At 62.6% G+C, this 230,686-nt stretch carries 205 protein-coding genes, 1 tRNA gene, 1 other RNA gene and 16 pseudogenes (2 of these 223 only partly in view); 135 read left to right on the forward strand and 88 right to left on the reverse strand.

Features of this window, described 5'->3' with window-relative positions; genetic code table 11:
• The 10 genes from fdhD to purU all read right to left on the reverse strand — a co-directional run.
• Positions 1–106: the beginning of a formate dehydrogenase accessory sulfurtransferase FdhD gene (fdhD, locus tag LDP01_RS20715; RefSeq protein WP_224095034.1), read on the reverse strand. The gene continues 776 nt to the left of window position 1, outside the view; only the first 106 of its 882 coding nucleotides appear in the window; its start codon is at positions 104–106; the stop codon falls past the left edge of the window.
• Positions 94–1,428 carry a molybdopterin molybdotransferase MoeA gene (locus tag LDP01_RS20720; RefSeq protein WP_527249110.1) on the reverse strand — a complete coding sequence of 445 codons (1,335 nt, stop codon included), beginning with the start codon at positions 1,426–1,428 and terminating at the stop codon, positions 94–96. Before LDP01_RS20720 ends, fdhD begins: the two co-directional genes overlap by 13 nt.
• A gap of 26 nt (positions 1,429–1,454) precedes the next feature.
• Complete coding sequence (gene fdhA / locus LDP01_RS20725) at positions 1,455–2,672, reverse strand: formaldehyde dehydrogenase, glutathione-independent (RefSeq protein ID WP_224095036.1); 1,218 nt, start codon at positions 2,670–2,672, stop codon at positions 1,455–1,457.
• Positions 2,673–2,813: 141 nt separating this feature from the next.
• Positions 2,814–3,236, reverse strand: a complete 423-nt coding sequence (locus tag LDP01_RS20730) for a GlcG/HbpS family heme-binding protein (RefSeq protein WP_223947734.1) — start codon at positions 3,234–3,236, stop codon at positions 2,814–2,816.
• A gap of 148 nt (positions 3,237–3,384) precedes the next feature.
• A complete protein-coding gene (locus LDP01_RS20735; RefSeq protein WP_224095038.1) occupies positions 3,385–5,703 on the reverse strand; it encodes an FdhF/YdeP family oxidoreductase in 2,319 nt (772 codons plus the stop codon).
• Positions 5,658–6,497, reverse strand: coding sequence for a methylenetetrahydrofolate reductase (locus tag LDP01_RS20740; RefSeq protein ID WP_224095040.1), 840 nt, complete (start codon positions 6,495–6,497; stop codon positions 5,658–5,660). The genes LDP01_RS20735 and LDP01_RS20740 overlap by 46 nt, the downstream gene beginning before the upstream one ends.
• Before the next feature lie 2 nt (positions 6,498–6,499).
• Positions 6,500–7,390: a bifunctional 5,10-methylenetetrahydrofolate dehydrogenase/5,10-methenyltetrahydrofolate cyclohydrolase gene (locus tag LDP01_RS20745; RefSeq protein WP_224095041.1), complete on the reverse strand. Its 891-nt coding sequence runs from the start codon at positions 7,388–7,390 to the stop codon at positions 6,500–6,502.
• Complete coding sequence (locus tag LDP01_RS20750) at positions 7,387–8,013, reverse strand: cyclodeaminase/cyclohydrolase family protein (protein ID WP_224095043.1); 627 nt, start codon at positions 8,011–8,013, stop codon at positions 7,387–7,389. Before LDP01_RS20750 ends, LDP01_RS20745 begins: the two co-directional genes overlap by 4 nt.
• Positions 8,014–8,137: 124 nt before the next feature.
• The gene (locus LDP01_RS20755; RefSeq protein WP_224095045.1) at positions 8,138–10,630 is read right to left on the reverse strand and encodes a GcvT family protein; all 2,493 of its coding nucleotides are present in this window, start codon (positions 10,628–10,630) and stop codon (positions 8,138–8,140) included.
• Between the two features lie 50 nt (positions 10,631–10,680).
• On the reverse strand, positions 10,681–11,595 hold the full coding sequence (purU, locus tag LDP01_RS20760; protein WP_224095047.1) for a formyltetrahydrofolate deformylase: 915 nt from the start codon (positions 11,593–11,595) through the stop codon (positions 10,681–10,683).
• A 120-nt stretch (positions 11,596–11,715) separates the two neighbouring features.
• On the opposite strand from purU, the gene LDP01_RS20765 reads away from it, so the two are divergent.
• The 5 genes and pseudogenes from LDP01_RS20765 to LDP01_RS20785 all read left to right on the forward strand — a co-directional run bounded on the left by LDP01_RS20765 (position 11,716) and on the right by LDP01_RS20785 (position 15,500).
• Positions 11,716–12,396 carry a GntR family transcriptional regulator gene (locus LDP01_RS20765; RefSeq protein WP_224095049.1) on the forward strand — a complete coding sequence of 227 codons (681 nt, stop codon included), beginning with the start codon at positions 11,716–11,718 and terminating at the stop codon, positions 12,394–12,396.
• Between the two features lie 231 nt (positions 12,397–12,627).
• On the forward strand, positions 12,628–13,476 hold the full coding sequence (gene pdxS, locus LDP01_RS20770; RefSeq protein WP_275965525.1) for a pyridoxal 5'-phosphate synthase lyase subunit PdxS: 849 nt from the start codon (positions 12,628–12,630) through the stop codon (positions 13,474–13,476).
• 6 nt (positions 13,477–13,482) lie between these two features.
• Entirely contained in the window at positions 13,483–13,707 is a 225-nt protein-coding gene (locus LDP01_RS20775; protein ID WP_216922220.1) for a hypothetical protein, read from the forward strand.
• 65 nt (positions 13,708–13,772) lie between these two features.
• Positions 13,773–14,877, forward strand: a pseudogene (locus LDP01_RS20780) (S-(hydroxymethyl)mycothiol dehydrogenase).
• The gene (locus LDP01_RS20785) at positions 14,877–15,500 is read left to right on the forward strand and encodes an MBL fold metallo-hydrolase (protein ID WP_224095050.1); all 624 of its coding nucleotides are present in this window, start codon (positions 14,877–14,879) and stop codon (positions 15,498–15,500) included. The pseudogene LDP01_RS20780 and the gene LDP01_RS20785 overlap by 1 nt, the downstream one beginning before the upstream one ends.
• A gap of 8 nt (positions 15,501–15,508) precedes the next feature.
• Here the strand turns inward: LDP01_RS20785 and LDP01_RS20790 are convergent, their stop codons facing one another.
• The gene (locus LDP01_RS20790) at positions 15,509–16,801 is read right to left on the reverse strand and encodes a helix-turn-helix transcriptional regulator (protein ID WP_224095051.1); all 1,293 of its coding nucleotides are present in this window, start codon (positions 16,799–16,801) and stop codon (positions 15,509–15,511) included.
• A gap of 148 nt (positions 16,802–16,949) precedes the next feature.
• Between LDP01_RS20790 and hxlB the strand changes: the two genes are divergently transcribed.
• Both hxlB and hxlA read left to right on the forward strand, forming a co-directional pair.
• Positions 16,950–17,540: a 6-phospho-3-hexuloisomerase gene (gene hxlB, locus LDP01_RS20795; protein ID WP_224095052.1), complete on the forward strand. Its 591-nt coding sequence runs from the start codon at positions 16,950–16,952 to the stop codon at positions 17,538–17,540.
• Positions 17,541–17,650: 110 nt separating this feature from the next.
• The gene (hxlA, locus tag LDP01_RS20800; protein WP_224095053.1) at positions 17,651–18,274 is read left to right on the forward strand and encodes a 3-hexulose-6-phosphate synthase; all 624 of its coding nucleotides are present in this window, start codon (positions 17,651–17,653) and stop codon (positions 18,272–18,274) included.
• Between the two features lie 131 nt (positions 18,275–18,405).
• Here the strand turns inward: hxlA and LDP01_RS20805 are convergent, their stop codons facing one another.
• Entirely contained in the window at positions 18,406–20,565 is a 2,160-nt protein-coding gene (locus tag LDP01_RS20805) for an amylo-alpha-1,6-glucosidase (protein ID WP_224095054.1), read from the reverse strand.
• Between the two features lie 300 nt (positions 20,566–20,865).
• Here LDP01_RS20805 and LDP01_RS20810 point away from each other — a divergent pair, with 300 nt between their 5' ends.
• From LDP01_RS20810 to LDP01_RS20845, 8 genes are all read left to right on the forward strand, one after another.
• Complete coding sequence (locus tag LDP01_RS20810; RefSeq protein WP_224095055.1) at positions 20,866–21,207, forward strand: hypothetical protein; 342 nt, start codon at positions 20,866–20,868, stop codon at positions 21,205–21,207.
• A gap of 93 nt (positions 21,208–21,300) precedes the next feature.
• Positions 21,301–22,698: a cryptochrome/photolyase family protein gene (locus LDP01_RS20815; protein ID WP_224095056.1), complete on the forward strand. Its 1,398-nt coding sequence runs from the start codon at positions 21,301–21,303 to the stop codon at positions 22,696–22,698.
• Positions 22,699–22,867: 169 nt separating this feature from the next.
• Entirely contained in the window at positions 22,868–24,367 is a 1,500-nt protein-coding gene (locus LDP01_RS20820) for a CoA-acylating methylmalonate-semialdehyde dehydrogenase (RefSeq protein ID WP_224095103.1), read from the forward strand.
• On the forward strand, positions 24,367–25,437 hold the full coding sequence (locus tag LDP01_RS20825) for an enoyl-CoA hydratase/isomerase family protein (RefSeq protein ID WP_224095058.1): 1,071 nt from the start codon (positions 24,367–24,369) through the stop codon (positions 25,435–25,437). Before LDP01_RS20820 ends, LDP01_RS20825 begins: the two co-directional genes overlap by 1 nt.
• Before the next feature lie 71 nt (positions 25,438–25,508).
• The gene (gene mmsB / locus LDP01_RS20830; protein ID WP_224095060.1) at positions 25,509–26,432 is read left to right on the forward strand and encodes a 3-hydroxyisobutyrate dehydrogenase; all 924 of its coding nucleotides are present in this window, start codon (positions 25,509–25,511) and stop codon (positions 26,430–26,432) included.
• Between the two features lie 39 nt (positions 26,433–26,471).
• Positions 26,472–27,251: an enoyl-CoA hydratase gene (locus LDP01_RS20835; protein ID WP_224095104.1), complete on the forward strand. Its 780-nt coding sequence runs from the start codon at positions 26,472–26,474 to the stop codon at positions 27,249–27,251.
• 129 nt (positions 27,252–27,380) lie between these two features.
• Positions 27,381–27,677, forward strand: coding sequence for a DUF4190 domain-containing protein (locus tag LDP01_RS20840; protein WP_224095062.1), 297 nt, complete (start codon positions 27,381–27,383; stop codon positions 27,675–27,677).
• A gap of 87 nt (positions 27,678–27,764) precedes the next feature.
• On the forward strand, positions 27,765–27,932 hold the full coding sequence (locus tag LDP01_RS20845) for a hypothetical protein (RefSeq protein WP_224095064.1): 168 nt from the start codon (positions 27,765–27,767) through the stop codon (positions 27,930–27,932).
• A gap of 63 nt (positions 27,933–27,995) precedes the next feature.
• On the opposite strand, the gene LDP01_RS20850 is transcribed toward LDP01_RS20845, so the two are convergent.
• Positions 27,996–28,673, reverse strand: a complete 678-nt coding sequence (locus LDP01_RS20850) for a TenA family protein (RefSeq protein ID WP_224095066.1) — start codon at positions 28,671–28,673, stop codon at positions 27,996–27,998.
• Positions 28,674–28,928: 255 nt separating this feature from the next.
• On the opposite strand from LDP01_RS20850, the gene LDP01_RS20855 reads away from it, so the two are divergent.
• Positions 28,929–30,200, forward strand: coding sequence for an FG-GAP repeat domain-containing protein (locus LDP01_RS20855; RefSeq protein WP_224095068.1), 1,272 nt, complete (start codon positions 28,929–28,931; stop codon positions 30,198–30,200).
• 448 nt (positions 30,201–30,648) lie between these two features.
• Here the strand turns inward: LDP01_RS20855 and LDP01_RS20860 are convergent, their stop codons facing one another.
• Entirely contained in the window at positions 30,649–31,539 is an 891-nt protein-coding gene (locus tag LDP01_RS20860) for a hypothetical protein (protein WP_224095070.1), read from the reverse strand.
• Positions 31,540–31,810: 271 nt separating this feature from the next.
• On the opposite strand from LDP01_RS20860, the gene LDP01_RS20865 reads away from it, so the two are divergent.
• On the forward strand, positions 31,811–32,986 hold the full coding sequence (locus LDP01_RS20865; protein WP_224095072.1) for a pyridoxal phosphate-dependent aminotransferase: 1,176 nt from the start codon (positions 31,811–31,813) through the stop codon (positions 32,984–32,986).
• 93 nt (positions 32,987–33,079) lie between these two features.
• On the opposite strand, the gene LDP01_RS20870 is transcribed toward LDP01_RS20865, so the two are convergent.
• Both LDP01_RS20870 and LDP01_RS20875 read right to left on the reverse strand, forming a co-directional pair.
• Positions 33,080–33,589, reverse strand: a complete 510-nt coding sequence (locus tag LDP01_RS20870) for a MarR family winged helix-turn-helix transcriptional regulator (RefSeq protein WP_224095074.1) — start codon at positions 33,587–33,589, stop codon at positions 33,080–33,082.
• A gap of 24 nt (positions 33,590–33,613) precedes the next feature.
• Entirely contained in the window at positions 33,614–35,332 is a 1,719-nt protein-coding gene (locus LDP01_RS20875) for an AMP-binding protein (RefSeq protein WP_224095076.1), read from the reverse strand.
• Positions 35,333–35,469: 137 nt separating this feature from the next.
• Here LDP01_RS20875 and LDP01_RS20880 point away from each other — a divergent pair, with 137 nt between their 5' ends.
• Entirely contained in the window at positions 35,470–36,690 is a 1,221-nt protein-coding gene (locus LDP01_RS20880) for an acyl-CoA dehydrogenase family protein (protein WP_224095078.1), read from the forward strand.
• Between the two features lie 66 nt (positions 36,691–36,756).
• Here the strand turns inward: LDP01_RS20880 and LDP01_RS20885 are convergent.
• The 13 genes and pseudogenes from LDP01_RS20885 to eat all read right to left on the reverse strand — a co-directional run bounded on the left by LDP01_RS20885 (position 36,757) and on the right by eat (position 51,627).
• Positions 36,757–38,380, reverse strand: a pseudogene (locus tag LDP01_RS20885) (amino acid permease).
• A gap of 379 nt (positions 38,381–38,759) precedes the next feature.
• Entirely contained in the window at positions 38,760–40,400 is a 1,641-nt protein-coding gene (locus LDP01_RS20890; RefSeq protein ID WP_224095079.1) for a GMC family oxidoreductase, read from the reverse strand.
• The gene (locus LDP01_RS20895; protein ID WP_224095080.1) at positions 40,401–41,912 is read right to left on the reverse strand and encodes an aldehyde dehydrogenase family protein; all 1,512 of its coding nucleotides are present in this window, start codon (positions 41,910–41,912) and stop codon (positions 40,401–40,403) included.
• A gap of 231 nt (positions 41,913–42,143) precedes the next feature.
• Positions 42,144–42,302 (reverse strand): hypothetical protein, encoded by a 159-nt coding sequence (locus LDP01_RS20900; protein WP_224095081.1) that lies wholly within the window; start codon positions 42,300–42,302, stop codon positions 42,144–42,146.
• 84 nt (positions 42,303–42,386) lie between these two features.
• Positions 42,387–43,223 carry a sulfurtransferase gene (locus tag LDP01_RS20905; protein ID WP_224095082.1) on the reverse strand — a complete coding sequence of 279 codons (837 nt, stop codon included), beginning with the start codon at positions 43,221–43,223 and terminating at the stop codon, positions 42,387–42,389.
• Between the two features lie 108 nt (positions 43,224–43,331).
• Complete coding sequence (locus LDP01_RS20910) at positions 43,332–43,934, reverse strand: TetR/AcrR family transcriptional regulator (RefSeq protein WP_224095083.1); 603 nt, start codon at positions 43,932–43,934, stop codon at positions 43,332–43,334.
• A gap of 44 nt (positions 43,935–43,978) precedes the next feature.
• Positions 43,979–44,737, reverse strand: a complete 759-nt coding sequence (locus LDP01_RS20915) for a MerR family transcriptional regulator (protein WP_224095084.1) — start codon at positions 44,735–44,737, stop codon at positions 43,979–43,981.
• Between the two features lie 90 nt (positions 44,738–44,827).
• Entirely contained in the window at positions 44,828–45,511 is a 684-nt protein-coding gene (locus LDP01_RS20920; protein WP_224095085.1) for a PadR family transcriptional regulator, read from the reverse strand.
• Between the two features lie 319 nt (positions 45,512–45,830).
• Positions 45,831–46,613, reverse strand: coding sequence for a 3-oxoacyl-ACP reductase (locus LDP01_RS20925; protein ID WP_224093969.1), 783 nt, complete (start codon positions 46,611–46,613; stop codon positions 45,831–45,833).
• Positions 46,614–46,645: 32 nt separating this feature from the next.
• The gene (locus LDP01_RS20930; protein ID WP_224093970.1) at positions 46,646–48,016 is read right to left on the reverse strand and encodes an aldehyde dehydrogenase family protein; all 1,371 of its coding nucleotides are present in this window, start codon (positions 48,014–48,016) and stop codon (positions 46,646–46,648) included.
• Positions 48,013–48,783, reverse strand: a complete 771-nt coding sequence (locus LDP01_RS20935; protein ID WP_224093971.1) for a gamma-glutamyl-gamma-aminobutyrate hydrolase family protein — start codon at positions 48,781–48,783, stop codon at positions 48,013–48,015. The genes LDP01_RS20930 and LDP01_RS20935 overlap by 4 nt, the downstream gene beginning before the upstream one ends.
• Positions 48,764–50,146: a glutamine synthetase family protein gene (locus tag LDP01_RS20940; protein ID WP_224093972.1), complete on the reverse strand. Its 1,383-nt coding sequence runs from the start codon at positions 50,144–50,146 to the stop codon at positions 48,764–48,766. The genes LDP01_RS20935 and LDP01_RS20940 overlap by 20 nt, the downstream gene beginning before the upstream one ends.
• A 50-nt stretch (positions 50,147–50,196) precedes the next feature.
• On the reverse strand, positions 50,197–51,627 hold the full coding sequence (gene eat / locus LDP01_RS20945) for an ethanolamine permease (RefSeq protein ID WP_224093973.1): 1,431 nt from the start codon (positions 51,625–51,627) through the stop codon (positions 50,197–50,199).
• A gap of 286 nt (positions 51,628–51,913) precedes the next feature.
• Between eat and LDP01_RS20950 the strand changes: the two genes are divergently transcribed.
• Together LDP01_RS20950 and nadE are read left to right on the forward strand one after the other, a co-directional pair.
• Positions 51,914–52,630, forward strand: coding sequence for a FadR/GntR family transcriptional regulator (locus tag LDP01_RS20950; protein WP_346658941.1), 717 nt, complete (start codon positions 51,914–51,916; stop codon positions 52,628–52,630).
• Positions 52,631–52,859: 229 nt separating this feature from the next.
• Positions 52,860–53,682: pseudogene (gene nadE / locus LDP01_RS20955) on the forward strand (NAD(+) synthase).
• Between the two features lie 444 nt (positions 53,683–54,126).
• Here the strand turns inward: nadE and LDP01_RS20960 are convergent.
• Positions 54,127–55,167, reverse strand: a complete 1,041-nt coding sequence (locus LDP01_RS20960; RefSeq protein WP_224093975.1) for a LacI family DNA-binding transcriptional regulator — start codon at positions 55,165–55,167, stop codon at positions 54,127–54,129.
• A gap of 192 nt (positions 55,168–55,359) precedes the next feature.
• Between LDP01_RS20960 and LDP01_RS20965 the strand changes: the two are divergent.
• The 18 genes and pseudogenes from LDP01_RS20965 (at position 55,360) to LDP01_RS21045 (ending at position 78,310) form a co-directional block, all read left to right on the forward strand.
• Positions 55,360–56,206: pseudogene (locus tag LDP01_RS20965) on the forward strand (sugar phosphate isomerase/epimerase family protein).
• 50 nt (positions 56,207–56,256) lie between these two features.
• Positions 56,257–57,264: a Gfo/Idh/MocA family protein gene (locus LDP01_RS20970; RefSeq protein WP_224093977.1), complete on the forward strand. Its 1,008-nt coding sequence runs from the start codon at positions 56,257–56,259 to the stop codon at positions 57,262–57,264.
• Positions 57,265–57,500: 236 nt separating this feature from the next.
• Positions 57,501–59,036, forward strand: coding sequence for an ABC transporter substrate-binding protein (locus LDP01_RS20975; RefSeq protein WP_224093979.1), 1,536 nt, complete (start codon positions 57,501–57,503; stop codon positions 59,034–59,036).
• Between the two features lie 6 nt (positions 59,037–59,042).
• On the forward strand, positions 59,043–59,984 hold the full coding sequence (locus LDP01_RS20980; protein ID WP_224093987.1) for an ABC transporter permease: 942 nt from the start codon (positions 59,043–59,045) through the stop codon (positions 59,982–59,984).
• Positions 59,981–61,870, forward strand: a complete 1,890-nt coding sequence (locus LDP01_RS20985; protein WP_224093988.1) for a dipeptide/oligopeptide/nickel ABC transporter permease/ATP-binding protein — start codon at positions 59,981–59,983, stop codon at positions 61,868–61,870. The genes LDP01_RS20980 and LDP01_RS20985 overlap by 4 nt, the downstream gene beginning before the upstream one ends.
• Positions 61,867–62,743: pseudogene (locus tag LDP01_RS20990) on the forward strand (ATP-binding cassette domain-containing protein). The gene LDP01_RS20985 and the pseudogene LDP01_RS20990 overlap by 4 nt, the downstream one beginning before the upstream one ends.
• An 86-nt stretch (positions 62,744–62,829) precedes the next feature.
• A complete protein-coding gene (locus LDP01_RS20995; RefSeq protein WP_224095106.1) occupies positions 62,830–63,666 on the forward strand; it encodes a sugar phosphate isomerase/epimerase family protein in 837 nt (278 codons plus the stop codon).
• Between the two features lie 24 nt (positions 63,667–63,690).
• Positions 63,691–64,858: pseudogene (locus LDP01_RS21000) on the forward strand (Gfo/Idh/MocA family protein).
• Between the two features lie 349 nt (positions 64,859–65,207).
• A pseudogene (locus LDP01_RS23525) lies at positions 65,208–65,663 on the forward strand (LacI family DNA-binding transcriptional regulator); the annotation flags it as partial.
• A 115-nt stretch (positions 65,664–65,778) separates the two neighbouring features.
• Positions 65,779–66,138, forward strand: a complete 360-nt coding sequence (locus LDP01_RS23530; protein ID WP_263433796.1) for a LacI family DNA-binding transcriptional regulator — start codon at positions 65,779–65,781, stop codon at positions 66,136–66,138.
• A gap of 92 nt (positions 66,139–66,230) precedes the next feature.
• Positions 66,231–67,638 (forward strand): annotated as a pseudogene (gene uxaC / locus LDP01_RS21010) (glucuronate isomerase).
• Positions 67,635–68,999: a mannitol dehydrogenase family protein gene (locus LDP01_RS21015; protein ID WP_224093990.1), complete on the forward strand. Its 1,365-nt coding sequence runs from the start codon at positions 67,635–67,637 to the stop codon at positions 68,997–68,999. The pseudogene uxaC and the gene LDP01_RS21015 overlap by 4 nt, the downstream one beginning before the upstream one ends.
• A 154-nt stretch (positions 69,000–69,153) precedes the next feature.
• Positions 69,154–70,383: a D-mannonate dehydratase ManD gene (manD, locus tag LDP01_RS21020; RefSeq protein ID WP_224093992.1), complete on the forward strand. Its 1,230-nt coding sequence runs from the start codon at positions 69,154–69,156 to the stop codon at positions 70,381–70,383.
• A pseudogene (locus tag LDP01_RS21025) lies at positions 70,373–72,659 on the forward strand (gluconokinase, GntK/IdnK-type). Before manD ends, LDP01_RS21025 begins: the two are co-directional and overlap by 11 nt.
• Positions 72,660–73,030: 371 nt before the next feature.
• Positions 73,031–74,155: a multiple monosaccharide ABC transporter substrate-binding protein gene (gene chvE, locus LDP01_RS21030; RefSeq protein ID WP_224093994.1), complete on the forward strand. Its 1,125-nt coding sequence runs from the start codon at positions 73,031–73,033 to the stop codon at positions 74,153–74,155.
• Positions 74,156–74,320: 165 nt separating this feature from the next.
• Complete coding sequence (gene mmsA / locus LDP01_RS21035) at positions 74,321–75,850, forward strand: multiple monosaccharide ABC transporter ATP-binding protein (protein WP_224093996.1); 1,530 nt, start codon at positions 74,321–74,323, stop codon at positions 75,848–75,850.
• A 5-nt stretch (positions 75,851–75,855) separates the two neighbouring features.
• A pseudogene (gene mmsB, locus LDP01_RS21040) lies at positions 75,856–77,140 on the forward strand (multiple monosaccharide ABC transporter permease).
• Positions 77,141–77,296: 156 nt separating this feature from the next.
• Complete coding sequence (locus tag LDP01_RS21045) at positions 77,297–78,310, forward strand: LacI family DNA-binding transcriptional regulator (protein WP_224094000.1); 1,014 nt, start codon at positions 77,297–77,299, stop codon at positions 78,308–78,310.
• Here the strand turns inward: LDP01_RS21045 and LDP01_RS21050 are convergent, their stop codons facing one another.
• The 4 genes from LDP01_RS21050 to LDP01_RS21065 all read right to left on the reverse strand — a co-directional run bounded on the left by LDP01_RS21050 (position 78,311) and on the right by LDP01_RS21065 (position 81,958).
• Complete coding sequence (locus LDP01_RS21050; protein WP_224094002.1) at positions 78,311–79,078, reverse strand: maleylpyruvate isomerase family mycothiol-dependent enzyme; 768 nt, start codon at positions 79,076–79,078, stop codon at positions 78,311–78,313.
• On the reverse strand, positions 79,078–79,902 hold the full coding sequence (locus tag LDP01_RS21055) for a fumarylacetoacetate hydrolase family protein (protein ID WP_224094004.1): 825 nt from the start codon (positions 79,900–79,902) through the stop codon (positions 79,078–79,080). The genes LDP01_RS21050 and LDP01_RS21055 overlap by 1 nt, the downstream gene beginning before the upstream one ends.
• Positions 79,899–81,005: a cupin domain-containing protein gene (locus LDP01_RS21060; RefSeq protein ID WP_346658952.1), complete on the reverse strand. Its 1,107-nt coding sequence runs from the start codon at positions 81,003–81,005 to the stop codon at positions 79,899–79,901. Before LDP01_RS21060 ends, LDP01_RS21055 begins: the two co-directional genes overlap by 4 nt.
• A gap of 131 nt (positions 81,006–81,136) precedes the next feature.
• The gene (locus tag LDP01_RS21065) at positions 81,137–81,958 is read right to left on the reverse strand and encodes an IclR family transcriptional regulator (protein WP_224094008.1); all 822 of its coding nucleotides are present in this window, start codon (positions 81,956–81,958) and stop codon (positions 81,137–81,139) included.
• Positions 81,959–82,006: 48 nt separating this feature from the next.
• Between LDP01_RS21065 and LDP01_RS21070 the strand changes: the two genes are divergently transcribed.
• The 4 genes from LDP01_RS21070 (at position 82,007) to LDP01_RS21085 (ending at position 86,423) form a co-directional block, all read left to right on the forward strand.
• The gene (locus LDP01_RS21070) at positions 82,007–83,290 is read left to right on the forward strand and encodes an MFS transporter (RefSeq protein WP_224094010.1); all 1,284 of its coding nucleotides are present in this window, start codon (positions 82,007–82,009) and stop codon (positions 83,288–83,290) included.
• On the forward strand, positions 83,283–84,539 hold the full coding sequence (locus tag LDP01_RS21075) for an FAD-dependent oxidoreductase (RefSeq protein WP_224094013.1): 1,257 nt from the start codon (positions 83,283–83,285) through the stop codon (positions 84,537–84,539). Before LDP01_RS21070 ends, LDP01_RS21075 begins: the two co-directional genes overlap by 8 nt.
• A gap of 56 nt (positions 84,540–84,595) precedes the next feature.
• Entirely contained in the window at positions 84,596–85,180 is a 585-nt protein-coding gene (gene pyrE, locus LDP01_RS21080) for an orotate phosphoribosyltransferase (RefSeq protein WP_216922127.1), read from the forward strand.
• Between the two features lie 178 nt (positions 85,181–85,358).
• Positions 85,359–86,423 carry an alpha/beta hydrolase gene (locus LDP01_RS21085; RefSeq protein ID WP_224094016.1) on the forward strand — a complete coding sequence of 355 codons (1,065 nt, stop codon included), beginning with the start codon at positions 85,359–85,361 and terminating at the stop codon, positions 86,421–86,423.
• Between the two features lie 88 nt (positions 86,424–86,511).
• Here LDP01_RS21085 and LDP01_RS21090 read toward each other — a convergent pair whose 3' ends face one another.
• Positions 86,512–87,249, reverse strand: a complete 738-nt coding sequence (locus LDP01_RS21090) for a tyrosine-protein phosphatase (protein WP_224094018.1) — start codon at positions 87,247–87,249, stop codon at positions 86,512–86,514.
• A gap of 18 nt (positions 87,250–87,267) precedes the next feature.
• Positions 87,268–88,098, reverse strand: coding sequence for an HAD-IIA family hydrolase (locus tag LDP01_RS21095; protein WP_223935648.1), 831 nt, complete (start codon positions 88,096–88,098; stop codon positions 87,268–87,270).
• A gap of 301 nt (positions 88,099–88,399) precedes the next feature.
• Between LDP01_RS21095 and LDP01_RS21100 the strand changes: the two genes are divergently transcribed.
• The 5 genes from LDP01_RS21100 (at position 88,400) to LDP01_RS21120 (ending at position 93,109) form a co-directional block, all read left to right on the forward strand.
• Positions 88,400–89,656, forward strand: coding sequence for a hypothetical protein (locus LDP01_RS21100; protein WP_224094020.1), 1,257 nt, complete (start codon positions 88,400–88,402; stop codon positions 89,654–89,656).
• Positions 89,657–89,737: 81 nt separating this feature from the next.
• Positions 89,738–90,424, forward strand: coding sequence for a TrmH family RNA methyltransferase (locus tag LDP01_RS21105; protein WP_224094022.1), 687 nt, complete (start codon positions 89,738–89,740; stop codon positions 90,422–90,424).
• A 132-nt stretch (positions 90,425–90,556) separates the two neighbouring features.
• Positions 90,557–91,489, forward strand: coding sequence for an endonuclease domain-containing protein (locus tag LDP01_RS21110; RefSeq protein WP_224094024.1), 933 nt, complete (start codon positions 90,557–90,559; stop codon positions 91,487–91,489).
• Positions 91,490–91,667: 178 nt separating this feature from the next.
• Positions 91,668–92,687, forward strand: a complete 1,020-nt coding sequence (gene fbaA / locus LDP01_RS21115; protein WP_224094026.1) for a class II fructose-bisphosphate aldolase — start codon at positions 91,668–91,670, stop codon at positions 92,685–92,687.
• Entirely contained in the window at positions 92,687–93,109 is a 423-nt protein-coding gene (locus LDP01_RS21120) for a DUF3151 domain-containing protein (RefSeq protein WP_224094027.1), read from the forward strand. Before fbaA ends, LDP01_RS21120 begins: the two co-directional genes overlap by 1 nt.
• A gap of 364 nt (positions 93,110–93,473) precedes the next feature.
• On the opposite strand, the gene LDP01_RS21125 is transcribed toward LDP01_RS21120, so the two are convergent.
• Positions 93,474–94,106, reverse strand: coding sequence for a uracil-DNA glycosylase family protein (locus tag LDP01_RS21125; RefSeq protein ID WP_224094028.1), 633 nt, complete (start codon positions 94,104–94,106; stop codon positions 93,474–93,476).
• 384 nt (positions 94,107–94,490) lie between these two features.
• On the opposite strand from LDP01_RS21125, the gene LDP01_RS21130 reads away from it, so the two are divergent.
• The 7 genes and pseudogenes from LDP01_RS21130 to LDP01_RS21160 all read left to right on the forward strand — a co-directional run.
• Positions 94,491–95,108, forward strand: a complete 618-nt coding sequence (locus tag LDP01_RS21130) for a SipW-dependent-type signal peptide-containing protein (protein ID WP_224094029.1) — start codon at positions 94,491–94,493, stop codon at positions 95,106–95,108.
• 3 nt (positions 95,109–95,111) lie between these two features.
• Entirely contained in the window at positions 95,112–95,771 is a 660-nt protein-coding gene (locus tag LDP01_RS21135) for a SipW-dependent-type signal peptide-containing protein (protein ID WP_224094030.1), read from the forward strand.
• Positions 95,768–96,307, forward strand: a complete 540-nt coding sequence (locus LDP01_RS21140; protein ID WP_224094031.1) for a signal peptidase I — start codon at positions 95,768–95,770, stop codon at positions 96,305–96,307. The genes LDP01_RS21135 and LDP01_RS21140 overlap by 4 nt, the downstream gene beginning before the upstream one ends.
• On the forward strand, positions 96,294–96,980 hold the full coding sequence (locus LDP01_RS21145; protein WP_224094032.1) for a hypothetical protein: 687 nt from the start codon (positions 96,294–96,296) through the stop codon (positions 96,978–96,980). Before LDP01_RS21140 ends, LDP01_RS21145 begins: the two co-directional genes overlap by 14 nt.
• Positions 96,977–97,510 carry a hypothetical protein gene (locus LDP01_RS21150; protein ID WP_224094033.1) on the forward strand — a complete coding sequence of 178 codons (534 nt, stop codon included), beginning with the start codon at positions 96,977–96,979 and terminating at the stop codon, positions 97,508–97,510. The genes LDP01_RS21145 and LDP01_RS21150 overlap by 4 nt, the downstream gene beginning before the upstream one ends.
• Positions 97,511–97,736: 226 nt before the next feature.
• Positions 97,737–99,026 (forward strand): adenylosuccinate synthase, encoded by a 1,290-nt coding sequence (locus LDP01_RS21155; RefSeq protein WP_224094034.1) that lies wholly within the window; start codon positions 97,737–97,739, stop codon positions 99,024–99,026.
• 280 nt (positions 99,027–99,306) lie between these two features.
• Positions 99,307–100,656: pseudogene (locus LDP01_RS21160) on the forward strand (MFS transporter); the annotation flags it as partial.
• Between the two features lie 42 nt (positions 100,657–100,698).
• Here LDP01_RS21160 and LDP01_RS24035 read toward each other — a convergent pair.
• The 3 genes from LDP01_RS24035 to LDP01_RS21175 all read right to left on the reverse strand — a co-directional run bounded on the left by LDP01_RS24035 (position 100,699) and on the right by LDP01_RS21175 (position 102,588).
• The gene (locus LDP01_RS24035) at positions 100,699–101,130 is read right to left on the reverse strand and encodes a DUF4440 domain-containing protein (RefSeq protein ID WP_224095108.1); all 432 of its coding nucleotides are present in this window, start codon (positions 101,128–101,130) and stop codon (positions 100,699–100,701) included.
• Between the two features lie 179 nt (positions 101,131–101,309).
• A complete protein-coding gene (locus LDP01_RS21170) occupies positions 101,310–102,128 on the reverse strand; it encodes a hypothetical protein (RefSeq protein WP_224094035.1) in 819 nt (272 codons plus the stop codon).
• Between the two features lie 31 nt (positions 102,129–102,159).
• Positions 102,160–102,588: an MFS transporter gene (locus LDP01_RS21175; RefSeq protein ID WP_224094037.1), complete on the reverse strand. Its 429-nt coding sequence runs from the start codon at positions 102,586–102,588 to the stop codon at positions 102,160–102,162.
• 98 nt (positions 102,589–102,686) lie between these two features.
• Between LDP01_RS21175 and LDP01_RS21180 the strand changes: the two genes are divergently transcribed.
• The 4 genes from LDP01_RS21180 (at position 102,687) to LDP01_RS21195 (ending at position 107,125) form a co-directional block, all read left to right on the forward strand.
• On the forward strand, positions 102,687–103,259 hold the full coding sequence (locus LDP01_RS21180; RefSeq protein ID WP_224094038.1) for a TetR/AcrR family transcriptional regulator: 573 nt from the start codon (positions 102,687–102,689) through the stop codon (positions 103,257–103,259).
• 51 nt (positions 103,260–103,310) lie between these two features.
• Positions 103,311–104,234 (forward strand): NADP-dependent oxidoreductase, encoded by a 924-nt coding sequence (locus tag LDP01_RS21185; protein WP_224094039.1) that lies wholly within the window; start codon positions 103,311–103,313, stop codon positions 104,232–104,234.
• Positions 104,235–104,325: 91 nt separating this feature from the next.
• Complete coding sequence (locus LDP01_RS21190; protein WP_224094040.1) at positions 104,326–105,621, forward strand: C-glycoside deglycosidase beta subunit domain-containing protein; 1,296 nt, start codon at positions 104,326–104,328, stop codon at positions 105,619–105,621.
• 25 nt (positions 105,622–105,646) lie between these two features.
• Complete coding sequence (locus LDP01_RS21195; protein ID WP_224094041.1) at positions 105,647–107,125, forward strand: C-glycoside deglycosidase beta subunit domain-containing protein; 1,479 nt, start codon at positions 105,647–105,649, stop codon at positions 107,123–107,125.
• Between the two features lie 42 nt (positions 107,126–107,167).
• Here LDP01_RS21195 and LDP01_RS21200 read toward each other — a convergent pair whose 3' ends face one another.
• A complete protein-coding gene (locus LDP01_RS21200; protein WP_224094042.1) occupies positions 107,168–108,109 on the reverse strand; it encodes a LysR family transcriptional regulator in 942 nt (313 codons plus the stop codon).
• A 257-nt stretch (positions 108,110–108,366) separates the two neighbouring features.
• Here LDP01_RS21200 and LDP01_RS21205 point away from each other — a divergent pair, with 257 nt between their 5' ends.
• Genes LDP01_RS21205 through LDP01_RS21265 form a run of 13 tightly spaced genes read left to right on the forward strand, consistent with a single transcriptional unit; the run spans position 108,367 to position 119,902 of the window.
• The gene (locus LDP01_RS21205) at positions 108,367–109,653 is read left to right on the forward strand and encodes an ABC transporter substrate-binding protein (RefSeq protein ID WP_224094043.1); all 1,287 of its coding nucleotides are present in this window, start codon (positions 108,367–108,369) and stop codon (positions 109,651–109,653) included.
• 58 nt (positions 109,654–109,711) lie between these two features.
• The gene (locus LDP01_RS21210; protein WP_224094044.1) at positions 109,712–110,671 is read left to right on the forward strand and encodes a carbohydrate ABC transporter permease; all 960 of its coding nucleotides are present in this window, start codon (positions 109,712–109,714) and stop codon (positions 110,669–110,671) included.
• Between the two features lie 2 nt (positions 110,672–110,673).
• On the forward strand, positions 110,674–111,510 hold the full coding sequence (locus LDP01_RS21215; RefSeq protein WP_224094046.1) for a carbohydrate ABC transporter permease: 837 nt from the start codon (positions 110,674–110,676) through the stop codon (positions 111,508–111,510).
• 58 nt (positions 111,511–111,568) lie between these two features.
• Positions 111,569–112,345, forward strand: a complete 777-nt coding sequence (locus LDP01_RS21220; protein WP_224094047.1) for a TIM barrel protein — start codon at positions 111,569–111,571, stop codon at positions 112,343–112,345.
• Complete coding sequence (gene carA / locus LDP01_RS21225; protein ID WP_224094048.1) at positions 112,342–113,907, forward strand: c-glycoside 3-oxidase CarA; 1,566 nt, start codon at positions 112,342–112,344, stop codon at positions 113,905–113,907. The genes LDP01_RS21220 and carA overlap by 4 nt, the downstream gene beginning before the upstream one ends.
• A gap of 52 nt (positions 113,908–113,959) precedes the next feature.
• The gene (locus LDP01_RS21230) at positions 113,960–114,355 is read left to right on the forward strand and encodes a C-glycoside deglycosidase beta subunit domain-containing protein (RefSeq protein ID WP_224094049.1); all 396 of its coding nucleotides are present in this window, start codon (positions 113,960–113,962) and stop codon (positions 114,353–114,355) included.
• A complete protein-coding gene (locus tag LDP01_RS21235; RefSeq protein WP_224094050.1) occupies positions 114,352–115,140 on the forward strand; it encodes a sugar phosphate isomerase/epimerase family protein in 789 nt (262 codons plus the stop codon). Before LDP01_RS21230 ends, LDP01_RS21235 begins: the two co-directional genes overlap by 4 nt.
• Positions 115,121–115,456 carry a hypothetical protein gene (locus LDP01_RS21240; protein WP_224094051.1) on the forward strand — a complete coding sequence of 112 codons (336 nt, stop codon included), beginning with the start codon at positions 115,121–115,123 and terminating at the stop codon, positions 115,454–115,456. The genes LDP01_RS21235 and LDP01_RS21240 overlap by 20 nt, the downstream gene beginning before the upstream one ends.
• 18 nt (positions 115,457–115,474) lie before the next feature.
• The gene (locus tag LDP01_RS21245; protein WP_224094052.1) at positions 115,475–116,500 is read left to right on the forward strand and encodes a sugar phosphate isomerase/epimerase family protein; all 1,026 of its coding nucleotides are present in this window, start codon (positions 115,475–115,477) and stop codon (positions 116,498–116,500) included.
• A 10-nt stretch (positions 116,501–116,510) separates the two neighbouring features.
• Positions 116,511–117,281 (forward strand): nuclear transport factor 2 family protein, encoded by a 771-nt coding sequence (locus LDP01_RS21250; protein WP_224094053.1) that lies wholly within the window; start codon positions 116,511–116,513, stop codon positions 117,279–117,281.
• Positions 117,282–117,289: 8 nt separating this feature from the next.
• The gene (locus tag LDP01_RS21255) at positions 117,290–117,688 is read left to right on the forward strand and encodes a C-glycoside deglycosidase beta subunit domain-containing protein (RefSeq protein WP_224094055.1); all 399 of its coding nucleotides are present in this window, start codon (positions 117,290–117,292) and stop codon (positions 117,686–117,688) included.
• Positions 117,685–118,869, forward strand: coding sequence for a Gfo/Idh/MocA family protein (locus tag LDP01_RS21260; RefSeq protein ID WP_224094058.1), 1,185 nt, complete (start codon positions 117,685–117,687; stop codon positions 118,867–118,869). The genes LDP01_RS21255 and LDP01_RS21260 overlap by 4 nt, the downstream gene beginning before the upstream one ends.
• A 28-nt stretch (positions 118,870–118,897) precedes the next feature.
• Positions 118,898–119,902 carry a sugar phosphate isomerase/epimerase family protein gene (locus LDP01_RS21265; RefSeq protein ID WP_224094061.1) on the forward strand — a complete coding sequence of 335 codons (1,005 nt, stop codon included), beginning with the start codon at positions 118,898–118,900 and terminating at the stop codon, positions 119,900–119,902.
• 86 nt (positions 119,903–119,988) lie between these two features.
• Here the strand turns inward: LDP01_RS21265 and LDP01_RS21270 are convergent, their stop codons facing one another.
• The gene (locus LDP01_RS21270; protein ID WP_224094062.1) at positions 119,989–121,569 is read right to left on the reverse strand and encodes a sensor histidine kinase; all 1,581 of its coding nucleotides are present in this window, start codon (positions 121,567–121,569) and stop codon (positions 119,989–119,991) included.
• 250 nt (positions 121,570–121,819) lie between these two features.
• Between LDP01_RS21270 and LDP01_RS21275 the strand changes: the two genes are divergently transcribed.
• Positions 121,820–122,239, forward strand: coding sequence for a helix-turn-helix domain-containing protein (locus tag LDP01_RS21275; protein ID WP_224094063.1), 420 nt, complete (start codon positions 121,820–121,822; stop codon positions 122,237–122,239).
• Between the two features lie 102 nt (positions 122,240–122,341).
• Positions 122,342–122,851: a PIN domain-containing protein gene (locus tag LDP01_RS21280; RefSeq protein ID WP_224094064.1), complete on the forward strand. Its 510-nt coding sequence runs from the start codon at positions 122,342–122,344 to the stop codon at positions 122,849–122,851.
• Between the two features lie 246 nt (positions 122,852–123,097).
• On the opposite strand, the gene LDP01_RS21285 is transcribed toward LDP01_RS21280, so the two are convergent.
• On the reverse strand, positions 123,098–124,168 hold the full coding sequence (locus LDP01_RS21285; protein ID WP_224094065.1) for a restriction endonuclease subunit R: 1,071 nt from the start codon (positions 124,166–124,168) through the stop codon (positions 123,098–123,100).
• Between the two features lie 66 nt (positions 124,169–124,234).
• On the opposite strand from LDP01_RS21285, the gene LDP01_RS21290 reads away from it, so the two are divergent.
• Positions 124,235–124,759, forward strand: coding sequence for a hypothetical protein (locus tag LDP01_RS21290; protein WP_224094066.1), 525 nt, complete (start codon positions 124,235–124,237; stop codon positions 124,757–124,759).
• On the opposite strand, the gene LDP01_RS21295 is transcribed toward LDP01_RS21290, so the two are convergent.
• On the reverse strand, positions 124,716–125,588 hold the full coding sequence (locus LDP01_RS21295) for a ThuA domain-containing protein (RefSeq protein WP_224094067.1): 873 nt from the start codon (positions 125,586–125,588) through the stop codon (positions 124,716–124,718). The genes LDP01_RS21290 and LDP01_RS21295 overlap by 44 nt on opposite strands.
• 89 nt (positions 125,589–125,677) lie before the next feature.
• Positions 125,678–126,943, reverse strand: coding sequence for an ROK family protein (locus tag LDP01_RS21300; RefSeq protein WP_224094069.1), 1,266 nt, complete (start codon positions 126,941–126,943; stop codon positions 125,678–125,680).
• A 105-nt stretch (positions 126,944–127,048) separates the two neighbouring features.
• Between LDP01_RS21300 and LDP01_RS21305 the strand changes: the two genes are divergently transcribed.
• From LDP01_RS21305 to LDP01_RS21365, 13 genes are all read left to right on the forward strand, one after another.
• Positions 127,049–128,113 (forward strand): Gfo/Idh/MocA family protein, encoded by a 1,065-nt coding sequence (locus LDP01_RS21305; RefSeq protein ID WP_224094071.1) that lies wholly within the window; start codon positions 127,049–127,051, stop codon positions 128,111–128,113.
• Complete coding sequence (locus tag LDP01_RS21310) at positions 128,110–128,640, forward strand: hypothetical protein (protein ID WP_224094072.1); 531 nt, start codon at positions 128,110–128,112, stop codon at positions 128,638–128,640. Before LDP01_RS21305 ends, LDP01_RS21310 begins: the two co-directional genes overlap by 4 nt.
• The gene (locus LDP01_RS21315; RefSeq protein ID WP_224094073.1) at positions 128,621–128,893 is read left to right on the forward strand and encodes a hypothetical protein; all 273 of its coding nucleotides are present in this window, start codon (positions 128,621–128,623) and stop codon (positions 128,891–128,893) included. Before LDP01_RS21310 ends, LDP01_RS21315 begins: the two co-directional genes overlap by 20 nt.
• A 98-nt stretch (positions 128,894–128,991) precedes the next feature.
• Positions 128,992–130,008, forward strand: a complete 1,017-nt coding sequence (locus tag LDP01_RS21320; RefSeq protein ID WP_224094074.1) for a VOC family protein — start codon at positions 128,992–128,994, stop codon at positions 130,006–130,008.
• A 133-nt stretch (positions 130,009–130,141) separates the two neighbouring features.
• The gene (locus LDP01_RS21325) at positions 130,142–131,131 is read left to right on the forward strand and encodes a fumarylacetoacetate hydrolase family protein (RefSeq protein WP_224094075.1); all 990 of its coding nucleotides are present in this window, start codon (positions 130,142–130,144) and stop codon (positions 131,129–131,131) included.
• Positions 131,132–131,144: 13 nt separating this feature from the next.
• The gene (locus LDP01_RS21330; protein WP_224094076.1) at positions 131,145–132,137 is read left to right on the forward strand and encodes a cyclase family protein; all 993 of its coding nucleotides are present in this window, start codon (positions 131,145–131,147) and stop codon (positions 132,135–132,137) included.
• Positions 132,138–132,166: 29 nt separating this feature from the next.
• The gene (locus LDP01_RS21335; RefSeq protein ID WP_224094077.1) at positions 132,167–133,303 is read left to right on the forward strand and encodes an FAD-dependent monooxygenase; all 1,137 of its coding nucleotides are present in this window, start codon (positions 132,167–132,169) and stop codon (positions 133,301–133,303) included.
• Entirely contained in the window at positions 133,300–134,304 is a 1,005-nt protein-coding gene (locus LDP01_RS21340; protein WP_224094078.1) for an amidohydrolase family protein, read from the forward strand. Before LDP01_RS21335 ends, LDP01_RS21340 begins: the two co-directional genes overlap by 4 nt.
• Positions 134,301–135,266, forward strand: coding sequence for a fumarylacetoacetate hydrolase family protein (locus LDP01_RS21345; protein WP_224094080.1), 966 nt, complete (start codon positions 134,301–134,303; stop codon positions 135,264–135,266). Before LDP01_RS21340 ends, LDP01_RS21345 begins: the two co-directional genes overlap by 4 nt.
• 150 nt (positions 135,267–135,416) lie before the next feature.
• The gene (locus LDP01_RS21350) at positions 135,417–136,913 is read left to right on the forward strand and encodes an MDR family MFS transporter (protein ID WP_396133553.1); all 1,497 of its coding nucleotides are present in this window, start codon (positions 135,417–135,419) and stop codon (positions 136,911–136,913) included.
• Positions 136,914–136,933: 20 nt separating this feature from the next.
• On the forward strand, positions 136,934–138,547 hold the full coding sequence (locus tag LDP01_RS21355) for a GMC oxidoreductase (RefSeq protein WP_224094082.1): 1,614 nt from the start codon (positions 136,934–136,936) through the stop codon (positions 138,545–138,547).
• 191 nt (positions 138,548–138,738) lie between these two features.
• Positions 138,739–139,113 carry a MarR family transcriptional regulator gene (locus LDP01_RS21360; protein WP_224095110.1) on the forward strand — a complete coding sequence of 125 codons (375 nt, stop codon included), beginning with the start codon at positions 138,739–138,741 and terminating at the stop codon, positions 139,111–139,113.
• Positions 139,110–140,378, forward strand: a complete 1,269-nt coding sequence (locus LDP01_RS21365) for an MFS transporter (protein ID WP_224094083.1) — start codon at positions 139,110–139,112, stop codon at positions 140,376–140,378. The genes LDP01_RS21360 and LDP01_RS21365 overlap by 4 nt, the downstream gene beginning before the upstream one ends.
• On the opposite strand, the gene LDP01_RS21370 is transcribed toward LDP01_RS21365, so the two are convergent.
• The 5 genes from LDP01_RS21370 to LDP01_RS21390 form a co-directional block, all read right to left on the reverse strand.
• Positions 140,375–141,724 (reverse strand): MFS transporter, encoded by a 1,350-nt coding sequence (locus LDP01_RS21370; RefSeq protein WP_224094084.1) that lies wholly within the window; start codon positions 141,722–141,724, stop codon positions 140,375–140,377. The genes LDP01_RS21365 and LDP01_RS21370 overlap by 4 nt on opposite strands.
• Positions 141,725–142,030: 306 nt before the next feature.
• The gene (locus tag LDP01_RS21375) at positions 142,031–142,990 is read right to left on the reverse strand and encodes a carbohydrate kinase family protein (protein ID WP_224094085.1); all 960 of its coding nucleotides are present in this window, start codon (positions 142,988–142,990) and stop codon (positions 142,031–142,033) included.
• A gap of 137 nt (positions 142,991–143,127) precedes the next feature.
• Positions 143,128–143,922, reverse strand: a complete 795-nt coding sequence (locus LDP01_RS21380; protein WP_224094086.1) for an ATP-binding cassette domain-containing protein — start codon at positions 143,920–143,922, stop codon at positions 143,128–143,130.
• A complete protein-coding gene (locus LDP01_RS21385; RefSeq protein WP_224095113.1) occupies positions 143,919–144,917 on the reverse strand; it encodes an ABC transporter permease in 999 nt (332 codons plus the stop codon). The genes LDP01_RS21380 and LDP01_RS21385 overlap by 4 nt, the downstream gene beginning before the upstream one ends.
• A gap of 67 nt (positions 144,918–144,984) precedes the next feature.
• Positions 144,985–146,097, reverse strand: a complete 1,113-nt coding sequence (locus tag LDP01_RS21390; RefSeq protein ID WP_224094087.1) for a substrate-binding domain-containing protein — start codon at positions 146,095–146,097, stop codon at positions 144,985–144,987.
• A 177-nt stretch (positions 146,098–146,274) separates the two neighbouring features.
• Between LDP01_RS21390 and LDP01_RS21395 the strand changes: the two genes are divergently transcribed.
• The 6 genes from LDP01_RS21395 (at position 146,275) to LDP01_RS21420 (ending at position 151,518) form a co-directional block, all read left to right on the forward strand.
• Positions 146,275–147,273 (forward strand): LacI family DNA-binding transcriptional regulator, encoded by a 999-nt coding sequence (locus LDP01_RS21395; protein ID WP_224094089.1) that lies wholly within the window; start codon positions 146,275–146,277, stop codon positions 147,271–147,273.
• 33 nt (positions 147,274–147,306) lie between these two features.
• Positions 147,307–147,600 (forward strand): putative quinol monooxygenase, encoded by a 294-nt coding sequence (locus LDP01_RS21400; RefSeq protein ID WP_224094090.1) that lies wholly within the window; start codon positions 147,307–147,309, stop codon positions 147,598–147,600.
• A gap of 30 nt (positions 147,601–147,630) precedes the next feature.
• Entirely contained in the window at positions 147,631–148,755 is a 1,125-nt protein-coding gene (locus tag LDP01_RS21405) for an App1 family protein phosphatidate phosphatase (protein WP_224094091.1), read from the forward strand.
• Positions 148,756–148,822: 67 nt separating this feature from the next.
• Positions 148,823–150,484, forward strand: coding sequence for a helix-turn-helix transcriptional regulator (locus LDP01_RS21410; protein WP_224094092.1), 1,662 nt, complete (start codon positions 148,823–148,825; stop codon positions 150,482–150,484).
• Between the two features lie 76 nt (positions 150,485–150,560).
• Positions 150,561–151,109 carry an SRPBCC family protein gene (locus LDP01_RS21415; RefSeq protein WP_224094093.1) on the forward strand — a complete coding sequence of 183 codons (549 nt, stop codon included), beginning with the start codon at positions 150,561–150,563 and terminating at the stop codon, positions 151,107–151,109.
• 31 nt (positions 151,110–151,140) lie between these two features.
• Positions 151,141–151,518, forward strand: coding sequence for a cupin domain-containing protein (locus LDP01_RS21420; RefSeq protein WP_216922055.1), 378 nt, complete (start codon positions 151,141–151,143; stop codon positions 151,516–151,518).
• Here the strand turns inward: LDP01_RS21420 and LDP01_RS24040 are convergent.
• The 3 genes from LDP01_RS24040 to LDP01_RS21430 all read right to left on the reverse strand — a co-directional run bounded on the left by LDP01_RS24040 (position 151,454) and on the right by LDP01_RS21430 (position 153,263).
• Positions 151,454–151,636 carry an SRPBCC family protein gene (locus LDP01_RS24040; protein WP_527249095.1) on the reverse strand — a complete coding sequence of 61 codons (183 nt, stop codon included), beginning with the start codon at positions 151,634–151,636 and terminating at the stop codon, positions 151,454–151,456. The genes LDP01_RS21420 and LDP01_RS24040 overlap by 65 nt on opposite strands.
• A gap of 2 nt (positions 151,637–151,638) precedes the next feature.
• Complete coding sequence (locus LDP01_RS21425) at positions 151,639–152,097, reverse strand: hypothetical protein (RefSeq protein WP_224094094.1); 459 nt, start codon at positions 152,095–152,097, stop codon at positions 151,639–151,641.
• A gap of 68 nt (positions 152,098–152,165) precedes the next feature.
• Positions 152,166–153,263, reverse strand: coding sequence for a LacI family DNA-binding transcriptional regulator (locus LDP01_RS21430; protein ID WP_224094095.1), 1,098 nt, complete (start codon positions 153,261–153,263; stop codon positions 152,166–152,168).
• A 181-nt stretch (positions 153,264–153,444) separates the two neighbouring features.
• On the opposite strand from LDP01_RS21430, the gene LDP01_RS21435 reads away from it, so the two are divergent.
• From LDP01_RS21435 to LDP01_RS21455, 5 genes and pseudogenes are all read left to right on the forward strand, one after another.
• Positions 153,445–154,311 (forward strand): ABC transporter substrate-binding protein, encoded by an 867-nt coding sequence (locus LDP01_RS21435; RefSeq protein WP_224094096.1) that lies wholly within the window; start codon positions 153,445–153,447, stop codon positions 154,309–154,311.
• A 91-nt stretch (positions 154,312–154,402) separates the two neighbouring features.
• A pseudogene (locus LDP01_RS21440) lies at positions 154,403–155,192 on the forward strand (amino acid ABC transporter permease).
• Positions 155,189–155,986 (forward strand): amino acid ABC transporter ATP-binding protein, encoded by a 798-nt coding sequence (locus LDP01_RS21445; protein ID WP_275965067.1) that lies wholly within the window; start codon positions 155,189–155,191, stop codon positions 155,984–155,986. The pseudogene LDP01_RS21440 and the gene LDP01_RS21445 overlap by 4 nt, the downstream one beginning before the upstream one ends.
• Before the next feature lie 17 nt (positions 155,987–156,003).
• Positions 156,004–157,047 carry a Gfo/Idh/MocA family protein gene (locus LDP01_RS21450; protein WP_527249096.1) on the forward strand — a complete coding sequence of 348 codons (1,044 nt, stop codon included), beginning with the start codon at positions 156,004–156,006 and terminating at the stop codon, positions 157,045–157,047.
• A gap of 48 nt (positions 157,048–157,095) precedes the next feature.
• Complete coding sequence (locus LDP01_RS21455) at positions 157,096–158,208, forward strand: NAD(P)/FAD-dependent oxidoreductase (RefSeq protein WP_224094099.1); 1,113 nt, start codon at positions 157,096–157,098, stop codon at positions 158,206–158,208.
• A 110-nt stretch (positions 158,209–158,318) separates the two neighbouring features.
• On the opposite strand, the gene LDP01_RS21460 is transcribed toward LDP01_RS21455, so the two are convergent.
• Positions 158,319–158,924, reverse strand: coding sequence for a TasA family protein (locus LDP01_RS21460; protein ID WP_224094101.1), 606 nt, complete (start codon positions 158,922–158,924; stop codon positions 158,319–158,321).
• A gap of 250 nt (positions 158,925–159,174) precedes the next feature.
• Between LDP01_RS21460 and LDP01_RS21465 the strand changes: the two genes are divergently transcribed.
• From LDP01_RS21465 to LDP01_RS21510, 10 genes and pseudogenes are all read left to right on the forward strand, one after another.
• Positions 159,175–159,615 carry an iron chaperone gene (locus LDP01_RS21465; RefSeq protein ID WP_224094103.1) on the forward strand — a complete coding sequence of 147 codons (441 nt, stop codon included), beginning with the start codon at positions 159,175–159,177 and terminating at the stop codon, positions 159,613–159,615.
• A 640-nt stretch (positions 159,616–160,255) separates the two neighbouring features.
• Positions 160,256–160,811: pseudogene (locus tag LDP01_RS21470) on the forward strand (RNA polymerase sigma factor).
• Entirely contained in the window at positions 160,808–161,671 is an 864-nt protein-coding gene (locus LDP01_RS21475) for a hypothetical protein (RefSeq protein ID WP_224094105.1), read from the forward strand. The pseudogene LDP01_RS21470 and the gene LDP01_RS21475 overlap by 4 nt, the downstream one beginning before the upstream one ends.
• 9 nt (positions 161,672–161,680) lie before the next feature.
• The gene (locus LDP01_RS21480) at positions 161,681–162,106 is read left to right on the forward strand and encodes a CoA-binding protein (protein WP_224094107.1); all 426 of its coding nucleotides are present in this window, start codon (positions 161,681–161,683) and stop codon (positions 162,104–162,106) included.
• 301 nt (positions 162,107–162,407) lie between these two features.
• Positions 162,408–163,112, forward strand: a complete 705-nt coding sequence (locus LDP01_RS21485; protein WP_224094108.1) for a polysaccharide deacetylase family protein — start codon at positions 162,408–162,410, stop codon at positions 163,110–163,112.
• 20 nt (positions 163,113–163,132) lie between these two features.
• A complete protein-coding gene (locus tag LDP01_RS21490) occupies positions 163,133–163,543 on the forward strand; it encodes an MmcQ/YjbR family DNA-binding protein (RefSeq protein ID WP_224094109.1) in 411 nt (136 codons plus the stop codon).
• A 117-nt stretch (positions 163,544–163,660) separates the two neighbouring features.
• Positions 163,661–164,287, forward strand: coding sequence for a tetratricopeptide repeat protein (locus LDP01_RS21495; protein WP_224094110.1), 627 nt, complete (start codon positions 163,661–163,663; stop codon positions 164,285–164,287).
• A gap of 177 nt (positions 164,288–164,464) precedes the next feature.
• Complete coding sequence (ngcE, locus tag LDP01_RS21500) at positions 164,465–165,874, forward strand: N-acetylglucosamine/diacetylchitobiose ABC transporter substrate-binding protein (protein WP_224094111.1); 1,410 nt, start codon at positions 164,465–164,467, stop codon at positions 165,872–165,874.
• The gene (locus LDP01_RS21505; RefSeq protein WP_224094112.1) at positions 165,871–166,896 is read left to right on the forward strand and encodes a carbohydrate ABC transporter permease; all 1,026 of its coding nucleotides are present in this window, start codon (positions 165,871–165,873) and stop codon (positions 166,894–166,896) included. The genes ngcE and LDP01_RS21505 overlap by 4 nt, the downstream gene beginning before the upstream one ends.
• Entirely contained in the window at positions 166,896–167,789 is an 894-nt protein-coding gene (locus LDP01_RS21510; protein WP_216922004.1) for a carbohydrate ABC transporter permease, read from the forward strand. Before LDP01_RS21505 ends, LDP01_RS21510 begins: the two co-directional genes overlap by 1 nt.
• A 93-nt stretch (positions 167,790–167,882) precedes the next feature.
• Here the strand turns inward: LDP01_RS21510 and LDP01_RS21515 are convergent, their stop codons facing one another.
• From LDP01_RS21515 to LDP01_RS21540, 6 genes are all read right to left on the reverse strand, one after another.
• On the reverse strand, positions 167,883–168,407 hold the full coding sequence (locus tag LDP01_RS21515; protein ID WP_224094113.1) for a flavin reductase family protein: 525 nt from the start codon (positions 168,405–168,407) through the stop codon (positions 167,883–167,885).
• 1 nt (position 168,408) lies between these two features.
• On the reverse strand, positions 168,409–168,780 hold the full coding sequence (locus LDP01_RS21520) for a cupin domain-containing protein (RefSeq protein ID WP_224094114.1): 372 nt from the start codon (positions 168,778–168,780) through the stop codon (positions 168,409–168,411).
• Positions 168,781–168,782: 2 nt separating this feature from the next.
• The gene (locus LDP01_RS21525) at positions 168,783–170,270 is read right to left on the reverse strand and encodes a 4-hydroxyphenylacetate 3-hydroxylase family protein (RefSeq protein WP_224094115.1); all 1,488 of its coding nucleotides are present in this window, start codon (positions 170,268–170,270) and stop codon (positions 168,783–168,785) included.
• Entirely contained in the window at positions 170,267–170,953 is a 687-nt protein-coding gene (locus LDP01_RS21530; RefSeq protein ID WP_224094116.1) for a DUF2848 family protein, read from the reverse strand. Before LDP01_RS21530 ends, LDP01_RS21525 begins: the two co-directional genes overlap by 4 nt.
• Before the next feature lie 51 nt (positions 170,954–171,004).
• Positions 171,005–171,799, reverse strand: coding sequence for a carbon-nitrogen family hydrolase (locus LDP01_RS21535; protein ID WP_224094118.1), 795 nt, complete (start codon positions 171,797–171,799; stop codon positions 171,005–171,007).
• A gap of 88 nt (positions 171,800–171,887) precedes the next feature.
• Complete coding sequence (locus tag LDP01_RS21540; protein ID WP_224094120.1) at positions 171,888–173,228, reverse strand: MFS transporter; 1,341 nt, start codon at positions 173,226–173,228, stop codon at positions 171,888–171,890.
• A gap of 221 nt (positions 173,229–173,449) precedes the next feature.
• Here LDP01_RS21540 and LDP01_RS21545 point away from each other — a divergent pair, with 221 nt between their 5' ends.
• Positions 173,450–174,091, forward strand: coding sequence for a GntR family transcriptional regulator (locus LDP01_RS21545; RefSeq protein ID WP_224094122.1), 642 nt, complete (start codon positions 173,450–173,452; stop codon positions 174,089–174,091).
• 19 nt (positions 174,092–174,110) lie between these two features.
• Here the strand turns inward: LDP01_RS21545 and LDP01_RS21550 are convergent, their stop codons facing one another.
• Positions 174,111–174,404, reverse strand: a complete 294-nt coding sequence (locus tag LDP01_RS21550) for a DUF503 domain-containing protein (protein ID WP_224094124.1) — start codon at positions 174,402–174,404, stop codon at positions 174,111–174,113.
• A gap of 129 nt (positions 174,405–174,533) precedes the next feature.
• Here LDP01_RS21550 and LDP01_RS21555 point away from each other — a divergent pair, with 129 nt between their 5' ends.
• The 4 genes and pseudogenes from LDP01_RS21555 to LDP01_RS21570 all read left to right on the forward strand — a co-directional run bounded on the left by LDP01_RS21555 (position 174,534) and on the right by LDP01_RS21570 (position 178,148).
• Positions 174,534–174,968: a hypothetical protein gene (locus LDP01_RS21555; RefSeq protein WP_224094125.1), complete on the forward strand. Its 435-nt coding sequence runs from the start codon at positions 174,534–174,536 to the stop codon at positions 174,966–174,968.
• Between the two features lie 34 nt (positions 174,969–175,002).
• Positions 175,003–176,182 (forward strand): annotated as a pseudogene (locus tag LDP01_RS21560) (GGDEF domain-containing protein).
• A complete protein-coding gene (locus tag LDP01_RS21565) occupies positions 176,179–176,682 on the forward strand; it encodes a hypothetical protein (RefSeq protein WP_224094126.1) in 504 nt (167 codons plus the stop codon). The pseudogene LDP01_RS21560 and the gene LDP01_RS21565 overlap by 4 nt, the downstream one beginning before the upstream one ends.
• Positions 176,679–178,148: a putative bifunctional diguanylate cyclase/phosphodiesterase gene (locus tag LDP01_RS21570; RefSeq protein WP_527249097.1), complete on the forward strand. Its 1,470-nt coding sequence runs from the start codon at positions 176,679–176,681 to the stop codon at positions 178,146–178,148. Before LDP01_RS21565 ends, LDP01_RS21570 begins: the two co-directional genes overlap by 4 nt.
• An 82-nt stretch (positions 178,149–178,230) precedes the next feature.
• Here the strand turns inward: LDP01_RS21570 and purL are convergent, their stop codons facing one another.
• Genes purL through purS form a run of 3 tightly spaced genes read right to left on the reverse strand, consistent with a single transcriptional unit; the run spans position 178,231 to position 181,563 of the window.
• Complete coding sequence (gene purL, locus LDP01_RS21575; RefSeq protein WP_224094127.1) at positions 178,231–180,540, reverse strand: phosphoribosylformylglycinamidine synthase subunit PurL; 2,310 nt, start codon at positions 180,538–180,540, stop codon at positions 178,231–178,233.
• Positions 180,537–181,310, reverse strand: a complete 774-nt coding sequence (purQ, locus tag LDP01_RS21580) for a phosphoribosylformylglycinamidine synthase subunit PurQ (protein ID WP_224094128.1) — start codon at positions 181,308–181,310, stop codon at positions 180,537–180,539. The genes purL and purQ overlap by 4 nt, the downstream gene beginning before the upstream one ends.
• A gap of 1 nt (position 181,311) precedes the next feature.
• Positions 181,312–181,563 carry a phosphoribosylformylglycinamidine synthase subunit PurS gene (purS, locus tag LDP01_RS21585; protein ID WP_011773385.1) on the reverse strand — a complete coding sequence of 84 codons (252 nt, stop codon included), beginning with the start codon at positions 181,561–181,563 and terminating at the stop codon, positions 181,312–181,314.
• Between the two features lie 256 nt (positions 181,564–181,819).
• On the opposite strand from purS, the gene LDP01_RS21590 reads away from it, so the two are divergent.
• Positions 181,820–182,005 (forward strand): hypothetical protein, encoded by a 186-nt coding sequence (locus LDP01_RS21590; RefSeq protein WP_224094129.1) that lies wholly within the window; start codon positions 181,820–181,822, stop codon positions 182,003–182,005.
• Between the two features lie 122 nt (positions 182,006–182,127).
• A complete protein-coding gene (locus tag LDP01_RS21595; RefSeq protein ID WP_223935708.1) occupies positions 182,128–182,418 on the forward strand; it encodes a DUF1540 domain-containing protein in 291 nt (96 codons plus the stop codon).
• Positions 182,419–182,547: 129 nt separating this feature from the next.
• Here LDP01_RS21595 and LDP01_RS21600 read toward each other — a convergent pair whose 3' ends face one another.
• The gene (locus tag LDP01_RS21600) at positions 182,548–183,486 is read right to left on the reverse strand and encodes a phosphoglycerate dehydrogenase (protein WP_224094130.1); all 939 of its coding nucleotides are present in this window, start codon (positions 183,484–183,486) and stop codon (positions 182,548–182,550) included.
• 261 nt (positions 183,487–183,747) lie between these two features.
• Here LDP01_RS21600 and LDP01_RS21605 point away from each other — a divergent pair, with 261 nt between their 5' ends.
• The gene (locus tag LDP01_RS21605; protein ID WP_224094131.1) at positions 183,748–186,672 is read left to right on the forward strand and encodes an exo-alpha-sialidase; all 2,925 of its coding nucleotides are present in this window, start codon (positions 183,748–183,750) and stop codon (positions 186,670–186,672) included.
• A gap of 259 nt (positions 186,673–186,931) precedes the next feature.
• On the forward strand, positions 186,932–190,099 hold the full coding sequence (locus LDP01_RS21610; RefSeq protein WP_527249098.1) for a S8 family serine peptidase: 3,168 nt from the start codon (positions 186,932–186,934) through the stop codon (positions 190,097–190,099).
• Between the two features lie 68 nt (positions 190,100–190,167).
• On the opposite strand, the gene LDP01_RS21615 is transcribed toward LDP01_RS21610, so the two are convergent.
• Genes LDP01_RS21615 through LDP01_RS21630 form a run of 4 tightly spaced genes read right to left on the reverse strand, consistent with a single transcriptional unit; the run spans position 190,168 to position 192,418 of the window.
• Entirely contained in the window at positions 190,168–190,557 is a 390-nt protein-coding gene (locus tag LDP01_RS21615; RefSeq protein WP_224094133.1) for a serine protease inhibitor, read from the reverse strand.
• Complete coding sequence (locus tag LDP01_RS21620) at positions 190,478–191,482, reverse strand: 3-methyladenine DNA glycosylase (protein WP_224095120.1); 1,005 nt, start codon at positions 191,480–191,482, stop codon at positions 190,478–190,480. The genes LDP01_RS21615 and LDP01_RS21620 overlap by 80 nt, the downstream gene beginning before the upstream one ends.
• Positions 191,483–191,516: 34 nt before the next feature.
• Complete coding sequence (locus LDP01_RS21625; protein WP_224094134.1) at positions 191,517–192,131, reverse strand: SSI family serine proteinase inhibitor; 615 nt, start codon at positions 192,129–192,131, stop codon at positions 191,517–191,519.
• A 20-nt stretch (positions 192,132–192,151) separates the two neighbouring features.
• Complete coding sequence (locus LDP01_RS21630) at positions 192,152–192,418, reverse strand: helix-turn-helix domain-containing protein (protein ID WP_223947860.1); 267 nt, start codon at positions 192,416–192,418, stop codon at positions 192,152–192,154.
• Positions 192,419–192,483: 65 nt separating this feature from the next.
• Between LDP01_RS21630 and map the strand changes: the two genes are divergently transcribed.
• Positions 192,484–193,254: a type I methionyl aminopeptidase gene (map, locus tag LDP01_RS21635; RefSeq protein WP_224094135.1), complete on the forward strand. Its 771-nt coding sequence runs from the start codon at positions 192,484–192,486 to the stop codon at positions 193,252–193,254.
• 28 nt (positions 193,255–193,282) lie between these two features.
• On the opposite strand, the gene LDP01_RS21640 is transcribed toward map, so the two are convergent.
• Entirely contained in the window at positions 193,283–193,771 is a 489-nt protein-coding gene (locus tag LDP01_RS21640) for a MarR family winged helix-turn-helix transcriptional regulator (RefSeq protein ID WP_224094136.1), read from the reverse strand.
• A gap of 86 nt (positions 193,772–193,857) precedes the next feature.
• On the opposite strand from LDP01_RS21640, the gene LDP01_RS21645 reads away from it, so the two are divergent.
• The 4 genes from LDP01_RS21645 to LDP01_RS21660 all read left to right on the forward strand — a co-directional run bounded on the left by LDP01_RS21645 (position 193,858) and on the right by LDP01_RS21660 (position 195,219).
• Positions 193,858–194,082: a hypothetical protein gene (locus tag LDP01_RS21645; RefSeq protein WP_224094137.1), complete on the forward strand. Its 225-nt coding sequence runs from the start codon at positions 193,858–193,860 to the stop codon at positions 194,080–194,082.
• A 120-nt stretch (positions 194,083–194,202) separates the two neighbouring features.
• Complete coding sequence (locus LDP01_RS21650) at positions 194,203–194,433, forward strand: hypothetical protein (RefSeq protein ID WP_224094138.1); 231 nt, start codon at positions 194,203–194,205, stop codon at positions 194,431–194,433.
• Between the two features lie 250 nt (positions 194,434–194,683).
• On the forward strand, positions 194,684–195,043 hold the full coding sequence (locus LDP01_RS21655; RefSeq protein WP_224094139.1) for a LapA family protein: 360 nt from the start codon (positions 194,684–194,686) through the stop codon (positions 195,041–195,043).
• Entirely contained in the window at positions 195,040–195,219 is a 180-nt protein-coding gene (locus LDP01_RS21660; RefSeq protein ID WP_224094140.1) for a hypothetical protein, read from the forward strand. Before LDP01_RS21655 ends, LDP01_RS21660 begins: the two co-directional genes overlap by 4 nt.
• 101 nt (positions 195,220–195,320) lie before the next feature.
• On the opposite strand, the gene LDP01_RS21665 is transcribed toward LDP01_RS21660, so the two are convergent.
• The 3 genes and pseudogenes from LDP01_RS21665 to LDP01_RS21680 form a co-directional block, all read right to left on the reverse strand.
• Positions 195,321–195,620: a DUF4193 domain-containing protein gene (locus LDP01_RS21665; RefSeq protein ID WP_224094141.1), complete on the reverse strand. Its 300-nt coding sequence runs from the start codon at positions 195,618–195,620 to the stop codon at positions 195,321–195,323.
• 156 nt (positions 195,621–195,776) lie between these two features.
• Positions 195,777–198,277, reverse strand: a pseudogene (locus LDP01_RS21675) (glycoside hydrolase family 3 protein).
• A gap of 1 nt (position 198,278) precedes the next feature.
• The gene (locus LDP01_RS21680) at positions 198,279–199,550 is read right to left on the reverse strand and encodes an MFS transporter (RefSeq protein ID WP_224094145.1); all 1,272 of its coding nucleotides are present in this window, start codon (positions 199,548–199,550) and stop codon (positions 198,279–198,281) included.
• A 135-nt stretch (positions 199,551–199,685) separates the two neighbouring features.
• On the opposite strand from LDP01_RS21680, the gene LDP01_RS21685 reads away from it, so the two are divergent.
• Positions 199,686–200,300, forward strand: coding sequence for a TetR/AcrR family transcriptional regulator (locus LDP01_RS21685; protein ID WP_224094147.1), 615 nt, complete (start codon positions 199,686–199,688; stop codon positions 200,298–200,300).
• Between the two features lie 237 nt (positions 200,301–200,537).
• Here the strand turns inward: LDP01_RS21685 and LDP01_RS21690 are convergent, their stop codons facing one another.
• On the reverse strand, positions 200,538–201,158 hold the full coding sequence (locus LDP01_RS21690) for a TetR/AcrR family transcriptional regulator (RefSeq protein ID WP_224094149.1): 621 nt from the start codon (positions 201,156–201,158) through the stop codon (positions 200,538–200,540).
• Positions 201,159–201,296: 138 nt separating this feature from the next.
• On the opposite strand from LDP01_RS21690, the gene LDP01_RS21695 reads away from it, so the two are divergent.
• From LDP01_RS21695 to LDP01_RS21715, 5 genes are all read left to right on the forward strand, one after another.
• Positions 201,297–202,112 carry an oxidoreductase gene (locus LDP01_RS21695; RefSeq protein WP_224094150.1) on the forward strand — a complete coding sequence of 272 codons (816 nt, stop codon included), beginning with the start codon at positions 201,297–201,299 and terminating at the stop codon, positions 202,110–202,112.
• A gap of 57 nt (positions 202,113–202,169) precedes the next feature.
• Positions 202,170–203,072 carry an alpha/beta fold hydrolase gene (locus tag LDP01_RS21700; RefSeq protein WP_224094151.1) on the forward strand — a complete coding sequence of 301 codons (903 nt, stop codon included), beginning with the start codon at positions 202,170–202,172 and terminating at the stop codon, positions 203,070–203,072.
• A gap of 7 nt (positions 203,073–203,079) precedes the next feature.
• Positions 203,080–204,120 (forward strand): NAD(P)/FAD-dependent oxidoreductase, encoded by a 1,041-nt coding sequence (locus tag LDP01_RS21705; RefSeq protein ID WP_224094152.1) that lies wholly within the window; start codon positions 203,080–203,082, stop codon positions 204,118–204,120.
• 213 nt (positions 204,121–204,333) lie between these two features.
• Complete coding sequence (locus tag LDP01_RS21710; protein ID WP_224095121.1) at positions 204,334–205,341, forward strand: NAD(P)H-binding protein; 1,008 nt, start codon at positions 204,334–204,336, stop codon at positions 205,339–205,341.
• A 12-nt stretch (positions 205,342–205,353) separates the two neighbouring features.
• Positions 205,354–206,583 carry an FAD-dependent monooxygenase gene (locus LDP01_RS21715; protein WP_224094153.1) on the forward strand — a complete coding sequence of 410 codons (1,230 nt, stop codon included), beginning with the start codon at positions 205,354–205,356 and terminating at the stop codon, positions 206,581–206,583.
• Between the two features lie 249 nt (positions 206,584–206,832).
• Here LDP01_RS21715 and LDP01_RS21720 read toward each other — a convergent pair whose 3' ends face one another.
• Positions 206,833–208,179, reverse strand: a complete 1,347-nt coding sequence (locus LDP01_RS21720; RefSeq protein ID WP_223935722.1) for an aspartate kinase — start codon at positions 208,177–208,179, stop codon at positions 206,833–206,835.
• Positions 208,180–208,378: 199 nt separating this feature from the next.
• On the opposite strand from LDP01_RS21720, the gene LDP01_RS21725 reads away from it, so the two are divergent.
• Entirely contained in the window at positions 208,379–209,503 is a 1,125-nt protein-coding gene (locus tag LDP01_RS21725; RefSeq protein WP_224094154.1) for a hypothetical protein, read from the forward strand.
• Here LDP01_RS21725 and recR read toward each other — a convergent pair.
• From recR to LDP01_RS21755, 6 genes are all read right to left on the reverse strand, one after another.
• Positions 209,457–210,056 carry a recombination mediator RecR gene (gene recR / locus LDP01_RS21730; protein ID WP_216921891.1) on the reverse strand — a complete coding sequence of 200 codons (600 nt, stop codon included), beginning with the start codon at positions 210,054–210,056 and terminating at the stop codon, positions 209,457–209,459. The genes LDP01_RS21725 and recR overlap by 47 nt on opposite strands.
• A 33-nt stretch (positions 210,057–210,089) precedes the next feature.
• Positions 210,090–213,176 (reverse strand): DNA polymerase III subunit gamma and tau, encoded by a 3,087-nt coding sequence (locus LDP01_RS21735; protein ID WP_224094155.1) that lies wholly within the window; start codon positions 213,174–213,176, stop codon positions 210,090–210,092.
• A 34-nt stretch (positions 213,177–213,210) separates the two neighbouring features.
• Positions 213,211–213,307, reverse strand: an RNA gene (gene ffs, locus LDP01_RS21740) — signal recognition particle sRNA small type.
• Between the two features lie 97 nt (positions 213,308–213,404).
• Positions 213,405–214,070 carry a M15 family metallopeptidase gene (locus LDP01_RS21745; protein WP_224094156.1) on the reverse strand — a complete coding sequence of 222 codons (666 nt, stop codon included), beginning with the start codon at positions 214,068–214,070 and terminating at the stop codon, positions 213,405–213,407.
• A gap of 140 nt (positions 214,071–214,210) precedes the next feature.
• Complete coding sequence (locus LDP01_RS21750) at positions 214,211–215,125, reverse strand: hypothetical protein (RefSeq protein WP_224094157.1); 915 nt, start codon at positions 215,123–215,125, stop codon at positions 214,211–214,213.
• Between the two features lie 9 nt (positions 215,126–215,134).
• Entirely contained in the window at positions 215,135–215,485 is a 351-nt protein-coding gene (locus LDP01_RS21755) for a YqfO family protein (protein ID WP_224094160.1), read from the reverse strand.
• Between the two features lie 306 nt (positions 215,486–215,791).
• Here LDP01_RS21755 and LDP01_RS21760 point away from each other — a divergent pair.
• Positions 215,792–215,876 (forward strand) — tRNA-Ser (locus LDP01_RS21760).
• Between the two features lie 72 nt (positions 215,877–215,948).
• On the opposite strand, the pseudogene LDP01_RS21765 reads toward LDP01_RS21760, so the two are convergent.
• Positions 215,949–216,849: pseudogene (locus tag LDP01_RS21765) on the reverse strand (LysR substrate-binding domain-containing protein).
• A gap of 123 nt (positions 216,850–216,972) precedes the next feature.
• Here LDP01_RS21765 and LDP01_RS21770 point away from each other — a divergent pair.
• The gene (locus LDP01_RS21770; RefSeq protein ID WP_224094162.1) at positions 216,973–220,434 is read left to right on the forward strand and encodes a bifunctional proline dehydrogenase/L-glutamate gamma-semialdehyde dehydrogenase; all 3,462 of its coding nucleotides are present in this window, start codon (positions 216,973–216,975) and stop codon (positions 220,432–220,434) included.
• A gap of 84 nt (positions 220,435–220,518) precedes the next feature.
• Here the strand turns inward: LDP01_RS21770 and LDP01_RS21775 are convergent, their stop codons facing one another.
• The 6 genes from LDP01_RS21775 to LDP01_RS21800 form a co-directional block, all read right to left on the reverse strand.
• On the reverse strand, positions 220,519–221,640 hold the full coding sequence (locus tag LDP01_RS21775; RefSeq protein WP_224094164.1) for an ABC transporter ATP-binding protein: 1,122 nt from the start codon (positions 221,638–221,640) through the stop codon (positions 220,519–220,521).
• 7 nt (positions 221,641–221,647) lie between these two features.
• The gene (locus LDP01_RS21780; protein ID WP_224094166.1) at positions 221,648–222,475 is read right to left on the reverse strand and encodes an ABC transporter permease; all 828 of its coding nucleotides are present in this window, start codon (positions 222,473–222,475) and stop codon (positions 221,648–221,650) included.
• Positions 222,462–223,349 (reverse strand): ABC transporter permease, encoded by an 888-nt coding sequence (locus tag LDP01_RS21785; RefSeq protein ID WP_224094168.1) that lies wholly within the window; start codon positions 223,347–223,349, stop codon positions 222,462–222,464. Before LDP01_RS21785 ends, LDP01_RS21780 begins: the two co-directional genes overlap by 14 nt.
• A gap of 1 nt (position 223,350) precedes the next feature.
• Complete coding sequence (locus LDP01_RS21790) at positions 223,351–224,445, reverse strand: extracellular solute-binding protein (RefSeq protein WP_224094170.1); 1,095 nt, start codon at positions 224,443–224,445, stop codon at positions 223,351–223,353.
• A gap of 316 nt (positions 224,446–224,761) precedes the next feature.
• Positions 224,762–225,682, reverse strand: a complete 921-nt coding sequence (locus tag LDP01_RS21795; protein ID WP_224094172.1) for an oxygenase MpaB family protein — start codon at positions 225,680–225,682, stop codon at positions 224,762–224,764.
• 92 nt (positions 225,683–225,774) lie between these two features.
• Positions 225,775–227,214: an MFS transporter gene (locus tag LDP01_RS21800; RefSeq protein ID WP_224094174.1), complete on the reverse strand. Its 1,440-nt coding sequence runs from the start codon at positions 227,212–227,214 to the stop codon at positions 225,775–225,777.
• Between the two features lie 96 nt (positions 227,215–227,310).
• On the opposite strand from LDP01_RS21800, the gene LDP01_RS21805 reads away from it, so the two are divergent.
• From LDP01_RS21805 to LDP01_RS21820, 4 genes are all read left to right on the forward strand, one after another.
• Entirely contained in the window at positions 227,311–227,688 is a 378-nt protein-coding gene (locus LDP01_RS21805) for a MarR family winged helix-turn-helix transcriptional regulator (RefSeq protein WP_224094175.1), read from the forward strand.
• Between the two features lie 197 nt (positions 227,689–227,885).
• A complete protein-coding gene (locus LDP01_RS21810) occupies positions 227,886–229,442 on the forward strand; it encodes a M23 family metallopeptidase (protein ID WP_224094176.1) in 1,557 nt (518 codons plus the stop codon).
• Between the two features lie 100 nt (positions 229,443–229,542).
• Complete coding sequence (locus LDP01_RS21815) at positions 229,543–230,025, forward strand: glutathione peroxidase (RefSeq protein WP_224094177.1); 483 nt, start codon at positions 229,543–229,545, stop codon at positions 230,023–230,025.
• Positions 230,026–230,165: 140 nt separating this feature from the next.
• Positions 230,166–230,686, forward strand: the 5' portion of a protein-coding gene (locus tag LDP01_RS21820) for a phosphodiesterase (RefSeq protein WP_224094178.1). It continues 433 nt past the right edge of the window; the window shows 521 of its 954 coding nt (coding positions 1–521); its start codon is at positions 230,166–230,168; the stop codon falls past the right edge of the window.

Genomic DNA, 230,686 nt, shown 5'->3' on the forward strand with positions numbered 1-230,686 from the left:
GCTCCTCGGCGGCGAGGACATCTTCCTTGAACCGCACCGGATATTCGGTACCTGTCCCGTCCAGATGGAAGCGGTGTATCTTCCGGCGCTGTGTCATCCGTGCCATGGTGCGTACCTTCCTGACAAGTTGGGGAAATCTGTGGTTGCTTGCGCCGGTGACCAGGCGCTTGTCCAGCCGCTTGTCCAGGCGCTTGCCCAGGGCAGCGGCATGACCGGGACGGGTTCGCCTGCTTCAACTCCGCCAGGGGGAACGGCCATGAAACCGTCGGCCCAAGCCAGCCCCCGCATCATGCCGGGACCAGTGTGCGAAGCAGGAAAAGCGAGCCCGTGGACGAACGTGCAGGGGATGAGTTGTGTCCGGCCGGGGCCCGGATCGACGTCCGCCCCGGACGTGAGGTGGCCAGCTGTCCGGAAAGGCCTGTTTTGGAGGGCAGCGAGCAGTGGTTCGCCGATGGTCATGAGGGCCATCATTGCGGCCAGGGGGTTGCCTGGGAGGCCGATGATGAAGCGGCCGTCCGGGAGTTCAGCCAATACTGCAGGATGACCGGGGCGCATAGCGACGCCGTCGAGCAGTAGGCGCCCACCGAGCGCGGCCACTGCGGCGCGGAAGTGGTCAGTTCCGGATTTGCCGGTGCCGCCGGTGGTGATCGTGACATCCGGGTGTTCACCTCCGGGCGGAGAGTCAAGTGCGGACAGCCACTCTTCGTATGAGTCGCCGATCCGTTGCTGGCCGCCTGGAATTCCGCCCAGCTGGGAAATCACTGCGCCGAGTTGCGGGCCGAAGGTGTCGCGAACCTGCCCCGCTGCCGGCACACCCGAGGTCACCACCTCGGAGCCGGTAAGCACGACGGCGACCCGCGGCTTGCGTTGCACCTGCAGTTCGTCGTGGCCTGCTACGGCGGCAAGGGCAATGTGGGCTGGATTAAGGAGTGTGCCGGAGGGTACGAGGACGTCGCCGGCCCGGGCTTCTTCACCGGCTGGCCGTATATGCCGGCCGGGGAGCGTCTCGCCGGGTTTCGCGTCGGGTTTCAGTGAGAGCTGCAGCCCGTATCCGGCGTCGAAGGCGTGTCCGCTCTCCTTCCGAAGTACCGCCACGGCACCTTCCGGAACCAGACCACCGGTGGCAATGACGCTGGCTTGTCCCGGTGACAGCGGCAGCCCCGGCGTCGTGATCTCCCACGGTCCTCCGCCATGAATGGCCCACCCATCCATGGCAGAGGACGCGTAGTGCGGAAGGTCCTGGCACGCCGTCACATCAGTGGTCAGCACGTTTCCGATCGCGTCCGCCAGTGGTACAGACGCTGACGCAAGCGGAACAGCGCAATCGAAGGCCATCTGCCGGGCTTCGGACCACGTTGGGGCAGGCATCCGCTCGCAGGGCACGTGGGATGTTGGCGAAGTGCCGCAGAGAATTTCCTGCGCGAGCATGATGCCCCCTTCCTGGTGTTTGCGTACTAAGCCTTCACGTAGCCGTTCGGGTTCAGTACGAACTTTGTTGCCGCACCGGCGTCGAACTCGGCGTAGCCGCGGGGAGCGTCCTCGAGGGGGATGGCTTGGGCATTGACTGCCTTGGCGATCTGGACCTTGTCGTGGAGGATGGCCATCATCAATTGGCGGTTGTACTTCATCACCGGGCACTGGCCCGTGGTGAAGGACAGGGACTTTGCCCAGCCGGTGCCCAGCGAGAGCGAGAGGGAGCCGTGCTTGGCTGCTTCATCGATTCCGCCCGGATCGCCCGTGACGTAAAGGCCCGGGATGCCAAGGGAGCCGCCGGCTGCGGTGATGTCCATAAGGGAGTTCAGCACGGTGGCGGGAGCCTCGTGCGAGGCGTCCCTTCCGTGGCCGCGAGCTTCGAAGCCAACCGCGTCCACGCCGCAATCCACTTCCGGCACTCCGAGGATCTGCGCGATCTGCTCCTTCGGGTCGCCGTTGGAGACGTTGACGGTTTCGCAGCCGAACGAGCGCGCCTGTGCCAGCCGGTCTTCGTTCATGTCGCCCACAATCACGACGGCGGCGCCAAGCAACTGCGCGCCGACGGCGGCAGCCAGACCCACAGGGCCGGCACCGGCGACGTACACCGTGGACCCTACGCCCACGCCGGCTGTAACGGCGCCGTGGAAGCCTGTGGGGAAGATGTCCGAGAGCATGGTCAGGTCCATGATCTTTTCCAGGGCCTGGTCGCGGTCCGGGAAGCGCAGCAGGTTCCAGTCGGCATAGGGAACCAGCACGTATTCGGCCTGTCCGCCTACCCAGCCGCCCATATCCACATACCCATATGCGCTGCCCGGGCGGTCAGGGTTGACGTTGAGGCAGATACCGGTCTTTTGCTCTTTGCAGTTCCGGCACCGGCCGCAGGAAATGTTGAACGGCACCGAGACGATGTCGCCCACCTTGATGAACTCGACGTCGGGACCCACCTCCACCACTTCGCCGGTGATTTCGTGGCCGAGGACCAGGTCCTGCGGGGCTGTGGTGCGGCCGCGGACCATGTGCTGGTCGGAACCGCAGATGTTGGTTGTCACCGTGCGGAGGATCGCGCCATGCGGTACCTTCCGGCCGACGTTGGCCGGGTTGACGCCCGGTCCGTCCTTGAGTTCGAACGTCGGGTAGTCAGTGTTGATGATTTCGACGACACCGGGTTCCTTGTAGGCGACTGCTCGGTTTCCAGACATGGACACTCCTTGGGCATGTGGTGATACGGAAAATGAATGCTGCCCAATTGCCCGAGAGCGGTGCTTCGATGAGGAAATACCTCCCCAGGTTTCAGGCCACCGAAGCACCATTCACGGACAATTGGACAGTTTTTTCTTTGCTTACGGCCGGGCCGCGCCCTGAAGCTCTACTGCTGCTCCTGCGGACGCCACGGTGTGGTCGTTCTCTACCGTGCTGCCACTGACGCCGATCGCCCCGATTACAGTGCCGTCCTCCCCTCGCAGGGGGATGCCACCCGGGAACGTAATGAGTCCGCCATTGGAGACCTCGATGTTGTACAACGGTCCCCCCGGCTGCGAAAGCTCGCCGATTGCGCCCGTGGGCATGTCGAAGTAGCGGGCGGTGCGTGCCTTCTTGATGGAGATGTCGATGCTGCCGAGCCAGGCCCCGTCCATGCGGGTGAAGGCCTTGAGGTTGCCGCCGGCGTCTACCACGGCGATGTTCATTGCTGTTTCGGTTCCGCGCGCGGCATCGCGCGCCGCGGCCAGTACAGCATCAGCTTGGACTTGGGTGATATCAGACATTGTTTCTCCATTGATAGATGTCTTCATGAGGGCAAATTGCTCTTGGTGGGCGCGGGCTCCGGCGCCTGGTCTCCTAATATCTTTTATGCATGAGCAAAGATATATCAGTCACATACTATGGCATGTATCACACTATGTCCAGACTCATTCAGGCCCGTTCGAGCCGAACGATGACGGACTTGGACGTCGGCGTCCCACTGGTATCGGCAACAGAGTCCAGCGGTACAAGGACGTTGGTTTCCGGGTAATAGGCAGCGGCACACCCCTTGGGGGTGGAGTACGAAACGATGCGGAAGTCTTCTGCGCGGCGTTCAGTTCCCTGGAATTCTGAAATCAGGTGGACCATCTCACCATCAGCAAATCCCAGCTCCGCGATATCGGACTCGTTGATGAGGACCACCCTCCGCCCACCATGGATGCCGCGGTAGCGGTCGTCCTTGCCGTAGATTGTGGTGTTGTACTGGTCGTGTGACCGCAGCGTTTGGAGCACCAGCCTGCCGGGCGGGACCTTGATGTATTCAAGCTCGTTGCCTGTGAAGTGTGCTTTGCCTGAAGCGGTATCGAACTTCCGGGCATCGCGCGGCGGGTGCGGCAGCACGAAGCCGCCCGGGTGCTGGATCCGCTCTTCGAAGTTCTCAAAGCCATCGAAGACGGCCTCGATGTGTTTGCGGATCAGCGAGTAGTCATCACGCATCGACAGCCATGCGGCCTTGGGGGCGTTGGGCAGGCGCACGGTGCCATCGGTGAAGAGCCGGTGGGCAAGATTGCACACAATGGCAACTTCCGAGTGGAGGTGCTCGCTCGCAGGCTTGAGGCGTCCCCGGGATGCATGGACCGCGCTCATGGAGTCTTCCACGGTAACCCTCTGGTCACCGGTCCGCTGCGTGTCCTTCTCCGTGCGTCCGAGTGTTGGGAGAATCAAAGCCCGCTTGCCCGTGGACAGATGCGAATGGTTCAGCTTTGTGGAGATCTGGACGCTCAAACGTGTGTTGGCGAGCGCTTGTTCCGTAACGTCCGAGTCAGGGGCGGCACGAACAAAGTTTCCACCCATCCCCATGAAGAAGCGGACCTTTCCGTCCCTCATGGCGCGGATGGCGGCAACAGTGTCAAAGCCGTGCTCCCGTGGTGACAGGAACTCGAACTCGTTGTCCAGCCGGTCATGGAACTTTTCCGGCATCTTCTCGAAGATGCCCATGGTGCGGTCGCCCTGGACGTTTGAGTGGCCACGCACCGGGCAAACTCCGGCGCCGGGCTTGCCGATGTTCCCCTGAAGCAGCAGGACGTTAACGACGTCGCGGAGGGTAGGTACTGAGTGTTTGTGCTGGGTCAATCCCATGGCCCAGCAGACGATGGTGGCGTTCGAGGCCAGGAGCCGTTCGCCTGTGGAGTGGATCTGCTCCAGGGTGAGGCCTGTTGCTTCCACGATGTCGTCCCACTCCACCTTTTCCAGGAAGCGCAGGTATTCGTCGATGCCCACGGTGTGGTCCTCGATGAACCTGTGGTCAAGGACGGTTTCCAGGCCCGGGGTTTTGCGGCCCGTGGCTTCGGCTTCCAGGAGGTATTTACCGAGGCCCTGGAAGAGGGCTTGATCGCCGCCGGCACGGATTTGGAGGAAGTCATCCGTCAGCTGGGTTCCCACCACCATGCCTGCTACGTGTTGGGGGTTTTCAAAGTGCAGGAGTCCGGCTTCGGGAAGTGGATTGACGGACACGATGACCGCGCCGTTCTTCTTGGCCTTCTCCAGGGCGCTGAGCATGCGCGGATGGTTGGTGCCTGGGTTCTGCCCGGCTACGAAGATGAGTGATGCCGTCTCCAGGTCGGTCAGGCTGACCGAACCCTTGCCGATTCCGATGGTTTCCACCAGCGCGGAGCCTGAGGACTCGTGGCACATGTTGGAGCAGTCCGGCAGGTTGTTGGTGCCAAGGCCGCGCACCAGGAGTTGGTAGACGAAGGCAGCCTCGTTGGAGGTTCGGCCGGATGTATAGAAGACTGCCTGATCGGGATGGTCCATGCCCCGGAGTTCCTCGGCCATGAGGTCATAGGCCTTGTCCCATTCGATGGGCGTGTAGTGGGTGGCGCCTTCATCGAGGAACATAGGGTGGGTCAGCCGGCCCTGCTGGCCCAGCCAGTAGTCATCGCGGGTCTTCAATTCAGCAACGGAGTGCTGGGCAAAGAACTCTGGCGTGACACGGCGCCGGGTGGCTTCCTCGGCGACGGCCTTGGCCCCGTTCTCGCAGAACTCTGCCGCGTTGCGCTTCTCGTGTTCCGGCCAAGCGCAGCCCATGCAGTCGAATCCATCGATCTGGTTGACTGCCAGCAGCGTTTGTACGCTTCGCACCGGGCCCATTTGTTCCAGGGAGATTTTCACTGCGTTGGCAACGGCTGGAATGCCGACAGCCTTTGTCTTGGGTTTGGTGACGGTCAGCTTTGACTCGTCGATGTTTTCACGGGGGGCTTTGGAAGCCATGCGATCTTCCCTTCAAATCTGGGTAGGCGGCTGAGGTCGTTGAAGCTGTAGACGTGGATGCCGGCAAACAGCGGATGGCCGTCGAGGGCCTGATGAACTTCCCGGATCAGCCCGGAGCTGTCATAGCGCATGACGTCACCACCGCGCAGGAGTGCCTTGGCCATTCCTGTGCCGCGGGCCAGCTTGAGTGAGCGTCCCACACCCAATCGCGCACCCATGGCCAGCAGCTTCTGCACGGACACCGGCCCGGGAACGCCCACCCAGACTGGAAGCCGTGATCCGGCCCGGTGCAACTCCTGCAGGTATGAGCTGATGGATTCCGCCGAAAAGCACATTTGCGTGACCATGGACGACGCCAGGGGTGACTTGCCGGCCAGGCTGCTCCGCAACTGTTCTGCGCTCAGTTGCGGGTGGCCTTCCGGGTAACCGGCGATGCCAAGGGAGAAATCTTCCGGGAAAGCCTTGATGTCCTCCATCAGCTGGCCGCTCCAGGAATACGGCCCGGCAGGTACGCTGCGGTCCCCGGCAATGAGGAAAAGCTCCCGGACGCCCTCGTCATGCAATTGACGTAGGAACAAGTGCAGCTCTGCCTGGCTGGCGATGCTCCGGGCTGCCAGATGCGGGACCACGTGGTAGCCCAGCCGGGCAAGCTCAATCGACGCAGCGACCGTCCTGGCCGGACCGTGATGCGGCAGGCAGGTCACGCTGACCATCCCCGGCGCCTCGTAGGCGGGAGGCAGTTGCCGGGCAAGGTCAGCGGAGGGACTAACCTCCAGGCGGATCGGCGTTTCCATGGCTAGCCAGCGGTTCCCGAAACCAAGGCCGTCTTCTCCAGCAGCCGTGCTTGTGCCCGGGCCGCCTCAGCAGTGTGGAGGAGCAGCAACGCGGTGGTCACTGAGCCCACCCCGCCGGGTACCGGCGTCAGGGCAGCCGCCACTCCGGTGACACTGGCCTCGTCCACGTCTCCCACCAGGGAACCGTCGGGGAGGACATTCGTTCCGACGTCGATCACTACAGACGCCGGCGAAACGTGGCTGCCCGTCAGCAGCCCGGTCCGCCCTGCGGCTACAACCACGACGTCGGCGGGCCGGGTATAGCGCTCAAGCGCCCCTGATTTGGAGTGGCAGATGGTGACGGTGGCGTCCTTTTCGAGCAGCAGCAGGGACAGCGGCTTTCCCACCACAGCGGAACGCCCGACGACGGCGACGCTCCGTCCGGCGAGCGGAACCTGGAAATGCTCAAGCAGTTCCACCACGGCCTGTGCGGTTGCGGGGGCGAAGGCGGGCTGACCCACGGCCAGGCGGCCCAGGCTGAGCGGGTTGGCGCCGTCAATGTCCTTTTCCGGAGCGATCAGCCCCACGAGCGCGTCTGTTCGAACACCCGCGGGCAACGGCGTTTGAAGAATAATGCCGTTGACCGATTGCTCAGCGCTGAGGTCTTTCAACACGCTCGCCAGCACCTGTTCCGTGGCATCATGCCCAAGGTCCAGGATCCGGCAACCTATTCCGGCGCGCTCCGCGGCGCGCTCAATGGAGCGGACGTACCAGTGCGTGGACTCGTCGTCCGTTGCCACCACCACGGCCAGTGAAGGGCGCTGGCCCTCATATTCAAGGAGGCGGGCCTCATCCTGCGCACGCTGCTGGATGAGGGCGGCCAGTCCCTTTCCGGAAAGCATTTCAGTACTCACGCGAGGATCCTTTCGCGTACGCGCTTGACGAGGGAATCAGCTGCGAGGACCACTTTTTCCTCAAGGCCGTCGGTCTGTTCTGCCAAGCGCGAGCGGGCTTCGCCATCCTTGATGGCCACTACGTTGATGTCGATGTTGACACGTGCGGTTGTGGCTGCGGCACGGGCAGCATCTGCTGCTGCCGCGACGTCGCTGATGACATTGGGGTTGGCCATGTCAAAGAGTTCCGTGGCGAGTTCCACCACCTCACCGGCCAGGTTGATCAGCTGGGCAGGTGTGTGTGCCGCCTGGACCAGGGCATCCTGGATGCCGGCAGCGCGCGCGGCCTTGAGTTCCCCGGTCCCGGACGGGAGTTTGTACGAATCAATTACTCGTTGGAAGGCGTGCTCATCGGCGTCTGCGAGGCGCAGCGCTTCAACAATTAAATGGTCCGCAGCGCTGGTGATGCGGGCAACGGGTTCTGCATGCTGCGCATACTTTTCACCCGTGGTGTACCTGGCCACCATGGCCACCAAGGCGGCGCCCTGGGCGGCGTGAAGGGCGGCGGCGGCACCTCCGCCGGGGGTGGGCTGCCGCGAAGCGAGCCTGGCAAGGTAGTCGTTGATGGTTTCTGAACTGATCATGTGTCTTCCTGGGCTGGTTGACGAAGTAAGGCCGGGCTGAAGTAGAACGGGTAAGACAGCGGCCCGGACCCCGTTGCGAGGGGATGAGTCCGGGCCGCTGGCTAACTGAAGCGTCCGCCAGGCCTTAGCCGCGGAGCCTGCTCATGGTGGGGTCGTACAGCGGGTCCTGGGTGACTGTCGCCTGGATACGGCGTCCGAAGTATTCGATCTCTACGGAATCACCAATCGAAACAGCGGCAGGAAGGTACGCGTACGCAATTGGCTTCTTCACCGAGTAGCCGTAGGCGGCGCTGGTGACGTAGCCGACCGCTTGGTCCTTGTAGAACACAGGCTCCTTGCCCAGCACAAGGCTACGGCCGTCGTCGACCGTCAAGCAGCGCAAGCGCCGTGCCGAGCTTTCCTCCGTGCGTCCCTCAAGGGCGGCCTTGCCGACGAAGTTCTCCTTGGCCATCTTTACGGCGAAGCCGAGGCCTGCTTCGAAGGGGTCGTGCTCCGTGGTCATGTCACTGCCCCACGAGCGGTAGCCCTTTTCGAGGCGCAGTGCGCTAAAGGCGGCGCGTCCTGCGGCAATGACGCCGAACGGCTGGCCGGCCTTCCAGAGCGCATCCCACAGGCGCTGGCCGTTGTCCGCGCTGGTGTAAAGCTCCCAGCCCAGTTCACCAACGTAGGAAAGCCGCATGGCGGTAACGGTGACGCCGCCGATGGTGACCTGCTTGGAACGGAAGTACTTCAGGCCGTCATTAGTGAAGTCGTCGCTGCTGGCGTTGCTCATGAGGTCGCGGGCCAGCGGACCCCACAGGCCGATGCAGCAAGTGCCACCGGTGGTGTCCCGAACCTGGACCCAATCGCCGGCGCTGCCGTTTTCAGTCTGGTGACGGGCAGCGCGCTCAAAGTAGGCGGTGTCAATGTTGCCATTGGCACCCAACTGGAACGTGTCCTCACTGAGGCGGGCCACGGTGATATCGCTTCGGATTCCACCGGCCTCATCCAGGAGCAGCGTGTAGGTCACAGCGCCCGGCTTCTTGGCCAGGTCTCCCGTGGTGAGTTCCTGCAGCAGTTTCAGGGCGCCCGGGCCGCTGACTTCAAGGCGCTTGAGCGGCGTCATGTCGTACATCGCCACGGCCGTGCGTGTCTTCCACGCCTCGGCGGCAGCAATCGGCGAGCTGAACATTCCGGACCAGGCGTCGCGGGCAGGCGGCTGCCACTCGTCAGGCATTTCCTTCAAAAGTTCAGCGTTGGCCTCGAACCAGTACGGGCGCTCCCATCCGCCACCCTCAAGGAAGTAGCCACCCAACTGCTTGTGGCGGGCGTGGAACGGGCTGACGCGAAGGTTGCGGGGGGAGAGCTTGGGCTGGAGCGGGTGCAGGACATCGTAGATTTCCACGAAGTTCTGCTGCGAAGTTTCGCTGACGTATTCAGGCGTCAGCTGGACCTCTTCGAAGCGGTGGATGTCGCAGTCTCCAAGGTCGATCTGCGACTTGCCGTCAACCAGTACCTCGGCAACGGCGCGGGCGATGCCGGCAGAGTGGGTCACCCACACGGCTTCGGCGACGAAGAAGCCATCGAGCTCCTTGGATTCGCCCACCAGGGAGCCGCCGTCCGGGGTGAAGGAGAAGATGCCGTTGAAGCCATCCTCGATCTCACTTTCGCGCAGTGCCGGCAGGATCTGCTTGGTTGCTTCCCACGCGGGGAGGAAGTCCTCAAGGGTGAAGTCAAGGCGCGAAGGCATGTTGTGTTCGCTGATGCTGCTGGGCTCGTAGCTGCCCAGCTCGTCAAGATCCACAGGCATGGGGCGGTGTGCGTAGGAGCCGATTCCGTAGCGCTCGCCGTGCTCGCGGTAATAGAGATCCTGGTCCTGGTGGCGGAGGATGGGCAGCTGGGCGCCGTTGGGTAGTTCGTTCTTGCCCTTCTGGGCGGGAACCGGCGTCGTTTTTACATATTGGTGGGCCAGCGGGAGGAGCGGTACGGACATACCGATCATCTCGCCGATTTTCGCACCCCAGAAGCCGGCGCAGGAAACCACAATGTCGGCGGGGATGACGCCATCGGCGGTCTGGACGCCGGTGACGCGTCGGCCGGACTGCTCAATTCCCGTGACTTCGGTGTTGCCGAGGTACTTGACTCCGGCAGCTTCGGTCCGCTTGATCAGCAGCTGGACCGCGCGGGCGGCCAAGGCCAGGCCGTCGGTGGGAACGTGAAGGCCACCAAGGATGTCTTCCTCGTTGATCAGGGGGTAGAGCTCCTTGCATTCCTCGCGGGAGAGGATCTTGCCGTCGATGCCCCACGACTGTGCGTAGCCGAGCTTGCGCTTCAGGTCAGCCAGGCGGGTCTCTGTAGTCGCGACTTCCAGGCCTCCCACCTGGTTGAAGCAGCTCTGGCCGTCTTCGGTGAGTGAGAGCAGCTTTTCCACCGTGTACTTGGCGAACAGTGCCATGGACTTGGAAGGGTTCGTCTGGAAGACCAGGCCCGGTGCGTGGGACGTGGACCCTCCGGGCATGTTCAGCGGCCCCTGGTCCAGGACGGTGATGTTGTTCCAACCGCGGGTGACCAGTTCGTCGGCGAGGTTGGTGCCGACAATCCCAGCGCCGATGATGACAATGCGAGGCGTCGATGTCATGAAAGTTTCTCCTGCTGAAGTTCGTGTGTGTGGACGGTGGGGAGGGTGTCTTACCGGAAGACGACTGTGCTGGTCTGGTCCAGCAGCACGCGGTGTTCGCAGTGCCAGCGGACAGCCCTGGACAGTGCCAGTGCTTCAGCATCCTGGCCCACCGTTGAGAGCGCGTTGGGGCCGTAGCTGTGGTCCACGCGGATGACTTCCTGCTCGATGATCGGGCCCTCGTCGAGGTCTGCCGTGACATAGTGCGCGGTTGCTCCAACAAGCTTCACGCCACGATCATAGGCCTGGTGGTAGGGGCGGGCGCCCTTGAATCCGGGCAGGAACGAGTGGTGGATATTGATGGCCCGGCCCTCGAGGGAGCGGCACAGGTTATCGGAGAGGACCTGCATGTAGCGGGCAAGCACCACCAGGTCGGCCTTGTACTCATCCACGAGTTCCAGGAGCTTCTGCTCCGCCTCGGCCTTGGTGTCAGGCGTGACCGGGATGTGGATGAAGGGCAGTCCGGCTGCCTCGGCCATGGCGCGGTGGGTCTCGTGGTTTGAAACAACAGCTACGAGGTCTCCGCCCAGGCTGCCGCCGCGCCAGCGGAAGATGAGATCGTTGAGGCAGTGTCCAAACTTGGACACCATGACCAGCACGCGCTTCTTGGTCTGGTCATGGAAGCTGAATTTCATGTCGAAGCGGTCAGCGATTGCACTGAACTCTTCCTCAAGCCGGTCCGCCGAGTATTCGGGGGAGCCGGAAAAGGCGGTGCGAAGGTGCAGCGTCTGGCGGATGCCGTCGTCGAACTGCTGGTGTTCGTCAATGTTGAAGCCGCGCTCAAACAGGAAGGTTGTGACCGCCTGCACGATTCCGGCGCGCTCGACGCACGACAATGTGAGTACGAACTTCTGAGCCTGCTCGTCATTGAGCGCTGCTGGCTGGGGCAGGATGCTGGTTGGTGAGTCTGTCGCCACGAGGGTCATGTCTCCTCCTTTAGATATATTCTTGAGTCCCGTACTGATATATTAGGATTGGGAATCAGCGTATACTGGTCTCAAGGACAGGTCAATAGGTTTTCGGGAACTGCGGAAAGGGCTGGCACTGTGGCATTTGGAACTCTGGCAATCTCGGACGATACCAGCAGGAAATCCTTGGCCGACGTCGCGTATGAGCGTTTGCGCGACCGGCTCCTGATGCTGGACATCAAGCCCGGGGATCTCCTCAATGATGACCAGTTGGCGAAGGACCTCGGGATTGGGCGCACTCCCGTGCGCGAAGCCTTGAAGCGGTTGGAACTGGATCGCCTGGTGGTCACTTATCCGCGCCGGGGCACCTTTGCCACCCGAGTGGACGTGACTGACCTGGCCTTTATTTCAGAGATCCGCACCCAACTGGAGCCACTGGCCGCGGCACGCGCGGCGCGCGTGGCTTCTGCGGCTACGAGGCAGCATCTGCGGGACGTCATGAAGGCCGTGGAGGACTTCGATGTTGCCGGTGCCTCCGTAGTGGAGACCCTGCGCCTGGATGCCAGCGTCCACCAAGGCATTTACGCGGCCGCGGCGAATCCACATCTCGAGGATGTCCTGATCCGCTATGACAACCTGGCCACCCGAATTTGGTGCATGGTCCTGGATCGGCTACCGGACCTTGAGCATCACGTCCGCGAACACCTGGACCTCCTGCGCGCGGTCATCGATGGTGATGAGGAGAAGGCCGCGGAGCTTGCAAAGGCGCACGTCACGGGCTTTGAGCACGCCGTCCGCACGGCACTTTTCGCAGCATAGGAATTTGCCTGGCGCGATCCGGGATTGACTCCCGGCTTCGGCGATTGCATACTGAACTCTAACTAATATATCACCCGGATATCAGGTGTTCTCCTGGCTCTTGGCCGGGCGTGCAGTTCCGGGAGCTTGTGATGAATCGCAGGCTTCAGTCCCTTGGAGTATCACGTGACCTTTACACCACGCCCGTTCGAACACATCACGCTCACTGGCTCGGGCCGCGTCAAGCGGGGCATGGCGGAGATGCTCAAGGGCGGCGTCATCATGGACGTCGTTAACGTCGAGCAGGCCCGTATCGCCGAGGACGCCGGTGCCGTCGCCGTCATGGCGCTCGAGCGCGTACCCGCCGACATCCGCGCCCAGGGCGGCGTGTCCCGCATGTCCGATCCCGACATGATCGATCAGATCATCGCCGCCGTGTCCATCCCGGTCATGGCCAAGGCCCGCATCGGCCACTTCGTCGAAGCCCAGGTCCTGCAGTCCCTCGGCGTGGACTACATCGACGAGTCCGAGGTCCTGACCCCGGCCGACTACATCAACCACATCGACAAGTGGAACTTCACCGTTCCCTTCGTCTGTGGCGCCACCAACCTCGGTGAGGCCCTGCGCCGCATCAACGAGGGCGCGGCGATGATCCGTTCCAAGGGCGAAGCCGGCACCGGCGATGTTTCCAACGCCACCGGGCACATGCGCAAGATCCGTTCCGAGATCGCCAAGCTTGCCGCCCTTCCCGAGGACGAGCTGTATGTTGCGGCCAAGGAGCTGCAGGCCCCGTACGAGCTGGTCAAGGAAGTGGCTGCCACGGGCAAGCTCCCCGTGGTGCTGTTCACTGCCGGTGGCATTGCAACCCCGGCTGATGCTGCAATGATGATGCAGCTCGGCGCCGACGGCGTGTTCGTTGGCTCCGGCATCTTCAAGTCCGGCAACCCCGCTGAGCGCGCTGCCGCCGTCGTGAAGGCCACCGCCTACTATGACGATCCCGATGTGATCGCCAAAGTCTCCCGCGGCCTGGGCGAAGCGATGGTCGGCATCAACGTCGACGAAATCCCGCAGCCCCACCGCCTGGCAGAACGCGGCTGGTGACGTGCGATGTTGGGGGCGAAACCGGACAGGACAATCACCGGGCGCGGCCTGCGCAAGGACTGGGCACAGTTAACAGGCCATACTGTGGAGGTCTGGCTCTCGGACGACCTTGTCATGACCGGCGTGGTTGAGCAGGCGTCCGACGACGACTCCGTCCTTTGGATCGCAGCTGCCGGGGCATCCACAAGGAGGCTGTTCGATAAGTCAACCGGTTATCAGGTGTGGGTGTGATGATTGTCGTCCGTGCCTGATCCAAACTACTGCCAGTTCTCCGCGACCCGAGAAAGGAACCGATCGTGGTTCACAAAGTAAAAGCTGTCATCGCCAAGGAAAAGAACGCTCCCGTCACGTTGGAGACCATCCTGGTGCCGGATCCAGGGGCCGGGTGAGGCGTTGGTGGATATCCTCACCTGCGGTGTGTGCCACACCGATCTGCACTACCAGCAGGGTGGCATCTCGGACGATTTCCCGTTCCTTCTGGGCCACGAGGCCACAGGCGTGGTCAGCGCGGTGGGCCCGGATGTCACGGATGTTGCCCCCGGAGACAGGGTCATCCTGAACTGGCGTGCGGTGTGCGGTCAATGTCGTGCCTGCGCCAAGGGCCAGCCGCAGTACTGCTTCAACACCCACAACGCTACGCAGAAGATGACGCTGGAGGACGGCACTGAGCTTTCGCCCGCACTGGGAATCGGCGCCTTCGCCGAGAAGACCCTCGTGGCTGCGGGTCAATGCACCAAGGTAGATGATTCGGTTGATCCCGCCGCAGTGGGTCTGCTGGGATGCGGCGTGATGGCCGGCATCGGTGCGGCCATCAATACCGGTGAGGTCAAGCGTGGTGAGTCCGTGGCCGTCATCGGGTGCGGCGGCGTAGGCATTGCCGCGATCGCCGGCGCCAAGTTGGCCGGTGCCACCACCATCATTGCCGTGGATATCGATGCCAACAAGGTGGACATGGCCAAGTCCTTGGGAGCCACCCACGGAGTGAACTCCAGCATCGAAGATCCGGTAGAAGCTATCCGGGCCCTGACGGGAGGCAACGGCGCAGACCTGGTGATTGACGCCGTCGGACGTCCCGAGACGTACAAGCAGGCTTTCTATGCCCGCGACCTCGCAGGCCGCGTTGTTTTGGTCGGCGTTCCTTCGCCCGCCGCCACGCTGGAGTTGCCGCTGCTGGATGTCTTCGGCCGCGGCGGTTCCTTGAAGTCCTCCTGGTACGGCGACTGCCTGCCTTCGCGCGACTTCCCGATGCTGGTGGAGCACTACAAGCAGGGCAACCTGAACCTGGACGCCTTCGTGACCGAACGCATCACGATCGACCAGGTGGAGGAAGCCTTCGCCCGGATGCAGGAGGGCAAAGTCCTTCGCTCCGTAGTGGAAATCGAACCGGCGGTGGCGCTCTGATGGCCGTCACCGTAGAGAACCGGGTCACCTCCGGAGCGTTTTCGCTCGACGGCGGCACCTGGGACGTGGACAACAACGTCTGGATTGTTGGGGATGAGCAGGAATGCGTCATCATCGATGCCCCGCACGATGCCCAGGCCATCATCGAGCAGGTGCAGGGCCGCAAAGTCCTGGCCATCCTGCTGACCCACGCCCACAACGACCATATTGGGGCCGTTCGGGAGGTCGCTGACGCCGTTCAAGCGCCCATCTACCTGCATCCCGAGGACCTGGTGTTGTGGGAGCAGGTCTATCCGGACACCACGCCGGACAAGTACCTCAGCGACGGCGACGTTTTCACGGTCGCTGGAGCTGAATTGCGGGCCATCCACACACCCGGCCACTCGCCCGGGTCCACGTGCTTCCTGCTGGAGGAACAGGACACGGTCTTCACCGGAGACACCCTGTTTAACGGTGGTCCGGGAGCAACCGGGCGGTCCTACAGCGATTACCCCACCATCCTGGCATCCATCCGGGAACGCCTCCTGACCCTGCCCGCCCACACGGTGGTGCGTACCGGGCACGGGGACAACACCACCATCGGAGCCGAGCGCGGGACGCTGGCCCTCCTAAAGCAGGACTAAGCGGCCGACTACCGGAGTCCCGCACTGTGCGCCAAAGCGATGGCCTCAGTGCGGGACCGGACATCGAGCTTCCGGAAGAGATTCCGGATATGAAATTTCACAGTATTTTCGCTGACATTGAGTTCAGCGGCGATGGCCCGGTTACGTTGGCCGGCCGCCAGCAATTGCAGGACTTCCAACTCCCTCGCCGCAAGGCCCCACGCCGCGACGTCCCCTGCCGGAGCTGATGGTGCATCCAACGGCAATACAACAGAGATGTCGGCTCCCCAGCCCTGCATGACGTCCAGGCTCATCCTGCCGTTAACGGCTTGCACGCGTTGGCGCAGGCGTTCGATGTTGGGGGCCTCGGGGGATAGCTCGCCCCTGCCATCGTCACGGACGTTGATGAGCAGGTTCTCGCCGTCGCAGTCCCACTGTGCCCGGACACGATGCACGTCAGGTTGCTCGGCGATGGCCAGGACCAGGCCTCGAACCACGGCGCGGGCGGCGTGGGCTACTTCCCCCGGCAACGCCCTGCCATTCGCAGGCGGTTCGATGAACTGGATATCGATGTTGCTGAAGTGCATCAGCGGCCGGAGGTCCTCGCGAAGCCTTTCGAACGCCGTGCTCACCGGCTCCTCCACAAGATCACTGGTGCGGTCGTTCAAGGTCCGCAGGCTGATCAGGGCCTTGACGGTCATGTCTGTGACGGCTGTACGGGCCGCGTGGTCGTCCATGGAGTTGGACCTCAACGCCGCGAGCACGGTTTCCAATGTGGTGGAGTGTTGATCCACCAACTCGGCAGTTACGCGGATCCGCTCCGCTGATGCGGCGCGGGATTCCAGAAGGTACGACGGCGGCGCGTCAGAGACCTTCTCCTGGATACGGGCCGCAGTGAGCCGCCAAAGGTAGGAGAGGACACGCCCGGCATCTTCTGTCTGGCCTTCGACAGGATCCGTGAGGACCAGGAGGGCGTTGCTGGGCGCATAGCCCAAGGCCAATACCTCCCGCTCTTTCCCGGCGACAACAGCCTTGCCCCGCCAGGGGCCACCGCCTGGAATCACGGCCCTTACACGGTCCAGTTCCGGGATGGAAACCCTGCTGACAATGCTTTCCTCGCCCGCCTTCTTTTGCGGCCGGCCCGTGCAGTCCTCGGTAAAGATCACCAGGGCGCTGCATTTGATGAAGGGTGCAAGGGCGCCACGCAGGCTCTCTGCAATACGCATCAGGGGTGCTTGCACGATATCTGCGATGGCGTCCAGAAGTTGCCACGGAAGGGATCCGCTATCCGGGCGGCGTTTGGTCTCTGCCAGCTGGGTCATGGATGCAGCCTAAACGAAGAGGAGCCACGTTAACTACCCAAAAGGGTGGTATGAACTGCTCGTTTTCGGCGTTCCCCCTACCCGAACTGCCCGGAAGACTTGTCTATAGGCCCGAAAGGCTTGAGCACCTATCCACGAAGGAGTGAATGTGAACGTCACCGCAGAAACAGCAACGGCCACGAGCGCGGACGTAGCCGGCAATGTATCCCTGATCCTGGGCGAAGTCGCTGACACTACCTCCGGCATTGACTACGCCCAGTTGGCCCATCTTGCGGACAGGATCAAGGGTGCCGGACGTGTGTTCCTTGCAGGAGCAGGGCGCAGCGGCCTGGTCCTCAGGATGGCGGCCATGAGGCTGATGCACCTCGGCCTGACCGTCCATGTCGCCGGTGACACCACCACGCCAGCCATCAGTTCCGGAGACCTCCTGGTGGTTGCATCCGGTTCAGGTACGACGTCCGGTGTGGTCAAGGCCGCCCAGACCGCACTTGAAGCAGGTGCACAGGTTGCAGCCATCACCACCAATGCAGACTCGCCCTTGGCCGGGCTGGCCGACGCTTTGGTGATTATCCCGGCGGCCCAAAAGACGGACCACGGTTCAAATATTTCGCGCCAGTACTCCGGCAGCCTTTTCGAGCAGGCGCTGTTCCTCGCCACGGAGTCGGTTTTCCAGACCCTCTGGGACGCCGCCGACGAACCCGCTGAACAGCTCTGGCTGCGTCACGCCAACCTCGAGTAAGCCCAACTAAGTAGCAGCAGAGGCCGTTATGGACGCTCAAAAGGGGCTCTGCTGCTACCTACTTGGGACCGCACCAACTCAACACAACCCACAAAGAAAGTAAGAACACTATGAAACTCCAAGTCGCACTTGACCTCCTCACCACCGAGGCAGCCCTGGACCTGGCCGGCAAAGTCGCCGAGCACGTTGACATCATCGAACTGGGCACGCCGCTGATCAAGGCAGAGGGCCTCTCCGCGGTGACCGCGATCAAGGAAGCACACCCCACCAAGATCGTCTTCGCCGACATGAAGACCATGGACGCTGGAGAACTCGAAGCCGACATCGCCTTCAAGGCCGGCGCCGACCTCGTCTCAGTGCTCGGAACGGCAGACGACTCCACCATTGCAGGTGCAGTCAAGGCAGCCCAGACGCACAACAAGGGCATCGTGGTTGACCTGATCGGCGTTGCCGACAAGGTCACCCGTGCGAAGGAAGCCCGCGCTCTCGGGGCCAAGTTCATCGAATTCCACGCCGGCCTGGACGAGCAAGCCCAGCCCGGCTTCGATCTTCGCGGACTCCTTAACGCCGGTGAAGAAGCCCGTGTACCGTTCTCGGTTGCAGGCGGCGTCAACCTCTCCACCATCCAGGCCGTGCAGTTGGCCGGTGCCGACGTAGCCGTGGCCGGTAGCGCCATCTACAGCGCCCTTGATCCGGAACTGGCCGCCAAGGAACTCAAAGCAGCCATCCAGTAAGGCCTGTTGCCCACTCACTGAACCCGCTTGAAGCCGCCCGGAAAGTACCCTTTCAAAGGGACTTTCCGGGCGGCTCGCTTTTTTGGGCCCCACATGGGCCCCACATTTCCGGCCCTCAGTTTTGTCGGACCTCAGGTTTCCGGGCCCCGTAGGTGTGCTTGTTCCAGTAGCTCCGTGAGCCAAGGCCGCTGCGCATGGCGGAACGTCAAGCCCTCCGGCAGGCCTTGGACCGTGGGCTTCGAGCCGACAATGTCGATGGTGATGCGGTCACTTCCCATGGGGGCGTTGCCGATGTGGAGGTCTCCGAAGGACGGCGGCAAAACAGGATCCAGCCAGACGCCGCCCAACGATATGTGGGCGTCGTAGCGCATGAGGCCCATCACCAGCTGAATGGGCGTTGTGGCAGCCCATGCCTGGGGTGAGCAGGCGGTTGGATACGGAACTGGTTCGCTGAATTGTTTCCGGTCGAATCCGCAGAAGAGTTCCGGGAGCCGGCCGCCTGAATACTCGGCGGCTTCCAGCAAGGCTGTGGCAATCCGTTGTGCTTCTTCCACAAATCCGTACCGCAGCAGTCCTTGGACAATCAACGCATTGTCGTGCGGCCAGACTGAGCCGTTGTGGTAACTGGCCGGGTTGTAGGCGCCCATGTTGCTTGCCAACGTCCGGATTCCCCAACCACTGAACATCTCCGGGGACATCAGGTGCTCCACAACAGAGGGGGCCTTGTCCTCATCCATCAAGCCAAACCACATGGTGTGGCCCATGTTGGAGGCGCATGCGTCCACAGGCCGCTTGTCGCGGTCCAATGCAACGGCATAATAGCCCTTGTCCGGAAGCCAAAACTCTTCGTTGAACTTCTGCTTGAGGCGATCAGCGCGTTCCTGAAGTTCTGCAGCCAAGGTGAGGTCGCCGGCGTCGTACGCCATCCAGGCCCGCGACGTATAGGCGCCGTGCACGTACGCCTGGACTTCGCACAGCGCCAAGGGCGGTTCAGCGAGGGTGCCATCGGCAAAGTTGATGCCGTCCCAGGAGTCCTTCCATCCTTGGTTGATGAGCCCGTGCTCGTTGGGCCGCGCGTACTCCACGAAGCCGTCGCCGTCCCGGTCGCCGTAATCACGGATCCACTCAAGGGCGCGGTCGGCGTTCGGCAGGAGGGCGGCGATGGTGTCCTTGGAGAATCCCCAGCGGCTGACCGATCCCAGGACAACCACGAAGAGTGGGGTTGCATCAACGCTGCCGTAGTACGCGGACTTTCCGCCGAGAGCGAGGCCGCTGGAGACGTCGAGCCTCACCTCGTGGAGGATCTTGCCCGGTTCTTCCTCGCTGACCGGATCCACCACCGTTCCCTGGCGGTCGGCCAACGTTCGCAGGGTGCCCAAGGCCAGTGACGGGTCCACCGGCAGGGCCATTTCCGAAGCCCACAGCGAGTCGCGGCCAAACAGCGTCATGAACCACGGCGCGCCGGCAGCAACCACCACCCTGTCTGGATGTTCCGGGTCCTGGATCCGGAGGGCGCCCAGGTCCTCATAGCTGCGGCGGAGGGTGCTTTCGATGGAGTGGTTGCTGATTTGCAAGGCAGGGATCCTGGCTACCCACTCCTGCCTGCGCCTGTCGCTGGGGGAGAGCTCACCCTGGGCTGGATGGGTGAACGGCACCGGCGTGCCGGCTCCATCAACAGTGGGCACCACGCTCACGCGGGTACTCCAGCTCCCAAAAGGGGGAATTTTCGCGGTGAAGCCCAAGGCCTTTGCTCCGGCGCCCGCACCTTCAGCCTGGATGACGACGCTTTTTCGGAAACCCTCCCATTTGCCGCGAATTTCCAGGGAATTGCCTTCAGGAAGACGGGTCTCGGTCCAGTGGCGGGTAATCCTGGCCTCCTTCACCTCAAAGAGGTCAGCGAAGTCAGATTCGACCGTCAGCAGGATCCGGCAATCCGCCGCTTTGGTGGAGTAGTTCCGGACTGTGATCTTTTCCAGGATTCCGGCCCCGACCTCGCGCAGCCGCTCCACCAGCAGCGGACTGTCCGCGTATCCGTCGGAACGGGGCACCCGGGAGGCAAAGAGCGCCCGGTAAGGTTCCTTGGTCTCCGCGGCCAGTGGCTCAAGTGGTTGTCCGTTGACCGTCAATTCCCACTTGGAGAGGATCCGGGTGTCCAGGTGGAACACACCCTGCGGTAGCTCAGGGCGGATGTCTCCGTTGGCGGCAGAAATGCAGAAGGACGAGCCTTCCACCAGCGTGACCGTGCCGGAACCAAGGGGCCCGGCGGCAGTATCGGCATTCCATCCAGCCACGTCTGTGCCTTCCAATCAGCGGAACAGTCAATCAGCCACAGTGCCCACGCAAACCGTTGCCTGGCTCGCCCGAGAGGCCGGTGTGCAGCCGCATGTGTGGACGTATCCGAAGCTACGCCGATGCGGCGGTGGGCACCAGAGGGTTGAAGGTTCGTTTGACGGTGTCGCTGCAGAGAATGCATCCAGAGTTAACCTACTTTCCGGTACAGGCGAACCTCAGGAGGACTATAGTGGGTGAACAGGACATTCGCTGATGCAGCCCGGCGGCCCGTTTTTACTTCCGCCACCGGAGGCCCCGCAATGACCGACACCCAAATCAGTAGTTTCCTCAGTGACTGTGTGGTGTTTGACGACGACACCGAGCAGGGTCTGGATTTCGACACCCTCTACGGCCTCTACATCAGTTGGTGCGTCCTCGGACGCAAAGTGCCCATTCCCGATTCCGCTTTCAGGACCGCCCTTGAACTTGAAGGATTGCGCGCAAGGAAGAATCATGGCCAGCGCATCTACTCCGGCCTGAACATGGTGGGTCCCGCAGCCAGGGACTACGTGATGAACAGTGTTCCCGTCTGGACTGAAACCGACACCAGTGCCCCCGAATTCAGCCAAATAAATGAGGACTCGGTTCCCTCATTGAGGTAACCCCCTGAGTTTCGGGCTTGTTGTTCAGCTGATGCCCTTAGGATGCCTTCCCAGGGGCATCAGTTGTATGCCGATTCGGAAGAGGGTAGTAATTTGAGGCCGTCCATCGCCTGGTTCCGCGACGACCTGAGGGTCAGGGACAACCCCGCCTTGCGTGCCGCCGTTGATGATGGCGCGGCGGTGGCACTCTACGTCCTGGACGAAGAATCGCCCGGCATCCGGCCGCACGGCGGTGCCGCACGCTGGTGGCTCCACCACTCGTTGGCCGCGCTGAGGGACGATCTCGCGTCGCTCGGAATACCGCTGCTGTTGCGTCGGGGACCGGCTGCCGCGGTTGTTCAGGAGATCACGACGGCGGTCGGCGCCGGCGCGCTGTTCTGGAACCGCCGGTACGGCCCCGCTGAGCGGATGGTCGACGCCGGGATCAAGACGTGGGCTCGTGAGGCCGGCATGCATGTGGAGAGTTTTCAGGCGTCCCTGCTTCATGAGCCGTGGGAAGTCACCACCAAGACCGGCGGGCAGTACAAGGTTTTCACTCCTTTTTGGCGGACCGTTTCAGCGCAGGACTTCCGGGACCCGTTGGCCGCGCCGGCCTCCGGCCACGGCTACGCGGGGGAACTGACAGGCGGTGATTCGTTGGAATCATGGCACCTGTTGCCCACCAACCCTGACTGGTCCACAGGGTTGGGGGAGGCATGGACGCCGGGATCTGCTGCCGGACACCAGCGGCTTAGGCAATTCGTGGCGGACGGACTCGCAAATTACAGCGAAGGCCGTAATCGACCGGACGTCGATGGCAGCAGTTGTCTTTCGCCATACCTGCGTTGGGGTGAGCTCAGCCCGTTCGAGGTGTGGCATGCCCTGGCTTCCAATAGCTCGGAAAGCAGAGGTATTTTCGCCTCCGAACTCGGCTGGCGTGAGTTCTGTTGGCACCAGTACTTCCATAACCCGGACCTGGCCACAGCGAACCTGCGCAAAGAGTTCGACCACTTCCCGTGGGCTTGGCCGGATGGCGATGGCTCCCGCCCCGCGAATGCTCAAGAAGGTCACGAGTCTGCAGCAGAGGAGCTTCGCGCCTGGCAGCAGGGCCGCACGGGTTTCCCCTTGGTGGACGCCGGGCAGCGGCAACTCTGGCAGACAGGGTGGATGCACAACCGGGTGAGGATGGTCGCGGCCAGCTTCCTGGTGAAGAACCTTGGCATTCATTGGCAACTCGGCGAGCAGTGGTTCTGGGACACCTTGGTGGACGCTGATCCGGCGTCCAACCCTGCGAATTGGCAGTGGGTGGCGGGCTCAGGGGCGGACGCTTCGCCGTTTTTCAGGATCTTCAATCCGCAGGCCCAACGCACCAAATTCGATCCCCAGGGCAAGTACATAGCCCGCTGGATCGAGGAGTTCGGCACACCGGATTACCCGGAGGAAATCGTGGATCTCAAGACCACCCGGCAGGATGCGCTGGATGCCTACAAGGGACTCAAAGAGGTGCACTAGCTACTGAGCGCTGTTGGACAGGGCTCGAAAAACCCCCCTCTGGAAATTAGTAGGAAGTCCGAGTATATTCGGTTCAGAGATGACCTGGCTCACAGTCGCTGAGGCGTTCCTGCCGATTACTGGAACCAGCCGCACGGCAGTCATTCACGATGCAAAGGAGCATTCCACCATGGTGCGCGAGCTTTCACACTACGTAGACGGCCAGAGGATCGACGGCACGTCCGGCCGGTTCAGCGATGTCTTCGATCCCTGCACGGGCGAAGTGCAGGCGCGGCTTCCGCTGGCCAGCGCGGACGAGGTCCGCAACGCGATCGCAAATGCCGAGAAGGGCCAGCTCGAATGGGCGGCGATGAACCCGCAACGGCGGGGACGCATCCTGCTGAAGTTTGTTGACTTGGTCAACGAGAACATGGACGAGCTCGCAAAGCTCCTGTCCTCCGAACACGGCAAAACGTTCGCCGACGCCAAGGGAGACATCCAGCGCGGCATCGAGGTAGTCGAATTCTCCGCAGGGGCGCCGCACCTGCTCAAGGGCGAGTTCTCGGACAACGCGGGGCAGGGCATTGACGTGCACTCTCTGCGCCAACCGCTTGGCGTGGTTGCCGGTATTACGCCGTTCAACTTCCCCGCCATGATCCCCCTCTGGAAGTCGGGCCCCGCGCTCGCAGCCGGCAACGCTTTCATCCTCAAGCCCTCCGAACGGGATCCCTCCGTTCCGTTGCGGCTTGCCGAGCTGTACAGCGAAGCCGGTGTTCCCAACGGCGTTTTCAACGTGATCAACGGCGATAAAGAAGCCGTCGACGCCTTGCTTGAGGATCCGCGCGTCAAGGCCATTGGCTTCGTTGGTTCCACGCCGATCGCCCAGTACATCTACGCCACCGCGGCTGCGCACGGCAAGCGCGCGCAGTGCTTCGGCGGGGCAAAGAACCACATGGTGATCATGCCCGACGCGGACCTGGACATGGCCGCTGACGCCCTGATTGGTGCCGGGTACGGTTCCGCCGGTGAACGTTGCATGGCGATTTCGGTTGCGGTTCCCGTTGGCCAGCAGACCGCGGATGCGTTGGTGGCCAAGCTGACCGAGCGCGTCAAACACCTCAAAGTCGGCCACAGCCTGGACAAGGATTCGGACTTCGGGCCTGTGGTTGCTGCCTCCGCGAAGGAAAGAATCGAAGGCTACATCCAGTCCGGCGTTGACGAAGGCGCAACCCTGGTCACCGATGGCCGTGGACTCACAGTGGAAGGCTACGACGGCGGCTTCTGGGTTGGTCCCACGCTCTTCGACAACGTCACCAAGGACATGAAGATCTACAAGGAAGAGATCTTCGGCCCCGTCCTCAGCGTGCTGCGCGCGGCTGACTACGACGAAGCGCTAAGGCTCTGCAGTGAGCACGAGTTTGGCAACGGCGTCGCAATTTTCACCCGCGACGGCGACTCCGCCCGCGACTTCGCAAGCCGCGTCGAAGTGGGCATGGTGGGCATCAACGTCCCCATTCCTGTACCGATCGCGTACTACACCTTCGGCGGCTGGAAGGCATCCGGTTTCGGCGACCTCAACCAGCACGGCGCCGACGCCTTCCGCTTCTACACCAAGACCAAGACGGTGACGTCGCGGTGGCCTTCCGGCATTCGACAGGGCGCCAGCTTCATCATGCCGGCAGGTAGCTGATGGGGGCTTTGGACACAGACGAAGTTCTCTTTGAGCGCCGCGGCCATCTTGGCATCGTGACGCTCAACCGGCCCCGGGCAGTCAACGCCCTCAGTGCAGGAATGGTGAAAGCCATGCTCCAGCAGTTGGCTGCCTGGGCTGACGACGACGCCGTAGCAACCGTCCTGGTGCGCGGCGCTGGCGACCGCGGGCTGTGCGCCGGCGGAGATATTGTTGCCATCTACAAGGACATGCTGCACGGCGGAACGGAAACGGCGGAGTTCTGGGCCGACGAGTACCGGCTGAACTCGCTCATTGCCCGTTACCCCAAGCCCTATGTCGCCTTCATGGACGGGTTGGTGCTGGGCGGTGGCGTGGGGGTTTCGGCGCACGGCTCGGTGCGCATTGTTACTGAGCGGACGCGCACCGGCATGCCCGAGACCACCATTGGATTCGTACCCGACGTCGGCGGCACCTTTTTGTTGTCGCGCTCGCCGGGGGAGACGGGAACCCACGCCGCGCTGACGGGCGCGCATCTCTCCGGGGCCGATGCCTTGTTCCTTGGCCTCGCGGATCACTTTGTGCCGTCCGAAAACCTCGCGGCGCTGGCAGAGGCGCTGGAAAGCTCGACGGCGGAGGCCGCCGTCGGGCGTTTTGCCCAGGCGGCGCCGGACTCGGCCATCGCTGGCCAGCGGGAGTTGATCGATGCCGCCTATGCCTATGATGATGCGGAGGAGATCGTACGGAGTTTGCGCTCGCTGGGGAAGTCTTCCCCCGAGGCAGCTTCTGCGGCCGACACCATTGAGACGAAGTCGCCCACATCTGTGAAGGTCACTTTGGCATCCTTGCGGCGTGTGCCGGGGATGTCGCTGGAGGAAGCGCTGGACCAGGAATACCGGGTGGGACTGCGCTGCCTGGCCGGGCCTGATTTCCGGGAGGGGATCCGTGCACAGGTAGTGGACAAGGACCGGAACCCGCAGTGGAAGCCTCCCACTTTGGCTGAGGTGCGCGAGTCCGACGTCGAGGGCTACTTTGCGCCGCTCGGCGACCGCGAGCTGGGGCTCGCCGCCTTGGGCGCTGACGCCACGTGACCGCCGGGTTGTGCAGCCCGCATGTCCAGCCGCTTGTCCAGCCAGTTTGTTAGCCAGTTGAAGGAGACGACATGACAGAGAACGCAGCATCGGCAACGGGACTCATCGCTTTCCTCGGACTCGGCCATATGGGCGGGCCTATGGCGGCCAACCTGATCAAAGCCGGACACGATGTGATCGGTTATGACCCTGTGCCGGCCGCCGTCGAGGCCGCCAAGGCCCACGGAATTCCCATGGCATCCACGGCGCAGGAAGCCGTGGACGGCGCGGCCGTGGTGTTGACCATGTTGCCTAGCGGCAAGCACGTGTTGGATGCGTACCGCGGGGTTGACGGGCCCGGGCTGCTGTCAGTAGCCGCACCGGATACCTTGTTCCTGGATTGTTCCACCATCAACGTTGACGAGGCGCGGGAGGCGGCCGTCATTGCTGTTGACGCTGGCCACCGTTCCGTGGATGCGCCGGTTTCCGGTGGCGTGGTGGGCGCCGAGGCCGGCACCCTGACTTTCATGGTGGGCGCTTTGCCTGAGGATTTTGAGACCGTCAAACCCATCCTGGAACTCATGGGCAAGAGGATCGTGCACTGCGGCGACCACGGTGCAGGGCAGGCGGCCAAGGTCTGCAACAACATGATCCTGGGCGTTTCCATGATTGCCGTCGCAGAGGCCTTCGTGCTCGGGGAGAAACTTGGACTCACCCACCAGGCACTGTTCGACGTCGCTTCCAACGCCTCCGGACAGTGCTGGGCCCTGACCACCAACTGTCCTGTTCCCGGTCCTGTCCCCACCAGCCCCGCCAACCGCGACTACCAGCCCGGTTTTGCGGGGGCACTGATGGCCAAGGATCTTCGGCTGGCCGTCAATGCGTTGGAAAGCACTGGAGTTGCAGCGGAAATGGGACCGTTGGCATCCCGGATCTACGATGCCTACGCCGCGGGCGAGGGTGCCGGACGCGACTTCTCAGGCATCATCACGGACATACGCGACAAGTCTGTGTGAGAGATTCTGTACATGACGACGTTGAGTGAGAGGGAGAGCATGACGGAGCAGTACGGGAACATCCTGGTGGAACGTCGGGGCCGCGTGGGTTTGGTGACGTTGAACCGGCCGGAAGCGTTGAATGCGCTGAATACAGCACTCATGAACGAACTTGTGGACGCAGTCACCGCAATGGACACCGATCCTGGCATCGGCGCCGTGGTCATCACGGGATCCGCCAAGGCGTTCGCGGCAGGCGCCGACATCAAGGAGATGTCCTCCAAGAGCTACATGGAAATGTATGCGGCGGACTGGTTCCGCCGCTGGGAGGACCTCACCCGGCTCCGGATCCCCGTCATTGCTGCCGTCTCCGGCTTTGCCCTGGGTGGTGGCTGCGAACTGGCGATGATGGCGGACTTCATCATTGCCGGGGACAACGCCAAGTTCGGCCAACCGGAAATCAACCTGGGTGTCATCCCCGGCATGGGCGGCTCCCAGCGGCTCACCCGTGCCGTGGGGAAGGCCAAAGCGATGGACATGGTCCTGACAGGCCGTTTCATGGACGCCGAGGAAGCTGAACGCTCAGGCCTTGTGTCCAGGATTGTCCCCGCAGCTGAAGTCATTGACGAAGCTGTGAAAGCCGCCGAGGTCATCGCTTCCAAGTCCAAGCCCACGGCCATGGTGGCCAAGGAAGCCGTCAATGCCGCCTTTGAAATGGGTCTGGCCCAGGGAGTGCTCTTCGAACGGCGGGTATTCCACTCGCTGTTCGCCACCGAGGACCAGAAGGAAGGCATGGCCGCATTCAGCGGGAAGCGGGAGCCCGAGTTCAAGCACCGCTAGGAGTTTCTTTACGTTGCGGGGCCTGCTCTGCGCTTCAAATCCGACGCGAAGCGCGCAGAGTGGGCCCCGCAACGCAGTTATGGCATGCGCGAGGATAGACTCGTTGGCACCGACAAATGGGGAGAGAACATGTCAACGGAGATCGTTCAAACCGGCCAAACGGAAGCATCCGTCCAACCGATCAACCGCCAAGCCATCGTGGCAGCAGCGATGGCAGTGCTGGCCCTCGTGGGTCTGTTCTTCGCCGGGATGGCCGTCATCGCAGTCTTCGTTGTGGGCGCAGGCCACGTCGCCCTCAACCAGATCCAGCAACGTGGAGAACGCGGACGGCCCTTCGCGATTGCAGCCTTGGTTGTCGGTTACGGTATTGCCGCCCTGGCCCTCGTGTCGGCTCTCATCTTTTCGTTTTCAGTGACCCGCCAGTAGGACGCAGGTCACCATACTTTCCTCGTCACGATCCCGCCCCGGAGCGGTCCTATATAAGGACAAACAGGGCGATGACTGAGGAACGAAATGACGTGGCAATTCTGCGATAACCACCACTGCCCGGACAGCTGGCACTGGACCGACCTGGACGACATCGCTGTGGCATGCTCCTACGCGCGCGAGCAAGTTGAGCCGGAGGGGGCTGTGGTCTCATATTTCGCCCTCAGCTCTGCGTTCGCATCCCACATTCACTAACTCTTTTCGCGTCACGCCACTGCAGTTGCCGCCTCTTTCATAGGGACAGCCACTTGTTGCTCTCTAAGCCGGGACGGATGACGGGGCGCCTGACGGGACAACGGCGGCATCAAAGAACGCGAGCTCCAAACGCACAGCCTCGCGGAACGTCTCCGTAACGCGGTCGCGAACTTCCGGATCTACAGGCTCGACGGCGTTGAACTCCTCCCGTAGCCACGTCACCCAGGCGTTGTACTCGGGATTATTGTGGAGGCGGATCCACTCCGAGTGCTTTGGCGCGGCTGGCCACAGTTCAGGATCTCGGGCCCGCGCGGCCCAGTCCCCGTAAAGCCACTCGGCAACAAGGAGGACAGCCAGGACGTCCGGATAGGAGCGGGTAGCCAGGGCGCTGCGCATGAGGGAATCAAAGTCCCGGGTCACGGCTCCCAAAACAGGCCCGATCCGGTCAGCGTCCGCAACGTCCAGTTCATCGAAGCAGTCTTGGAAGTACGTGTTCTCGTCCGATGCGAATGCTCCCAGGACCCGCGCGAACACCAACCGTGAGGACAAGGATGGAGCAGACGCCACAGCCTGCCCGAGGAGCGCTATGAAGGCATCGCAGAACTGGTAGTCCTGCACAAGGTAGCGCCGAAGGTCGTCGTCGGAAAGACTCCCGCCGAGCAACTGATCCACAAACGGATGGTTGATTGCGGCGTCCCAATTGTTGATGCAGTCCTTCTTGAGTTCTTCGGCAAAGCCCACGTGTTTCCTCCTGAAGTGTCAGGACTGCACGCTAGCAGCCGACGGTGGTGGTTACGGCTGAATGACGCGGCGCGACAGGCGTCGCCCACACGGCTCAAAGGCCAGAGGGGGTAGTGCTCCAATTCTTAGCGTCTGCCCATAATCCGATTCCTAAGCCATGGCTCGCTTCCAAAAGGGGTACCGGGCGCTCATGTAGCCTTGGCGGAAAGATGCCGTTCAGGCGGAAGGTCTGCGACAGGTCTTCAAGGGGGAAATATGATCGCAAACGGTTTCAAGCGTGTCGCACGGCGGAGTGCCATGGCTGCGCTTCTCGTGATCGGTTTGGCAAGCAGCGGCGGTGTCCCGGCGACGGCGGCAGGCGCCCAACCGCTCCACCATATTGATATGGACGGAGTTGTGTCCATGGTGGGAATGCCGTTCGTGGGATCAGAGCTGAGGATGGGTGCGCCGGGGGAATTCTCGGGCTGCGACAAGACCGGGGCAGCGCCGGATGGTTACACGATTGAATGGCTGAGCAACGGCACACCCCTTCCGGCGGAACGCCAAGTGGAACCCCTAAAAATTCTGCCGGAAGACCGCGGGAACCGCCTCTCCTTCAACGTCTACGCGACGACTCCGGAGAAGCAACAGTGCGGCGACTCCCTAAGGGGCGATGAGAACACGCTGCTGCACAGCAAGGAGACAGAGCCCATTGCGGCGTCCAACCGGGCCATGGGCTGGACCGGGCGGGGAAACTTCGAGCTGTTGGGCCGCACGGACACCGGGGAACTGGTCCTGTATCCCCGGACCTACACTTACACCCTCGGATCGTGCGACGCCGGAGTGTGCCCCAGCTACGAAACGTCGCACTGGGACCAGCCCAGGCTCGTGGGCACCGGATGGAACATCTTCAACATCGTTTTCTCACCTGGCGATTTCGATGGGGACGGCAACAACGACATCCTTGCTCGCGACGCGGAGGGAGACCTCTACCAATACCCGGGCGATGGACACGGAGGCTGGCTGGACAGATCTGTCGTCGGTACGGGCTGGAACATGTTCGACACGTTCGTGGGTCCGGGTGACTTTGACGGGGACGGCAACAACGATGTCCTCGCCCGCGATGCACGGGGCGATCTCCACTTGTACCCCGGCGACGGTGAAGGCGGCTGGAAGCAGGCGGTCGTTGTGGGCACCGGCTGGCAGGTCTTCGACAAGATCATTGCCTCCGGCGACCTAAGCGGCGACGGTGCCGTAGACATCCTCGGACGTGACCACGCCGGCTACATGCACCACTACAGATCAGACGGCCAAGGAGGCTGGCAAGGGGCTAATACCTGGGGTCCCGGCTGGGAGGTCATGTCGGAAATCATCGGCGCCGGCAGCTTCACCCACAACCTGGGCGAGGCAATACATTGGGGGCACACGGTGACACGGAACGACACCATCGCCATCAACCCGGACGGAGACCTGCTCAAGTACACCGGCTTCGTTCCCACCGCCGAAACCATCGGCACCGGCTGGGACATCTTCCGCTCCTTGATCTAATAGCCCACTCGAAAGGGATGCCCGAGAGAAATGGCTCGCCGTCCTAACCGTCATCCCGAGCCCGCACCCGTCCGGTAATTAGTCCGGTCAGCAAGCCCATCAGTATGGGGAAGGTGGTCCCGGGAGCCCATGAAGCCGTGTCGGAAACGGGCGCCTTCGGACAGCACGACGCCGGCCGGACAGTCAGACTGACCATCCGGCCGGCGTCGTTATTTCCTGGGCGGTGTGCCGCCCCTCAGCAGACTATCCGGCTCCTTTCCGCGTGCATCGGGTCCGGCCAGTTGCCGACCAAGTCGGGCCAAAAGCCGATACGTTGGCTGGCGGATGCCTTTGCGTGATTGCGGACAGGGACCTGGATTTTGCGAAGCATGGGTGCCTCCTGACTGATGTCTTATGCCTGCGTCGGTTGGCGCAGGTGGTGGTGCCTGCCAAAGCAGGAGCCACCGCATCAGTCAGGTCGGGACCCGGGATCGAACGAGGGTTGTGGTGATGCCGTTCGCTGCGGGTCCGTCACTGGACCGGCTCTCGGAGGCGGCAGCGGCGAGAGGACCTCCGGGATGTCGGACGCCCCGGGGGCGGACGTGCTTGAGCCGCCCGCTCCGGACACGCCTGCGGTGCTTGGCGCCGGTACCGGATAAAGCGGTGCGCCGGGAACCGGGCTGCCGGGTGCGAGCATCGCGGCGGGCGGAACCCCTGCTGGATCAAAGGTCGGTATGGGCTGCGGGAGGCTGGGGCCTCCGAGCAAGGGCGCCGCTGCTTGCGTGGTTTGGAGTACGACGGCGAGTGGCAGCGTCGGAGCGCCCGACGGTGAGGTTGTGGCTGCCGGGGAGGTCGAAACCTCAGGCGGGGCGACGCCGTCGAGCGGGTTGGGCGCGGGCGCCGGCGTTGGAGGAAGCGGAGGGTCGGCAAGCCCGGGCAAGTCCGGCACATCGGGCAAGCCAGGCACTTCCGGCAGCGCGGGCACCGCGGGCACGGGAAGTACGTCTGAAACTTCGGGCAGGAGCTCCAGGACTCCCTCCACCACAGGAAGTTTCTGTACCTCGGGAAGCTGGCCGACGACCGGAACCTGGGGGGCACCTAGTACTTGGGGGACGGTTACCGTCGGGAGCGCGGGAGCCGTGGGAGCCTCAGGCAGCGCGGGAGCCTCAGACAGCACGGGAGCTGCGGAAGCCTCGGCCAGCGGATCAAGATCGGGAGCCGCTGGGTCCACAGAATCGGCCAACGATGTGACCGAGGGCGCCTGCAGAGTCTGCGTTAGCGGCGTGGTGCTGCTCGGTAGCGGAGGTATGACGGGAAGGATATCCGCGGCGGCTGCTGAAGGGCCTGTCAACCACAGCATCCATGCAGACGAGGCAAGCATGGCAAGGAGGAAAGGGCGCAGAAGTATGCTGCGGCGTTGTCCCGGGTTCTTGGCCAAACGCTCCACCCCCCACTGCGGCAATGGAGCTTTAGGATACGCCCGGCGGCGCATCCGGGTACAGAAGGTGGCAGCTGGTAATCCATGTGGCCGTGGAAATTGCAGTTCAAAATCGCGTTATTGCCGTTCCGTTTCGGGAACTTCGAGCGGACGATGGTCTTGGATGACCCTTCTTCGGTGAAATGAGGCAACGATGAGAACCAGGCCTGCCCGGCTGAAGTACGTCGCCGGCTTCAACATAGACACGGTGGCCGCGGCGGCGGGTGAGGATCCAAACACTCTGCGCCTGGAGAATCTTGATACCGACCTTCTTCCGCCTCCGTTGGCGATCGAAGCTACCCGCGCGGCCGTTGGCCTGGACTCGGCCAACTCATACCTCCCTTTCACGGGCCAGTTGGCCGCCAAAGAGGCAGTGGCGGCCCATGTGGCGTCCCGCAGCGGCGTCAAGTACGATCCGGAAACCGAAATCATCCTGACTGCCAGCGACGGAGACTGCCTTCTGGACGCACTGCTGGCCCTGACCGACCCTGGCGATGAAATAGTGCTCACTGACCCCACGTACGCGGGCATGCTCAACAGGGTTTATCTGGCAGGAGGCGTGCCGCGGTTGGTGGCGATGACAGCCGGGGATGGAACCTGGCGGTTGGACATCGATGCGTTGGAAGCGGCAGTCACACCCGGAACGAGGGCCGTCTTCCTCCAGAATCCGTCGTTTCCCGCCGGCTACAGGCTCAATGACGAGGAATGGCAGGCCATTACCAGGCTATGCGTGGAGAAGGACCTGTGGCTGATCTATTGGTCGTTTATGGAGGGAGTCGTCTACGACGGTTTGCCGGTTGTGAGCCCGGTGTCCTATCCGGGGATGCGGGACCGCACCGTCATTGTTGGCACACCCTCGATCGAGCAGCGGATGATCGGCTGGAGGATCGGGTGGATCGTCGCCCCCGCCGCGGTGATACCGGACCTCGCGATGGTTCACATCTACAACGGCATCACCCCCGGAGGCATCGCCCAAGCCGGGCTGATAGCTGCCCTGGGCGGGGCCGATGACGGACTGGCTCAATGCATTGAAGAGTGGCAACGCCGGCGTGATGCCCTTACCGCATCCCTGGAAGGCTTTGCCATGATCCCGGCTGCCGGAGGTTGGTCGCAGATCCTGGACACCACGGAGCATGGGGTGAATCCATCGGACCTTTCCCGAGTGCTTTTAGGGCATGGTGTAGCCGCCACTGCCATGACTGGCTGGGGCGGCGACGTAGCTGGCCGTCATCTGCGTCTTGTTTTTAGCAACGAACCTGTTGAACGGATCGAACTTCTCGGTGACCGTTTCAGGGCGGCGGTGCGTGGGGCGGGCGGACGCATCCCGTAGAACGCCGGGCGTCAGTTGATGGACGTGGGACCGGAGGGGCTGAATCCGGACCCCCTGGGTTTCACTCAGCTGGCATGAAGAGCGCCGAAAGGATCACTCCTCTGTAAAGTCCCCGGCATCCCTGCGGAAGGTCCCCAGGACGCGGATAAGGTGATCGACGTCGTCGGCCCCGAAGCCTGACTTGCCGAAAACCTCGGAATTGAGTGCCGCCGTCGCCTTCTTGGCGAGGGTGCGGCCCTCGGCAGTGAGCTCGATCAGGGTGGTGCGGCCGTCGGTGGGGTGCGGGGAGCGGGCCACCAGGCCGGCCTTTTCGAGACGGTCGACGGCGTTGGTCACCGAGGTGGGGTGCACCTGCAGCAGCGCGCTCGCCTTGTTCATGGGGAGTGCGCCGCTGCGGGCGAAACTCAGCAGCGCGAGGAGTTCGTAGCGTGCGAAGGTCAGGCCGAACGGTTTGAGGACCGTCTCGATGCGTGCAAGCAGGATCTGCTGGGTGCGCATGATCGCGGTGATGGCTGCCATGGGCGCGGCGACATCGCCCCAACCGTGCCGTTCCCAGTTGCGTTGGGCGTCGGCGATGGGGTCGCGGGGGAGTGGGGTGCCCATGGGCCTCCTTCGTTGCTCGGGTGGCTAGTCTTTCAGATTCGGGAACTCTTCCTCGGTGTATTCCAGGCCGAGGCCTGCCGGCAACGGTCCGCTTCCGTGCCGCGCCACTTCCGTGCCGCGAAGTTCCACACGCCTGATCTTGCCTGAAATGGTCTTGGGCAGTTCGCCGAATTCGAGACGCCGTATCCGTTTGAAGGGCGCCAGGTGCTCGCGACAGTATCGCAGGATGTCCTCGGCAACGGCGGGTCCGGGTTCGTAGCCGGCGGCGAGCACCACAAACGCTTTCGGCACCGACAGCTTCACCGGGTCAGGCGAAGGTACGACGGCGGCCTCCGCCACGGCGGGGTGTTCGATCAGTACGCTTTCGAGTTCGAAGGGGGACAAGCGGTAGTCGGAGGATTTGAAGACGTCGTCGTCCCGGCCCACATAGGTGATGACCCCGTCGGCGTCCCGGCTGGCCATATCGCCGGTGTGGTAGTAGCCGTCGCGGAACGCTTCTGCTGTTTTCGCTTCGTCACCGAAGTAGCTTTTCATGAGCCCCACGGGCCGGGGGTCCAAGCGCAGGCAGAGTTCGCCGTCGTCGGCTTCCTTGCCGGTGAGCGGATCGACCAGGACGACGTCGTATCCGGGCAGCGGCCGGCCCATGGAACCGATCTTCACCGGCTGTGCCGGCGTGTTCGCGATCTGGACGGTGGATTCGGTCTGGCCGAAACCGTCGCGGATGGTGACGCCCCACGCTTCCTCCACCTGGCCGATGACTTCCGCATTCAGCGGTTCGCCGGCGGACACCACCTTCCGGGGCGGCGAGGCCAGCTGAGTGAGGTCCGCCTGGATGAGCATGCGCCAGACGGTGGGCGGCGCGCAGAAGCTCGTGACTCCTTCGCGGCCCATTTGGTCCATGAGGGCGGCCGCATTGAAGCGTTCGTAGTTGTAGATGAAGACACAGGCCTCGGCGATCCAGGGTGTGAAGACGTTGGACCAGGCGTGCTTGGCCCAGCCGGGGGAGGCGACATTGAGGTGCACGTCGCCGGGTTCAAGGCCGATCCAGTACATCGTGGAAAGGTGGCCCACGGGGTAGGAGGTGTGGGTGTGCTCCACGAGCTTGGCCCTCGAAGTGGTGCCGGACGTGAAGTAGAGGAGCAGTGTCTCGTCCGCTTTGGTGGGGGCGTCGGGCGTGAAGTCCGTGCCGGCGTCGTACGAATCCGCGTACTGCAGCGCCTGGTCGTTGGCGTGGTCCGCGCCGACCTCGATGAGCGTGTAATCGCCCGCCACGTCCGCGAACTTCCCAATGTTGGCGCTACCCACGGCCACCCAGTTGGCCCCGCCCCGTTCTACGCGGTCTTGGAGATCCCGGGCGCCCATGAGGGTGGTGGTGGGGATCATGACGATGCCCAGCTTGATGCCGGCAAGCATGAGCTCCCAAAGCTCCACCTGGTTGCCAAGCATGATGATCATGTGGTCCCCGCGTTTGACGCCCTCGCTGCGCAGCCACTTGGCGAGTTGGGAGGACCGTCGCGAAAGGTCCGCAAATGTGCGACGTGTGGAACTGCCGTCCTGCTCCACGATGACCAGTGCCGGTTTGTTTCCCCGTTCCGGATCCGCAGCGATCTGGTCGAACCAATCGAGGGCGAAGTTGAATTCGTCAAAACGTGGCCATTCGAATTCCCTGTGGGCCTGCCTGTAATCCTCGCGCAGTTCCAGCAGCCGGTCACGGGCCGCACGGAAGTCTTCTGTGACTGTCATAGTCCGCCTTTCGCTGGGGGATTAGTGCCTCGGCGCCGTCGCCGGAGCACCCCGCCTAGTGGTCCACATCACCTTGCAATATACTAGGACATCCAAGGGTTTGGAAGAGCCTGCGTTGGACATGACGAAGGGGTCAAATGCTCGACGAAAAAGCAGCTGCCGGCACCGTTACCAGCGGCGAACCGACACGGAAAGTCCTCCCTCCTTATCCGGAGGCGGACCTGATGCATGTAGTGGACCTGCTTCCTGCGGGGGAGCAGGAGCGGTACGCGGAGGTGCGGGAGTTCCTCCAAACGCGGATCCGCGCTGCCAGCATCGAATATTGGAACCGCGAAGAGTTCCCGTTCGGGCTCCTGGCCGAAATGGCAAAATACGGGCTCGGCGGGCTGCAGACCGACGGCTCCTCCAAGCTGTTCAAGGGCCTCATGTACACCGAGATTGCCCGGGCAGACGTGTCGCTGTCCGCGCTCGTGGGGATCCATAACGAACTCATTGTCGGCATGATCCATGAACTCGGCTCTCCCGAACAAAAGCGGAAGTGGCTGCCCGGGCTGGAGGCCTTCACACAGTTGGGCGCCTTCGCGCTCACGGAACCGGACCACGGTTCGGACATCGCCGGAGGACTCTCGACGACGGCGCGGCGCGACGGCGGTGAATGGGTCATCAACGGTGCCAAGCGCTGGATCGGAGCGGGGACAATCGCCGACTTCGCCTTGGTGTGGGCCCGTGACGTGTCTGATCACCAGATCAAGGGCTTCATTGTGGAGACGGACCGGGCAGGATACTCGGCCACCAAGATCACCAACAAGATCGGCCTCCGCATCATGCAGAATGCGGACATCACGCTGGACGACGTCCGGATTCCTGCGGATAACCTGCTGCCCGGCGCCACGGCATTCTCCCGGGCCAATGACCTGCTGCGGGACTCGCGGGCCTGGGTGGGGTGGCAGGCTGCGGGCATCCAATTGGCGGCCTTCGATATTGCCAGGTCCTACGCCTTGGAACGTAAACAGTTCGGCAAGGAATTGGCCCGGTTCCAGCTCATCCAGCAGCAACTCGCGGACATCCTGGGCAACGCCAATGCCTCCCTGTCCTTGATGGTGGAACTGGCCCGCATCCAGCAGGCGGGGAAGCTGGAAATGGTGCAGGCCGCGATGTGCAAGGCGACCACAACGCGTTTGGCGCGCTCGTCGGTGGCTATGGGGCGGTCCCTGATGGGCGGGAACGGCATCACCACGGATTACGAGATGGGCAAGCTCTTCGGCGACGCCGAAATCCTGTACACCTACGAGGGCAGCTACGAGATCAACTCCATGATCGTGGCCAGGGCCGTCACGGGAAAGTCGGCATTCGTCTAAGGCGACAAAGAGGGCATCTCTTCGCTCGTGGAACGCCGGCGAAGAGATGCCCTCATTGTCAGACTGCTATGAACTTTGGGTTAGGACCTGGACAGGTTCGGGGGAATTTGGCTCGGCGGAGTTTGGCTGCGCGGAGGCTGGTTCGGGAGAGGGGGCCGCAGCGGCGTGCTCGGCCAAAACCCCTGTCCGGTGCCTGATACGGAGGCGGTAAAGGAGCGTTCCGCCGATGATCACCGCAGCAACGAACATGACGCCGCCCCACTGCAGGTACCACTCGAAGGGCGGTACTGAGTTGTAGATCTCCGGCCGTGGCCAGATCAGGTTCACCGTCATCGCGCCGCCCCAGAGCACTGCCAGGATGTTCACGGGCAGGCCCCATTTGCCTAGGCTGAATCCCGGTTCTGATCCGTCGTCCTTCAGGGGCCACTTCTTAAGGAACCGGCGCCGCAGCATCGGAACGGTGACCAGCAGGTAGGAGAGGTAGATCAGGACGATGCTGATGCTGGAAAGAATGGTGAAGATGGCCGGCTGGGAGATGTTGACGATCAGCGGGATGACTGCCACTGCACCGATGACGATGGCGGCCACTGTGGGGGTTTTCCGGGTGGGGTGCACTTTGCTGAGCTGGCGGCTGAAGGGAAGGTTGTTGTCCCTGGCCATGGCGAACATCATGCGGATAGCTGCTGCATGCACGGCCAGCGTGCAGACCACTACGGCCACCACGATGCAAACCAGGAAGGCCTTGCCGAAGGGGCCTCCCAGCACCGAAAGAACGATGTACTGGAGTCCGCCGTCTGCAGTTCCCAGCTTGGGATCGGACAGATCCGGCGCAGCCAGGATCCCGCCAAGGAGGAGCAGGCCTCCCAAGAGGAAGGACGCAGTAACGGCACGCAGGATAGCCTTGGGAGCCGTGCGCTTGGGGTCCTTGGTTTCCTCGCCCAGGGAGCTGGCGGTGTCGAACCCGTACATGACGTAGCCGGAGGCCATGGCGGCAATCATGAACACCCCGAAGAAGCCCAGGGGATGCTCTTCACCGAATCCGGCCGTATCCAGGAGGACTTCCGGTCCGCGCACTGAATGCCAAATCAGCGCCGCTATCAGCAGGACGGCCGCAACCAGCTCCACGAATACGCCCACGCTGTTGATCATGGTCATGAGTTTCACGCCGAAAGCGTTGATGAGTGTGGAAATGCCGATCATGATGCTGGCAAGGATGACCCCGTTGACGGCGAAGTCGTAAGGGCCCGGTTCCATCGCCCACCAGCTGGAAGCCGCTCCAGATCTGCGGCAGGGTAATTTGAAGGGCCAAGGCAACTGATCCCAGCGCCATGATCGAGGAAAGCAGGAGCAACCAGCCCGCCAGCCAGGCCCACGTTCCGCTTGAGAGCCGTTTGGCCCAGTTGTAGACAGATCCAGCCACCGGGTAGCGGCCGGCCAGTTCCGCAAAGCACAGTGCCACCATCAGCTGGCCGACGAAGACGATGGGCCATGACCACGCATAGGCAGGCCCGGCCGTGGAGAAGCCGAAGTAAAAGAGTTGAAAAACGCCGGTGAGGATGGAGATGTAGCTGACGCCGGCGGCGAAGCTGGCGAACTTACCGATGCTGCGGTCAAGTGTTTGCGCGTAGCCAAACTCGTCCATGCCGCTTGCATCGCTCTTGCAGGGTCCTAATTTGCTGGGTTCTGACATTCGAACTCCTAACTCAGACTTGCACCGAATGGTGATGACCTGCGGCCGCCATTGGTCGCAGTCGAAATCAATAGGCCGGGCACCACTATGTGCCTCCGGCTGTTCCCCCATGGTTGTAACGGGGCTGGTTGGGCCTTCGAGGTGGTCGAAGTCCAGGCCTGCCCGCCAAGCCGCGACCGTATAGGTGTGGCGTGGGTCATAAGAAGAGGTTAGTTCAGATTGAACAGGCGTTCAAGACTTGTCTATGAACAAATGTTCAAGATAATGCGGGCGCTCATTCAAGGCCTAAGCGCTCGCGGGCACCGAAACGTGGGCATGGAAAACGCCGGTGGGGGCGCTGCATGCACCCTCCACCGGTGCTTTCACTGGAAATCGCGTCTCAGGCGGGGGTCAAGCTGAAGTCTGCCTCCGCCGTCGTTGATTCAACCGTCCGGCTGGCTTTGATGAGGTCCGCGCACCGCTCCCCGATCATCATGACGGTGATGTTGGGGTTGACGGTGACGTGTTCCGGCATGACGGAGGCGTCGGCAACCCGCAGGCCGGTAACGCCCTTGACCCGCAACTCGGGGTCCAGCGGTGACATGTCATCGTCCACGGGACCCATCCGGACAGTACCGACCGGGTGGTACACCGTGTTGTGCGTTTTGCGGATGTAATCCTGCAGTTCTTCGTCCGTCTGTGCCTCGATACCAGGGGAGAGCTCCCGGCCAGCCCATTCAGCCATGGCGGGCTGAGCGGCGATTTCCCGTGCCTTGCGGATGCCGGCAACCATGACCCGCATGTCGTGGCCCTCCGGATCCGTGAAGTAACGGGGGTCCACCATCGGCTTGTCGCGGAAGTCCCGGCTGCGCAGCCGGACGGTTCCGCGGGAACGGGCGTGGGTGACGTTCGGGGTGAGGCTGAAGCCATTTTCCGTGGTGGGGTAGCCGTGCCGAAGGGTGTTCATGTCGAACGGGACAGAGCCGTAATGCATCATCAGGTCCGGACGATCCAAGCCCTCTTCAGTGGGGGTGAAGATGCCAATCTCCCACCACTGGGTGGAGGTCTGCACCATGGGCTGCTTGGCCTCGAACTGCACCACGCCTTCCGGGTGGTCCTGGAGGTGCTCGCCGACGCCGGGGGAATCGACCACCACGTCGATGCCGTGTGCGGCCAGATGCGCGGCCGGGCCGATGCCGGACAGCATGAGGAGCTTGGGGGAGTCGATGGCTCCGGTTGAGAGGATCACCTCGCGATGCGCTGTGAGCCGGTGGGTCCGACCGAAAGCCGAGTCAACGACGTCGACGCCGGTGCAGCGCTTGTCCGCGTCGAACACCAGTTGGCGCGCCCGCAGGCCGGTCAGCAGCGTGAAGTTTTCGCGTTCGATGATGGGGTGGATGTAGGAGACGGAGCTGGAGGAACGCGTCCCGTCCGCACGGCGGTTGATCTGGAAGAAATTTGCCCCGTTGATCACCGTGCTGCCGTCGTTGAACTTTACGCGGGGGATGCCGGCCTGCTCGCAGGCATCAAGGAGCGCGACGCCGGTGGGATCCGCCGGGGGCACGTTCATCAGGTGCACGGGCCCCGAGTCGCCATGGTGGGGAGCGTCCGGGCCCGCATCCTCATTGGTTTCCAGCCGCCGGTACAACGGCCAGGCCGCGGCGGCGTTCCAGCCGGTGGCGCCGTACTTTGACTCCCACTCGTCCAGGTCTTCGCGGGGTGCCCAGAAAGCGATGCAGGAGTTATGGCTGGAGCAGCCGCCCATGACCTTGGCGCGGGCGTGGCGCATGAAGGAGTTGCCGTTCTCCTGCGGTTCCACCGGGTAGTCCCAGTCATATCCCGACTCCAGCAGTTCCATCCAGCGGTCAAGCTGCAGAATCTCGGGGAGGCCGCGGTCATCCGGACCGGCTTCAACAAGTGCCACGGAAACGGAAGGATCCTCGCTCAGGCGTGCGGCTACAGCGGCCCCGGCCGAGCCGCCGCCAATGACGACGTAGTCGAACCCCCGGTCGTTGAGGTTCTCGATGTTCTCGGTGTGCATCTATTTCTCCTTGCTGCGGTCAGCGAACCAGCCGGTTACCTGCGGGTTGGTGTTCTGGTAGATGTGCTTTGCTTCCTGGTATTCAGCGAGGCCGGTGGGACCGAGCTCGCGGCCGACGCCGGACTGGCCGAAGCCGCCCCATTCGGCCTGCGGAAGGTAAGGGTGGTAGTCGTTGATCCAAACGGTGCCGTGCCGCAGACGGCCTGCTACCCGCTGCGCCTTGCCGGCGTCCTGGGTCCAGACGGCGCCGGCCAGTCCGTAAATGGTGTCGTTCGCGGTGGCTACGGCTTCGTCTTCGGTGCGGAAGGTCTCCACGGTCACTACCGGGCCGAAGGCTTCGTCAACCACAACCGACATTCCCCGTTGGACGCGGTCCAGGATGGTCGGCTGGTAGTAGAAGCCGGCGTCGTACTTCTCCCCTTCAGGCGCCGCACCGCCACAACGCAACCGCGCGCCCTCCGCAACGCCACGCTGGACGTACTCGTGGACCTTGTCGCGGTGCTCTGCAGAGATGAGCGGTCCGGTTTCGGCGTCATCGTCGAAGGGCCCGCCGAGGCGGATGTCCTTTGCCCTGCGGACCAACTCGTCGACGAAGCGCCCGGCGATGGATTCCTCCACAACCAACCGCGCCCCCGCAGAGCAGACCTGGCCCGAGTGCACAAACGCGCCGTTCAACGCATTGTCGACGGCGGCGTCGAAGTCAGCGTCGGCAAACACGACATTGGGGTTCTTGCCGCCAAGTTCCAGGGCGACCTTCTTGACGGTTCCGGCGGCCGCCGCTGCGATGCGTTTGCCGGTTTCCAGGCCGCCCGTAAAGGAGACCAGGTCAATGTCGGGGTGCTCTGAAAGGGGTGCGCCCGCTTTGGCTCCGGGGCCTGTCAGGAGGTTGGCGACGCCGCCGGGCAGGCCAAGGTCCTTAAGCAACTGCATGGCAAGGATTGCCGTCGACGGGGTCAGCTCGGCAGGCTTGAGGACGAAGGTGCAGCCAGCGGCCAACGCGGGAGCGATCTTCCATGCAGCTTGCAGGAGCGGGTAGTTCCACGGCGTGATCAAGCCGCAGACACCAACGGGCTCGTAGACGATTTTGCTGACGACGGCGTTGTCCCCAGCATCGACTATGCGGCCTGCCGACTGCCCGGCGAGCCTTCCGAAATATTCGAAGCAGGCAGCGATGTCATCGATGTCGATACGGCTTTCGATGATCCGCTTGCCCGTGTCCAGCGATTCAGCGCGGGCGAACTTCTCCCGGCGTTCGCGCAGTTCCGCGGCGACCTTCAGCAGAAATGCACCGCGATCGGGCGCCGGAACAGAGGACCATACGCCGGAGTCAAAGGCTGCACGGGCTGCCGAGATGGCGCGCTCAGCATCTTCGCGGCCCGCCTCGGAGACCGTGGCGACCAGTTCGCCGTCGGCCGGGTTGTGGATCTGGCGCACCGCGCCGGACGCGGCCGGCTCCCACGCGCCGTTGATGAAAAGAGTGGATGCGGAATCGGAGAATGTGGCTTGGGTCATACGATGCAGATTAGTTCATCTTGAACATCTGTTCAAGAGTCAGTATGAACAAATGTTCAAGATTTCGGGCTGCGCGTTCGCGTGGTGAGGGGGTGGTGTGGGTGCTGTTCCGGGGGACAACGACGGCGCCCCTACCGTTGCCGGGAGGGGCGCCGTCGTGGTCCGGAAGCTATTCGCAGTATTCGATTCTTGGCTCTCCGGCACACGTTAAGCCGAAAGCGCGCAGCGGAATCAGCTGTCCCCGGCCCGTGCCGCCCTCTTCAACTCAGCGATCCTCAGCCGTAGGAAGATGACGGCCAAGACCAGGGCGTACACGGCCAGGGCGGCCACCGCGATCATGAAGACCGCGTACAGGATGCCCATAATTCCGAAGGCTGGACTTAAATTCATTGCTACCCCCAATAGTCGTTGAGCCCCCATGCTACGCAAACCACGAGCGATTTCCGTGCACCAGTGGTACTCGTACGGCGTCTGTCAGCCAAGCTCGGCTCGGCGAGCCTCGGCTCCGTACTCTGACCACCCGCCTGGGTAGAGGCGGCCGCGACCAAATCCTGCATACTCGAGAGCGAGAAGGTTGTGGCATGCCGTGACGCCTGATCCGCAGTAGGAGATGACGGCAGTCGCATCTTCGATCCCAACCTTCGCAAACGCTCGTCGGACCTCGGTGATCGGGCGCAGGCGTCCGTCAGGGTCTAGGTTCCCACGGCATGGGACGTTCACGGCGCCGGGGATGTGTCCGGCTTGGGGATCGGTGGGCAGTTGGAGGCTTCCGTCGAAGCGGTCGGCGTTTCGAGCGTCGACGATGATCCCGGCAGCCCCTGCCTTAATGTCCTCAAGCTGGGCGAGATGCTCCTTCGGCCACGGAGACGGCGTGAAAGTCGCGGGCGTCGGCTTGGCGGGCGTCGTCTCCAGCGCTTCTGTCCACGCGGCAATCCCGCCGTCGAGCAGCGCCGCCCGATGCCCGAGGGCGCGTAGCATCCATACGAGCCGTGCTGCGATGACTCCTCCCGCATCGTCATAGGCGACGACGGTGGTGGAGTCGCCGATTCCCAGGGAAGACATTCCCTGCGCGAACACTTCAGGGTCGGGAAGAGGGTTCAGGCCGCGTGGTCCCGAACTGCCCGACAGCCATGAATCCAGGTCCACGAACAGCGCGCCTGGAAGGTGCCCGCCGTCGTACGCTGCACGACCCGACGCGCCGTCGAGGTACCACCGAACATCAGCGGTGACAACGTTGGTTCGGTGTGCCTTGAGCCATGCGGCATCAACAAAGGGCGGAAGGTCCTCTTGGGTTGTCCGGCTATCGTCCATACAGTGCAGGCTAAAGGACGCGTCCATTATTCGAGCAAAAACGTCCCATTATATGGACGCTTGCCTAGGGGCCCGCGACCGTCGCCGCAGAATCCCCTCTACCTGTGTTCAACCATCGTTACCCCGCGAAGGGGCGAAAGCGATCTGCTCCGTGCGGGCAATACCTCGCTCGATAGCAGCCTTGTCTATGCCCAGGAGCGTGGTGAGCCACATGCCGTTTTGCACGACGACGATGTCTGCCGCGCGCTCCCTGCACTCATCAGCAGAAAGCCCGGGTCTGGCATTCCCTATGAGTGTGGCAAGCCCGACCAGATACCGGTCAAAAGCCGCCGCGTTGATCCGTGCAAAGTCCTCGTCAGCCTGGGCGAGGGCCCAGAGGTGGAGGCGGAGGGACAGGTACGGCGTAGTCAGGAGATCAGGGTCCGCAACGCGCCGAAGTGACTCCCGGAGTTGCTCCTCAGGGGTTGATGCCGGCTCCGGCTCCACGAGCATGAGGTCGTGCTCTTCGATCCGGTGCAGAACCGCGCGGATCAGGCTCGACTTGTCCTCGTAGTAGTAGTTCACGAGCCCAAGCGCCACGCCTGCTTCACGCGCCACGGCTCGCATATTGATGCCCGAAATGCCGTGGCGGGACAGGAGTTCCAGGGCCGCTTCGAGGATGCGTGTCTGCCTGTCAACCTGTTCGCTGGACTTTACGGTGCTTGTACCCATTCGGCCAGACTATTGCCAAACCCGAATTGGCGCATCCCGGCTGCCTACAGGTTTTCCTCCGCGTAAACCCGCAGGGCATCGCGAACGAACGTGGCTCCCGGCTCGCCGCCATAGTTCGCGGCAAATCGAGGATCAGCAACGTACATTTCACCGAGGCCGGTGACGTAGCCTTTCACGTCTCCACCGGGTGTGGCGGACGGTGTGCCTGGGATTCCGCGGAGCCATTCCACGTGGCGCCTTGCCAGTTCTTGTGCTTCAGCGCTATCCGGCGCGATGCCGGATGTGGCAGCGGAGATCCAGTCGCTACCCAGTTGGCGGGAGCGGTCCTTCCATTGCTGCTTTTCTTCGGCGCTCATGCCGCGCCACCAAGCGTCACTGGTGGCGTAAGCGTCCTTGCCCCAGCGTTCCTCCACCTCGTCCTTGTATTGAGTGTGGTCGAAGCCGTCAAACATGTCCTGTGCCATGTACTTTCCATCCCCTTTCAATGTGTCAATGGTTTGCCGCACCGACGCGATTTGCCGCGACAGGCGGTCCTGCTCTTGCCCAAGCCATTCCAGATGGCCGCTCAACGCCTTGACGGTGTCGGTCTCCCGGGCCAGCACGTCGGCAATCGCAGGCAAGCCCAGTCCAAGTTCCCGGAGCAGGAGGATCCGCTGGAGCTGCACCAAGGCCGGACCGTCGTAATAGCGGTAGCCGTTATGACCGGTCCGGCTTGGCTTGAGCAGCCCAATATCGTCGTAATGACGCAGCGTGCGGCTGGTGGTCCCTGCCATTTTGGCAATTTCCTGGATCGACCAGTCCATGTGTCCTCCGTCCGACCTTCGCGTTCCTGGCTTGTCCTTTGACAGTAATGGTTGACGTTACGTCAAGGTCAAGGGGGTGGATTGGAGGAATCAGTCGGCCAGGATCAGGTAGAGCGCGCGGCGGGTTTCATCGAGCTTTTCGATCGCCGCCCTGCGCTGTTCGTCGGTTGCCGCGGCGCGGAACTGGTGGACGACGCCCATCAGTTTCCCGATGCTTTGGTGGAACTCCTGCATGTTTCCGTCAGCCTCGGTGTTCCAGGCGTTGGCGAGTTCTTCTTCATGCTCTGCAACGTAGGCCCGGCCATCGTCCGTCAAAGTGAATTCCGTCCTGCGCCCCTCGCCCACGGCTGTGATGAGCTCTTCATCAACCAGCTGCTGCAGCGTGGGGTAGACGGACCCGGGGCTGGGACGCCAGGCTCCGGAGGTCTTCTCGGCGATGGTCTTGATCAGTCCATAGCCGTTGGAAGGAGCCTCGGCGAGCAGGGAAAGAATTGCAGCGCGGACGTCGCCTCGGTTACGACGGGGACCGCCCGGCCCGAACCCGCGGGGACCGAATCCGCCGGGGCCGAACCCGCCAGGTCCAAACCCGCCGGGACCAAATCCGCCAGGCCCGAATCCCGGGCCGAAGCCTGGCCCGCGGCCGGGTCCGCCGTGTCCTTGGGGACCCCGGCGCCCTTTGCCGCGATTGAAGCGGCCGCGTCCATGGCCATGTTCGGGAAGTCCGGAACCGTGTTCCGGGAACGAGCTTTCGTCGTGATTGTGGATGCCTTTCATAACAGCATCATCCTTTCGGTTAGTGGTTCGTCGAAGGAATATCGGCGATAGTTAACGATATATCGGTAACTATCGGAACGTCAATAGTCTTTTTGGGGATCGGGCATGCGGTTAGGACGGTTGGGATGTGAGCGAGCATCGGGTGGGGACGGTTGGGATGTGAGCGAGCATCGCGTGGAAACGGTTGGGATGTGAGCGAGCATCGGGTGGAAACGGTTGGGATGTGAGAGAACGTTAAAGTCCGACGGCGGGTGCGGACTTCACGTGAAGTCCGCACCCGCCGTCGGGGTTCTTTGGGCGTCGGGGTTCTTGGGAAAGCCTACGAAAGGGGAGTGACGTAAGCTCCCGAGATCCCGCCGTCCACCAGGAATGTGGATGCCGTGATGAAGGAAGCGTCGTCGCTGGCGAGGAACGCGACAGCCGCGGCCAGCTCCTCCGGCTCCGCGAAGCGACCCAGAGGCACGTGCACCAACCGCCGGGCTGCCTTCTCGGGATCCTTGGCGAAGAGTTCCTTAAGCAGGGGAGTGTTCACCGGGCCGGGGCAGAGAGCATTGATACGGATGCCCTGACGGGCGAATTCGACGCCGAGTTCGCGGCTCATGGACAGCACGCCACCCTTGGAGGCGCTGTACGAAATCTGGGACGTTGCCGCCCCCATGACAGCCACGAACGACGCCGTGTTAATGATGGAGCCCTTGCCCTGCTCCTGCATGTACGGGATGGCGTACTTGCAGCAGTAGTAGACGGAGGTCAGGTTGACCTCCTGCACCCTGCGCCAGGCGTCGATTCCGGTGTCGAGGATGGAAGCGTCGTCGGCGGGGGAGATACCGGCGTTGTTGAAGGCGATATCCACGCTGCCGTAGGTCTCTTTGGTCTGGGCGTAGAGGTTGCGAACCTCTTCTTCGCTGGTGACGTCCACCTTGACGAACAGGCCGCCCACTTCGTTGGCAGCGGCGATTCCGGATGTCGGTTCGATGTCGGCGATGACGACGTTGGCGCCCTCAGCGGCCATCCGGCGTGCTGTGGCCAGGCCGATGCCACTGGCACCGCCGGTGATGACTGCGCTGCGGCCTGCGAGACGGTTCGAAACTACTGATTGCATTGGTGCTCTCCTTTGAAAGAGTGGAAAAAAGTTCAGGCGGACTGGGTGGAAATAAAGACGTTTTTGACTTCGCTGAAGGCATCCAGCGCGTCGGGGCCAAGCTCGCGGCCAAGGCCGGACTGCTTGAAGCCGCCAAAAGGCGTGGAGTACCGGACAGACGAGTGCGAATTCACGGAAAGATTGCCGGACTCGACGCCCCGGGCTACGCGCAATGCGCGGTCCACCTTGGACGTCCAGATCGAGCCGGACAGGCCGTACTCCGTGTTGTTGGCGATCCGGATGGCGTCTGCTTCGTCGTCGAACGGCACCACGGCAACAACCGGCCCGAAGATCTCGTCGGTGAATGACGGGGCTTTTACATCCGGGGTCAGTACAGTCGGCGGGAACCAGAAGCCCGGCCCTTCCGGCGCCTTCCCCTGGAAGGCGACCGGTGCGCCGTCGGGCACGAAACCGGAAACCGTCTCCAACTGCTGGGCGGAGATCAGCGGCCCCATTGTGGTGGCCGGATCTGCGGGGTCTCCGACACGCATGCCCAGGACCTCTGGTTCCAGCAGCTCGAGGAAGCGCTCATAGACGCTGCGCTGCACAAGGATCCTGGAACGTGCGCAGCAGTCCTGCCCGGCGTTGTCGAAAGCGCCACCGGGGGCGGCCGCCGCAGCCATCTCAAGGTCGGCGTCGTCGAAAATGATGTTGGCGCTCTTGCCGCCCAGCTCAAGCGTCACGCGCTTCACCTGCTCGGCGCAGCCGGCCATGATCTGCTTTCCCACGCCCGTGGAACCGGTGAAAACCACCTTGCGGACCGCCGGATGGGTGACGAACCGCTGGCCCACCACGGAACCCTTGCCGGGAATCACCTGGAAGACGCCCTCGGGAATGCCCGCTTCAAGCGCCAGCTCGCCAAGGCGGATGGCGGTCAGCGGCGTGACCTCCGCCGGCTTGAGCACAACAGTGTTGCCTGCGGCCAACGCGGGGGCAAATCCCCACCCTGCAATGGGCATCGGGAAGTTCCACGGAACAATGATGCCAACAACGCCCAGCGGCTCATGGAAGGTCACGTTGACCCCGCCGGCCACGGGAATTTGCCGTCCGAAATGACGTTCCGGAGCAGCCGAGTAGTAATTGAGGACGTCGCGGACGTTGCCCGCTTCCCATCGCGCGTTGCCAATGGTGTGGCCCGCGTTGCGCACCTCAAGTTGCGCGAGGTTCTCCAGGTCATTGTCGACGGCGGCAGCGAACCGTCGCAGCAGCAGCGCCCGGTCCGCGGGGGCAACTGCCCGCCACGTCTCGTAGGCGGCGGCTGCCTTGGCAATGGCTGCGTCCGTTTCTGCCGGGCCAGCCAAGGGAACAGTCTGGATGACCTCCTCGGTGGCCGGATTGATCACATCAAACACTGTTGCTGTCATGCGGGGGACATCGCTTTCATTGTTGCGGTCTGGTCTGAGCGGTAGCCGGCGGCAGCTTCCACGAACCCGCGGAACAGCCGGAGATCGTTGGGGTTCTGTTCCGGATGGAACTGAACACCCAGAACCCAGCCGCCTTCGGTTGTTTCAACTGCCTGGACCAGGCCATCGGCGGAGCGGGCAGTCACACGCAGGGTGTCCGGCACCGAGTCCAGGGCCTGGTGGTGGTAGCACGGGGACGTGGCGGAGTCGCCCAGAAGGTGGTTGATGAGGCTGCCCGGGGTGGTGATGAAGGATGCTTCTCCATAAACCCCAGGTGCCGGCTGGCTCTTGCTGTCTGGAATGACGTCGGGGATGTGCTGGATCAAAGTCCCGCCCAGTACGACGTTGAGGAGCTGCGCTCCGCGGCAGATCGCGAACAGCGGGAGTTGGCGCTCAAGTGCGGCACGGATCAGGGCGGAATCGTGCGCGTCCCGCAGCGGCTGCGGCTTGGTAGCTGGGTGCGGCGGCTCGCCGTAGAGGGAAGGATCGACGTCGGGACCTCCCACCACGATCAAGCCGTCCACCAGGTCCAGCACGGATTCGTCGGTGCCCAGCGGAGGGAGCAGGATTGGTGTTGCTCCGGCTGCGACCACTGCCTCCACGTACGTTCCGGGGAGGATTGCCGCCGTCGTATTCCACACTCCCCAGGAGGCCTCCTGAAGGTAACTGGTGAGCGCGATCCTGGGCTTGTACGGTTGCCCGTAAGTTTCAGAGACGTTCGAAGCCACGGACCCGCTCCCAATCTGTGATGGCGCTGTCGTAAGCGGTGAGCTCAACGTTGGCGGCGTGGACGTAGTGGTCCACCACGTCGTCGCCGAAAGCCTTGCGGGCAATGCTGCTCTCGGCCAGGAGGTCCCGCGCGTCCCGCAACGTAGTGGGCAGCCGTTCCGCATCGGATTCGTAAGCGTTGCCCTTGGTGATTGCCGGCAACTGGAGATCGTTCTCGATGCCATGGATGACTGCGGCGATCATTGCAGCCACGGCGAGGTAGGGGTTCACGTCGCCGCCGCCCACGCGGTTCTCGGTGCGGAGGCCGCGGCCGTGACCCACCACGCGGAGCGCGCAGCTGCGGTTGTCCAGGCCCCAGGCGATCGCCGTCGGGGCGAAGCTGCCTTCCACGAATCTCTTGTAGGAATTGATGTTGGGTGCCAGGAAGTAGGCGAGTTCGCGCAGCGCCGCGAGTTGACCCGCTACGAAGCGTTCCATCAGGGGGCTGAAGCCGTGTTCGCCGTCGCCCGCCAGTACCGGGTTCCCGTCCAGGTCGGTGAGGCTGAAGTGGATGTGGCAGGAGTTGCCCTCACGCTCATTGAACTTGGACATGAACGTGATGCTCTTGCCGTGCTGGTCCGCGATTTCCTTGGCGCCGTTCTTGTAAAACGTGTGCTTATCGCAGGCGGCGAGGGCTTCATCGAAGCGGAACGTGATTTCCTGCTGGCCGAGATTGCATTCGCCCTTGGACGACTCGACCACCAAGCCCGCAGCTTCCATGTTGTTGCGGATGGAGCGGATCACTGGTTCCAGCCGGGCGGTGGCAAGGAGCGAGTAGTCCACGTTGTACTGCGTCGACGGCGCAAGGCCCGTGTAGTTCTTCTGCCAGGCCTGGTTGTATGAGTCATCGAACATCAGGAACTCAAGCTCGGTGCCAACGTGGGCCCGGTAGCCCAGCTTTTCGAGCCGTTCGATCTGCGCTTTCAGGATCTGCCGTGGTGATGCTGCCACGGGCGTCCGGTCTGTCCACAGGACATCGCACTGCACGATGGCTGTGCCTTCGAGCCAAGGGACCTTCCGGAGTGTTGAAACGTCCGGCAGCATCACCATGTCCCCGTAGCCGGTCTCCCAGGACGACATCGCGTAGCCGTCCACGGTTTGCATTTCAACATCCACGGCGAGCAGGTAGTTACAGCCCTCCGCGCCGTGATCCAGAACGTCTTCAAGGAAGGAACGTGCGCCGCAGCGCTTGCCTTGGAGGCGACCCAGCGCATCGGTGATGGCGACGATGACGGTATCGATTTCGCCGCTTCCTACGGCTTCGCGCAGTTCGTCGACGGTGAGCTGCCGGTTCCGGCTGGACTCTTGGATGTGGGAATTCATGATGTCTCCGCAGTGTGGTTCTGTGAGTGGATGTCAGGTTCTGCTGGCTGCTACTTCAGCTCGGCCTCGGCCATGGCGAGTTGGGCGAACTCTTCCTCGGGTGCGCCCGCCACGATCCGGTGCCGGCTATAGAGCCAGTAGTAAAGGAGGGCAGCGGCAAAAATCGCTGCCGTAATGGAAGCGGCAAAGACGTCGACGACGAACGTCGCCACGACGGCCACCGCGGACAGGACCAAGGCAATCGACGTCGTGACGATTCCGCCCGGCGTCGTGTAACCGCGTTCCAGGTTGGGTTCCTTCTTGCGAAGGACGATGTGCGAGAGGTTCAGCAGGACGTAGGAAACTGTCGCACCGAAGACTGCGATGTTGATGAGCAAGGCACCGTCCTGGGTGATGGCCGCGAGGAGGAATCCAATGGTGCCCGGAACAATCAATGCCCAGTACGGGGTGCGCCGTTTGCCGGTGAGGGAGAGCCAGCGGGGGAGGTAGCCTGCCCGGGAGAGGGCAAACAGCTGGCGTGAATAGGCGTAAATGATGGAGAAGAAGCTCGCCACCAGACCAGCCAGTCCGGCGTAATTGATGAAGTCTGCAAGGAAGGTGTTGCCGCCGTAGGCGATGCGTAGGGCTTCAGGCAGCGGGTTGTCGGATTCGCTCATGGCCTGGGAGCCAGCTGCACCGGGTACCAAAACCAGCATTAGCGCGCCGAAGACCACCAGGATAATGACGGCCACAATGATTCCCCGTGGCATGTCCCTCTTGGGATTCGACGTTTCCTCAGCCGCGAGGGGAACGCCCTCCACCGCCAGGAAGAACCAGATTCCGTAGACCAGCGCAGCCAGGATGCCGCTGATACCCATGGGCAGGAACGCGCTGGAGCCTGCGGATCCATCGGGAACAATATCGAACAGCCGGGCGGAATCGAACTTTGGAAGCAGGCCGACGACGGCGGCGGCCAGGGCGATGGTGGCCACCGCGGTGATGGCGAACATGATCTTGAGGGCTTCGCCGACTCCGCGGATGTGGATGCCGATGAAGATGACGTACGTGACCAGGTAGACCGGCCACGAGTTGGTGAGGCCAAAGAGACCAAGTGCCTCCACATAGCCGCCGATGAAGGTGGCAATAGCTGCCGGTGCCACCGCGTATTCGATCAGGACCGCCATGCCGGTTGCGAATCCACCGAGTGGTCCCAGGGCCCGGCGGGCGAACGCATAGCCGGCCCCCGCCGTCGGGAGCGTTGATGAGAGCTCAGCGAGCCCGAAAACCATGCAGGTGTACATCACGGCCATGAGAAGGAAAGCGATCAGCAGGCCGCCCCAGCCTCCTTGTGCCAGGCCCAGGTTCCAGCCGGCGAAATCGCCGGAGATCACGTAGGCCACTCCAAGTCCCGCGAGGAGAACCCATCCGGCGGCACCCCGTTTGAGGCGCCGGTGCTTCAAATACTCATCCTCGCCGCCGGGCGGCTGGTGCACTGTTTCCATGCGTGTTCCTATCGTCTGAGGAATGCTTCTGGGAAGAGTCGAGCGGGGGGATCAATCAGATCCTAAAGGACTGTTTTCAGTCCAAAGTGTGCTTCAAAGTCTGGAGCGTGATTCGCCACGAGTCAAGACTTTTCTGAAAAACCTGATGACTTGGATCACAATCCGAGGCGTGTCCAATGGTTTCTTTGATGACCTTTATTGCTCGGCGTGGGTAGCATGGAGGCAGCAGCGCCCTATGAATGGCCTCATTGGTTGGCGCAGCCCGCATTCCGTGGAAGGAGATGCCGTGCCGGACTCACCGTTTGGCCCGTCGTTCTCGATGCTGCGCCCAGTCAGGGGCGGCAACGCGTTCGAAGAGACCATCGAACACATCCTGCAGACCATCAAGCTGGGGATCTTCGCTCCGGCCGAGAAACTGCCGCCCGAACGCGAACTGGCCGAACAATTGGGAGTCTCCCGCGCCACCCTTCGCGACGCCTTGGGGGAGTTGCAAAGCGCCGGCTATCTGGAAGTCCAGCGCGGCCGGTACGGCGGAACATACGTTTCCACAACGGCAGTCCAGCGCCAGCCGGACCAAGGGCCGCTCGACCCCGCCGAAGTGGAGGACGTCCTGCTCTTCAGGTCCATCATCGAGCCTGCCGCTGCTGCTTTAGCCGCCAAAGCGGACCTCTCCGCAGCTGCCCGCAGGCACCTACAGGTCTGCCTCTCTGAAGTCAGCGCTTCCCCTGCCGTGGGCTACCGTCCGCGCGACGCCCGGTTCCACATCGCGATTGCCGAATTGTCCGGCTCCGCAAGCCTGGTAGGCGCCGTGGCCGAAACACGGTCCCGGCTCAACGAGCTTCTGGACCGGATCCCTTTGCTCAGCACCAACCTGGAGCATGCCAACGAACAACACACCGAGATCGCCGAAGCGATCCTGCGCGGCGATGCCCCCGCCGCCGAGCGGGCCACCATCGAACACCTGGAAGGAACGGCTTCACTGCTGCGCGGCTTCCTCGCCTGATCCTCGCTCACATCCTGCGGCTTTTTGGCGGACGTTCTCTCACATCCTGCTGCTTTTCGGCGGTCGTTCTCTCACGTCGTGCGGCTTTTTGGCGGACGTTCTCTCACGTCGTGCGGCTTTTCAGTGATCGTTCTCTCACATCCGAGGCCGCCCAGGTCGAATCAAAGGACGTCGAATCACGTCGCAATATGGTTGAGCCTTTGTCATGCGGCTGACTAGTGTTGGACACATGCGCGAACTCCAGGCCAAGATCATCGAGGAAATGGGCGTCCAGCCCCGGATCAACCCCAAAGAGGAGGTCCGCAAACGGGTCACGTTCCTGAAGGAATACGTGAAAGCCACTGGCACAAACGGCTTTGTGCTGGGCATCTCCGGGGGTCTTGATTCCACTCTTGCCGGTCGCTTGGCACAGCTGGCAGTCGAGGAATTGGAAGCTGAAGGCGTTAACGCGAACTTTGTCGCGGTCAGGCTCCCCTACGGTATCCAGCACGACGAAGACGATGCCCAAGCTGCGTTGGACTTCATCAAGGCCAAGACCGAACGGACCTTCAACATCTCCCGCGCCGTGGACGGATTCGAGGAAGAGTTCGAGAAAACCACTGGCGCTGAAATCTCCGACTTTCACAAAGGCAACACCAAGGCCCGCGCACGCATGGTTGCCCAGTACGCAATCGCCGGCGAACACAACTACCTGGTGATCGGCACAGACCACGGCGCCGAGTCCGTCACGGGCTTCTTCACTAAATATGGCGACGGCGGTGCGGACATCCTGCCGCTGTTCGGTCTGAACAAACGCCAGAACCGCGAACTCCTGGCCGAGTTGGGCGCTTCCGCGCGACTTTGGCAGAAGGTGCCCACGGCTGACCTGCTGGACGACAAGCCGGGGCCGTACCGATGAAGACGAGCTCGGAGTCACGTACGACCAAATCGACGACTACCTTGAAGGCCGCGAAGTTCCCGACGGCGTTGCGGAAATCATTGAGCAGAAGTACCTCCGCACACGCCACAAGCGGACAGTGCCGGTCACCATCTTCGACACGTGGTGGAAATAGCCCCGCATTTCCTCTCTCATATCCAATAGGTTTTTGGCGGTCGTTCTCTCACATCAAACGTGCTTTTGGCCGATGCGCTCGCACATAGCACCGGGCTTCGACGCGGAGCTCCCATCACGCAGTCCCAGGAAAACTTTACGGCCGCACGGCCCGACGTGGGACGCATCGGTTGAGTGCCGACGTGCAGGATGTGAGAGAACGATCCGTTAACGGCGGCGGGATGTGAGAGAACGTTGCCTGTAGGGCGGCAGGATGTGAGAGAACGATCCTTAAAAGGGCGGCGGGATGTGAGAGAACGTTGCCTGTGCGGCGGCAGGATGTGAGAGAACGTTGCCTGTGGGGCCGCGGGATGTGAGAGAACGATCCCTAAAGGGCGGCAGGATGTGAGAGAACGATCCCCAAAGGGCGGCAGGATGTGAGAGAACGTTCCCTAAAACCTCCGACCTAGCCGGACGAGACCGGACCTGTGGAGCCGCGGACGGTGAGATGGGTGGGCATGACGGAGCGGCTGCGGTTGCCACCTCCTGCCAAGGGGTTCAGTTGGGCCAGCAGCATGGACACCGCCACCCGGCCGGCTTGCTCGATGGGTGAGCTCATGGTCGTCAGAGGTGGGTTGCAGAAGTCGGCACCAAAGATGTCGTCGCAACCCACGATGCTCATATCTTCGGGCACGCGCAGGCCGCGTTCGCGAAGCCGCTGCAACATGCCGATTGCTATGAGGTCGTTGAAGACAATGCAGGCAGTCACTCCACTGTGGACTGCGGCATCGGCAGCGGCAGCGCCGGACTGCGTCTTTGGAGCAAAGGGGCCGAGGCTGCGAACATCCACCCCACGGTCCTCGGCCGCTGCGGACAGCGAGGCCCAGCGCCGGGCGCTCGACTGCGAGACTACCGGCCCGGCTACGTAGGCCACGGATGTGTGCCCCAGGGAAATAAGGTGGTCCAGCGCCTGCGGCATGGCGGATGGAGTATCGATGATGACGGCAGGAACGCCGACGACGTCACGGTTCACGGTGACCATGGGCATCTTGGCGGCAGCAGCGGCGAGGGACTCGTCATTCAAGCGGGAGGCTGCAACGATCACGCCGTCAGCGCTCTTGCGCAGCTGCTCCAGGGTGCTGGCCTCAACTTCATCGGATTCCTCGGTGTCCACCAGTAACTGTGTGTACCCTGCAGCCTTGAGTTGCAGCTGCGTTCCGCGGATGAGGTCGAAGTAGAACGGGTTGGTGATATCCGGCACCAGCACCCCAACTGCTCCGGTCCGGCCGGAGCTCAGTGCCTTTGCTTGGGAGTTCGGCGTGTAGTTAAGTTCGACGGCGGCAGCTTGGATCCGCTGCCGGGTGCGGATATTGACGCGGTCCGGGTTGGTGAGCGCCCGGGACACAGTAGATGCCGCGACTCCGCACAGGGCGGCAATGTCATGGATGGTGGCGGGGCCGGTCTGATGCCACGGGTTGTGTCGCCATGGGTGTTCCTCTCTGAACAACGGGTCATCCGGCTGTGATTGCTGCCACCCCGTTTATCAAGAATGCCACAGCATGGCAGATTGTGGCAATCGGTTGTCATAAGGATGCCAAGTTGGCTAAACTCAGGGAACAGCACCGCCTGTGAACTGTGTCACCGCAACCTTGCGGCGCCGCGAGGAACCAGCCGCCACAGGCACTATCTAGGAGATTTCGTGACTCAACCCAATGCCGTGTGGAGCCTGTCCGGTTTCGGCGATGAGATAGACCCCGATCCCGCGATCCAGGCCGCAGCACTCCTGGCCCTCGGCGCCAGCCACATCGAAGTCCGCAGCGCCTGGGACGCAAACGTGTCCGAGCTGGAAAAGGAAGCAGTGGAGCGGCTCAAAGGGATTTTTGACGAAAGAGGCCTCAAAGTCTCTGCCGTTGCCAGCCCCATAGGCAAGGTGGACGTCAGCCTTCCCGTGGAGCATGAGGTCAATCGGCTCCGCCAGATCATCTCAGTGGCCAAGGGCCTTGACGCCAAGTACGTCCGGATCTTCTCCTTCTACCGCGCCGAAGGCCAGAGCCAGGAAGAAATCCGGGATGCCGTCATGGAACGCATGAGGGCATTGGCTGCCGAGGGCCGAAGCCAGTGGAATCGTCCTGCTCCACGAAAACGAAAAGGGCATCTACGGCGATACGCCCGAGAGGGTGCTGGACATCATGGAGACTGTGGCCTCCCCGGCGCTCCGGGTGGCGTGGGATAACGCCAACTTCGTACAGGTAGGCGTCAAGCCTTACACCGAGGGCTATGCGATGCTGCGTCCGTACCTTGAGTACTTGCAGGTAAAGGATGCCTTGGCCGATACGGGTGAGGTGGTTCCTGCCGGGCAGGGTGACGGCGAACTGGATGCCACCATTGCCGCACTCAAGGCCGACGGCTTCACAGGCTTTGCCTCCTTGGAGCCGCACCTCGCCAACGCCCACGAGCTCGGTGGGTACTCCGGACCCGTAGCCTTCGGCATTGCTGCGAGGGCTTTCGCGAGCCTGGCGGCCAGGAATGGCGTCGAACTGGCCTGACAGCCGGCTCGGCCGCAACGCACCAGCACCATCCTTCAAAGGAGCAGGAAATGCCTACAGCGGCAGTCATCGGTTGCGGTGACATCTCAACGATCCACTTTTCGGCGATCTCAACCATGGACGATGTCCAGTTGGTCGGTGTCTGCGATACCGATCCCGGGCGGTTGCAAGGGGCAGCAGGCGCCCACAACGTGCCGGGGTACACGGACTATCTGGACATGCTGGAGAAGGCGCGTCCCGACGTCGTGCATCTTTGTACCCCGCACCACCTCCATGCCTCACTGGCAGCCGATTGCCTGGAGCGCGGCGTCAATGTGATCGTCGAGAAGCCTCTCGCGCACACGCTTGAAGAGGGGAAGCGGCTCATTCTTGCGGCTGAACGGAGCCATGCCAAGATCGCCGTCTGCTTCCAGAACCGCTACAACGCGACGTCCCAGGCAATGCGGAAAATGCTCGACGGCGGTGGGCTGGGTAGGGTAATCGGCGCATCGGCCACTGTCATGTGGCACCGGAACGGCGACTACTACCGCGACCGGCCTTGGCGCGGCACCTGGCTGGAGGGCGGCGGTGGCTTGATGATGAACCAGGCCATCCATACTGTCGATTTGCTTCAGTGGCTGGTTGGTGATGTTGCCAAGGTGGAAGGCCGGGCCTCGACGCGATCGCTGGCCGGCGTGATTGAGGTGGAAGACACCGCGGAGTTTGTTGCCGAGCACGTAAACGGCGCGCGGAGTGTCTTCTATGCAACTTTGGCCAATGCGGTCAATGCGCCGGTCTCGTTGGACATCGTGACCGAAAAGGCGACGCTCAGCCTGCGCGGCGACCTCACGGTGACTTACGACGACGGCACCGTGGATGTCATCCCGGAGCGGGTGGCGGAAACGGGCGGCAGGTCCTATTGGGGCGTCTCGCATGAGTTGCTGATCAAAGACTTTTACACCGGGCTCGAGGATGAGGGACCTTTCTGGATAAGTCCGGCAGAGGCAGCCAAGTCGCTCAGGATCGTCAAGGACATCTATGCGCAGAGCTATCCGGACCAGTTGGAGCTGGTGAGCTGAACCGCAGCCGGGTCTGCCGGCGATTCCGGCCCGAAGTTTCCGGCCATTTTCGCCTCCAATTCAGGGAACCGAGTCCAACATCCTGGCAACTTGGCAACATTTTCAGAAACTTTTGACAATCGGTTGCCAAGCCGGGATTCCTTCCGTAATGTAAGTCCCACACCGATAAAAATGTGGTCCACGCCACAACCTTCGTTCTGATTCGCGTCAGGCCAAAGACTCATTAGGAGCCGACAATGAAGTTAGGTCCAAAGGCGGCAGCAGCCGCCCTCGTACTCAGCGCCTCCCTGGCGCTCACCGCATGTGGCGGCGGAGGAGCCGGAGCTGGTTCAAACGCCGGTGGCGGAAAATCCATCACGGCCTTGACGCTGGGCACGCTCCGTGACATCACTTCGTGGGATCCTGCCCAGGCTCACGTCGGCCACGCACTACAGCCGTACCAGGCAGCCTATGACTCCCTGATCCTGCGCGAACCGGACGGCAAGCTCAGCCCCATGCTGGCCACCGCCTGGAAGTACAACGACACCAATACCAAGCTCACCGTGGACCTCCGGAAGGACGTCACGTTCAGCGATGGCGCCAAGTTCGACGCCACAGCAGCCAAGGCCAACCTGGACCACTTCAAGAAGGCCAACGGCCCGCAGATGGCCCAGCTCGGATCGGTATCGGACATCGCCGTGGTGGACGAGGACACCATCGACATCAACCTCAGCGCTCCAGAGCCGGCCTTGGAGTATTTCCTGAGCCAAGCCGCCGGCCTGATGGGCAGCCCCGCAGCGCTCGGCACTGATGCGATCAAGACCGTACCCGTTGGTTCCGGACCGTACGTGATGGACAAAGCGGCCTCGGTGAAAGATTCCCAGACGGTCTTCACCGCCCGCGAGGGATACTGGAACAAGGACCTGCAGAAGTACAAGAAGCTGACCCTGAAGATCCTCACCGATCCCACGGCCCGCACCAACGCCCTGGTTTCCGGCCAGATCGATGCCACGCTCCTGGATCCCAAGAACGGCAAGCAGGCAGAGGGTGCCAAGATGAAACTCGAAACCAACCAGGTTGACTGGTCAGGTTTGCTTCTTCTGGACCGGGACGGCACAAAGAACCCCGCACTTGCCAACGTCAAGGTCCGCCAGGCCATCAACTATGCATTCGACCGCAAGACCATTCTGGAACAGGTAATGCTGGGCCAAGGCACGCCTACTTCGCAGCCGTTCGGCAAGGAAAGCGGCGCCTGGACGGAGGAGCTGGAGAACTACTACAGCTACGATCCCGCCAAGGCCAAGCAACTGTTGAAGGACTCCGGCTTCGAGGGCAAGGTAACCCTTGACGTTCCCACCCTGCCCGGAGCTGAAACCCTTATCTCTGTCATGCAGCAACAGCTCGCGGACGTTGGAATCACCCTGAAACCGGGCGCGGCCATCACCAACACGTTCACCGCTGACGTCGCGGCACAGAAGTACCAGGCGCTCTTCTTCAACCTCTTCCAGGGTGAACCTACCGTTGCGATCGACCAGATCGTCTCCACCAAGGCGTTGTACAACCCCTTCAAGACCACCACACCTGAACTCGAGGCGAAGATCCAGGCTGTGCGCACCGGTGGCGAAGAGGCTGGCAAGCTGGCCCAGGAAGTCAACAAGTACGTTGTGGAACAGGCATGGTTCGCCCCGCTCTTCCGCGTGAACCAAATGTACTACCACAACGACAAAGTGAACGTCACCCCGCAAGTACAGCAGGCCGTTCCGTCCATCTATAACTACTCGCCCGCCAAGTAGGAACCCATGATCAAGTTCATTGCGAAAAGGCTGGGCAGCGGTCTGGTGGTGTTGTTCGTAGTCTCGGCGCTCACCTTCATCCTGCTGTACACCTCCAGCGGAAGCATCGCCCAAAATATCCTGGGTGACCAAGCCACACCTGAACAGGTGGCCATGAAGGAACAGGAGCTCGGTCTCGACCAGCCACTTGCAACGCGCTATTTCGCCTGGTTGGGCGATGCCTTGAGCGGAAACCTTGGAGCCTCCTGGTTCACCTCGGAGCCGGTGGCCAACTCCCTGGCCACCCGGATCCCGGTAACCATGACCATGGTTTTCGCCGCAATGATCCTGATCGCCATCTGCGCAGCCCTGATCGGCGTTGCTGCAGCGGTAAAGCGCGGCTGGGTTGACAGGGCAGTCCAGGTTGGCGCCATCATCGGCGACTCCATCCCCGGATACGTGATCGGCGTGTTCCTTGTGACTATCCTTGCCATCCAGCTGGGCCTCTTCCCGGCTACCAGCACTATCTCTCCCGAGGTGGGACCCGAGGCCTGGGTGTACTCCATGACCCTTCCGGTCATCGCCCTGCTCATCAATGGAGTGACCGGCGGGGCACAGCAAATCCGCAGTGCCGTGATCAAGCAGCTCGAGCGTGACTACGTCCGGACTTTGCGCAGCCGTGGCATTGGCGAGCGTGAAATCCTGTTCAAGCACGTGCTCCGCAGCGCCGCTCCGGCAGGCCTCACAGTATTGAGCCTGCAACTGATCGGCATGCTGGGAGGCGTGGTGATCATCGAGCAGATCTTCGCCCTTCCAGGAATGGGTCCCCTCGCAGTTACCGCAACAGGCCAGTCCGATCTTCCCGTAGTCATGGGAGTGGTGATGTACACCGTGGTGGTGGTCATCGTGGTGAACCTCCTGGTGGACATTCTCAATGGTTGGCTCAACCCGAAAGTACGTGTGTCATGAGCGATTCCGTAGATTCAGCGGCAATTTCCGCAAGTCCCGACTCCATGGGTGTGGCAGCGAAGGCCCCCGATGGACAAAGCGGTACCGTGGTGCGTTCCGGAATGATGCGCCGCCTCCTCAGGAACCCCCTGGGTATCGCCTCGCTGGTCATCCTGGGAAGCATCGCGTTGCTGGCTATTTTCGCCCCGGTTTTGGCTCCGTTTGAGGAGAACTTCGCGAACATCACCAAGACCTTGGCACCGGCGGACTCCGTGAACATCCTGGGGACTGACAGTGCAGGCCGCGATACCTGGAGCCGCCTGCTCTTCGGCGCCCAGCTCACCCTGTTGTCCGCCCTGCTGTGCGCAGGCGTGGCGATCGCCATCGGACTTCCCGCAGGCCTGATCGCCGGCTACTACGCGGGCAAGTTCGAAGCGGTCTCCAACTGGGTGGTCAGCATCCTCATGAGCCTGCCCGGCCTGATCGTTCTGCTCACCATCCGCGCGGCGTTCGGTCCATCCGTGTGGATTTCCATGATCGCCTTCGGTGTCCTCATCAGCCCGTCCTACTTCCGGTTGACACGCACCGCGGTCCAGTCGGTCCGCAACGAGCTCTACGTGGATGCCGCACGTGTCTCCGGCCTTTCGGACCTGAGCATCATCGCGCGCCATATCTTCTCCGTGGTCCGCGCACCGATCATCATCCAGACCGCAGCAATCGCGGGCGTGGCCATTGCCATCCAGTCCGGCCTTGAATTCCTGGGCCTTGGTGATCCCACCAAAGCAACATGGGGCGTCATGCTCTCGGAGGGCTTCAAGAACGTCTATCTCACCCCAACCCTGCTTCTCTGGCCGGCACTTGCCATGGCACTTACCATCGGTGGACTCGTCCTGCTTGGCAACGCTATCCGCGATGCCCTGGAAGACGGCGAAAAGATCAAGCACCGCAAGAAGAAGGTCGCCAAAGCCGAACGCAACGCTGCAGAACGCACGACGGCGGAACCCGCCAAGGCGCGCCAGTCACGCAAATCCGTGGCCGCCGTCGAGACCGGGACTGAGCATCACCTGGTCAAGGTGACCAACCTCGGCGTCGGATATCCGCAGGCTGATGGTTCCATCAAGAAGGTGGTGGACGACGTCTCGTTCCACGTGGACCGCGGCGAGATCCTGGGCATTGTGGGCGAATCGGGTTCGGGCAAGTCCCAGACCGCGTTCTCCATCCTGGGCCTGCTCCCGGACAACGCCAGGATTGTGGGCGGCTCCATCCAGTTCGACGGTAGCTACACCGTGGCCCCGGGCGAGGACCGCGTCAGCCAGGAGCGGTTGTCCAAGCTGCGCGGCAGGAGGATTTCCTACATTCCGCAGGAACCGATGAGCAACCTGGACCCGGCCTTCACCATTGGCTACCAGCTGGTCACCCCCATGGTCCGTGTCTTGGGAATCTCGAAGTCAGAAGCCCGCCAGCGTGCGCTCAAACTGCTCACCGACGTCGGCATTGCCAACCCGGAATTGACCTTTAACGCTTACCCGCACGAGGTTTCCGGTGGCATGGCCCAGCGCGTGCTCATCGCCGGTGCCATCAGCTGCGAACCGGACCTGGTCATCGCTGACGAACCCACCACGGCGCTGGACGTCACCGTCCAGGCGGATGTGCTGGACCTGCTCCGCGAATTGCAGCAGCGTCTGAACATCGGTGTGATCCTTGTGACCCACAACTTCGGCGTCGTCGCCGACCTCTGCGACCGTGTTGTTGTCATGCAGAACGGGCGGCTTGTTGAAGAGGGAACCGTCCGGGACATCCTCCGAAACCCGAAACAGCCATACACCCAGACCCTTCTTGGATCCATGCTCGAAGGAAAGACCCCCATGACGATGCTTGTATCACAGGACAAGGAGCCCGTCGCATGAGCCCCGTACAAAGCTCCCCGCTACTATCCGTGGACAACCTCGTGGTGGAGTACCCCAGCAAGCGGTTCAGGGCCAAGCCCTTCCGGGCCCTTACGGACATCAACATCAGCATTGGCCAAGGCGAGACCCTTGGCCTGGTGGGGGAGTCCGGATCGGGCAAGACCACCTTGGGCAGGGCTGTTCTGGGCCTCGCACCCGTCACGTCCGGAAAGGTGATTTTCGAAGGCAACGACATCAGCAACGCCTCGCGCAAGGAACGCCGGACACTGAGCCGGGACCTTCAGGTGGTGTTCCAGGACCCCTACACTTCGCTGAACCCGGCGCTGGAAATTGGAGACATCCTGGCTGAACCGCTGGGCGTTCAGGGCATGGAACCTGCAGCGGCCAAGAGGCGCGTCAAGGAACTGCTGGACCAGGTGGGCCTGCCCTCGGACGCGATCCACCGGCTACCGCGTGAGTTCAGCGGCGGCCAGCGCCAGCGTGTTGCAATTGCGCGGGCGTTGGCACTGTCACCCAAACTCATTGTCTGCGACGAACCGGTCAGCGCATTGGACCTCTCCACCCAGGGCCCGGGTGCTGGACCTCTTCCTGCAGATCCAAAGGGACACCGGGGTTTCCTACCTGTTCGTGTCCCACGACCTCGACGTCGTGCGGCACATCAGCCACCGCGTGGCCGTCATGTACCACGGTGAAATCGTGGAGCAAGGCCCCGCCGAGGTGGTCACCCGCGATCCTGAACACCCCTACACCCAGCGACTGTTGCTCGCCTCGCCCGTGCCGGATCCTGACCGCCAGGAACAGCGCCGGGCAGACCGCCACCGGCTGCTCGCAAACCAACTTAGCCAAATCGAACAGCAAGGTGCCGTGGCCTGAACAGCCCGGCATCCCATGACACATCCAGGGTCCGGAAGGGCCCGGAAACCCCGGAGGAAAAAGTGGCCACAATAGGCGTCCAAGCCATGATGCTGAAGGACAGTTTTGCTGACGTCGGAGCATTCGAAACGCTCCGCAAGGTCAGTGCGATCGGCTATAACGCCGTCGAGATTTCCCAGATCCCGATGACTCCGGAGAATGTGGGCGAGCTGGACCGGTCCCGCACGGAGCTGGGTATGGATATCGCCGCGCTTTCAGTCAATATTGAAGGCCGCAAGGGCATGCCGGTGGAGTCACTGGCAGAGAACTTCGACAAGATCGTGGACGATGCCAAGCGCCTGGATACCTCGCTGCTGCGCATCGGCATGCTTCCGTTCGGAGCGATGAAATCCCTGGATTCGGTGGTGGAATTCGCCAAACAAGCAAACGGTTATGCCGAACGGCTCCAGGAACAGGGCATCAGCCTTTACTATCACAACCACCACATTGAGTTCGCCAAGTTTGATGGCAGGTACATGCTGGACGTCATCGCCGGGAACTCCCCGGCCATGGGTATGGAGATTGACGTCCACTGGGTGCAGCGCGGAGGCCTGGACCCTGTGCGCACCCTCCAAAAGTACGCCGGCAAGACTGCCATGGTGCACCTCAAGGACTACAGGATCGGTCAGATGCCGGAATCGTCCTTCGGGCTCCTGGAGAAGGGCGACTTTCCCGGATTCATGGCGGAGTTCCGGAATGTGGTGCAGTTCGCTGAAGTGGGCGAAGGCAACCTGGACTTCCCATCCATCATTCCTGCCGCCCTGGCCGCTGGTGCCCAATATCTGCTTGTGGAGCAGGACGAACTGTACGGCCGGAGCGTCTGGGACGCACTCCAGACCTCGTACGACAACCTGGTGGCCATGGGCCACGCCGACCTTTTCTAGATTTCAACACAGGAGATTGCATTCATGAGCAAGAAAGTACGCCTCGGCATCATCGGCCTGGGCCAGCAAGGCGGCGCCTACGCCAAGTTCATCACGGACGGCTTGGTCCCGAACATGGAGATCGGCGCCATTTGCGATGTCGATCCTGCCAAGAAGGAACTTGCCGCCTCCCAGTACCCGAACGTCCCGTTCTATGACGACTACATTGCGCTGCTGGAAAGCGGTGCCGTTGATGCTGTCATCACCTGCGTGCCGCACTTCCTGCACCCCGAGATGGGCATCGAATCACTCAAGCGCGACATTCATGCGCTGGTGGAGAAGCCAGCCGGGGGTCTACACCAAGCAGGTCAAGGAACTCAACGAGTTCGCCGCTTCCAAGCCTGAGCTCTCCTTCGGCATCATGTTCAACCAGCGCAACAACCCGCTCTACAAGAAGCTCAAGGAAATCGTCGACGGCGGCGAGATCGGCAAGATCCGCCGCTCCAACTGGATCATCACCAACTGGTGGCGGCCGCAGGGTTACTACAACTCCAGCGAATGGCGGGCTACTTGGGGAGGCGAAGGTGGTGGCGTTCTGGTCAACCAGGCACCGCACCAGCTGGATCTCTGGCAGTGGATCTGTGGCGTCCCCCAATCTGTCTACTCCAAGGTGGCGTATGGCTTCCGCCGCGATATCGCGGTCGAGGATGAAGTCACCGCAGTTGTGGACTATGGCGACGGCGCCACGGGCGTTTTCGTGACGGCCACCCACGACATCGTGGGAACCGACAGATTCGAAATCCTCGGTGACCAGGGCAAGATCGTGGTGGAGGACAGCAAGGTGGCCACAGTCACCCGGCTGGTCAAGCCGGAGCGGGAAATCAGTGATTCGATGGATACGGAAGGCGTGCGCAAGCTCTTTATGGGTCAGTTGAACCGCGACGAGTTGTACAGCAGCGAGGTGATCGAGTTCGAGTCTGCGTGGGGCGGCCAGCACGCCGGTGTCCTGGAGAACTTTGCGGCCAACATCCTTGACGGCACTCCTCTGCTTGCTCCGGGCTCGGACGGTATCAACGGCGTCCGCCTGGCCAACGCCATCCACCTCTCCAGCTGGACCGGCAAGGAAGTTTCGCTGGACTTTGACGAGGATGAATTCCTGCAGGAGCTCAACAAGCGCATCGCGGAAGAGGGCAAGTTCCCCGAGCGCCGCTAGAGCGCGGTAGAGCGCCGGTAGAGGCTCGCCGGGATGTGAGGGAGTATCCAGACTGTTCCTCTCTCACATCCCGACGGCTTTTTGGCGTTCCTCTCTCACATCCCACCGGCTTTTTAGCGTTCCTCTCTCACATCCCACTGGGTTTTTGACGTTCCTCTCTCACATTCCACCGGGTTTTTGGCATTCCTCGATGGCAACCGGCCGTTTTTGTTGCCAAGCGGTCTAGGATGAAGCGGTGACTGACGTGACGAGCACCGCAGCAACTGCACCCACTAAGCGTGGCCGGGGGGAAAAGTCCTCCGCTACGATCTACGACATCGCCAAGCTCGCGGGCGTGAACCCGTCGACGGTGTCGCGTGCCCTCAGCAAGCCGGGCAGGGTCAGTGCCAAGACACAGAAAATTATCGAGGACGCGGCTGCGCAACTGAACTACCAGGTGAACCCGTTCGCCCGCGCGCTCCCCACTGGCCGCACGCAGACAATGGGTTTGATTGTCGCGGACATTACCAATCCCACCTTTTTCGACATCATCCGCGGTGCCGAAACCAGCGGATCGGCCCGCGATTACACGCTGGTCCTGGCGGAATCCGCTGAGTCGCCAGAGACCGAAGTCACCGCGGCGCGTCGCCTGTTGAGCACGGTCGACGGACTGATCCTGGCGAGTCCCCGCATGGACGACGACCACATCCGGGCCCTTTCGGCGGACAAGCCTGTGGTGGTCATTAACCGCAAGATCGACGGCGTCCCGTGCGTCGTTCCGGATGTGAACAAGGGCATCAGCGAGGCCGTGCGCAGCTTGGCAGCCAATGGGCACACCAATCTTGCCTACGTCGCGGGGCCTGCCCAGTCCTGGATGACAGGGCCGCCGGTGGGAGGGCGTCAAAGCTGCCTGCGAGTGGTCAAAGCTGGGTGCCCTGCGTTTGGAATCGTCCAAACCAACCGTCGACGGCGGCAGGCAAGTTGCGCGCGACGTCCTGGAAAGTGGAGCTACAGCCGTCATCACTTACAACGACCTCCTGGCCATCGGCTTGATGCAGGAATTGCAGGCTGGCGGCATGCGCGTTCCGGACCAAATCAGCATCGTTGGCTTCGATGACATTTTCGGCGCAGACTTCACCACCCCCGCACTGACGACCGTGCGTTCACCCCTGGGGGAATGCGGCACGCGTGCCGTGACCATCCTGTTGGACATGCTGCAAGGCCACGATGCCCCCAGCGAAGCTGTGAGCGTGGAGACCGAGCTCGTTGTGCGTGGCTCCAGTGGAAGGCTGCTGAGCTAGTCCCCAGTGTTTAGGCAAATGATTGTTGCAACGAGTTGGCAATTTTTGGCAACCGGTTGACAAGATGGCAAGGTGAACCGCAAGATTGACCTATGTCACAGTCCATCGCAGCACACCCTGACAGGCTTCTGCCCGCAGATCCCGGCACGCGCAGCATCGCGCGCTCCTTGCTGGAGCGCGTCCAGGACCTGCCCATCATTTCTCCGCACGGCCACGTTGACGCCGCTGTCCTTGAACAGAACACGCCCTTCCCTGACCCTGCAGCGCTCCTGGTCAGCCCGGACCACTACGTCACACGCCTGATCCACGCCAACGGTGTTCCGATGGATCAGTTGCTCACAGGTACAGCGTCCGCGCCTGATTCACGGGAGATTTGGAGGCAGTTCGTCCAGGCCTGGCCGCTGTTCGAGGGCACTGCCTCCGGGTACTGGCTGCGCACCCAATTCCACGAAGTGTTCAAACTCGGCGCAGACCTCAGTGAGATGCCGGCTGACGCCAGCTATGACGCGATCGCGGCCAAGCTGGTAGAGCCGGACTTCCGTCCTCGCCAGCTCTTCAAGGACTTCAACATTGAGGTCCTGGCCACCACGGATGATCCTCTGGACAACCTTGCCAGCCACAAGGCCCTCACCAATGACCCCAGCTTCAACGGCCGGGTGCTTCCCACGTTCCGACCGGATGCTTATCTGAATGTGGCGCATCCCAGCTGGAACGCCAACGTTGATCGTCTGATCGAAACTGCCGCCGACGGCGCAACGGGCTATGCAGGCTACATCGCGGCCCTGGAAAACCGGCGTCGCTACTTTGTTGAGCATGGCGCAGTTTCGGCGGATCACGGCGTGCGCACGCCTGCCACGCTCAAACTGCAAACCGCAGAAGCTGAAGCACTCTTTGAACGTGCCCGTGCCGGCAAGGCTACAGCCCAGGATCGTGATGCGTTCGAGGCCCACATGATGTACCAGATGGCACGCATGTCAGTGGCCGACGGATTGGTCATGACCATCCACCCTGGCTCGTACCGGAATCACCATGGCCCCACGTTCGAGTCCTTTGGTGCGGACACCGGCCACGATATTCCGTTCGCGGTGAACTACACCGAGGCCATCCGTCCGTTGCTGCAGGACTTTGGCACGGCCAAGGATTTCCACTTGGTGCTCTTCACCCTCGATGAGACCGTTTTTTTCCCGTGAACTCGCGCCGTTGGCCGGTTTCTATCCGTCTGTTTTCATCGGTGCGCCGTGGTGGTTCCTCGATGCTCCGGATGCCATGTTGCGCTTCCGCTCCGCAGTTACGGAAACCGCAGGTTTCTCGCGGTCCTCCGGCTTCATCGATGACACCCGCGCGTTCTGCTCCATTCCCGCACGGCACGACGCCTCCCGCAGGATTGAAGCTTCCTTCCTCGCGCGCCTTGTAGCCGAGCACCGTGTGACTGAAGCCCGCGCACACGAGCTGATTCTCGACGTCGTCGATTCCTCGCCACGCAGGGTGTTCAAACTATGAGCGTCGATGGGCTCCGGCGATTGAACCGTGAGGTCAAAGCGGTTGAAAAGGCTCCCGTGCGCATTGTGCACCTGGGACTCGGGGCCTTTCACCGTTCGCACCAGGCCTGGTACACACAGCATGCCGGCGACGCAGGGGACTGGGGCATCGCCTCGTTCACGGGGCGTCGTCCGGATGTCGCCAAGGTCCTTGCGGAACAGGACGGCCTCTTTACGTTGGTGGAACGATCCGATGCAGGGGATTCCTTTGAGGTTGTAGGCAGCGTTGTAGAAGCCATCGACGGCGCCAACATTGAACGATTGGTTGAACTGGTCTCAGCACCGCAAACAGCGGTGCTAACGCTGACCATCACGGAAGCAGCCTACGCACACGGCGCGGATGACCTTCCGCGGTTGGTCGCGGGGGAGCAACCCACGACGCCGTTGGGCCGCTTGGTCCTTGGCCTCGCCGCCCGCAGGGAGGCCGACGCCGGACCCCTCGCTGTGGTTTCCTGCGACAACCTCTCTGACAATGGAAACGTGGCCCGTGCGGGCGTAGCGGAAATCGCCCTGGGCTTTGACCCCGGACTCGCCGCCTGGATCGACAACAACGTCAGCTTTGTCAGCACATCGGTGGACCGCATCACGCCCCGCACTACGGCTGACGATGTTGCTCTGATCGGTGAGCAGTGCGGGTACAGGGACGAAGCCCCGGTGGTGACTGAACCGTTCCGCAACTGGGTGCTGAGCGGCCATTTCCCCCTCGGGCGTCCACGTTGGGAAGACGCTGGAGCGGTCTTCGTGGATGACATCGAACCCTACGAAAACCGCAAACTTTGGCTCCTCAACGGCGCGCATTCCATCCTTGCTTACGCAGGGCAGTTGCGCGGCCACACCACAGTGGCCCAGGCCCTGGGCGATGCGGTATGCCGTCAAGCGGTAGAGGAATTCTGGGACGAAGCCGCCAGGCACCTTCCCCGCGGGGAACTCCATATCCCTGAATACCGGACTGCATTGCTTGAACGTTTTGGGAACTCCCGGATCGCACATCATCTGGCCCAGATTGCCATGGACGGCAGCACCAAGCTCCGGATGCGTGCACTGCCGGTTCTCCGTGCGGAGCGCGCCGCGGGGCGAAGCGGCACTGCTGCGGCGAGAATGATCGCGGTGTGGTCTGCCTACATCGCGCTGAATCCTGGGCTTCAGGATCCCAGGGCTTCAGGTATTGCGGCTGCCAATGAACTCTCCGGAGGTGCCCGGGTTGCGGCGCTGCTGGGGCTTTTGGATCCAGACCTTGCCGATGAGCCAGGAGTCGTGGAGCTGATCCAGGAGCTGACCTCGGTTTGGGCCGCTCACCATGCCGGGACAGGGACAGCAGCCTAGGCTTCCCTTTTCCGGGGCTCGCGCGGTTGTCGCGCTGGCAACCGATTGCCAAAAATGGCAAACAATTCTAGACTCGTATTCAGTATTTGTGGTGAATATCGCATTGAGGCGAGAAGGAACCCTTCAACCCAGCCCAATCCCGAAAGGAAAAGCTGTGAAAATCATTGCCGCTGAAGTCTTCGTGACCAGCCCCTCCCGGAACTTCGTCACCCTGCGTATCACCACCGAGGATGGTGTGACGGGTATTGGTGATGCCACGCTGAACGGCCGGGAACTCGCCGTCGCCGCTTATCTCAAGGAGCATGTTGCGCAGCTGTTGATCGGGAAGGATCCGCACCGGATCGAGGACACGTGGCAGTTCCTGTACCGCAGCTCCTACTGGCGCCGGGGCCCGGTGACCATGGCCGCGATTGCTGCCGTGGACATGGCGTTGTGGGACATCAAGGGCAAGGTGGCCGGCATGCCCGTCTACCAGTTGCTGGGTGGCGCGTCCCGGAACGGGCTGCGGGCCTACGGCCATGCTTCCGGCTCGGACATTCCCTCGCTTTTCGACTCGGTCCGTGAGCACCTGGAACTCGGTTACAAGTCCATCCGAATTCAGACCGCGGTCCCGGGCATCAAGGCTGTGTACGGTGTGGCCGCCCAGGCCCAGGCGTCTGGCGAGCGTTACGACTACGAGCCGGCCGGCCGCGGGAACTTCCCGTTGGAGGAGGATTGGGACACCCGCGCGTACCTGCGTCACTTGCCGACGGTTTTCGAAGCCGTGCGGAATGAGTTCGGCCCGGAAATTCCGTTGCTCCACGATGGCCACCACCGGATGACGCCCATCCAGGCGGCCAAGCTGGGCAAGGCACTGGAACCGTACGACCTGTTCTGGTTGGAGGACTGCACCCCGGCCGAGAACCAGGAGGGGCTGCGCCTTGTCCGCCAGCACACCACAACGCCGCTGGCCATCGGTGAAATCTTCAATACCGTGTGGGACTACCAGACCCTCATCAAGGAACAGTTGATCGACTACGTCCGCGCGGCCTCCACACACTTTGGCGGTATCTCCCCGCTGAAGAAGGTCATGGATTTCGCCGCGCAGTACCAGATCAAGTCCGGCTTCCACGGCCCCACGGACATCTCCCCGGTGGGCTTCGCCGCCCAGCTGCATGTTGGCCTGGCCATCCACAACTACGGCATCCAGGAATACATGCAGCACTCGGACAAAACCAACGAGGTCTTCCAGCAGTCCATGACATTCAAAGACGGTTACCTGCACCCCGGGGACGAGCCCGGCATCGGCGTCGAGTTCAACGAGGAAGCGGCCGCTGCGTTCCCGTACCAGCAGGCATACCTGCCGTACAACCGCCTCGTGGACGGCACGGTCCATGACTGGTAAGCCGGTTCCTTCGGCAGGCGACGCCCGGCACCACATCGTGGTGATGGGCGTGGCCGGCTGCGGCAAAAGCACCGTAGGTGCCGCCCTCGCTGAACGCCTCGGAGCTGAATTCCTAGACGGCGATTCGCTGCACCCGCAATCAAACATCGACAAGATGGCCTCGGGCACTCCGCTGAACGACGACGACCGGGCACCCTGGTTGGCCGGAATCGGCAGGCGATTCACGGCGTCGAACTCTGCTCTTGTTATTGCCTGCAGCGCCCTCAAGCGCTCCTACCGGGACATCATCCGCAGCGGCGATCCATCCGTGGTGTTCGTGCACCTGTATGGCACGCGCGAGTTGCTGAATGAACGCATGAACGCCCGACCCGGACACTTCATGCCAGCCTCGCTCCTTGATTCACAATTAGCTACTTTGGAGCCCTTGCAGGACGACGAAGCGGGAATAGTCCTGGATATCGCCTTATCCGTGGAGGAGATCGTGGATGAAGTGACCCTGGCTTTGAGTGGACATGCTGAAGCGCCGTCCAGGCCATTCCTGGTGGACCTCAAAGCTGCTCCCTTCCATCTTGATGACGCAGCTGTCGCATGGGTGGAGAACACGATCGGCTCAATGACCCTCGAGGAGAAGATCGGGCAGCTGTTCATCAACCACAACAACGATTACTCCCCGGAGTACCTCGACAGCGTGCTGGAGAAATTCCATGTGGGCGGCATGCGCTACCGGCCGGGTCCCTCGGCGGCTGTCCAGGAACACATCCGTTACGCGCAGTCCAAAACCCGCATCCCGCTGCTCATCGCTTCCAACCCGGAGATGGGCGGAGCGGGCAGTTGCGACGACGGCACGTTCGTGGCCACGCACCTGCAGGCTGGTTCACACCCGGACAAGGCAATCGCCCGGCAAATGGGCCAGGTTGCCGGCGTCGAAACGGCTGCGCTGGGCTGTAACTGGGCGTTCGCGCCGATCGTGGACATCCACTGCAACTGGCGGAACACGGTCATCTCCACCCGGGCGTTCGGCAATACGCCGGAGATTGTGGTGGAGCGTGCCAAGGAGTACTTCGACGGAATCAGCGAGTCGCAAACTGTTTGCGCCGTGAAGCATTTCCCGGGCGACGGCGTTGATGAGCGTGACCAGCATGTGGTCACGTCTTACAACACGCTCGACTATGACCAGTGGAACAAGACCTACGGGCACGTGTACCGCGAAATGATCGGGCACGGCGTGCAGTCGATCATGGTGGGGCACATCGGTGCTCCCGAGGTGTCCAGGCATTTCCGTCCCGGGCTGTCGGACTCCGAGGTGTTGCCGGCGACACTGGCTCCTGAACTGCTGCAGGACCTCCTGCGAGGCGAGCTCGGCTTCAACGGGCTGGTGCTCACGGACGCTTCGCTCATGGTCGGCTTGACGCAGGCAATGAAGCGGCGCGATTTGGTGCCTGCCACCATAGCGGCCGGCTGCGACATGTTCCTCTTCTTCCGCAATCCCGACGAGGACTTCCAATACATGGTGGACGGCTACAAATCCGGCGTCATCACCGAGGGCCCGTCTCCACGATGCGTTGCGCAGGATCCTGGGGTTGAAGGCAACGCTGGGATTGCACCGGATTGAGCGTGACGATCTGGTGCCGTCCGCAGAAGCATTGGCCGTCATCGGCAGCGACGCGCACCGTGCAATTGCCGCAGACGTTGCGGACAAGACCGTCACGCTTGTCAAGGACACGGCCCGGAACCTGCCCATCACGCCCGGGACGCACAAACGCATCCGGCTCTATGGCATTTCGGGCGGGGCGGACTTTACCCGCGCAGATCCGCTGGCTTATTTGGACATGGTCAAGGAGGAACTGGAATCCGCGGGGTTTGAAGTGCATGTATTCAAAACTGCGGAGCAGCGTGAAGCTGCGGGGGAGTCCGGCATGAACTTCATGAGGGTGCTCGCCGAGGAAGCAACGGGCGACTACGCAGAGAAGTACGACGCCGCATTCGTGTTTGCCAACGTCAAGGGCTTCGCGCAGGAGGCGGCAATACGGATCAAGTGGTCCTCGCCCATGGCTGCTGAAATTCCTTGGTACGCCACGGAAGTTCCCACTGTCTTTGTTTCCCTGAACCAGCCGAACCATCTGATCGATGTACCCATGGTCAAGACCGCCATTCACGCTCACGCAGGAACGCGCGAGGCCATCCGTGCCACCATCCTGAAAATCCAAGGTAAGTCCGAGTTCCAGGGAACGTTCAACGAGAACGTCTTCTGCGATTCGTTCGACACCCGGCTCTAGCTCCCCACTTTCGGCGGGGACGTGCTCCTCCACGCCATCACGGTGGAGCACTGCAAGCCCGGCACTGCCCACAAGGCGGTGCCGGGCTCTTCCTTTCCCAGGGAACGCGAACGCGCGCCAATTGTGAACGCTAACAACGATTCAAGTCAAGAATTTCCCGCAGGGATTACTGCCGAGTAGCGTTATAACCAAATTGTGATCCAATCCACTTGACCGACGGTATTGTTAGCGTTCACAATGGCAGTCGTATCACCTTGAAGTGGCATGTGCCGCCCCCAGCACACAGGCCAACCCAGCTTCACCGTGCCGGACGCGCAGATGCTCCGGCTGCATCAGAGTTCGCGGCAAAGCTGCCGCGGAAGGAGAGCATCGTGAGATTAAAGAAACTCCTGGGCGCCGTAGCGGTTGTCCTTACCTTGACCGTGGGAGCCACGGGCTGCGGGAGCCGCGGAGGAGCTGCAGAATCCAGCAGCACCGCCAAGCCCAGCGATTCGCTGGTAGGCATTTCGATGCCGACCCAGACGTCCGAGCGTTGGATTGCCGATGGCGCCAACGTTGAGAAATCCTTGAAGGACCTTGGTTACAAGACTGACCTTCAGTTCGCCAACGATGACATCCCTACGCAGGTCTCCCAGATCGAGAACATGCTGACCAAGGGCGCCAAGGCACTGATCATCGCAGCAATTGACGGCACCACGCTGACCGACGTCCTGGCCAAGGCCAAGGAACAGAACGTTAAGGTCATCGCCTACGACCGCCTCATCAACGGAACACCGAACGTTGACTACTACACCACCTTCGACAACTACACCGTAGGTGTCCAGCAGGCTACGTCACTGCTCACCGGCCTTGGCCTGGTGGACGCAAGTGGCAAGAAGGTTGATGGCAAGGGCCCGTTCAACGTGGAGCTCTTCGCCGGAAGCCCGGATGACAACAACGCCAACTTCTTCTGGACTGGCGCCATGGACACCCTCAAGCCGTACCTGGATGCAGGCACCTTGAAGGTTCCCAGCGGCCAGACCAAGTTCGAGCAGGCAGCCATCCTGCGCTGGCAGGCACCCGTTGCCCAGAAGCGCATGGAAGACATCCTGACCTCGGCTTACAGCTCCGGCACCAAGCTGGACGGTGTGCTCTCCCCGTATGACGGCCTGTCTATCGGCATCATCTCGGCCCTGACCAGCACGGGTGGCTACTCCACCGGAAAGCTGCCGGTAGTTACCGGCCAGGACGCCGAAAAGGGCTCCGTGAAGTCCATCATCGCCGGCGAGCAGTACTCCACGATCTTCAAGGACACCCGCCAGCTCGGAGCTCAGGCCGTGAAGATGGTTGACGCCGTGCTCAAGGGCAACGAGCCGGAAACGAACGACACCAAGACCTACAACAACAAGGTCAAGGTTGTTCCGGCCTTCCTCCTGAAGTCCGTCATCATCACCAAGGACAACTACAAGAAGGAACTCATCGACTCGGGCTACTACAAGGAATCCGACGTCAAGTAAGCACTTCCTTCGGGTTGTGGTCCCGCTGCCAGAGCGCTGCCAGAGCGCTGCCAAGCGCTGCCAGGCGCTGCCAGGCGCTGCTAAAGCGGGGCGGGGCCACAACCCACCATGAGCCGGCCGAATCCCCGGCCAGGCCAAGTTCCAACCAGTCAGTGGGAATTGACGATGAACGTACCCATTCTTCAAATGCGAGGAATAACCAAGACCTTCCCCGGGGTCAAGGCCCTTCAGGATGTCACCCTGGATGTAAACCGCGGCGAAGTCCACGCCATCTGTGGAGAGAACGGCGCCGGGAAATCCACCCTGATGAAGGTGTTGTCCGGGGTCTACCCGCACAACTCCTTTGACGGCGACATCCTTTTTGAGAACGAACCCTGCGAATTCAACAGCATCTCCGACAGTGAGAAGCGCGGGATCGTGATCATCCACCAGGAGCTGGCTCTTAGCCCGTACCTTTCCATCGCTGAGAACATTTACCTCGGCAACGAGTTGGCAAACAACGGCTGGGTGGATTGGCGGAAAACCAACCTCGAAGCCGCCAAGCTGCTTGCCCGTGTAGGTCTGAGCGAAAACCCGGTCACACCCATCCAGCACATCAGTGTTGGCAAGCAGCAGCTCGTGGAGATTGCCAAGGCGCTCTCCAAAGAGGTGAAGCTGCTCATCCTGGATGAGCCAACCGCTGCACTGAACGATGAAGACTCGGACCACCTGCTGGACCTCATCCTGCACCTCAAGGGCCAGGGCGTCACCAGCATCATCATCAGCCACAAACTCAACGAGATCCGCAAGGTTGCTGACGCCGTCACTATCATCCGTGACGGCAAGTCCATTGAGACGCTGCGCCTGGACCAGGGCCAGATCACCCAGGAACGCATCATCCGCGGCATGGTGGGACGTGACCTTGAAAGCCTCTATCCGGACCGGACTCCGAACATCGGCGAGGAAGTCCTCCGCATTGAAGACTGGACCGTCCAGCATCCCCAGGACCACAGCCGCATCGTTGTGCACAACGCCACCCTGAACGTCCGCAAGGGCGAAGTGGTGGGCTTGGCCGGCCTTATGGGCGCGGGCCGCACCGAGCTGGCCATGAGCGTTTTCGGCCGGACGTACGGACGCGCCGTTTCGGGCAAGGTCTACAAGTACGGCGAAGAGATCAACACTTCCACGGTTTCCGACGCGATCGATCATGGCATTGCCTACGCCACCGAGGACCGCAAGCATTATGGCCTGAACCTGATCGAGGACATCAAACGGAATATCTCCATGGCGGCGCTGAACAAGCTGGCCAAACGTGGCTGGGTTGATGGCAACAAAGAGACCACCGTCGCCAACCATTACCGCAAGAGCATGAACATCAAGGCGCCGTCCGTGGCAGCCATCACCGGCAAGCTCTCCGGCGGTAACCAGCAGAAAGTGGTGCTGAGCAAGTGGATGTTCTCGGATCCGGACGTTCTGATCCTGGACGAACCAACCCGGGGCATCGACGTTGGCGCCAAGTTCGAGATCTACACGATCATCAATGAACTCGCAGCCGCCGGGAAAGCCGTGATCGTGATCTCCTCGGAGCTGCCTGAGCTCCTGGGCATTTGCGACAGGATCTACACGCTGTCCGCAGGGCACATCACCGGCGAGGTCCCCATCGCCGAGGCCACCCAGGAAACCCTCATGCACTTCATGACTCAAGAGAAGGAATAGCCAACATGTCCGCCCTACGAGAATCCCTTGGCTTCCTCACAAGCCGCCTCCGCCAGGTTGGCATCTTCGTCGCCCTGATCCTGATCGTTATCCTCTTCCAGGTCCTGACGAACGGCATCCTGCTTGAACCGCAGAACGTCAGCAACCTGGTGGTCCAGAACAGCTACATCCTGATCCTCGCCATTGGCATGGTGATGGTCATCATCGCCGGCCACATCGACCTCTCCGTCGGATCCATCGCCGGGTTCATCGGTGCTGTGGCCGGCGTGATGATCGTGCACTGGGGCTGGGCGTGGTGGCTGGCCATTCCGGCTTGCCTCCTGGTAGGTGCCTTGGTGGGTGCCTGGCAGGGCTACTGGATTGCCTATGTGGGCATTCCAGCCTTCATCGTCACCCTGGCCGGCATGCTCATCTTCCGCGGCCCTGACGCTCATCACCCTGAAGAACCAGCAGATCACCCCGTTCCCCAACGAGTTGCGGGCGCTCGGTGGAGGTTTCCTCCCCGATATCTCCGGGGGCACCTCCGTACTGGAATGGCTGACCGTCATCCTGGGCGTCGGCGGCACCGCAGCCATTCTCTTCCAAGCCATCAAGGAGCGCCGTGTCCGGCGCAAGTTCAACCTTGAGAACGAGCCGATGGCATGGTTTGCCGTCAAGAACGGCTTCATCGCTGTGCTGATGCTGATCATCACCTTCCTCCTGGCCAGCTACCGTGGAACGCCGATCGTGCTGATCGTGCTGGCAGTCCTGGTGATCCTGTACTCGGCATTGATGAACAACAGCATCTTCGGGCGCCACACCTACGCCATTGGTGGCAACCTGCATGCAGCAGAGCTCTCCGGCATAAAGACCAAGAAGGTAACCTTCCGGTTGTTCGTCAACATGGGCGTCCTCGCCGCGTTGGCTGGTTTGGTGTTCACAGCCCGACTGAACTCTGCCCAGCCTGCTGGCGGTACCGGCTTTGAACTGGACTCCATTGCTGCCGCCTTCATCGGTGGCGCGGCCGTCCAAGGCGGCATCGGTACCGTTGCGGGAGCAATGATCGGTGGCCTCATCATGGGCGTCCTGAACAACGGTATGTCCATCCTGGGTCTGGGAACCGACTACCAGCAGCTCATCAAGGGCCTGGTTCTCCTCCTTGCAGTCGGCTTCGACATCTTCAACAAGAACCGGACAGGTGCTGGTGGAGGATCATCAATCAGCCGCCGCTTCAAGTGGAAGACCACGCCTCCGGCAACCGAAGCTACCAAACCTGCCAAGACTGAACCTGTGCGGGTAGACGTCAAATAGCAAGAATCCCTGGATTGGCCTGCATCCTGCTCGAGCTGAGCTGTCCTGCTCAGAGTGAAGAGCCGGATGCGGGCCAATCCTGTCCAAGCCCGCCATACGAATCCATAAAGTGAGGTGCGGATGTCTCCCGGGGCAACACCGAGCAGGCCACCCGTCATGGGGGATGTAGCCAAGTTGGCCGGGGTCTCGCACCAGACTGTTTCCCGCGTCCTGAACAACCACCCCAATGTCAGCAGCAAAACCAAGGAACGCGTGGAATCGGCTATCGCGAGCCTTGGCTACAGGCGCAACACGGCCGCACGCAGCTTGGTGACGCGGCGGTCCCGGACCATAGGCGTGCTTGCCTGCGAAACCGGCCAGTACGGACCTGCCAATACTTTGCTGGGAGTTGAACAGGCGGGCCGGGAAGCGGGCTACTTCGTCAGTATCGCCAACCTCCGCGAAGTAACAGGCGACAGCATCAACGACGCCATCGCCCATTTCCGCAACGAGTCAGTGGAGGGCGTGGTCATCCTCGTACCCCATCCGGATGTCCTGGCCGCCCTCCGTGACGTCATCGTCCCGTTTCCCATGGTGGCCGTGGGCGCCGGAACTGGGAACGAACTGATGGGTGCTTCACTGAACCAGCGTTTGGGAGCGCGGTTGGCGGTGGAACATCTCATCGGGCTCGGACACCGCCACATCGGACACATTTCCGGTCCGACGCACTGGATTGACGCGGCTGAGCGCATCAAGGGATGGCAGGAGGCACTCGGCAATGCGGGCTTGGAGGCGCACGTTCTTCTCCAAGGGGGATGGGATGCCGCCTCGGGATATGAAGCAGGCCTGGCGCTCATCGAACAGCGCAAGCTCGAGGATCAGCCAACTGTCACTGCTGTCTTTATTGCGAACGACCAAATGGCTGTGGGAGTCCTTCGCGCCCTCCAGGAAGCCGGGTTGCGGGTCCCTGAAGACATCAGTGTGGTGGGTTATGACGATCAACCTGAAGCTGCGTTCTTCCTGCCTCCGCTGACTACCATCAAGCAGGACTTTGAAGAACTCGGCCGCCGTTGCATGTCCGCGCTACTCCAGCAGTTGGAAAGTGAAGCAGGCAACGAGGACCAGGTCGTGAATCCCCGCCTGGTGATCCGCTCGACTACGGCGCCGCCAACTCCACCCGCTGCGTTGTAGCTAGATCCATGCCGGCGCGGCCGGCATTTCCTGCGTTGGGGCGCCAGGTCCGGCGGCTGTGATGCCGCTGTTGCCGCGGCCTGCGGCCCATTCGACGACGGCGGGAAGGGGGCCGGTGATGATCGTCGGCTCTCCAGCGGTGGTGTCGCCGAACGTAAGGCTCGTGCCGTTCCCGGCAGTGTCGTTGACCTTGATGAGAAGTCCGGTGTCGGTGCCGCGGATTTTCCAGGCGCTGGTGATGTCTTTGAGCAGACGTTCAAGGACCGACGTAGGGATGTCGTTGAAGGTGGCGCCGCTGTCCAGGTCCACGGCGTGAACCCACACTTCGCGGGTGCGCATCCACACTGTTTCGGATGCTGGCACGGTGCGGCCTTGGGCGGTGCGGACTTCGTGGGCCCAGTTCGCGTCCGGGAGGTCGCGCCATTCGACGGACAAGTGCACTGCGGAGTGGTCGAAGAGGTTCCGCAACGCAATCGGGGAAAGCGTGGCGCCGAAGTTTATTTCCTGGTTGCGGGCCTCGGGCGAGGCATACATCGGTGTCTCCACACTGCTGGCGGCCCATTCCACGAGCCGGGCGATCGCACGGGCGTTGTAGCCCACATGTGCTACAACGTGGCGGCGGGACCAGCCGGCCAGCAGCGACGCGCCGTCGAGCTCTGAGTCGGCAAGTTCATTGAGCTTCCGGGCAAAGAAGGCGGTTCCCCGCCGCGCCTGCAGGAGTTCTTCCTGCAGGCGCGGATCGGTGGCGAGATCGTGGCGGGCGACCATCAGGCTTCCTTGACCACGCGGTTGCTTAGCTGGCCCAGGCCCTCGATGGTGGTGACCAGCAGCTGGCCTTCCTGCAGGTACCGCTTGGGGTCCTGGGCGTGCCCGACGCCGCCGGGGGTCCCGGTGGCGATCACGTCGCCCGGGTTCAGCGTGATGATCGTGGAGATGTAGGAAACCAGGAATTCGGGGGTGAACACGAGGTCGCCGGTGGGAGTGCTTTGCTGGATCTCGCCGTCCACGGCGGAAGTCATGAGCGGGCCGGCGGTGAATTCGTCCTTGGTGACGAGGGCAGGGCCTAACGGAGTGGAGTCCTCCCACGTCTTGCCCTGGAGCCACTGGATGGTGCGGAACTGGTAATCGCGCATGCTGATGTCGTTCAGGACCGCGTACCCCGCGATGTGGTCAGCTGCGTCCGCCTCTGTGATGCGCCGGCCCTTCTTGCCGATGATCACCGCGAGCTCGGCTTCCCAGTCCACGGTGTCCGATTCCTGCGGCAACGCCAGGTCATCGTTCGGGCCGATCAAGGATTCCTGGTACTTCGCGAACAGGGTGGGGTACTCGGGGATCTCCCGGCCCATTTCCTTGATGTGGTTGCGGTAGTTGTGGCCCACGCAGATGATCTTCCCTGGTGCAGGCACGACGGCGGCGAGGTCGGCGCCGTCGAGCGCGTGCGTTGCGCCGTTGGCCGCCTTCGCAATGGTTTCCCATGCGGGGTCGGCCAGCAACGCGCCGACGTCGGCGAAGCCGGGAATCTCGGTGAGGGTGTCGCCGTCCTGGCGGACAGCTTTGGTGCCTTCAGCGGTGCGGAGGGTGAGGAGTCTCATTGCTTGCGTCCTTCGGTGTAGCTGCGGTTGAAGTTCAGTCGTTCGAAGATGGGGGTGTCGCTGAAACGGAAAAGATCAAACGAAGTTTGTGAAACAGCGTCGGCCTGCAGCGACCACTCCTGCCAGGACGGGACCACGAACAGGTCACCCTTGGCCAGGTGTTTGGTCTCGCCATTCAGGACAACGGTGCCGGTGCCTTCGAAGACCTGCCACACACTGGAACCAACCTCACGAAGCGGCTCGGTGGTGGCGCCGGCGCGGAGGCGGTGGAATTCGGCGCGGATGGTGGGCATGACATCCCCGCCGGTGGTGGGGTTTGAGTACCGGATGGCGGCGTGGCCCTGGGAGACGGTGGCCGGGTGGCCCTCGTCCTCCAACAACAACTGCTCACGGAGGGCTGCGTCGGTGTGTTCCCAGCGGTATGCGGCGATGGGGGAGTTGGTGGTGTCCTCCAGGCCGGAGAGCGGACGGAGGCCAGGGTGGGCCCAGAGGCGTTCAGAGCGCGAGATGTCCGGCGTGGCTTCGTCCGTGACGCGTTCGGTGCCGAACTCGAAGAACCCGGCGTCCGCGTAATGGACGAAGGGGATGTCCAGCCCGTCGATCCATGCCATCGGCTGGTCGGTGTCGTTGTGGTGGCCGTGGAAGTTCCAGCCCGGGGTCAGCAGGAAGTCGCCGCGGCGCATCGCCACAGGATCGCCATTTACGACCGTCCAGACGCCTTCGCCTTCGACGACGAACCGGAAGGCGTTCTGGGAGTGCCGGTGCTCGGGGGCCACCTCGTGCGGGCCGAGGTACTGGATCGCGGCCCACAGTGTCGGCGTCGCGTACGGCGTGCCGGCCAGGCCCGGGTTGGCCAGGGCAATGGCGCGGCGTTCCCCGCCGCGGCCAACGGGCACCAGGTCCCCGGCACGCGCAGCGAGGGGGTACAGATCGTTCCAACGCCACACATGCGGGACGGCCTTCGGGTTTGGGACCATCGGCATCAGGTCACCGATCTCCGTCCACAACGGGATCAGGTTCTCCGACTCGAAGTCCTTGTACAGCTGCTCCAGCTGCGCCTGTTCCTCGGGGGTCGGCTCCGGCAGGGCGTGGCTGGCGGCCACAGATTCATGAGTCGTGTTCTCGGCGCTGATGGACACGTAGGCCTCCTCGATAGGGTCGAACAGTTTTGGCGTAGTTCGACCCTACGGATTACCGCCAGTGATCCCGAGGATATTCTGTTCTGCAGAATTCGTTATCCGGGTTCTGCCGGGTTGGCTGCGATGTCGATCTCCAGCTGTCGGCAGCTTTCCCGCAGGGCGGCGACCAAACCGGCGTCGAACACTTTGCGGAACCGGGTGGCAGGCGTGGCGACGGTTAATGCCCCGACTACCTGCCCGTGCCCGTTGTGGAGTGCCATGCCGAGGGCGCTGACTCCTTCCTCCGTGCCCTCGAAGTTGGCCGCGAAACCGTTGTTCCGGATGCTGTCCAGTTCGCGGATAAAGGCGGCATACTCTGCGTCCGGGATGGTGTCGCCGCCTATTTCGGCATTCTGGCTGCGGAAGAGTTGTTCGATCATCGGGGGTTCCAGTTCGGCGAGCATCGCTTTCCCGCCGGAGGTCTTGTCCGCCGGCATGACCGTCCCCTGACGGTCTCCGATGCGCAGGACGTTGCTCCCCTCCACTGTTGCGAGGAAGCGGACCTTGGTGCCCACACGGACCATCAGGTTGACCGTCTCATCGAGCCGTGCGGACAGGAGTTCCATATGGGGCAGCGCCAAATCCCTCAGCAGCCTGGTCCAGCTGAGGCCGGCGGGGCCGACACCCATGGCCGGTCCCGGGACATAGCGCCGGTTCTCGTCCTGCACCGCGAAGCCCCGGTAAACGAGCATTGCAAGGAGCCGGTGGGCAGTTGAGGGAGCCACCCCGAGCTCTGCTGCTGCGTCCTTGAGGCGGAGCGCGCCGCCGTCGCGTAGGAGTTGGAGGAGTTGCAAGGCGTTGTCTACCGCCTCAATGGAATACGTGGGCCGCTTCTGCACGGGCTTCCGGCTGGACTGGGTGGCGGGCTTGTTCTGCACAACAGAATTCTATGGTGCTGCGGTTGCTGTTCACCTGACAGTGGTGGGATGAATCACACACTTCCCGCTGCAGCGTCGCAACGGCCTACTGCCGACCTTGGCCGCATGGCCCCGCGCTTCTCCAAAGGCCCGGCACTCGCCGTGCTGGTCTGCTGGCTGCTGGTGGTCTTCGACGGCTACGACCTCATCGTCTACGGCACCGTGCAGTCCTCCCTGATTTCCGAAACCGGCTGGGGCCTCACCAAGGCAACAGCAGGGACCATCGGTTCCATGGCGTTCCTCGGCATGATGATCGGCGCCATCTTCGCGGGCCGCATGGCCGATTCGTGGGGCAGGCGCAAGACCATCCTCGGCTGCGCGATCGCCTTCTCGGTGTTCACCGTCCTCTGCGCCTTGGCACCCAACGCGGCCGTCTTCGGATCGTTGCGACTCCTCGCCGGCATCGGTCTCGGCGGGCTGGTCCCGTCCGCCAACGCGTTGGTGGCTGAACTGGTCCCGGCAAAGTGGCGGTCCACCATTGCCACACTGATGATGTCCGGCGTCCCGATCGGTGGATCCATCGCCGCGTTGGTGGGCATTCCCATGATTCCTGCCTTCGGGTGGCAGTCCATGTTCCTAGTGGCTGTGGTGGCCTTGGTGATCGTGGTGCCGCTCGGGCTGAGATACCTTCCGGAGACGCTCGTATCCACAGGATCCGGCGGCAAGGACTTTCAAGAGCCCGCCGGCTTCGGCTCCCTGCTCCGCGCACCATATCTGGGTGTCAGCATGCTCTTCGCCTTGGCTACCATCGCTACGTTGTTCGCCTGGTACGGGTTGGGTACATGGTTGCCCAACCTCATGCAGTTGGCTGGCTACAACCTGGGGTCGGCGCTGACCTTCGCCCTCGCGCTGAACCTCGGCGCAGTCGCCGGCTCGGTCATCACCGCTTGGGCGGGCACACGCTTCGGTCCAATTCCGACGGCGATAGCGGCAGCCGCAGTAGCCGCCGTCGGGCTTTCGGTACTGTTGGCCGGCCCGCCGGTCACGGTGGTGTACCTCGCTTTGGTGCTTGCCGGCGTCGGAACCCATGGCACGCAGTGCCTCATTATCGCTGCGGTGGCGAGCCACTATCCGGACCACTTGCGGGGGACAGCACTTGGCTGGGCGCTCGGCACCGGGCGCATTGGCGCAGTCGTTGCGCCGCAGGTGGGTGGCCTCCTGCTTGCCGCCGGTCTCGGCGTCAACTCCAACTTCCTCGCGTTCGCCGGTGCCGCCGCCATTGCAGCGGTCCTGTTGGCCGCCGTCAGATTCACCATCAAAACCAAAATCTCCCAAGGAGCAAGCAATGTCTGAATACACCACGTCCACCGATGTCCTGGTTGTGGGAGGGGGTATGGCCGGGCTGGCCGGAGCACTGGCCCTGCGTGAAAACGGTGCCAACGTCACGCTCGTGGAACGGGCGCCGGAGTTCGGTGAGGTAGGCGCGGGCTTGCAGATGGCCCCCAATGCCTCCCGCGTCCTGAAACGCTGGGGTTTGCTGGAGAAGGCGCTGGAGATCGGAGTCCAGCCCAAGCACCTGGTGTTCCGCGACGCAGTCACGGGCGAGGAACTAACGCGCCAGAGCCTGAGGGGCGGGTTTGAGGAGCGCTACGGCGCCCCATACGTGGTGATCCACCGAAGCGACCTTCACCGCGTGCTCCTCGAAGGATGTGAAGCGGCGGGCGTGAAGCTGGTCAACGATGTCATGGTGGACAGCGTTGAAACCGTAAACGGACGCGGTGTTGTCCACACCGCGGCTGGTGTGGACTATGAAGCAGACGTGGTGATCGGGGCCGATGGTCTCAAGTCGACGCTGCGGCCGCTCGTAGCAGCAGACCAGCCCGTTTCCTCCGCCTACGTTGCCTACCGCGGCACGGTGCCCATCGCCGCGGAAACCCCCGCCACGGACCTGGAGGATGTGGTTGTCTACCTCGGTCCGGACTGCCACCTGGTGCAGTACCCCCTGCGCAAGGGCGAACTGCTCAATACCGTGGCCGTCTTCAAATCGCCGTCGTTTGAGCGCGGTGAAGAACAGTACGGGGGAGTGGACGAACTCCAGGCCGCCTACAAGGACTGCGTCCCCGCCGTGCAAGCAGCGCTCGCCAACCTCGGCACGGGCATCCGCTGGCCCATGTACGATCGCGAACCGATAGAAAACTGGGTTGCCGGACGCATGGTCCTGATGGGCGACGCAGCGCACCCCATGCTCCAGTACCTCGCCCAGGGCGCCTGCCAAGCCCTCGAAGATGCGGCGGTGCTGCAGGACGTCAGCAACGGTACGGTCTTCACCGCCGACGGCGTCAACCCGGATGCGTGGGACGAGGCCATTCGCTCCTTCAACTCGGTCCGGGCCGCCCGAACCGCCCGGGTCCAGCGCACGGCACGGATCTGGGGAGAATCCTGGCACGTGTCCGGAGTGGCCCGGGTACTGCGGAACCTGCTGTTCAAGAGCCGCAAGGACAACGACTTCCAGTACAACGACTGGCTGTACGCAGGCAACGTCGACGGTAGCCCCGCTTTGGTCCCGGCGCCTTCCAGCCAGACGGAGCGGATTCCCGCCTGAAATGCCGGATTCCCGCCTGAAATGCCGGGCCCGGTGCCTTACGTAGAATAGAAGCCATGACTTCCACCAGTACCCCCGCTGCAGACACTGCAACTGCCCGTGCCCGCCTTCTTGAACTCATCAAAGAGTTGGCGGTGGTCCGCGGAAAGGTGATCCTCTCCAGCGGCAAGGAAGCTGACTACTACATCGACCTCCGCCGCATCACCCTGCACCACGAAGCCTCCAAGCTGGTGGGCCAGGTCATGTTGGCAATGATCGACGACGCCGGGATCCCGGTTGAGTGCGCTGGCGGACTCACCATGGGTGCCGACCCCGTGGGTACCGCTGTCATGCACGCCGCTGCCGACGCCGGCCGTGCCGTGGACGCTTTCGTTGTCCGCAAGGCCCAGAAGTCGTACGGCATGGGTCGCCAGGTGGAAGGTCCCTCGGTTGAGGGCCGCAACGTGGTTGTCCTCGAGGACACGTCCACCACCGGCGGCTCCGCACTGACCGCCGTCGAGGGCGTCCGTAAGGCCGGCGGCAATGTGGTTGCCGTCGCCGTCATCGTGGACCGTGACACCGGCGCCAAAGAGAAGATCGAAGCCGAAACCGGCGTGCCTTACCTCTTTGCCTTCGGCAAGGACGAACTGGGCCTCAACTAGGGAGTTTGTGTACGGGGGATGCCCCTAAAAGAGTATTTTAGGGGCAACAACCGTGCACGAACTACGGGGCTGTAAGGCAGTGCCCGCGAAGCCTATGCTAGCTGCGTGGACGTTCAAGTAGGTAAGCTCCAGGCTCCGCCGGAGGTGAACGAAAACCTCCCGGGGCCGGGGCCCTGCCATGCCCGGATCCGGGCCAGAGGACGCTCCCGATCCCGCTGCCTGGGCCCGGATCCTGCCCCACGTTTCCCGGATAAAGCGAACATCGCGCCGTAACTTCCTCATCACTGCAGGGGTTTCGCTGGCGTTGGCGGGAGACATGCTGTTTACCCGTCGCGTGCAGGCCGAGCGGCGGGCCACAAAGATCCTCCGCGTCCCGGATTCCTACTCGGATCTCTACTTTCCCAAGGCCAGTTGGATCCTCTTTCCCGGATACAAAACCAGCTGGGAAGAGGCACAGTGGATCCTGAACTCACTGCGACCTGCCCTTCACCAGCGTGGCCGCCTTGCCGCCGTCGGGTATTCCAACCTTGGCCTGGACGTTGATGAGATCGTCCGCGAACTCATTCTCCACGTGCGCGAGCTGGGGCTGGAGAAGCTGTATTTCTATGGCCACAGCTTCGGTGGGATGCTCGCCACGCAAGTTGCCGCCCGTCTGCTGGAGCTGCATGGTGTCCAGACCCAGCTGATCGTCCTGGATTCCAGTCCCTTCAGCCGCGCTGATGTGCTGGACCAGAGCTGGTTCGACGGCGTGGTGTTCCTTTATGAGAACGGGTTCCGCATCCCTTCAGTCCTGCGCGGCGGCTATGAACTGGGGGAGCGGGTGGCGCACAAGGACGAACGCACCTGGCGGCAGATCCTGGACCAAAGCCTGGAGCAGCTTTCGCCGATCGCCCCGTCCAGCGTGCTGATCCAGACGGAGTCCGCGTATATCTACCACTTCGATGGCTTGCGTTTAGCCGGCAAAATCGGCCCGGCCAAAATGGCATTCCTCGGCAACGCCAAGGACAACACGGTCAATTACGAGTCCGCGCGGGCGGGGTGGAGCAAGGTCTTCGCGGCGAACATGAAGCTCCCGGTGCTCAGCACGGAGGGTGCCCGGCCAGCGCACGCCAGCCCTCAATGGAGCGCCGACGTTTACCGGCCCCTGCTGGAGCGTGTCCAGAATGAGCTGGAGCCGCTGCCACCCGCACCTGACGAGCCGTCGTACCAGGAGCCAAATGGACGGGTTATCCGGCCGGCCTAGGTTATTGCCGGGGATTTTCCTGCTGGGCTGCGCCTCTCATTCAACCCGGCTCTCATTCAACCCGGCTCTCATTCAACCCCGCAGCGCTTCAACCTCGACGGCGGTGAGGCCCCGCCTCGCGCAGGAAGCCGCGGGCGTCCCCGAACTCCCGTGCGAAGCCGACCAGGAAATGCCGGATTGCCGCCTCCGGGCTCTGCAGGATCATGAGGTCAGGGCTGAAATATTGTGCGGGTGTGGAGGGGACGTGGAGCCGCCACGTCTCGGCCATGACCTGCAGCAGGTTGGGAAGGTTGCGCGTGGTGGCCGTGTAATCCTTCACCACAGCCTCGTCCGATTCGCCCGCGGCCATGAGCGCGATCGCCGACACCACCCCGGTCCGGTCCTTGCCCAGCGAACAATGAACCAGCGTGCGCTTGCCTTCCGCGACAGGACGCAGGGCATCGGCAACCCACTCCGGCCGGACGCGGATCCAGCCCAGATACATATTCCCCAGATCCTCGGGAGTCTCCACTGCCTGCAGAGACCCGGCCACGGCGTTCGGGTCCAGCGGATTATGGATGAGCTCGACTCTCAGGACAGTTTCCTTGCGGCGACCGTCGTCAGTCCACCCGCCACCGCCGTCGGGCTTGGTCGCGTTCGAAGGAGAGGACCCGTTCGGAACCAACCACGGAACCAAGGAACGCTCAAGCTCGCTGCGCAGGTCCATGATGGCCTGGATGCCGTGCTCCGCCAGGAACCCCGATGTCGCGGCAGCATCCAGGCCAAACGGCTGGCTCCCCCTCAGTATCCGGCCACCGGCCAGAGGACGGAGGTTGAGCACAGCCATGACGGGACTCCTTTGGCTTTAGATCTGGCTCTTGAGGTCGGCCACGGAGCTCAGGATCTGGTTGGGCCGGAACGGGAAGGACACGATTTCTTCGCGTTGGGTGATGCCACTGAGCACCAGGACGGTGTGAAGCCCGGCTTCCATTCCTGCCACGATATCGGTGTCCATGCGGTCGCCGATCATGGCCGTGGTCTCCGAATGGGCGTCGATCTGGTTCATGGCCGAACGGAACATCATGGGGTTCGGCTTGCCTACGATGTACGGTTCGCGGCCCGTTGCCTTGGTGATCATTGCAGCGATTGCGCCCGTTGCCGGCATGGGGCCGTCCTTGGAAGGGCCGGTGGCATCGGGATTGGTTGCGATGAAACGGGCGCCGGCCAGGATGTGGCGGACAGCCATGGTGATCGCTTCGAAGGAGTAGGTGCGGGTTTCGCCGAGCACCACGAAGTCAGGTTCGGTATCCGTGAGGATGAACCCGGCTTCGTGCAGGGCGGTAGTGAGGCCTGCCTCGCCGATGGTGTAGGCGCGGTTGCCGGAATCAGACGACTGGACCTGGTCCTTGAGGAACTGGGCCGTGGCCAGCGCCGACGTCCAGATGTTCTCCTCCGGAACTTCCAGCCCGGAGGCGCGGAGGCGGGCTGCGAGGTCGCGCGGGGTGAAGATCGAATTGTTGGTCAGGACAAGGAAGCGCTTGGACGTATCCACCCAGCGCTGGATGAGCTCGGCTGCACCGGGAATTGCCTGGTTTTCGTGAACCAGCACGCCGTCCATGTCCGTGAGCCAGCATTCGATTTCGTGGCCGTTCCGGTACACCGATGCGGACGTGTGGGGCGTGGATTCTTCTGCCATATTTGCCTCCGGCTGGGGTTGGTCATGCACTGCCTCCCAGTCTTTCATTATTCGAGCAGCTAAACATCCCAGGCATTCCTCTATGTGGGTAGTTCTACCCATGTGGAAAACCGCCGTGACTCGCCTGCTACTCGACGGACTGAACTACGCTTGTTCCGGTACAGGCGTGCCACCACCGTGGGTCGGGGGATCGACATGGTGGATTTTTTGTGTCGCCGCACGTCAGCAGGTCCCCAGCATTGGATCGACAACCGGATATCCCCGGATACGCCGGTACTCAACACGTTTGAAAGGGCCTGTCATGAGCAACAACAATGGAGTGCCGCAGCCTCCGTACAATCCCGACGGCGTGCCGCAGCCACGCTACGAAACCGGCCAGGAGCAGTATCGGCAGTATCAGCCGGGCCAGACCCAGCCGATGTATCGGCCGGAAGCACAGGAGCAGCAGCCGCCTTTGACCCAGTCCGCGGCGCCTGGGCAGGACGGTCAGACCCAGGCTCTCCCCGCGCAGCAATTCCCAACCCAGCAGGGCCACCCTGACGGCGAGTTCGCCGAGACGGTGCACCGCTACCCACAGGCGCAGCAGGGTCAGCCCGGTTTCCCGCCGCCGGGCAGCGGCTACCCTGGTCAGCCCGGCTACCCGGACCAGCAAGCCAGCGGCCAGCCCGGCTACCCTGGTCAGCCCGGCGGACCCAGCCAGGGCCCGGGCGACCACAACAAGAAGGCGCTGTTCCTGATCCTCGGCGGGATCGCCGTCGTCGTGATCATTGCGCTGGTGGTCGTGTTCGCATGGTTGATTCCTTCGGTGACCAAACCTGTGGCCGTGGAGACGCCCGTGCCTTCCACCAGCGCCTCGGACGGAGCGTCCGACGCAGCGGCCGAGCCGTCCAACGAGCCTTCTGCCGACGCAACTGCCTCCTCGGAGATTCCGGAGGGTGCCATCCCGCTGCCCAGCGTGTGGGAAGAATTCGCCGGCCCAACCAATGTCCCCGCCGACGGCGACCCGCTGTTCAGCAAGTGGGTCACGGGCGAATCGTCCTTCCAGTACCTGGCCGAGTGGACCCACGACGAATCCTTCGGGATCACCAAGGACCCCACCACCGGGGAGGAGATCCAGAAGAAGGCCCAAGGCACGGTGGAGGCGGACGGCGACGGCATTGCCCTCGCTTACGCGTTCTTCGCCGAGTCCGACGAAGGCAAGTTCGGCAAGGATCCGAAAGAGATCAAGGCTGCGATCGAAGATATTGAGGCCCGCTACAAGGGCATGACGGCCACGGAGCTGCCCCAGAACCTGGTGGGCCACAAGTGCACCTCGGATTTCAAGACCTCGATGCCCGAGATCCGCGAATTCCGTCGTGGCGCCGCCGTGGTCATAGGCTTCACCTGCACCAATGCGCGTGGGGAAGAAATCCAGGCAGTCAACCTGTTCTCGGTAACACCGTGGGGAACTCCGCAGATGCTGGGCGTTAGCGGGCACAAGACCTACTGGGATGCCCACCCTGGTCTGATGGAGCAGCTGGCCAACTCGTACCGCATCAACAAGTGGAAGATGGTCTAGGCGCCCGGGCCAAAGAGGCGCCCCCGGCAAAGGAGGCGTCCTGGCAAAGAGGCGCCGACCGGGCAGGGCTAAAGTTGAGGGGTGACTGACCTTCCCCCCAACACGGCCCTGCCCACTTCCGAGGTTCCTACAGCGGATGGCGAGGCTGAAGCGAAACCGGAGGTCGGCGTCGGGCCCTGGGAAGGCGAGTGGCCGGTAGGCGAGCACTGGGATCCGGACCTGTTGAGGGATGGTGACCGCCGCAACGTGGTGGATCAATACAGGTACTGGAAGCACGAGGCGATCGTCGCGGACCTGGATTCCAAGCGGCACGAGTTCCACATCGCGATCGAGAACTGGCAGCACGACCTCAACATCGGAACAGTTGTGCGCACAGCCAACGCGTTCCTCGCCAAAGAGGTCCACATCATTGGTCGACGCCGGTGGAACCGTCGCGGGGCCATGGTCACCGACCGCTACCAGCACGTTCGCCACCACCCCACTGTCGAGGACTTTGTCCAGTGGGCGCAGGGGGAGGGGCTTGCCGTGATCGGCATCGATATCTTCCCGGATTCCGTGCCTCTGGAGACCTACGACCTCCCGGAGAAGTGCGTCCTTGTGTTTGGGCAGGAAGGCCCGGGCCTCACGCCCGAGGTCCATGAGGCCGCTGTTGCTACGTTGTCCATTGAGCAGTTCGGCTCCACGCGTTCCATGAATGCTGCATCGGCTGCGGCGATCGCGATGCACGCGTGGGTTCGCCGGCACGTGTTCCAGCAGCCGGTCTCGTAGCCTCCCGCCGAGATGGCATTTGATGACAATCCAAGCGCCGCGGATTGTCATCAAATGCCATCTCGCGGAGCGCGTGGGTAGCCAGCCTGTGGATAACCTCCCGGAGGCCGCTCAGGGGAGCCAAAATGGGGCATGCGCAGGGCGACACTTCCGGAACATCTGACCACGGGTTCCTTCTCTGTGCGTGCATCGGACAAAGCCGGCGTTACGCGGTCCCGGACACGTGCGAAGGACTTGTTGGTGGTTTCCCGGGGAGTCCGCATGCCGGCCGGGTCCGAGGCTTCCGGGTCATTCGCCTTGAGGGCTTACACGGACCTGGACGATTCCTCCATCCTGGTTTCCTTGTCCGCCGCCCGGATCTGGGGTGTCCCCCTGCCAGGCAACCGCAGCGGGGATTGGCGCATTCATCTGGCCCGGCGTAGGGGGTTCAGTTTTCCGCGGCGGGTCAACGTGGCCGGACACCTCCTCACGCTTCTTCCGGAAGAAGTGGTCGAGTACGACGGCGTCAGGCTCACCTCGCCGGCGCGGACGTGGTTGGACTTGGCCGCGCTGCTGCCCTTGGAGGACCTGGTTGTGGCCGGTGACCACCTTGTGTGTTCGCATGGCCCCGATTTCCCGGTGCCCAAGGAAGCCCTGTGCAGCATCGAGGATCTGACGGAGATCGTCCGCCGCCATCCAGGCATGCGTGGCGTACGGACGGCCCGCGCAGCACTGGAACTCATCCGGGTGGGGGCGGATTCTGCCCCGGAGACGCTGATGCGCCTGCTCTTGGTCAATGCGAACCTGCCGGAACCCACACTCAACCACGTTGTCCGCGATGCCCTTGGCCGGCCAGTGCTGTGGCCGGATGCCGCCTACCGCGAGTTCAAGGTCTCCCTTCAATACGACGGCCAACATCATGGCAGCGCGGACCAGCACCTTAGGGACATCGAGCGCCAGGAAAGGTCCCTCGCGCATGGCTGGCTGGAGGTCCGGATCTCCAAGCACGACCTCCAAGGCGACAGACCCGCCGTCGTGCACAAGGTACGCCGTGCATTGGAGAGCCGTGGCTGGCGCGCGAGATGACACTTAATGCCAATGTCAGCGCGCAGGATTGTCATTAAATGCCAACTCGGCGGAAGTGTTAAGAGCCCCAGTGACCCGAAACACGGCGTCCCGGCGGATATCGCTAGGATGGGAGCTAGCCGTAAGCGGTCTACTCCAGGGTTACCAACCCACAGACGAATTCAGCATAGGAGTCACCATGCCCATTGCAACCCCAGAGATTTACTCCGAGATGATCGACCGCGCAAAGGCTGGCGGATTCGCGTTCCCCGCGGTCAACGTGACGTCGTCGCAGACTCTGAACGCTGCGATCCGCGGTTTCGCCGAGGCCGAATCCGACGGCATCGTCCAGGTTTCCACCGGTGGCGCAGCCTACTGGTCCGGCGCTTCGGTCAAGGACATGGTTGCCGGTTCCCTCGGTTTCGCCGCGTTCGCCCGCGAAGTTGCCAAGAACTACAACGTCAACATCGCCCTGCACACGGACCACTGCCCGCAGGACAAGCTCGCAGACTTCGTTCTTCCGCTGCTCTCGGCTTCCGAGGAAGCCGTCAAGGCCGGCAAGGACCCCATCTTCAACTCGCACATGTGGGACGGCTCGCACGAGACCCTCTCCGAGAACCTGCGCATCGGCCGCGAACTGCTTGAGCGCGCAGCTGCCGCGAAGATCATCCTCGAGGTCGAAATCGGCACCGTCGGTGGCGAAGAAGACGGCGTTGAGAACGAAATCAATGAGAAGCTCTACACCACCACCGAAGACGCTCTCGCTACCATCGAGGCCCTGGGTGCCGGCGAAAACGGCCGTTACCTGACCGCCCTGACCTTCGGCAACGTGCACGGCGTGTACAAGCCGGGCAACGTCAAGCTCCGCCCCGAGCTGCTCAAGCAGATCCAGTCCGAGGTTGGCGCCAAGATCGGCAAGGACAACCCGTTCGACCTCGTGTTCCACGGCGGCTCGGGCTCCACCGAGCAGGAAATTGCCGACGCCGTTTCCTACGGTGTGATCAAGATGAACATCGACACCGACACCCAGTACGCGTTCACCCGCCCGGTTGCCGGCCACATGTTCTCCAACTACGACGGCGTCCTGAAGGTCGACGGCGAAATGGGCAACAAGAAGACCTACGACCCCCGCGTCTGGGGCGCTTCCGCCGAAGCCGGCATGGCCGCGCGCATCGTTGAAGCAGCCCAGCAGCTCGGATCGGTCGGCAAGACTTTCTAATGTCCGACGAATTCCGGAAGAACCTGATGGGGCCGGAGCCCACGCTCCTGCCCGCCGAAACCGAGATTTACCAGCACCTGGCTCTCGGCAAGGAAGCGCTTGACCTCGTGGAGAAAAACCCCACGTCGTCTCTTCTGTGGGCAATCCTCGCTGAGGAAGCCTGGGCTGAGGGCCGCACCATCGACTCCTACGCTTACGCCCGCGTGGGCTATCACCGGGGACTGGACTCGCTGCGCCGCAACGGTTGGCGCGGCGTCGGACCGATCCCTTGGGAGCACGAGCCCAACCAGGGCTTCCTGCGCGCACTCTACGCACTGGGTCGTGCCGCAGCTGCAATTGGCGAGGCCGAAGAGCCGGAGCGGATCGAGAAGTTCCTGAACGACTCAGACCCGAAGGCCAAGGCAGCGATCGAGGCCAGCTAACGCCTGCGCTACTAAAGCAAACGACGACGGCGGCCCTCACCGAAAAGATGAGGGTCGCCGTCGTCGTAAACCCACCCAAGTAAGTCGCATTTGTGCGCGTTTTGAGCCTTCTAAACGCGCACAAATGCGACTTACTTGGGTGCGAAGCGCGGGCGACCCAGAGGAACCACCAGCGGCGTGTGCGGGGACCTGCGCAGCATGCTGGTCGGCTAACGCCTTCACCTTCCCAACACAAGCACCCCAACGACGACGGCGGCCCTCACCAAAAGGTGGGGGCCGCCGTCGTTAGTGCGTAGTGGGGCCTGCATTGCGTGCCTGGGCGTGTCCCAAGGGCGCAGAGCGGGCCCCGCAACGAAGGGGGAGGCTAAGCCTTGCGCGGGATGCCCGTGCGCGCCATGGCCTCGGCGTAGGCGCCATGGATGGCGTCAAGGTATTCCTGCTGGCGGGCGGGTGTGCCTGCGAAGGAGCGGCCACCAAGGGAACGGACCTTGAAGGTCTTGAAGCCGCGGCGGGCGATGCTGGCAGGGGCGGCCTTCATCAGTTGATCGGCAAGGCGGTGTGCCTCATTGCCGTGTGCCACAAGGGCTGAAGTGCGCGGCAGGATGGCAAGCAGGCGAAGGAGTGGCTTGAGGCCTTCGGTGATGTTGGCCGGCGTCAGCTTGCCCGGTTCCTCGTTGGGCTCGATCCAGGGGTACGCGTTCCACGGCATCATGAGTTCGGGGCGGAGACCCAACTGCCACTGCATGCCGAGCATCCGGGTGGTTGCTTCTTCGTCACCGGGGGTGATGAAACCCTCGCCGGTGTTGGTGCGCTGGTTGGAGAAAAGGCTGACGATGCGGCAGTCATCCATGCTGTGGGCGGGGTCGATGTAGAGGACCTCGCTGCCTGGCTTCTGTTCCTTCAGGGAATCGCACAGACCGTTGACCTCGGCGATGTGGGGTTCGTAGCGGCGGTTCCAGAGGAGTTCTTCGGGTGATTCAGTCGCCAGGTCTTGCATCAGGGGTTTGGTCTCCTAGGTGTTACTGCGCGCACCTTTCCAAGGGGCCGCGGGCATGCCGCTGCCGAACCTCAAAGGGTGCTGTTGGGGGCTAACTAACCTTACCGGACTATGAGCGCGGGAGCACCCTGTTTCGGCGCGCCCCCAAATGAGACGCGGCGTGTTGCCCGGCAGCGTGGCGAACGTCTCGACGACGGGAGGCGGATTCCGGGGCGTTGTCGAGCTTGAACATTAACCCATCTGTGCAGGTCAGGGTCGTTGACTTTGACCTGCACAGATGATGGGTTGGGGCTAATGGTTTTGGGGGACCCATTCTGGAACCTCCGACGCCAGGTACGAGTCTTCGATCGAGCATCATTCGCATCATCTACCTCGGGGGTAAACGTGGTTGCAACAACAGAAGCGTCACCAGAATCAGGGCAGCGTCCCGGCAAGGCTCCAAAGGTCCGCGCGATCCTGGCGGGTGGTTTGGTCCTCGGAATTGGTGCGGCGATCACATTGGCCGCGTGGAACGACTCCGAATTTGCCAAAGGCACGTTTACGGCGGGCGCCTTCAATCTTCAGGGCAGCACGGATGGAACGGCGTTTGGCGAGAATCCTGTGACGGGCCCGGCAACTCTTGGCTTTACGGCAAGCCCCACCAATCTCTCGCCCGGAGACGTGGTCACCGCACCATTCGCCGTCCGCTTGGATGCTGCGTCCAGCTACGACGCCACTGTCACTGTCTCAACCAAAGCATCCACCGGTTCCCTGGCTGGCCTGACATATTCGCTCACCCAATCAGATGACTTCGGCTGTACTGAACCCGTCACGGCAACTTTGGTGACGGCCGGCCAAACGTTGGGTACGACGCCGGGCAGCATCACTTTCGCGCTTGCGCAGGGAGCGGGCACGGATCCTGGGGCGCCAGTAAATCTATGCTTCACGATTACCGCCGATGCGGGCCTTGTCCAATCCCAAACCGGCACAACCACGTGGGAATTCGCCGCCCAATCGCAGTGATCCATGGGCTATCGACGAGCAAAGACCAAGCGCGGTGTGGTCCTTCTTCGCATCCGTGCACTGCTTGCGGGAGGCCTGGCATTGGGACTTGGCAGCTCCGTGACCCTGGCTTCGTGGACGGACAGTGACTTCGCAAGCAGTTCATTCGGCGCAAGCGTCTTCCAGACTGAATCCAATGTCACCAGCCCTTATGACGCCTTGGGGACATGGAGCACCAACGACGTTTCACCCGGTGCCACTTTGGTGTTCAATGCCACCGCGATGAGCCCCGGCACGGTGTTCTATGCGCCGTTCGCTATCAGGACCAAAGCAAAGTCCGTGGCGGGGGAAGTGGTGCTCGGGATTCCCGTGGTGACCAGCAGCGGGACTGGAACAGCGGATCTGGGTGCGGCGCTGCGGTATCGGGTCGTGCGGTCAACCACGTGCCAGGCGTCCTCGTTCAGTGGGAGCCCCGATTTCGTGGTTGGCAGCGACGGCGTCAAACCCTTGACCATGGGCCAGGCAGTCGGCGTCGTCAATCCGCTGGCGGCGGCCACTGCGACCCTGCCGGGGGAAGCCACGCACTTCTGCTTTGAAGTGTCGCTTCCGGCGGGGGCAAACAATGCGCTGCAGGGCCAGACAGCAACCGCGACCTGGCAGTTCACTGCCACCTCAAGCTCATGAGCCGGCCTGGCCGGTTTGAGCGCCGCTTGCGGGAGACGCTGCTGAACCTCGCTGCCGCGGGCGGCGCTGTCTGCCTTATCGCAGTGGTTCTCGCGGTGGCGTTCAACATCACCCTGATCCTGTTCAAAACCGGCTCCATGTCTCCCACTATCCCCGCAGGTTCGCTGGCCGTGGTCCGCGAGATTCCGGCTGCCGAGATCAAAACAGGTGACGTTGTTACGGTGGACCGGCCCGGAAAGCTGCCCATCACGCACAGGATCCAGAGCGTTGGGCCTGCGGAGGGAACTGCCCGCACTATCACCATGAAAGGCGACGCCAACGCCGAGGCTGATCCGGCGCCCTACGTCGTGGAGCGGGTCCGGATTGTGCTCTGGTCCGTCCCCGGTCTGGCGTATCCCTTGGCTGCAGCGGCCAACCCGGTGGTGTTGGGCGCAACCACGGTCTGCGTAGCGGCGCTGGTGAGTTGGGTGCTGTGGCCTCGAAACGGATCCCGGCGCGGCCAGCGCCGCAAAAGAGGGCAACATGCTGCTGCCTAGGTTGGGGGCCCTTACCGGGCTGCTCGCTCTCCTGTTGTGTGCTGCCGTACCAGCCAACGCCCAGGAAGGACCTTCCGGTTGGTTGGAGCTCGACGCCGGTCCGACCGGGGAGGTGCACCGTCTCACCCCTGGTGGGACAGCGGATTGGGCGGTGGACGTGCATGCGCGGGGTGAGGGCGCCGGTTTGCTGGAAGTGTGGATCCAGCCGACCGAAACTGCAGGCCCGGATAGTGAATCCAGGGGACTCCGGGACTACCTCAGCGTGCAATTGCGCTCCTGTGAACAGCCATGGAACGGCGCCATGTGCGCGAGCGGTGAACGGAGCTTGCTTGAGCCCACGGGCCTGCATCTCGCCGAGGGCTTGAGGATCGACCTCATGAAAGATGGCAGCACCTGGTCCAACGGATCGCACATCCTTGTGAGCGCGGCGCTCACGGAGGACGTTCCCGCAGAGTTCCAAGGTGGCCGCACACAGATTGTGCTGGGCGTTCTTGGTTCGGGCGACGCGGCTGGAGATTCCGTCCCCGGTGCGGTCACCGCGGGTCCGGGCGGGCCGCCGTCGTCCATTGGCTTGGCCGATACCGGTGCCAGGCTGGGTGGCGCCGCGATGCTGGGCCTGCTTGCGGTAGCCACAGGCTTCGCTCTTGCCCGCTTGCGCGGAGCGCAGGCATGAAGAAGCGGCCCGGCCGGCTGCGTTCCGTGGCAGTAGCCTTGTCCCTGCTGATCTTCCCGTCCCTGCTCATCTCCGCCTCAAGCCCGCCGCCCATGACCGATGCGTCCTGGCAGCGGAGCGAATTCGGCAGGGGCAGCTTCGGGACCATCACGATTCCCCCGGCCACGTTGAATGGGCCTTGCGAATATCACGCGACGCTCCTCGGCGCCGGCGCTTACGTCAGGGTCTTTTGGAAACCCCCGGCCACATACCCAAACCTGACGGACGCCGTCATTGATGTTCACCTGATCACGGCAGGATCCACCGTGACCACACTCCAGGGATATCCGGGAACTGCGAATACCACTGGCTCTTCAGCCGGCTACACCACGGACATTCCGGCCACACTCCTCGGCGGCATTCTTGGATTCAACACGCAGTTTCAAGTGGATATCTACATCTCAGCGGCCGGGTGGAAGTCCACGCCCGTGTCGGTCAGGGCCAATGCAGGCCTGGTCGCCGGCATCGGAGGATCCTGCACCAATCTCTGAATGGTCATCCCGGGTACTCCAAAACTTGGGCAAAACGTCCTCGAAAGGCTTCTTGACGCCAGAGTTTGAAGCCCCATCGGCTAAACTTGGCTGGTAAGAGCCCCGAAACTCTTGCGTACGCCGCCGCCCGCGGCAGGCTGCACCGGTAGGTCGGGGCATTCTCATGTACGGCGTCGAGTCCTGGCCATCCGGCTTGGTCTCGCCCGAAAGAATGGGGGAGGATCCCATGCCCGCTATCGTGATCGTCGGAGCCCAGTGGGGCGACGAAGGCAAAGGCAAAGCTACCGATCTGCTCGGTGGCCGTGTTGACTACGTGGTCAAGCCCAACGGCGGTAACAACGCCGGGCACACCGTGGTGGTTGGCGGTGAGAAGTATGAGCTGAAGCTCCTTCCCGCGGGCATTCTGAGCCCCAATGCCATTCCCATTATTGGCAACGGCTGCGTGGTGAACCTCGAGGCACTCTTCCAGGAAATTGACGGCCTTGAGGCCCGTGGCGCGGACACGTCCCGCCTGCGCGTTTCGGCCAACGCACACCTTGTTGCGCCGTACCACCAGGTCCTGGACAAGGTCACGGAGCGCTTCCTGGGCAGCCGTGCCATCGGTACCACGGGCCGTGGCATCGGTCCGGCTTACATGGACAAGGTGGCCCGCCTGGGCATCCGCGTCCAGGACGTGTTCGACGAATCCATCCTCCGCCAGAAGGTGGAAGGTTCGCTGCGCCAGAAGAATGAACTCCTGGTCAAGGTCTACAACCGCCGAGACATCGTGGTGGACGAGATCGTTGAGTACTTCCTCTCCTTCGCTGAGCGCCTGCGCCCGCTGGTCATCGACAGCACGCTCGAACTGAACAACGCGTTGGACGAGGGCAAGGTTGTACTCATGGAAGGTGGCCAGGCCACGTTCCTGGACGTTGACCACGGCACGTACCCGTTCGTCACCTCATCCAACCCGACGGCGGGCGGTGCTTCCGTTGGCTCGGGCATTGGCCCCACGCGGATTTCCCGTTCCATCGGCATCATCAAGGCCTACACCACACGCGTTGGCGCTGGCCCGTTCCCCACGGAACTCTTCGACGAGATGGGCGTCTACCTGCAGAAGACCGGCGGCGAGTTTGGTGTGAACACCGGCCGTCCCCGCCGCTGCGGTTGGTACGACGCCGTCCTTGCCCGCCATGCTTCCCGCGTCAACGGCTTCACGGACTACTTCGTGACCAAGCTGGACGTCCTCACGGGCATCGAGCAGATCCCGGTTTGCGTTGCCTACGATGTTGACGGCGTCCGCCACGACGAAATGCCCATGACGCAGACCGAGTTCCACCACGCAGTTCCGATCTTCGAGTACTTCGACGGCTGGACCGAGGACATCACCGGCGCCCGCACGCTCGAAGACCTTCCGGAGAACGCCCGCAACTACGTGCTGGCCTTGGAAAAACTCTCCGGTACGCGCTTCTCGGCCATCGGCGTCGGCCCTGACCGGGACCAGACCATCGTGGTTCACGATCTAATCAACGACTGATTCTTACTGAATTTACGACGACGGCGGGTCATCCCCGGTTCCACGTTGGAGCCAGCGGATGGCCCGCCGTCGTTATTGCCAGCCCTCCGCTGATCGACGGAGGGCGTTCCGGTTCGTGCCCCGGGACTATTTCGGCGGCCCTCGCCGTTACGCCATTCGGGGCCGAAAGCTATGTTCGCGAACACGCCGAGATGACGACGGGACGGGATAAGTGACTACAGAAACTACTGCCGACGGAGTCGGGTTCCGTTCCCGCCGTGGACCGATCCTCATTGCCCTAATGCTCTCGACCGGGCTGGTAGCCATTGATGCGACGATAGTTGCCACGGCGGTGCCGTCGATTGTGGATGACATCGGCGGTTTCACGTCTTTTCCCTGGCTCTTTTCGGCGTACCTGTTGGCGCAGGCCGTCTCCGTGCCCGTCTACGCCAAACTGTCTGACGTCGTAGGCCGCAAGCCGATCATCCTCAGCGGCATCGGCCTGTTCCTCCTGGGTTCCATCTTGTGCGGGCTGGCTTGGAGCATGCCCGCCCTCATCGCTTTCCGTGTGTTTCAGGGCCTGGGCGCCGGAGCCGTGCAGCCGGTGTCGATTACTATCGCCGGGGATATTTACACGCTCGCTGAGCGGGCGAAAGTCCAAGGCTACCTCGCGAGCGTCTGGGCCGTTTCTTCCGTGGTGGGACCGACGCTGGGTGGCATTTTTTCCTCGCTTGGCATCTGGCGCTGGATCTTCTTCATCAACGTCCCGCTGTGTCTTCTGGCGGGATGGATGCTGGTCCGCACATTCCATGAGAACGTCGACCGGACGAAACACCGGGTCGATTACCTGGGAGCAGGGCTCCTGACGGTCTCTCTAAGCCTGCTCATCCTGGGAGCGCTTGAGGGCGGCCAAGCCTGGCCTTGGAACTCCTCCATAAGCATCACGGTTTTTGCCGTCGGGGCCTTGGCGTTCATCGCCTTCCTCTTCGTGGAAAAGAAGGCGGCTGAGCCTGTCCTCCCACCGTGGGTTGTTTCCCGCCGGCTACTGGTGACGACGGCGTTGATCTCCTTTGGCGTCGGCGCAGCCATGCTTGGTCTCACCTCATACGTCCCAACGTTCCTTGAAGGAGCGCTGGCGACTTCCCCGGTGTTTGCCGGACTCGCTTTGGCAGCCTTGACGATCGGCTGGCCAATCAGCGCGTCCCAGGCTGGCCGGTTCTACCTCCGGATCGGGTTCCGAAGGACGGCTTTGATCGGTATTTCCGTGACGGTCATCGGCGCTGCCGTGCTTGCCCTCACCGCCTCATCACCCAACGTGTTGTTGGTGGCCGTGGCCTGCTTCATTGTTGGCCTGGGACTCGGGTTGGTCGCGACGCCGAGCCTGATCGCGGCGCAGTCGAGCGTTGAGTGGAACGAACGCGGGGTAGTCACCGGCACGAATCTTTTTGCCCGTTCCATCGGTAGTTCGATTGGTGTGGCCGTTTACGGTGCGATCGCCAATGCCATTTATGCAGGCGGCCCCAGCGGCGGCCCCGATCCGCAAACAACGGTGTCCGCTTCCACCGCTGTCTTCCTGGCCGTGCTGGTGAGTGCCGTGCTTACGGTCATTGCCGTCGTCGCCATGCCCTCCAAGGCGGACAGTTCCATCACGGCCCCAGGCAGCTGCCAAGACCGTCGTTGCGCCCTCGCAGGATTAGGACGGGCCGCTGGGCAGCGTGTCTTCCGGGCTGACGAAGTCGGTGTGTTCGTGGATGACTTTCCATTCACCTTCCTCGCGTCGGAAGACGCTGGTGGCTCGAAGAGCGAACGGGCGGGGAGCGCTTCCGTCAATTGTGCCGGTGAAGCGGACTATGGCGGCGGTGTACGCCATGTCTCCCACGACGTCGAACGCCATAACGTCCAACGTGACGTCTCGGCCTCCTGCAAGCCGGGCTGCTACTCGCCGAAATGTCGGTTCCAGCTGGGTCCACCCTGTGGTGGAGACGCCCACTGCTCCAAACAGGCTTACTGGCTCCCGGTGGGACCACATTTCAATGCGGCGCGAGGGGTCCCCAGTGACAAGAGCGGCCTCCGCAGCATGCAGGGCAGGTTCAGCCCATGCAAGGAATTCCTCCCGGGGATCCATGGTTCCTCCTTCACAAGGGCGGGTTTCTCACAGCGTCCTCCCTCAGCAACGGCGAGTCAACGGAAACGGCCGGTCAACGGACGTGAAGCATCCGGCTTGGAACGCTCGACGGCGGCAGGCGGCGTTGCGCTGATGAGCGGCCGCCCGCCGTCGTACTCCCACAAAGTCGGCGGCAGGTATTAATCCGGCCGGCTGCTGGCCGTCACGGTGGATCGCGCCGGGGCAGGCTTGGGAGTGGACTCAGACTTCAACAGCACCGCTTGGATGACGATGCCCACGGCAGCGAAGGCAGAGAGGGTCACTCCGTACGCCAGCAAAGTTGGCACGAGGCCCCACACGGGTGCGAGTTGGCCGGCGATGATAACTGGCAGACTGAAGGCAAGGTAGGCGGCCGCGTAAATGCTGGCGAATACGCCCGCGCGCTGATGCGGCTGAATGTGCGGTGCGATCAGCCGGATCTGTCCACCGAACGATCCGCCGAACCCAATTCCGCCCAGTACTGCCCCAATCCAGACCGCGGGCAGCCAGGTTGCATTGATTCCGAAGAGGACCGCCAGGATCCCGAGCAGAATGAAGGAGACCCCGGCCAGTGAGCTGTGTCGGGCGGGATGGCGGCCAAATGCAAAGGTTGCCACCGCGGCTGAGAACGGGCCAAGGAAAGCGGTGAAACCCGCCACCAGGCCACCGTCCAGCGCAAAGTGGAGCCGGAGCAGCACTGGCGAGAGGCCAAGGAAGAAGGCTGGAAACATCCACCCGGCGATGTGAAGGGGGAGGCCTGCGGCGAACTCTCGGCGTATTTTGCCGGGAATGCTCAGGCGCGGGGTGAGGGAACGGACTGCACCTGGGCGTTTCACTGCCGTCTCGGAGGTGAAGCTGACAAAGACGATGCCGAGGATCATTACGCCGGTGAGAATGGCGAAAATGAGCAAGTTGGCGTCCGCTGTGAACTGAACCGCGGCGCCTGTTACGAGGGCTCCAATGCCAAGACCACCAGCCACTGACGCGCCCGCAAGGCCGCCAGCGAGCTTCTTAAGGTGGGACGGTGCCTGCTCGGCGATGGCTGCGTTGAATGCGCCGGTCGCAATGCCGGTGGCGATTCCTTGGAGGGGCCCGGGCGATGATTACCCAGGTAATGGTGGATGCAACCATGAAGGCGATCATGGCAATCAGCTCGGTGTAGAGCGCAATCAGCATGACGGGACGCCTGCCAAGGTGATCCGAAAGTGAGCCTCCCACCAGCAGCGCTGCCAACAGGCCTATTGCGTAGATGGCGAAGGCGAGGCTAAGGGTGCCGGCCGAAAAGCCCCACTCCTGTTGGCGGAGCGAGAGCAATGGCGTGGGTGCCCCGGCCGCGAAAAAGAATGCGGCGAAGACCAACGCAAGCCCGGGGAAAGCCGCTTTGGCTGGAAAAGTGCGGGGCGGCCGCGTAGTACGGGATGGTGACAATGTACGGGACAAGTGAAGACTCCTTAGACAGAACGGTCTAATGCCAGTTAGACAGGTCTGTGCAATAAAGTCAAGAAATTTTAGACAGATCTGTCTGATATGCTTTGTGTATGGCCTCCACCAAGCTTCCGGCTCGGCAGCGTCTCCTCGACGCCGCAGACAAGTTGTTTTATGCCGAGGGTGTCCACACCGTTGGCATTGACCGCCTCATCGAAGAGGCAGGCGTAGCCAAGGGCTCGCTCTTCTACAATTTTTCGGGCAAGGACGATCTTGTTGCCGCCTACCTGGAGGGTCGCGACCGTCAACGGCGCGAACGCATAGCCAGGCATCAGGCCGGGCTCGGCGAGCCCACGGCGAAATTGCTGGCCATCTTTGACTCCCTTCACGAAGCGGTGACCTCGCCCGGATACAAAGGTTGTCCGTTTGCCAATGCCAACGCAGAAGCCCTTCCGGGAAGCGTCGAGGCTGAAGCCCTGAAAACGTTTCGCGGTTGGCTTTCCGACGCAATCCTCTCGCTCTGCGAAGAGGCTCGGTTTGCCGATCCAGCAGATGTCGCAGCGCGCATCCGCCTGCTCTATGACGGGGCGGTCTCCAATTCGCACCTGGACGCCCAGCCGGGGGCTGTCCGGTTGGCCAAGGAGCTGGCTTCCATGGTTCTGGAAAACGCACCCCGCGCCCTCTGACTTTGGGCTCCGATAGGAATAGGCTCGCGGAGCAGGCGGTTGTCGCTAACCATGAAGGCAATTACCTATAGCGAGTATGGAAACCCGGACGTCCTGGAGCTGACTGATCAGCCGATGCCCAAAGTGGGTCCAGGCATGGTCCTGGTGAAGGTGAAGGCGGCGTCGGTAAATCCGGTCGACTGGAAGATCATGGCCGGCTACCTGGACTCCTTCATGGACCTTCAGTTCCCGGCCATTCCGGGCTGGGACGTGGCAGGCGTTGTGGAATCGGTGGGAATTGACGCCCCGCAATTTCAGCCCGGGGATGAGGTCATTGCCTATGGCCGCAAGGACTACGTTCACGGCGGAAGTTTTGCTGAATACATTGCGCTCCCGGAGCGGCTTCTCGCCAGGAAACCGGACTCCCTGGATTGGAACGAGTCGGCCGGACTTCCTTTGGCCGGGCTCACAGCTTTCCAGGTACTCAATCGTCTCGGGCTCAAAACAGGCGAGACGGTTTTGATCCATGGCGGTTCTGGCGGGGTCGGATCTGTCGGTGTTCAGATCGCCGCGGCGCTCGGCGCGAGGGTCATCGCGACAGCGTCCCCAAAGAACCACGACTTTCTCCGCTCGCTTGGCGCGGAACCTGTTGCGTACGGTGAAGGGCTTGTCGGGAGGGTGCGGGCCTTGCAGCCTGATGGTGTTGATGTCGTGGCGGACTTTGTGGGTGGAAACCTCGAGGCGACCCTGAAGGTCCTGTCCGAAGGAGGCCGGCATGCATCCATTGCAGACAGTGAGGTGGAGGCGCATGGTGGAACCTGGATGTGGGTGAATCCCGTCGGTGCCGAACTGCAGCAGCTCGCTGACCTGGTAGATGAACATGGGATCCGGGTAGAGGTGGCGGAGACGCTTCCCTTAGCCAAGGCTGCGGATGCCTTCCGGCTCAACATGGAGGGACATACACGCGGAAAGATCGTAGTAAGAGTGGGGTCTTAGTCCGCGAGTTCAGTTTGATCCAAGCTTACTTATGTTCAATTCATACCTAAGTAGGTTATGCTCTTCCTATCCCACCTAGGAAAGAGCAAAGATGCTTCTTGAACGAGACCTCCTTCAAGCCACTGGCTTCCGCAATGTCCACGAAGGTGACCGCGTTACTGGATTTCAGTTCAGGGTGCGCATGCCTTCCTATCGCGGCATGGCTGCCTCCCTCATCGACGGCATCTCCGTCAGGGTAGGAAACCATGTGGACGTACCTGCCGAGGTTCCGCTCTGGACCCTGGGCGGGAAGACATACACCCTCCGCGAACTCTGGGCGAGCGAAGGGGTGCGCTGGCAGCTGGAGGAAGCCGCAACGGTGACTGTGCCGTTGGAGGGAGGCCTCCCGCAAGGGGTCCATGATGTGCATATCGAGTTGAAGCTCCGCATGTCCTACATCCCGATCGAGCATCAGCCAACTGTCCACCGCGCTTCCCGGCACATCACGCTGGCGCCGGAAGGCGGCGGAGGCGGCGTGTTCCAATATGGCGTATCCCTCTACAGCTTCATGCATGACTACGGAACGGTCCTGGACCTTGAAACCGCCTTGGCGGCGGTGGCAGATACCGGCGCCACCGGCGTCGAGATTTTGGGGGAGGGCCATGTGCCCAACTATCCGGAGCCCACGGCCGCCTGGATTGACCAGTGGTTCGCCTTGCTGGAGAAGTACTCGCTCGAGCCGACCAATTACGGCTCGTGGATCGATACGCGGCTACATCCCGGCCGGCACATGACTGCCCAGGAGGGTGCCGCCGCGTTGCAGCGTGACCTGAGGCTGGCCAACCGTCTGGGCTTTGGTTTCGTCCGTCCCAAGATCGGAGTTGTCTCCAGCGACCTGATCCCGGACCCCATCTGGACCGGGTCCGTGGAGCGTTCCCTGGATCTTGCCCATGAACTGGGGGTGGTTATCTGCCCCGAAATCCACTCGCCCACGCCCATCAAGCACCCGGTGGTGGACGATTACATTGCCCTCATCGAGCGTACGGGAACCAAGAACTTTGGCCTGTTGATCGACACTGGAATCTTCCAGGACCGGCCCATCCCGTTGCGGGAGGGTGAGACCAGGGAAACCAGGCCTGCCTTCCTCGACGGCATCGGAGTGGATCCGGCAGACTTTGCCGACGTCGCGCAGTACGTCGTGTTTGTCCAAGCCAAGTTCCACGACATCGATGAACACCTGGAAGACCAGCAGATTCCGTGGCGTCCCGTCCTCAAGGCCCTGAACGACGCTGGATACAACGGCTACTTGTCCAGCGAGTACGAGGGCGAGAGGACACCCTGGCGCTCCATTGAGCAGGTTCGCCGCCAGCATTCGCTGATCCGCAAGATCGCATCCGAACTCGCCTGACCACCCAAAGTAAGAGAAGAAACAAATGCCCAACGGACTGATTCAAGAAGACAGCTTGCGAGCCCACCCCGAAGGCCTCGCTTTGTCGCTGACCCTTCCCTGGTACCGGAGCCTCTGGCTCTCATCCGTCTCCACCATGAAGCTGACAGTGGACGGTGAGGAGGTTCCGCAGCAGGACCTCTCCTTCGAGCTTGGCGGAAAGACCTACGCCCTGGCGGAACTTCCGGCGCAAGCTGAAACTCTGTGGTTCCTGCAGGAGCACCCGCGCCTTATTGCGCGTCGGCCGGTACCTGTGGAACTGGGGGAGCGGCACGCCATCCGAATCTTCGGTGAGCTGCGCCTTCCATACATGCAGATCGCGGCTGGACAGGATGGCGGGCCGGGTATGTACGTGCCCAACTTCGTCAGCCAGGCCCTTGAGCTGACGGTTGTGGACCGCGACGCACCCGCGCCTGAAACCACGACGCCGGTCACGCCACCACCGCCGAAAGCGGACCAGGATCCGTTCTCCTTGGGGTTGACCCTCTACTCGGCGAGTGCGGAGTTCCGGGCAGGATGGTACGACTTCGATGGGTTGCTGAACAGGGTGGCGGATCTCGGAATCGGACCCGGCATCGAAATTGTCGCTTCCCAGGTGCTGCCCACTTACCCCACAGTGAGCGATGACTTCGCCAAGTCCTGGCATGCAGCCTTCGACAAACACGGTTTTGACGCCAGCTCCTTCGGTGCCAACCTGGACATGGGCCGCCGTCGGGACCGCGATATGACGCCGGACGAAGAATACGAATTTACGGAGACGCTCTTCCGCGGGGCAAAGAAGCTGGGATTCCCGCTGGTCCGGATCCAGAGTGCCAAGCCGGAGCTGCTGCGCCGCCTGCTCCCTCTTGCCGAACAATTGGAGCTCAAGCTGGCGTACGAGATTCATGCTCCCTTGGGTCCGAATTCCCCCGAGATCATGAAAGTCCGGGACGTTTACGACGAATTGGATTCTCCTTTGCTGGGCTTCGTGGCCGATTTTTCTTCCACCATGCACAGCATGTCTCCAACATTGTTGCGGGCCGTTTCGCGGGCCGGACTGGATGAAGAAGCGCTGGAGCGCCTGCAGGCCATCTGGTCCACGGATGCCTCAATGCGGGAGCGCCAGGAAGAGTTCATCGGGTACCTCCGGAGCCGGGACTTTGATCCCGCCCGGCTCGGCTCCTTCGCGCACCTCGCTTTCAATATGCACGGACATGTCAGCCCGGGCGATTGGGCGGACATCATGCCGCAGATCATGCACGTGCACGCGAAGTTCTACGACATCGACGACGACGGCAACGAACCCGCCATCGATTACCCGGAACTCGTCCGCGTGTTCGTGGAAGGCGGGTACCGGGGCTATTGGTCCAGTGAATGGGAAGGGCATGCCTTCGCCGAGTTGGGTGAGGTGGATCCCTTACTGCTGGTTCGGAAGCAGCATGACCTCATCAGGCGCAGCATGCGTGCCGCGGTGGCCAAGGTCTGACGCACGAGCTCCCTGCAGCCCGGCCGGTTCTCCGGCCGGGCTCTACGCTTTGGGCTCGGTTTCGGCAGCGACGATCGCGGCGGCTTCTTCGAAGAGGCCGCGCATCCAAATGTGCTCGGAGTCGGCGTTGTGGACGGGATGCCACCACAGGGCGTTGACCAACGGTGTTGCCGGAAACGGCAGCGGCAGGATCCGGACGCCGCCCAAGCGACGGGCAATGGGGGCAAGGGCTGCCTGGATGAGCCCGATCCTGTTTGTTCCTGCGACGAAGTGGGGGAGTGCTTGGAAACTCTCCACTACTACTTCCACGCGCGGCTCAATGCCCAACTGCTGAATTTGGCGCTCGGCGGACGTGAATGCTGAGCGCGACTGATAGGTCATGACCCACGGCAGGTTGGCGATGTTGTCCATGGAGACCTCCTCGCCCACTTCCTGGTTGGTTTCTGAAACTACGGCAAGCCAATCGTCGCGCCACAAATCCACGAACGGGAGGCCCGTGAGGATCCCGTGGGGAATCACCATGCCGTCTGCCGCCCTCAAGCGGTTGGCGGCGTCCTCGACTACCACGGGATTGTGAAGCATGAACCGGAAGCGGACTCCAGGGGCACGCTCTGCTGCGAGTTCCGAAACAACCCGTCCAACCGTGGTGAAACCGTAGTCCGATCCATAGATGGAAAACTCCCGCGCCGATTCATTCGGTTCCCAGCTGGCTTGGCTCTCGAAGACGCGGCGGGCGGCGTCGAGGGCCAATGTGGTGTGCTCGGCCAGCCTTAGGGCGAACGGGGTTAGCTCGTAGGTGTTCCCCCGGCGGGCAAGGATCGGATCGCCAAAGTGGTTCCTGAGGCGGGCCAATGAAGCACTCAAGGCTGGCTGGCTCAAATGCAGGCGCTCGGCCGCACGGGTCACGCTGCGTTCGGTAATGAGGGCATCCAGGGACGTCAGCAGGTTGAGGTCGAGCCTGGAAAGCAGGGCGTGGTCCGTCACGACGGCAATCCTTTGAGTCGGGGCCTTGGGAAACAGAAGGCGTAGCAGGACCAGTGTATCCACGGCCCTGATGACGTTTCCGCTGTGGACCTGGAGCGCCTCACAGAGATACGCGGGTCATGCCTTTACCCGAAACAGCCGTACTTATGTGCGGCATCCGAAATACTTATGTGTCTTTCTGGCAAATGCCGTGCATACTGATGAGTGACGGGGGTCACGGCGCTCCCGATAAGACAAAGAAGTCAGAAAGGCTGAAAATGACACAGCACCGCTTTCGAGGACTGAAGCTCGGCGTTCTCGTCATCCCAACCGCTGCTGCACTTGCACTGACAGGCTGCTCAGGCTCTACCACCGCCGGCAGCGCGGGAGGTTCCAAGGAGTTCTCCTTGACGTTCGCTACCTCCAACACCATTGAGAGCCCGTTCCAGAAGCTTGGCGAGCAGTACATGGCAGCGCACCCGGACGTGAAGATCACGTTCAATGCGCAGCCGAACGATTCCTACGACCAGACCGTCCGCACACAGCTGCAGGCCGGCAACGCCTCGGACGTCATTGTGACGTCGCCCGGATCGGGAACAGGCCGAAGCATCCTTCCGCTGGTCGATGCAAACTTCCTGGAACCCTTGGATGATTCGGCCAAGAAGTTGGTTCCTGTGGGCAGTGAAGCCTTGTTCGGCAAGGATGGCAAAGTCTACGGGCAGGCTGCCGAAATGACCGTCGTCGGGCTCGTGACCAACGAGACCGCAGCCAAGGCCTCCGGTGTTTCCGATTTCCCCAGCGACTTCTCGTCCCTGGAAAAGCAGTGCTCCTCGCTCAGTTCTTCCGGCAAGTCATTCTTTGCCCTGGCCGGCTCAGCCGCACCCAACACCGGCCTGATGGCCATGTCCCTGGCGGCCTCCCGGGTTTACGCTGAGGATCCCAAGTGGAACGAAAAGCGTGTGAGTAAGGAAACCACCTTCGCCGACTCCCAGGGCTGGAAGGACGCGCTGCAGGCCGTCGTCAAGCTCAACGAAGCAGGTTGCTTCCAGAAGGGCGCAGCGGGCGCGGGCTTCGACGCCATCACCAAGGGCCTCGCGAGTGGCTCTTCCCTTGCCGGCTTCATCCCTGCTCCTTCGTGGAAGCAGCTCAAGACGGCAGCGGCTAATTCCGACTTTGCAGTCCGCGCGCTTCCGTCCGAGCAGAGCTCCGACAAGGGCTTCGTTTACGCCAGCGCGAACTACTCCTTCTCCATCAATGCCGCTTCCAAGAACAAGGATGCTGCCAAGGCCTTCCTTGATTGGGCTGCCGAACCTGAGCAGACCAAGGCGTTCGCGGAGATTGATGGCGCACTTCCCGTTAGCGGTTTGGACAGCTACGACTACGCATCCGGCGCTTACAAGAACGTCGGGGACCTCATCAAGGACGGCAAGTACGGTCCGCTTCCCAACAGCCAGTGGCCGAACTCCTCTGTCTACGATGCCCTCGCAACGGGTGTTCAGGGTCTCCTGACAGGCCAGAAGTCGGTTGACCAGGTGCTGCAGGCCATGGATGCGGCCTGGGGCTAAAACCAGATAAGAACCCCACCGAAGTTCCGACGACTCAAAGGGACGAGCAAGGATTACCATGACTGCGACGATGCAATCGAAAACCGAAGCAGCTGACGCTTCCCGGCGAGGCAGGCGAAACCCGGGAGCGGCCCGAAAGGTCCGTTCCCGGGGTGGGTCCCTGCAGTTCGGCCACTGGTGGTGGGCACTCCCCGGGATCGCCCTCGTCATCGCCATTCACTACGTAGCCACCGGAATTGGCGGCTACTTCGCCTTCACCAACTGGACCGGTATCGGCTCCTTCAAAGTGGTTGGCCTGGCAAACTTCGAGGCAATCTTCAAGGATCCGACCAAGCTCGGGGCCTTGCTGAATACCCTCTTCCTGGCCTTTTCCTCCGTATTTATCAGCAACGTTGCCGGCCTCTTCATCGCCCTGGGCCTGAACCGGGTAATAAAGACACGGTATGTACTGCGCACGTTGTTCTTCATGCCCGTGGTCCTCAGTCCGCTGGCAACGGCCTACATCTGGAAGTACATCTTCGATTTCGACGGCCCCATCAATGTCTTCCTCGCCTCGATCGGCGCTGGTGACCTGGCCAAGCCGTGGTTGGCGGACCCGCAATGGGCCATCTGGACAGTACTGATTGTCCTGGTCTGGGGCAGCACCGGTTTCGCCATGGTGATCTTCATGGCAGGCCTGGCAGGCGTTCCCGTGGAAATCGAGGAGGCCGCAGCCATCGACGGCGCCAACATGTGGCAGCGCTTCTGGAACGTCACCCTTCCAGCTATCCGTCCGGCCGTAGCCATCGCATCAACCCTGGGCATTGTTCAGGGGCTCCGGGTCTTCGACCCCATCATGGCACTCACCGGCGGAGGCCCGGCAGGCGCCACTGAAACCCTTGCCACGCAGGTCTACAAGCAGGCATTTGCGCTCGGCAACTTCGGCGGCGGCGCCGCCTTGGCCCTGGTGCTGGCCGTCATCATCCTGTTCTTCGCCGTAATCCAGCAGCGGCTGACGCGATCGAACCCCGAGGACTAACAATGTTCCGCTACACAAAACTCACCGTTCTCCGCGAAATCGGTCTGTGGGCATTGGCCCTCCTCTTTCTTTCCCCGTTCTACTTCCTGGTGACCACTGCACTGAAGTCCGATGGTGAGATCTACACGACCTCGCCGCTGGCACCGCCGTCGAGCCCTGACTTCAGCAACTTCACCGCCGTCCTGACGGCCCAAGGCAATTCAAATGTGGTGCTTGGCCTGGTGAACAGTGTCATCATCACCACTGGCAGCATCCTTGGCTTGATCGCCCTTGGGTCCATCACTGGGTACGTCATTTCACGGTCTACCCGCCGTTGGAGCAAGGGCGCATACTACCTGTTCCTGATCGCCATCATCCTGCCAGGCCAGTTGGGGGCGGTTCCCCTATATATGGGCGCGCGTTCCTTGGGTCTTACGGGCTCGGCCTGGGGCCTGATCGTCCTGTACACGGGCATGCTCCTGCCACTGTCCATCTTCCTGTACTCCAACTTCTTCCGCGGCCTGGGTACGGATTACGAAGAAGCGGCCACCATTGACGGCGCCAGCAAAACGCAGGTGTTCTCCAAAGTAGTCTTCCCGATGATGGCTCCGGCCACGGGCACTGTGACCATCTTCGCCGGACTGATCGTGTGGAACGACTTCTTCACTTCGCTGATCTTCCTGGGTGGCTCCAGCAACCAGACGCTGCCTGTGGCGATGTACTACTTCATCGGCTCCCTGGTCTCGCAGTGGAACTCCATCTTCGCGATCGTGATCGTGTCCATGATTCCCATCCTCGCGTTGTTCCTCTTCGCCCAGAAGCGCTTCATCCAAGGCTTCTCCGGCGGCCTGAAGGGCTAACGGACGCCGTCCACCACCCCATGTTTTAGAAAACACCCCTTACTTCCAGGAGATAACCATGTTTAAACTTGCGCCGAATATCGACCTTTTGTTCGCTGAAGCAGGCGAAAGTGCCGCTGATCGTGTGCGTGCGGCGGCAGCGGCGGGATTCGATGCCGTTGAGATGTGGGGTCCAACGGGCAAGGACATCCCCGCGCTGAAGGCTGCATTGGAGGAGACCGGAGTGCAGCTCACCGCCCAGCTGGCGGAGCCGCGGATGCAGTTCATGATCCCTCCCAAAAACCACGAACCCTTCTACGAGGGGCTCGATGCCGGCGTCGAGGTTGCGCGCCAGCTTGGCTGCCCACGCATTGTGGTTGGAAGCGGAACAGGCTTTGGCGGCCGCAAGCGACAGGACCAACTCGATGAGCTCATCGAGATCTTCACCAAGGGCGTGAACCACATCCAGGGGTCCGGCATCACCCTGGTCCTGGAGCCCGTCAACGTGCGCGTGGACCATCCCGGGGCCCTCCTGGACCGGACGTCGGAGGCCGTCTACATTGCGCGCGGCGTGAATTCGCCCGGGTTCGGAGTCCTGTACGACCTCTACCACTCCACCGTTGAAGGCGAGGATGTGGCCGCGGAACTGGCCAACGCGGGCGACCTCATCAAATACGTTCAAATCGCGGACGCCCCGGGCCGTGGCGAGCCGGGTTCCGGTTCGATCGATTGGAACGCGCGGCTGGGAGACCTGGAGGCCAGCGGGTACAGCGGGCCGATCGGACTCGAATACTACCCAACCATCGATTCCGCGAAGTCCGTCCGACGCATTCAGGAATTGGTGGCCGCCCGGTGAGTCAGCGGTCCTACCCCCCGGCGGTTGACGTTGTAATCGTCGGCAGCGGTCCTACGGCGTCCGCCTATGCGCGAATCCTGAGCGAGGAAGCGCCTGAGGCTACCATCGCAATGTTCGAGGTGGGCCCAACCGTCAGCAATCCTCCGGGCGCACATGTGAAGAACATCGCTGATGAGCATGTTCGCGCCGCCGCGCAGCTTGCTTCCGAAGGCCCGGGCGCGGGCGCGGCGACCGTGAACTCGCCAGGTGCCGTGAAGAGCGGCGAACGCAGGGCGCGGCCAGGAACCTACTTGCTCAGTGAGGGCTATGCCTTCCCCGGCGAGGACGGCATGCCCGTTGCCGCAATGTCCAGCAACGTCGGTGGCATGGGGGCGCACTGGACTGCAGCGTGCCCCCGCCCTTCCGGCAAGGAGCGCATCAGCTTCATTCAGGACATGGACGGATTGCTGGACGACGCCGAGCGTCTACTGGGCGTCACGACCCACGCCTTCGACGGCGCTCCCTTCTCGGATCTCGTCCGCGGGCGGTTGGCGGCTGTTGTCGACGAGGGACGTGAGCCCGCCCTGCGCGTCCAGCCCATGCCCCTTGCGGTCCACCGCGAAGCCGACGGCCGACTCATGTGGTCAGGTGCCGACGTCGTCATGGGCGGGGCAACCCGGCAGAATCCGCGCTTTGAACTCTTCGACGAGTCGCTGGTCACCAAGGTAATGCTCGACGGCGGCAGGGTTGCGGGCGTGGAAGTCCAGGACCGCCGGACGGGCGGGAGCCATACGGTCGCGGCACGCTTCGTGGTGGTTGCGGCGGATGCGCTGCGGACCCCCCAGCTGCTCTGGGCTTCGGGTATCCGGCCGAAGGCACTGGGCCGCTACCTCAATGATCAACCGCAGGTGGTATTTGCCAGTCGACTGGAAGGCGTCACGGCCCCTGCGCGGGAGGAAGCGGCGCAAGGCCGCGGCGGGCTCACGCAGCAAAGCGGCGTGGCCTGGGTTCCGTACACCGATGATGTCCCTTTCCACGGTCAGATTATGCAGTTGGATGCCTCGCCGGTGCCATTGGCTGACGACGATCCCGTGGTGCCCGGTTCGATCGTTGGCCTGGGGCTGTTCTGCGCTAAGGATCTACAGCGCGAGGATCGCGTGGCCTTTGATGATGACGTCCGGGACGCTTACGGAATGCCGGCCATGCGCATCCATTACCGCCTGACGGCGCGCGATCATGAGGTGATCGAGCGGGCAAAGGCGGAGATTGTGCGGCTTGGGAAGGCAGTGGGACGTCCCTTGGACGAACGTCCCTTCGCGCTGCCACCGGGCGCATCACTGCACTATCAGGGCTCGACGCGCATGGGCCGTGCAGACGACGGGGAAAGTGTTTGCTCTCCGGATAGCGAAGTCTGGGGAGCCGCGGGGCTTTTCGTTGCCGGCAACGGGGTTATTCCTACTGCGACGGCCTGTAATCCAACGCTGACCGCTGTCGCCCTTGCCGTGCGTGGAGCCCGCAAAATCGCAGAAGAGCTGGACAATTCTTTACTTATGTCAGAATCAGACAATAGAATTACTAAATAAGGAAGAAGTCGCTGCGGAAGCCTCAAGCCCCGCAGCAAGACAAGGAGATCCCATGATTGCCGACCGCATGATCGAGCAGGGAACGCTCACCACTGAAGGCGACCGAACCGCCGTCGAAGTCCGTATCCCGTGGTACCGGGCCCTGCCGGGTTCCTGCATTGCCGGGGCCGCGCTCACCATCGACGGTGTGGCCGCTCCCGAGGAGTCGTTGCGCTGGACCATGAACAACCGCACTTTCAGCTTTGGCGAGCTGGTGGAGGAGACGGATGAGTGGTGGTTTCCGCTGGATTCGGCAGTTCTTTCTGGCGAGCTGCCCCTGACGGATCCGGAGGCGGACCACGAAGTACGGGTGGACCTCAAGCTCTACATCCCCTACATCACCACTGACCACGGCGTGTTGCACATCGAAGAGAACGACACCAAGACCATGAAGGTAGGACAGCGATGACCGGCCTCGGCACTCCCATTCAGGGCGTTACCCTTTACAGCTTCACCCGCGCTTTCCATAGCCGGCAGTACGACCTTGACGGCCTGATCCGCAAGGTAGCTGCAGAGGGTTTTGGGCCAGGTCTTGAAATCATTGGATTCTCAAGCCTGCGGGGCTTCCCGGACCGGATCGATGACTCGTTCGTAGGCCGCTTCCGTGATCTCGTTTCCGAAGTGGAACTGCTTCCCACCTCACTGGCCGTCAACGTTGACACGGGCATCCGCAGGGACCGCCTCATGAACCACGACGAGCTTGTGGAGTACATGCGCAAGCAAATCGAGGTCGCCTCCAGGCTGGGCTTCCCGATCGCCCGCGTCCAAATCTCCCTCACGCCCGATGCCATGGAAAGCCTGTTGCCGGTGGCCGAAAAGTACGGTGTCACCCTGGCGCTTGAAGTCCATGCACACCAGCACGGTGCCCACGAACTGATCCTCGCGTTGCGCGACCGCTTCGACAAGTTGGGTTCCCCGCTCCTTGGCTTCACGGCCGACTGGGGTGCCACGGTCAGCGGCTTCGCGCCGTCGCTCCTTGAGGCCTACCGGCGCCGGGGCGCCTCCGAAGAGCTGCTCCAGCAGGTTGTGGCCATGTGGAACGGCTTCTACGCAGAAGGCCCACCCACCACCGAGAAGGCCCACGGCGAACGTTTCGGAGCCTTCATTGGCCTGGCCGCCCGCAACGGCCGTCCGGACCTGGGCATCGACTTCGCGATCAATGGAACCGGCCTCTTTGGCCCGGCCCCCCATTGACACCTGGCTGGAAATCATGCCGTTCGTCCGCCACGTGCACGGCAAGTTCTTTGGCATCGACGAGAACGGCGAGGAACCTTCCGTGCCCGTCCGCGACCTCGTCCGCCTGCTCGTCGAGAACGGCTACTCCGGCGCAATTTCCAGCGAATACGAGGGGTGGCACTGGAACAACTGGCAGGACCCCTTCGAGATCATCCGTGGCGAACAGGCCATCCAGCGTTCAGCCGCTGCCAACGCCGGTTCGAGGATCATCACGGATCCTGCCGAAGCCCGCAGCATCCTCAACAGCCACCTCACCCAGCCGGTCCTCGGCTGATAAGAACGGATAACCACCATGTCTACAGGCATCGCAGGCTCGGGCATCGAGCTTGGCATCACCCTCTACTCACTGACCTCTGAATTTGCAGCAGGCCTTTACACTCCCCAGACGCTCATCAAGGCCGTGGCCGACGAAGGGCTCGGTCCCGGCGTCGAATTCAACATCGCGCAGATGCTGCGCACCTACCCTGATGTCGACGACGACTTCGTCAAGCTCTGGCGCGACAGCATGGACCGGTACGGGCTGACGCCCAGCGCTGTGGGAACCAACCTGGACATGGGCCGCCGCAAGGACCGGGACATGACTCCGGACGAGGAATTCGACTTCTTTGCGCGTCAGCTGAAGACCGCGAACACGCTCGGCTTCCACAGGATCGTCATCCGTTCGGCAGGCAAGGAACTGCTGCGCCGGCTGCTGCCCCTCGCTGAGAAGTACGACCAGAAGCTCGGCTACGAAATCCACGCACCCCAGGGTCCGAACGACCCCAAGATCCTCCAGATCCGGGAGATGTACGACGAACTCGGCAGCGACCGCCTTGGTTTCACGGCAGACTTCAGTTCGACCATGCACAGCCTGTCGCCCACGCTGTTCCGGACGCTCACGCAAATGGGGCTGCCGGAAGAGCACTTCGCAGTCATGCAGGACATCTGGCGAAAGCCGCTGCCGATGCAGGAACGCAACCAGGAATTCGAGGACTACCTCCGCTCCAACAACTTCGATCCCGCAAACCTGGGGCCGTTCACCCGCCTGGCGTTCAACATGCATGGCCTGGTGGCACCCGAGGAATGGTTGGACATCATGCCGCAAATGTTCCACGTGCACGCCAAGTTCTACGACATTGACGAGAACGGCAATGAGCCGGCCATGGACATTCCGCGCATCGTCCGCCAGTTCGTCAAAGGCGGCTACACAGGCTTCCTGTCCAGCGAATGGGAGGGCCACGCCTTTGCCGACCTCGGCGAATCGGACCCGATCGACCTCGTCAAGAAGCAGCACGCACTCATGCGGCGCGCCATTGAAGACTCCGTAGTACCGGCCTAGGGAGGCGTCCATGCCAGCAATCGATACTGACCTCAGCGCGGAGATCCAGCAGCTCCGGATGGAACTGCAGGAAGCCCGGCGCTTGGCACGCCGCGCGAACGACCGCGGTGAGATCGAGAACCTCTTCAACCGCTACATGTACCTGCACAACGCATTCCAGGACGAGCAGATCATTCCCCTGTGGGTAAAGCCGGGAACTCCCGGAATCCGCGCCAGGTACACCAACGCGGGCCAGTACACGGACTACGAAAGTGTCATCCGCTACCACCGGAACCGCCCGAATCCCGTAGGAAAGCTGATCCTGCACTACACCACAACCCCGGTCATCGAGGTCGCGGGCGACGGCGAAACCGCCAAGGGCGTATGGATCATGACCGGCAACGAATCCGGGCTGACGGATCCCGAGGTGGCAAAGGAAAGTCCGGACTACATGTACTCGCCAGGCGAAGTACAAGGCAAGAAGGTCTGGGCCCATTGGGTCTGGTGCAAGTACGCCGTGGACTTCCTCCGCCAGGACGGTGAATGGAAGATCTGGAAGTTCCGCTGCTACGAACTCCTTCGGGCGCCCTTCGAAGAAAACTGGATCAGCTTCGCCGAGAAGAACCAGCACGCCTTCGCCCTGGACCTTATGTACTTCGGCGACGACGGCAAACCCGTTTTCATGCCGCCTGCGGACGAGCCGGTGCCAGCCGAGTACCACCCGTACAACCCATCGGCCAGGCAGACACTGGAGCCGCAGCCGCCCATACCCCACCCAACCTTCACCGAGACTTTTGAGTAAGGATCATCATGGCAACCCACAACTCCCTTTTCCAGGACGCTGACGTCCGCCGGCACCCCGAGGGTATCTCTGTCTCCGTGCAGTTGCCTTGGTACCGCAGCCTGTGGCTCTCCGCCGTCGACGACGTCGCAGCCACGGTCAACGGCGTGGAAATCCCCAAGTCTGCGCTGCGGTTCGAGCTGCAGGGACGCTCGTATTCAATCGAGGAACTCCCGGACCAGTGGGAGACCCTCTGGTTCGTCGCTGACAAGCCGGACATCATCATCCCACTGGACCGCGTGCCCGACTCAGGTGAGGAGATCGACGTCGAGGTTACCCTCACCCTGCGCCTGCTTTACATGCAGATCGCACCCATGCACTACGTGGGCAACCGCGTGGCGGTAGAGCGCAAGGTTGTGCTCGCATGACAAGCCTGCGGGTGGCCATGATCGGGTACGGGTTCATGGGAGCAGCCCACTCACAAGGCTGGCGAACGGCTCCCCGGGTTTTCGACCTTCCGGCAGACGCCGAGATGGCCGTGATCGTGGGCCGTGATGCCGCTGCCGTAGCAAAAGCCGCCAGTAAATGGGGCTGGGCCGAATCGGCAACGGACTGGCGCGAAGTCATCGCACGCGACGACATCGACGTCGTGGACATCGTGACGCCCGGCGATTCACATGCGGAGATCGCCATTGCCGCGTTGGATGCAGGCAAGCATGTCCTGTGCGAGAAGCCCCTGGCCAACAGCGTGGCCGAAGCCGAGGCGATGGCTGCGGCTGCTGAACGTGCCGCCGTGCGAGGTGTGAAGGCCATGGTGGGTTTCACGTACCGTCGGGTTCCGGCCGTGACGTTCCTGCGTCAGCTCATCGCCGAGGGCGTGGTGGGCCGGATCGCGCACGTCCGTGCCTCGTACCGCCAGGACTGGCTGGTGGATCCGGACATGCCGCTGGCATGGCGGCTCCAGAAAGAGCACGCGGGTTCCGGCGCGTTGGGGGACATCGGAGCCCACGCCATTGACTTGGTGGAGTTCGTCACCGGCATGGACGTGGAACAGGTATCCGGTGTGCTGGACACGATCGTCAAACAGAGGCCGCTGCTTGGTAGCGGATCGGGGCTCTCCGGAAAGGCCACTGCCGGCTACGGGCAAGTCACCGTGGATGACATCGCCATCTTCACGGGCCGCTTGGCGTCCGGGGCGCTTGCCTCCTTCGAGGCCACGCGTTTTGCGACCGGGCGAAAGAATGCGCTCGCGATTGAGATTTCCGGGGACAAGGGTGCTTTGGCTTTCGACCTCGAAGACCTGAACAGCATCCAGTTCTACGATCGGACCGCCCCTGCCGACCAGCAGGGATTCCGGAAGATTCTGGTCACCGAGCCCGTGCACCCCTACGTGGCAGCCTGGTGGCCGGCCGGACACATGTTGGGCTACGAGCATGGCTTCTCCCACCAGGTCAAGGACCTGGTGGAGGGCATTGTCCGGAACACGGACCCGCACCCCACATTTGCCGATGGCCTGCGGGTCCAGCGTGTACTGGATGCAGTGGAACGCAGCTCCAACAACGATTCTGTATGGACCCGCGTCGCCGCCGACGTTCCGGTCCATTCGTAGGTTTCCAGGCGTAGGAAGGACGAAAGACATGGCACGATCAATCACCCTGTTCACTGGGCAGTGGGCGGATTTGCCGTTCGAAGAGGTCGCCCGGCTCGCTGGAGAGTGGGGCTATGACGGGCTTGAAATCGCGTGCTGGGGCGACCACCTTGACCCGTGGCGATGGGACGACGACGCCTACGTCCAGGACAAGCTCGACGTCCTGGAACGCAATGGCCTTAAGGCATGGACCATCGCCAACCACCTCAAGGGACAAGCGGTCTGCGACGATCCCATCGACCAGCGGCACCGGGAGATCCTCCCGGATGTCGTGTGGGGCGACGGTGATCCTGAAGGCGTGCGACGCCGTGCTGCCGAGGAAATGAAGAACACGGCCCGGCTGGCCGCCAAGCTTGGCGTCAAGACGGTCACGGGTTTTACGGGCTCGTCTATTTGGAAGTACGTGGCCATGTTCCCGCCGGCCAGTGAAAAGATGATCGACGCCGGATACCAGGACTTCGCGGACAGGTGGAACCCCATCCTGGACGTCTTCGACGAGGTGGGTGTTCGCTTCGCCCATGAAGTGCATCCGTCCGAGATCGCCTACGACTACTGGACCACGCAGAGGACCTTGGAGGCGATCGGCCACCGGGAGTCCTTCGGCCTGAACTGGGACCCGAGCCACATGGTCTGGCAGGACATCGACCCCGTCGGATTCCTTTGGGACTTCCGCGATCGCGTCTACCACGTGCACTGCAAGGACACGAAGAAGCGCCTCGGCAACGGCCGGAATGGCCGGCTGTCCTCGCACCTGCCCTGGGCCGATCCTCGTCGGGGTTGGGATTTCATCTCAACAGGCCACGGAGATGTTCCTTGGGAGGACGCCTTCCGGATGCTGAACGCGATTGATTACAAAGGCCCGTTGTCCGTCGAATGGGAAGACGCCGGAATGGATCGCCTGGTCGGTGCCCCCGAGGCGCTGGGCTTCGTCAGGAAGCTCTCCTCCTATGAGCCGTCCGCTGCGGCTTTCGACGCCGCTTTCAGCACCAAGTAAGGGACCCCTGTGTGGTCGCGTGTGTGGTCGCGCAGACGCAGGCAGGAGTGTGACCGTAAGGATCCGGTGCGCGTCACCTTGTTCAGCTAGTGGGAGACGTTCAGGGTGACGGTGGTTCCCTTGCCCGGCCTGCTTTCGAGGTTTATTTGTCCGCCGTGTGCTTCAACGATGGCTTTGCTGATTGATAGTCCCAGGCCGGCGCCCGGGATGGCGGTCTTCATGGCTTGGTCGGATCGGAAGAATTTGGTGAATGCCTGCCGTTGTTCTTCTGCAGTCATGCCGATGCCTTGGTCGCTGATCGAACAGATGAATCCGCCGTTCTGCCGTCTCAGGGAAACCGTGACTTCACTGCCGTGCGGTGAGAATTTGATGGCGTTCGAGAGCAGCTGCTCGATGGCCCTGGTGAACTGCCCGGGATCAACCTCAGCCTCGAGGTCGGCGTCGATGTTGTCATGGATGATGATGCCCTTGGCCGATGCTTCCTGCTGTGCGGATCGGGCCGCTGCATCCATCAAACGGGAGAGGTTGGCCGGCCGGCGACGGATCTCAAGGTCCTCGGACGCCACCAGCAGGAGGTCGTTTATCAGGGTCAGCAGGCGTTGGGCGTTTCGCTCGATCACCTGCAGGTACCCCGGGTTCGGGTCATTTCCCAGGAGCTCAAGGAAGCCGAGCATGGATGTCAGAGGGGTTCGAAGTTCGTGGGAGACGGTTGCTACGAACTTGTCCTTCGCTTCAAGCGCGGATACCAGCGTTGTGACGTCGGTGAAGGCCAGAACCGAACCCTTCAGCTGGCCATCGTCGTCATGAAATTGTCTTGCCGCGACCGAGAAGACCAGCTGCTCGTCTTCCTGGCCTACACGGATCAGCTTGTTGGTAAAACTGCGGCCGGACATGGCAAGCCCTACTGGGCTATCGGGCAGTTGAGTTGTGTCATCCGTAGCCGTGAACGGGTTGTGGCCAGGCATCCGTTGGGCAGCTTTCCGGTCCGCGCGCAGACGGTGATTCGTAAGTATGTCGTTGCCGCCGGCATCGATCGCCCACACGCCGACGTTCACCGTTTCCAGGACGGCATCAAGAAGTTGCTGATGATCCTGTGTGGCCTTGTGCAGGCGGACAAGCTCCCTGTCCTTCAGGTCTTGCATGTTCCTGTGTTTGACTACGACACCTGCCACCAGATGGGCTGTCACGGCGAACCCGGCCAGGATGACAGGAACAACAATCATCCGGATGAGTTCGGTTTGCTCCACTTCGTGTCCCAGCACGTACGGGGAGGCGATGATTCCGCAGAAGGGACCGGCGATAGCCAGGACAAGGCGTGTCCGGCTGGCGCTTAGGGAAAGCCAAATGACCGGGAACGCTATGAGCAGCGTTACGACACTCAGGACGGGGCCGCCGACCTCGCGGGTGAGTGCCAGGACGACGAAATCCACTAACGGTATGAGCACAAAAGTCCCGGGTGGAAGCCGGTTCCAGGGAACAGCAAGGCAGGCAACGAGCATCAGCAGATGAACCACCAGCATGAGCTGAAAGGCAGTGTCAGTCATCGTTTCGGGACTGAAAAGAATGGCGAAGACGACGATCAGGCCCATGGCCAGCGTCACCGGCAGTTGGCACAGGACGACGGCCCTGCGTCGGCCGATTCTGTCGAAGAAGTCATCCAATGGCATAAAAACGGACGTGTCCTGCATAATCGCTAGCCCTCTCCCCAGAAGCCGCCCACAAGTACAGGCTTGATGTCGATAGCCACAGCATAGTCAGGAGATGTAGCGGCGGAAGCGGAAGTGCAGGATTCAGCGTGTAAACCGCTGCTTCAACCCGATGGAACTGCATGGCTAGGTGGTTCCCCTTTCTTGCACTTATAAGTGCAAGTGGCTTAGTGTTAGGGAATATTAGGGAAAGTACGCCGAGGGAGGCGAAATGTCCGCCTTATTGGATCGGACCGAGAAAACCGTCGTAACCACGACTAAGCAGGAGAGCGAACAAGCGCGCCAGCTCACCGAAAGATTACGTTCTACCGCAAACCGGAAGTCAGTCAGATTTGCCGTAGAGGATACCTCGGGCGAGTCCGCACAGGTACCGCCGGAGCTTGCTGCTCTCCTTCGTAAGGTTGTCGAGGTGATCGGACGCGGTGGCACAGTAACCATCGGGACCCTGCCCAAGGAACTGACGACTACTACAGCCGCAAAGATGCTCGGCGTCTCGCGCCCCACGCTCATGCAGCTTGTGCGTAACAACGAATTGCCCTCCCACAAGGTTGGTTCGCATACGCGCATTCTCGCTGAGGATGTTCAGAAATACGTAGAAGCCAGGGCTAAAGTGCGCAGGCAAGGGCCTTGATGAGCTTCGAGCATTCGAGGACGAGCTTGACCTGGAGGACTAAGCCGGAAGGGTGACCGTCGAGACTGCGGCCTCTTCAGCGTGTCTTGGACGGAGGACATCATGGCTGAGACTCTCTACAACCTTCGTAAGAAGCATCCTTTATGGGCTGATGAGCAGATTGGCGGCATGCGCCGTCGGCTGGAGAAGACTTTCACCGGTGGGCAGATCGCCGGTTATGAGATCGACGCCACCTTGCACTATCCCGATGTTTGCGATGCCCACGTTCACGCAGCCGCCGTTCACGGTGGGGTCGATATTGTTGTCACTGCCAACGCAAAAGACTTTCCGGACAGCGACGATCTTCCATATGAGATCTACCATCCCGACGATTTCTTGGTCCTGGTAGATGACGGAGCGCCTACCGCCGTTCGATCAGTGACCGAGCAGCAGCTTGTCTACTTCCATGGAAGAGCTTCTGCTGGTGATGGTGTGGATCTGCCACATCGGCTCAAAAATGCTGATGCGCCGGAGTTTGCCACCCGCGTCCGGAAACATTTGCAGCGTATAGACATGAGCATTCTGAGTGCGTCGGATGCTGGTGAGGACTTAGTCAAAGCCCAAGGTCGCTAGAAGCACAGTTCTATATAGTTTCTGCCTCCTGTTCGTCCCCCCGCGGCTTCGGTCGGGATTGACCCTGTTGCGCAGCTGAACTCCCGTTGGCTTGCGTCCGAGCATAGACGACATGTGTCGGCCAGCGATACGCCCGCTGACGCTGACGGTTTGTGTGCGCTTCTGCCCTTCCGTGTCAGCGGTAGGTTCTACGTGGCCTTTTTCGAGCTCGCAGCAACGCCGGAACGACTGGAGTTCCGTGTCCGTTCAGGATTCGGCCAGTGTATTGAGGCTGGTCATGAGATCGCGGTTCGCAGTCAGGGCGGCGTTCGCGGTCGCGGTGGCCGCGCCTGTGCCCAACGCGTCCTTGGCAAGCTCCAGATGCCGTCTGGTCATGACCGTGGGATCGTCCTGAAGCCATTCGTGACCTCCCCATTCGCTGGTGAGCGTGCCCGCAAAGCCTTCCTCACCCAGAAGCCGGCCGAGTTGCTGAAGCGGCCGGGACACCCGCCCGTCAGTATCCTGGAGGTCCCAGAATTTCAGGTGGAACGCGCCTACGAGCGGCAGGATTCCCTTGAGTTCCGATGCGTCACTGCGTCCAAAACGGATCACCAGGTTCATGAAGAGGGTGTGGATCGCGGGTGGAACCACATCTGAGCGCAGTGCCGTAACGACGGCGTCGTGGGTCGCCGGGTCTTTCCAATCGGTCTCCAGCCGTGCAAGTAGGTCCGCTGCCATACCGGCCTTTGCCAGTTCCTCTAGATAGGTCACCGGGAGCGCAGGCATCAACATGCTGATGTCCACCAGGACCCGGATCCGATCGTCGTCCAGGGATGCGATGTGGTCCAGGGCAGGCAGCACCTGGGGATTCCGCGGGTGCTGTTGGCCTTGGATTTCCTCGAAGAGAACAAGATCGAGGTCGTGCAGCAGTGGTTGGACCAGTTTGAGCAGTTCCGGTCCGGCCTGTCCGATCGGGAGCCGGACCCCTGCTGCCCCCACGCGGTGGGCGGCCTTGAGTTGCGGTACCAGGAACTCCAGCCGCTGGGCGGTGGTGCGGCGGGCCGTCGTCGTCAAGTAGTCATCAAGACTGCAGCCGACGATGCTCACGCTGCCACCCGCTGCCTCCATGGCGCTGCGGAAGGCGCCGACTTCCTGGTCCTGTGGGGCAGGAAACGTCCGCCACAACAGCCCGGGTTCCAGTTCCACAACTGTGGCGATCCCTGCTTTGGCAATGCCGGTGACAATCTCGGCGCTGGTCCTTTCGGATGCGATGATTTCCGGCGTCCAGTTGAAGGCGCTGGCAGCCAACGTCCATCCCGAAGGTAAGGGGGTTTCCATGGGGAGCCTTTCCATATAAGTATCTTAATGACAAACTTATGTCACTTTCAGACAAAGGAGCATGTGATGTTGAAGAACGCCTTGCGTGAGGATGCCTTGAGCTTTGGTCCGGATGGATTTGAGCTTCGGTTGGGCCTTCCATGGATCCGTTCAATGCCGCTGTCCTCTATCCGGGGCCTTTCCGTCTCCGTGGATGGCTGGTCTCCGGCGGAAGGGGAGTTGCGGGTCAGGTTGGGTCAACGGGCCATCCCCGCGGATGCCTTGGCGGGAGAGTCTGGCTGGTGGTTCATTCAGGACCGCCTGGTGATCCTGTTCCCGGTCAATCGGTTCCGTGATCGCAGTGGCAGCCGGCGGAAAGTGTCCGTGGACTTCGAGTTGATGGTTCCGTACCTGCGTGGTGGGGCAGATGGGCCGTTGGTCCTGCCCTTCCACTTGGAAGCGATGTTGCAGGGCCTCACAGGTGGTCCCGCGGGGAGTCTCGCTCGACGTCGCCTAAAAGCGGATTTCCGAGCGGGGTGTGCAGGCTGGCACACCCCGCCGTTTCGTGTCACTTCTGCGTGGCGGGTTCTCCGGCCTCAACCCACTCCGTGAACATCTTGCGGACCATGGGTTCCAACGTTGTGGGCCACCAATCCCCGCCCTCCACGGCTTGTCCCAGGTCCTCGGGGGTTGGAACAGTGACTTCGCCTGTGGCCGCCCACTCCGCGCTGCGTGGGAAGAGTGCTCGGAAGGCGGGGTGGCTCATCGCCTGGACATTGTGGCCGATACCTATGGAGACGGAGCGGCCCGCACCGTATTCCACGGCCCACGCCACCGGATGCTCGTCGCCCATTCCCGGCATGCTCCGCCACTGCCCGGGCACCTGCGTGTAGCGCAATGGGTTGTCCCAGCCCTTGAGCAGGATGGTCTTCCTGACACCTGCGGGCCATTTAAGTCCCACGTAAAGGTCGTCGTTGTAATGCGGGAACTCGCTGGGCCACCCTTCCGTGATGGGGTGCGCTTCAGTGGTGTGGATAAGAAAATCGTTGTTGGGTGCCCGGCGCGAGGTATCCTCGCGCATCACACCGCCCAGAAGGCGTTCATACTCGGGATCCCAGCCCACCCCGCCGGCCAGCGTTGGATGGTAGGCAATGAGGCCTTTGCCGCCAGCCACGAAATCGAACAGGGCTTGTTCTGCCGCATGGCCAAACCGCTCCTCCGGCACGTCGCGCCAAGGATCATGGCGGCCGTAGTAATTCAGCACGACGAGGTCGTAGGGCTTGAGGGTGCCGGCCGTTGCTCCGCGGAATTCTTCGGTGACGCGCACCTCGAAACGGCCGGTTTCTTCCAATGCTGCCTTGAGCGCCGGGGTGGTCTGACGCCAGTCGTGGTGGACGTCGGTCATGCCGGTAATGATCAGCGTCTTAATGGTTCCGGGCATTCGTGGGACACTCCTTCGTGACTCGACTTATGATCCGAAGATACATGCTTAAGTCGGAATCAGGAAGAAGTTTTTCCGCCGTAAGTTGCCTAGCTCAACGTCAGGGTTTTGATTGGGCCTGGCTTACCTTGGGCAAACCAGCGCGGGAACGTGGCCTCAAAGAGTTGTTCGCGCGCCAGCTCAGCGCCGCCCCGCAGGGGTTCGCGTTCGTCGTTCACGGACAGAAGGATCCGCAGGTCCCTGGTGGCCAGTGGCAGGGACAGTTCGTAAACGCGTTGCCGCACTTCAGCGAGGTACACCTCGCCGGCGGATGCCATGGCCCCGCCGATCACAATGATCCCTGGGTTGAACATGTTGACCAGGGCTGCGATTGATTCACCCACAACCCGTGCCGAGCGCTGAAGCAGGCGCACTGCCAGCGCATCACCGCTGATGGCCGCCAGTGCGATGCCCTCGGGCGAGAGGGGCTGCCCCTTCTCGACGGATGTGGCAAGTGGGCCCGTGGCGCCTTCCTTGATGGCAAGTTCCGCATCACGGATCAATGCCCAGCCTCCGGCGACGGCTTCCAGGCAGCCGACCTTTCCGCACCGGCAGAGTGCGTCCGAGTCCGGCACCCGCACATGCCCGATGTCGCCGGCCGCACCGTTGGCACCCCGGTGAATTCGTCCCTGCGAGAGGAGTCCGGCGCCGATGCCCGACCCTATCTTGCAGTAGATGAGGTCGGCGTATGCGTCGCGCCTGCGCGCCCGTTCACCCAAGGCGAGCAGGTTGACGTCGTTGTCCACCCAGACCGGAGCATCAAAGCGTTCCTCGAAGGGGGTGCGGATGTCCGAACCGTTCCAGCCGGGCATGATCGGCGGCGCCACCGGCTGTCCGCTCTCGAAGTCAACGGGGCCGGGAACGCCCACAACCACAGACCAGACAGGCAGTTCCGCGGCGCTTCCAAGGAGGTCATCCAGGAGCTCCATGGCGGCCTTCAAGGTCTCCGCCGGTCCGCGCGCAATGTCCCACTCGCGGTGCCTCTGGTCGATGATGTCTCCGTCCAGCTCCGCGTAGCCCACCCTGATGTGCAGGGCGCCGAGGGCGCACACGATGATCCGTCCTTGCTCTGAGCGGAAGCGGAGCGTCCTGGGTGCGCGTCCTCCCGACGAAGCGCCGAACTCGCCGTCCCCGAGGAAGCCCATCTGGATCGCCTGGTCCACCCGTTGCGTCACCACGCCCCGGCCCAGGCCGGTAAGGCGGCCAATTTCGGGACGGGTTGTTGCTTCCCCCGTGCGCACAAGGTTGACGATGCGGAGCAAGCTCGTGACTTCGTCTGTCTGCGCACCGAACCGGAGTGTGGAATCTGTGGTCATAACTCAAAATTGTCCCACAAGAAGGTCACTAATGTGCGGAATTTGGTGCACTATAGCCAGAACTGAATGAACTTAGGAATGATGCTGACAAAAGGAGCACGCGTCATGACATGGAAAGTGGGTTTCCTGGGCGCCGGGCCTGGCGTCGCGGCCCTTCATCTGCCAACGTTGGGCCGCTTGGACGATAAATTCCGGGTGGCTCACGTTGCGGATGCCGGCAGCGGGCGTGCACGAACACTGGCTGAACCCCTGCATGCCAGCTGGTCAGCCGGGGACGGGGAGCTGCTGGCCGACCCGGACGTCGAGGTTGTGGCTATCTGCAGTCCGCCGGCGGAACATCAGCGCCAGATCATCGCGGCGGTTGGGGCGGGCAAGAAAGCCATCTTCTGCGAAAAGCCTTTGGCCACCACCAAGGAGGCGGCGGAAGGTGTTGTGGCTGCCTGCCGCGCCGCCGGCACCGTCTTGATGGTCGGAACCAATCACGCCTACGATCCCGGGTGGCTGCTGGCACGTCACCTGCTTGAGGAGGAGCAGGAGGCGCCTGAGTCCATTGCGGTCACGCTGGCACTGCCGCCGAACGGCCGCTACCATCAGCTGGTCTCGGAGTATGCTTCCTCCCAGGCCCAGGCCCAGGCCCAGGCCCAGTCCCCGGCCCGGGAGCGGCCCGACACCGCAAATCCTGGCGTTGCCGCCCACATCGTGAAGCAGCTGCTGACCGGCCTTGCCGTCCACGACCTTCCCGCGCTCCGGCATTTCGCGGCGGACATCGAGGAAGTGCAATACGCCCGGTTCGTTCCGCCGATCGGATACGCGGTGGGGTATAAAGCCAGCGGCGTCAACGTCCAGTTGGCCCTGACCATGCTGCCCGCGGGCCCGGATGTCCTCTGGAGGGTCACGTTTTCCTCGCCGGAGCAGCGGTTGGATCTTGAGTACCCGCCTCCTTTCGTCCATGCAGGCAGCGGTCGTGTCATTGTGGCGCGGGCCGATGGGTCCAGGATGGAGCATCCGTCAGTGGAGCAGGATGGCTATGAGGCGGAGTGGCTGCACTTCGTGCACCTCCTCGAAGGCACCATTGCTGTGGACTACGACCAGATCCTGGCAGATGCCCTGTACCCGCTGGAGCTGGCCGATGCGGTCTTCGCCACCATGACCACAGGAGACGTGCAGTGAGTGGGGCTCCAGCCGTTGTGGCCACGGCGCGGAATTACCGGGCCGCCGTCGCAGAGCTTCGCGGGAGTGCACGTCACAGTGATCTCGTGCCGGGCGCCGTGGTGGTTATTCCCGGTGGAGGTCCGTGGTGGACATTGCTGTTGGAAGCGCAGGCAGCGGGGGCGGCGGCCGTCGTCGTCTCCAATCCTGGGCGCGTTCCTCCCGAGGCGGGGTCTGCGCTGTCGGCTGACGCTGTCACTCTTCCCGTGGTTGTGGAGAGGCCGTACGCGCGGGCGGACATCCTTGCCGATGCCCTCGACGCGCGCGCCGGAAGTGGTCCGACGATGGTGACGGTGGAATGCGCAGCGCCCGCTCCGGACGTGGGGGCGACCTTGCGTGACGGGTTGCGGTGGGCCGCTGTGCTGGCAGGTGGGCCGCTCAGCTACTGCGGCGGTGGGGACGGCACCTTCCTCCTCGAAGCAGCCGGTGTGTCCGGCCCCGGTTCCTGTGACCGCCGGGGTGCGGCTGTTGACAGGGGACGCGTGTGATCCGCTGCTTCGGGTGATGGCCTTGGGGGAGGTCCGCTCGGAGATTGAGTCTGGAAGGGTTGGAGCGGCCGTTCGCCTTGAGACGGCCACCTTCAACGGGACAATCCAGGCTCCACTGCGGTACGAAACGCCGGCGCGCCTGGCACTCCGCAGGGCCTTGGATTCCTGCCGTTCGGGCGAGCGGCCCGACGATCTGGAACACCTCCTCAGCGATCACGACCTCGCTGCGCATCTCCTCGAACCGCATAAGTAACACTGATCTTCGGCATAGGTAATATCCCCTTCCCTGATGCGCTGCAGGGGCCAGAGACTTGATGTGGGCAGATTTACAGACCACTGAAAGGATCGAAGATGATCAAGCTTCTCTCCCACCTCTCCTACGTAGCAATTACCACTCCCGACGTCGAAGCCTCCGTTGATTTTTACGTCAACCAGGTGGGGCTCAAGGTTGTGGACCGCGTTGACGGCGCCGTCTACCTCCGGTGCTGGGGTGACTACTACCGCTACAGCGTGGTTGTTGTTCCGGGCGACGAGCCGGCACTGGTAACCATGGCATGGCGGACGTCCAGCGCCGAGGCACTGGACGAAGCGGTGCGACGCATCGAAGCGGCAGGGGTCAACGGCGAATGGACGGATATCCATGGCATTGGCCGTGGCTACCGCTTCGTGGGGCCGTGGGGCCACAGCATGACACTGCACTGGGACGTTACGCGATACCAGGGTGAGGGCCAGGATCTTTCAATCTACCCGGACCGCCCGGCGCGCCGCAGCAAGGTGGCAGGCGCACCCCGCCAGCTTGACCACGTGACCATCGCAACCAGTGACGTGGACGGGTTCGCCAAGTGGTACAACGATGTTCTTGGCTTCCGCATCATGGCCCGGACCGTCCTGGACGAGGCCCCCATCTCGGTGTTCTCCGTGCTGACCACCAACGAGAAGTCCCACGACCTCGGCGTGGTCCTGGACGGCTCCACGCGCGCTGGACGCATCAACCACTACGCCTTCTGGGTGGATACCCGCGAAGAACTCCTGATCGCCGCGGACACCCTGATGGAAAACGGCATTCCGATCGAATATGGCCCCTCCATCCATGGCATCGGCGAGCAGAACTTCCTCTACTACCGGGAGCCGTCATCCCTTCGCATCGAGCTCAATACGGGCGGCTACCGCAACTACGTTCCCGACTGGGAGCCGAACACGTGGACCCCGTCCATTGGTTCGAACAACATGTACCGGAACGGCGCCATGCCGATGTCCATGACGGAGTCCTTCCCTCCGGCAGACGGCCCCAGCGCCACCGAAGAGGGCGTTCCGGACGAGATCAAGGAAGCCCTGTTCAACCCCTACGCCCGCCAGGGCCAGGGCTAGAACCTTACGGTTATCACCGGCATGGGCATCCATGCCGGTGATAACCGCTATAACCACAAACTGATTTACTTATGTCGAATTCCGACATTAAATGAAAGTGGACCGAGGACGGTCCACGAGGGGAGTTACGTTCATGACGACGACGTCAGGCCAGTTGGAAGCACCGTTCGCACTCGCGCGTTACCGGGCCGGGGACGAGGTACGGCTGGGGCTCATTGCCGGTGACCGGATCCGGCCGCTGGGTCCCCAGGAGCTGGGTGCCCCCGGTCTCAACGCCTTCCTGGCCACGCCTGACTGGGACCGCCTGGAAAAGCTTGCCCAAGGCGAGGGTCCCTGGCTTCCGCTGGAAAGCGTTGTTCTCACGGCTCCTGTGGAACCCAGACAAGTGCTGCAAACGGGTGCCAACTACAGGACGCACGTGATCGACCTCGTCGTCGCGGGCTTGGACAAGAACGACCCCCGCACACCGGAGGAAGCCCGCGAATGGGCCGGCAAGATGATGGACGACCGCCAGGCAAACGGTGAGCCCTATTTCTTCATCGGCCTTCCTGCGTGTGTTGTTGGTGACGACGTGCCGCTGGTTCTCCCAAGCTACAGCGAGAAGCACGACTGGGAGTTGGAGCTGGCTGTGGTCATTGGAAAAGAGGCCTTCAGGGTTGGCCGCGAAGAAGCGATGCAGCACGTTGCCGGGTACACGGTGGTCAATGACATCACTACGCGGGACCTGGTTTTCCGACGCGACATGAAGGAAATTGGCACGGACTGGTACCGCGGCAAGAACGCGCCTGGGTTCCTCCCGACAGGCCCGTTCCTTGTACCGGCGCAATTCGTGGATCCTGCCAAGCTGAAAGTACGGCTCGAACTCAATGGTGATGTCATGCAGGACGCAACTACCGACGACCTCCTCTTTGATATCCCGGCACTGGTCTCTGCCGCTTCGCAGAATATGCCGCTCCTGCCGGGGGACCTCCTGCTGACCGGAAGCCCGGCGGGCAACGGTGCCCACTGGGGAAGGCTGCTCCGGGACGGCGATGTCATGACAGGAAGTATCCAGGGCCTTGGAACGCAGGTAGTGCGCTGCGTCGCCGAGCCAGTCGCCAGCCAAGCAGCCGGGCAAGCCTAGGGTGGGCGGGGCAATGAACCTGGATAATCCCGACCTGCTGGACCGCACCGACCCCGAAGGCGAAATCTCCCGCCGTGGCAAGGCCTACCGGAACTGGGGGCGGTGGGGCGAAGACGATGTCCTCGGCACGCTTAACTTCATCGACGCTGCCAAGCGGAAACAAGCGGCTGCATTGGTGCGGGACGGCGACGTCACCTCGCTATCCCAGCCCTTCGATATGAATGGGCCACAAAAAGGCTGGCGTCGGCGCACCAACCCGGTGCACACCATGCTGGACACCGGAACGGATGCCGAGCGGGGCACGCAGGGCTTTCCCCATGGATTGGGCGGTGCGGATGATGTCATTTCCATGCCGCTTCAGTGCTCCACCCAATGGGACGGACTCGGTCACATCTTTGACCACGGTGCCGCCTGGAACGGGCGAAGGGCCGGCGACGTCGTCACGAGCGACGGCGATCTTGTCACCGGAATCGAGCACGCGGCGGCGGCTCCTGTCTCCCGCGGTGTCCTGCTGGATCTAGGCCGTCACCTGCATCCGGAAACGGGCGAGCTGCCGGACGGCTACGCGATCTCCACGGCAGATCTGGAGTCCTGCATCGAAGCCCAGGGAGCCAGCAGTGTTGTTGGCACGGGCGACATCGTGCTGGTGAGGACAGGACAGTTGACCCGCGCGAAGCGGGATGGCTGGGGCGATTATGCCGGAGGCCCGGCGCCTGGACTTTCCTTGACGACGGCCGGCTGGCTGCACAGAACCGAGATCGCGGCCATCGCCACTGACACGTGGGGCTTCGAAGTCCGTCCGAATGAGTTTGATGTTCCGGCCTTCCAGCCACTTCACCAGGTGGTCATTCCCAACATGGGACTCACGGTAGGTGAGTTGTGGGACCTGGACGGCATCGCGGAGAAGTGTCGTGAACGCGGCCGCTACGAGTTCCTCCTCGTCGCGGCTCCTTTGCCGATCACAGGTGCCGTTGGTTCGCCCATCAATCCCATCGCGATCCACTAATCAACCCGATAACAACCCAAGGGGTAATCATGACAGCAGTCCAGAAGGTAGCGATCGCCGGCAGCGGTGTTGCTGCCATGGCGGCCGCCATCCAGCTCGCAAAGGCGGGGGTCGCCGTCGACGTTTTTGAAGTAAAGCCGGAACTGAGCGCCCTGGGCTCGGGCATCACGCTGCAGGGCAATGCACTGCGCGTCTTCGACTCCCTGGGTGTCTGGGAAGACGTGCGTAAGAAGGGTATGGCTTTCGAAGGGCTGACCTTGCGGGCTCCCGGACCCGATGCGCCCGTCATCGCCCAACTCCCCGAGGTGAAGACCGGGGGACCGGACTACCCCGCCTGCATGGGAATGTACCGTCCCGACCTCGCCGGCATCCTGCTGAAGCACGCCGAAAAAGCCGGAGCGAAGGTCACCTTCGGAGCCAAGGTCACCGGATTTGACGTCCGTGATGACCAGAAGGTGGAGGTCTTCGTCAACGAGGCCCCTGCGGGAAGCTACGACCTCCTGATTGGTGCGGACGGAGTTAATTCCTCTGTTCGGGGACTCATGGGCATCGACACCGCCCCCGAAACCACTGGTATGGGCATCTGGCGTGCCTTCGTCTCCCGCCCCAAGGAAGTGGAACACAGTGAGCTCTACTACGGCGGACCGGTATACATTGCCGGATACACGCCCACGGGCGAGGACACGATGTACGCATTCCTGGTCGAGAAGGCGCAAGACCGTTTCGGGGTTTCGGATGAGGAAGCCGTAAACATCATGCGCGGGGAGTCCATGGCCTACGGCGGCCCGTGGGCTTCCATCCGCGAAGATCTGGGTTCGGCTGCGAAAGTCAACTACACGTGGTTCACCAAGCACCTGGTGCCCGGCCGCTGGAACCGGGGCCCGGTGGTGATCATCGGCGATGCCGCCCACAGTTGCCCGCCCACCATCGCGCAGGGTGCAGCACAGGCGCTCGAAGACGCTGTGGTTTTGGCTGAATTGCTGATTGGCTCGGATGCCCTCGATGACAAGCTCTGGGACAGCTTCCACGAGCGTCGGGTTCCGCGCGTCCAAGCTGTGGTGGATGCATCCGTTCAGCTGGGCCAGTGGCAGATCGAGGGTAAGAAGGACGCAGACGCCCCGGGCTTGCTCTTCGGCATTGCGGAGAAAATGGCGGTGCCGGCATGACGACCGATGTTCACGCCCATGTGCTCCTGCCCTCTCTTCAGGCTGAGGTTGAACGGCGTGCCCCTGAGGCTTTCAAAGCGGCGGCGGACCTGGAGGCGCGACGGAACGGACCCGAAAGTCTCGCTGCTTCCGGACGCATGATCGGCGAACGGTTCCCTCGGCTGACAGATGTGAAGGCCCGCCTGGGTGCCATGGATGCGCAAGGGGTGGACCATCAGTGGGTCAGTGCGTCCCCGAACCATTTCTATCCCTGGGCCGAAGAAGGTCTCGCCGTGTGGACCGCCACAGAGGCCAACCGCCTGGTTGCGGAGCACGTCGCCCAGGCACCGGAGCGGCTGACCGGCCTGGGTTTGGTGCCGCTGCAGCACCCGGAACGCATTGTGGAATGCGTGGATGACGCCATCCTCGGCAGGGGTCTTGCCGGCATCGAAGTTTCCTCGTTTGCCGGCGACGTCGAGTTGTCCGATGAACGGCTGGAACCCCTCTGGTCGCGGGTGGAGGAGTTGGGTGTCGTGGTCTTCCTGCACCCTTTCGGCTGCAGCCTGGATGAGCGCCTGGATAAGTTCTATCTGTCCAACACCGTGGGCCAGCCAGCCGAAAACGCCGTAGGACTTTCGCACCTGATCTTCTCGGGAGTGCTGGACCGTCACCCCGGTCTGAAAATCCTCGCCGCCCACGGCGGTGGATATCTGCCAACGGCCATCGGCCGTTCCGACCACGCCTGGCGGGTACGTCCGGAAGCCCACGGTTGCAGTAATGAGCCATCGAGCTATTTGCGACGGATCTGGTTCGATACGGTGGTCCACGATCCATCGGCATTGCGCCACCTCGTGGAAGTCGCGGGGCCCTCCCAGGTCCTCATGGGTAGCGATTTCCCGTTCGATATGGGGTCCGATGATCCTGTTGCCGAGGTCCGCGCCGCCGGGCTGCCGGATGATGTGATTGACAGGATCCTTTCCGGCAATGCCGAGGCATTGTTGGCGCAGCGGGTGCGGGCATGAAGATTGCGCGCTGGCAGGACGGCGCCGAAACTGGCGAGGGCTTCATCATTGGGGACAAGGCAGTACCGTTTCCCAATGGCCTGCGGGTTGCAGAGGTCCTGGCCCGCGGTCTGGCAGGCGCCCGTGAACTGTTCGGTCGGGTGAACCACGACGGCGGACGGCCGCTGGGCGCTGTCCAGCTCCTTGCGCCGTTGGTTCCGGCGGCGATCAGGGATTTCGTTGCCTTCGAGGAACATGTTGAAGGCGTCAGTGCTTCCGTTGACGGCAAGAGCGAAGTGGTGCCTGAGTGGTACGAGGCGCCAACGTTCTATTTCACGAATCCCCATACGGTGTTGGGGCCTGGTGAGCCTGTCATTCCGCCGGTGACGCAGCGACTCGACTTCGAGCTGGAGATCGCTGCCGTGCTGGGTGGTCCCGGAGGCGCCAACCTTTCCGGCCATGGGGCTGCCGAAGCTATTTTCGGCTACACAATCATGAACGACTGGTCCGCGAGGGATATCCAGTCGAGGGAAATGAAGGTCCGCCTTGGCCCTGCCAAGGGAAAGGACTTTGGCACCAGCCTTGGGCCGTGGATCGTCACGGCGGATGAGTTGGAACCGTACGTGGACGCTGATGGATTCCTGGCACTGAGGGCAGAGGTCTTCGTCAATGGTGAACGGGTGGGGGAGGACCTGGTCTCCAATATGGGGTGGACCTTCCCCGAGCTCGTCTCCTACGCCTCGAGGAACTCGAGGGTGGTTTTTGGCGATGTCCTGGGCTCCGGCACCGTGGGCAATGGCGGATGCCTGGGTGAACTGTGGGGTCGCCGCGGCGAACTTAACCCTGCACCGCTCACTGCTGGCGACGAAGTGCGCATGGTGGTGGAAGGCATTGGTGAGTTGACAGGTACGGTGGGTGCCGCCGTCGAGGGCCCTCTTGTGCCTCGAGCGAGGAACCGAAACCGCGCCCGCTCCAGAGTCTAAGAAGAACAATCTTTTGTTGCTTTTAGACCAAAGTGTGATCTAAAATGAAAGTGGCGTCGGGATCCCCACCAGGATCCGTTCTCGGCAGTGAGGATGCTGCCGAGGCACAGACCGTCGCGTCGACAGCCCGATCGTTCGGGCAGAAACCCCATGCCACTTTCTACTTTGAGACTTCGGTTCCTCGTCGCCTCCCTCTTGAGCGTGTCCTTCCTGGGGGCACTGGACCACACGGTGGTCTCAACTTCACTTGCCACCATCGCCGGGGAACTCGGCGCCCTGGAGCTTATGAGCTGGGTTGTGGTGGGATACACCCTCGCCAGTACCGTCCTGTTGCCCGTGCTGGGAAAACTCGGGGACGTGCTGGGGCCGCGACGCGTCTTTCTCGCTTCCCTGGTGATCTTCCTGCTCGCATCCCTGGCCTGCGGATTCGCCGATGACATCACCTGGCTGGTTGCATCCCGGGTGATCCAGGGAATGAGTTCAGCCGGGCTGCAGCTCATGTCCCAGACCATTGTTGCCAACGTGACCACACCGCGTGAGCGTCCGCGATACCTGGCGGCCATCGGGGCGGCGTTTCCAATTGCGATCCTGGTAGGGCCCGTCCTCGGCGGAGCGATCACAGACTACTGGGGCTGGTCCTGGGTTTTCTGGATCAACATCCCCGTGGGCGTTGTTGCCTTGGTTTTGGCCTTTATTGCGGTTCCCCGACTTGAGCGGGGCCAGATTCCGAGGCACTACGATGTGGCCGGTGCATGCGCCTTCACGCTGGGCCTGGTCTTCCTGGTCCTCGGCGTCACATGGACCGCCGAACGAAGCCTTGGTGTACAGGCCATCAGCGCCCTGGCCGTCAGTGTTGTGGCTTTGATGGCCTTCTTCATCATCGAGCGCCGCGCCCCCGAGCCAATCGTCCCTTTGCGGTTCTTCGCCAACAGGACCATAGCCGCCGGCACCGCGCTCTCGGCGATTATCGGCGTCGGGCTTTTCTCCATCACCGCGTACCTGCCCACCTATTTCCAGATGGCCTACCGGATCAGCGTCACAGTATCCGGGCTGGTGCCCATAGCCACGGTCCTGGGCATGCTGGTCAGCAACCTCCTCACCGGATGGCTTGCCAGCCGCACCGGCCGCTATCGGATCTTTCCCATTATTGGGACGTGCATGGGGGCGGCAGGGCTGTTTGTCATGGCATGGCTGCCGATCGGACTTCCCCTGTGGGTGCCGATGATCGTCATGGGCTTCGTTGGAATGGGGACCGGATCGTTCATGAGCCTCATTGTTGCGGTAGTTCAAAGCGCCGCACCGGCCAACCAGACCGGAAGCATCACAGCAACGGTCAACCTCGTGCGGCAGGTTGGCTCCACCGTAGCCACCGCCATTATTGGCGGAACCATTGGTTCAGGCGTCGCAGCGCTGCTCCCCGCAGGAATGGACGCCGCGAACCTCACGCCCCACGCCGTTCACCAGGCTCCGCCTGAAACCCAGGACGTTGTTGCGGGAATCTATGGGGCTGTGTTCTCTCCGATCTTCATCGCGCTCGCCGTTACCTATGCCATTGGCATCATCGCCGCCGTCCTGCTGCCGCAAGGACGGTTGGCGGACGAACCACAAAGCACCCGCCCAGAAGTCTCCGAAACCCTTTCGGCCTGACCTTGCACCAAGGAGAAACAATGTCCAAGAATCCGACCATTGCCATTGTTGGCAGCGGGCCGATCGGCTCAACGTACGCACGGTTGCTGGTTGAAGGCACCCCCGACGCCCACGTGATCATGTTTGAAGCCGGCCCGCAGTTGACCGGCCGGCCAGGCGAAAGCGTCCGCAACATTGCCGACCCCGATCAGAAGGCCAGGGCACGGGAGATGTCGCAGGGGCCGCAGTCCGGCGCGTTCCGGGAGTCGTTGGGTATTCCTGCCGGGACCGTGACTGAAGGCATGTTCACCGCCCGCCAAGGTACCCACCTCCTTGACTTCGGCGGACCGGGGTCGGCCCACGCCGAAACTTTCCCGGCCGCAGCGGCGGCGACCAACGTCGGTGGGCAGGGGGCGCACTGGACATGCGCAACGCCGTCGCCGGCTTTCAGCGAGAAGATCCCGTTCATCGCCGACGACGAGTGGGAGAACCTCATCACCTCGGCGAAGGGCCTCCTCCATGTGCAGAGCGCAGCGTTCGCTGATTCGGGAGTCGGGGCCGCCATTCGGTCGCTCCTGGAAGAAGAGTTCGCCGGCGAGCTGCCGGAGGGTTATGGGGTGGGTACCCTGCCCGTCGCGGGCGATCCCCAGCCTGACGGTTCCATGCGATGGGCAGGTGCCGATGTTGTCCTCGGTCCACTCATCGATCCCGGGTCTCCGTTGTCCGGGCGCTTCGAACTCCGTGATCTCACCCTGGTACGCCGGGTGGAAACGGAGGGAAAACGGGCCACCGGTGTCACTGTGGAAAACCTTCGCACGGGAGAAACCACTTTTGTCCCGGCAGACGTAGTCGTGGTGGCCGCGGATGCATTCCGGTCGCCGCAACTGCTGTGGGCTTCCGGCGTTCGGCCTGCCGCGCTGGGCCACTACCTCACGGAACATCCGGTGGTCATCTCCACAGTCGCCCTTGATCCGGAGAAGATGGAACGGTTTGCGAGCGAATCGGATCTGGAGGCCGAACTTGCACGGCGCGCCCAGAACCCAGCCGATCCCGTGGCTGCCGTCAACCGGATCCCCTTCTCCGAACCGGAGCATCCCTTCTCCGTCCAGGTCATGTATTCCGAAACGACACCGTTCCCCATGGACCCTGATGCTCCTTACGCACGGAACCGCTGGGGCTACGTAAATATGGGCTATGGCATGCGCAAGCACCCGCGTTTTGAGGACGGCGTGACTTTTGACGACAACGAGCTGGACTATCGCGGTTTCCCGAACATGACCATCAGCTACGCCCTCACCGAGAGGGAGCACGTTGAAATCGAAGATGCCACCGCACGGCTGCTCCGGGCGGGCAAGGCGCTGGGGGTCTTCGTAGCCGAACCGCGGCTCATGCCAAACGGCTCCAGCCTCCACTACCAGGGGACCATGCGTATGGGCGCATCCGACGACGGTACGTCCGTTGCGGACCCATGGTCACGTGTATGGGGCTACGGAAATCTGGTGGTCGGTGGGAACGCGCTGATTCCGACGGCTACTGCCATGAACCCGACGCTGATGAGCGTGGCCATCGCAGTGCGCGGCGCCCGGAAACTGGTGGAGGAGTTGGCCGCCCCAAGCTCGTCGGTCAACGAAGAGGTGGTCCATAGCAGGGCGTGACTGTGGCATTGGCCTGATCACATTCCGTGGACAGGCCGCCGGGGGAGGAGCATAATAGTTAGCGGAGCTAATTAGCACTGCTAACTATTATGCCAAACCTCAGGAGGCGTCTCCCTGTGAGCGCAGCTATCGACGACGGACCGGCGGAGATTCAAGCCGACGTCCTCGCCATTGATCTTCGAACCGCAGTGATGCGAACATCCCGCAGGCTGCGAATCGAAGCGACCGGCGAGGTGATTACCCCTGGGCAGTACACGGTGCTCGCCCACCTCAACTCCGGTTCGCAGACGTTACGGGAACTGGCCGAGCTGGAGCACGTCCAGGCGCCGTCGATGACCCGGATCGTGAACGCCCTGTCCGGGCAAGGCTTCGTGTCACGGCAGGCCAACCCCGAAGACGGCCGGCAGGTCCACATCAGCATTACTCCAGCGGGCCAGGAAGTCCTGGCCGAGGCCCGCAGCCAGCGGACTGCCTGGCTGGCGCAGCGCGTAGCAGGACTCAGTGCGGAGGATCGGCTGACGCTAAGCCGGGCCGCGCGCATCATGCAGGAGATGAGCGCCAAGTGAGTGCCATGTTCCGTGCCCTCGAGAGCCCCAATTACCGGCTTTGGGCTGGTGGTGCGCTGGTGTCCAACGTCGGCACCTGGATGCAGCGGGTGGCACAGGACTGGCTGGTCCTGACGGTCCTCACGAATCACTCCGGAACCGCAGTGGGCATCACCACGGCGCTGCAATTCCTGCCCATGCTCCTTCTTGGGCCGTATGCGGGCGTCCTGGCCGACCGCTACCGAAAGCGCGTGATCCTCCTGTGGACCCAAACGGCCATGGGAATCTGCGGGCTGATCGTTGGCCTTCTGGTGGTAACGGGCGTGGCCCAGTTGTGGCACGTCTACCTCGCCGCCCTTGCCTTGGGACTGGCTGCCGCAATCGATGGCCCGGCCCGTCAGGCGTTCGTGTCGGAACTTGTTGGCCCGGAGAAGCTCTCCAATGCCGTGGCGCTGAACTCTGCGTCCTTCAACAGCGCCAGGCTGACGGGGCCCGCCATCGCCGGCGTGCTCATTGCCTGGATCGGAACGGGGCCGGTGTTCCTTCTCAACGCAGCGAGCTTTGTGGCCGTCATCGTTTCCCTCTCCCGGGTTAAGGCCGCCGAGCTGGAGCCGGCAACGCCGGTGGCCCGCGGCAAGCACCAATTAACCGAAGGACTGCAGTACGTGCGCCAACGCCCTGACCTGGTCCTCATTTTGCTGATGGTGGGGCTGTTGGGTGCCTTTGGCATGAACTTCCAGGTGACGAACTCGTTGATGTCCACGGCGGAGTTTGGCATGGGGCCGGAGGAGTTTGGTCTCCTTGGCTCCATCATGGCCGTGGGAACACTCGGGGGTGCCTTGCTGGCGGCCCGCAGGTCCGGCCCGAGGCTCCGTTTCATGCTCGGCGGCGCAATGAGCCTTGGCGCGTTCACCATCCTGGCGAGCATCTCGCCGTCGTTCTGGATATATGCGGCAGTACTTGTTCCGGTAGGGCTGGCGTCCATCACGTTCCTGAACAGTTGCAACACCACTATCCAGTTGTCCGTCGAGCCGCAATTCCGTGGACGCGTCCTCGCCCTGTACTTGGCCATCCTGCAAGGCGGCACGGCAATCGGAGCACCCCTCATGGGCTGGATCGGCACGGAATTCGGAGCCCGCTGGGCTGTGGCATCCGGCGGGGTGGTAGTCCTTTTGACCGCCGTCGCTTGCGTGGTCCTGGTCAGCCGTCGCAGCCAAAAGACGCTCCGTGAACAGGTGCGCAGTGCATGGCTGCGGAGGCGGGCGACCCAAGCGTCGTCCAGCTAGCGGACCTCAAGGTCCTCGAGAGTCTTTCCCTTGGTGTCCGAAGACAACAGGGTGGCCAGCGCCGAGACGAGGCAGATGCCCAGAGTGGTCAGGCCGATGACCATGGGGATGTTCGCTGATCCGGGAGGAGCCATGGCCGTGAACAGGCTCGGGAAGAACGAGGCGATCATGAGGCCGATGTTTTGCGAGACTGCGAAACCTGTTACCCGCATCCGCATGGGGAACTGCTCCTGGAAGAACGTGGCGAAGGTGGCGTTCCACATCTGGAACAGGATGCCCTGGACGATGACAACGCAGACGAAGATCAGCGGCAGGCTACCCTGTTCGATCGCCCACAGGTACACCATGGTCAACAAGCCACCGGCTATGCTGCCTGCAACCATGAGTGTCCGCCGGCCAATCCGGTCTGACAGTGCTCCGAACAAAGGGATAGTCAGCACTGCGGCCACGTTTGCTGCCATGGTTACCCAGAGGAATTCGCTGCTTGAGAAGCCGTTGCCATAGCTCTTCTGGGTGGCGAACGATACGCCGAAGATCAGGGTGGCCATGCCGATGACGTTTGTGAACGTCATTGCAACGCAGCGGACCAGGACCCACGGGTGGGTGCGCAGGAGGTCTGCGAGGGGGAACCTGCGTTTGGTGCCGGGCTCTTCCGACTGCGCCAGATATGCGGGCGGCTCCTGCACGCGGCGGCGGATAATGTAGCCGGCCAAAATCACGACGGCGCTGAGGAGGAAAGGCAGCCGCCAGCCCCAGGAATGGAACTGGTCATCCGGCAACAGGGCGGCGAGCGGAATGAGGACAGCCGTGGCGAGGATGGATCCCACCTGCGTGCCCTGAAGGCTGAAGCTCGCGAAGAAGCCGCGCCTGGCATCGGGGGAGTGCTCTACGATCATCGCGCTGGCACCCCCGAGTTCGCCAGCAACGGCGAAGCCCTGGATCAAACGCAGGATTACCAGGAGGACGGGCGCCAGAAGCCCCACCTGGCCGTAGGTTGGCAGGAGTCCTACCGCGAAAGTAGCGAACCCCATGAGCAGCATTGCAAAGACCAGGACCTTCTTGCGCCCATGCCTGTCACCGTAAGCACCCAGGACCACTGCGCCAAGCGGGCGGGACACGTATCCCACGGCATAGGTGGCCAGGGAAGCGATGATGCCTACAGTGGGGTTCTCCGTGGGGAAAAAGATCGTTGGGAAAAGCAGCGTCGCGGCCAGGGAATAGAGCGCGAAGTCGTAGTACTCCAGCGCGCTTCCGATCCAGCCGCTCATTGCGGCTTTCTTCGGGTCCTTCCGGCCGATGGCCTCGTCCTGGGTGGAAGGGGTATCCCTCCGGTGCGTGACGGTCATTCGCTGAACTCCTTTGTCGTCGTTGGCAAGGAACAAAAACTCTTCCAATCCAGGACTGAACAATGCGGTGCTCATTCAGCATGGTGAAGGTTACATGTGGATCGACTTGAGTCTTGAATCGATTCATTAATCATACGATGTGACCTGCGATACGTCAAAGGTCGCTGTGAGGGGAAACGCACGACGGCGGCAGGTCGCCACGGTTCCCAGGGAACCGCTGGTTCCTCGGAACCGAAAGGGCGACCAGCCGCCGTCGTGATTCAGCCGTTTGATCGAAGAGTCAGGCCATCGGGAGAATGACCGTGGTTACCGCGAAACAGAAAGCCTTGCGCTGGATGACATGTCCAGCCGTGCCTGCAGTTCCGAAACGGTGGGTGGGTTGGCTCCGGAGCGGCTGACCGTGATTGCTGCGGCCATCGAGGCAGTTCTTCCGATGGTTTCCAGTGCTCCCGGCGCAAATCCCTCTTCGCCCTCTGCCAAAAGGCCGAAGATGAGTGCGGACATATAGGAGTCGCCGGCGCCGATGGTGTCGGCAACCTCGGTTTTCACGGAAGGGATGCTGAACTTCGCACTCTCCGTGGCGAGGAGGGCGCCGTCAGCGCCGAGGGTGATGACGGCAACGCGTGCACCGTGGGCGAGCAGGCGGGACGTGACCTCGTCCGGAGACGACGTCGGGTAGAGCCAGTGGGCATCTTCGTCGCTGAGCTTTACGACGTCCGTGAGCGGGAGCAGGTCCTCGAAGACTCTCTTCGCTTCAGCATGGCTGCCAAGCAGGGCAGGGCGGATATTGGGGTCATACGTGACAAGGCACGACTTGTGTCCTTGCTCAAGAAGGGAGCGGACGGCGGAGGCTCCCGGGGCCAGGAATGTGGCGATGGATCCGGTGTGAAGGACTTTCGGGACCATGGCGGGAGCCACTGGTGCAAGTTCCCAGGCGATGTCGAACTCGTAGCTGGCCGAGCCGTCCGCCGCCAACGTGGCAGTCGCCGTGGCCGTGCGTGCCAGGGACGTTGAACCCGGAAGAAGCCGAACGCCTGCGCTCTGGAGGTGGTTGCTGATGGCGTTCCCGTGGTCGTCCTCGCCGATTGCTGTGAGCAACCCCGTGGATACGCCGAGCCGGCCAAGGCCATAGGCGACATTCGCCGGGGATCCTCCTGGATAGCTGATGGTTCCTTCCGGGGTATTTACGATGTCGATCAGGGCTTCGCCGATGACAACAACATCCAGCTGGTCTTGGGCGGAGGGGCCGGGGGGAGGCTTGTGCATCTCGGGTTCTTTCGTCGGTACCGGCTGGTCGGCCGGGTGTGGATCCGTCCGCGGACCTGTGGGCAGGTCCGCGGACGGAGGAGGGGTTCCGCTGGAGCGGATTTTGCGGTGCTGGAACGGAAGGTGGGCGGTGCCCGTCAGGCTTTGGCTGCACCTGTCATGATGGCGACGGCGTCGGTCATGGTGTGGGATTGCGGGGTGATGGTGGCCGCGCATTTGCCCAGGCGCTGGATGTGGATGCGGTCGGCGACATCAAACACGTGGGGCATGTTGTGGCTGATCAGGATGACAGGCAGGCCACGGTCACGGAGGTCGCGGACCAACTGCAGTACCTGGTTGGATTCACGAACGCCCAGTGCCGCCGTCGGTTCGTCAAGGACGACCACCTTGGATCCGAAGGCCGCGGCGCGGGCCACGGCGACTGCCTGGCGCTGGCCGCCGGAAAGGTTCTCCACCGGTACAGTGACGTCCTGCAGGGTGGAAATGCCCAGCCGGGTCAGCTCTTCCTTGGCCTTCCTGCGCATGCCCTTGGTGTCGAGGATCCGGAACAGGCTCCCCAGGGGCCCGGGAAGGCGCTCTTCACGGCCGAGGAACAGGTTGGACGCGACATCAAGTGCCGGTGAGACGGCCAGGTTTTGGTAGACGGTTTCGATGCCGTGGATCCGGGCGTCCTGTGGCCGTTTGAAGTGCACCTGCTGACCGGATACGAAGATTTCTCCTGTGTCCGGAACCTCGGCGCCGGTGAGGCATTTGATGAGCGTGGACTTGCCGGCACCGTTGTCGCCGATGATGGCCAGGACTTCGCCGGGGTAGAGGTCAAGGTTGACGCCGTCGAGGCCAACCACCCGGCCGAAGGTCTTCACGAGGTTCCTGGCTTTGAGGATGGGCTCGCGGGTTTCGGTCTGTGAGGCTGCAAATTCAGTCATGGTCATGACTTGACCTTTCGGATCCACTGATCGACGGACACTGCAATGATGATCAGGATGCCCACCGCGAGGGTCTGGTAGAGGACATCCAGGCCGGCCAGGGAGAGTCCGTTGCGGAAGACGCCCACGATCAGCGCCCCGAGCAGCGAACCCCAGATGGAGCCGCGGCCACCGAAGAGGCTGGTTCCGCCAATTACGACGGCGGTGATGGAGTCAAGGTTCAGATCGACGCCGGCGTTGGGGCTTGCGGCGTTGGTACGGCCGATCTGGATCCAGGCGCCGACGGCAAGGACTGCGCCTGCGGCAAGGTAGACGCTCATGAGGACGCGGTTGACGGGAATACCGGCCAGGCGGGCTGCTTCCTTGTCATCGCCCACTGCGTAGACGTGCCGTCCCCAGGCGGTTTTGCCCAGGATGAAGGCGACGGCGATGTAGAGCAGGAGCATCATGACGACGCCGGTGGAGATGCGGACTGGCCCGATCGGGAAGGTGCTTCCCAGCCAGGTGAGCACGCCGGGCATGGCGGATCCGCGGACGGTGCTGCCGCCGGAGTAGAGCAGGGTCAGGGCGATGAAGATGTTCAGGGTTCCCAGCGTGACGATGAACGGCGGGAGCCGGAATCGTGTCACGAGGAAACCGTTCAGGGCGCCTGCACCAAGTCCTACGATCAGCCCGGCGATGAGGGCCAGGGGACCCGGGACTCCGCTGCCGACGGCCATCTGCGCGATCACCATAGAGGACAGGATCATGACGGCGCCGACGGAAAGGTCGATTCCGGCGGTCAGGATGATGAGGGTTTGGGCGATGGCCAGGGTTCCGACGACGGCGACCTGCTGGGTGATCAGGGAAAGGTTTTCCACCCGCAGGAAGCGGTCGTTGAGGAGTCCGAAGACCACCACCGCGATCAGCAGGACAATGGCCGGGCTGAGGGCGGGGTAGCGGTGGAGGATGTTGCGGATTCTGCTGAGCGGCGTTTGGCGGTCAAGGAATTCCTCGGCCAGGTCAGCGTGCCCGGCGCTCGGGGGGGCCGGCGGTCTGTTGCTGGGTCACTTTAGCTTGCTCCTGAACTTACTTGCCCCAGCAGATCTGGGAAGCGTCGGTGGTGGTGATGCTCTTCACGCCGTCCACGGGCTTGTCCGTGACGAGCTCCACTCCGGTGTTGAAGAAGTCCAGGCCCTCGGAGTTGGCGGGCTTCTTGCCGGTCTTTGCGAGGTCGACAATGGCCTTGACGCCAAGCTCGGCCATCTTCACCGGGTACTGCTGTGCCGTGGCGCCGATGACGCCGGACTTGACGTTGTTCACGCCTGAGCAGCCGCCGTCAACGGAGACGATCAGGGCGTCTTTTTCCTTGCCCGCGGATTTCAGTGCTTCGAAGGCACCGGCAGCTGCAGGCTCGTTGATCGTGTAGACGACGTTGATGTTGGGGTTCTTGGCCAGCAGGGTTTCCATGGCAGTACGTCCGCCGTCTTCGGCGCCCTGGGAAGCCTGGCTGCCGACGATTTCGTACTCGCCGCCCTTGCCGCCGGTGTACTTGCCCGTTTTGGCTTCGTCGCCGTTCTTCTTCTTGTCGGCGGTGTCGATGCCCATGCCGGTCAGGAAGCCCTGGTCACGGTTATAGTCAACGGACACAACCTTGTCATCGAAGAGGTCCACAAGTGCGATCACAGCTTTCTTGCCCGCCAGCTGCTGGGCCGTCCACTTGCCGATCAGCTCACCGGCGGCGAAGTTGTCCGTGGCAAACGTGATGTCAGCGGCGTCGGCAGGGTCCGGCGGGGTATCCAGGGCAATAACGAACAAGCCGGCGTCCTTGGCCTTCTTCAGGGCATCCACCACGGACGGGCCGTTGGGGGTGATGAGAATTCCCTTATCGCCCTTGGAGATCGCGTTTTCGATGGCCTGGATCTGGGTGTCTTCGTCACCATCGGCCTTGCCTGCAGCAAGCTTCAGATCAACGCCGTCAGCTTCGGCAGCCTTCTTGGCGCCATCCTGCATCGACACAAAGAACGGATTGGACGTGGTCTTCACGATCAGCGAAACGCCGATCTTTTCATTGCTGCCCGCGCTGGACGAAGGCGAGGAGCCGCCGCCGCAGGCAGTCAGGCTTAGCGCGCCCAGCGTCAGTACTGCACCAGCGGCAAGAAGGCGGGTCTTTGCCGACCTCGAAGCTTTGGAACTCAACATTGAAACTCCTGTTTTTTGTGGCTGCTCATGGCGAGTGATTCCCCCATGACAACGTTGTCAGCTAACATGTAACCAAGCTCACACAATGCAGTCAAGTGTTAATTGAAGTTGAGGAGTGTTTCTTTGACAACGGTGTCTAATCGTTACCAACCCGATCCTGCGCGCAGGCCGCCCACGATGAAAAACGTTGCTGACCTTGCCGGGGTAGGCATCAAGACGGTCTCAAGGGTGGTCAACGACGAACCAGGCGTTTCGGAGGAAACCCGTCAGCGGGTCCTGCGGGCAACGGAGCAACTTCAATACCACCTGGACATCACCGCCGGCAGCCTGAAGCGATCCGGCCGCAAGACCCAATCCATCGGATTGTTGCTTCCGAGCGTGTCCAACCCGTTCAGCGGCGAGATCCACCGCGCCATGGAAGATGCCCTTGGCGAGCGGGGGATCGCAGTCTTCGCCTCAAGCCTGGATGACGATCCGGACCGCGAACGGAAGCTGATTTCGGCTTTCCTGGGGCGCCGGGTGGATGGACTTGTTCTCACCACCATCGCCAAGAGCCAGGCGTACATGATCCCCGAACACTCACGGGACCTGCCGTTGGTGTTCATCGACCGCGAGCCCGTGGGTATCGAGGCGGATGCAGTAGTCACGGATAACGAGGTGGGCGCGGCGACGGCTGCTGCACATCTCATCAAGCATGGCCACACCAAGTTGGCCTATCTTGGGGACCGCACCGATATCCAGACCGCCGTGAAACGGCGGACAGGGTTCCTGAACGAGATCGGCAGCTCCGGCATAGCGACCTCCACGGTTGCGGTCCGCGAGAATCTTCACGACGAGGAAACGGCCCTCCGGGCTGCACAGGAACTGCTCACCTCAGAGAACCCTCCCACGGCGATTTTCTCCAGTCAGAACCTTGTGACATTCGGTGCCATGCGGGCGCTGAAAACGCTTGGTATGCAGCATCAGGTCGCCTTGGTCGGATTTGACGACTTCACCCTGGCCGACATGATGGAGCCCGGAGTCACCGTCATTGCCCAGCACCCTGAACGCATCGGAAAGCTCGCTGCCGAGCGGATCCTTGCAAGGATCGACGGCGACAGCCGCCCGCCGCAGACGTATGTCGTCCCGACGGAACTCATTCCCAGGGGTTCGGGCGAAATATTGCCCCCGAACTAACCAACAACCATTCAATCGACCAAAGGACCGGACATGACGAAAACCTTGTACGCGGAATTCACCGTCAAGGAAGGCAGCGAAAACAGGGTCGCTGAAATGATGACAGAACTCGCAGGGCACGTCCGGCAAGAACCGGGCAACGTCACGTTCCTGCCCTACACGCGCGAAACCAATCCGCGGGAATATTTCGTGTTCGAGGTCTACCGCGACGAGGAAGCCTTCCAGGAGCACATCACCGCAGAATACGGCCGAAAATTCAACGCCGAACTGGCCGAACACATTGAAGGCGACGGCTCCGTCCTTACTTGGCTCAACGCCGTATCGTAGCCTTCCGCCCGGGCATGCCAGACTGGACGCATGTTTCGCCGTCCTGAGAAACCGCGCATTTTGTCCACGAGCGACGCCGCCCAGCCCCTTTCGCCCGGAATCGACAAGGGCCGTCATCTCGCTGTCAGGCTCGACGACGCGTGGCTGAGGTTCCAGACGCGCCTCGCCATCCGGCGGGGTCGGGTGGAAACGGTCATCCCGTACACCGGATACGGCACAACTTCCTGGGTCCGGGTGCTGGCACGGGTTGTCCGTAGTGACCCCCGGGACGCCGCCGGCCATGCCAACCCCTTGCAGGAGAGCATGCGCGGCTGGCGGAACTTCGTCAGTGCACCCGTTGCACACGCCTCCGTACAGGTAACGATTGCCGGCACCGTCCACGACGTCGAAGCCGATCGTGGAGGCGTCGTCGATGTCCGCATTGAGGCAGCACTGGATCCTGGCTGGCACACGATCACCCTGCAATCGGGGAGTTCCGGAATTGTTGAGGCTCCGGTGGAAATCGTGGCGGATGACGCAGACTTCGGTGTGGTCTCCGATATTGACGACACCGTGATGGTGACAGCCCTTCCCCGGCCCTTCCTGGCAGCCTGGAATACTTTCGTGCTCAATGAGCATGCGAGGACACCAACGCCGGGAATGGCCGTCCTCTACGAGAGGATCGCCAGGACGGCGCCGACGGCCCCCGTGCTGTACCTGTCCACCGGGGCCTGGAATGTGGCGCCCACGTTGTCACGGTTCCTGTCCCGCAATCTCTACCCTGCAGGGCCGAAGCTCTTGACTGACTGGGGCCCCACCCCGGACCGCTGGTTCCGCAGCGGCAGGGAGCACAAACGCACGTCCCTGGAACGCCTCGCAGCGGAGTTCCCCCACATCAAGTGGCTGCTTGTAGGCGACGACGGACAGCACGACGAAGCCATCTATTCCGAGTTTGCACATCACCACCCGCAGAACGTCAGGGCGATCGCCATCCGGCAGCTCTCAGTAGGTGAGGCGGTGCTCGCCGGCGGCAGGTCGAAGTCCGGGGGACAACCTACGCCGGGAATCCCTTGGATCTATGCTCCGGACGGTGCCGGGATGTCCGCGCAGCTGGAGGAACTTGGCATCATCCATAGCAGCGTGCGCTCAGCGGACGAGCCGGAGCAGGGCGACTGAACGGCGGCTGCGGGCCGGGACCCCGCAGGGCTGTTGGTGCAGCCACCACCAAGAGCAGAATGAACACATGGTCAATGCCTCGGTGTCTGAAGGCCTGGCTGCGGGTGATCACTTCCTCGCTGCTTCCGACTGGAATGCAGCGGCAGAGGCTTTCGAGTCCGTGCTGGCGATCCAGGATGATCCTGCAGCGCACGATGGTTTGGGACGCGCGCTGTGGTGGCTTCGCGACGTTGATCGCTCCATTGCGGAGCGCACAGCTGCTTTCGCCGGTTTTCGTCGGCTGGGCCAGGACTCTCCGGCATTTCGTACGGCTTTGTGGTTGGCCCGCGAATACGCGGATGCCTTGGGTAGCGAGGCGGTCAGCCGCGGTTGGCTGGCACGGGCGGAGGGCCTTGCGTTCCGCTTGCCGGAAGGCGTCGAACGGGGCTGGATGGCGCTGACGCGCGGTTTGCTACGGGCCGACCCAGCCTCTGCGGGTGATGATGCCAGGACTGCGCTTGAGTTGGCGCGCAAGTGGAATGACCCGGACCTTGAGGCCGTGGCCCTCGCCCTCCAGGGCCTCGGGACGATAGCCTCCGGGAACGTGCTGGAAGGCATGACGCTGGTTGATGAGGCCATGGTCGTGGCAACCGCCGGGGAAGTTCACGATCAGATGATCTTCGGCGACGTGTGCTGCATTGTGACGCGCGCCAGCGAAGAAGCCTGCGATACATCTCGACTCAGCCAGTGGAATAAGACCGTCCTGCGCTTCATGCAAAGTACAGGCCATCCGGCCTTGCTGGAATTCTGCGGTACGTGTTGCGCGGAGATATTCCTTGCCGCCGGTGACATTGCGAGCGCCGAGGGCTGGCTCACCAGGACGCTGCATGAATTGGACCAAGGCGGTCATCGTGCACGTTGTGTGCACCCCGCTGCCAAGCTGGCGGAACTGCGACTCCTGCAGGGCCGGGTGGAGGAGGCAAGCCGATTGCTCGCTGGCTTCGAGGATCGGCCGGACGCCTTGCGCGCAACGGCGGCAGTCCGGCTTGCGGCGGGCGACACTGCAGTTGCCGCAGCGCTGCTGCATCGCCGGATCCACCACGTCGGAGGTGGGCTGCTCACGGTGCCGCTACTGGCGTTGCTGACCGAGGTCCAGCTGACACAAGGTGACGTCGGCCAAGCCCGAGCGACAGCCGAACGCCTTGATGAAGTCGCAGCCCGGACGCAATGGCCCCGGTCACTTGCGGCATCGCATCTCGCCGCTGGTCGCGTCGCAGCTGCCCTGGGGGACGTGGCCTCGGCACGTGAACGGCTGGACGCAGCAATTTCGATTTTTGCTGAGCTCAACATGCCCCTTGAGGCCGCGAGCGCCCATCTATCGCTGGCCGGAGCCCTGCGTGAGACGGACCCTGAAGTGGCTGTTCACGAGGCGGGAGCGGCACTCGCTGCGTTCGACGACGCGGGTGCCGGCGGCATGGCAGACAAGGCAGCAGCGCTTCTTCGCGCCCTTGGCGGTCCCGCCCGCACAGGGCCGAAGGCGCTGGGGCTGTTATCTCGGCGCGAACGCGAAGTGCTTAGCTTACTTGCCGAGGCCCTGACCAACAGCGAGATTGCTGATCGCCTGTTCATTAGCGCGAAGACCGCCGAGCACCACGTCAGCAGCATCCTCGCCAAGCTCCAATTGCGCAGCCGGGGCGAAGCGGCAGCATTCGTCCTGCGTCAATCCCCCAAAGAGCAGGGCCTTAAATAGGGGATGCTCCCCATCCTTTCCTGCCGCCGTCGCCGCATGCTTTGACTATCCGCAAAAAGCCAACGGGAGGTGCGGAATGAAGCAGCAACGAACAGCAGGCAACGTCCTCGATCGTGAAATCGCCGTGACAGTCCATCAACATGCCACTGTCCCGCCGGACATCGTTTTCGACGTCCTCGCTGATCTGCCCCATCACATGATGTGGGGAGGGGCCGAGGCATCCACGCTTCTGTCCATGCAGGCCCCTCCTGGGCAGGCAACCGCCGGAACGGAGTTTACTTCCACGGCTGAGGACCGAATCTGCCGGATGAGGGATTCGTCTGTAGTCACGGAAGCGCTTCGGCCCTGGATGTTTGAACGGGTCACTGAGTCCGCTCTGGAGTCAAAAAAGCATGGGACAAAGGCTGCTTGGCTCCTGGTCCACCGTTACGAAATTGAAGAGGCTGCGGAACAGAGCGACGTCACCTACACATGCCGGCTGGTGCGGGCCAGTGGGCTGCCGGGTCTGCTGGCCATGTTGGGTTTTCCTGTTCTCAGGTCACTCGCTGTGCGTGAGTGGGCGCGGGCAAGCAGGGAAGGATTGGGCCGGCTCATCGCTGCGGCAGAAACCACGGCGCGGGCCTGAACCCGCGCTATCACAAAGAAGGAGCAAGGAAATGGCAAAGCTATCGATTGATGACGAGAGCGCCCGCGTTGAGCGCATGACCGGCTACGAGGGTCGATACCGGGAGGCCGACGGATACACCATCGCCTTTGAAAGGTTCGAAGAGGGAGGCGACTTCACGCCGTTCTACAAGGGTCTGCCGGATGACCGGTGCCAAAGCCACCACTGGGGTTACGTCGTGAAGGGCCGACTCACCATGCACTTGCCTGATGGCGACGAGATCGTCGAAGCCGGCGAAGCGTACTACACGCCGCCCGGGCACACTGATGAGCTCGATCCAGGGACCATTCTGGTGGAGTTCAGTCCTACTGAGGAACTCGCCCGCACCTTGGCTGTCGTCGAGCAGAACCTGCAATCGGAAGTTGGCTAGGCCCGGGCACGCTGGCAATGTCAACGTGCCAGCTCGGTTCGTTGCGAAGGTCCGCCACATATTGGAAGACCTCCTCCGGTGTCCGGGCTATGACAACGCTCTCTGCGGATTTGATCATGACTAGGTTGCGCCTTTCGCTTCCAACTTCTTCAGGCCCATTCGCAGGGAGCTTGCCACTGGCGCACCCCGGGTCACGACGATCATGAAGGTGGCCACTCGCCCCATCAAACTGGTGGGCCTGCGGTTCCACGTGATGTGAATGCGTGAACCGCCAGACTCATTGGGTGTGATTCGCGCGCTCACGTAGCTTCCCGGCGCGCAGAAATTACTCTCCTGGACCGTCCACTTCACTTCGTCGGGGTTTGCCCAGTCGTAGTGTTCCTTGGCCCAGATCACGCCACCGGGAGCTTTGCTTCCTTCTCTGATGTCCGCGAAGGTCTCACCCACCTGGTAAACCTCGTACATGGGAGGGTAAATACCTGGCCAGATCTCCGGCCGACGCGGGCTAAAGTCCAGCAATGCCTCCCGTACCTTCCCCGGCGGGACGACGGTATCCAGATCCACTTCCACTTTTGGCATGTCAGCTTCCTCACCTGATGCTTCCAGTGTGGTCGTTTCTCTTGGGCGTGCAAGAGGTTTGGCAGGGGCTAGCCGCCCGTCTGGCTGAGCACCCCGACGTCCTTCGGGGAACCGACTGAGCCGCGGCGCACGAGTCGCGCCTCCAATGGCGGTCCAGCGGGCGAGGAAGATTTTCTGCCCTCAATCTGCCGGATCAACGCGGTGGCGGCAGCCATTCCCATGTCGTAGACGGGCTGCGCAATGACTGTGAGCGGGGGAGTAGTGAGACGGGTCCAGGCAAAATCGTCGTACATGATGAGGGACACATCCGAGGGGATGGAGAGGCCCGATTCCTGGATGGCCTCCACAACGCTCAAGGCGATGAGGCCGTCGGAGGCAATGATGGCAGTGGCAGCATCCGGCCCCTGGAGCAGGTCACGGGTGATTCGCATGATGGACTCCGCATCGCCGGCATTGAGCCGGACCAGGTCTACCGGCTGGCCGAGGCCTTCCTCCTCGAAGGCGCGGCGGATTCCCTCAAGGCGGTCCGAGATCTGCGAGGAATCCAGCGGCATCCCCGCCACGTAGGGCCCGTCTGTCCGAACGGTTGAGACGAACGCGATGCGTCGGTGGCCTGCTTCGATGAGGTACTTGGTGGACTCGTAGGAGATGGCGCCCATGTCCACGGCGAAGGTCTCGACGTCGAGTCCTTCGGCTGCGCGGTCCAGCAGGACCAAGGGCCGGCCAGAGTCGCGGACTTCCTTCAAATGTGAGGTTTCCACTGATGAAGCGGGAGCAACGATGAGCCCATCAACCCGCTTGTCCAGAAGCACTTGGACGGCGTCCACCTCGGCGGCCCGTTCTTCGTCGGTGTTGATGAGGATGACGTTGTAACCGCTCTTCTTCGCCGTGTCGGTGATGCCTCTGGTGGCCAGGCCGAAGTGCGGGTTTTCGATATCGCCCACCACTACGCCAATGGTGTTGGATTTGCCCGTGTTCATGCTGCGCGCAAGCTCATTTGGGCGATAGCCAAGCCCCTCGGCTGCGGCGAGGACCCGTTCCCGAACGTCCTCGCTGACGGCGCCATAGTTGCCCAGTGCGCGCGCGGCTTGGGCCTTGGAGACTTGGGCGGCTTTGGCGACGTCGGCAACTGTCACGTCCCGCCGTCGGGATCCGTCAGTACTCATGTTCACCTTTCAGAAGTGGTGTTGACGCGGCTTGTGACTTCCGCTACATTTTCAATCAATCGATGTGAGTCCGGTCTCAATCCTAAGGGCTGAGACCGGACTCAACAAGACCTCACATCGAGTTAGACCCCAAAAGCGGCCCAGACAGCACCGCTGGCCCTCCCCACGATTGGACAACGCTGTGATCAAACTGAACTTCCGCCCGGCAGCGCTCGCAGCAGCAGCCTTGGCGGCCATCCTCGCCCTCTCCGGCTGTGGTGGATCCTCCGCCGGGACCTCAAGCTCGGCTGAGAACCCCTACGGCCTGATCGAACCCGGCACCATCCGTGTCGCCAGCCTGGGCGACTCGAAGCCCTACACGTTCACAGACGGCTCAGGCAACTTCACCGGCTTCGATGTGGAGCTCTTCAAGGACGTGGCCCACCGTGCCGGCGTGGACAAGGTTGTCTTCACCGGACAGGACTTCTCCGGCCTGCTCGCAGCAGTAGCCAATGGCCAGTTCGACGTCGGCGTCGCGGCCATTGGCATCACGGACAAGCGCAAGGAAACCGTTGACTTCTCCGACGGCTACCTGGCCGGCTACCTAACGGTCATCACCACCAAGACGTCCGGTATCAAGGACGTCAACGGCCTGTCCGGCAAGCGCCTGGGCGTCGTCCAGGGCACGCTCCAGGAAGCCTACGCGGTCAAGAACTTTACCTCCGCACAGCTGGTCCGCTTCCCCGACAACAACACCGCAATCTCCGCCGTCAACAGCGGCGCAGTGGACGCCCACTTCCTGGACTACGAGGCAGCCAAGGCGTACCAGGAGCAGTTCGGACTGGTCAGTGCAGCTGACATCCCGTCCTTCGACGCCCCGGCAGGCTTTGCCATTGCCAAGAACAAGCCCGCCTTCAAGGAAGCCCTGAACAAGGGTCTTGCCGCGGCCATGGAAGACGGCACCTGGAAGAAGCTCTACCAGAAGTGGTTCCCGGGCTCGCCGATGCCCGAGCAGTACCTGCCCAAGGCCGAGCAGACCTCCAGCCCGTCACCAACGGCTGCAAAGTAACGCAACCGGAATCCCACCAACATTGCCGGGCGGGCCAAACCGCATAGCCCGCCCGGCAATCCGAAAACCAACAAACGTCTGAGAGCACTCAATGGATTGGCTCAATACCATCAGCCGCACGTTCTTCGATGTCGATTCAATGATCGAAGTACTGCCCCAACTCCTGGGAGTTGGACTCCTCAACACCCTGATCATCTCCATCGCAGCAACCATCCTCGGCGTAGTGATGGGCATGGTGGTGGCGGTCATGGGGATCTCGCGGTCAAAGTGGCTGCGTATCCCGGCGCGGGTCTACACAGACCTGTTCCGTGGACTGCCCGCGATCCTCACTATCCTCCTGATCGGGCAGGGCTTTGCCCGCTTCAGCCAGTCGGTGTTTGGACCCTCACCATATCCCTTGGGAATCATCGCGTTGAGTCTGATCGCCAGCGCCTACATCGGAGAAATCTTCCGTGCAGGCATCCAGAGCGTGGACAAAGGCCAAGGCGAGGCATGCCGGGGCCCTGGGCATGAGCTACTCCAAGTCCATGGCACTGGTAGTGGTGCCACAGGGCGTCCGCCGGGTGCTGCCTGCACTGGTAAACCAGTTCATTGCGATCGTCAAAGACTCCTCATTGGTTTACTTCCTGGGCCTGCTGGTCAGCGAACGTGAACTGTTCCGCGTGGGCCAGGATGCCGCAGTACTCTCAGGCAATCTCTCGCCGCTGGTCATGGCAGGCATCTTCTACTTGGTGATCACCGTGCCACTGACCCACCTGGTCAACTACTTCGATAACAAGTTCCGCACCGGTCGCCGCCGTCCCACAGCCCCAACCAGCGGGCTGAAGGAAGTCAAGGAACTCGATGCGGCATCGCCGCTCATCACCGGGAGCAACACGTGAACCTCACAAGCAGCAGCAACACAGCCAGTGCCAGCACAAACAAAACCACCCCGGACATCGAAAAGTTCCACGGCTCCAGCCTGGAACTGCGGAACCTGACCATGGCCTATGGCGACGTCGAAGTACTCCGCAACGTCAGCCTGAATGTGGCTCCAGGCACCACCACGTGCATCATCGGTCCGTCCGGTTCCGGCAAGTCCACCCTCCTGCGGGGCGTCAACCGCCTGCACGAACCCAAGAGCGGGGACGTGCTTCTCGCAGGCGAAAGCGCCCTCAAGGTCAAGCCGGACATCCTCCGCGCCCGCATCGGCATGGTGTTCCAGCACTTCAACCTCTTCCCTGACCACACAGCCCTGGAAAATGTGGCGTTGGCTCTATGGAGCGTCAAGGGAATGTCCAAGAAGGAGGCACGGGAACGCGCCCGGCGCCGGCTCGCCGAAGTGGGCCTCGCCGAACGCGCCGACCACCGGCCCCGCGACCTCTCCGGCGGTCAGCAGCAGCGCGTCGCCATCGCCCGCGCGCTTGCCATGGAACCCGAAGTCATGCTCTTCGACGAAGCCACCAGCGCGCTGGACCCGGAACTCGTCAAGGGTGTCCTGAACCTCATGGCAGGCCTCGGCCGCCGCGGCATGACCATGCTGGTGGTGACTCACGAGATGGGCTTTGCCCGCAAGGTTGCTGATCAAGTGGTCTTCATGGATGAGGGCGAAGTGGTGGAAGTGGGCACGCCCGCCGAGCTCTTCGACAACCCGCGCAGCGAACGCCTGCAGCGCTTCCTTTCGGAAGTCCTGTGATGGGCGGGAATCCTGTGATGGCCCAAGGAACAGCGGCACCGATCCGGACCGCCGTCGTCGGGTTTGGCGTCTCAGGCAAGGTCTTCCATGCCCCGCTGATTGCAGCGGATCCGAACTATTCACTGGACGTCATCGTGACGGCGGACCCGGAGCGCGCCCGCGAGGCCGCCCGCCTCTACCCACAAGCGAGGATACTGCCCACTCCGGAACACATGTTCGCGCTTGCCAGCGAGCTCGATCTTGTGGTGCTGGGAACGCCGCCGCTCACCCACCTCCAGCTTGGTGCCACGGCGATCGCCTGCGGCCTGAACGTTGTGGTGGACAAACCTTTCGTCACCAGCGTCGCCCACGGTGAGGAACTGGCCACACGCGCGTCCGACGCCGGTGTGCAGCTCACTGTCTTCCAGAACCGCCGGTGGGACGCCGACTTCCTGACGTTGCGCAAACTGCTGCAGGAAGGGGCGCTGGGTGAAGTACGGACTTTTGAGTCACGTTTTGAATGGTGGCGGCCTGAAGGCTTCGGAAACTGGCGCGATACGTCAACCCTGGCCGAGGGCGGTGGCATCCTCCATGACCTCGGCGCCCACTTGATCGACCAGGCCATCCAGCTGTTTGGACCAGTGGAGGAGAGCTACGGCGAGACCGCAAACCATGGCCCCCACCCCGGCGCGGCAGACACGGAAGCCTTCGTCACCCTGCTCCACGAGTCAGGCGTTCGATCCCGGCTGTGGATGAACGGCATGGCGGCCCAGGTTGGCCCGCGGTTCCACGTCCTCGGATCAAAAGCCGGGTACACCAAGTGGGGTCTCGACAGCCAGGAACCCGCGCTCGCAGCCGGTGTTACGCCGTCGGAGGCTTCCTATGGCGTTGAACCCCAGGAGTCTTGGGGGCTTCTGGGAGTTGACGGTTCAGCCACACCCGTACCTGCAGAAAAGGGCGCCTACCCGCAGTTCTACGCGGAACTGGCAGCTTGCCTCCGTGGCCAAGGGCGGCTTCCCGTAGCTCCGGCCGAGGCGCTGGAAACCCTCAAAATCATCGAAAGCATCCACGCCTTCGCCTAAGTGCAAGAGCGTCCCAAGCATCCACAAGCACGAAAGAAAGGGAGAACTATGTCCTCCACCAAGCACGTCGCCGTCATCGGGGGCGGCATCCTGGGCGTTTCCACCGCCGTTCACCTGCTCCGCGGGGGAGCTTCCGTGACGCTCCTGACCGAGCAGGGCCTGGCCAGCGAGGCCACGGGCCGTTCACTGTCCTGGCTTAATTCAGCCGGCGAAAGGTCCACCCCTTACCACCAGCTGCGGCTGGCCGGCGTAGACCGGTACCGGACACTGTTCGCGGCCGACCCCACCCGCGAGTGGCTGCAGTTCGGCGGAGGCCTCATGTGGAACGCTGCCGGCCAGCGCGAGGTGACCGAAGCCCGCCATGCGTACGAACAGTCGATTGGCTACGACTCCAAACTCCTCACCCCTGAAGAGATTGCATCGGTGACGCCCGGCATCGACGCCAGCGCTGTTCCCGAGAATGCCATTTTCAACCCGGGAGAGGGCTGGGTCAGCCTGCCGGACCTGGTCAACTTCCTGATGGAGGAGTTCCACAGCCTAGGCGGCAAGCTCATCCTCAACGCGGGCAAAGTCCAGGTGACGCTCGACGGCGGCCGGGCCAACGGCGTCGAGACTGCTTCCGGCGAGACCTATCCAGCCGATGCCGTCCTCGTGGCATGCGGCGCAGCAACACCCGCCGTCGTGAAGCCGCTCGGTGTGGAAATCCCCAATGGTTCCCCGGTGTCCATGCTGGTGGTCACCAAGCCCGTGGAGCACCAAGTGAAGGCAGTGATGAATACGCCACGTGCCGCCGTCCGTCCCAACCCGGGCAACACTTTCGCCCTGGACCACGACTGGTACGAAGACCGGATCACCGAACACGCCGACGGCTCCTTCAGCATCCCTGACGAGGTTGTCCAGGAACTGGCCGACGAAGCCTCCAAGCTGATTGCAGGCAACCCGGAGCTTAAGCCAGCGTCCTGGAAGATCGGCTACAAGCCCATCCCCGGCGACGGTGAGCCCGTCTTCGGTGAACTGGGCCAAGTGCCCGGCTGCTTTGTAGCGTTCACGCACTCGGGTGCCACATTGGGACTCATTGCAGGTGAACTGCTGTCAGGAGAGATCCTGACAGGCAGGAAGCACCCCATGCTGGCAACATTCCGGCCGGGCCGTTTCTCCTAGCGGTTACCCCTTCAATAGGCCGCATTAACAAGGGCCAACGGCCCCGATACGCCATCTGCATAAGCGTGTCGGGGCCGTTGGAGTTTTTGGGGTGGTGCTGCTTGCTGGTGTTACTTGGTGGTTTCGGTGCGTTGGGTGCCGGTGAAGGCGAAGGCGATGGTGCTGGTGGCGCCTTGGAAGGTGTCGTTCGCGGTGGTGGGGAACGCGGTGGTGACTTTGAGGTAGTCGGTTTTGGCCGGGGCCAGGGCGGTGAGGTTGTTCAGGACCTTGTTCGCGGTGATCACCGGGGCGGCGGCCATGACGGTGGTTTTGGTGCCGGTGCAGGTGTAGGGGGCTGCGGCGCCGGTCCAGGCGACGGAGCAGTTCTCGATGGTCAGCTGCAGGCCGTTGGTGACGTCGGTGGTGAGCAGTGAGGCGGTGGCGCCGGCGGAGGTGGTGAGGGTGACGTTGTTCAGGTCCGAGTTGCCGGTGTTGGCCAGGGTGACGAGCTTTTCGACTTTGTCTCCGGGCAGCAGGCCCGCGACGGGGACGTTGAGGGTGTTGTTCGCTCCGGTGCCCAGGGCGATGGTGACGGTGCCGGCGGTGACTTGCTGGCTGGCCGAGGTGGAGGAGGTGAACGCGCCGTAGGTTCCCATGCCGGCGACGGCGGCTGCGGTGCCGAGCAGTGCGACGGAAGCGAGGACCTTGCCGGAGGTGGTCTTGAGGCTGATGGCCATGGGAATCAGTGTCCTTTCGGGAGGCCACCGCTGCCGGCCGGCCGTTTCGTGTGCCGGCCCTGAGTGGCTGACAAGAACCACTGTGCCGGGCCCGGATCAAGAACCACTCCTGCAATCCATCAACACTTGCTCAGGAAAAGATCAATGAAGCGCAGTCCTGAAGTCGAGCAGTTTCGAAGAAGCCCGGCGAACGGCGACGGACCTATCGTTGAAATATCCGAAAGATTTCCAGCAGCGAGAGGGGCCTGCCATGACGGAGACCGGAACTACCAAGTCCTACGACGGATTCTCCGAGGACGAACGCGCCGCCATGAAGGAGCGTGCGCAAGAACTCAAAAAGACCAGGAAGGCTTCCAAAGCCGACGGCGAGAGCGACGTCCTGGCAAAAATCGCCGAGATGCCACCAGCGGACAAGGCCATTGCGCAGCGACTCCATGCGCTCATCAGGGAGCACGCGCCGGAGCTTTCCCCTAAGACCTGGTACGGAATGCCGGCGTATGCCAAAGACGGGAAGAACATCGTTTTCTTCAAGAGCGCCGACAAGTTCAAGAGCAGGTATGCCACTCTCGGCTTCGAAGAGAGTGCGATGCTCGATGACGGCAACATGTGGCCAACATCGTATGCCCTGACTGAACTCACCCCGGAGCTTGAAACAACGATCGTCGAGCTCATCAAGAGGGCGGTCGGCTAGCGGAGCGGAACCGGCGACGACGGCGGCGGTCACCCTGGAAGGTGACGGCCGCCGTCGTACGTGTTCATGTCCCTGAACGGGCCTAACTTGGCGGCTGATCCGGTTGGTGTGTTGGATCCGGATGTGGCGGAACGGGACCAGGGTCCGGAACCGGAAGCGGTCCGGGCGTCGGATTTGGATCCGGAATAGGGCTGGGCGGGAACGGGGTAGTGGGATCCGGTGGTGGCTGGACCGGCCCCGGTTCCGGCGGGAACGGCTCAGGTTCGTGAGTCGGAGGAAGCGTCATCATCTCTCCTTTGGAACTCGGAATTGGTCCTTCCCAGACTAGTGATTATGTGTGCAGAGTCCAGAGCTCACTGGTGGCGTTGACGGGCCGCAAAAAAGTTTTCAAAAAAGTTCGTACCTCGCGTAACCCTTTGGCGTACCCCGACGATTACGTCTTTGAAAGGGCCGGGCTGGAATTTGTCCCCCATCATGTTCCAGCCCGGTTCTTCTCTTTCCTGATGAGATTTTGAGGGACATGATGGGCCATCCTTGGGGTGGCCCGGTTGAGCAGATACCCTTGGTGGGTTGCCGTCGAGCCAAGGCGGACGACCCTGCTCCAAACCCGGACCTGCCGCCGATCGAAAGTCCCTTTACTGTGACCGACGCATTGACCGACGAAGCGCTTCACGCGCTCAAGGGCAATAACGCGGAATTGTTCAGCGCCGTCTACCAGGCGTACGCCGGACCGGTTCTCGGCTACCTGACCGCTAAAGGCGTGTCGGATCCCGAGGCCATCACACAGGACGTGTTCCTTGCTGTCCTGCCCCGATTGGATGAGATCCGGGGAGGAGCAGGCGGATTACGGACCTTTGTTTTTTCCGTGGCCCACGCCCGCATGGTAGATGAGCATCGGAAGCAAAGCAGGGCCCCGGAACACCACCAGTTCGAGCCGGAGCGCGATACCCGCGAATCGGGTTCTGCAGAATCAGAGGCCATGGGCCTCCTGGCCCCTCACGAGGTCATGAAGCTCCTGGATTACCTCGGGGACGACCAACGCGACGTGCTGGCCCTGCGGATCGTGGCAGGCCCTGACCGTGGAGCAGGTGGCCGTCACCATGGGGAAATCCGCCGGCGCGGTGAAGCAACTGCAGCGCAGGGCTTTGATGACGCTCCGTGAGCATTCGGCAGTAAAGGAATACGTGTCCTCATGACATACAGGGATATGGAACGCGAAGGTATCGTCGACGAGCTCCTGCTCGACGCCGGGCTCACTGACGCGCCCGACCTGCGCCAGGCCCTGCTCTCCATGCGTTCCTTCGCGACCCTCCCGGCACCTGCCCCGAACGCGGCGCTGGCCGCGATGCTAGCCGGACCCCATGATGAAGTCAGCAAGCGCCGTTTGCGAAACAAGCACCGCACGGCTGTGGTGGGCGTTGCCGTGGTTGCGGCTATGGGGCTCGGCGTGAGTGGTGTGGCTGCGGCCAGTTCCGGTTTCACCCGTACACCCACCTTCGTTGATGAGCTGCTGGGCAATTTCGCTCCGAAACCTTCGGCCGCAGCGCCCGCGCCTGACGCTCCAAAGGTCAGCACCGAACCAGCGCCCTCAGTGGATCCCGCAGCCCTCCCGCCAGCCACCGAATCACCTGCGGTGCCGCAGGCTCCCGACGCTGCCGGGCCGTCAGGCCAGGCCTCTTTGCAGCCAGCGACTGGAGCGCAGCCAGCGACCGGAGTCCGGCCAGCGCCTGGAGCGCAGGCGGCGGGAGCGCAGGCGGCCGACGTCGCGAACGTCCCGGCTTCGGGCGCGGGCGGCGAGTTGCCCCCTACGGGCCAAGCGAAGCCTGCGGAAGCAGTGCCTCGGGAGATAAGCCTTGACGAGGGAAAGCTTGGGCAGGCCGGGCTCCCTGACGTTGTTGAACCAACCGCCGCGCCGACTGCAACTGCCAAGCCCGCCCCGGCCCACGGTAACAAACCAAGCCAGGCACTCCCATCGCTGGGCGGGAAGCCGTCTCACGAAGAGTTCCAGTCCTTTATGGAGAAGCTGAAGCAGTGGTTGAGGGGCGCGGGACACTAAGCTTGCCTCATGATGCATGTCAACGATCCGGCCGTAGTGGAACGATTGATGCGAACAAAAGGATGCTGGGCAATAGTAGGGCTTAGCAAGAATGAGTGGCGCTCCGCATACGACGTCTCCCTGTACGTTCGGGACCGCATGGGCATGGAGATCATCCCCGTGAACCTCAAGGGCGAGGACGTCCATGGCGAAAAGGGATACAAGTCCCTTATGGATATTCCTGCGGAGAAACACCCCATTGACGTCGTTGACTGCTTCGTCAACTCCCAGCGGGTGGGCGCTGTTATTGATCAGGCAATTGCCATCGGTGCCAAGGCTGTGTGGCTGCAGCTGGGCGTTTTTGACGACGACGCCGTGCAGCGCGCCAGGGATGCGGGTTTGGACGTCGTGGTCAATTCCTGCCCGGCACGCGAAGGCTGGCATTACGGCCTGTAATCGCCGGGTCGAATCCTTTGCTAATCTGCAGCTGACTCATTCTTTTAGCCTTGGGGGACGGCCATGTGTGGCGACCATTCAGCGGTGCCCATTTCCATGCCAGTTTCCCAACCAGCCCGGCGGGCCGTTCTGGGGGTATTCGGTGCTTCGCTCGTTGCCGGTTTGAGTGCCTGCGCAGCACCCGAAACCACAACCGCGCAAAGCACAGTCCCTCAAAGCACAGCCCCGCAAAGCACGACGCCGGAGCTGCCGCACGGTTCCGCGTCGGCGTCGCCTGAGGTGGCGGGCCCCGAACGGCGGGTTGTCGGTCGGGGGTGAGGTGCCGCCGTCGTCCAGTGCAGCCCCAACCCCAACGCCCGCCGCCACGAAACGGATCCGGCGGACGTTCATTCCCGATTACCAGCTTCCGCCGATTGTTGGCGGCCTTGCACCCGTGATCACCAAGATCGAGACCAAACACCCGGTAGTGTTCCTGACGATCGACGACGGCAATATCAAGACCCCGGAATCGGTCAAGCTCATGGCTGACTACGACTATCCGGCTTCGCTGTTCCTGACCAGGGACACCATCGCGGACAACCCCGCATTCTTCAACGCGTTCAAGGCGCAAGGCAGCCTGGTGGAGAACCACACCGTCACGCACAACATCAACATGGTGCGGCAGTGGGGATACCAGCAGCAGCTGAACGACATCGTCGGCATGCAGGACTACGCGCTTCAGCAGTATGGCCGGCGTCCCACGCTGTTCCGCCCCCCGGGCGGAGCCTACTCCAACGTCATGCGCCAGGCGGTTGCGGCCGCTGGAATGAAGGCGATCGTCACGTGGGAGGCCAAGGCGAACGCCGGAAAAATGGACTACCAGGTTGGTAACTCCCTGCGTCCCGGCGACATCGTGCTGATGCATTTCCGTGCCGAGTTCGCCGCGGACCTCGCTGCCTTCCGTGCTGCGCAGTTGGCCGCGGGCCTGGAAGTGGTGCTGCTGGAGGACTTCCTGGGCGTGGCATAGGGCCGGGTAAGCTCACCTCCATGGATGTTTCCCAGCTCCGCCGGATCTGCCTGGGTTTTCCCGGTGCCTTTGAAGACTTCCCCTTCGGACCTGAAACCTCCGTGTTCAAGGTGCGGGCCGCCGTCGCGGGTGGAGCGCGGCACGAGGCCAAGATGTTCGCGCTTTCCGCCATGGATCCTGACAATTGGTCCGTGAGCCTGAAGTGCGAGCCCGCGTTGGCAGAGCAACTCCGCGCAGCGCATCCCGAGATCACGGGTGCCTGGCATATGAACAAGACCCATTGGAACGGCGTCCGCCTGGATGGAGCCCTTCCCGATGACATGATCCGGGACATGGTGGAGGACTCCTATGACCTGGTGGTGGCTACGCTAAGCCGCAAGCAGCAGGAACAGCTCGGCTGGGCGCGGCTCGCCAACGGCACTGGTCTCTGAGGCCGGACTGCACCGGCTCTGACACGGCCCCCGCACCCTCTCCCCACGCCGCTGACATGGGGCTAGATTGATAGTGCAAGCCAACGGGCGCAGCTGGGGCTGGTCAGGAGCGGGTTGATGCTGGATCAGGGAACTTTGGATCACTTATGGAACTTTGGCGACCCGGCAGCGTCCGAAGCCAGGTTTCGTGCAGCCATGCTGGAGGAAATCTACGACGCCGATGAGCGGGCCGAGCTTGCAACCCAGCTTGGTCGGGCCATCGGTTTGCAGGGCAGGTGGGACGAAGCTGACGCACTCCTTGACGGGGTCGACGGCGACGAACCCACTGTGGGCGTGCGGGTACTTTTGGAGCGCGGCCGGATTTTGAACGCCGGCGGGCACCCAGCGATGGCGGTGCCGCTGCTGGAGCAGGCGGCAGAGTTGGCTGACCACCTCGGTGAGGAATTCCTGGCGGTGGACGCACTGCACATGCTCTCCATTGCGGACACCGCCCACGCGGAAGCATGGATGCGGAGCGCCCTGGAATACGCCTCCACGGCCCGCCATGAGCGAACCAAGCGATGGATGATTGCTTTGCACACAAGTCTTGGTTGGTTTCTGCGCGGTAACGGGCGCTTCACCGAGGCCTTGGTGGAGTTCCAATTGGCCGAACAATGGGCGGAAAGACTGGGAACTGAGCGGCAAAAGGTGCTGGCGCGGGAAGCGATTACCGAGTGTGGGAAAGCCCTTGCGGAGGGTCCGTAGAAAGATCACGCTTTGACAAATGTTGATCGAAACTACCGAGAAATATTGATTTTCGATCATTCGTGGTGAAGTATGTCACACGAAGGTTGGCGCTGCAGAGTGGCCAACCCAGACTGTCCGACTTTCCGGCCGCCTGCCGCAACAGTCGACATTACGAGTCACTGGAGGGTTACGAAAATGAACGTTCAGCACCAGTCCCTTGGCCGCCGCGGATTCCTCCGCGGGGCACTCGCAGCTGCGGTGCTCGTCCCCATGGGGGGATCCATTGCGTCCTGCGCAGCAGGTGGTGGCGGTACCACTACCGGCCCCACGGGCACTGTCTCCGACACCAACCCCTTTGGCATGGCGGACAAGTCCACCGTTGACGCCGTGATCTTCAAGGGCGGCTATGGCATCGACTACGTGGAGTTCGCCGGCAAGGCCTTCGAAAAGGCCCACTCGGGTTCCACCGCCAAGATTGCCCCGTCAACGGATATCGCGCAGGAGCTCCAGCCGCGCTTCGTTGGTGGCAACCCGCCGGACCTGATCGACAACTCCGGTGCCAAGGCCATTGGTTTCAGCACCATCCTTGCCCAGCTCGAGGACCTCACCAGCGTGGTGGAGGCCAAGAACCTCGAAGGCAAGGTAATCAAGGACACCCTCTACACCGGCGTGCTCGCTCCAGGGACCTTCGAGGGCAAGCTGGCGGCCCTGAACTATGTGCTCACCGTTTACGCCATGTGGTATTCGGACTCGCTGCTCAAGGCAAACGGCTGGACCGTTCCCAAGACCTGGGACGAAATGTACGCGCTCGGCGAGCAGGCCAAGGCCAAGGGCAAGTACCTGTTCCTCTGGGGCAAGGAAGCGGCCACGTATTACCAGGAAATGGCGATCGCCTCCGCTATCAAGGAAGGCGGGGACGACGTCCGGTTGGCCTTGGAGAACCTCAAGGCAGACTGCTGGTCGCACCCGGCCATCCAGTCCGTCTTCACGGCCTTGGACAAGATCATCAAGGCGGGATACTTCAAGCCCGGCGGTTCCGGAACGCAGTTCACGGCAGCGCAGGCCCAGTGGAGCAATGCCCAGGAAGCGGTTTTCTACCCGTCCGGTTCGTGGATCGAAAACGAGATGAAGGACCAGACCAAGGCGGACTTCAAGATGACGGGCGCACCAGTGCCTTCAGTGAGCGCGAGCCCCAAAAAGCCGTACGCCTCGCTGCACAGCGCAGCCGGCGAGCCTTACGTCGTTCCGTCCCAAGGCAAGAACGTTGCCGGCGGCAAGGAATTGCTCCGCGTCATGCTCTCCAAGGAAGCTGCTACCAACTTCGCAAAGACCAAGCTTGCTCCCACCATCGTCAAGGACACCGTGCCGGCCGACGGCTTCGGTTCCACGGCGTTGGTCTCGCAGACAAAGCTGCTCAGCGATGCAGGCGAGAACATCTACACCTGGAACTTCATCGACCTCTACGGCACCAACAAGGACCAGCTCGTCGTCTGGAACACCTTCCTCGATGGCAAGTCGGACGTTGCGACGCTGACCTCCGCCCTCCAGAACATCACCGACAAGGTCCGCAACGACAGCTCGGTCAAGAAGATTGAAGTGAAGTGACCGTAGTGAAAACCAAGCAGAGCCGGAACGACGACGGCCTGGCCGCCGTCGTTCCGGCCGTGGCCCCACCGGTTGTGGTGAGGCGCCGGCGCAAGCCGCTGACGTGGGACAAAGTCAGCTTCTTCGCGGTGTTCCTTGGCCTGCCGTTGGCGATCTATCTCTTGTTCGTGATCTGGCCGTTCATCCAGGCCTTCGGATATTCCTTGACGGACTGGTCGGGTTTTTCGCCCACACAGAACTTCATCGGCTTTGAGAACTACGCCAGGATCTTCTCGGACGACATCTTCATGAAGGCAATGGGGAACAACATCCTCCTGGTCATCGTGCTGCCTATCGTCACCATCATCCTGAGCCTGGTCCTCGCAACCATGGTCACCGTGGGCGGGAGCAGCAAGGGCCAGATCAAGGGGCTGCGAAATTCCAGCTTCTACCGCGTTGTTTCGTTCTTCCCATACACGATTCCTGCCATCGCGATCGGCATCATGTGGGGCCAGATTTATGATCCGTCCGGGGGTCTGCTCAACGGGATCCTGACCAGCATGGGCCTTGACCAGTTCAAGGACTTCGCGTGGCTGGGCGATAAGAACACAGCCATGACCGCAACGATGTTCGTGATTGTCTGGGGCTTCGTTGGCTTCTACATGGTCCTTTTCGTGGCCGGCATCAAGGGCATTCCTGCTGAGCTGTTCGAGGCTGCAAGGATCGACGGCGCGGGAAGGCTCCGCACCGCCGTGTCCATCACCATCCCGCTGATCAGGGACAACATCCAGACCGCCTACATCTACATGGGCATCCTGGCGCTCGATGCGTTCGTCTACATGGCGGCATTGAACTCCGGCGGTGGTCCGGACAACTCGACGCTCGTGATGGCACAGCAATTGTTCTTCACGGCTTTCAGCAAGGGCCAATTCGGCTTGGCCAGTGCCATGGGCGTCGTCCTGGCCGTGGCCACCCTGATCTTCTCCGGCCTGGTGTTCGTGGTTAACCGGCTCACTGGTGGCGACAAGGACGTGAGCATCTAATGACAACAAAAGTCTCAACCCCTGAAATGAAGTCGCTGCATTTCCAGCCGCGCAAACCCGCCACTACTCCCGGGGACAAACTGGTGGGCGCTGTTTCACACACTGCGCTGACCATTTGGTCGCTCATCGTGATCCTGCCGTTGTTGTGGACGTTCATGTCCTCCTTCAAGACATCCAGCGAGATCTTCGCCTCTCCGTTCGCTTTGCCCTCGCAGTGGCGGTTCGACAACTATGTGAAGGCCTGGAGTGAAGCCGGGATCGGGAGCTACTTCCTGAACTCCGTGGTTGTGGTGGGCTCGGCACTGGTGATCGTCATGGTGCTCGGTGCAATGTGCGCCTACGTCCTGGCAAGGTACACGTTCCCGGGCAGCCGGGCGATCTACTACCTCATGCTGGCCGGCCTGACGTTCCCGATCTTCCTGGCCATGGTCCCGCTGTTCTTCGTGCTGAAGAACATCGGACTGCTGAACACCCTGCCGGGCCTGATCATTGTGTACGTAGGGTTCGCCCTGCCGTTCACGGTGTTCTTCCTGTTCTCGTTCTTCAAGTCCCTGCCGCACGAAATCACTGAGGCAGCCGCACTTGACGGCGCAGGGGAGTGGCGGACCTTCTTCCAGGTCATGCTGCCGATGGCCAAGCCGGGCCTCGCCTCGGTTGCCATCTTCAACTTCCTGGGCCTGTGGAACCAGTTCCTCATCCCTGTATCCATCAATGCTGCAGGGCCCCGTGTTCTCTCGCAGGGCCTCGCGGCTTTCGCCGGCCAGATGGGGTACGCCGTGGACTTCGGGGCACTCTTCGCCGCAGTCACTGTCACGGTGGTTCCTGTGCTGATTGTGTACGTCATTTTCCAGCGTCAACTGCAGGGTTCGGTCTCGCAGGGCACCTCGAAATAGCACACGCCTGCCAAAAGCAACGCGGGGTCACTTACAGCCCATCCCAAGGGGATTTATGGGCCGTAAGTGACCCCGCGTTGCTTTAAGAGGGGGTTAGAACATCCAGGGGATCTCCGCGTGGCCGAAGTCGGAGAACGAGCCGAAGCGGCCCGCTTTGAACGCGAGAACCTCGCCGTCCCGGTCCCGGCACGTGGTGACCTGGCCGAAGAAGACCTGGTGATCTCCGACGTCGTACTGCTGCACAACGGTGCAATCAGCCTGGGCGAGGGCGCCCTTGATGACGGGAAGTCCATTCTCGGTCATGTCGAATTCGCCGTCGCCGAAACGGTCGCCGCCCCGCACCGCAAAGCGTCGCGCCATCGACTCCTGCTTGGCCCCAAGGATCGAGACGGCGAACTTGCCACTCTCGATCAACGCCTCACCGGTCCGCGTGCCGAAGTTCAGCGAGATCATGAGGATAGGCGGTTCCAGGCTGATGGAGGTCAACGAGCTGATGGTCATTCCGTACAGCTCATCCTCGTGCTTGGTGGTTACCACGGCGACACCCGTGAGGAAGCGGCCCATTGCGCGGCGCATCCCCATGGCATCGGGAACAGTAAAGAGCGGTGCGAGGCTCATGTCAGTTGCTCCGCTCGGCTGTTGCGGGATCCGTGTAGTACCGGACCTCGAACATCTTGGCCCCGGTCTCGGAAACCCACGGACCGTGTTCCATGCCCGGCGGGCGGGTGGCCCAGTCGCCGGCTTTGAAGGTCTTGCCCAGGCGCTGGTCCACGAACGAGCCCTCGAAGATGAAGACCTCTTCCCAGAAATCGTGCGTCAGGACGCCGTTGGGTGAGGTGTCCGTCCCGGGTTCGAACTTGAGGATGCGCGTGACGCTGTCATTGTCCGAATCCCGGGCAAGGATGGCCTCCGACAAGCCCTCAATGTGCGGGTTGCAGGGCGCGAAATCCACCGTGGAGGTGGGGGTGAACTCGAATTCGGGCTTTGCCATGGCTATTCTCCTTCCAAGCCGTTGACGCCGCCGTCTACTGGGCCGTTGATGCCGTAAGAACCAAGGTACTTGTCCAGCTCGGCCACCAGGGCGTCGTAGCCGTAGTTCCGGTAGGTGTAGGCACCGCGGACCACGAACGGGGCGCCCGCGTAGAACATTTCGTACTGCTGGTGGCGTCCGGCGAACTCGGAACCGATGATGTCCCAGGCCAACTTGAACAGCTTCACGCGCTCTTCGCTGGCAACACCGGGGGACTGCACATAGCGTTCCATGTCCGGACGGGTCACACTGCTGGTCATGTCCGCGACGCTGGACGGCAGTTGCAGCACGCCACCACCAACCAGATCGCGAAGGATCGAAATCACCCGCGGGTAAGTCTCGGACTGAAGACCCATGGCCCCGTAAAGTGCGCTCTTCCCGGGAACCACCATGCCGGCGTCGTCAACCGTTGCCGTGTATTCGGCCGCAAGGACCGCCGATTCAACCGACTGCACGATCGCGGCGAGCTCGCCAAGCTTCTCCTGCACGCCGGGGATCTTGTCCGTGCCGTTCACCTGGGTGACCTTGCGTGCAACAGAAGCAATGAACTTCAGCTTGGTGGAGAACCGGATCTGAGCCTGCCAGTTTCCCAACGCGTGGGCACCGGTGTCGAAGAACTGGCGGCGAAGGGTTTCGATGTTCCGGTTGATGAAGACGCGGTCCCAAGGGATCAGGACGTCGTCGAAGACAACCAACGCGTCTGGCTCGTCGTAGTGGCTGGTCAGCGGGTAGTCGAAGTCGCTGGTAGCTGCCGGCGCGAACGGACGGCGGCAGTATAGCTTCAACCCGTCAGTCGCCACCGGAACGGCGAAGCTGACGGCAAAGTCCACGTCATCCGGACCCAGCGGCTTGATGCAGGTGACAAACACTTCGTCCGCAATCGCCGCGCCAGTGGCGAGCATCTGCGAACCCCGGACAATGATGCCTTCCTCGGTTTCACGCACGACGCCGACCTGCAGGTATTCGCCTTCCCAACCGGACGCAGTGGTTGCGCGGGAGACCTGCGGCGGAATGATCGCGTAGGAAAGGTACAGGTTTTCGGAAAGGATCTTCTTGTAGTAGCGCTCGACGTTGCCGGCGAAGTCGCGCTCGTCATTCTTGAACACGTCCGCGTGCGAGCCGAAGGCGGCGAAGAAGGTACCCACGTGGTCGGGGCTGCGGCCTACCCAGCCATGGGTGTGCTTGGCCCACTTTTCAATGGCGTGACGGCGGAGGACGAGCTCTTCCTGGGTGCGCGGAGCAGCGAACGTGCGGTTCGCGGGTCCATTGATTTTTTCGGAGTGGAACTGCATGCCGTTGCTGGGATCGGCTGCGATGTCGAACAGCTCGGCCATGGTCCGGGCGACCTTCGCGAACGCCGGGTGTTCCAGGACGTTGCCGACTACCTCGCCATCGAGGATCACCGTCCGGCCATCGTTCAGGGACTTCAGGTATTGCTTTCCGGTTCTCATCGAAGTGAGCCTTTCTTGATTTTGTAGTTGTGTTCGATTCTCGTCCCATCCGGGAACGAGAGCGCTACTTTCCAGGAAGTTCCGTCAACGAACTTCCCCTTCAGCAGTGGCAGAGTGCCACCCAGGCACATGAAGTCAGAGTGACCGATGTCCGTCCGCGCCAGGAGCTTTTCGACGACGTCCGCTGGCTTGCGCAGGCCCGCCAACGAACCCTCTTGGTACAGTTCGCCGTCCACCCAGGAGCGGGCGGTGCACTGGTCAAGGTCCAGGTCCTCGAGTGAAGGGACTTCGATGACCTCGGAAGCGATGGGCTTGGGGCATGCCCTCTTGGAATCGCCAATGTCCTGGGCTTCGATGTCCCTGTCCGTGTGGTCGGAACCGATGCCGAGGTAGTACTTTCCGTCGTGGCGAATATAGAGTGGCTCAATTTCGCCGGAGGTCAGGTTGTTGCTGGTGTCGTGTTCGCCTGATGTATCGAACAGGTGCGAGTCCATCCGGTAGAACATAGGCACTTCCGGCGGTGGAGCCACGCCAATGGCTGCCAGCTCGTCGATGTGATGCTGCACGGCCTTGGGATCCCGGCCGGTATAGCCGGCCACTACTGCGTGGAAGTCCGAGACCGTGATTGTCTTGTCCGTGCCCACCACCCTGAAGGTGAGTGGGACTTGCCGTGTTGTTTCCATTACGTCTCCTTGAATGCTGCCTGAATCGTGGTGTTTCGGCTTGGCCAAACGTCAAACGGCCAGGGCGTCGTAGGCCGCGAGCCGATCACCAATGACGGGGAACTCGGTGCGTACTGCCTTGACCTGATCGGGATCGATGTCCACCATGAGCACTGATTCCCCGGCGCCGGCTTCGGCGAGTACGTTGCCGGCCGGGTCCACCACCCGGCTGTGTCCTCCAAGCTCCACGCCTTCCTGGGTGCCTGCGGCGTTGCAGGCAATGACGAAGATTTGGTGTTCCAGCGCCCTGGCGGTTGTGAGCAGCCGCCAGTGTTCGCGACGCGCTGCGGGCCAGGCTGCAGGGACGATGACGATTTCCGCACCCCGGGTGCTCAGCTCCATCCACAAGCCTGGGAACCGGAGGTCATAGCAGGTGATCCCGGCCGTTGCTCCGAAGGGCAACTCCACCACAGGCAGGGAGGATCCGGCGGTGAGGAGGCTGGCTTCCTTGGACTTGTAACCAAAGACGTGGATCTTCCGGTACGTGTGCAGGATTTTCCCGTCCGGTCCCAGCAGGATGGACGTGTTGCTGAGCCGGCCGTCCCCGCCGGCCTCGATGATGCTGCCGACGTGAAGGTACACACCAAGATCGGCGGCAACCTGTGAACACATGGACACCGTAGGACCAGAGAGGGTCTCGGCCAGTGCTTCGTACTCATCGAAGTGGAAGTATCCGGCACTCCATAGTTCGGGCAGGACGATCAGCTCGGCACCGTCGATGCCGCGAAGAATCGCTTCAACGCGATCTATCCGCTGCCCACGGGATTCAGAATCCGGACTGGCCACCTGGACGAGTGCGACTTTCATGGTTGTTTCCTTACTTTCGTGTTTCGAGTTGGCACTTCGCGCCAATGTTTTGGGCAAACACTGTTATGAAGTGCCATCTCGCGGGGGACTATTTCTGCTCGTCCAGGTCACTGAGCCGCAGGCCCTTGGTCTCCTTGGCGAACATGACCGAGACCATGGAGATCAGACCCATCGCTGCGAGGTAGATGCCGATTGCGTAGCCAGTGCCGAAGGCGCTGTAGAGAGCCAGGGCAATGATGGGGGACAGGGATCCGGCGATCAGCGAGGCGAGGTTGTACGCAACCGAGGTGCCGCTGTACCGGACATCCGTGGGGAACAACTCGGAGAAGAACGCACCGATCACGGCACTGTAGGCGGCGAAGATCAACAGACCGCCGACGGCGGCGGCAATAATGCCCCAGACTTGGCCTGTGTTCAGCAGTGCGAAGAACGCGAACGCCCAGATGACTGTGGCGATCGAAGCGCCGATCATGATCGGCTTCCGGCCCACTTTGTCCGCATAGAGCGCCAGGATGGGGATGGCGACGACGGCGACGCCCTGGCCGATCATGACGGCGGTGAGGCCTGTCTGCCGCTGCAAGCCCATGATTTGGGTGACGTAGGTGATGATGAACAGCGAGTAGATGTAGAAGCCTGCGTTTTCACCCATGCGGCTGCCGGTGGCGATGAGCAGTTGGCGCCAGTTGCGGCGGAACAGAACGGCCAGGGGCAATTTCCGTTCCTTGATGGCTTCTGCCTCGCGCTTCAGCTGTGCTTCCTTGAACAGCGGAGTCTCCTGAACGTAGAGACGCAGGACCAAGCCAATGATCACCAGGAGGGCGGACAGCCCGAAGGCAAGGCGCCAGCCCCAGGCGAGGAATTCACTTTCGGGCATGGTGGCGGCGAGGATTGCCAGCACACCTGCGGCCATGAGGTTGCCCAGCGGCGGACCCATGTTGGGCCAGGATGCCCAGAATGCACGCCGTGCGCTGTCATTGCTGTGCTCGGAAACGAGGAGAACGGCCCCGCCCCATTCGCCGCCCAGGGCGAATCCCTGGATCAGGCGCAACAGCAAGAGCAGCAACGGTGCTGCGACGCCGATGGCTGCATAAGAAGGGATGAACGCAATAAATGTGGTGGCTACGCCCATGAGCATGAGGCTGGCTACCAGGGTGGCACGACGGCCATGCTTATCGCCCAGGTGCCCCAGGACGACGGCGCCCAGCGGGCGGGCAAGGAAGCCGGCGGCGAATGTTCCCAGCGCCAGCATTGTTCCCACGAGGGGGTCACCGGTAGGGAAAAAGAGCTTGTTGAAAACCAATGCGGCGGCGGTGCCGTAGAGAAAGAAGTCGTACCATTCGACGGCCGTGCCGGCCAGGCTCGAAGCAGCGACCACGGGCAGGCTGGAGTGCTTCTGCTGCCTCAGTTCTGCTTTCTTCAAATCGGTCATTGTGGGGATCCTTTTGCGGTTGGGAGCGGCCGGGGCTTCCAGTGAAGCGAGGCCGGTCCCAGGAAATTGAGGGGTTCCAAATGGGTGAGCGGAGTCACTGAACAACACTGTAGACTAGTTGTATACAACCCGTCTATATTTGACGAAGAAGTTTTTTTCGAGAGCGTCCGGGCCGGTCCTGAATGCAACTCGTATACTGGGCTTCGCGAGAAAGGCTCTCCATGATCCAGATGACCCCCACTGCTCAATCACAGCCCGAAGTGGCTTATCAGTGGATGAAAAGCTATATCGCTGCCCTGCCGCGGGATGAGGAGACCTTCCTCAATGAGGCGGTTCTCGCAAAATCCACCGGTACCTCGCGCACACCGGTCCGTGAGGCATTGTTGCGCCTCGAAGCCGAGGGGTTCGTCAAACGGATTCCACACAAAGGCGCCTACGTTCCGCCAATCTCGGACCCCGATGTCCGGGCGATCCTGCAGGCCCGGTCCGTGGTGGAGAAGTGGGCCGTCTCAGCCCTGGACAGCATGCCGGATGGGCAGATCGATGCGTTCCAACGCATCATCGACCAACAGCACGAAGCGAAGGAGAACCCCGCCCGGTTCATTGAGTTGGACACAGAATTCCACACGCTCATGGTGCGTGCGGGAGGAAATCCAATCCTGGCCGATTTCTATGCTTCCCTTCGGCAGCGCCAACTCAGGATTGGTGTCCGCGCTGTCACGCAGGGGACAGACCGTGCCGGGGACGTGCTCCGCGAGCATCAGCTGATTGTGGATGCCCTGCGCACGCGGAGCCTGGACGCCGCCCATCAAGCGATCGATGCCCACCTGGATTCAACGCGGCTGGCGGTCATCGGCTACTAACCCCTCGGTTTGTGTACGCCTAGTCTTCGCTGTGCAGCTCCCGTTGCCTTGCGCTCAGCAGCTCAAGCTCGGGCCGGGCAGCGACGAAGCGTTCAACGGCGTCGAGCACTTCCTTGAGGTGCGCGCGGTCAGGCGCCACGAGCGCCGCACCCAGCAAGGTCCGGCGATATTGGTCCTGCAGTCCGGTCTCGGCTGCGGACACTTCGAAGCGGCGTTTGAGTTCAGCAATGACGGGCCGCACGAGCGAGCGCTTCTCCTTGAGGCTATGGACATCGCCCAGGAGCACATCGAATTCAATCCAACCGATCCACATGGTTCATTATGGGCACGTCTCCGGCCCGGAATCCTGAGCCAATCTTGAGGAAATGCCGCACCGGGATTGATCCAGCCCGATCAGACTGGAACCAGAGCAGGGCCGGAAGCAGCTAAGGGGGCGGGCGGCATGAGCAAGAACCATACCTGGCGCGCACTCGCGGGCGTAACCGCCGTCGCTGTTTCCATGATGGCCGGTCCCACCGCAGCCCTTGCCGCATTCTCTGACACCAGGAATGCCACGCCGCAGTACTCGGCCATGCGTCTCCTTGCCCCGACCAGCGCGGACGTGGTGATGACCTGCTCGGCGAACGGTGCCAAGGTCGCCGTGGACGTGAATTCCTTCGCGGAAGTTCCTGGCGCGAACTATCACGAGATCAAGCTGTACAGCCCCTCCGGGACTTTGGAATTCACCGGCGACCTTAGCAAGAATGCCGGAAAGTCCTATAGGTCCGGAATTCAGCCCCTGGGCAGTTGGACCTATGAGATCCGCGGGTATTACAAGGTTCCCGGCTCGACCAACACATGGAAAGGCTCCGCTTTGACAGGAACCCTGACATGTTAGAAATTGGCGTGGGACCAAGCGGCAGGAGCGAACAATGGTGCTCGACTCGTTTTCGGTGAGGATAGCCCTCGGAGTGGTCACCTTGACGCTCTTCGCGCTGTTCCTCGCCTCGTACCGGCGCACCCGGTCACCCTACGCGGGTTGGTGGAGCCTGGCCCTGCTGCAGTTCATGCTGGGAAACACCGCGTTCCTCCTGAACGGAACATCAGCCCAGCACTGGGCCAACCCTTCCGGCAACGTCCTGGTGGTGGCCGGAGCGTTCAGCGTCTGGGCGGGTGCCCGTACGCTGCGGGACCTTAAAGCGGCACCGTGGCAACTCGCCGTCGCTCCCGTCATCACCGCGGTGGCCTCCGTGCAGGAAAGTCCCGGCTCCAACGTGTGGTCCGGCGGCTTCGTGTACCTGGCCATGATGACCCTGGGCATCGCACTGGCGGCCCCGTGACTTGTGGTTCATCAAGGCGACCCACTCGCAAGTGCACAAAGCACTCTCCCTGGCCGCCGGACTTCTGGCGATCTACTACCTGGGCCGTTGGTTGGTCTACGCACTGGAAGGCCCCGGCAGCGCAACATTCCGTCTCTATTTTGGTCCTGCGCCCTCGGGCCTGGTGTCCCTGGTGCTGCTGGTGACGGTGTCCTTCAGTATGACCACGTTAAGCAGCGACCAACTGATCAAGGGCCTGAAGGAACGGGCCACCAAGGACCACCTGACAGGTCTCCTCAACCGGGGAGCCTTCCTGGACCTGGCATCCACCGAACTCAAACGACTGCGCGCCAATGATTCCGGTGCCGCAATAGTCCTGGCTGACCTGGACCACTTCAAGCTGGTCAACGACGCCCATGGGCACCGGGCAGGTGACGTCGCATTGAAGGCTTTCGCCGAAGCCTGCACGTCCTCGGTCAGGTCAACGGATCTCATCGGCCGGTATGGCGGCGAAGAATTTGTTCTCTTCCTTCCCGGAGCCACGCAGGAGCGGGCCCAAAGCATTGCGGTCGAGATCAGCCGCCGTATGGCTTCCACCGAGGTTCCGGAGGGCGTGTGCTTCCCCACCATCAGCTACGGAGTCACGGCAAGCACCCCCGCTGCCCCAGACCTCACCTCCATGATCGAGGTGGCAGACGCAGCCCTGTACAGCGCCAAAGCACAGGGAAGAAACCGGATTGTAGGAGCAGACCGCCTCCAGGCGGCCACTATCGCTGACGAGGCACGATCATGACAATCAATGAACTCACCACCCGGATACAGATCCAGCACAACCAGGAACTGAGTGCCTTCCGGCACGACATCACCAGTGCTCCGTACCAGGCTGGAACACCCGCAGCCTTGAACGTGGCCCGGCGTTCCGTGCGGATGCAACCCGTCCAGTCCGTAGGCGATGACAGCGCAAACCTGACCATCGTGGCCGACGTGGAGGGCCTTGCATGGTTCACCGCAGACAAGGGGCTCCTGGGCAGTTGCATTACGGTCTCCATCGCCGGCCACCGGCGAAACACCGGAACGCGTGTACCTCTTCCGCTGGCCGAATGCGATGCGTGGATCGAAGCCATTCTGGGAGGTTCCTGGATTACGCACGTGTACCGGGCCGGGACTCCCATTGAAGGAGACGGCAGGCTCGATGTCGCCTCGTACCGGCTCTTCCTCGACGAACGCCGCAACCCTGTTGCCAAACCGAAAGCCGTAGCTGACGACACCCTGCGTCGCATGGAAGCGTCGTGAACGCAGCCCAGCCCAGCACAACCCAACCCAGCGGAATCCAGCCCAGCACAACCCAACACAGCCGCTCCTTCCCGGCCGACATTGACGCCCGGATCGCGAAACTGGAGCGGCACATCAGGGCGCTAATGGAGGAGCTCCACCAAGCACGCCACGAGCAGCGGCGCGAAGTCTTCACGGACGCCCTCACGGGACTTGGCAACCGTGTGGCTTTGGTGGATGCCTTCGTTGAAGCGCAGGAGGCTACTGCCGGGGGCGCGCCCCCAGCAGCTCTCCTCCTCGTAACCCTGGATGGCTTCAAGGGACTCAAGAAGTCCGCTGGCTATGCTTCCGCGGACCAGATTCTGGTCACGGTCGGGATGCGGATCCGCTCGGCGGTCAGAGAGAACGACGTCGTTACTCGCCTGGGTGGCGACGAATTCGCTGTGCTGTTGCCTGCCACGCCGCAAAACCGGGCGGCCGCCGTCGGAAACCGTATCCTTGCGGCGCTGGAACCCAACATTGACCTCGGGAACAGCAGTGTCCGCTGTGGTGCCAGCATGGGCCTTCGGATTGCAGAGCCGCACCATAGCGTCGAGGACCTTCTCCAGGAGGCCGATATGGCGATGGAGGAATCCAAGAGCGAGGGCCGGAACAAGCTCAAGTTGTTCGATCCCTCCACGCTTCATGCCCGGCAACTCCAGCGCCAGATTGTGGGGGAGCTCCGGGAAGCCATCCGCTCGGACCAGCTGGTCCTCTTCTACCAGCCGATCGTTGAGCTGGCCACTGGCCGGATAGAGGGCACCGAGGCCTTGGTCCGCTGGAACCACCCTGTGCGTGGGCTGATCATGCCGGACCACTTCATCCCCGTTGCAGAGGCCACAGGCTTGATCGCAGAGTTGGGCCGTTGGGTGCTTCGAGCAGCCGTGGAGCAACTGCGTCAGTGGCGGGACAACCCGGCCACGGCACAGCACCATTTCACGATGCGAATCAATGTCTCTGCTGCGGACCTGCAAAGCCTGGAGTTCGTGGACGACGTGCGGGACGCACTGGTCAAAACGGGTCTGCCACCGGAATCACTGGTTCTGGAGCTCACGGAGAGCGCCGTAATCCAGAACAATGAGCTGGACCGTTACACCTTGGCGAGCCTGCACCGCCTGGGTGTTGGGTTGGAGATCGACGACTTCGGGACGGGCTACTCGTCCATGGGATATCTCCGAAAACTTCCGGTGGACCGCGTGAAAGTGGACCGGCAGTTCGTCCAAGGGCTCGGTAAGGATTCGACGCAACTTGGCTTCCTCGCCGCGATCCAACAGGTTATCCGCTCGTGTGGCCTTGAGGGCATCTGGGAGGGAGTCGAAACGGCGGAAGAGGCCGAAGCGCTTCGAAGCATCGGGTGCACCAGTGGCCAAGGCTATTACTTCGGCCGCCCTCTGCCCGGGCCGGAATTCACGGCCCAGCTCTCCCGCCAACAGACCTGGCCCGCTTAAACAGCAACGCGGGGTCACTTACGGCCCATCCCGAGGGGATTTATGGGCTGTAAGTGACCCCGCGTTGCTTGAGCGAGGAGGCTTAGCCGAAGTACTTCGGCAAGGTGGCCTCGTGTGCTTCACGGAGAGCGTCCAAGGACAGCTCGTCCACGCCGTTGATCTCCAGCTTTCCACCGGCAGCGTCAACGACGCCGATCCGGAGGTGGGCGAAGCCGCGGGCGGTGCACATGTCCTTGAAGCGGACTTCCTCGGAGCGTGGCACCGAGACGATTGCACGGGCCTGGGACTCTGAGAAGAGGGCGGTGAACAGGTCCACGCCGTCGCGCTCCATGAGTTCTTCCAGAGCGATGCGGGCACCGACGCCGTAACGCAGCGAGGACTCAACCAGTGCGGCAGCGAGGCCACCCTCGGAGAGGTCGTGTGCTGCATCCACCATGCCGTCGCGGGAAGCGTTGATCAGGATCTCGCCCAACGCGCGCTCGGCTGCGAGGTCCACCTTCGGCGGCAGGCCACCGAGGTGTCCACGCAGGTTGGACCATTCCGAACCGTCCAACTCTGCTGCGGTGGTGCCGAGCAGGTAGATGGCCTGGCCGTCCTCGCGCCAGCCCGACGGCGTGCGGCGGGCGACGTCGTCGAGCTTGCCCAGGACTGCCACCACAGGGGAGGGGTGGATCGGCGTCGTGCCGGTCTGGTTGTACAGCGAGACGTTGCCGCCTGTCACCGGGATGCCGAGCTCCATGCAGGCGTCTGACAAACCACGGATGGCTTCGGCGAGCTGCCACATGACGTCCGGGTCCTCGGGGGAGCCGAAGTTCAGGCAGTCGCTGACGGCCATCGGAACAGCGCCGGAGGTGGCGACGTTGCGGTAGGCCTCAGCCAGAGCCAGCTGTGCACCCTGGTACGGCTCAAGGTAGGTGTAGCGGCCGTTGGCGTCGGTAGCCAGGGCAACGCCCAAGCCGGTTTCCTCGTCAACGCGGACCACGCCAGCGTCGTCCGGGAAGGCCATGGCCGTGTTGCCGCCAACGTAGCGGTCGTACTGGTTGGTGATCCAGTCCTTGCTGCACATGTTCGGCGAAGCGACCAGTTCAGTAACGGCAGCAGCCAGTTCCGACGGAGCGGAAGGACGGTTGGCGTCCTCAACGGAACCGGTGAAGGAGTTCGCCTGGACCGAGTCCTGCCATTCCGGGCGTGCGAACGGGCGGTCATAGACCGGGCCGTCGTGCGCAACGGTGCGGGGGTCGACGTCGACGATTACTTCGCCTTCCCAGGTGATGATGAGGCGACCCGTATCGGTGACCTCACCCAACCAGGAGTACTCCACAGCCCACTTGTCCATCACAGCTTCGAAAGCTTCGATGTTCTCAGGGGTGACCACGGCCATCATGCGTTCCTGCGACTCGGACATGAGGATCTCGCCCGGAGTCAGCGTGGGGTCGCGCAACAGGACGGAGGTCAGTTCAACCTCCATGCCGCCGTCGCCGTTGGAGGCGAGCTCGGACGTGGCGCAGGAAATGCCGGCAGCGCCGAGGTCCTGGATGCCTTCAACCAGCGAGCCCTTGAAGAGCTCCAAGCAGCACTCGATGAGGACCTTCTCAGCGAAGGGGTCGCCCACCTGGACGGCGGGGCGCTTGGAGGGCTTGGTGTCATCGAAGGACTCAGAGGCCAGCACCGAAGCGCCGCCGATGCCGTCGCCACCCGTGCGGGCACCGAACAGAACAACCTTGTTGCCCTTGCCGGAGGCGTTGGCGAGGCGGATGTCCTCGTGGCGCATGACGCCCACCGCGAGTGCGTTCACCAGCGGGTTGCCCTGGTAGACGGAGTCGAAGACCATTTCGCCGCCGATGTTCGGCAGGCCGAGGCAGTTGCCGTAGCCGCCGATGCCTGCCACGGCACCGTGCATGACGCGGGCAGTGTCCGGGTGGTCGATTGCGCCGAAGCGCAGCGGGTCCATCACGGCAACCGGGCGTGCGCCCATGGAGATGATGTCGCGGACGATGCCGCCGATGCCGGTAGCGGCACCCTGGTAAGGCTCAACGAACGACGGCGAGTTGTGCGACTCGATCTTGAACGTCACGGCCCAGCCGTCGCCAAGGTTGGTGACGCCGGCGTTCTCGCCGATGCCCACCAGCATGTCCTTCTTCATTTCCTCGGTGACCTTCTCGCCGAACTGGCGGAGGTGGTTCTTGGAGGACTTGTAGGAGCAGTGCTCGCTCCACATGACGGAGTACATGGCCAGTTCGGCGCCGGTGGGGCGGCGGCCCAGGACCTTGACGATCTCGTCGAATTCGTTCTTCTTCAGGCCCAGCTCGGCCCACGGGAGTTCCGTGTCCGGGGTCTTGGCAGCGTGCTCAACAGTATCGATGTTGAACTTCTTGGTGGTTTCCGTGGTCACTTGTCGCCTCCCACAATCTTGTTCAAAACGGAGGTGAAGAAGCCCAGGCCGTCGGTGTCGGAACCGCCGATTCCGTCGAGGGACTCAGGTCCGAAACCGACCTCGACCGCGTGCTCGGGGTGCGGCATGAGGCCAACTACGTTGCCGGCGGCGTTGGAAATGCCCGCGATGTCGCGGCGGGAGCCGTTCGGGTTGAAACCAACGTAGCGGAACACCACGCGGCCCTCAGCCTCAAGGGCGTCCAGGGTCTTCTCGTCAGCGATGTACTGGCCGTCCTGGTTCTTCAGCGGCACAGTGATTTCCTGGCCGCTCTGGTAGTCCAGGGTCCAGGCAGTATTGGCGTTCTCCACGCGCAGCACCTGGTCCCGGCAGATGAACTTCAGGTGGTCGTTCTTGATCATGGAACCGGGCAGCAAGTGCGATTCGGTCAGGATCTGGAAGCCGTTGCAAATACCCAGCACGGGGAGCTTTGCGTCCGAGTTGGCAGCATCGATGATCTTGGTCATCAGTGGCGCGAAACGCGAAATAGCGCCGGCGCGGAGGTAGTCACCGTAGGAGAAACCACCGGGGATGATGACTGCATCAACATCCCCGAGTTCGGTGTCTGCATGCCAGAGCGGAACCGCCGTGGCGCCTGCAAGCCGCACTGCACGGGCGGCGTCGCGGTCGTCAAGGGTGCCGGGGAAGGTCACGACGCCGATTTTGGCGCCGGCCAAGCGGGGCTCGGCGGCGACGGCCACGGCCTCGCCAATCAGGGGGATCGAAGTCATATCAGGCCTCGACGACCTCGACGTTGACAACATCCTCGATCACCGGGTTGGACAGGAGGGTCTCAGCGGCCTCACGGGCCTGGGCCAGGATAGCGTCGGTCACCTCGCCGTCGACTGTCAGTTCGAAACGCTTGCCCTGACGGACTGCGCTGAAGCTGTTGAAACCGAGGCGGGGCAATGCACCCACGATGGCTTTCCCCTGGGGGTCCAGAATCTCGGGCTTGGGCATGACGTCAACGACGATCCGGGGCATCCGGTAACTCCTGTGCGTGAGTTGGGTGAACCTTAAATAAGGCTGCCGCGGAGGTTGCCGTCTCACGCCGTTCAACTGGGTTTCTACAGCGTGGGGGCGCTCCGCGAGCTTGCACACCCATCTTACCGGGACCGGCGCGCATACCCTATTCAGCCGGATTCCGCGAGGAGCCCCCGCCGATCCCCATCAAATTGGCGGCAATGAAAGCCCGACGGCGGCACTCGCCGGGCGTGGCGCCCGTCACTAGGATTGTGGCATGGCGGAGAAACCGAGGTCGATGGTGCTGGGCGTCGTAGCCGCAGCTGTTTTTGCGGGTCTGGGACGAATGGTCATCCAAAAAATCAAGGCGGACAGGGCGGCGAGGGAACACCACGTGACAGCCCCGTTGGATAAGGAAACACGCGCGAAGATCAGCGACGCGCTCCGCGCTCCGAACAAGTAGGGGCAATAGCGCATGTACAAATGCGCTATTCCAGCGGGTTAAATCCGGCAAAGACGGCGTAGTTTGGGGACTACACGTGGGGCCAGGGCCCCCGTTGGATCCGGATCCAACCAGGAGGAACAATGACCGAACACATTGCCGAAGTATCCGCCTGTAGCGTTGGCAGCTGCGGCTTCAACCACGACGGATGCACTGCTTTTGGAATCACCATTGGTGGAAGCCAGGACCACGCATCCTGCGCCACATTCATCGACACCAACGCCATGGGTGGCCTTCCCAAGGTCCTCGCCCACGTGGGTGCTTGCCAGCGGTCCGAATGCATTCACAACAACAACCTCATGTGCGAAGCCCACGACGTCAAAGTTGGTCCGGGCCGCGAGGCTGCGGACTGCCTGACCTACGAGCACGCCTGACCTAACTCTCGCGAAGTGGGTCCGTCCTCCCGGGGGCGGGCCCACTTTTTCGTGCCCGCCCCGCCCAACTAGGTAGCAGCTGAGCGCGTTTTGACGGCTCTAAACGCGCTCTAATGCGACTCAGTTGGGTCAGCGGTCCACGAGGTTGGTCAAGGCCCGGCCCTCCCCAAGGGCTGAAAGGTTGACAAGGACCAGCTTGGCTGAGCCCTTGGGGCGGTTGCCTGCCACGTGCGGGGTAATGATCAGGTTTGGGGTGCTCCAGAGCTTGGAGTCTGCGGGCAGGGGCTCCTCCTTTGTGACGTCCAGTGCAGCCGCCCGGAGGCGACCCTCGTGCAGCGCGGCTACGAGGGCATCCTCATCGACGGTGGCCCCCCGGCCCACGTTCACGAAAATGGCGGACTCAGGCAGCGCGCGCAGGAGGTCGTCGTTCAGGGCGTTGGTGGTCTCGGGGGTGGCCGGGAGGATGGATACGAGGACGTCGGTGGTTCGAAGGACGTCCGCAAGTTCCCCTGCCGCAGCGACAGGGAAGCCGTAGCGCTCACCCCGCGAACCCGCAACGCCCGTGACGTTTGCGCCCAGGGCGGCCAGCATGGGAGCGAGTCGTCCGGCGATGGAGCCGAACCCCCAAATGGTGACGTTCGCGCCGTCGAGCGTGTAGAGCTGCTCCGTGTCTGGACTGGACTGCGCTGCGTTATAGGCGCGGTCCCACGTCGCGGCCTTCTGGGCCTCGAGGAGCTGATCGAGCCGGCGCACCGTCGCCAGGATAAGGGCAAGGGCATGCTCGGCCACGGGGCCGTCGTGGAGTGATCGCCCCGAAGTAATGGCCACATTGTCCGCAAATCCTGCTGCCACCACGGAATCGGGCCCTGCGGCGAGGGTCTGGACGAGTTTGAGCCGGCTCAAACGCTGGGCTGCGTCGGCCAGGTTCGCCGAGGTGTTCTGCCAAACAACCAGGACCTCGGCGTCCAGGTGCTCGTCCGGAATGGGCTGGTCGACGCGGTACACGAACACATGGTGGGCGGAGCCGGACAGGTCCAGGGTCACGGTATTGGGGACGAGGATTTTCACTGCAGCTCCATCGCTAGAAGGTAATGCCGGTATGTCCACGAGGTTAGCCCGACATGGGGCCGCGGGGCTTCCCCGGCTTCATCCCTAGCAATGTGACGACCAACACCATATGGTTGTAGGACGTTCGACGTGGCACGTAATACGAGGTATATCGCTGCATCGATTCGATCCCGCACACCGCGAGATGGCAGATAGCGCCAATGTTTGAGCCAAGCATTGGCGCGAAATGCCATCTCGGCGCAGCTTCGAAAGGACACAAAATTGCTCGCACGCATCGCAGCCACTGGAGCCCTGAGCCTGGCCCTCCTGGCCAGCCTCGGTCTTCCGGCTACGGCAGCCCCGATTCCCCCGAACAACCCCACAGCCGCCCCTGGCAGTTTCGCCGAAGCAAATCTCGCCGCTGATCGCACAGCCGCGAACTTCTTCTACCGGATTCCTGCACTCACCTACTTGGGCAATAACGTGGTCCTGGCTGCATGGGATGGCCGTCCCGGCTCAGCCGCCGATGCTCCCAACCCGAACTCGATCGTGCAACGCCGCAGCACGGACGGCGGCCAGACGTGGGGCCCTGTGCAGGTCATTGCGGCCGGACACGTCGCCGATGCCAGCGGCCCGAAGTACGGCTACAGCGACCCCTCATACATCTACGACGCCGAGGCAGGCAAAGTCTTCGCCTTCTTCGTCTATTCCAAGGACCAAGGCTTCGGCGGCAGCCAGTTCGGCAACGACGACGCAGACCGGACCGTGATCTCCTCGGCGGTTATCGAGTCCTCTGATGGCGGCGTTACGTGGAGCCAGCCACGGCTCATCACCAATATCACCAAGCCCGGGACCAGCAAGAGCAACCCCGTGGCTGGCGATGTACGTTCCAACTTCGCCTCTTCGGGCGAGGGCATCCAGCTCAAATACGGGCCACACAAGGGCCGACTCATCCAGCAGTACGCGGGCGATGTCCGCCAGGCCGACGGCACCAACAAGATCCAGGCCTACAGCGTCTACTCGGACGATCATGGCGTCACCTGGCACAAGGGTGCCAACGTGGGTGACCGCATGGACGAGAACAAGACGGTTGAACTCTCCGACGGCAGGGTCCTGCTGAACTCCCGCGACAACGCCAACCAGGGCTACCGCAAGGTGGCAATCTCCACGGATGGTGGTGCCACCTACGGTCCGATCACCCAGGATACGGAGCTGCCGGATCCAGCCAACAACGGGGCCATTGCCCGGATGTTCCCGAATGCGGAGCAGGGTTCGGCGGACGCCAGGAAGCTGATCTTCACCAACGCCAATTCCAAGACCGGCCGCGAGAACGTCTCTGCCCGGGTATCGTGCGACGACGGCGCCACCTGGCCGGGCGTCCGAACCATTCGTTCCGGCTTCTCCGCCTACTCCACGGTGACCCGCATGGAGGACGGCAAGTTCGGCGTCCTCTACGAGGGCAACTACACGGACAACATGCCCTTCGCAAAGTTCGACGACGCCTGGCTGAACTATGTCTGCGCACCGCTTTCCGTCCCTGCCGTCACCACCGCTCCCGGTGCAACCCAGCAAGTCGCCGTGACGGTCACCAACCAGGAGGCCACCACGATCTCCGGCGCCAACGCCACCGTCTACACGCCGAGCGGCTGGTCGGCCACCACGGTGCCGGTTCCCGACGTCGCGCCTGGTGCTTCGGTGACCGTCAACGTAGCGCTGACCGCTCCGGCGAACGCCAGCGGTCCGCAGAACCTTAACGCAGCATTTACGACGGCGGACGGCAGGGTTTCGCAGTTCAGTTTCACGGCGACGGTCCCGGCGGCCCCGCAAGTGGGGCTTACCATCACAGGCTCTGCGCCTGCGCGTGACGTTGTGGCCAGCCCGTATCAGGCTGGGGAGGCACTCAGCTACTCCTTCACTGTGAAGAGCACGTCCAACGTCACGGCAAACGCCGTACCTGTTTCGGGGAGCTTCGACTCCGGTTTCCTGCCACCGACTGCACCCAACTGCCGGTTCAACAACCTGGCCGCCGGCGCCAGCTACAACTGCACTACCGCCAAGCATGTGCTGACTGCCGAGGACATCGAGCGCGGCTACTTCGTGCCCGAGGCGAGCTTTACCATTACAGCCAGTTCGACGCCGTCACTCACCAAAACGGTTCTGTTCACTGGCGCTGCGGTGGCCCTGCGCGACGGCCTGGTGGCAGCGGACATCAGCGGGGCGCGTACCGACGTCGGGCGTGACCTCGCAACCCAGCCCTACGCAGCAGGCGACCTTTTCCCTTACGCGTTCACGGTGAAAAACACGGGGCCGCTCGTGGAAAACGTGGTGCCCACCGCCGGCAACTTCAGCCCCTTCGTCCCTGAGGGGCCCGGCAATTGCCGTTACCTCACCCTGCCGGCCGGGCAGAGCTACCAGTGCGCCATGCCGCGCCACACCGTCACCATTGAGGAAGCCGAGCAGGGTTTCTTCGTTCCAAGCACCAGCTGGAAAGTCAGCTCGGCGGGCCAGAGCACAAGGAACTACGGGATCGACGGTGGCGAGGTGGACTTGAAAGTCCGGGAACCGAAGCTTGAAGGAACGGTTTCCGCGGTCTGGGAAGACGCCGACGGTGACCGCTTCGCCAGCGCAGGCGATCCTGTGACGTACACCTACACCGTGGGCAACGCCGGCAATGTGGCGCTTACGGGCCTTGAGGCAACAGGGTCTGGAATCACTGAAACTGCCCTGCCCATTGGCGGCACGGCGACGGCCACGCGCGTCCATGTGCTCACCGCCGGGGACGTCGCAGCCGGAAGCCTCGCCGCCGCAACTTTCGATGTGACGGCGCACAACGGCACCAAGGAAGTGTCCGTCACTGCCGAAGGCGACGCGCTGGCCCTCAACGTCCAGCCCGCAAAGCCGGAAACCGAGCCCGCGCTGAGCATCCAGGACTTCGATGGTCAAACGGCATCGTTTGATCTGGGCACGGGGGAGAAGTATCGCAATGGCCAGAAAGTGACTTTGAAGGGCTTGGAATACGGGCAGTGGTACTACGTATATCTGAACAAGCACAGTTACCGGCTCGGATGGATCTTTCCCATCACGGATAACACCGTGGAATTCATTCTTCCATCGGATGTAAATAATGGTCGCGACGATGTTGTGGTCCTGGATAAGGACGGTACGCAGGTCTCGTTTGATCGCCTGCAGGTGACGCCAAAGGGCTAGCGGCAGCGCCTGGGTAAAACAGCGGACCACAGAAAGTTTCCTGCGGTCCGCTGTTTGCCGTCATATGACCTGAATTTGGTGCGGCGACAAGACAAATTTCCCGAAATGTGCTGTATGTCATATTTTGCTCTCAGTCTGTACTCTGTGACTCGACTGGTTGCGCATTTTTGACAAGACCTGTCACGAACGCAGCGATTCAAATGTTGACAGACCCAGGCGATGGAGCCCGGGCCTCACTCAGTGAAAGGTGCCATCACTCGTGAAATCACAAGGAAAGAGCTTCGTCAGAAGCGGGGGGCTTCGAAAGGCAGCGGCTCTGGCCGTGGGCTTGCCATTGCTGCTCTCTTCCATGGCGTTGCCGGCCCAGGCAGCTCCCTCCCCGGAGACCGTGTCCGGGAATCCGGCAGGCGTGGCCAAGAAGAACCTTGACCCCAGCGCCTACAAGGACGGCCGCTACATGGTTGTCCTGGCAGAAAAGCCTGCGGCTACATACGACGGCGGTACGCCGGGTTTTGCGCCCACCAAGCCGGAAGAGGGCAAGAAGCTCGATTCCGGCAGCGTCGAGGTGAAGGAATACCAGGAACACCTGCAGCAGGCGCAGCAGGACGTTGCGCAGCAGGAAAACGTCACCATCGAACGTGACTTCACCACCGCCGTCAACGGTTTCAGCGTCAACCTGACGGCAGAGCAGGCCATCAACCTCGCCAAGGACCCCAAAGTCCTGATGGTCGCACCGGACACTCAATACGCACCTGACTACTCCACCACCGATTTCCTGAAACTCAGCGGGCCCAACGGCACCTGGGCAACGCAATACGGAGGCCAGGAGAACGCCGGAAAAGGCACTGTTGTTGGTGTCATCGACACCGGATATACCCCCTCCAATCCTTTTTTCGCAGGCGATCCGGTCGGCCCGCTGGTCGGCGACCCCCAGGTGGGCGTCCCTTACCGGACCGCTGACGGCAAAATCGCGATGCTGAAGGCAGATGGCGATACCTTCATCGGCGAATGCCAGCCCGGTACGGACACCGGCGCCAGTTACGACGGCAGTGCCTGCAACTCCAAAGTACTCAGCACCCACTACTTCGCGGATGGCTTCCTGGGAAGTGTTCCCCCGGAAAACCGTGCCCCCGAGGAAGTCATCTCGCCCGTAGACGTGGACAGCCACGGCACCCACACCGCAAGCACAGCGGCAGGTAACGGCAACGTCGACGCCGTGGTGGACGGCCGCAGCTTCGGTATCACCAGCGGCATCGCACCCGCCGCCAAACTCTCCATCTACAAGGTCTGCTGGGAAGACACAGATCCCACGACGGGCGGCTGCTACGGCTCCGCATCTGTTGACGCAATCGAACAGGCCATCCTGGACGGCGTGGATGTGCTGAACTACTCCATCTCCGGTTCCACCACGACCACTACCGACCCCGTATCGCTGGCTTTCCTTTCCGCTGCGTCGGCCGGGATTTTCGTGGCAACCTCTGCCGGGAACTCCGGACCAACGGCCAGCACCGTCAACCACGGAGCACCCTGGTTGACCACTGTGGCTGCGACCTCTTTCTCGCAGGAACTGCAAGGCACCATTGAATTCTCCGATGGCAGCAAATTCCGCGGAGCGAGCATCATGAACCATGAGGTGAGCGGGGCCGGCGTCGTGCTTTCCAGCAACGCTGCAAGCGGTGAAGGCAACGCAGCGCTGTGTGTTCCAGGCTCGCTGGATCCGGCCAAGGTGACCGGCAAGGTTGTTGTCTGTGACCGTGGCGTGGTTGACCGCACCGCCAAGAGCGCGGAAGTCCTCCGGGGCGGTGGTGTCGGAATGATCTTGGTGAACCTGGTGGAATCGTCGCTGGACACGGATAAGCATGCTGTTCCCACCGTCCACGTGAACCCTCCTGCCACGCAGGCCATCAAGGACAAAGTGACGGCCAACCCCGCCATCACTGTGTCCTTGCTGGACCACGACACCACGGGCCTGCCCCTTGAGGCGCAGCCGCAGATCGCCGGATTCTCGTCCCGCGGTCCCTTGCTGGCAACGGATTCAGACCTTCTGAAGCCCGACGTTTCAGCGCCCGGCGTCGCTATCCTCGCTGGCGTTTCACCCATCGGAACCGGTGGAGACAACTTTGGTTTCCTGTCGGGAACGTCCATGGCTTCCCCGCACGTGGCCGGTTTCGGCGCCCTGATCCTGGCCAAGAACCCGAAGTGGTCCCCGGCAACGGTGAAGTCGGCCATGATGACCACGGCCGGTCCGGTGAAGCTGGCCAACGGCGCCATCAACAAAGATGTCTTCGCCACCGGCGCAGGGCAGGTCGATCCCGCCAAGGTCCTCAGCCCAGGCTTGGTTTACGACGCCACGATCGAGGACTATCTCAAATTCGTTCAGGGCACGGGCATGGACCTCGGTATTGAGGGACTGGGCACAACGCAGCCGCGGGACATGAACGTCCCCTCGTTTGCGCTGGGCAACCTGGCCGGCAAGATCGAGGTCACGCGTACAGTTACCGCCCTGACGCCCGGTCTGTACCGCGCCTCCGTCAACGTTCCCGGTGTCAACGTCAAGGTCACCCCGTCGGTGCTGAACTTTGGCGCTGCGGGTGAAAAGAAGACGTTCAAGGTGCAGTTCGAGAACAACAATGCAGCCTTGGGCAAGTTCGCCATGGGTTCACTCACCTGGCAGGGCGCAAACAAGACCGTCACCTCGCCCATTGCCGTCCGTCCGCAGTCTGTCATCGCTGATAAGGCCATGGCGTTCACGGGAACTGGCCCCAACGGCTCGGCGGCCATCAACATCGTCTCCGGCACCAATGCACCGGTGGGAGTCACGGTTGATGGGCTTTCCAAGGCGGATTCCTCAGCAATTGAACTGGTTCCGGGACCCTTTGCCGGTGAGACCAACGCCTCGAACTTCGTCAAGAAGGTGACGGTGGGGGAGAACAGCGCCTTGGCCAAGTTCTCGGTCATATCCTCGGACGAAGCCGCGGACTTCGACATGCTCGTCCTGACCCCGTCGGGCCAGCAGCTCCCGTCCGCGACCGCCTCGGCCAGCGAATCCGTCACCGTGGCCGATCCCGAGCCAGGCGACTACTACGTTTTCGCCAACCTTTACGCGAGCCCCAACAACCAGCCCACCAAGGCAACAGTTGATGCCGCGGTCCTGGGGGCCAACGAGGGCAATGCCACGGTGACGCCCAACCCGATCCGACTCGCCAACGGCAAGGCCGGCACCATCTCGCTGAACTGGACCAACCTTACGCCGGGCTCCTACATTGGACGCCTGACGTTCGAGGGCACCAGCGAACCCAGCTTCGTCACGGTAGTGGTGGGTCCTGCCGGTGCCGCGGTTGTTCCGGATAACGAGAACCCAACGAAGGGAAAGCAGGACACGAAGATCCGCGCAGACGAGCCAACGCAAAGCAATAACGCAAGCTAGCTCGTCGAAATCACAGCAGTGGCCGGTGGATGATTCCGCCGGCCACTGCTGTTTCGTCCGGGGTGTACCTAGATGGCGCCGGTTGACGCTCCAGCGCCGCCCAGGAGTGGCGCCATGGCCCGCCAGCGTGCGATCTCGCAGCCATCGGTCCGGCTGAGCTTGCTGTGGACCTTCCGCCCACGGAACCAACCTGTCACCAGGGCCACCTGCGGGCCCCCGTACTGTTGCGTGCAGATCCGGTCCGGACGCGGAACCGGGAAGAACACTTCCTCGCCAAACTGCTCGACGGCGGCAAGGGCTGCCGCTGCGTCCGGCAGGTTCGAGTCGATCGAGCCCGGCTCCGGAGACAGAATGCCCTTCGCGGACCGCAGGTAGAACTCAGTGGGCGCGGCGCCAGGTGCCTCTGTCAGCGTGACGGAGAGGTCGACGTCGTACTCGCTGCTGTCGGGAGAAACCATGGTTACCTTTCGCTGGTGGCGACGGGTGCTTGCGGCAAGAGTCCCGCGAGACGTTCCCTACAGAAGCGGTTCGATTGCCTGAAGCACGCGGGCCCCGCAGCGTCTGGGATTCGGCTGCAAAAGCCCGCTGGTACTCAACGTACTCGGCCTTGCCCTGCGGTGTCTCGATCCTGATGGGCGGGTAGCCCCATTCTTCGAGGTCGTAAGGGGAAGCCTGCATGTCCATGGTCCGGATCCGCCACGAAAGTTCGAAGCAGTCCATAACCAGCTCGCTGGGCAGCGCCGGAGTCAGTTTGTAGGCCCACTTGTACAGGTCCATGTTGGCGTGCAGGCAGCCCGGTTGTTCCATGCTGCGCTGGTTCCCGCGTGTGGGCGTGAGCTCGTTGAGCGGGACGGCGTCCGGTGTGTAGAAGCGGAAGGCATCGAAGTGGGAACAACGGATACGGTTCTGCTCCACCACGGTGTCGGTGCCCTCCGCGCCAAGCCGCAGTTTCAAGTACTCGTGCCGCAACTCGAATTTCTCCTGCCGGTACACCATGGCCCACTCGTGGAGGCCGAAGCAGCCGAACTGGCCCGGGCGCTTTGCGGTGCCGCTGAGGATGATGCCGGCGAAACTGACGGCCTCGGCACGTTGGGCCATGAAACTTTCCCTGTCAAAGGTGACGGCGGGCGTACCTGGCGGCAGTCCGACGGCGGCGAGGTCGCCGTCGTCGAGCACGCGGTAGAACTTCCAGTCGGCGCGCTCAAGGACGCGCTCGCCGCTCAGCACTACGCCGTGGCCGGGATGCCAGCGCAGCAATTGACCGGGTTTCTGGGTGTAATACGTGAAGAGGAAGTCCTCCACGGGGTGTTTCTTTCCTGCCGACCGGCGGGCCAAATATGGGTCCGCGTAGCGTGCGACCCGCGCATGATGTGCTGCCTCCATCCCGAGCCACTGCTCTTGGGGGAGGTGCAGCGGCCTAAGCTGCTCCACCGCTGGAACCGATAATGGCGCTGGCCGCATCCCACAAGGCGATCTGGCATCCGTCGGTACGGCTGTAGGAGACATGGACTTCCACGCCGTCAACGGCGCCAGTCACCTTGGCTGTTTGCGGGCCGCCGTACTGCTGCGTGCACGCTTGGTCGGTCTTGATCGGGGCAGGGCCCAGGAGCGAAGGATTGTTCTTCAGTGCCGTGCAGGCCGCATTCGCGGTGGGGTGTTTGCTTTCGGCTGCCGGTGCGCCGTTTATGCAGACGAGCGTATAGTTCTGCGGTGCTGCTTCGGCGGTCTCCAGCACGATGATGGAGAGTTCAGCGTTTCCCTGTCCCGGCGTGGGCGTGGCTCCGGGCAAGCTGGGGTCCGGTGTTGTGTCTTCGGGGCCGAGCGTTGTGGGCACCTGGGTTGGCGTTGGGTTGGCTTGTGTGGCGCTCGGAGATGCGCCGCTTGGACCGACGGACGACGACGGCGAGGGGGCAGCGCTGCTCGACCCACCCGGGGCGGGGGTACCCGAGCAGCCGGCCAGGCCAGCGAGGGCCAGGACGGCAATGAGGGGCCGAACAGCTTGTAGGGGCCGGACTAAGTGGTGCGGGCGCATTGAATCTCCTTGGTGCCGTTTTATGCCGGAGCGGCAATGCTTTCGGGCTGGCTGATCCCTGCCCACACCTCATCAAGGGACAGCCCGAGGACGTCTGCTATCGCTGCGATGGTCTGGAATGCCGGGGTTGCCACACGTCCGGACTCAATCTTCCGGAGTGTCTCCGGCGAAACCTGGGCCTCGAGCGCAATTTCCAGCATGGAGCGCCCTCCTCGAGCGCGACGCAACATGGCGCCGAGACGCTGTCCGCGCTCGACCTCTTCAGCTGTGAGTGGCAATCTGACCATGGCTCCAATTCTAATACCGGGATAATATGGCCGGGATAGTTATTGGTTTAATGGGAGGGCGCCGCATGATCGAGATTCTGAACCGCACTGAACTGCATCGGGCGAAGGAGGCCGGAGCACTGGTTGCCGAGATCCTTCAGGCAATGAAAAGCCGCAGCGCAGTGGGCGTCAATCTCCTGGAGATCGATCAGTGGGCCCAAGCCATGATCGTCGATGCTGGGGCCCAATCGTGCTATGTAGACTACTCGCCCTCCTTTGGGCGCGGTCCTTTTGGGCACTTCATCTGCACGTCCGTCAACGACGCCGTCCTCCATGGACTGCCTCATGACTACGCGCTTGCTGACGGCGACCTGGTGTCCCTGGACCTCGCTGTTTCCAAGAATGGGGTCGCTGCAGACTCAGCTATCAGCTTCACGGTGGGCGATTCAAAGCCCTTGGAGAGCTTGGCAATGATCGACGCAACTGAGCGGGCGTTGAGTGCAGGGATAGCAGCGGCCGGTCCTGGCGCCCGCATCGGTGATATCTCCCATGCCATAGGCTCGGTCCTCAGCGAAGCCGGATACCCGATCAATACCCAGTTCGGTGGTCACGGCATCGGATCGACGATGCACCAGGACCCGCACATCGCCAATACCGGGAGGCCGGGCCGTGGCTACAAATTGCGCCCGGGACTACTGCTGGCGCTGGAGCCATGGGTCATGGCGGACACCGCCGAGCTCGTTACCGATGACGACGGGTGGACGCTGAGAAGCGCAACAGGTTGCCGCACAGCCCACAGCGAGCACACGATAGCCATCACCGACGGCGGGGCTGAGATTCTAACCTTGGCGCGCTGAGTGGGTCTCGGGTGCCGCTACGCTGGTCTCAGGTGCCGCTGCGCTGGGTCGCCGCGATCAGGCCGGTCATAGCTTGGTGGAGTTCGGCCACCTCCTCGCGGCTGAGCTGCAGGCGCTCCCGGATTGCACCAGGAACCGCAGTTGCCTGATCCCGAAGCGCTGCTCCCTTTTCCGTGAGCTTGACGGCAAGCGCGCGCTCATTGCCAGGCACGCGCTCGCGCGTAATCAGCTGTGCTTCCTCAAGTCGGCGCAGGAGTGGGGACAAGGTGGCGGGCTCGTGGAGGAGGCTGTCGCTAATGTCCTTTAGTGTCCTGGGGCTCCGTTCCCAGAGTGCAAGCATCACAAGGTACTGCGGATGCGTCAGCCCGAGCTGTTCGAGGATGGGCTTGTAAATGCCCACAACACTCCGCGAGGCAACCGTCAACGCGAAGCACAGTTGGCGTTCCAAAAGGAGGTCGTCAGTCTCGCTGGGCTGGCTTGCCTCATTGGTCAGGCTCGTCTCCTTGGTCTGGGTCATGGCGGCCTTCCCTTCCAATTAGTTAGTGCACTAATTGTTAGCGTACTATGAACTTGTTGAACCGTCTAAAAGAGGAGTCGATCCGCGTGGCAAAGGAATCCTTTACCCAGAAGTTCATGCGCGCTACGGGAAAGCTGAGGGTCATCTTTGGCCCGGCACACAGCAGCTCCATCGATCACGAAATGACCGAGGCCAACCGCAGGCTCCTGGCCCAACGCGAGGCGGAGACGCAGCAATGGGAAACCCTTCGCCGTCCGGACGGCAGCACGTATGTGGTTCCCCGTAATCCAGACGATAAGTCGCTGCGCTAAGCCTTTTCGCCCGCCGCGATTCCGCGCCTTTTCCGGCCTGCGGGCGTAAAATTGGCGTACTGGTACGGCATGCGCCGTCCTGCCGCTTTTCTCTCTCCCGTTGAAAGGAGGTGGAAGAACATGGGACGCAAGTTGGAAAACTTTCAGCACGTGACCGAGCGGCTGCAGTCCGTATTCGGACCAGCAACCCATGGGGACACGGATGCCCCTGTTGTGCATAAACACGACGACTTCGAAACGGCTTCCGAGGAAGACTTGAAGACCTTCGACATTGAGACCGATTCCGAAGGCCATCACTACGCTGTCCGGAACAACGATCCAGGGCCAACTTCAACCGACTACAGCGTGTGACCACCAGTAACTGTGACCATTCGTAACTGTGACAGGCAGTAACAGCGGCACCCAAATACCGAAGGACCGGACCGCGAACTCCGGTCCTTCCTTGTGTAGGGCAAGCCTTGAGTAGGGCGGGCTTCCTGCCGGCCGGGCTTGCTTCCCGGGATCCTGCCGGGCCACTTTTGAGCCACTTATAAGCATGCTTATTATATGAGTGCATGGACATGTGATGGGCACGCATACGTTCTGGGAAAGGGGGCTGTCAATGAGCGCTCAAGATGATGCCGCAATGGCTCGGGGAGGCTCTGGACGGGCCGATCACCCGCAGCGACGGGTCGCGCCGGGCAATTCCCGGCCCACACGAACAGCAGCAATCTGGGTGGCAGTAGCCGTGGGCCTGGTGGTGTTGGTCCTGTTGATCGTCTTCTTCGTCCAGAACCAGGACATGGTCACTGTTCGCTTCTTCGGATTGGAAGGGGCGCTCGCCCTCGGCACCACGCTGTTCATCGCCGCTGTTGGAGGAGGCGTGCTGGTGGCGCTGGCCGGCGGTGCGCGGATTCTTCAGCTCAGGGTGAGCAATCACCGGCGCCAGAAGATGATCGGCGGACAAGGAGGCGGACTATGACGGACACTCCGCTGGAGGACGACAAGTCGCCGGACCGGCCTGCTCCAGAGGATGGCAGGGAGGCTGCCGGTCTCCTTGGTGACGCTCTTTCCCCGGTGGTCGCACCTGAATACACCGACGAAGAGCGACTGTCCGAACCCGATAAGGAGGGCAGGCAGGAAGCGGGCGACAAGTAATTAAGTGCGGAAGGACCGGAGCATGTGCTCCGGTCCTTCCGCAATTAATCCCGACGGCGGCACTCCCTGACGATTCATGTTCCGCCGGGGTGGTGGTCGTCTTAGCCTTCGCAGTCAGTGCAGTAGGCGACGCCATCCTTTTCGCGGGCAATCTGCGAACGGTGGCGGACCAGGAAGCATGAGTTACAAGTGAACTCGTCGCTTGCCTGGGGGATGACCTGGATGATGAGTTCTTCAGCGACGATTTCGCCGCCGGGACCGTTGGCGTCCAGGCCGTCGGTTTCGTCGAGTTCAAGAACCACGCTCTTGGCCGTGGGGGCGCTGGCGGACTGGAGCGCCTGGAGGGACTGCTCCTGGTTCTCTTTTACATCGGTACGGAGTTCGTCGTAGTCGGCTGCCACTTTTTGATGCCTCTTCGTGTTAGGGGGTTACCGGGTATGCAACGTACAGCATGCCATGAAAATTCCATACCATACCCCAGATACGGCGCTTGTGGCGAAAACCACGTGCGTGGGGGCCCAAAAAGGCCGCCACGCCGCGCCAATTGCCCTCTATTATTACCGCACCTCGATGTCCAGAGTCTGGAAGCTGTCCGCAACATGGCGACCCACCAGCAGGCGGAAGCTTCCACGCTCGAACTGCCAGCCGCCGTCGTAATGCGCGAAAGCCTTTGCCGGGATGCGGACTTCAACGCTGTCAGTCCCCGCCGGAGCAAGGTGGGTTCCTGCGTAGCCTGCCAACCAACGGACCGGACGTTCCACAGCGGAACCGGTGCGCTCGAGGTAGACCTGAACCACTTCACGTCCCGTACGCGTGCCCGTGTTCTTCACCGGGACGTGCACAACCACGTCGTTGCCGGCAATGACCGACTGTGGTGCGTGGGCGGTGCCGAACTCGAAGGTCGTGTAGCCGAGCCCGAAGCCGAAAGGCAGCGCCGGGGCGGGGGCCCCCCTTCGCCTTGCTGCTTGAGCCACGCACGGTAGCCAACATGAATTCCCTCGGAGTAGACCACCTTGCCGTCCACGGGAGTGGTGTTCAGGACCGGAACATCCTCCAAGGCTGCCGGCCACGTGGTGGGGAGCCGACCGCCAGGTTCCTCGGCGCCCAGCAGGATGTCTGCAATCGCGTTGCCGAACTCCTGGCCACCGAACCAGCCCAGCAGCACCGCGTTGACGTTCTTGAGCCACGGCATCACCACAGGTGAACCCGAATTCACCACCACCACGGTGCGTGGATTGACCGCGGCGACGGCTTGTACGAGTTCGTTCTGGAACCCCGGGAGGTCCAGGTCCTTGCGGTCAAAGCCCTCGGATTCGATGGCCGCGTTGGTTCCGACGACCACCACGGCTACATCTGAAGCCCGGGCGGCTTCCACTGCGGCGTCGATCTCCGCCTGAGGATCCGCCACCACGGTTTCTTCGCCCAGCAGGATTGCCGTGAACGGGATGATCTGTTCCTTGGGCAGGCGGTATTCGGCTTCGATACGCACCAGCTGGCCGGCTGCGGTCTCAACTGCGTGAACAGTCTTGGGCGGATCGAAAAGCGCGGCACCCAGGACATCGGTGTCGTCCTGGATTTCGTCGTTGAAGACTTCGGCTCCATCCAATGAGAGGCGGATGTGCCCTACTGTGCCCACTCCGAGGTGGTGGACACCTGCGGAATCGGCTGTCCAGTCGGTTTCCATCCGGATGATGGCGGCGCCTTCCGGGATGCCGATGCCGAACCAGATCAAGTGTGACGCCAGGCGGTCTTCGCCCGAGAGCTCCGTGCCGTCTTCTGCGAGGAACGTCACGCGGATCCCAGGGACATTGGAGACCGGATTGTGCAGTGAAGTCCGGGGGAACGCCTGAATGCCCTCGGCCACCTTCGCGCCACGCGCATAGGTGACTTTGACGTCGTCGGGCAGTGCTTTGCGCAGCCCCTCCAAGGGCGAGACGGTGTACTTGGGCATCACCGTGGCGCTCCCGCCGCCTTGGGTGCGGGCCTCTTCAGCGTTATGGCCTATCACGGCCACGCTCTTGAGCGTCGCGGCATCCAACGGAAGGATGCTTCCCTCGTTACGGACCAGCACTGCGCCACGGACGGCAACTTCACGCGCGACGGCGGCCCCGTCCAGTTTCGCGGGGAGCCCGGTGACAGCGGGTTCGAAGCCTTCGAGTGAGCCGACGCGGGCAGCGAGTCGCAGGATGCGGGTAACCTTTTCCAGAATGGCCTCGCGGCTGACGCGGCCATCCTCGACGGCGGCCAGAAGTTTGGGGCCCCAGTGGCCTACAGGCCCGGGCATTTCCAGATCCTGATGCGCGTTTGCGGCATCAACGGAACGCACTCCCGTCCAGTCGGAAACCACCACCCCGTCGAAGCCCCATTCTGTGGAGAGCGGGGTTTCCAGCAGCTTGTTTTCGCTCGCCGTGGTGCCGTTGATGGAGTTGTACGAGCTCATGACCAGCCATGCCCGGGCTTCGGTAATGGCGTCTTCGAATGCTGCCAGGTAGAGCTCCCGCAGCGGGCGTTCGTCCACCACGGAGTCCGAAGTGAAGCGTTCCGTCTCGGCCTCGTTGGCCAGGTAGTGCTTGGGAGTCGCCCCTATGCCCATGGACTGCACGCCGGCAACGTATCCGGCGGCCATGGTTGCCGTGAGCCGCGGGTCCTCGCTCATGCACTCGAAATGACGGCCACCCAGGGGTGAACGATGAAGGTTGATGGTGGGGCCGAGCACGGCGTGGACGCCCTTGCGGCGGGCCTCCTGCCCGAGAACCTGGCCGTAACGGCGAGCGGTTTCCACGCTCCATGTCGCGGACAGGGCGGACGACGACGGGAGGGAGATTGAGTCGTGGCGCTCGTCGAAGTCTTCGCCGCGGACGCCTGCCGGACCATCGGACATGACGATGCGGCTGAGACCGATTTCCGGGATGGCATGGGTGGACCAGACGTCCGCTCCCGTCAGTAGTTGGATCTGCTGCGCCAGGGAGAGGCTCTGTGCGAGTTTCCGGATGCGCTCTTCGGCGTCCGGCGATCCGGTTTGCGGGGCCGTGACAGCGGCCGACAACGTGGGGTTCATTTTATTTGACTCCTTTGATACGGGTTACGAGGACGGCACCGACGATGCCGATCACAGCGCCACCGAGGAACAATGCGGGGTAACCCCCAATGGCAATGACAGGGAAGGCAACGGCGGGTACGAGCGACTGCGGGAGGGCCTGTGCGATGTTGAAGACACCGAAGGTCTTGGCGTTCTCGGTCTGGCTGCCGGGGAGCAGGTCTGCGATGAGGGCGACGTCCACTGCGCTGAAGACTCCGAGCCCGAGGCCCAGGATGGCTTGGCCTGCCAGGACCTGACCGGTGTCGGTGCTGGTAGCGATGACGATCAGCCCAACCATCATCACCAGGGCGGAGATGATCACCATGCCCTTGCGCTTGCCGACGCGATCGCTGATCCAACCGCCTGCGAGGCTGGTGATGACAGTGCCGGCAGAGCTCACCAGCGTCGCTTGGAACACCAGGCTGGTGACCTGGGATTCTGCAACGTGAAGGTGGTCCGCGAAGAAGTACGGCAAGTACAGGAGCCCTGCGCAGTAGCCCATGTAGACCATGAACTTGGTGAGCCAGGCCCAGCCAAGGCCCGGGTAGGTGCGCGGGTTGAAGTAGAACGAACCCAGGATCTCTTTGAGGTTCAGTGGCGCCGGCTTCTCGGTGAGGACGCGGTCCTTGAACGTGAAGGCGAAAGCGATTGCGACGGCGGTTCCCACGACGCCGGGGACCACGGCCATCTGCAAGGCGTTGTCGAACATTTGCGCGAAGAACGCAGCGGCCACGAGCCCGATTGGCAAGGTCATGCCGATCAGCCCGGAGAGGCGCCCGCGCTCGGAGGGGGCTGCTTGGTCGGGGAGCGTGGCTACAAGGGCGGCCAGTGCCGCGTTGAAGCCCAGCTGTGCTAAGACCCAGGCGATGAGGACCGTGCCGACATCTGAGGCCGACCCCAGCAGGAAGAGTGATGCCAGCCCGAGCAGTGAGCCGCCGACGATCCAGGGCTTGCGCATTCCGAAGCGGGAGGTTGTGCGGTCGCTCAGGCGTCCGAAGAGCGGGTTGGCCAGCAGGGCTATCGTGGCGCCGACGCCTGCCACCACGCTCAGTGCTCCGGCGCGGGTGTCCGGGGTGGTGATTTCCGAGACCTTGATGGCCAAAACCACCAGCGCGGGGGCCAGCACGGCCATCCAAAGACCTGCGCTGGCGATTGGCATGCCGATGACGTAGGCGCGGGGAGCGCGGGCCGCTTCGACGACTGCAGCTTCGGTGCCGGCCGCCGGCGCCTGTTGTTTGAGGTTGAGGGCCACATTGCCTCCTGATGAACGGGTGACCCACCGTTGGGTCTCGAGAAAGACTTTAGCGACAAAAATCGAGTGTGACTAGATTTTTGGGAGATAAATCTAGGATGACTCGATTTTTGATGCGTGAAATAGACTGACTCAATGTCAACTTCCAAGGCCCGCGGGCAATACGCGAAGGGTGCGGAACGCCGCGAACAGATCATCCAAACGGCGACGGACGTCTTTGCGACCGAAGGTTTCGAAGGGACTGCTCTCAAGCGCGTGGCGGAACTCGTGGGGGTCAAGGAAGCCACCCTCTTCCACTACTTCAAGGGCAAGCAGGAACTCCTCACCGCAGTCCTGGCAGAGCGTGACCGGCGGTCCATGTCAGTGGTCGGCCAAGAGGAAGCGGGGCTTGGCCTCATGGCGCCGATCGCCGAGCGGAACCGGCACGAGCCAGGGCTGACCACCCTGTACGCTGTCGCGTCGGCCACAGCCAATGATCCCGGACATGACTCCCACGGCTACTTCAAAGAGCGTTACGAGGACTTGGTGCAAGGCCTTACTGAAGACATCGCCCGCCGGCAGCAAACCGGTGAAGTCCGGAGCGACGTTGACGCGGCCCTTCTCTCCAGGTTGGTTGTTGCGGCGTTCGATGGCCTGCAGTTGCAGTGGCTCTATGACAAAGACGTGGACATGGCCGATGGGCTAAGGCAGCTGATTGACGTCCTGCTGGCGCCGGTGCAGCGCGGCAAAGGTGAACGCGGCAACGGCTAACGCAAGGAAGGACCGGGGCGTCAGTGTACCGGATCGAAGGCGAGGGCGGCCGCGACCGGAGCATTTGGCCGCGGTTCCTCCGGAAGGTCAGGGCTGGCCCCGAGTCGCCGTATGATCTCCGGGGCCATCATTTCCTGCCATCGCAACTGCTTTTCGTAGTGCCTGGCGCGCAGTGACGGCGTGTCCGCGGAGCATCCGCAGATCCGGCTTGCGTTCAGCCGCTCGGCTGCGCCCTCCTCAGCGGCTCACGCGTGGCAGCAACGCGAACGCGCTCTCGGCAATCCGGGTCAAGCGGGCAGGGCTGTGGCCGTACGCACCGACGACATCTGTCCCGCGGATCACGGTTAGCACGAGGAATGCCAGATCTTCAGCATCGGCATCCGGGTCGATGTCTCCGTTGCGCTGCGCCGCGCGCACACACTCGGCCACCGCCGTCACGAGCATAGAGAAACATTCGGCAGCAATGCGCTGCACCTCGGCGTCTGAGGCACCGATCTCCAGAGCCATCTTGCCCGCGAAGCACGCAGCCGCCGCCCGGTCGGAAGCTGGGGGCACATCGTCGGCTAGAGGCACCCCGTGGACGGCGCGGAGTAGGTAGCTGTGGAGCCGTTCCAGTGCGCCGTCGTCCGTTCCGGCGAGAACCTTCGCCGGAACGTTTCCCAACCGGTTGAAGTATCCGGTCATCGCTTGCACCAGCACACCGTGTTTACCGTCGAAAGCGGCATAGAGACTGCCGCGGCCCAGCCCGGTGGCTGCGCTGATGTCGTCCACGCTCGTGCCGTTGTAGCCCGACTCGCGAAATTGCCGCTCGGCGGCATGGAGAACGTGGTCGCGGTCGAAGGTTCGTGGTCTCGCCATACATACAAGATAGAGCCGAAAGGTCGTAATTGACAAATCAGTACAGAACCGCCTAGCGTTGTTGACTGTTCAGTACATAAATGTCTGACTCCCCATATCTGGCGCGGCGAAGTCACGCCTATAGTCGAAGGAACCAACATGCAGACAGCTTCCCCGGTGGCCCTCGTGACGGGCGCTTCCTCAGGAATCGGGCGGGCAGCAGCGCGCGCCCTCGTGGACGCCGGCTTCTCAGTGGTCGGTACGAGCCGAAACGCGGCGAACGCCCGCCCGCTTGCCGGGGTGTCGTTCCTCGATCTCGATGTAGCCAGCGACGAATCGGTCCATTCCCTGGTCGAGAAGGTGATCGAACGGTTTGGTCGGATCGACGTCCTGGTCAACAACGCAGGCGTGGGCGCCGTCGGCGCCGGAGAGGAAAGCTCGATCAACCAGACCAAGGAGGTTTTCGACATCAACGTCTTCGGCTTGATGCGGATGACAAACGCCGTGCTGCCCCACATGCGGGCCAAGGGCAGTGGCCGTGTGGTCAACGTCTCCTCGGTACTCGGTCTGATCCCAGCCCCCTTCATGGCCATCTATGCCGCCACCAAGCATGCAGTCGAGGGCTACTCGGAGTCCGTCGACCACGAGCTTCGCGAGCACGGCGTCCGGGTGCTGCTGGTCGAGCCGGCCTTTACAAGCACGGGTTTCGAGGCGAGCAGCCTTGCACCGGACTCACCCCTGCCGGTCTACTCCGCACAGCGGGAGGTCTCCCGAGACGTACTGGCCACCGCCTTACGTACCGCCGATGACCCGGACGTTGTCGCAAAAGTGATCGTCGCTGCCGCCACGGACTCCAAGCCCACACCCAGGTACACCGCCGGCTCGATGGCCGGACGCGTCAGCGTCCTGCGCCGGTTCGTGCCCTCGCGCACCTTTGACAAACAGATCCGCAAGCTCAACCAAATGGCCGGCTGACGCCGAGGCCAGCACCAGCATCTCCCGTCCGACCCCTCTGAGGCAGGCTCACAACGCATGGACTTCGAACACGTCACTTTCGACTTGCCGCACGGCACTTTTCACGCTCTGCAGGGCGGTGACCCCACAGGTCAACCGACGATCTTCCTGCACGGATTCCCGGACCACCCGCCAACGGCGAAGGCGTTCCTCGCCGAGCTCGGCCGCCAGGGTCGCTACGTCCTCGCGCCCTGGCTTCGCGGTTACGCCCCGTCCCCGACCGCGGGTCCATTCGATTTCGCATCCTTGACCAGCGACGTGGTCGCACTGATCGACCAGTGGTCTCCCCAGCGCCAGGTGGACCTCATTGGCCACGACTGGGGTGCTCTGATCACGTACGACACCACCGTCACCGCGCCGGAGCGCATCAAACGCGCAGTCACGCTCGCTATCCCCCACCCCCTGACATTCATCGGCCGGCCCCGCCCCGCCCAGCTCCGCCGGAGCTGGTACATGGCCTTCTTCCAGCTTCCCGGAAGCGGCATGATCGCCCGAGCCCGCGACTTCGCCCTCATCGACCGACTCTGGCGTCAATGGTCACCAAACCTGACGCTCGACCCGGCTCTCCAAGCGGAGCTACACGAGCACCTCGGCGCGAGCTTTCCCGCACCCCTCAAGTACTACCGGGAGATGACCCGCCTGGGCATGCTGAAGGCTGCACGCCGCCTCTCCCACCCCATCACGGTGCCCCTGCTGCACATCCACGGCGCAGACGATGACTGCATCCTCCCCCCGAACGTCGACGACCGGCATCGATACGCCGCTCCGCACGTGCGAGAGATCGTCCCCGACCTCGGCCACTTCCTGCACATCGAAGCCCCCGAAGCGATCGCGGAACGGATCACGACATGGGTGGCAAGTGGCTCACCCGACCCTCGCGGCGAAACCAACCCAATGGCCGTCCAGAACCCGAAAGGCTGACCAAACCATGACTGAGACGACTCCTCCATTCACGAGTGACGAACTGGCCGAGGGCACTATCGACACGGTGGTGATCGGAGGCGGCGCCGCAGGACTGAACGGCGCTCTGATCCTCGCCCGCTCCCGCCGCTCGGTCGTCGTGATCGACAGCGGCTACCCCCGCAACGCGCCAGCCGAAGCCGTGCACGGCCTCCTCGCCCTGGACGGCACCCCGCCGTCCGAGATCCTTCGACGAGGACGGGAGCACGTGCGCCACTACGGCGGACGCATCGTCCTCGGCGAGGTAGTCTCGGCCGAGCCTGCCGCCCCCTCAGCTGACGGGGATTTGCGGTTCACCATCACCCTCGCCGACGGCCGCAGCATCACCGCCCGCCGCATCCTCGTGGCCACCGGCCTCACCGACGTTCTGCCGGACGTGCCCGGGCTCGCCGAGCACTGGGGGAACAGCGTGCTGCACTGCCCGTACTGCCACGGCTGGGAGGTCCGCGACGAACCCATCGGTATCCTCGCCACCGGCCCGGTCTCCATCGCCCACGCGTATCTGTACCGTCAGCTGACCGCGGACCTGACCTACTTCACGCACGGCACCGACCTGGACGAGGACAACCGCGCCCGCTTCGCCGCCCGCGGCATCCGCGTCATCGACACCCCGGTCACCGAAGTCGTCAACGACGAGGACGGCGCCCTCGCCGGGGTGCGCCTCACCGACGGCCAGGTCATTGCCCGCCGCGTCATCGCAGTCCTCGCGCAGCTGCAGATCCGCGCCCAGGGCCTGGAAGGTCTGCACCTGCCCGTGCAGGACCTGCCGAACAAGGGCCGCAGTTTCGCCTCCGGCACGGCCGGCATCACCGAAGTGCCGGGTGTGTGGGTGGCCGGCAACGCCACCGATCTGACCGCCCAGGTCGGGGCCTCCGCCGCGGCCGGCGCACTGGCCGGGGCCGACATCAACAGAATGCTGGCCATAGCGGATACCGACGCGGCCCTGCACGCGGCTGGACCGATTCCGACACCTATGTCTGAACGCGCCGGCGTCGAAACCCACCATTGATCTGCAACACGTCGCCCGACCGGAGATCGCCACGCCGACCTGGATCCGCGCGTACTCCAGCCCCTTCCCGACCCGGCGCAGTCCCGCGGTGTCATCGCGCTTCCCCGACAGGGCCCTCAGCCCGGTCTTCCGCCGATGGACGCAATCGACGCCAGCGCGCACCTGAACCCATCCTCTGACTACAACTCACCCAACCTGATGGAGAACACACAAATGACGGAACGCAATCCCATTCTGATCACCGGCGCCGGCGGACAGGTCGGCGGCGTGAGCAGGTTGATGGTCGACATGCTGCTCGAACAGGGCCACCCGGTGCGCGCGTTCGTGCGACGGGACGACCAACGGGCCCAGTCGCTGCGCGAGGCCGGGGCCGACGTCTTCGTCGGCGACCTGCTCAAACCCGCGGATGTGGCCGCAGCGCTGAAGGGCGTCAAGCGCATTTACTTCAGCATGACCCCGCAGCCAAACTACGCTGACGCCCTCACTTTGATGGCCGCGGCGGCGCGAGCCCAGGGCAACATCGAGGCCTTCGTGCACTTGTCCAACTACGAGCAGTCATACATGACGCTCGAGAAGATGACCGCACCGGAAGAGGAGCGGCGTTCCTGGCTCGGCGGACTGGTCACGGACTGGTCACCGCAGCAGCGGGCGCACTGGATCTGCGAGCGGGTGCTGGAATGGTCCGGCCTCCCGACCATCAACGTGCGCTCGACCCTGTTCGCCGAAAACCCCCATCTGACCTGGATGCTGCTGGGCCCGCTGAGCAAGGGTGAGCTGCGCCTGCCCTTCGGCAACCAGCGGCTCGCACCCATTGCCGTTCACGACTTGGCAGAGGTGTCCGTGAAGATGCTGCTCGACCCCGCACCGCACATCTCGAAGTCCTACGAACTCACCGGCCCGGAGCTGAAGGACATGCACGGTTTCGCTGAGGACTACGCAGCCGCGCTGGGACGCCAGATCGTCTACATTCCTGAGGAGCTGGAGGCTTGGAATGAGACCTTCCTCGACGAGACCGTCCTGCAGGAGTCCTTGGGCGATCCGGCTACGGCCCGGCACGTGGCTGACCACCTGGGGATCCAGACCCGGCTGATCGCCAGCGGTCGGTACGACGTCCTCTCCGACCAGCTGGAAACCCTGCTCGGGCGCCCACCGCGGACCCTGCGATGGGCACTGCAGAACAACACCAACCTGCGCCAGCTGGCGTCTGTCCCGAGCCACTGAGCGCCCAATCCCATGGACAAGAACATGACAAAACGACAGCGGGCCTTGGTAGTCGGCCTCGGGATCAGCGGGACCGCCTCCGCGCTGCGACTTCATCGCGCGGGCTGGGACGTGGTGGTGCTGGAGAAGGCCCCCGACCGGCGCCGCGGCGGATACTTCATCGCCCTGTTCGGAACCGGGCTCGCCGCCGCCGAACGGCTGGGCATCGCCGATGCCGTGCCGAATCGCGTCGCTCCGGAAGCCGTGAGCTACGAAGTCGACCGCACGGACCGGCGCCGCCGCGGTCTAAGCTACGCCGATGTGTTCGGCGGATCTCGACTCGTACTGCGCGGCGACATCGAAGACGCGGCCTTCACCGCCCTGCCCGACGAAGTGGAGATCCGGTACTCGACCGTGCCGATCGCGCTGGACCAGTACATCGACGGGGTGGACGTAGAGATCCGCAACCTGACGACGGAGACGACGATCGTCGAACGGTTCGACCTGGTGGTGGGGGCAGACGGACTGCGCTCGACGGTGCGCCGGCTTGCGTTCGAACCCGAGCAGAGCCCGATCCGTCCACTGAACTACATGATCGCCGCGTACAGCCTGCCCGAGGCGGTACCCGGCTACCGTCAACAAGACGGACTGATCCTGGCCGAGCAGGGTCGATCAGCGTGGGTGTTCCCGTTCGCTGACCGTCCGCCGACGGTGCTGCTCTCCTACCGCACCGACGACGTGGACGCCGAGTTCACCCGGCCAGCCATCGACTCGCTGCGCGCCGCTTACGGCCCCGAGCCCACCGGCTCCACGCTCGGTTGGCTGCTCGACCAGTTCGAGAAGGCCCCCGATCACCTGTTCGACTCCGCCGAGCAGGTGCACCTCGACCACTGGCACCGCGGCCGAGTCGTGCTCGTCGGCGACGCCGCGTGGTGCCTGACCGTTTACTCCGGCATGGGGGCATCCACCGGCCTGGCCGGGGCCGACCTGCTCGGCACCATGCTCGAACGCCACCCGCACGACGTGCCACGGGCCCTTCAGGACTGGGAGGACCACCTGCGCCCGTTCGTCGACCACCACCTCGGCAGCGGTGTGAGCATGCGCAGTTTCTTCACCCCAGGCAACCGCGCCGAGTTGCTGCTTCGGTCCGCGATGATCCGCCTCGCCCGGTTGCCGATCGCCGGCCGCCTGCTCGCCAAGATGAGGACCAACAGCGCGGGCGTGCGGATGAAAAGTCTGGATATCGCCGCCGCTGCAGCGTGAGTGGAGTTCCTCGAATACGAGCGGGAGAACGAGGTCGTAATTGTGGTTGCTGCCGCGCCGTCTGGTCGCCGCTTCGGCAATCCCGTGTGGTTATGTCGTCGAGCCGTCAGGCAGGACCACCCAGAGAGACATATGCCCGCCGACAGCACCTGTTGATCACGGGCATACTGCCACCCAAAGAAGGCTCCGTCCCAAGTGGGGACGGAGCCTTCTCAGAAGAGCCGGTCGCTGACCGGTAAAGTGGCGGCCCTAGCGCCCGGTGCCGCCGTAAACGGTAGCTTCGGCATCGCCGTCGAGCTCGAACGCAGCGTGGATGGCGCGGACGGCGTCGTCCAGCTTGTCAGCGCTGGTGACTACGGAGATGCGGATTTCCGAGGTGGAGATCATGTCGATGTTGATGCCGGCGTCGGAGAGGGCCTTGAAGAACGTGGCCGAAACGCCGGGGTGTGAACGCATTCCCGCGCCGATCAGGGACAGCTTGCCAACGTGCTCGTTGTACTCGATGCTCTCGAAGCCGATTTGGCCTTCAGCTGCACGAAGGGCGGCCAGGGCGTCGGCGCCTTCGACGATCGGCAGCGTGAACGAGATGTCCGTGCGCCCCGTGCCGTGGGTGGACACGTTCTGCACGATCATGTCGATGTTGGAGTGGGCGTCGGCGATCACTTGGAAGATCGCAGCAGCCTTGCCGGGGATGTCCGGCACGCCTACAACGGTGACCTTGGCTTCGGACCGGTCGTGTGCAACGCCGGAGATGATTGGCTGCTCCAAGGCAACTCCCTCTTGAATCGTGAACTTTTCATCGGCGCCCGGGATGACCCACGTGCCTTCGTGCTGGCTGAATGAAGAGCGGACGTGCAGCGGCACGCCGAAACGGCGGGCGTACTCCACGCACCGCAGGTGCAGGATCTTGGCGCCGGAAGCAGCAAGTTCCAGCATTTCCTCGCTGGAGATGCGGTCGATCTTCTGGGCCGACGACACAACACGGGGATCGGCCGTGTAGATGCCGTCCACGTCGGTGTAAATTTCGCACACATCGGCTTCGAGCGCTGCAGCCAAGGCAACAGCCGTGGTGTCCGAGCCGCCACGACCCAGCGTTGTGATCTCGTTGGTGCTGCGGCTCATGCCCTGGAAGCCCGCCACGATCGCAATGTGTCCCTTGTCCAGGGCGGTGCGGATGCGGTGCGGGTCCACATCAATAATCCGGGCCTTGCCGTGGATGCCGTCGGTAATCATGCCTGCCTGGGAGCCCGTGAAGGACTGGGCGGAGGCGCCAAACTTGTTGATGGCCATGGCAAGCAGTGCCATGGAAATTCGCTCTCCGGCGGAAAGGAGCATGTCCATTTCGCGGGCAGGAGCGGAGTCCGTGACCTGGCCCGCGAGGTCCAGGAGTTCATCTGTGGTGTCTCCCATGGCGGAAACAACAACCACAACCTCGTTGCCGGCCTTCTGCGCATCCACAACACGCTGAGCGACCCGCTTGATGCCATCAGCATCGGCAACCGAGGAACCGCCGAACTTCTGAACGATCAGCTGCTTGGTAATGGCAGCTCCGTCGGAGAGCTCTTCGATCTTCACTTCGGTAGTGGGCATAGTCATGCGCGCACCCTCACTGCATCAATAGGGTTCGAACGAGGCATGCCAAATTCGAAATTGGGACACGCCTGCGTAGCTTATTCGGCCAGTTTATCGCCGTGTTGTGTCCCCGCAGGAATTGTGACCACATGGCGGCCACGCAGTCAGTTTCGGCAGCAGGCCCCCGGGCGTACGATCCCTCTTATGAGCATTGCGTGGTGCCATGGCCAGGGTTCCTGAGCCACCGGACGATCCCGGGCCGGCGCGCAGCGAATCGGAATACGAAGTGATCGGCGGCGGCGTTATCGACGACCGGTTTCCGCGGCGTGACGGAACCGCGGGGAGTGAACACAGGCTGGACCACCAACCTGGGATCGCCGACATTCTTGGAACCGCTGTGCGGGAGGCCTGGGATGACTGCCGCATGTCCTTGCAATCCTGGTGGTTCTGGTTGGCCTGCGCGTCCGGGCTCCTTCTGGCCTGGGCGACGGCCGCAGCTGTGGTGGCATTCGGCGAAGCCAACGGATGGTTTGAATCCAGCCTCCCAAGCGCCACGTACATACTGATGGCCGGATTGATGGCAGTTGTTTCTGCTGTCCTCGGGGCAGTATGGGGCTTCCATCAAAAGGCTCGAACATTCCTTGGCGGGCTGTTCGCCGGAGTCTTCCGCGGGGCGGTCTTCGCGGTGCCGTCCGGCATCCTGCTGCTCACGGTGGGCACGGCCGTTGGCGGGCCGATCGCCTTGGCGGGTGCCGGCGTCGTGGTTGTTGTCCTTGAGATTGTGTTGTTTGGACTCATAGGCGCAGGTGCCCGCGCCTGCTCGGGCCGAACGGCGGCAGGTGTTGCCTTGACTGCGGCGCTGGTGGCGTTCCTGTGCCTGGGCAATGTAGCGGCTACCATCGCGTTGATTCCATGGACGACTGTGATGGACCAGGCGTCGGTGCCCGTCAACGTGGAGCGGGACGACACCGGACGGATCACAGCATACGAGTGTGTTGGGCGTCTCCGGCCCGTGGAAGTGGCGCATACAGAGCGGGTGGCTTGGCTGGCAGCGTCCAATCCGATCCTGCTCTTCGGTAGCGTCGCCGCGGAGACGCTCCCCAAGGAGCATGAACTGGCATGGGTGTTGTCCGGCTTGCAGTGGGCCGCCGATGGACCGGGCCGTGATTTTCCCTGTATCGGAGGGGAATCGAGTGATCAGCTGGCGCCTTCGGTGCCCGTCGCCCTCACTGGCCTCGTGATTCAGGCAGTGGTTGCTGCCTTGGTGCTCTTGCCGGGACGCTGGTTGTCCACGCGCCGCCTTACGTCAGCGCGTTCCGGCGGCCCTCAAACGCCCGGCCAAGCGTGACTTCGTCGGCGTACTCAAGGTCCCCACCCACTGGCAGGCCGGAAGCCAACCGCGTGACGGTGATCCCGATCGATTTGAGCATGCGGGCCAAATAGGTAGCAGTGGCCTCACCCTCAAGGTTGGGATCCGTAGCGATGATGATTTCCTGGATGGCGCCGTCGTTGAGGCGTGTGAGGAGCTCGCGGATCCGCAACTGCTCCGGGCCAATGCCCGCGATGGGATTGATGGCTCCGCCCAGCACGTGATACCGGCCACGGAACGAACGGGTGCGCTCCACAGCAAGAACGTCCTTGGACTCCTCAACCACGCAAATGACCGACGGATCCCGCCTCGGATCGCGACAAATGTTGCACATTTCCTGCTCGGTGACGTTGCCGCACACCGTGCAGAACTTAACCCGTTCCTTCACCGTGGTGATGGCCGTTACGAGCCGCTTCATGTCCTCGGGATCGGCCTCAAGGATGTGGAACGCCAGGCGCTGTGCCGATTTCGGGCCCACACCGGGAAGCCGGCCGAGCTCGTCAATCAGCTCTTGAACTGCACCTTCGTACAAAATGTCCTCGTTTGTTTGGTATCGATGCTGTCATCAGCGGGGTTGCAGGGGAGAACCGTCCAAGGCGCGCTCTTCGATCAGCTTTCCGCCCAGAATACGCTCCACGGCAGCACGCCCAAAGACCCTCGATTCCTCGATGGTTTCGTCCTCCGGGCTGGGGATATCCTCCGGCGCCAACTCCGGCCTGGCTTGGGTTCGCACGGGCGCCTGCACCCGTCCGGCTTGGGCTTCGGGACTGTTGGTCAAGCGCTGGTACAGGCTCTGACGGGCCGAAGGACCGCTCGACGGCGCGCCCTCCTCAAGCGTCGCGACGGAGCCGCCCGCATGCTGGGTTTCCGTGGCTGTGGTGGGCCACGCGGCAGGCGCCGGGGCGGACGCCTGGACTGGCATGGTGCCGGGCCAACCCGACGCCGGAGCGACGTCCCAGCCCGACGATCCGTTTTGCCCGCCGCTGGTCGGGTGGCCGTAGCTCGGGGCTGCCGAGGCTGCCGCCTCCGCCGGTGTTTCAAGGGCTGTGCCGCCGTTCGCCGGGACCTGCGCCGCCGCCGGTTCGTAGTCGCGGACCTTCGACACGTCAGTATCAGCCTCGATGGGAGTCTGTTGCTTGGCACCAACATTGGATTCGGTGCCGACCACCCATGTACCAGGCGCTTGTTCCACTGCCCTGGACCAAGGGTCGACGGAACCCACCCTTTCTGAGGATTTACGAGCTGTGTCGGCGGCCGATCCAGGGGCGTCCTGCGCAGGTGTTGGCTGCGATGGCGCTGACGGAATCCCCCGTGCAGGGGAAGCTGGTGCCTGCGAAGCAGGTGTCGGTGACGCCGGTGCCGGAGGGGTGTCCGGACCGGAAAAGGCGCGGGACGGTTCCCAGTCCATCGGAGGTTCTTCGTCCAACGGCGGCGCATCTTCGTCGAGGGGAGGCCCCCAATCATCGTCGGCGTAGGAGTAGTCCCCAGCCGGCGCCGTGGGTTCTGCGGGAGCCGCGGGCGCCGTGGGTTCGGGTGGAGCCGCCGGCGCCGTGGGTTCTGCGGGAGCCGGGGCATCCGCAATTGGCGCTGCTGCCTCCGGCCCGGCCGGGGCCGGCGTCGCTGCCGCGGGGGCAGCCGGGGCCAAGCCCCAGGCAGAGTCGACCGATGAAACAGCGCTAGGCACCTGCGCTGGCACCCGTTCCTGGGCTGGCACTGGGACCTGGACTGCTACTGGATCCGGGGCTGCCGACGGCGATGCGGCGCCAGGCGAAGCCGGAACCTCCCGGCTAGTAGGTGCTTTTGGGTTTGGCTCAGAGCTCGCTGAGCTGTTGCCGCCAGCCACTGCGACGATCTGGCAGTCGATGCCGATGGTCTTGTGGATCGCCTGGCGAAGGTTCTCGGAGTGATCTGCGCGCCCAAAGGCACCGGCCAGGCCCGGGGTGGTGAAGGCGAGTGTCAGCACCTGGCCATCGAACTGGGCCACCTGGGCATTCGGCTCCACCAAGGCCCACGTGCTGCGCTTGATCTTGGTCAGCGTCTGCAGGACCTCCGGCCAAGCGCGACGGAGGGCTTCGACGTCTCCGCCAGCGGCAGGAGCCGGCTGTGATGTCGGGGCCGGCTGGGAAGCGGGTGCGGCCTGCGAGGGTGCACTTTGCGGAGCCGGTTGTACGGCGGGAGGGGCCGTGGCAGCGGCTGGCTTCGTCGAGGGAGCATTCTGGACGGGACGCTGTGTAGGCGTCGGCTCGTCCACCGGCCAGTCGTTCGTTGAGACGCGCGGAGCGGAGAGTGGCTCCCGCGACACAGGTGTTGACGACGTTTCCTGCACAGGTGCAGGTGCAGGTGCGGGCGCCTGGACTGGTGCGGGTGCCTGAACTGGTGCGGGCGCCTGTGGAGGGGCGGCCTGGGCAACTGACGCAGCCGCCGATGAAGAAGCCGTGGCGGAAGGCGCGCCAGAAGCGGCAGCCGGGATCCCGGCGTCGCCGGCGTAATTCAGGCGACGCTCCACGCGATCGATCCGGGCTGCAATGCCGCGTTCTGTCTGCTCGGAGCTGGGCAGCAGGATGCGCGCACAGAGAAGTTCCAAGTGCAGCCGCGGGGAGGTGGCTCCGGTCATTTCCGTGAGCGCGGTGTTGGTGACGTCCGCCGCGCGGGAGAGCTCCGCGGCACCCAGGTTGGTAGCCTGGTTGCGCATCCGGGCAATCTGGTCCTCGGGCACGCCCCGGAGGATGGCCTGTGCGCTTTCGGGCATTGCCTGGACGATGATGAGGTCCCGGAAGCGTTCCAGGAGGTCTTCCACGAAGCGCCGGGGATCGTGCCCGGTCTGGATGACGCGGTCGACGGCGCGGAAGACCGTTGAAGCATCAGCGGCTGCGACGGCGTCCACGACGTCGTCCAGCAAGGAAGCGTGCGTGTAGCCGAGAAGGGCAACCGCGAGTTCATAGTCCAGGCCGTTGGGTCCGGCGCCCGCCATGAGCTGGTCCAGCACGGACAAGGTATCGCGGACGGAACCGCCGCCGGCACGGATGACGAGTGAAAGCACGCCTGGAGCCACGGGAACGTTCTCCTGGTGGCACAGCAGCTCAAGGTACTTGATGAGAGGCTCGGGCGGCACCAACCGGAAGGGGTAGTGGTGCGTGCGGGAACGGATGGTGCCGATGACTTTATCCGGCTCCGTGGTGGCAAAGATGAACTTGATGTGTTCCGGCGGCTCTTCGACGATCTTCAGGAGCGCATTGAAGCCAGCCGAAGTGACCATGTGGGCTTCGTCGATGATGAAGATCTTGTAGCGGTCCCGCACCGGGGCGAACGTTGCGCGCTCGCGGAGATCGCGGGCGTCGTCCACGCCACCGTGGCTGGCGGCGTCAATCTCGATGACGTCCAGTGAGCCGGAGCCGCCGCGCGCGAGTTCGATGCAGCTGGGGCACTTGCCGCAGGGCGTGTCAGTGGGGCCTTCGGCGCAGTTCAGGCAGCGTGCAAGGATGCGCGCGGACGTGGTCTTGCCGCAGCCGCGGGGGCCGGAGAAGAGGTAGGCGTGGTTCACGCGGTTCTTCCGCAGGGCCGTCATCAGGGGCTCGGTGACGTGTTCCTGCCCGATAACGTCCGCGAAAGAGTCCGGGCGATACCTTCGATACAGGGCAGTTGTAACAGTCACAAGTGAAACCTACCTATAGGGACTGACATTTTAAATAAGAGACCCCTCATGCACCCGCCAGAGCCCATCTACCCTTGCTACCTTCCGGTCCTGGGGGAGTTCAACAGGATGACGCCACATGAGGGGCCGTCGACAAGCTTACCTGAACTTGGTTATTGGTTCGAATCGGCGCAGGGGGCTGTGGAAAACGCTCGACGGCGGGTGGCTCCCGCCCGATTCCGGCGGGAGTTAAGGCAGGTAGTCCGGCGCGTCCTCCAGCCCGAAATATCGCTCCAGCGTGGTAATTCCCCTGGATTTCATATCTGTGGCGATCGCCACGCCGACGAACCGGAGATGCCACGGCTCATATTCATAGCCTGTGATGTCCTGCGCCCCGGCCGGGTACCTGATGATGAACCCGTATTTCCAGCCGTCCGTGGCCGCGAAACGACCCACCGGTGTATCGGCGAAGCAAGCTTGCAGAGCACATACGCCGCTGGCGTTTCCGATGTCCATGGCCAGGCCGGTCTGGTGTTCGCTGTAGCCGGCGCGTGCAGCCAAGGTATCTGCGGTCTCCCGGCCGTATTGCGCGACGTAGTCGGCATAGAGACTCTGTTGTTGCGAGTAGGAGCGGTATCCGCTGGTGGCCCGGATGTTGACCCCTGACGCTTTGGCTGCCTTCACGAACGAGTTGTATGCGGTTGCAGCCTCCGGGCGCAGCCGTTCAGTTGAAACCCGCGTAAGTGACGCCGGGACATAGCTCGGCGGATTCAGCATCCGGTGTTTGTTAACCACAACCTGCAGGCTGTTGGCCGAGTCGATGTCGTATTGGACCGCGACGGCAGCCTGCGGGGACAGGAGCCCCAAGGACAGCAGTGTCGCAGCGATCCCCAACCAGAATTGGCGCAGCTTCATCGGGTCCTCCAACTCATGTGCGTCCGGTCATGTGCGTCCGGTCAAGTGTGTCCAGCGATGGGGTGACTGTACTCCCGGTCCGGAGTACCGACAATCTTGACTTTCAAGGCCTGTCAGCTCTTCAATCCAAGGACGCTTCTTCAGTCCAAAAGTGGTTCCCCGGGATTTAAGAATGGTCCGCTGCGGCGCCGGACATCGAAGACTTCCCACGCCTGGGGTATCAGATCGAACGCGACGTCGCACATGCGCCGGAGTTGTTCCATTCCTTCGGCCTGGAACGCATCGTCCTCGGCGAGGCTGCTTGCGACGTCGTAACCGCTTCTTTCGGCGGTTGTCCACTCCAGCCCGTGGGAGTAGCCGCTACAGAACTGCCAGGCATAGATCAGCCCGGGAGGCAGGCTGCTGCTCGAACGCAACTCTTTGAGGATCGCAGTCTCCGTGCGGTTCTTGGTGGCATACCCCCAGCTTCCATCGCCTTTCCGGCGAAACATTGGGGGCAGCCGCAAGGTTTCTGCCGATGAGTTCAACGCCCGGCGGAGCCCATCAAAGTAATCCGCCGCGACCTCGTGCGGTTCCGGATGGAACTCCCGAAGGTAGGAGTCCCAGAACGCGGCGGCGTTGAACACCTCCCGGGACACGAGTACCAGGCCCCGCCGGGCACGTTCGTCGGAGCTTTCCGGCAGAAGCGCCCACAGCACTGTTGCAGTGCACTCCATGATGGTGCGTACCAATGCATACGGTGCATGGGTCTGGGTGCGGAAGTAGATGTTCCCGTCGGGCGCCTCGATGAACAAGAGGCGGCGGAGCGCCTGCAGATTATCCATGGCGGCCACGAGGGACTGGGTCAGCAGGTGGCTGACGCTGCGGGAGGAACTGAAAAGGTCATCCAACTGGTGAAGGGGCGAACCGTTCTCGACGCCGCCAACGTCCATTCTTCGATCGCAGAGCGGCTCCAAGGCCTGGAGGCGTTCAAAGATTCTTTCCGCGGCCCGGCTTTCTTCGTCTGACCCGTCCAGCGAACCGGCAGAGTCGGGAGGTATTTGCCTATCGTCCACGGAGCGATCCTAGCTCTCCGGCAGATGCGGCGGGGAAGGTCGCCACCCGTTCACTGGCCACGTCATGAAAGCCGGCTCCTCGTAAGGGTGGGCCGCTCGCAGAGCCAGCACAACGGCGTCGAGCACGTCCTCCTCAACCACGCACTCAACCCGCGTTTCGGGCACCTGCTGGGGGCTTCCGACGTCGCCGATGAATGGCTGCGAGCCCGGCAGGGGAGTGAAATGGCCAGTGCCCGGCGAGGTGAAAGAGCAATGTGAGTAGTCGCCGATCCGTCCTGCACCAGCGTCCCCGATTGCCTTCAGGACGGCGGGAGTGTGGGTCTCGGGAACGTAAACAACCAGGGCGTGGAGCTGCGTCATGGGAACATCCTGTCAGTAACAACGGCTACAAAGCGGCCCACACCATTGCATATCTGCGGGTCACAGCGGACCATGGGTATGTACACCGATTGGGGCAATCTCAAGATTGTGAGCTGCGGGGCCTGGGGGCGAGGGGCCGGACCCGGCAGCTCAACGGTGATACCGCAAGAATGGGCGCGTTGGGGGCGTCCATTTTTCCGTTAAGGCGAACAACGCTTTTTGGACGTGCGGCGAGGGCGAAATGGTCCGATTACACGATGCCGAAATTCTCAGGTACAGTAGTATCTGCTTTCGATTCGGAAGCAAGGAGAATTCGCCTAGCGGCCTATGGCGCACGCCTGGAACGCGTGTTGGGTTAACGCCCTCGGGGGTTCAAATCCCCCATTCTCCGCGTTTGGCCCCGGTCCCCAGGACCGGGGCCTTTTGCGTTCCCGGAATCCGGCCCTCCAAGGAGTGGGCTGCGCTACAGTTGCCCAGCGGCCACGCGCTCCAGTACTTCGCGGCATGCAAGAATCGCGGGGTGGATCCGCCCGGCCGTCCTGGTGGACGTGAAGACGGTCCGCTGTGGCAGGCTGGGTAGGTCCAGTAGTTGGACTGGGCGGGTCCGACCTGTCCAGACGAGGTCCGGCATGAGGGCAACGGCGTTTCCCGATTCAATGAGGCGGATCTGCGCTTGGAGGTCGGCCGTTTCGTATCGGACGTCCGGTTCGAAGCCAGCGGACCGGCAGGGCCTGTTCGGCCCAGTGCCGGGAGGCGGCGCCGCGGGGTTCCATGACCCAGGGCATGTCCGCGGTATCGGCGAGTGAGGCTACACGTTCCCCGCCCAGTCCTATCGGGGGAGTGGCCAGCCGGATGGCGTCGCTGGTCAGCGTTGCCCGGTCCAGCCCAGGATGATGGGGCGCGGCGTGTCCGGGATATTGCTCCGCGACCACGATGTCGAAGTCGCGTGCCCAGGTTTCATAGAGGGCCGTCTCGGGTTCGCGCTGGGTCATTTCCACGCGCACTTCCGGATACTCCTGGCGCATGATGCTGAGGAAGTCAGGCAGCAACGCGAGTGCAGCCGACTGGAACACGGCCAGCCGGACGGTTCCCGTGACTGTGGACAGGGAGGCCGCGAGCTCGGTTTCCGCCCGTTCCAGTGTCTCCAGGAGGGCGGCGGTGTGGGCAACCAGGATCTCCGCCTGAGGTGTCAGCTGCACCCGGCGGCCGGCCTTGCGGAGCAGTTCGACGCCCGCTTCCTTCTCCAGCAGGGTCAGTTGCTGGGACACGGAAGAGGGACTGTACTGCATGGCATCGGCCACCTCGGCGAGCGTTCCGCGGATCTTCAATTCGTGCAGCAAACGCAGCCTGCGGACGTCCAGCAAGGCGGCCTCCAAAGGATCGGAATGGGTAATGAATATTCGTCAGAAAAGATCGCTTTTCCTAACGTGATTGTAGATCCATACTGATGGAAACAAACAAACTTCTCCGTCCCAGAAGGAGCCCCAATGACCAGCACCCTCCCGGTTGCCGCCGCCCCGCGCACCCAGGATTCCGGGCAGTTCGATGCTTTGGCACAGGAAGCCATCGCGTTGGTCCGCCACTGGCTGACCGAAGCCAGCAAGATTCCCGTGGATGTGTCCGCCCAGCGCCTCGCCGGCGTCCTGAAGGATCCGAATGGCCTTGACTTCACGGTCGGATTCGTCGACGGCGTCATCCGCCCCGAGGACCTGTCCGTCGCCGCCCGGAAACTCGCCGAGCTGGCTCCCAAGGTTCCTGCGTTCCTTCCCTGGTACATGCGCAGCGCGGTCCGTGTTGGCGGCGTCATGGCTCCGATCATGCCCCAGGTGGTCATTCCGATCGCGCGCCGGGTGCTCCGTGAAATGGTGGGCCACCTGATCGTGGATGCCACGGATGCCAAGCTCGGTCCGGCCATCGCTAAGATCCGCCAGGACGGCGTGCACCTGAACGTGAACCTGTTGGGCGAGGCTGTCCTGGGTGAGCACGAAGCGCAGCGCCGCCTGGAAGGCACGCTCAAGCTCCTGGCCCGTGACGACGTTGACTACGTCTCCATCAAGGAATCCTCCACCGTGGCACCGCACTCCCCATGGGCCTTCGACGAAGCCGTCGATCACGTGGTGGAGAAGCTCACCCCGCTGTACCGCCTGGCCGCGTCCTTCCCCAAGCCCAAGTTCATCAACCTGGACATGGAGGAATACAAGGACCTCAGCATGACCATCGCGGTGTTCAAGCGCATCCTGGACATGCCGGAGTTCAAGAACCTCGAGGCCGGCATCGTCCTGCAGGCCTACCTCCCGGACGCCCTCGGCGCGATGCAGGAACTCCAGGAGTGGGCTGCTGCACGCCGCGCACAGGGCGGCGCGCCCATCAAGGTCCGCGTGGTCAAGGGTGCCAACCTGCCCATGGAACAGGTAGAAGCTTCCCTGCATGACTGGCCGCTGGCCACCTGGGGCAGCAAGCAGGACTCGGACACCAGCTACAAGAACGTCATCAACTACGCCCTCACACCGGAGCACATCGACGCCGTCCGGATCGGCGTCGCGGGACACAACCTCTTCGACGTCGCGTTTGCGTGGCTGCTCGCCAAGCAGCGTGGCGTCACCGAAGGCATCGAGTTCGAAATGCTCCTGGGCATGGCAACCGGCCAAGCCACGGCCGTCCGCAAGGACGTCGGCAGCCTCCTGCTCTACACACCGGTGGTCCACCCTGGCGAGTTCGACGTCGCCATCGCCTACCTGATCCGCCGCCTCGAAGAGGGCGCCAGCCAGGAAAACTTCATGTCCGCGGTCTTCGAACTCAGCGAGAATGAGGCCCTGTTCAAGCGCGAGCAGCAGCGCTTCCTGAACTCCCTGGCCAACATGAAGGACGAGGTCCCGGGCCCCAACCGCAAGCAGGACCGCCGCCTGCCAGCCGAGCCTGCCCCGCTGGAGGGCTTCCGCAACACTCCGGACACGGACCCGGCACTGCCGGCAAACCGCGCCTGGGGCCGTGACATCCTCAAGCGCATCCCCGGCTCCACCGCGGGCAACAAGATCGTCGAATCCACCAAGGTTTCCGCCGCCGCCGAACTGGACCGCATCATCGCCACCGCCGTGGAGGCCGGCAAAGCCTGGGGTGCCCGGCCCGCTGCCGAGCGGGCAGCGATCCTGCACCGCGCCGGCGACGTCCTCGAAGCCCGCCGCGCAGAGTTGCTGGAGGCCATGGCTTCAGAAACCGGCAAGACCATTGACCAAGGCGATCCCGAGGTCAGCGAAGCGATCGACTTCGCGCACTACTACGCCGAGCGCGCCAAGGACCTGGAAAAGGTCGACGGCGCCACGTTCGTCCCAGCGAACCTCACCGTAGTGACACCGCCGTGGAACTTCCCGGTGGCAATCCCCGCAGGCTCGACGCTCGCGGCACTCGCCTCAGGTTCCGCCGTCGTGATCAAACCGGCAAAGCAGGCCCGCCGCTCCGGTTCAGTCATGGTGGATGCGCTCTGGGAAGCCGGTGTGCCGCGTGAAGTCCTGGCCCTGGTCCAGCTTGAAGAGCGTGAACTCGGCACCCAGCTGGTCTCGCACCCGAGCGTGGACCGCGTCATCCTCACCGGCGGGTACGAAACCGCTGAGCTGTTCCGCTCCTTCCGCCAGGACCTGCCACTGCTCGCGGAAACGTCCGGCAAGAACGCCATCATTGTCACCCCCAGCGCTGACCTGGACCTCGCAGCCAAGGATGTCGTGTACTCCGCCTTCGGCCACGCCGGCCAGAAGTGCTCCGCCGCGTCCCTGGTGATCCTGGTTGGCTCCGTGGCCAAGTCCAAGCGGTTCCACAACCAGCTCATCGACGCCGCCCGCTCCCTGACCGTCGGCTACCCCGAAAACGCCACCTCGCAGATGGGGCCGATCATCGAACCGGCCAACGGCAAGCTCCTGAACGCCCTGACCACCCTGGGCGACGGCGAAACCTGGGCCATCAAGCCTGAGCCCCTGGACGAAACCGGCCGGCTCTGGTCCCCGGGTATCCGCTCTGGCGTCAAGCGTGGCTCGTACTTCCACCTCACCGAGTTCTTCGGACCGGTCCTGGGCGTCATGACCGCCGAGACCCTTGAGGAAGCCATCGCCATCCAGAACGAGATCGAGTACGGCCTCACGGCTGGCCTGCACTCCCTGGACTCCGCTGAAATGGGCATCTGGCTGGACACCATCCAGGCCGGAAACCTCTACGTCAACCGTGGTATCACCGGTGCGATCGTCCAGCGCCAGCCCTTCGGCGGCTGGAAGAAGTCGGCCGTTGGCGCCGGAACCAAGGCCGGCGGACCGAACTACCTCATCGGCCTGGGCAGCTGGCTCCCCGCCGAAGCCACGGCAAAGCGCGGCACCGTGCTCCAGGGGGCAGCCGCCCAGATCCTCACGGCTGCCACGTCCGCTGACGTCACTGCCGAGGAACTCCACACCCTTCAGCAGGCACTCTTCAGCGACGCCGTAGCCTGGGAATCCGAGTTCGGCACCCGCAAGGATGTCTCCGCACTGTCCGCGGAGCGCAACGTGTTCCGCTACCGTCCGATCCCCGTCACGGTCCGCCTGTCCGAAGGCGAGCGGCTCGCGGAACTGCTCCGCGTAGTAGCAGCCGGCGCAGTGGCGGGATCGACCCTCAAGGTGAGCTCCGCCGTCGTACTTCCCGATGCTGTGGTGAATGTTTTCGCGAACCTGGGCGTCAGCGTCCGGGTCGAGGACGACGCCGCGTGGCTGGCCCGTGCGGCAAAGTTCGACGCCGGCCGCATCCGCCTGATCGGTGGCGACTTCGCCGCGCTGAGCGCAGCCATGGGTGGCCGCCCGGATGTGGCCGTCTACCACGGTGCAGTGACCCAGGCCGGCCGCATCGAGATGCTCCCGTTCCTGCGCGAGCAGGCCGTGTCCATCACCGCGCACCGCTTCGGCACCCCGAACCACCTCTCGGACCACCTGATCTAATCCCACCAAGACAGGCCGGAGTTGCACAAACAGCCAGGCAGGACGTCCCTAACGACGTCCTGCCTGGCTGTCTTCGTTGACGCCTTAGGATTCCAGGACCAACAACTGTGCCTTGTCCGGGTCCCAGCCAACCCAAAGACTGTCCGTTGCCGACCGCGTGCCGGACTCCGGGCTCATCTCCCGCAGCATCAATTCATGGCCTCCAGCAGTGAGCCGATGACGGACGGTGGCGCCAAGGTTGGTGGACGATGTAATAACAGCTCCGCAGCCCCCATCCACAGGCGGCGTTGAACTGAGCTTCAGGTGTTCCGGTCGGATCGATACTGCGTAGTCCGCACCCATAGCGCCCTGGTCCCTCACGCGTGCGATTCCCAAACCACCCAAATCCACGGTGGCCTCCTTGCCGTTGCGCTCCAGTACTGTGCACGGAATCAGGTTGGTGTCGCCAAGGAAGCCGGCAACCCAGTCGGTAAGGGGGTGGTTGTAGACCTCGTCCGGCGGTCCTGATTGGACAATCCGGCCGTCTTTCATCACCACGATCCTGTCCGACATTGCCATTGCTTCTTCCTGGTCATGGGTAACGAACAGCACAGAGATGCCCAGGCTCTTCTGAAGGGTTTTGATCTCCTCCTGCATCTGTTCGCGGAGCCGCTTGTCCAGCGCTGCCATGGGCTCATCCAGGAGAAGTGCCGCGGGGTTGAATACCAGGGCCCGGGCGAGCGCAACGCGCTGCTGCTGGCCTCCGGACAGCTGCCGTGGCTTTCGGTCACCCAAGGTGCCAAGCCCCACGCGCTTTAGTGCTTCGTTGGCCCGCTGGCGCCGTTCCGACGCCGGCACCTTTCTCATGCGGAGCGCGAATTCCACGTTTTCGAGGGCGGTCATGTGCGGGAAGAGGGCGTAATTCTGGAAAACGACGCCCAGGTTCCGTTCCCTTGGGGGGAGCGTGTCTACGGGCTGCCCGTCAATCATGACGGAGCCGGAGGTATGTTCTTCGAACCCGGCCACCATCATCATGGTGGTGGTTTTGCCCGATCCGCTGGGCCCGAGGAGGGTGACAAATTCGCCGGGCTGGACAGTCAGGTCCAACTGGTCGACTGCGACGAACCCACCATAGCTTTTGCGGACCTGCCTGAGCTCAAGAAGTCCCTTCGTTTTGGTGGCTGCGTCTGGAGCGGTGGCGGTGGAAGTCATTGATGCGGTCATCATTGTTCCTTTACGTTTGGGCGGACACTGCCAGGGGCACCATCCGGGAGATCGATCGGCGTTTGAGGACGAACATGACCTGCAGGAGCAGTCCGATGGTCGCCACTGTTACCAACAGCGCGGAGGAGACGGCGATCTTGGGAGTCAGGTTGAATTGGATGTCGGTGAACATCTTCACCGGCAAGGTGGTGGCGCTGGGGGACTGCATGAACAGCGACATCACGGTTTCATCGATCGATACCGAGAAGGCGAATAGCGCTCCGGAGACCAGACCCGGGAGGATAACGGGGAGGTACACATGCCGGAACACGGACAGCGTCCCCGCGCCGAGGCTTTGGGCCGACCGCACCAGGGCAGGGTTGAGCCCGGCAAGGCTGGCACGCGTTGTGAGGTACACGTAGGGCGTGGCGATGACGGCGTGCGCCAGGCCGATGGGAATGATGCTGCCCACCATGCCAACCGAGATGAAGAACTGGTAGAAGGCAAGGGCAAGCACCACGGTGGGCACGATCATCGGGGCCAGTATCAGACCCATCACAGCGGACTTCCCGGGAAACGTGCGGCCATGAAGGGCGATGGCCGCCGTAGAACCAATAGCTACGCCGATCACCACGGCAATACCCGCTGACTGGAGACTGGCGGCCAATGCCGACGTCCATGCGGTGTCGGCGAAGAAGCCCGCCACCGCCGCGAAGGACAAACCTTCGGGTGGGAAGGTGATGTAGCGGCTGTCATTGAGCGCCACGGGAACCACGATGAGGGTCGGAATCACCAGGAACAGGAACACCGGCAAAGAAAGCAGGGGTATCAAACGGTGTTGTGGATTAGTTGTCTTCATGGTGGCCTCCGGCCTTGAGGACCCGCTGGTAGACCGCCACGAGGACACTGACCAGCGCTGTAAGGATCACGGCCAGGGCTGCGGCGCCTGGGAAGTCGGTCAACTGCCGGGCGTAGTAGTCGATCTGGTTGGCGATCATCATGTCGCCTGGCCCACCCATGACCACGGGTGTGATGAAGAAGCCTGTGCTCATGATGAAGACCAGGAGGCCGGCTGCAGAGACGCCCGGAGTGCTAAGCGGAAGGGTGATGTGACGGAACACGGAGCCTTCCCTGGCGCCGAGCGACCGCGCCGCCAATCCAAGGCGGTCGTCGATGGACATCAGCGAAGAAAAGATCGGAAAGACCGCGTAGGGCAGCAGGCAGTGAACCATGCCGACGATCACCGCGAATCGGTTATGGAGCAACTCGATGGGTGCGTCCGTCAGGCCAATGCCCTGCAGGAAGGCATTGATGATGCCGTTGTCCTGCAGGAGCACCGCCCACGCGAAGTTCTTCACCAGGATGCCGGTCCAGAACGGCAACAAGACGACGGCGAAGAGGACTACCCGCAGGATGTTCCCGGAACGCCAGAGGACAAGGGCAATGACATAGCCAAGACCAACGGTCACCAGGGTGGATGCCAGGCTGATGGTAAGCGTGTTCGCCAGCGAACGCAGTACCAGGGGATCCTCAAGTACCCGCTGATAGGCGTTACCGGAAAAGCTTGAGCCAACCAGCTTCCCGAGCGGGGTGAGGAACAGTACGACGTCGAATGCAAGAACAGGTGCCAGCAGCAGCCACCATCCGCTCCTTCTCCGGCGCGGCTTCGCTTCATCCGGCGTCGGAGTCCCGCGGCCTTTCGCCTGGATTCTTTGAGAAGTTATGGCGCTCATGTCAGCTGGCCTGCCACAGCTTGAACTGCTGCTCGGTCTTCTTCAGGTTCTGGGACCACCACTTGTCATCCCGGATGAGGATCTTGTCCGCAAGCAGTGGGCTGGTGGGAAGTGTGTCCGCCACTTCCTTGGGCAGCTTGGACAGCGCAGGCGTGTTCGCCAGGGTCAAGTTGGTAACCGTGTCGAAGGCAGCTCCGGCTTCGGCGTCGTTGGACATGAAGTTCATGAGTTTGAAAGCGGCTTCCTTGTTCTTTGCGCCCTTGGGGACCACAAAATAGTCGCCGGCCAATACCGCGTTCTCGGCGGAGAAGTTCAGTTTGGCCCCGTCCTTGCGCGCAGCGTTGACCCGGTTGTTGAAGCTCGTTGACAGTGCGACTTCTCCTGACGTGAGCTGCTGGATGGGTTCCTGGTTGGCCGAGTGATAAAGAAGACGATCTTTTCCGGGATGGTGGCCCAAGACCCGCAGAGCCCGGTCAACGTCAAGGGGGTAGATCTTGTCGAACGGCACGCCGTCAGCCAGCAGGGCGGCTTCCAGCACGGAGCTGTCGGATAGCTGGTTGTAGACGGAGCGCTTGCCGTTGTACTTGTCCTGGTCGAAGAATTGCGCCCAATCCTTGGGCGCCTGCGCATCCGGAATGGCGTTCTGGTCCCATGCCATGACGAAAAGGAAGCTCAGGTACTTGATGCCGTACTCCGCCTTGGCGTAGCCGGGAAGACCCTTGTCGCTGATGATGTCGTAGTCGAACTTTTCCAGCAGTCCTTCGGCAACGGCCGTTTCATACTCCGGTGCTGTGATTTCCACCAGGTCCCACTGCACATCGCCGGACTGCACCTGCGCTTTGAGGGAAGCCAAGCTCGTGTTGGCCAAGAGAGTCGGTTGGATACCTGTCTGTTTCGAAAAGGGATCCAGGATGGTCTGCGTGAACTGGTCGTTGTAGGAACCACCGTAGGAAGTGACCGTGACGGTCTTGTTGGCGGCGGCACTTTCGGCTGGCTTGGAACTGCAGCCGGATAATGCCAGTCCGGCAAACGGCGTCAGTGCCGCTGCTTTGAGGATCTGCCTGCGGTCAAAAACGTGGGAACGGAAATCTGTCATGGCTCGCATTGCCTCTCATGTACGCCAACGTCCAGGCTCGCTTCAGGGAGACGGGCCATGGGGGAGACGGGCGTGTGCTGGGATTACATCGTGAAGAAGGCTCCCGAAGCTCGGGGGCGGCGGGTTGCGCACGCCCTTCATCAAAGCATTCGAAAGTCAGGTAGACCGGCCGTCGTTCGGCCGTTTGGGGTGCCGTAACTGTAACTGTGAGGTTGCTCACTAGTCAACGGTTGTATTGCATTAAGAAACAATTGACCGAAAAAAGAAGCCCGCAGCTGTGTGCGGGCCTCTTTTGGGCTACCTTCGTGGGCGGGTCTCACACCGCATATCCCAGCCTTTGCAGCCGGCGCCGAGCTGCGAGTTCGCTGGGACCGTGTGAACCCAGGGCCAGCCGGACCATGGACAGAACAACACGGGCGGCGGTGATGGCAGGCAGTGGGATCGGACCCAAGCGGGCGGGTCGCACACCCAGCATGTTCCGGTACTTGGGTTCAAGGCTTGCGACGGCGGCAGCGAACAGGATCCGGTAGCCCGGCTGAAGCAACGGGCTCAGGGGCGGGCGGCGTATGAAGGCGATGGTTTCTGCCAGCCGCTCATCCGAGCGCAAGATCCCGGAGGCATACCAGGCTTCCAGTTCCTGGCGCACCTGGGCTTCGGTGACCGGTGGATCTTCCACTCCCATGAGCCGGCCAGCCTGGGCCCATTCGCGGACGTAGGCATCCGGGCCGCCGGGTATCGGGCGGCCCCAGATGCGGTTGGCCCTGAGGAAGGAGTCCGCATAGGTGACGTGGACCCAGCGGAGGAGTTCGGGATCATTGGCGGAATAGTTGCGGTGGGCGCCAGTTCCGTCCACGTAGCTTCCCCGGACATGTTCGTGGATCTTCCGGACACGATAGGTTGCTGCCTCAGCGGCTTCTTTGGAGCCATACGTGACGGTGAAGATCCAGCGCACGGTACTGGCCAGCCGCCCCAGCGGATCTTCCTTGAAGCCGGAATGTTCGTAAACACCCGCAAGTGCGCCGGGGTGCAAGGACTGCATCAGCAGGACCCGGATTCCGGCCACGATGGTGGCCATGGACCCATGCACAGCCCAGACGGCCGAGCCGGGAAGGTGATATCCGGCGTCGTTCCCTTCTGCAAGGCGCGGCACCCACGCAGGTGGGGTTCCGGATGTTCCCGTGAACGTGCGTTGCAGGTCGTATCTGTACTCGGTGAGGTAATTCCTCATGCATCCCATGAGACCGCTCTTCGCGGAACCTGTACAGAGCAATTTGTGCACGGGTCCGGCCCCCATGGCAACGCCATGGGGGGCCGGAGGGTTCGCGCGGACTAAACGCGGGCGCGGCGCCTTGACGGTGCTGCTGCCACCAGGAGGGCCGCGATGGCGACGGCGGCACTCAGGATCAGGCCCGGACGGTACTGTTCCAGCATGGCTTGGGCGCTGACGGTTCCAGCCGCCTGACCGTGGCCGCTCACCAATGCCGTGGTGACTGCCAGGACCAGTGCGGCTCCCACCTGCGTGCTAGTCTGGATCAAACCGGCAGCCAGGCCTTGCTCGGAGTCCTTGATGCCGGTTGTGGCCTGGACGTTGATGGACGGGAAGGCCAGGGCGAAGCCGATGCCCAGCAGGATCACCGAGGGCAGGATGTCCAGGGCGTAGTTGGGCGTGGTGCCCACCCGGAGGAACAGGACGTAGCCCAATCCAAGGGCCGTGAGACCGGTGAGGATCAGCTGCGTGGCGCCGAATTTCTCGATCAGCCGGTCAGCAAAGGGTGCGCTGGTGGCCACCAGCAGCCCGGCGGGCAGCAGGGCCAAAGCCATGCCCAAAGGCGTCCAACCGAGCACCGACTGCAGGAACATGGTGACGATGAACTGGAAGCTCAAGTAAGAACCGAAAAGCCCCACTGCGCTGAGGTTGGCCCTGGCCACCCAGCCTTCCTTGAGGATGCCGAAGCGGATCAGCGGGTGCTTCACCTTGTTCTCGATCACAGCGAAGGCTGCAAGCACGGCTGCAGAGATTGCGAATCCGGCGATAGTTGCCACAGATCCCCAGCCCTGCTCAGGTGCCGAAACCAACGTGTAAACGAGGCCGAGCATGCCCAGCGCGAGCGTCACCGCACCCCAGATGTCATGCCCGCTGTTTTCAGCAGACGGCTTGTCTTTCGGAATGAACTTCATGCCCAGCAGGACCACGGCGACGGTGATCGGCACGGACACCAGGAACGTCCACCGCCAGCTCAGGCTGGTCATCAGGCCTCCGACCACAAGGCCCAGCGAGAAGCCGCTGGCGCCGAACGTGGTGAAGATGGACAGGGCCTTGTTGCGCTCGCGGCCCTCGGCAAAGTTGGTAGTGATGATGGAGAAGCCTGTTGGCGCGGTGAACGCTGCGGCGAGACCCTTGACGAACCTGGTAGCGATCAGGATTGCGGGATCGTCCACCAGGCCGCCCAGCAGTGAGGCTGCGGCGAACACCGCCAAGGCGATGAGGAATATTCGACGGCGGCCCAACAGGTCCGCGAGCCGGCCGCCCAGGAGCAGGAGGCTTCCGTACCCCAGGACGTAGGCGGACACGATCCACTGGAGCGAATCGGTTCCGAGGTTGAGTTCCTGTCCGATCGAAGGCAGGGCTACGCCAACCATGGAAACATCCAGCCCGTCCAGGGCGAGGACGGTGCACACAACCATCAGCAGGAGCCACTGGGCGCGCGTCCAACGGACGGCTGAAAGCACGGGTTCGGCGGATCTTTGAAGGGTGGTGGGTGATGTCATGCATCCAAGCTATATGACGCGTCATTGAATGACAAGGAATATGACGTGGAATATTATGACGTGGATTCCAAAGTCGGAATGGACTAGAATCAGGGCATGGCAACGACGCGTGATCGCCAGCTTGTTGAGCAGTGGCGCAGCATTCAGGACTCCTACTTCCGTACCGCAGGAGCCATTGACCGCGCCCTGGAAGCCAAGTTCGACATCGGCCTGAATGAATTCGAAATTCTGGACCTCGTCGCCGAAAGCACGGACGCCGCTTGCCGTATGAAGGCCTTGGGGGAGCGCACGCCGATGACCCAAAGCGCTGTGTCCAAGGTGGTGGACAGGCTCGAAAAAGCAGGCCTGGTCTCCCGCCAAACGTGTGCCGATGATCGTCGCTCCCTGTATCTGGAGCTCACAGACGCCGGCCGCGCCCTGCATGAATCTGCTGCGGTGGAACACCGTGCACTGCTCAAGGAAAACCTCGGGTAGGGAGTCATCCCCGAATCTCAAGATCACTTGAGCAAAAACTGAGGAAACCCTGCGCTTTACTGGGGCCGGAAAGCCTTTATTTTCATATTGATTCCCGCAACAATGGTGCTTGCACGCCAGGCTGGGGTTTGGTGCCGCTGGCTTTGGGGAGTGTTCTTGTGGGCAAGCATAGTGAATCTGACCGATACGTAGACTTGGTGCGCACCGACGGTTTTCGTCGAATGCTCATCGCCGGAATCCTGGCAGCCGCAGCCTTTTTCGCTTTTGGTTTCCAACCCCTAAATTCCGTCTCTACCGGCTCTGTGGATGGTTCTGTGGCGCAAGGCGTCGTTGGACCTTTCTCGCTTGGCAGCCTTGTGCCGCCGGAAGCCGAAACCACAGTGATCGACACCATGCCCGAGCCGCCGGCCCAAGAGGCCGGCACGCCCATGGTTTACTTCGACCGCGCACTTGTCCGGACCGTGGCCAAGGACGGATCATCCGGCCTGACCGTTGCTTCGTCCGGCTTGTCGCGTCCACCAGCCGGCAGCCTTTACGCGCCGCTTGAAGTCTTGAGTCCGAGTTCTCCATACGGCTACCGCTACAGCCCCATCACTGGGCTGCCCGGCGAGTTCCACTGGGGCCAGGATTACGCCGCCGCATGCGGCACGCGCGTCTACGCCGCCGATGCCGGGGTTGTCAGGGCCGTCGGTTGGCACCTTTGGGGTGGCGGCAACCGTGTTGAAATCGAACACGGCAACGGCCTGGTCACAACCTACAACCACCTTCAAGCAATTGGTGTGACGCAGGGCCAGTCCGTGCGCGTTGGAGAAGTCATCGCCGAGGTAGGGACCACCGGATGGTCCACTGGGTGCCACCTGCACTTTGAGACGATCGTGAACGGCTTGCACACCAACCCCAACGGCTGGATCTATCTGCCCCTCCGGCAGATCGATCCGCTGCAGAACATCACCATGGTGAACTACCAGCCTGGAGTTGGAACAGGCGTCTCTGCCTCGCCGCAGTGGGCCGTGCCGGTGTCAGATAGCACCAACCGGGCCGTCATCGGTGGCGACGACGAAGAGGCCGTTGCTCCGCCGGTGACCACACAGCCGAGCACGTCGAGCACTACGCCGCCCGCCACTTCGGGCACTACGCCCCCTGCCACGCAAACGCCACCATCCACGCAGACGCCACCGGCCACCTCGACGCCGACGCAGACTGTCACACCAACTCCCACGGCTACGGCAACGCCTACGGCTACAGCGACGCCAAGTCCGACGGCGACCTCCACACCGACGCCGACGGCGACGTCCACAACGCCGACGTCCACCACAACGACGCCAGGCACGACGGCTACAGCACCCAGCACGTCGCCTGCGGTCCCCAACACGGCCACCGCACCCGCCGTCGTCGAGCCCGTGGCGCCCGTCGCTTCAGTGGCACCCGCTGATCCGGCTCCTGCTCCGGTAGCCCCTGCGCCGGAACCCGTGGCTGTTGCACCGGCACCCGTAGTGGTTGAGCCAGCGCCTGTGGTTGTCGCACCCGAGCCCGTAGTGGTTGCTCCCGCTCCGGTTGCGGTGACTCAAACCGTGGAGCCCGTGGCTCCCGTTCCGGCGGCTCCTGTTCCGGCGCCCAGCCCTGTGGCTGTGCTTCCATCAACGCCTCCGGCAGTGGTGCTTCCGCCTGGATATATCCTCGTTGGCCCGGACATGGTCCAGCGGCCGGACGGTGTAATCGTGCCGTTGTCTTCGCTCATCCTTCCCACGTCATAAGCCGGCGAGTGTAGGTACCCCTACATTTCGTGGCTTGGGCAGCTCCCCGTAAGCTCGATCGCGGCAATCCCGCCAGACGACGTCGTCAGGAAGCGATCACATGAGAACTCTTTACAGCATTCCCCTCACCTTCAACGATGGCTCTGAAGCAGACTTCGGACGCTTTGAAGGAAAAGCCGTCCTGGTGGTGAATGTAGCTTCCAAATGCGGCTACACCCGCCAGTACGCCGGCCTTGAGGAGCTCTACGGAAAGTACCGCGAGGAGGGCCTTGAAGTCCTTGGCGTCCCCTGCAACCAATTCGGTGGCCAGGAGCCCGGAGCCGACGAGGAAATCGCGGAATTCTGCGAACGCAACTTTGGCGTCTCGTTCCCGCTCACCAGCAAGGCCAACGTGCTGGGTAAAGAGCAGCATCCGCTATTCGCCGAGCTGACCAGGGACGAGTCCGGGCAGCCGGTCAAGGTCAAGTGGAACTTTGAGAAGTTCGTCATAAACCGTGACGGCGAGCTGGTTGCAAGGTTTCCCTCAAGCGTGGAACCTGACGCGCAGGAATTGGTTGACGCGCTTGAAAAGGCCTTGTCATAAGCATCAATACCTTCGAAGGGAGAAAGTAATTTTCCAACATTCCGCCGGCAGTTAGCCTGTTGTTGGCTTGTTGTCTGGTTGGATTGGCAGTACTGGAATGACACGGGGGACACCGTCTCCCACCAAACGCTAAGGCAGCTATGGAGCTCATCGAGGCCGAGTACCCCAAACCAGGTCATGTGCTTTTGCACTTGAGTGATCTTCACCTGGTGGCCGGTCCAGGCACGCTCCACGGTTCTGTGGACAGCGCTGCAAGGCTCCAGGAGATCTGCGATCAGATCATTGCCTCCAGGATCAAGCCAGAGGCCATCATTTTCACCGGAGACCTTGCGGACAAGGGCGAGTTCCAAGCCTACAAACGTCTCCGGGAAATGATTGAGCCGGTGTGCGATGCGCTCGGAGCGAAGGCCATTTGGGCGATGGGCAACCACGACAACCGCGCCAACTTCCGCTCGGCCTTCCTGGACGCCTCCGCAGCGAGCCGGCCGGAGGACCCTGTGGACCGCAGCTACTTCGTCAACGGGCTCCGGATCATTACCCTGGACACCACGGTCCCCGGATACCACTATGGCGAGTTGTCCGAATCGCAGCTTCAGTGGCTGGCAGCAGAGTTGGCCACCCCCGCCCCGGACGGCACCATCCTCGCCCTGCACCACCCGCC

It is taken from the genome of Arthrobacter sp. StoSoilB13 (genome assembly GCF_019977255.1).
GTDB lineage: Bacteria > Actinomycetota > Actinomycetes > Actinomycetales > Micrococcaceae > Arthrobacter.

Coding starts and splice junctions, on each gene's coding strand:
- LDP01_RS20720 (WP_527249110.1), bottom strand. CDS start 1,428: ATGCTCGCGCAGGAAATTCTCTGCGGCACTTCGCCAACATCCCACGTG.
- fdhA (WP_224095036.1), bottom strand. CDS start 2,672: ATGTCTGGAAACCGAGCAGTCGCCTACAAGGAACCCGGTGTCGTCGAA.
- LDP01_RS20730 (WP_223947734.1), bottom strand. CDS start 3,236: ATGTCTGATATCACCCAAGTCCAAGCTGATGCTGTACTGGCCGCGGCG.
- LDP01_RS20735 (WP_224095038.1), bottom strand. CDS start 5,703: ATGGCTTCCAAAGCCCCCCGTGAAAACATCGACGAGTCAAAGCTGACC.
- LDP01_RS20740 (WP_224095040.1), bottom strand. CDS start 6,497: ATGGAAACGCCGATCCGCCTGGAGGTTAGTCCCTCCGCTGACCTTGCC.
- LDP01_RS20750 (WP_224095043.1), bottom strand. CDS start 8,013: ATGATCAGTTCAGAAACCATCAACGACTACCTTGCCAGGCTCGCTTCG.
- LDP01_RS20755 (WP_224095045.1), bottom strand. CDS start 10,630: ATGACATCGACGCCTCGCATTGTCATCATCGGCGCTGGGATTGTCGGC.
- purU (WP_224095047.1), bottom strand. CDS start 11,595: ATGACCCTCGTGGCGACAGACTCACCAACCAGCATCCTGCCCCAGCCA.
- pdxS (WP_275965525.1), top strand. CDS start 12,628: ATGGCGGAGATGCTCAAGGGCGGCGTCATCATGGACGTCGTTAACGTC.
- LDP01_RS20775 (WP_216922220.1), top strand. CDS start 13,483: ATGTTGGGGGCGAAACCGGACAGGACAATCACCGGGCGCGGCCTGCGC.
- LDP01_RS20785 (WP_224095050.1), top strand. CDS start 14,877: ATGGCCGTCACCGTAGAGAACCGGGTCACCTCCGGAGCGTTTTCGCTC.
- LDP01_RS20790 (WP_224095051.1), bottom strand. CDS start 16,801: ATGACCCAGCTGGCAGAGACCAAACGCCGCCCGGATAGCGGATCCCTT.
- hxlA (WP_224095053.1), top strand. CDS start 17,651: ATGAAACTCCAAGTCGCACTTGACCTCCTCACCACCGAGGCAGCCCTG.
- LDP01_RS20810 (WP_224095055.1), top strand. CDS start 20,866: ATGACCGACACCCAAATCAGTAGTTTCCTCAGTGACTGTGTGGTGTTT.
- LDP01_RS20820 (WP_224095103.1), top strand. CDS start 22,868: ATGGTGCGCGAGCTTTCACACTACGTAGACGGCCAGAGGATCGACGGC.
- LDP01_RS20825 (WP_224095058.1), top strand. CDS start 24,367: ATGGGGGCTTTGGACACAGACGAAGTTCTCTTTGAGCGCCGCGGCCAT.
- mmsB (WP_224095060.1), top strand. CDS start 25,509: ATGACAGAGAACGCAGCATCGGCAACGGGACTCATCGCTTTCCTCGGA.
- LDP01_RS20835 (WP_224095104.1), top strand. CDS start 26,472: ATGACGGAGCAGTACGGGAACATCCTGGTGGAACGTCGGGGCCGCGTG.
- LDP01_RS20840 (WP_224095062.1), top strand. CDS start 27,381: ATGTCAACGGAGATCGTTCAAACCGGCCAAACGGAAGCATCCGTCCAA.
- LDP01_RS20845 (WP_224095064.1), top strand. CDS start 27,765: ATGACGTGGCAATTCTGCGATAACCACCACTGCCCGGACAGCTGGCAC.
- LDP01_RS20855 (WP_224095068.1), top strand. CDS start 28,929: ATGATCGCAAACGGTTTCAAGCGTGTCGCACGGCGGAGTGCCATGGCT.
- LDP01_RS20860 (WP_224095070.1), bottom strand. CDS start 31,539: ATGCTGTGGTTGACAGGCCCTTCAGCAGCCGCCGCGGATATCCTTCCC.
- LDP01_RS20865 (WP_224095072.1), top strand. CDS start 31,811: ATGAGAACCAGGCCTGCCCGGCTGAAGTACGTCGCCGGCTTCAACATA.
- LDP01_RS20870 (WP_224095074.1), bottom strand. CDS start 33,589: ATGGGCACCCCACTCCCCCGCGACCCCATCGCCGACGCCCAACGCAAC.
- LDP01_RS20875 (WP_224095076.1), bottom strand. CDS start 35,332: ATGACAGTCACAGAAGACTTCCGTGCGGCCCGTGACCGGCTGCTGGAA.
- LDP01_RS20880 (WP_224095078.1), top strand. CDS start 35,470: ATGCTCGACGAAAAAGCAGCTGCCGGCACCGTTACCAGCGGCGAACCG.
- LDP01_RS20890 (WP_224095079.1), bottom strand. CDS start 40,400: ATGCACACCGAGAACATCGAGAACCTCAACGACCGGGGGTTCGACTAC.
- LDP01_RS20895 (WP_224095080.1), bottom strand. CDS start 41,912: ATGACCCAAGCCACATTCTCCGATTCCGCATCCACTCTTTTCATCAAC.
- LDP01_RS20900 (WP_224095081.1), bottom strand. CDS start 42,302: ATGAATTTAAGTCCAGCCTTCGGAATTATGGGCATCCTGTACGCGGTC.
- LDP01_RS20905 (WP_224095082.1), bottom strand. CDS start 43,223: ATGGACGATAGCCGGACAACCCAAGAGGACCTTCCGCCCTTTGTTGAT.
- LDP01_RS20910 (WP_224095083.1), bottom strand. CDS start 43,934: ATGGGTACAAGCACCGTAAAGTCCAGCGAACAGGTTGACAGGCAGACA.
- LDP01_RS20915 (WP_224095084.1), bottom strand. CDS start 44,737: ATGGACTGGTCGATCCAGGAAATTGCCAAAATGGCAGGGACCACCAGC.
- LDP01_RS20920 (WP_224095085.1), bottom strand. CDS start 45,511: ATGAAAGGCATCCACAATCACGACGAAAGCTCGTTCCCGGAACACGGT.
- LDP01_RS20925 (WP_224093969.1), bottom strand. CDS start 46,613: ATGCAATCAGTAGTTTCGAACCGTCTCGCAGGCCGCAGCGCAGTCATC.
- LDP01_RS20930 (WP_224093970.1), bottom strand. CDS start 48,016: ATGACAGCAACAGTGTTTGATGTGATCAATCCGGCCACCGAGGAGGTC.
- LDP01_RS20940 (WP_224093972.1), bottom strand. CDS start 50,146: ATGAATTCCCACATCCAAGAGTCCAGCCGGAACCGGCAGCTCACCGTC.
- eat (WP_224093973.1), bottom strand. CDS start 51,627: ATGGAAACAGTGCACCAGCCGCCCGGCGGCGAGGATGAGTATTTGAAG.
- LDP01_RS20970 (WP_224093977.1), top strand. CDS start 56,257: ATGCCTACAGCGGCAGTCATCGGTTGCGGTGACATCTCAACGATCCAC.
- LDP01_RS20975 (WP_224093979.1), top strand. CDS start 57,501: ATGAAGTTAGGTCCAAAGGCGGCAGCAGCCGCCCTCGTACTCAGCGCC.
- LDP01_RS20980 (WP_224093987.1), top strand. CDS start 59,043: ATGATCAAGTTCATTGCGAAAAGGCTGGGCAGCGGTCTGGTGGTGTTG.
- LDP01_RS20985 (WP_224093988.1), top strand. CDS start 59,981: ATGAGCGATTCCGTAGATTCAGCGGCAATTTCCGCAAGTCCCGACTCC.
- LDP01_RS20995 (WP_224095106.1), top strand. CDS start 62,830: ATGATGCTGAAGGACAGTTTTGCTGACGTCGGAGCATTCGAAACGCTC.
- LDP01_RS21015 (WP_224093990.1), top strand. CDS start 67,635: ATGAGCGTCGATGGGCTCCGGCGATTGAACCGTGAGGTCAAAGCGGTT.
- mmsA (WP_224093996.1), top strand. CDS start 74,321: ATGAACGTACCCATTCTTCAAATGCGAGGAATAACCAAGACCTTCCCC.
- LDP01_RS21045 (WP_224094000.1), top strand. CDS start 77,297: ATGGGGGATGTAGCCAAGTTGGCCGGGGTCTCGCACCAGACTGTTTCC.
- LDP01_RS21050 (WP_224094002.1), bottom strand. CDS start 79,078: ATGGTCGCCCGCCACGATCTCGCCACCGATCCGCGCCTGCAGGAAGAA.
- LDP01_RS21055 (WP_224094004.1), bottom strand. CDS start 79,902: ATGAGACTCCTCACCCTCCGCACCGCTGAAGGCACCAAAGCTGTCCGC.
- LDP01_RS21070 (WP_224094010.1), top strand. CDS start 82,007: ATGAATCACACACTTCCCGCTGCAGCGTCGCAACGGCCTACTGCCGAC.
- LDP01_RS21075 (WP_224094013.1), top strand. CDS start 83,283: ATGTCTGAATACACCACGTCCACCGATGTCCTGGTTGTGGGAGGGGGT.
- pyrE (WP_216922127.1), top strand. CDS start 84,596: ATGACTTCCACCAGTACCCCCGCTGCAGACACTGCAACTGCCCGTGCC.
- LDP01_RS21085 (WP_224094016.1), top strand. CDS start 85,359: ATGCCCGGATCCGGGCCAGAGGACGCTCCCGATCCCGCTGCCTGGGCC.
- LDP01_RS21090 (WP_224094018.1), bottom strand. CDS start 87,249: ATGGCTGTGCTCAACCTCCGTCCTCTGGCCGGTGGCCGGATACTGAGG.
- LDP01_RS21095 (WP_223935648.1), bottom strand. CDS start 88,098: ATGGCAGAAGAATCCACGCCCCACACGTCCGCATCGGTGTACCGGAAC.
- LDP01_RS21100 (WP_224094020.1), top strand. CDS start 88,400: ATGAGCAACAACAATGGAGTGCCGCAGCCTCCGTACAATCCCGACGGC.
- LDP01_RS21110 (WP_224094024.1), top strand. CDS start 90,557: ATGCGCAGGGCGACACTTCCGGAACATCTGACCACGGGTTCCTTCTCT.
- fbaA (WP_224094026.1), top strand. CDS start 91,668: ATGCCCATTGCAACCCCAGAGATTTACTCCGAGATGATCGACCGCGCA.
- LDP01_RS21120 (WP_224094027.1), top strand. CDS start 92,687: ATGTCCGACGAATTCCGGAAGAACCTGATGGGGCCGGAGCCCACGCTC.
- LDP01_RS21125 (WP_224094028.1), bottom strand. CDS start 94,106: ATGCAAGACCTGGCGACTGAATCACCCGAAGAACTCCTCTGGAACCGC.
- LDP01_RS21135 (WP_224094030.1), top strand. CDS start 95,112: ATGGGCTATCGACGAGCAAAGACCAAGCGCGGTGTGGTCCTTCTTCGC.
- LDP01_RS21140 (WP_224094031.1), top strand. CDS start 95,768: ATGAGCCGGCCTGGCCGGTTTGAGCGCCGCTTGCGGGAGACGCTGCTG.
- LDP01_RS21145 (WP_224094032.1), top strand. CDS start 96,294: ATGCTGCTGCCTAGGTTGGGGGCCCTTACCGGGCTGCTCGCTCTCCTG.
- LDP01_RS21150 (WP_224094033.1), top strand. CDS start 96,977: ATGAAGAAGCGGCCCGGCCGGCTGCGTTCCGTGGCAGTAGCCTTGTCC.
- LDP01_RS21155 (WP_224094034.1), top strand. CDS start 97,737: ATGCCCGCTATCGTGATCGTCGGAGCCCAGTGGGGCGACGAAGGCAAA.
- LDP01_RS24035 (WP_224095108.1), bottom strand. CDS start 101,130: ATGGATCCCCGGGAGGAATTCCTTGCATGGGCTGAACCTGCCCTGCAT.
- LDP01_RS21180 (WP_224094038.1), top strand. CDS start 102,687: ATGGCCTCCACCAAGCTTCCGGCTCGGCAGCGTCTCCTCGACGCCGCA.
- LDP01_RS21185 (WP_224094039.1), top strand. CDS start 103,311: ATGAAGGCAATTACCTATAGCGAGTATGGAAACCCGGACGTCCTGGAG.
- LDP01_RS21190 (WP_224094040.1), top strand. CDS start 104,326: ATGCTTCTTGAACGAGACCTCCTTCAAGCCACTGGCTTCCGCAATGTC.
- LDP01_RS21195 (WP_224094041.1), top strand. CDS start 105,647: ATGCCCAACGGACTGATTCAAGAAGACAGCTTGCGAGCCCACCCCGAA.
- LDP01_RS21205 (WP_224094043.1), top strand. CDS start 108,367: ATGACACAGCACCGCTTTCGAGGACTGAAGCTCGGCGTTCTCGTCATC.
- LDP01_RS21210 (WP_224094044.1), top strand. CDS start 109,712: ATGACTGCGACGATGCAATCGAAAACCGAAGCAGCTGACGCTTCCCGG.
- LDP01_RS21215 (WP_224094046.1), top strand. CDS start 110,674: ATGTTCCGCTACACAAAACTCACCGTTCTCCGCGAAATCGGTCTGTGG.
- LDP01_RS21220 (WP_224094047.1), top strand. CDS start 111,569: ATGTTTAAACTTGCGCCGAATATCGACCTTTTGTTCGCTGAAGCAGGC.
- LDP01_RS21230 (WP_224094049.1), top strand. CDS start 113,960: ATGATTGCCGACCGCATGATCGAGCAGGGAACGCTCACCACTGAAGGC.
- LDP01_RS21235 (WP_224094050.1), top strand. CDS start 114,352: ATGACCGGCCTCGGCACTCCCATTCAGGGCGTTACCCTTTACAGCTTC.
- LDP01_RS21245 (WP_224094052.1), top strand. CDS start 115,475: ATGTCTACAGGCATCGCAGGCTCGGGCATCGAGCTTGGCATCACCCTC.
- LDP01_RS21250 (WP_224094053.1), top strand. CDS start 116,511: ATGCCAGCAATCGATACTGACCTCAGCGCGGAGATCCAGCAGCTCCGG.
- LDP01_RS21255 (WP_224094055.1), top strand. CDS start 117,290: ATGGCAACCCACAACTCCCTTTTCCAGGACGCTGACGTCCGCCGGCAC.
- LDP01_RS21260 (WP_224094058.1), top strand. CDS start 117,685: ATGACAAGCCTGCGGGTGGCCATGATCGGGTACGGGTTCATGGGAGCA.
- LDP01_RS21265 (WP_224094061.1), top strand. CDS start 118,898: ATGGCACGATCAATCACCCTGTTCACTGGGCAGTGGGCGGATTTGCCG.
- LDP01_RS21270 (WP_224094062.1), bottom strand. CDS start 121,569: ATGCCATTGGATGACTTCTTCGACAGAATCGGCCGACGCAGGGCCGTC.
- LDP01_RS21275 (WP_224094063.1), top strand. CDS start 121,820: ATGTCCGCCTTATTGGATCGGACCGAGAAAACCGTCGTAACCACGACT.
- LDP01_RS21280 (WP_224094064.1), top strand. CDS start 122,342: ATGGCTGAGACTCTCTACAACCTTCGTAAGAAGCATCCTTTATGGGCT.
- LDP01_RS21285 (WP_224094065.1), bottom strand. CDS start 124,168: ATGGAAACCCCCTTACCTTCGGGATGGACGTTGGCTGCCAGCGCCTTC.
- LDP01_RS21290 (WP_224094066.1), top strand. CDS start 124,235: ATGTTGAAGAACGCCTTGCGTGAGGATGCCTTGAGCTTTGGTCCGGAT.
- LDP01_RS21295 (WP_224094067.1), bottom strand. CDS start 125,588: ATGCCCGGAACCATTAAGACGCTGATCATTACCGGCATGACCGACGTC.
- LDP01_RS21300 (WP_224094069.1), bottom strand. CDS start 126,943: ATGACCACAGATTCCACACTCCGGTTCGGTGCGCAGACAGACGAAGTC.
- LDP01_RS21305 (WP_224094071.1), top strand. CDS start 127,049: ATGACATGGAAAGTGGGTTTCCTGGGCGCCGGGCCTGGCGTCGCGGCC.
- LDP01_RS21320 (WP_224094074.1), top strand. CDS start 128,992: ATGATCAAGCTTCTCTCCCACCTCTCCTACGTAGCAATTACCACTCCC.
- LDP01_RS21325 (WP_224094075.1), top strand. CDS start 130,142: ATGACGACGACGTCAGGCCAGTTGGAAGCACCGTTCGCACTCGCGCGT.
- LDP01_RS21330 (WP_224094076.1), top strand. CDS start 131,145: ATGAACCTGGATAATCCCGACCTGCTGGACCGCACCGACCCCGAAGGC.
- LDP01_RS21335 (WP_224094077.1), top strand. CDS start 132,167: ATGACAGCAGTCCAGAAGGTAGCGATCGCCGGCAGCGGTGTTGCTGCC.
- LDP01_RS21340 (WP_224094078.1), top strand. CDS start 133,300: ATGACGACCGATGTTCACGCCCATGTGCTCCTGCCCTCTCTTCAGGCT.
- LDP01_RS21345 (WP_224094080.1), top strand. CDS start 134,301: ATGAAGATTGCGCGCTGGCAGGACGGCGCCGAAACTGGCGAGGGCTTC.
- LDP01_RS21350 (WP_396133553.1), top strand. CDS start 135,417: ATGCCACTTTCTACTTTGAGACTTCGGTTCCTCGTCGCCTCCCTCTTG.
- LDP01_RS21355 (WP_224094082.1), top strand. CDS start 136,934: ATGTCCAAGAATCCGACCATTGCCATTGTTGGCAGCGGGCCGATCGGC.
- LDP01_RS21360 (WP_224095110.1), top strand. CDS start 138,739: ATGCGAACATCCCGCAGGCTGCGAATCGAAGCGACCGGCGAGGTGATT.
- LDP01_RS21370 (WP_224094084.1), bottom strand. CDS start 141,724: ATGACCGTCACGCACCGGAGGGATACCCCTTCCACCCAGGACGAGGCC.
- LDP01_RS21375 (WP_224094085.1), bottom strand. CDS start 142,990: ATGCACAAGCCTCCCCCCGGCCCCTCCGCCCAAGACCAGCTGGATGTT.
- LDP01_RS21380 (WP_224094086.1), bottom strand. CDS start 143,922: ATGACCATGACTGAATTTGCAGCCTCACAGACCGAAACCCGCGAGCCC.
- LDP01_RS21390 (WP_224094087.1), bottom strand. CDS start 146,097: ATGTTGAGTTCCAAAGCTTCGAGGTCGGCAAAGACCCGCCTTCTTGCC.
- LDP01_RS21395 (WP_224094089.1), top strand. CDS start 146,275: ATGAAAAACGTTGCTGACCTTGCCGGGGTAGGCATCAAGACGGTCTCA.
- LDP01_RS21400 (WP_224094090.1), top strand. CDS start 147,307: ATGACGAAAACCTTGTACGCGGAATTCACCGTCAAGGAAGGCAGCGAA.
- LDP01_RS21405 (WP_224094091.1), top strand. CDS start 147,631: ATGTTTCGCCGTCCTGAGAAACCGCGCATTTTGTCCACGAGCGACGCC.
- LDP01_RS21410 (WP_224094092.1), top strand. CDS start 148,823: ATGGTCAATGCCTCGGTGTCTGAAGGCCTGGCTGCGGGTGATCACTTC.
- LDP01_RS21415 (WP_224094093.1), top strand. CDS start 150,561: ATGAAGCAGCAACGAACAGCAGGCAACGTCCTCGATCGTGAAATCGCC.
- LDP01_RS21420 (WP_216922055.1), top strand. CDS start 151,141: ATGGCAAAGCTATCGATTGATGACGAGAGCGCCCGCGTTGAGCGCATG.
- LDP01_RS24040 (WP_527249095.1), bottom strand. CDS start 151,636: ATGATCAAATCCGCAGAGAGCGTTGTCATAGCCCGGACACCGGAGGAG.
- LDP01_RS21425 (WP_224094094.1), bottom strand. CDS start 152,097: ATGCCAAAAGTGGAAGTGGATCTGGATACCGTCGTCCCGCCGGGGAAG.
- LDP01_RS21430 (WP_224094095.1), bottom strand. CDS start 153,263: ATGAGTACTGACGGATCCCGACGGCGGGACGTGACAGTTGCCGACGTC.
- LDP01_RS21450 (WP_527249096.1), top strand. CDS start 156,004: ATGGCCCAAGGAACAGCGGCACCGATCCGGACCGCCGTCGTCGGGTTT.
- LDP01_RS21455 (WP_224094099.1), top strand. CDS start 157,096: ATGTCCTCCACCAAGCACGTCGCCGTCATCGGGGGCGGCATCCTGGGC.
- LDP01_RS21460 (WP_224094101.1), bottom strand. CDS start 158,924: ATGGCCATCAGCCTCAAGACCACCTCCGGCAAGGTCCTCGCTTCCGTC.
- LDP01_RS21465 (WP_224094103.1), top strand. CDS start 159,175: ATGACGGAGACCGGAACTACCAAGTCCTACGACGGATTCTCCGAGGAC.
- LDP01_RS21475 (WP_224094105.1), top strand. CDS start 160,808: ATGACATACAGGGATATGGAACGCGAAGGTATCGTCGACGAGCTCCTG.
- LDP01_RS21480 (WP_224094107.1), top strand. CDS start 161,681: ATGATGCATGTCAACGATCCGGCCGTAGTGGAACGATTGATGCGAACA.
- LDP01_RS21490 (WP_224094109.1), top strand. CDS start 163,133: ATGGATGTTTCCCAGCTCCGCCGGATCTGCCTGGGTTTTCCCGGTGCC.
- LDP01_RS21495 (WP_224094110.1), top strand. CDS start 163,661: ATGCTGGATCAGGGAACTTTGGATCACTTATGGAACTTTGGCGACCCG.
- ngcE (WP_224094111.1), top strand. CDS start 164,465: ATGAACGTTCAGCACCAGTCCCTTGGCCGCCGCGGATTCCTCCGCGGG.
- LDP01_RS21510 (WP_216922004.1), top strand. CDS start 166,896: ATGACAACAAAAGTCTCAACCCCTGAAATGAAGTCGCTGCATTTCCAG.
- LDP01_RS21515 (WP_224094113.1), bottom strand. CDS start 168,407: ATGAGCCTCGCACCGCTCTTTACTGTTCCCGATGCCATGGGGATGCGC.
- LDP01_RS21520 (WP_224094114.1), bottom strand. CDS start 168,780: ATGGCAAAGCCCGAATTCGAGTTCACCCCCACCTCCACGGTGGATTTC.
- LDP01_RS21525 (WP_224094115.1), bottom strand. CDS start 170,270: ATGAGAACCGGAAAGCAATACCTGAAGTCCCTGAACGATGGCCGGACG.
- LDP01_RS21530 (WP_224094116.1), bottom strand. CDS start 170,953: ATGGAAACAACACGGCAAGTCCCACTCACCTTCAGGGTGGTGGGCACG.
- LDP01_RS21535 (WP_224094118.1), bottom strand. CDS start 171,799: ATGAAAGTCGCACTCGTCCAGGTGGCCAGTCCGGATTCTGAATCCCGT.
- LDP01_RS21540 (WP_224094120.1), bottom strand. CDS start 173,228: ATGACCGATTTGAAGAAAGCAGAACTGAGGCAGCAGAAGCACTCCAGC.
- LDP01_RS21545 (WP_224094122.1), top strand. CDS start 173,450: ATGATCCAGATGACCCCCACTGCTCAATCACAGCCCGAAGTGGCTTAT.
- LDP01_RS21550 (WP_224094124.1), bottom strand. CDS start 174,404: ATGTGGATCGGTTGGATTGAATTCGATGTGCTCCTGGGCGATGTCCAT.
- LDP01_RS21555 (WP_224094125.1), top strand. CDS start 174,534: ATGAGCAAGAACCATACCTGGCGCGCACTCGCGGGCGTAACCGCCGTC.
- LDP01_RS21565 (WP_224094126.1), top strand. CDS start 176,179: ATGACAATCAATGAACTCACCACCCGGATACAGATCCAGCACAACCAG.
- purQ (WP_224094128.1), bottom strand. CDS start 181,310: ATGACTTCGATCCCCCTGATTGGCGAGGCCGTGGCCGTCGCCGCCGAG.
- purS (WP_011773385.1), bottom strand. CDS start 181,563: ATGCCCCGGATCGTCGTTGACGTCATGCCCAAGCCCGAGATTCTGGAC.
- LDP01_RS21590 (WP_224094129.1), top strand. CDS start 181,820: ATGGCGGAGAAACCGAGGTCGATGGTGCTGGGCGTCGTAGCCGCAGCT.
- LDP01_RS21595 (WP_223935708.1), top strand. CDS start 182,128: ATGACCGAACACATTGCCGAAGTATCCGCCTGTAGCGTTGGCAGCTGC.
- LDP01_RS21615 (WP_224094133.1), bottom strand. CDS start 190,557: ATGGTTTCTCCCGACAGCAGCGAGTACGACGTCGACCTCTCCGTCACG.
- LDP01_RS21620 (WP_224095120.1), bottom strand. CDS start 191,482: ATGGAGGCAGCACATCATGCGCGGGTCGCACGCTACGCGGACCCATAT.
- LDP01_RS21625 (WP_224094134.1), bottom strand. CDS start 192,131: ATGCGCCCGCACCACTTAGTCCGGCCCCTACAAGCTGTTCGGCCCCTC.
- LDP01_RS21630 (WP_223947860.1), bottom strand. CDS start 192,418: ATGGTCAGATTGCCACTCACAGCTGAAGAGGTCGAGCGCGGACAGCGT.
- map (WP_224094135.1), top strand. CDS start 192,484: ATGATCGAGATTCTGAACCGCACTGAACTGCATCGGGCGAAGGAGGCC.
- LDP01_RS21640 (WP_224094136.1), bottom strand. CDS start 193,771: ATGACCCAGACCAAGGAGACGAGCCTGACCAATGAGGCAAGCCAGCCC.
- LDP01_RS21650 (WP_224094138.1), top strand. CDS start 194,203: ATGGGACGCAAGTTGGAAAACTTTCAGCACGTGACCGAGCGGCTGCAG.
- LDP01_RS21655 (WP_224094139.1), top strand. CDS start 194,684: ATGAGCGCTCAAGATGATGCCGCAATGGCTCGGGGAGGCTCTGGACGG.
- LDP01_RS21660 (WP_224094140.1), top strand. CDS start 195,040: ATGACGGACACTCCGCTGGAGGACGACAAGTCGCCGGACCGGCCTGCT.
- LDP01_RS21685 (WP_224094147.1), top strand. CDS start 199,686: ATGTCAACTTCCAAGGCCCGCGGGCAATACGCGAAGGGTGCGGAACGC.
- LDP01_RS21690 (WP_224094149.1), bottom strand. CDS start 201,158: ATGGCGAGACCACGAACCTTCGACCGCGACCACGTTCTCCATGCCGCC.
- LDP01_RS21695 (WP_224094150.1), top strand. CDS start 201,297: ATGCAGACAGCTTCCCCGGTGGCCCTCGTGACGGGCGCTTCCTCAGGA.
- LDP01_RS21700 (WP_224094151.1), top strand. CDS start 202,170: ATGGACTTCGAACACGTCACTTTCGACTTGCCGCACGGCACTTTTCAC.
- LDP01_RS21705 (WP_224094152.1), top strand. CDS start 203,080: ATGACTGAGACGACTCCTCCATTCACGAGTGACGAACTGGCCGAGGGC.
- LDP01_RS21710 (WP_224095121.1), top strand. CDS start 204,334: ATGACGGAACGCAATCCCATTCTGATCACCGGCGCCGGCGGACAGGTC.
- LDP01_RS21715 (WP_224094153.1), top strand. CDS start 205,354: ATGGACAAGAACATGACAAAACGACAGCGGGCCTTGGTAGTCGGCCTC.
- LDP01_RS21720 (WP_223935722.1), bottom strand. CDS start 208,179: ATGACTATGCCCACTACCGAAGTGAAGATCGAAGAGCTCTCCGACGGA.
- LDP01_RS21725 (WP_224094154.1), top strand. CDS start 208,379: ATGGCCAGGGTTCCTGAGCCACCGGACGATCCCGGGCCGGCGCGCAGC.
- LDP01_RS21745 (WP_224094156.1), bottom strand. CDS start 214,070: ATGAAGCTGCGCCAATTCTGGTTGGGGATCGCTGCGACACTGCTGTCC.
- LDP01_RS21755 (WP_224094160.1), bottom strand. CDS start 215,485: ATGACGCAGCTCCACGCCCTGGTTGTTTACGTTCCCGAGACCCACACT.
- LDP01_RS21770 (WP_224094162.1), top strand. CDS start 216,973: ATGACCAGCACCCTCCCGGTTGCCGCCGCCCCGCGCACCCAGGATTCC.
- LDP01_RS21775 (WP_224094164.1), bottom strand. CDS start 221,640: ATGATGACCGCATCAATGACTTCCACCGCCACCGCTCCAGACGCAGCC.
- LDP01_RS21780 (WP_224094166.1), bottom strand. CDS start 222,475: ATGAAGACAACTAATCCACAACACCGTTTGATACCCCTGCTTTCTTTG.
- LDP01_RS21785 (WP_224094168.1), bottom strand. CDS start 223,349: ATGAGCGCCATAACTTCTCAAAGAATCCAGGCGAAAGGCCGCGGGACT.
- LDP01_RS21790 (WP_224094170.1), bottom strand. CDS start 224,445: ATGACAGATTTCCGTTCCCACGTTTTTGACCGCAGGCAGATCCTCAAA.
- LDP01_RS21795 (WP_224094172.1), bottom strand. CDS start 225,682: ATGGGATGCATGAGGAATTACCTCACCGAGTACAGATACGACCTGCAA.
- LDP01_RS21800 (WP_224094174.1), bottom strand. CDS start 227,214: ATGACATCACCCACCACCCTTCAAAGATCCGCCGAACCCGTGCTTTCA.
- LDP01_RS21805 (WP_224094175.1), top strand. CDS start 227,311: ATGGCAACGACGCGTGATCGCCAGCTTGTTGAGCAGTGGCGCAGCATT.
- LDP01_RS21815 (WP_224094177.1), top strand. CDS start 229,543: ATGAGAACTCTTTACAGCATTCCCCTCACCTTCAACGATGGCTCTGAA.